Source organism: Streptomyces sp. NPDC048254 (assembly GCF_043201895.1).
Classification (GTDB): Bacteria; Actinomycetota; Actinomycetes; order Streptomycetales; family Streptomycetaceae; genus Streptomyces.
In genome coordinates this window covers 400,948-624,470 of record NZ_JBICZJ010000003.1, presented here as the reverse complement: position 1 = coordinate 624,470, position 223,523 = coordinate 400,948, and the positions used below count along the sequence as shown (strand labels likewise).

The following is a 223,523-nucleotide window of genomic DNA, read 5'->3' as shown; positions in this document are numbered from 1 at the left end:
ACCGGCGAACCCGCCACCCACGAACGTGAAGTTCGCAGTCCGCTCCGCTCACAGAGCGGCCGCGGCGACGGAGCGCTGGAGCCAACCCCGTCACAGAGGTTCGGGGCATCCGGTCTTCACTCAAGGCGGCGGAGGCCCACGAAGGCAACCGAACGCTGCCGTCGCCATGCGTGATGTCGGCATGAGGTGCGGGTGTGACTCGAACGTCGAGAGAGAGGACCTGGCTGTGCTCGTTGTTCCGGATCCGAAGGTCGTCAGAAGGCTGCTGACCCGGTACGCGTCCCTGCAGATCGCGCTCGCCGAAGGTGAGGGGCGGGAAGGTACACGTGAGCTTGAGGACGTCAGTTACACGCTGTGCGTCACGATGGGAACCCGGAACATACGCGTGCCATAGCGGCCGCGGACATGCTGCTCGTGGCCCGGGTCAGGCGGAGCGGTGTCCAGGTACCGGACGGCGAGGACGGTCTGCCGGCGGCCCCAGCTGGCTGCTCCGTGCCCGTTGACGGATCCCGCAGCACTCCATAGAGGTCCGCGCTCGCCCCTTTCGTCGCCGGATCAAGTCCGTCGCCAGATCAAGTCCGTCGCCAGATCAAGGCATCCGTATTGCTCGTGATATTCTCATTCAATACCATCTCATGTTTGACTATCGTCGAGCGTCGATCCTCTCCTGGGAGAAAACCCATGGCCACGTTGCTGCACATCGACTCGTCCGTATTCCCCGGCGAGGCTTCCTCGTCCCGCCCGGTCACCGCTGCCTTCCGCAAGGTCTGGGAGGAGCAGCACCCGCAGGGCACGGTGATCTATCGCGACCTCGCCGCCGACCCCGTCCCGCACATCACCGCCGCCGCCTGGGCCGCCGGTTACACCGCCCCTGCCGAGCGCACCCCTGAGCAGTCCGCGGCGTTCGCCGCACGCATGAAGCTCATCGATGAACTGGAGCAGGCGGACGCCGTCCTGATCGGCGCTCCCATGTACAACTTCTCGATCCCCTCGACCCTCAAGGCGTGGCTGGACAGCGTGCTCCTCCTCGGCCGCACCGCGGGCGAGACGCCCTCCGCCCAAGGCACCCCGACCGTCGTCGTCGCCAGCCGCGGCGGCTCCTACGCTCCGGGCACCCCGCGCGAGGGCTACGACTTCGTGCAGAGCTACCTGGAGGCCGTCCTCAAGGACACCCTGGGCCTGGACCTCCACTTCATCGTTCCGGAACTCACCATGGCCCCTCGCAATCCGGCCATGGCCGAACTGGTCCCCCTGTACGAGGCCTCCCGCAAGAGGGCCTTGGAAGACGCGGCCGCCAAGGCCAAGGAACTCGCGGAATCCCTCGCCGCGTAGAACACCCTGCAATGGACACCATGTGACGCCTCGACAGAGGACGTCACACGGTGTCAGTGCCGCGCACCCGGGACGACGACGAAGACCAGCTCGCAGCGGGGCCGGGGTGGGCCGGCGTCGCGCGGGCGTGTCCATGCGCTCCAGGTCGTCCACGACCCGCATGATTCCCGCCTTGTCCGACCCCGTCGCCGCCCCCAGGTCCCGCCGCACCGTAGGCCCCCGGTCGACCAGAACAAGAAGCACCGCGAAGTGCCGCAACTCCACACCGAGCGGGCGGAGCGCCTCCGTCATCACCCCGGCCACCCGCCAGTGCGCCCGCCTCCGCGGCGCCCCCACGACGCCGGTGCGGGATCGCACCAGGGTGCTGGACGACGCCTGTCTTGACGGCGGTCGTTCGTGGAACGATCGTGAAATAGAGCCGATGACGAAGGCAGTCCGACGGTCATCCGGCTCGGCACACCAGGTAGGCGCCATGGCACACTCCCACGCGTGGTCGGGTCCGCTGCCTCCAGGATCGGCACGGCTCCGTGTCGACACAGCCGTGGCCATCGCCGTCTCGGACCCTTCTGGCCGCATATTCCTCTGGAGCAGCGCCGCACAGGCACTGTGGGGTTACGCGCCCGAAGAAGTCATCGGCACGTCTCTCACCGGTCTCTTCACCGCCGACGGGGCGGCGCTGTTGCATCGTGACGGCCGCCCTGTCGAGGCGCGGGTACGTTTGTCGCCATTGGTGGCCTCTGAACTGCCTGGCGGGTTTCTGCTGACCGCGGAGCCCCAGGTGGCCGCAGAAAATCGGCCGGGTGCGCAGGAGCCCGAAGACGAGGCATTGATGCGGTGGGCGTTCGAGCAGCATCCAGCTCACCTCGCTGCTGCGCCGAGCCGCGCAGCGGCCGGAGTTCTTCACAGCAGGGACGCGTCCCGCCAAGGGCGAGACGCGGTGGCACCCGGCTTCCTCACCGGTCAGCCGGTGTGTGGCGACCGGGCGGACGGAACTGCTCGACTTCACCGATCCACTGGTGACCCGTTGGCTGGCCGACGACCCCACGACCGCGGCAGAGCTGGGCGCCTGTGGAGCGCACTCGCTGATCACGGTGCCGATCCGAGCCCGCGGCACCACTCTCGGGGCCGCCGTCTTCCTCCGCCACGGCGCCTCCGGTGAGTCTTTCGCCGCCGACGATCTGACCGTCGCCGAGGACCTGGTCACCCGTGCTGCGATCTGCCTGGACAATGCCCGCTGGTTCACCCGCGAACATTGCATCGTTCTGTTGCTGCAGAGCACCCTGCTGCCGCGTGGCCCGATCATGCACCCGGGCGCGGAGACCGCCGCCCGTTATCTGCCCGGCGACCGCGCCTCCGAGGCGGGTGGAGACTGGTTCGACGTGATCCCCCTGCCCGGCACTCGCGTCGGTCTGGTCGTCGGGGACGTCGTCGGCCACGGTATCTGCGCCTCGGTCACCATGGGCCGGGCTACGGACGGCGGTACGTACCCTCGCGGACATCGACCTGCAGCCCGACGAGCTTCTCACCCGCCTCGACGACATGGTGACCCATCCGGCGGAAGAGATGGGCAACGAGGCCGATACCGGTGTCGGCGGTTACAACGCGATCCCCGGCGACATCGGCGCCAGCTGTCTGTACGCCGTCTACGACCCCGTGTCCGGTACCTGCACGCTGGCCCGGGCAGGTCATCCGCCCCCGGTTCTGGTGTGTCCGGACGGCACCACGCAGGTCGTCGACGTGCCCGCCGGGCCTCCGCTCGGGCTGGGCAGCCTGCCGTTCGAGGCGACGGAGCTGACCATTCCCGAAGGCAGCCTGCTGGCCTTGTTCACGGACGGACTCGTCGAAACCCGCGACCACGACATCGACGAACGCATCGACGAGTTGCGCGAGGCCCTGGCCCGGTCCGTGCCCTCGTTGGAAGAACTGTGCGACGCGGTCCTGGGGCGCGGCCCCTGACAGTCCCCCGGATGCCTACCTGGTCTATCTGGACGGTATCGGCAAGCGCCGCTTCCGCGATACCCGCGACGGCGGCCAGCTGGTCGAAGCCCTGATCGCCGGAGCGCCGGAGCTGCGGGTACTGGGTCAGGTGCAGCCGTACTCGCCACTGGCAGAACCGCTTGCCGACCGGCCGGTGTGGTCGTGGGTGGGCCATCGCGTCGGTCTGCTGCTGTTCCTGCACAATGTCATGCAGACCTTCGTCGCCGCCGACCACCGGTACCGTCCTCTGTACGACCGGGCGGTCGGCGCCCAGATCACCGCTCAACTCCGGCTTGCCGGCTACCAGCCCGACAGCGGTGTCCCCGTGGTGCTGCTCAGCTACAGCGGCGGCGCCCAGGTCGCCGCCGGCGCGGTCGGCGCATTGCACGCCCAGCTGCGCTCCCCGCTCCTGCTGATCATGCTCGGCGGATTCCACAACGGTGCCAACGACCTCACCCATGCCGAGCACGTGCATCAGCTCACCAGCGCGAACGACCGGATCGAGCGGGTCGGCACCTGGATATTCCCGCAACGCTGGCGGCTGTTCCGCCGCAGCCAGTGGAATCGGGCCCTTCGGGCCGGGAAGATCACCGTGCATCGGCTCGACCCGGCCACCCACGTCGGGCCGCGCAGCTACATCAGCCCGGAGGCACATCTGCCCGACGGCCGCAGCTACCTGGACCGCACCACCGACACCGTGATCGCCATCATCCGTACCCGCTACGGCGCGACCGCGGCGACAGACACCGGCGACCGGTCGCCCTGACGACCGCCCACGGGGAGCGGCTCCCCAGGACGTTCCCCTCCGGTGGGGAGGACGAGCAGCCCCGCCGCCGGACACGGGGGCGGGGCCGGGGAGAAGTAGTCCTGGACGAGATCCTCACCCCTGCCGGCCGTAGCGGTCGCGGGCTCGGGCAACCGTCTCCGGGGCGATCTCGCCGGCCCGCGCCAACTGGTCCAGGGCGGCGACAACGATCGACTCGGCGTCCACATGGAAATAGCGGCGTACGGCATCACGGGTGTCCGACAGCCCGAAGCCGTCCGTTCCCAGCGACGTGTAGTCCTGCTCGACCCACTGGCTGATCTGGTCGGGCACCTGCCGCATCCAGTCGCTGACGGCAAGAACGGGCCCTGGGGCGCCCGACAGCGCGGCCGTCACATACGGGACGCGCTCCTCACCCCGCAGCCGCGCGCTGTCGGCGCTCAAGGCATCGCGGCGCAGCTCCGTCCAGGAGGTCACCGACCACACGTCGGCCTGGACTCCCCACTGGGACGTGAGCAGTTCCTGGGCCTCCAGCACCCAGTGGATGGCCGTGCCGGAAGCCAGCAACTGGATCCGCGGTCCCGCGCCGTGTGGCTCCGCCTGCCGGAACCGGTACATGCCCCGCCGGATCCCCTCCTCGACCGCCGGCCCGGTGGGCATGGCAGGTTGCAGCTTGGGCTCGTTGTAGACCGTCAGGTAGTAGAAGACGTCTTCGGGCTGGTCGCCGTACATCCGTCGCAGCCCTTCCCTGACGATCACCGCGATCTCGTACGCGAAGGCAGGGTCGTAGCTCACAGCGGCCGGATTCGCGGATGCCAGCAGGTGGGAATGTCCGTCGGCGTGCTGCAGTCCCTCGCCGGTCATGGTCGTACGACCGGCCGTCGCCCCGATGACGAACCCGCGCCCCATCTGGTCGGCCAGGGCCCAGAACTGGTCACCGGTTCGCTGGAAACCGAACATGGCGTAGAACATGTAGAACGGGATCATGGGCTCACCGTGTGTGGCGTACGAGGTCGCCGCAGCGGTGAACTCGGCCATGGAGCCGGCCTCGGTGATGCCCTCGTCGATGAGCTGGCCGTTCTTGGCCTCGCGGTAGTAGAGCAGCTGATCCGCGTCGACCGGTTCGTAGGTCTGGCCGTGCGGCGAGTAGATCCCGGCCGTCGGGAACAGGGATTCCATGCCGAACGTGCGAGCTTCGTCGGGGATGATCGGTACCCAGCGCTGCCCCGTCTCCGCCACGCGCATCAGGTCCTTGACCAGCCGGACAAGAGCCATGGTGGTGGCCACCTCTTGTTTGCCGAAGCCCTTCTTCAGGGCCTCGAAGGGCGTGGCCGGGGGCTGTCGCAGCGGCTTGGCGACCACCTTGCGTGCCGGGGCGGGGCCGCCCAGAGCCGTACGCCGGTCGCGCAGGTACTGCACCTCTTCCGAATTCTCGCCGGGGTGCCAGTAGGGCACCAGGTCGCCGCTCAACGCGCTGTCGGGAATGGGAAGCTCGAGCACGTCCCGCATGTCACGGAACTGCGCCATGGTCAGCTTCTTCATCTGGTGATTGGCGTTGCGGGATTCGAAGCCCGCACCCAGCGTGTGTCCCTTCACCGTCTGGGCGAGGATGACGGTCGGCGCTCCGTGGTGCTCGACCGCGGCGCGATAGGCGGCATGGACCTTGAGGGGTTCGTGCCCGCCGCGCGAGTTCTCGAACAGATCGGTGAGCTGGGCGTCGCTGAGCCGGGCGGCGATGGCGGAGAGCGCGTCGCCGGTGAAGAAGTTCTTGCGTGTGTAGGCGGCGTCCCGGGCGGCGTACGTCTGCATCTGGGCGTCGGGTACCTCGCCGAGGCGGTGGACGAGGGCCCCGGTGGTGTCCTGTCGCAGCACGTCGTCCCAGGCCTCGCCCCAGACGGACTTCACGACGTTCCAGCCCGCTCCGCGGAACCGGCCCTCCAGCTCCTGGACGATCTTGGAATTCGACCGTACGGGGCCGTCCAGGCGCTGCAGGTTGCAGTTGACGACGAAGGTGAGGTTGCCGAGCCCCTCGCGGGCGGCGAGCGCCAGCGCGGCCGTCGCCTCGGGCTCGTCCATTTCCCCGTCCCCGAGGAAAGCCCATACGCGGGACCCGGATGTGTCCTTGATGCCGCGCGCGTGCAGGTAGCAGTTGAACCGCGCCTGGTAGATGGCGGCGAGCGGGCCGAGCCCCATGGAAACGGTCGGGAACTCCCACAGCCACGGCAGGCGGCGGGGGTGGGGGTAGGACGGCAGTCCGTGGCCGTCGGCCTCGCGTCGGAAACCGTCCAACTGCCTCTCGTCGAGGCGCCCTTCCAGGAACACGCGGGCATAGATGCCGGGCGAGGCATGCCCCTGCACGTACAGCTGGTCGCCCGAGCCGTCCCCGTCCTTGCCCTTGAAGAAGTGGTTGAACCCGACCTCATAGAGCCATGCCGCCGAAGCGTAGGTGGCTATGTGGCCGCCGAGTCCCAGGCGGGAGCCGCGTGTCACCATCGCTGCCGCGTTCCAGCGGTTCACGGCGGTGATCCTGGCCTCCACGGCGACGTCACCGGGAAAGACGGGCTGCGCGGACGCCGGGATCGTGTTGATGTAGTCCGAGGACCGGAGCCCGGGCAGCGCGATCCCGGACCTGGCCGCGTACTCGTGCACTCGTCGCAGCAGGTACACCGCCCGATCCGGCCCCGCGTTCCGCACGACAGCGTCGAGTGACGCCTGCCATTCGGCGGTCTCCTCGGAGTCCCGGTCGGGTAGTTGGTCGAGCTCGCTCGTCGCAGAGAACTCGGTGGGCCGGGACGGATCACTCATGGCAGCCTTTCTGTCACAGCGTGGGCAGGGGAGAGACCGACCGCCGACCCGGAGGTACTCCGGTGCCGACCGGTCAGAGATGTGCGCGGGAGGCGTGAAGTCAGCCGTTCACCACACCTTGGACAGCACGCGTGCCACTTTTGTGACAGCCCTCAACACTGTGCCGCTGAAGTCCTTCCGGGCGCGACCCGCAGCCGGGGCTGTACGGCAATGACATGGCCACCGAGACCGGCATCACACTGCGATGTGGTGTCACACCTTGCCGTGCCGTCCGGTCAGTAGTGCGTACCAGTAATTTCACCAGGAGGGCCCCATGAACGCACGCCTCGACTACTACGGCAATCCGCTCGCGGGCAAGGTACTCAAGCACCTCATGTCGGCCAGCAAGACGCTGTCGGACTCGACGCTGCCGGCCACCATCCAGTATCTGGTGGAGGTCCGCGCCAGCCAGATCAACGGCTGCGGCTTCTGCACCGACATGCACACCAAGGAGGCCACCCACGCCGGGGAGACCTCGGTGCGGCTCAACCTGGTCGCCGCCTGGCGGGAGGCGACGGTCTTCACCGAGGCCGAGCGCGCCGCGCTGGAACTGGCCGAGCAGGGCACCCGCGTCGCGGACGCGGCCGGTGGTGTCAGCGACGAGGCCTGGGCGAACGCCGCCAAGCACTTCGACGAGGACCAACTCGTCGCGCTGACGACCCTCATTGCCCTCATCAACGCCTACAACCGCATCAACATCATCACCCAGCAGCCGGCCGGCAGCTACAAGGTCGGCATGTTCGGCTGAGCCGGCACCGGGACCCGGCGGGACGCGGACGGTCCACGTCCGCGCCACCGCCGCCTGCGCGAGGGGAACGACCTTCGGGCGCCGGCCGATTGCGCTCGATCACGTGGCCGGCCGGGCCGGTTGCTGCCGGGCCCGGTACGGCGTGGACGCATGTCGACACGCATCACCGTGGTGGTGGCGACCGCCGACCCGCCGTACGCGAAGCCGAAGGCTCGCGGCGTGTCACAGACGCGGTCCACGCCCTGTCTTCGCTGTAAAGCAAGTTGTTGCGAGCCCGGAACCGCCGACGCGAGATCGTCCGTTCCGGGCCGGTCTACGGAGGTACAGCACAATGCACGAGATGCACGGAATGCGCTCAGAGGACGGCTTCGGACCCAAGATGCTGGCGGACATCAAACCGCCTTTCATTCCTGAGGGTGCTTCGGGGATGACCGTTCTCGTCGAGTGGGCTCCCGGTGACCCCGGGACTCCTCCGCACCGCCACTCGGGGCCGTGTTTCGGCTATGTCCTCGAAGGAGCGGTCCGGTGGGAGCTCGAAGGCGAGCCGGAGCACATCATCGAGGCCGGTGAGACGTTCTGGGAGCCGGGCGGTGAGGTGATCCACTACCAGAACGGCAACGCCTCGTCGGACGTGCCGGCCAAGTACATCGTGTTCATGATGTGCGCGCCGAATCAGCCGATGCTCACCCTGGTAGACGACGAGGAACTGGAGAAGCGGGCCCACCTGCGCGCCCCGCGGCCCACCGACTGATCTGCGCACAGGCAGGTTCCTGACGGCGTGTGTCCCGCACGCCGGCAGCGCCGTTCGCGGCCGCGTCGGCCGTCCACTGCGGCACCGCCATGGCGGTGCCGCAGTGGAACCACGATCCCTGCTGGAACTGACGACGGCTCTGGGAACGGTCGTCATGCCGCTCAGACGCCTCCTGTCCGCCGCCGGCGCCCGGGCCCCGCAGGACGCGGCCGACACCTGATTCGGCAGAGGACTCACCACCTCGCCGTCACCCTCGCCACCGTGACAGCATGACCGGCTTCGACTGCGGGATGCCGCAGCGGTCGCGAAGACGCTCGCCCCGGATGCGGACCGGGCCCGCGTCATGGAAGAGCTCAACCAGCACCGCTTCGGCATCACAGGCGTCGACGCCTGACCAGGAGCGGTCAACCGGGTACGCGGCCTGTATCCCCGCAAGTCCCGCTCCGCGCCGTGCCGGCTCGCGTCCCCGGCGATGGTCCGCGCGCATGTGCGTGCCCGAGCTCCTCAGGAGAGCCAGGCTCGGACGATCGGGCAGGTGATCAGCCCATCGGCGCGGAACGTCTGATGGCACAGGGCCCTCGTCGTGTACCGACAGGGACGGTCGCGCTCCGGGTGCGGCCGCCGAGGCGCGGGCTCGTTCGCTCGGCCAGGGCTGAGGAACTCGCCCAGCAGGCCGCACACCGCCGACTGTCACAACAGCGGGGATGCGCCGGTCAACTGACTGTCCGCATCTGGAACCCCTCCATACGCGAAGGTGCACCACATATGGCATACGTCAGTACCAGTCCGTCGGGCTCCGCCCATGGCCCGGAGTCCGGTATCGCACGACGGCTCGGCACAAAGAGGCCGCGTGACCTAGGGAGGCCGACGGACGCGACCTTTCCCGCGTCGTTTTCGGCTCAGCGCCCGGTCGTGTACCGCAACACCGACGGAGTCATGCCATGACCGAGCGAGCCCGGTTGCCCAATCTGTCCACCGACAAGGACTTCGACGGCGAGGCCTTCGCCCCGATCTACACCACGGCCGTGACGGTGAGCGGGGGGATGGTGAGTCACGGGCGGGCCTCGGGAAGGGCACGCTCGGGCGACGGGGTCCTGGATCTCAACCTGCGGATGCCCGCAGAGCTGGGCGGAGACGGCCAGGGGACGAATCCCGAGCAGTTGTTCGCCGCCGGCATCGCCGCCTGTTTCCACGGGGCGCTGAGTCTGGTCGCACGGCAGGCCGCGCTCGACCCCGCGGTGATCTCCGTGCAGGCGACCGTGGCTTTTGGACGGGACCCGGCAGACGGCGGCTACTTGTTGCACGTCGACCTTGAGGTCAAGTGGCCGGACATCGACCTCGCCGTCGCCGCCCCGCTCGTGGAGAAGGCCGATTCGCTGTGCCCCTACACGAAGATGGCCCAGCGGGGAACACCGACAAGCATCAGGCTGGCCTCGTAGCCGAGGACGAAGGCCGCTTGTCCAGCTGTATGTCGTTTCCGTAGCCGCCGGGTGCCCCATGCCGGTACCCGACGGCTACGGAAAGGGGAGACCAGCCGGCCTGTCGCCGGTCGTCCTGGCCGGCGGCAACCGCAACGTCCCACCCTGTCGCCGGCACTGGTGGGCGCCGCGAAGCCGTCCGCACCCGAAGCTTCGTGCCCGCCACTGAGCCTCCACCCGTGGGTGGGCATCCGGCCGGTCGCGCGCGCCGGGCCTGCCGAGCCCCAGCCGTTGCGGGGCCGCGTTCACAGCGCGTCCGGGGCCACCGGCGGAACCCCTGACCCCGGTTCCATCGCGCTCTTGCTCTGCTGGATGATCTCCTGGACGTGAAGTTCGATCTCCTGCGGATTCAGGCCGAGCGCCTTGCCTATGTGCACCGCCCAGACCTCGGCGCGAAGATTGGTCTCGAAATCCAGGTCGGCCCGGACGTTCTCACGTGCGGCTTGCCGATTCTGGCCGACCATGACGAATGTGGACAGGAAGATGGCCTCCAGGCTCACGATCATGGTGAGCAGCCCGAACGGGTAGGGGTCGAAGACCGCGACGGAGCCGAACAGCCTGAGATTGAGGGCGATCCACACCGCGAACCAGACGGCATGGGTGTACACGAAGCCCATCGTGCCCGCAAAGGCGGTGATCGCGTCCGCGAACGGTCCTGCGACGTGCGCATCCTGGCGAACGCCAGCCGCTCATGGCGCAGGCGCGGGTCGATGCCTTGAATACCGCCGGGAGCGGGGCTCGGCCGGAAGGCTCCGCCTCCGGAGTGAAGGCTCATTCCCACTTGCTGCCTCATTCCCTCGCCGGGGGCGCCGTCGCCGGTCGACTGGAAGTATGACCATGTAGGCCACGAGGTTGTGACGGCCGGCGTCTGACCCGCTCAGGCCGTCGCCGGGCGGCAGTGGACCGGATCGCACATCGTCTCGCCCATGTCGATGTGAGTGGACACCACCTGTCACCAGAGCGTCCGCGAAAGGTGTCACAGATTCCGGAACATCCCGGTCGTACTGAGTGACCATCCCTCGGCGATCGGAGTAGATCGTGGCTATCCGCGAACAACGTATTTCCACCATGGTGCTGGTGATCGGAACCGGAGGCTCTGGGCTGCGAGCGGCGATCGAACTGGCCGAGGCCGGTGTCGACGTCCTCGCGGTCGGCAAACGCCCCAAGGAGGACGCGCACACGGCGCTTGCCGCCGGAGGAATCAACGCCGCCCTCGGCACCATGGATCCCGAGGACAGCTGGCAGCAGCACGCGGCCGACACGCTCAAGGAGAGCTATCTGCTCGCCGATCCCCGCACCGTGGAGACCGTCACCCAGGGTGCTGCCAGGGGCATCGAGGACCTGGAGCGCTACGGCATGGCCTTCGCTCGCGAGGAGGACGGACGGATCTCCCAGCGCTTCTTCGGCGCGCACAAATTCCGGCGGACCGCGTTCGCCGGCGACTACACCGGTCTGGAGATCCAGCGCACGCTCATCCGGCGCGCGGAACAGCTGAACGTTCCGGTGCTCGACGGTGTCTACATCACCCGGCTTCTGGTCCACGACGGCGCCGTCTTCGGTGCCTACGGTTTCGATCTCACCCACGGAACTCGGTATCTGATCCACGCCGACGCCGTCATTCTCGCCGCCGGCGGTCACACCCGCATCTGGCGGCGGACGTCCTCCCGGCGCGACGAGAACACCGGCGATTCGTTCCGTCTGGCCGTGGAGGCCGGCGCCCGTCTGCGCGACCCCGAACTGGTGCAGTTCCATCCCTCCGGGATCATCGAGCCCGAGAACGCGGCCGGCACTCTCGTCAGCGAGGCCGCGCGCGGTGAGGGCGGCATCCTGCGCAACGCGCTCGGCGAGCGGTTCATGAACCGCTACGACCCTGCGCGCATGGAGTTGTCGACCCGCGACCGCGTGGCCCTGGCCTCCTACACGGAGATCAAGGAAGGGCGGGGGACGCCCAAGGGCGGAGTGTGGCTCGACGTCTCCCATCTGCCACGGCAGACGATCATGACGCGTCTCCCCCGGGTCTACCAGACCCTGCTCGACCTGCAGATGCTCGACATCACCCGCGATCCCATCGAGATCGCGCCCACCGCGCACTATTCGATGGGCGGGGTGTGGGTACGTCCCGAGGACCACAGCACCGACGTGCGCGGTCTGTACGCCATCGGTGAGGCGTCGAGCGGCCTGCACGGTGCCAATCGCCTCGGGGGCAACAGCCTCATCGAACTGCTGGTCTTCGGCCGCATCACGGGCCAGGCGGCCGCCGCCTACTCGCAGTCGCTGACCGCCCAGCCGCGGTCGGCGTCGGCTGTCGCACAGGCTCGCGCGGAGATCGACGATCTGCTGGTGGCCGACGGACCGGAGAACGTCCGCGCTCTCCAGCGCGCCATCCGCAACACCATGACGGAGCACGCCGGAGTCGTACGCGACGAACAGGGCCTGCGCGCCGGGCTCGAGGAGCTCGCGGCGATCGAGAAGAGGATGGAGGACGTCGGCGTGCACCCGGACATCGCCGGCTTCCAGGATCTCGCGCACGCCTTCGATCTCAAGTCCGCGGCACTGTCGGCCCGGGCCACCCTCGAAGCAGCACTTGAGCGTCGCGAGACCCGCGGCTGCCACAACCGCAGCGACTACCCCCAGATGGACGCCGCTCACCAGGTCAACCTCGTGTGGTCGCCCACGACCGGTATCACCCGCGAGAGCATTCCGGCCATCCCCGACGAGATTTCCTCCCTGATGGCAGAGGTCTCGACCGATGGAAAGCTCGTCGAATAACACCGTGCCGCGACCGGGTGAGCAGTCTCGTTTTCTCGATTCTCACGAACCGCTGTCACAAATAGATCTGCCGTCCGGTCTCTCCTGGTAGAGACCGAAATCAATTCGGCGCAGACGAGGAACTCGTCGCAGCTGCGCTCCGCAGCATGAATACCTATGAAAGGACACCGCTATGAAGGTCGTAGTGATCGGTGGAACCGGGCTCATCGGCTCGAAGCTGGTAGGCAAGCTCAGCGCGTACGGGCACGAGGCGGTCGCGGCCTCGCCCAACACCGGTGTCAACACTCTCACCGGCGAAGGGCTGGCCGAGGCACTGCAGGACGCGTCGGTCGTGGTCGATGTGTCCAACTCTCCCTCGTGGGCCGACGAAGACGTCATGGACTTCTTCCGCACCTCGACCACCAATCTCCTGAAGGCCGAGGCGGACGCCGGCGTGACGCACCACGTGGCGCTGTCCGTGGTCGGTACCGACCGTCTCCAGGAGAGCGGTTACTTCCGTGCCAAGCAGGCGCAGGAAGAGCTGATCAAGGACTCCGGCACCCCGTACTCCATCGTCCACGCCACGCAGTTCTTCGAGTTCGTGAACGGACTCGCGGACATCTCGACCGAGGGCGACACCGTACGCCTGGCCCCCGTCAAGTTCCAGCCCATCTACTCCGACGACGTGGCCGCGGCCGTCGGCCGTACTGCGGTCGGCACCCCGGTCAACGGCGTGGTGGAGATCGCCGGCCCCGACGTGTTCCAGCTCGACGAGCTCATCCGTCAGGTACTCGCCGACAAGAACGACACCCGCACGGTCGTCACGGACCCGAGCGCCCCGTACTCCGGTGCCGAGCTGAAGGAGACCACGCTCGTGCCGGGTCCTGACGCGCACATCGCCGAGACCCGGTTCACCGACTGGCTCGGGCAGCAGCGGTAGGCCCTGCGAGTGGCCCCTGGCGGCAGCCAGGGGCCACCCCGGACGCGGATTCGTCACAGAACGCGTCCCCATCCGAGATGCACGCACGAAGGAACTGGCTCGCCGTGTTCAACCGCATGGAATCCGCTATTTTTCGCACTGCTCCCTTTGCAGGGCTGACCGGCGTCTACGCCATCGACCCGGTCCACAGCACGATCGGGTTCTCCGTCCGGTACGGCATGGTCACGAACGTACGCGGAAAATTCACCGCATTCGAGGGGCTCGTCAAGCTTGACGGCGAATATCCCACTCGGTCCGAGGCCTACCTCAGCGTCCAGACCTGCAGTGTTGACACGGGTTATCCGGAGCGGGACGCGCATGCCACCGGCCCGGATTTCCTCGATGCTGCGACGTTCCCTCTCATGAGCTTCCGCTCGGGCGGAATCCTCCATGCCGGTAACGACCGATTCCGCATGGCGGGACACCTCCTGATCAAGGACATCGAGCTGCCCGTTCACGTCGACCTCGGATTCCGCGGAGCGAGCCGGGACGCTCGCCGTCGGGAGTGTCTCGGTTTCACGGGTACGGCCACCTTGCGGCGTTCCGACTGGGGGCTTGACGGCACCAGGGCCCTGGCCACGGGCGGAGTTCTGATCAGCGACAACGTGAAGGTGACGCTCGACATCCGTGCCGTGCGGCTGGACCAGGCACAAGGCGTATAGGCCCCGAGACGTCTGCCGGCGTATCCAGCAGAAGGACACACGATGACGCAAGCCACGGAGAACGGCATCGATCTGGCGGCCACAGTCGTAGCGCTGACCGCCGAAGCCGCCCAACTTCAAACGCGTATCAACGCGCTCCGCGAAGAACTCGTGGCGCTCGACGAGCAGATGAAGGCCATCGCCGCCGCACTGCGGCAGCCTCCGCCCCGTTGAGCGCTCGACCGGACCGCAGACGTCCGGCACTCGGCCAACCCCGGCCGGGCATCGCCCCGTAGTCCTGCGAGAGCGCGCTGCCGCAACCCGCACCGTTCCGATGTCCCGGAAACGGCAGAAACCCGACCCGCGCCTCGAAAGGCCCTTTCATGAACCGTCGTTCTCTGTACCGGCGCGTCCGCACTCCGCTCACCGTCCTGGCCACGGCGAGCGTCGGAGCCGCTCTCCTCGTCACCACGGTCGGTCCCGCGAGGGCATCGACCTCGCCGTCCGCCGCCGCGAGCAAGCCGACCGTGGTACTCGTTCACGGCGCCTGGGCCGACTCATCGAGCTGGGACGGCGTCATCACCCGGCTGAGGAGCCTGCGACACCACGTCGTAGCCCCGCCGAACCCGCTGCGCGGTGTGCACAGCGATGCCGCTTACCTGGCCGACTACCTCAAGACGGTCAAGGGCCCGATCGTACTGGTCGGCCACTCGTACGGCGGCATGGTCATCACGAACGCCGCGCTCGGCAACGCCCATGTCAAGGCGCTCGTGTACATCGACGCCTTCCTCCCCGCGAAGGGCCCGGTCCGCGGGGGAGATCGCCGGTTCCCAGCCCGGTTCGGGGGTGACCGTGCCGGATCCGACGACGGTGTTCAACCTCGTCCCTTTCTCGGGCGCATCGGCCGGGGACGCGGACCTCTACCTGAAGCCGCAGGTCGTGCGCTCCTCGTTCGCCCAGGATCTGTCCGCCGGACAGCAGAACCAGATCGTTGCGACCCAGCGCCCACTGGCGGCTTCCGCGGTCACCCAGCCTTCGGGTGACCCGGCGTGGAAGACAATCCCCTCGTGGGCTCTGATCGGGCGCCAGGACAAGAGGGTGCAGGAGATCGACTCCTCGCACCTCCCTCTGGTCTCCCATCCCGGCGCCGTGGCCGACCTCATCACCACCGCGGCCCGCACCAGCTGACCCACGCGACTGCGCGATCGTGACGCCCCCCGCCCTCGCCCAGCACTTGCCGGGCGAGGGCGATCTGATTAGGCGGGAGCAAAAAAGAAAACGAACATTCCTGTTGACGTTGACCGATGCGTCAGTCCACACTGGAGGCTCAAGAAAAATGATCATTCTTTTTGCGAGGGCAAGCTGTGAGGAACCCCTTGTCAGGACATCAGGCATGGCGGGAAGTAGCCATTGCCGCCGTGGCGCTGCCCATAGTCATCACTCTGGCGGTGATGGCGTTCGCCTGGCCGGCAGGGCGGATCTCGCCGCGCGACGTCCCGGTCGGGATCGTGGGCACGGGGCCGGCCAGCCAGCGCGCGGTGGAGGGGCTGACCCACGAGATGCCCGGCGCGTTCGACTTTCACCTCTATCCCGACCAGCAGGCCGTGCGGTCGGCGATCAAGAACCGGGATGTCTACGGCGCCTTCGCCATCTCCGGCCACGGCGTCACCGTGCTGAAGGCCACCGCCGCCGGCCCCTCCGTGGCCCAGCTCCTGACCGATGTCGGACAGCAGTTGGCCGACAAGGCCACCCAGCAGATGGCCGCCCGGCAGAAAGCCGCCGAGGAGAAGGCCGCCAAGGAGAAGGCCGCCGATACGCATTCCCCGGCGAAGGCCCACAAGAAGGCAGCCGCCCAGCAGGGCGCTGCCCGACTGAAGGCCGCTCCGCAGAAAGCCGCCGGCGCCGATCCCTCGGTGAAGGTCCCCATGAAGGCGGTCGACGTGGTGCCCGTCGCCAAGGACGACCCCCGGGGTGTGGTGTTCAGCTCATCGGTCTTCCCGCTCACGATCTGCGGCATCATGATCGGGGCCTTCGTCACGATGGCTCGCGGCCTGGCACGCCCGCGGCATCGAGTGCTGACCCTTGTCGTCGCATGCGCCGTCGCGGCCCTCGGCGTCTATCTCGTGGCTCAGGGTTTCCTCGGGGCGCTGCCCCACAATCACGTGGCCACCTGGGCGATCCTGTCGCTCGACCTGCTCTCCATCAGCGCCACCGCCGCCGGCCTGATCCGACTCCTCGGGCCGGCGGGCCTCGGGCTCAGCGCCGCGCTCATGGTCTTCGTCGGAAACGCCTTCTCCGGCGCCACCTCCGCGCCGGAGATGCTTCCCAAGGGCGTGGACTACGTCGGCCAGTGGCTGCCCCCGGGCGCCGGAGCCAGTCTGCTTCGCGACATCACGTACTTCGACGGCAACGCCGACGCCGGCCACCTTGCCGTCCTCGCCCTGTGGGGCGTCTGCGGGCTCACAGCGGTCATGTTCGGCCACTGGGTCATCAGGGGAGCCCGCGACACGAAGACGGAGGCTCCGGCTTCCGGGGAGTCGCTCCCGGCCCTGCCGGGGTCCGGCACCGCTGTGGCGGTTCGCCGTCACGCGCACGCCCACGCCCGTCGCCAGGACGGCGACGGCTGATGCCGAGCGCTGGGGCGCGGCCCGGCAGCCACACGGGTTGACTCCCGACACCATTACGACCACGACCCCCGAGTACTGCGCGAGGTGTTGAACCGCGATGGCTCGCGCCGTACCGGAACGGACACACACCATGCCTACCCCACAACGCCCCCAGCCGGCCCGCCGGACCGCGCATCCGCAGTCGACCGATGCCTCTCCGGCCATCGCTCAGGCCTTCACCCTGCTCAGCAGGCGCTGGAACGGCCTGATCCTCATGGCGCTGGCCAAAGGCCCGGCCGACTCCGCACAGATTCGCGAGCGCGTCCCCGGCATCAGCAACCGGATGCTCGCCCAGCGGCTCCAGGAACTGACCGCGATCGATCTGGTCGCCCAGGACGTCCGGCCCGGGCTGTCGTCGCGAACCCGTTACGTGCTCTCTCCGCACGGCAACGCCTTCCTCATCCCCCTGGCCGTTCTCTTCTTGTGGGCGGAAGATCACCTTCCGGCAAGCAGCCCACCGGCATCTGATCAACCGGCCGCGCCAGGCCACTGATCTCCCCTTCCGCTCTGGCAGGGGCTGCAGCCGGACACATGCCTCCGGCGGGGGCCGACCGCCCCGGGGGCCCGGAACACCGCTGCATAGCCGGCGTCCGGCTCTGTCATGACCTCCTGCCTCGCCGCGACCGCACCGCCGAGCAGTGCGCTTCCGCGTGGGGCCGCGCGGGGCGCGACCCGGCACTACTGCAATATCCGGTATTTCCTGCATATTGTTACATTTCGTGGTCTTACGGCTGACAAGAGGGGCATGTAGAGCAGACGAGGGAGACTGGTGAACTTGGACGTCTACGAGGCAGTCACTAGCCGACGAGCCGTACGTGGATTCATCGACCGGCCCGTCCCGAGGGAGGTACTCGAGCGGGTCCTCTCCGCTGCGGCTTGGTCGCCGTCCGGGTCGAACCTCCAGCCCTGGCGCGTCTACGTACTGACCGGCCGGCCGCTGGGCGAACTCAAGGAGCTCGCCGGCAAGCGCGTGACCGCCTGCGATCCCTGGGACGAGCGGGAGTACGAGATGTACCCGCCGACACTGAAGTCCCCGTACCGCGAGCGCCGATCCGCCTTCGGTGCGGAGCGCTACAGCGGACTCGGCATCGCGCACGAGGACTGGGAGGCGCGCCAGAGGGCCGCTTCCGCGAACTGGAAATGCTTCGGCGCGCCCGCCGCGCTGTTCTGCTACATCGACCGGGGTCTGGGCCGGCCCCAGTGGTCCGACGTGGGCATGTATCTGCAGACCGTGATGCTGCTGCTCCGTGCCGAAGGCCTGCACAGCTGCCCGCAGATGGCGTGGTCGGTCTATCGCAAGACCGTCGCGGAGGTCCTGTCACCCCCGGCCGACCTCATCCTCTTCTGCGGCATGTCGATCGGATTCGAGGACACCGCGGTGCCCTCCACCGGTACAGGCCGAGCACCGCTCGACGAGACGGTCACGTTCGTCGACGACTAGTCAGCGGTACCGACAACTCGGCTCACCGCGCCAGCCGTTGTCACAGCCGCCTCGACACCGGCATCAGGAAGCGATCCCGCGTTTGTCCATGGCCTCCTCGACTATGCGCAGCCCGTCCATGCCCGGCAGCTTCGCGATGTGCGAGTCGATGTCGCGGATGAGTCTGCGGCCCTCGGAGCCCGCGAAGAGGTGCGTCATGACGTGCGTGACCTCGGTCTCGGGCATGACACCCGAGCCGACCGGGCCCCAGGCTTTTTCGAGCGCCAGCCGGGCGACCACCCGGGCCTTCTTGCTCGCCGCGAGCCGGTCACGCGCCTGCGATGCGTAGAACGCGACGTGCTTCGTCTCCTGCTGTGCGATCCGCTTCAGCAGCGGTACCAGCACCGGATGGCTCTCCAGCGCGGCAAGCCGGTGATACGCCGCTGTCGCCGACCACTCGTTCGCCGCGCCCCACGCCATGTGCACGGCGACGAAGTCGTTTCCGACCAGCCGGCCGATCACCGTCTGCTTCACCGTCCCCAGGCGGTCCTTCCAGCCGAGCTTCAGACGGGTCGCCTTGAGCTCGTCGAAGTCGACTCGGAGGCCGTGGCGCTCCAGCACGGCCGCGAGTGCTTCGCCGTGCCAGAACTCCTCGCGGTTCCACATCGTCATGAAAGCGCCCACCGCGGGCTCGTCGTGAGACGGGGTCGTCAGCAGATCACGCAGGTAACACACCGTGTGGTATTCGATGTCACACATGTAGCGCAGCGTGCGCAACGTCTCCTCGGGCAGCGGGTTGCGCTCGAACTCGTCGAAGTCGAGGTCGGCCCACTGCACGCCGGTGGAGTTCTTCGTGTACTTGTCCATGTCGAAAGCCATCAGTCGCTCTTCTCGTCGGCGCGCGCCGGAATCGTCGCCCGTGCCGCGATGACGTCGCGGCGCACCCCCGAACCGCCCCTCTTCCAGCGGTAGATGTTCCAGTTCCTCTTGTGCGACTCGCGCGCCAGTCCGGCGTCGGGGTTGATCGCCGAGGGCCTGCCCAGCAGCGACAGCCACGGCAGGTCGGAGTGGCTGTCGCCGTAGCCGTAGGAGGCCGCGAGGTCGTAGCCGCCCTCCTCGGCGTACCGCTGAAGCCACGCGGCCCTCGCCTCGTCGACGAGCGGCGGCTTCGCCAGGTAGCCGGTGAGCACACCGTCCCGCACGTGCATGGAGCTTCCGACGACCTCGTCGAACAGGCCGGCGAGCGGAGCGGCGAGAAGGCCGATGGAGCCGGTGACCAGGACGGTGCGGTGACCTGCCGCACGGTGCTCGCGGATGCGTGCCAGGGCGTCCGCGCTCGTGTGCCGCAGCATCGTGTCGGCGTACCCGCGCTGTACGACCTCCTCGAGACGGGCGATGGGCATGCCGCGGTAGCGGCGCAGGAACGCGCGGATGAACTCGCCGCGGTCACGCCTCTCGGCGCGGAGGTAGCCGGGCAGCGAGGCGAGCAGGTCCGCCGCCTCCTTCGGCCAGGCCGCCTTGCGGAAGCCAGAGGTGCGCACCCAGAGGTACTGCTCGACGATGTTGGAGTCGACGACGGTCCGTTCGAGGTCGAAGACGGCGACCACGTCGGTACGCCGCGGCAGTTCGCGTTTCGGGCGGGCGTTCGCCGGCCGGGCTGCCGCGGCCTTGCGGCGACGGTAGGCCGCCGTCAGCTCGCTGATGGCGGGGAGGTGCACCTTCTGCAGGTACTCTTCCCAGTCGATCCGCTCCACATCGAAGCCACGGTCCTCGCGCGCCTCGGCCGGAAGCGCGTTGTTCAGCGCGCGGGCGTTGCGGTCATCGAAGATGATCTCGGTCTGCGCATACGCGCGGTAGAGGTCGGTGAAGTTGCGGAGGGTGGCGATGCCCGCGCGCAGCTTGGCGTTCTCGGTCGCGAGAGCGCGCTTGCGCTCGTCGTTCGGCATCAGCCGCAGAGCGGCGTCCCACAGGTCGGCCTTTTTCTTCGCCAGCAGAAGGCCTCGGTCGAACCTGCGCTCGCCCGAGAACTTCCAGGTCGGTACTTTGACGAATCCGTCGCCCTTGGGCAGCGGGTGCTGGGTGTAGTAGTCGCGTACGTTCTCGTACATGCGGTGGAAGGGCAGCGGATTCGACGCGCCCGAGGCGATGTGGAAGTACTCGGGCTCGTCGACCGGCGTCGGGCTTGCCGCCGCGGCGAGGATCGCGTTGACGACGAAGTCGACGGGGATGACATCGAGGATCGAGTCGGGCAGCCCCGGGAAGTCCGGCAGCTGGCCGCGGCCATAGGCGAAGATCAACGGATCGGCCACCTTGAAGCCGTCGATCCAGCCGGGGAACGGGTGCTGGAGGGCGCTCTCGATGATCGAGGGCCGGACCACCGAGAGCCGGTGCCCGGCCTCGCCCCAAAGGTCTTCCGCGGCACGTTCGGCGAGTGCCTTCGTCAGCGTGTAGACGTCGGTCCACCCCAGACTCTGCGCGCGCCTGCGGCCGGCGGCGACAAGCTGCGAACGCACCCACTCGCGCCGCGCGTCCTCGCTCGCGCGAGCCGCCGCGATCGGGCCCTCCTTGCCGTGGTTGCCGCGGGCACGGGACATGAACCGCTCGAGCATCGCCGGCTCCCGCGAGGCGAGTTCGGTGCGCTCGTGGGTCTGTGCCGCCAAGGTCCACTCGGTGTGCCAGTCGACGTCGTGCTCGAGCTTGGCCTCGGGCACCACACCACGACGGAGTCCCCCGACGTAGCAGGTCGACACATGGACGACGTGCGGGTCGGATCCGGAGGCGAGCAGGGCCTCGTAGAGGCTCACGGTGCCGTTGACGTTGGTGTCGAACGCCTCGTGGACGGGCGGGTCGAACGAGACGGTCGACGCCGAGTGGATGACGACGTCGAGCCGGGAAGGCAGCTCAGGAATGCTGGTCATGCTGCCGTCGAGCACGGTGATCCGCTCACGGACGACGCGCTCGGCCTCCTCGGCGCCCACAGCATTCCGCCAGCGCTCGAACACGGGTTTGCGGAGAAGCTGCTGGAGCCGGTCCTGCCCGGTCTGGCTGCCCTTCCCGCGCACCAGGAGCGAGATGTGGGTGGCGGGGTGATCGGTGAGCAGCCGTTCAAGCACGGCCTGCCCGACGAAGCCGGTCGCGCCCGTCAGCAGGACGTGCGCGTTGCCGAGTTCGGTCTTCGCGTTGTGCGATATCACGGAAGGAGCCTCGATTCCACGGTGGATGCGACACGGGGACGGATGCCGGGGAGCTCGGCGACCATCCCGCGGATACGGCGCGCCTCGGCTCGTCCGCTCCGGTCGCCGAAGACCTGGCGTTCGAAGAAGGTGCGCTCGTCCCCGGAGCGATCGACCGAGCCGAGCGGCCAGGCGGCGCGCCGGAGGGCGCGGCGGGTGATGCGCTGGGCGCGGGCCGAGCCCTGGAGCCGGCGCTCCGCCTCCTCGGCGAGGAAGCGGATGTGGCGATGCTTGATCTCCACCACGGGGTTGATGATCGACGCCATGGCGGAGGACACGCCGGCCAGCCGCCGGTAGGCCGCCTGCGTGATCCATTCGTCCACGAGGCCCGTCGTCACGTGTTCGGCGACGATCTGTGTACCGGTGATGTTCGCGATGAGGGAACGACGGATCGGGCCACGGCGTTCGCGGCGCTCCGCCAGTACCCATCGCGCCGGGCCGGCGCTCGAAGGGAGGTCGCGGGCGGCGGGAGAAGCATCCAGGACGGCGTCGAGGGCATCGGCGATCCAGAACCTCTCGAACATCCACGTGGTGAGGAACGCGGTGACCCGGGCGTCCTTGTGTGTCGCCGTGACGAGGAGGTCGCGCACACGGTGCAGCGTCGCGCGTTCCATGTCGCGCAGCGCGCGCACGAGCCGGACGGATTCGGCATCGAGCGGCTCTTCGGCGAGCGACCCGAGGTCGAGCGTTCCGCGATGGCTGCCATGTGCCGTACGGGCGAACTCACGCACGTCGAAGCCCGCTGTCTCGGGCGGCGCGGTCGTCGTCTCGTTGTTCGAGTTCATGCACAGGCTTTCTGGGGCGGGAGCAGGGGAAACGCTGCAGAAGCCCCGGAGCGTGCGAGAAGCCGTCGGGGGCCGTCACATGAGACCGGGCAACCGGCACATGTGTGACACGTGACCGCAGGCGGCTTGCGCCGGACCTTGCTGTGCATCGGTCACCTCCGTCATGTGCGGAAGCTCGTGTCACAACACGGATGCGAGCCCGGTCTAACGCAGTGACCCGAGAAACGAAAGGTGTGTCATGCGCAAGGACTCGGCCATCTGCTGTTGTACGACCGTGGCAGTTCGCCTGGGCCGGCTCGTCGGACCGTGCTGAGCCGTACCCGGGTCGCCCTTGTCACCGGAGCCACGTCGGGTATCGGAGCCGCGTTCACGCACGCTCTGGCAGACCGCGGATGGGACCTTGTCCTGGTGGCGCGCGACAGGGAGCGGCTCGGCCGGATGGCGGTCGAGCTCGAATCCCACGGCCGAGCTGTCGAGGTGCTGCCCGCCGACCTGTCCGATCGTGCCGACGTCGAGCGGGTCGCCGCCCGGCTGGCGGACCCCGCCCGTCCCGTGGACATGCTCGTGAACAACGCCGGTTTCGGCGTGCGCGCACCGATCACCTCGGCCGACACCGCTCCGCACGACCGGGCGATCGAGGTCATGGGGCGCGCGGTGCTGGTGCTCGCCGGTGCCGCCGGGCGGGCCATGCGCGAACGCGGGCACGGTGCGATCGTCAACGTGTCGAGCACGGCCGGCTTCGTCACGATGGGAAGCTATTCGGCCGTCAAGGCCTTCGTGACCTCGCTCTCGGAGGGCCTGGCGAACGAGCTCCATGGAACGGGCGTCACCGTGACGGCGCTCTGTCCGGGCTGGGTCCGCACGGAGTTCCACACGCGGGCCGGAATACGGTCGTCGAGCATTCCGGACTTCCTCTGGCTCGACGCCCGGCGACTCGTCGAGACAAGTCTGCGCGACGTACGCCGCGGCCGGGTGATCTCCGTGCCGAGCCTCCGGTACCGGTTGCTCATCTGGTTCACACGTCATCTTCCACGCCGCACCGTGCGGTGGATCTCGCGACGGATCTCGTCCGGCCGCGACGACAGTCTCACTCACTGAAGGAATCAGTGCGGGCGAGCCCGCACGGGAAGGAAGCGGATGCCCGCGACGATACGCGGCCGTTTCACCTCACGCTCCCACGCTGCGGCGCGTTTTGTCGCGCAGCGGGGGCTGTTGAAGCCCCTCGTCTGGAGCGTGACCAGCGTCACGGTGCTCGGGCGCGAGCGGTTGGCGAACGTCGAGGACTCGTATGTCGTCGTCGCCAATCACACCTCGCACCTCGACACGCCACTCATCATGGGCGCGCTGCCCCGCCGACTGGCTCGCTACCTCGCGGTGGGAGCCGCCGCCGACTACTTCTTCGACGTGTGGCGGCGGCGCGGCCTCACAGCCCTCTTCTTCAACGCCTTCCCGGTCGACCGCACGGGAGTTGCCGGGCGCGGAGTGAGCGCCAAGGCTCTGCTGAACCGGGGAGTGCCGCTCCTGATCTTTCCCGAGGGGACCCGCTCGCGCGACGGATCACTGGGGGCGTTCAAGCCTGGGGCGGCGGCGCTCGCCTCGTCGGCCGAGGTGCCGGTGCTCCCCGTCGCGGTCATCGGCGCGCATGCGGCGCATCCTCGCGGGTCGAACTGGCCGAAGCCGGGCCGGCTGCCGGTCGGGGTCGTCTTCGGCGAACCGCTCACCGCTTTTCCCGGGGAGCTGAGGAGCGAGTTCACCGAACGCATCCGCTCGGCGATCCTCACCCTCACCGAGGAGAACTCCGACCGCATCCTCGGCGTCAGCGCGACCGCACGTCGTATACCTGAAGGAGACCGTTCGTGACCCAGCCCACCGGCCGCACCGACGCGATGCGCACCGATGACGTGAAACACATGAAGTGGTGGGGCTGGGGGGTGGAAGGAGTCGGATTCCGGCACGAGGACAAACCTGGTTTCGCGCCGTTCGTACAGAAGGCCGTCGGTCTCGATCTCTGGGCGGGCGAGCGCACCGAACGGCCCGACTTCTCGCGGTTGAAGGTACCGGCCTCGACGGCGCCCGAGGAGTTCGTCTCGGTTCTGGGCGGCATCGTCGGAGCCGGGAACACAGTTGTCGACGACCTGTCCCGGGTCGTCCACACGTACGGCAAGAGCCTGCGTGACCTGGTCCGCATCCGGGCCGGCGAGATAGCACGCAGTCCCGACGTGATCGTCTACCCGGCCGACGAGGCCGAGGTGCAAGGCGTCGTCGACGCGGCCGTCGAGGCGGACGCCGTGATCATCCCCTTCGGGGGCGGCAGCAACATCGCGGGCAGCCTGGAGCCGCACATGGACGAGTCCCGGGTGGTCGTCTCACTCGACCTGGGCCGCCTCAACCAGGTGCTGGAGATCGACCCCGACTCCGGCCTGGCGCGCGTCCAGGCCGGGGCGCTGGGCCCTGATCTCGAGGCTCAACTCAACGGGCGCGGCTGGACGATGGGGCACTTCCCCGACTCGTTCACCCACTCGACGCTCGGCGGGTGGGTCGCCACGCGCTCGTCCGGCATGCAGTCGGACAAGTACGGCGACATCGCGGACATCGTCAAGGGGCTGCGTGTCGTGCGGGCCGGAGGGATCCTAGTGATCCGTGCCGTTCCGAGCGCGTCGACGGGGCCGAGCGTGCGGGAGATGGTGGTGGGCTCCGAGGGGCGGCTCGGCGTCATCACCGAGGTCACGGTGCAGGTGCACCGGCTCCCCGGGAAGCGGGCCATCCACGCCTACTTCTTCAAGAACCTCGACCACGGCCTCGCGGCGATGCAGGAGATCGCCGAGAGCGACGTCTCGCCCTCGGTCACCCGTGTCTCGGACGCGCACGAGACGGCCTTCTCCCTGGCGACGAGCAAGGAGTCGAAGGGCATTCAGAAAACGGCACAGGCGGGCCTCATGGCGTATCTCAAGAGGCGTGGCTGGAATCTCGACGAGATGTGCCTATCCTTCATCGGCTTCGAGGGCGACAAGGCACACGTGAAACGGCAGAAGTCGCTCGTCGACCGGATCGTGCGCAGGCATCACGGCATCGGCGTCGGCAAGGGACCCGGTGCGCTCTACGACCAGAAGAAGTTCGACACGCCGTACATCCGCGACTTCCTGCTCGACCGCGGTGCCGCCGGCGACGTGAGCGAGACCGCCGGTCCGTGGTCGAAGCTTCGTGGCATCCACGCAGCGGTCTACGAGGCGGCCGACCGCGCGTACGAGAAGATCGGCCGCAAGGGCTGGACGATGTCGCACATGTCGCACTCGTACCACTCCGGAGCCTGCCTCTACTTCACTTTCGCCTTCGTGTTCGGTGACGACCCGCTCGGCGAGTACGACACGGTCAAGCGCGCGATCCAGCAGGCGTTCGTCGACGCCGGCGGCACCATCTCGCACCACCACGGGGTGGGCCTGGAGCACGCGCCCTGGCTGGAGGAGGACATCTCGACGGAGGGTGTCGCCATCATGTCGGGCCTGTTCGGCGCCGCCGACCCGGGCGGCAACTTCAACCCGCGCAAGATCGTGGTCTGAGCACCGGCGGCCGATGGCCCGCGCGCGTGGCCGGTACTCGGGCATCGCCACGCCCACGCCGCGAACCGGGCGGATCACGCACGGCCGCGTGTGATCCGTACCGGCTGCGTGGTGGGTGCCGGACACCGGCCGGTCCGGCCGCCGACCTCAAGTGCGTCTCCACGGCGCCGAGAAGCCTGGACCTCGCACAACAACCAAGATCAGCGGTTGAATTGACACTCTCCGTGCCCGCCGACGTGTCACATATCCGCCAGGTGCCCGGTCTCACCTGACAACCCTTGGAATCCTTCACGGAGACGAGAAAGACCATGACCGCATTCCAGGCTTTCCTGCCGAGCGACGAATCCTGGAGGTTTTCTCTGTCATGGCTGCAGAACACGGCGACCACGCAACGCATTGGCGCGAACGGGGAGCCTGCGTACGCATCGACCCCGACCTGTTCTTCCCCATAGGAAACGGCAGCCTGACGCACGTCCAGATCGCCGAGGCCAAGGCCGTCTGCCGTCGTTGCCCGGTCATGGACCGGTGTCTCGACTGGGCCATGGGCGTCGAGCAGGTGGAAGGCATCTGGGGTGGAAAGACGGAGGGCGAACGCCGTCTGATGAGGCGGCGTGACAGCGCTGAGCACCACCTCGGGGCCCTGCGTGTCACATCCGTGCCTCATGCCCGGTCATAGGAGTGGATGCGGTCATGAGCCTGTCGCGCAAGGGGGGGTGCGGATTCGGCGCTCCGCTGCCTCGGTCTCATGACATCAAGAGCGTCCCTTTCGGGCCGGATGAGGAATGGTTTCAGGGACATGGATGATCAGAGCCAGAAAGAAGAAGCAGGCGAAGGAGGCGCTGGGGAGCGGATTGCCCGTTGGGCGGACGGACGCCTGGGCCCGTACAGCCTGATCCGTGCTAAGGCACGTAGGGTTTTCCCGGACCACTGGTCCTTCTTGTTGGGCGAGATCTGTCTCTACAGCTTCATCGTCATCATCGTGACAGGGATCTATCTGACCCTGTACTTCCATCCGTCGATGAAAGAGGTGCAGTACAACGGCAGCTACATGCCGTTGCGGGGGCAGACGGTGTCGGAGGCGTTCAACTCGACCATGCACCTCTCTTTCGATGTCCGGGGCGGCCTGTTGATCCGACAGGCCCATCACTGGGCAGCCCTGGTGTTCATCGGGGCCATGCTCGTCCACATGCTGCGCGTGTTCTTCACCGGCGCCTTCCGCAAGCCCCGTGAATTCCAGTGGCTGTTCGGGTTCCTGCTGCTGGTCCTCGGAATGTTCGGAGGACTGACCGGATACGACCTTCCGGATGACCTTCTCTCCGGAACCGGGCTCGCCGTCGTGAACGGGACGATCCTCTCCATACCGATCGTCGGAACCTACCTCTCGATGTTTCTCTTCGGAGGCGAGTTCCCGGGCGGCGAACTGGTGGCGCGCTTCAACACCATCCATGTTCTGATCATCCCCGCCCTCATGGTGGGACTGCTCGTGGCCCATCTGATCCTGCTGCTCCACCACAAGCACACGCAGTATCCAGGCCCGGGACGGAGCAACAAGAACGTGGTGGGCCTGCCGCTCAAGGTACGGGCGGTGAAGTCCGCGGGCTTCTTCTTCCTGGTCGCCGGAGTCATCTTCGCCATCGCAGCACTCGTGCAGATCAATCCCATCTGGCTGTACGGCCCTTACCACGTCGACCAGGTCTCGGCCGGATCGCAGCCCGACTGGTACATGGGCGTGGCGGACGGACTGCTGCGCGTCATGCCCGGCTGGGAAATCGACTTCTGGGGCCACACCCTGGCACTGGACAACCTGATTCCGCTGGTGGCAGGCGTCGGCCTCTTCCTGGCCATGGGCGCATATCCGTTCATCGAGTCCTGGGCGACCGGGGACGATCGTGATCAGCACCTTCTTGACGGACCGCGCAACCGCCCCGTGCGAACGGCACTCGGTGTCGCCTGGATCAGTTTCTATCTGGTAGCGCTCATCGGTGCCGCGAACGACATCATCGCCACCCGGTTCCATGTCTCGGTCGAATCAGTGACGTGGGCGGTCCGCATCGGCCTCTTCGTCGCGCCTGTCGCGGCCTACGCCGTGGCGAAGCGGTTCGCCCTCGGTCTGCAACGCAGCGACCGCGACAAGGTACTGCACGGCCGCGAGACCGGTGTCATCAAGCGCTTGCCGCACGGCGAGTTCGTCGAGGTGCACGAGCCGCTCGGCCGGGAGGAACTCCACCTTCTGACACAGCATGAGCAACACACGCCGATCGCACCCGGCTCCAACGGCGACGCGGGAGACCCTGGCGCCGGCATCGGGCTTGCTCGGCGCCTGCGTGTCAGGTTCAGCCGCGCCCTGTACGGCGAAGGCACGCAGATACCCAAGCCGACCACGCGGGAGTACCAGGAGATCGCCCATGAGCGCCCGCACTGAACAGGGCGGCCACCGGCCGACGGTACGAAGCGGGAGGCCGGCCGTATCCCCGGATCCGGCCCACGTCGGCCGACGTCACCATGTGTTCCCCGTACTCGTACTCGTGCTCGCCGACTCGCGGGCCGGTAGCAGGGTGTCTCCAGGCACGAGTGCGCCGGCCACGGCCGGCCACCGTGCGCACCGGACGGTCGAGGGAAGGCAGGCGACCAGGTCGGCTCCAGCGCCACCGGCCGCGACATCAGCGGCGCACGCATGGCAAGACGCGGCTGGTCTGTCCAGCAACAGAGCCAACCAGACGGTGTGGGAGAGAGGTTCGGAAGACTGTGCCGAGAACATGTCTCATAGTCGACTACGGCGGTGTGCTCACGACGTCGCTCGATGATGCGGTGCGTGGCTTCGAAGACCGTGAAGGCCTTTCCGAAGGAGCGGTGGAGCGCACCTGGTACCGGAACCCGGCGATGGTCGCGCTCACTCACGACCTCGAACGGGGCAGGGCCACTCAGTTCGACTGGAACCGTCGCATGGGCCGGGCCCTGGGCATCGACAGCACCGACCTTCTGGGCCGGATCTTCGCGGATTCCCGTCTCGCCGAATCCATGGTGTCGGTGCTGGCCAGGGCCCGCGCCTCCGGACTGAAGACTGGTCTGTTGTCCAACAGCATGGGCTTGGCCCCGTGGAACATGTATCGAGGCTTCGACATCGACGCGGCCTTCGACGCGGCGCTCGTCTCCGGGCAGTACGGACTGCGCAAACCGGAGCCAGCTGTGTATGAGCTCATCCTCAAGATGCTCGAAGTGCCCGGCGAGGAATGCGTCTTCGTCGATGACAACGCGGTGAACCTGCCGCCCGCCGAGGCACTGGGAATGGCCACTGTCCTGCATCGCAGCGCGGAGCACTCCACGACGCGACTCGGAGAACTGCTGGGCGTCGCTCTCGGGCCGAATCCGTGAGCCCGGAGACTGCTTGAAAGGGGAAGCGGCGACGTCGCGAGCCGCCTCACCGCAGGGGACGGTGCCGAATCGCTGTCACGGACACAGGAGCAGGTAAGGTCCGGCCGTCCGGGGAGTAGATGCCGGCCGTCGCGAACGGGGACTCATGCCGAACGTACGGGCCTCGTCCGGGACGACCGGCACCCCGCGCCGCCCTGTCTCCCAATGAACTCGATCTCGTGGAGTCAATCCGCCGAGGCACAGGTGGAGATGTAGCCGCCGAGTCCCGGTCGAGTGGACGGGAAGGCTGTCCCCATTTCCTCGCCCCCTTTGGGTGAGGCGCGGACCGTGGACACGACGGCGGTTCCGGTCCAGATGGTCACCATGGACATCACAGGCCGACGGTCAGGGTCGCGCGAGCCACTCGTTGAAAGTCCGGTGCCCGAAGCTGCAGGACTCCGGCTCGGGCAGCAGAGTCCGCTCCTGGAGCTCCACGCCGAAGAAAGCAGCGTGCGCGTCGGCGACCACCGCACGCTTGTCACCCTGCGCGGCCAGCAGCTTCTGAGTGAACTCGTCGAGACGGCCCACGTCCGGGCCGGCGACCTCAAGTACTCCGAACAGCGGCACACCGACTGCGACGTGAGCGACCGCGGCAGCGACATCTTCCGTCGCCACGGGGCGTGTCAGGACGGGTGCGACATGGACGCTGCCCGTGTACGACGCCGAACGCGACACGTCCTCCACAGACTCGAAGAACGGTGTGGCGCGCACAATGGAGTGGGGAATCGGCGAGCGCCGTACCAGCTCCTCCTGCTCTGCCTTCGCGCGGAAGTACCCGGCTTGCAGCCGGTCTGCCCCTACGACGGACAGAATCACATAGTGTTCGGCGCCGGCCGACCCGGCGGCCTCCAGCAGATTGCCCGTGGCGGTACCGAAGAACTCCACACTCGCGGTCTCCGCACGGGAGGGCGTATCGGTGACGTCCACCACCACGTCCGCGCCGCGCAGGGCCTTGGGAAGGCCCTCCCCGGTCACGACATCGACGCCTTCCCTGCGTGATACGAGCGCAACCTCCACTCCGTGGTCCCGAAGCCTCGCGACCGTCTTGGAACCGATCAGACCGGTGGCTCCTACAACAACGACTCTCATCTGGGTTTCTTCCCGTCGGGGGGTGTGACCCCGCTGATGCCTCCGCACGCCTGACGACGACGTCAGCCACGCACCACACGTAGGACAGAGTTCGCCCCGATGTTGTGACACCGCGCCAAGACCCGTGCTCGCTCCGAACGGCATCCCCGAAGAACGGACGCAGCCCCCTGTGTCACAGATCCACTGTGCGCCCGGTCATCACTGCAAAACGTGCAGGGGACCAGGACATGGGAACACGCGGCCGACCAAGGGGACGTCCGTTCCGGAGACATTCCGGTCGCGAGGTACGTCTGGCTCAGGGCACGGTGGATCTACGGAGGTGCAACACGATGTCGGACAAGGATGCAGCGCACGGTCACGGTGAGCAGTCCACGTCGGAAGGATGGAAGACGGCGGCGACGATGCTCCAGGACGCCGCACCGATCACCGTTCCCGAGGGTGCGTCGGCGATGACCGTTCATGTCGAGTGGGGGCCCGGAGACCCGGGAACGCCGCCACACCGCCACTCGGGACCTGCGTTCGGGTACGTCCTCGAAGGAGCGGTCCGCTTCGAGCTGGAGGGCGAGCCCGAGCGCGTGATCGAGGCCGGCGGGACGTTCTGGGAGCCGGGTGGTGATGTGATCCATTACCAGGACGGCAACGCCCTCACGGATGCGCGAACCCGGTTCGTCGTGACCATGATGTGCGCACCGGGCAAGCCCATGCTGGAACTGGTCGGTGAGAGGGAACTGGCCGAACGGGCCCAGCTGCGTGCCCCGCGCCCCACAGGCTGACCAACCGACCACTCACACCGTGCAGTTCCGACGCGGATCCTGACCGCCCCGTGGGAGGGTGCGAATCGGCATGCGTGCCACCGAAGTTGTCCACTACATGCTGACCACACTGTTCGCGGCGGCCGCTGCCCACGCGCTCCGACAGGGTGTTCTGACCCGGACCCGGGCCGGCCGCAGCCGTGTCGACCATCTGCTGCACGCCGCCATGGCCCTGGTCATGGCAGTGATGCCGTGGGGCTGGGGCGGCGCCCTGCCGGAGCTGCCCCTGTCGGTCTTCTTCGCCGCCGCCGCACTGTGGTTCCCGCTGACCGCCGTCAAGTGCGGCCAGGAGCGGCAGCTGTCGGCAGCCGCGAGGAGACTGCCCTACGCGGTCGGCATGGCGGCGATGACCTGGATGTCGTACCGCTCGACGGGCCATGCGCACCAGACCATGGCCGAGGGCGTTCCGACAGCACACCAGACCATGCCCCTCGGCCACTTCACGGGTGAGTCGAAGGCCGCCGACGTCGTCACAGGACTGTTGACGCTGTACCTCCTCACATGTTCTCTTCGCTCGCTGACCCGTGACATGCCCGCACTGCGCACAACTCCCGAAACGGCCGACAACTCGACCAGCCTCAGGAGTGTTTACAACCGCTTCTGGGACGGAGCGACAGCCATGGGAACGGCGGTCATGCTCCTGATGCCCCATTGACTCCTCGCCGGCCCGTTCGCCGTGGCCTGCCCCTGCCATGTCCGACACCAGAAGGAGAATGACATGACCACCACTCCCACGGCACCGCAGCACGAGCCGCTGGGCGCCGACTTCTACCTGTACGAGGCGCTTCTCCCCGACGACGAACGCAAGATACTGCGCAAGGCCCGCGCCTTCCTGCGTGACGAAGTGAAGCCGATGGTCAACGGGTACTGGGACAAGGGCGAGTTCCCCATGGAACTGATCGAGAAGTTCCGCGGGAGCGGGCTGACCGCCCTGTCCTACGAGGGCTACGGTGAGCACCTGCCCGCCGCCAGCCATCTGCTCGGCGGCATGCTCGCGATGGAGATGAGTCGCGTCGACGCCTCGGTCGCCACCTTCTTCGGCGTCCACAACGGGCTCAGCTTCTACTCCATCTACACCGGCGGCGACCAGGAGCAGCGGGAGAGGTGGCTGCCCGCCATGGCCTCGATGGAGAAGATCGGCGCTTTCGCCATGACCGAGCCGCTGGGTGGCTCCGACGTCTCCGGTGGCATGCGCACCACCGCCAAACTCCAGGGCGACACCTGGGTCCTCAACGGCGCGAAGAGGTGGATCGGCAACGCCACCTTCGCCGACCACGTCGTGGTGTGGGCGCGGGACGTGGACGACGACCAGGTCAAGGGCTTCGTCGTCGAGAAGGGCACCCCCGGCTTCGTGCCGGTGAAGATCGAGGGCAAGATCGCGCTGCGGATCGTGGAGAACGCCGAGATCGCCCTGACCGACGTACGGGTGCCGGAGGCGAACCGCCTCCAGAACATCAACTCCTTCAGGGACGTCGCGGAGATCCTGCGCTTCACGCGCAGCGGTGTCGCCTGGCAGGCCCTGGGTGTCATGATCGGCGCCTATGAGCCGGCCCTCGCCTACGCCAAGGAGCGTCAGCAGTTCGGACGTCCGATCGCCGGGTTCCAGATGGTGCAGGACCTGCTGGTGAAGAGCCTGGGCGACATCACCGCCTCCTGGGGCATGCTGGTGCAGCTCGCCCGGCTGCAGGACCAGGGCGTCTTCCGCGATGACCACTCGGCGCTGGCGAAGGGGTTCACCACGTCCCGGATGCGGGAGGTCGTCGCGTCCAGCCGCGAGATCTTCGGTGGCAACGGCATCGTCCTCGACCACGACGTCGCACGGTTCTTCGCCGACGCCGAGGCGCTCTACTCCTACGAGGGCACCCGCCAGATGCAGACCCTCATCGTCGGTAAGTCCATTACCGGGCAGAGCGCCTTCGTGTGAGCCGTGCCGCACTCTGCGAGGAGGCACCTCGGCTTCGCCTTCGGCGTTGCCTGCCGCACCTGCGAGGCCGGGGCATCGCTCACTGGGCCCCGTCGGTGACTTCGCCCCGTTCGACGGCCAGCCGGGTCAGTTCGACGCGGGTGTTGATGCCGAGCTTGGTGAAGATGTGCCTCATGTGGGTGTTGACGGTGTGCACGGACACGTAGAGCCGGTCGGCGATCGCCCGGTTGGTGAGGCCTTCCACGACGAGCGGGATCAGTTTCCGCTCGGATTCGGTCAGACTCCCCCATCCCTGGGAGCTGACCGTGTCGTGGCGCGGGGCGCCCGCGCGCACGCCGAGCTGCCGAAGGCGCCGCCGGATCCGCTCGTGATCGCGCAGGGCTCCCGAGGCCGACGCCAGCTGGCCCGCTTCCTCGAAGTACGGGATCGCCTGCGCCGTATCGGCTGATGTGGCCATGAGCGCGCCGAGGTCCTCGCATGCCGCGGCCAGAGCCAGTCGCCTGCCGGTGCTCCGGTAGCCGCTGATGGCGGCCGTGAGTGCACGGGCGTCGCTGTGGAGCAGGCCGTCCACATGGGCGCGGACGGCCGTGATGATCTCCTGGCTGTCGTCCCGGGCGGTGAGGGTGCGCAGTGCGCCGGACACGGCCCGCGCGACCGACGGCTCCGCGCCGCGCAGCGCGATACGCACGATTCCGGGCCAGTGGGACGGCGGAAGGGCGAGCAGCCGCGTCGGCTCGCTGTCCTCGAAGCTGCCCGTGAGTGCCGTTGCCGCTGCCTCGTTGCGGCCCTCCGCGTCCGCCAGGCAGGCGCGCGCGAGCGACACCCACAGGCCGTACCGCTGCGCGTTCGTGCCGGAGCCGGCCTCGGCGGCGCGGAGCTGGTCGCTCGCCTTGGCGAGGTCACCGCGCCTGATCTCCACCAGTGCCAGCACGGAGCGGGCCTGCGGATTCGGCTGGGTGATCTCGAGTTCGTCCGCCACCGCCAGACTGGCCTCGGCCTCCACGGCCGCGTCGTCCAGCGCGCCCTGTTCGAGCAGGGCGCAGGCGCGCCGAGCGTGCCAGTGGGGCAGTGACCAGCCGAGGCCCAGCGCCTCCGCTTCGTGCTGACCCTCACGCAGAACCCGCTCGGTGTCCGCGAGCCGGTCAGTGGTGGTGAGTACCGTGGCCAGCCACAGCGCCGGAATTCTCGGGGGCCGCAGGTAGGGCACGGTGGGCTCGGTGCCGGCGCGTGCGGTGGCCGCCTCAGCGAGCTCAAGGGCTCGGGCCAGGTGCCCGCGGTAGAAGAACGTCTGCGACTGGAACACCATGACGCTGACGACGACGGCCGGATCGTCGCTCTGGTAGGAGGCCGCGACCAGCCCGGTGTCCGTCTGCTCGGCAGCGGTGATGTCTCCGAGGTACACGTGGCCCGTCGCCTGCGTCTTCAGCAGCAGGACACGCAGGTCGGACGGCAGCGCGGGGAGGTCCAGAGCGTGCCGCAGGTGTGTCATGGCGGCGGCGTCGTCGCCCGCGGCCTGGTGTATTTCGGCGGCCACCAGGCGCAGGTTCGCCTCCTGCGGCGGCTCCAGACCGTCCGACAGGGTGGCGTCTACCAGGTCGAGCGCCTCGTGGACCCGGCGAGTCCGGCCGAGGTACTCGGCGGCGTCGGTCAGCAGACCGACGCGACGCCGGTCGCGCGGGGGCAGCAGGCCGGCGATCCGCTGAGCGAGGTCCGCGGCCGCGTCGGGTGCCGTCGACGACAGTTCCCGTACGGCGGTGTGCAGCCTGGTCACGGCGTCGTCGTCGACCGGGCCGCCCGCCATGACGACGTGCCAGGCCACCTCCGCCGATCGTGCCCCGGTGGCGCGCAGACTCTCGGCGGCCTCCCGGTGCAGAGCGGTCCGTACGGCCGGCGGCAGGTTCTCGTGGACGGTCTGCCTCAGCAGGTCGTGGCGGAAGGCGAGTCGCGGGCCGTCCGCCGAGAGCAGTCCGCCGTTCAGGGCGGCCTCCACGCCGGACAGCAGGCTGCCGGCCTGCCTGCCGAGCATGCGGGCGGCCGTGCCGAAGTCGAATTCGCGGCCGAGGACCGAGCCGATCTGGAGCAGCCGCACGGCATCTTCCGGGAGCTGCTCCAGACGTGCGGCGACACTCTGACGGAAGCCGACGGGGATGTCGCGGTACAGGTGGCCGGCCGCGCCCGCCTCGGCTTTGACGGCATCCGCGCCAGGAAAAGAGCGCACCAGTTCGATCGCCAGGAACGGATTGCCCGCGACGCCTCGCAGCATCCTGGCCAGACCGGGTGAAGGCTTCGCCCCGAGCACGTCGGCCGCGATGTTCTCCAGTTCCTGCTGTGGCAGGGGGCCGAGGGTCAGCCAGCGGGCTCCGAGGCGTTCGAGGTCCTCCCGCACCCTGGCCACGGTCGGCCGCTCGGTCTCCGACCGTACCGCCAGCACCCACAGGATCCGCGAGGCGGCCAGTCGTCCGGGCAGCGTGCGCAGCGCGAAGAGCGTGGCCGGATCGGCCCATTGCGTGTCGTCCACGAGCACGAGCACCGGCGCGCGCTGAGCTCGGTCCTCCAGAGCGTCCGCGATGCTGTCCAGCAGCCGGAGCCGCTGGTCGTCCACGGCCGCGGCGGCCCGGCGGGAACCGTCGAAGGCCTGGAGGACGGACTGCAGGGCGGCTCCTGCCGCGTATTGATCGAACTCGTCGGCCCGTACGGAGACCACATCGAACCCGCACCGCCGCGCCCGTCCGTCCAACTCCGCGAGCAGTCGGCTCTTGCCGACGCCGGGCACGCCTTCCACGACGACGCAGGCGCCCCGTCCGCCATGCACTGTCACCAGAGCTTCGCGGACCGCCGCGATCTCACGGTCCCGTCCCCTGAGGCTCAGCCCGGTCCCCGCCTGGCTACCGCGCCCGGGGTCCAGGTCGCCCGTGGGGTCTGTGCTGCGCATGGGGCAAGCATGCCGCAGGCCATAGGTGCCCTCAACGTCGGTCCCCCTGTGTGATCGGTGCTCGCGCCCGGGGTGACTGCCGGCGGCGCGCCGTCCACGGAACGACGGCGGCAGGGTGCGGGGAACGCATTCGGGTGACGGAGTCGACGGGCTCCGTACGGAACCGGCCTGCGTGAGCAGGCGGGTCAGCCGGTGGGGCGCGGGGCGCGCAGATGGGCCCGCTCCGTCAGCTCCTGCTCCTCGACCAGGGTGAGCATCGGCTGACCCGGCGCGTCCGTCCGGGATCGGCACCGCGCACCCTGCCGCAGACGCCGGCCCACAGCCGGGATCCGGCCGAGGCGCCGGCCGCGACGGAGCTCGTCGAGCGGTTTCCGGAGGGCATCTGCTCGCTCGGCCTCAAGGGCGAGTTCACCTACGTCGTGCCACCGCGGCCGCCTTGCCAGGCGGCAGCGTCCCCGAGCTGGCCGGCACACGTCCCTGGCAGTCCCTGCCCCGGTGCACCGACTCGCCCTTCGACGCCATGTCCGGGCTCGCCGCGCAGCTCGCCCAGGCCCGGTTCGAGTCGATGGACCGGCTCGCCACAACCCTGATCGACCACGCACGGCGAACCGCCCCCATGACGGACGACATCGCCTTGCTGCTCATCGGGCTCGCCGCCACCGGATAGGGCGGAGTGCTACCGCCGTGTGCGGCAGCCGACCCATACCCCGGCGCCCCGCCCCGCCGGGTGGAAGCGGTGACGGCCACACCCTGTGACCCGGTGTCGGGATTGACCGTCCTGATCGAGTGAGCGTGCGGTCACCCACCGCACGACGGCGGTATCGACGCCGCCTACGTAGGCAGCACCCTGGCACCAGAGGCGGTGGCCGCCGAGCACGGCCGGCAGCTCCTGGCCTGGGTCGGGCACAAGCTCACCGACGTGCCCTGCAGGTGATCCAAGACGACCGCGACACCACGGGTGCGGACGTCCAGACATTCCTGGTCGGACGGACCGCAGGTGAAGCCGGGGCCCGGTCGAGGAATCCGGGGAGCGCGCCTCACCCATCGGCCGGCGCAAGACCGGGAACAGTTCCGCAGCGGGCGCGGGAGCCCAGAAACGCGGCGATCTTGCTCGGGTTGAACACCCACATCACCTTGTGTATGCCTTCCCTCGAAGCAGCGATCGTCAGGATCGCGGTGGGGGAACCGTCGCGGTACAGCATCACACTCGTACGGCCATTGGCCTGGACCGGTCGCAGGTCCGTCTCCCGCCAGAACCGCGGAGTGGCGGTCGCCAGGTTGGCCACACGCGCACGGCCCACCACAGGCACACGCGCGGCGCCTCGGAAACCGTTGCCGTCGGACAGGCTGACGATGTCGGGGGCGAGGACGGCTTCCAACGAGGCCACATCCCCGGTGCGAGCCGCCGAGACGAAGGCATCCAGCAGGCGTCGATGCTCCACCGCGTCCACGCTCGTCCGCGGCTCGCCCGACAGACGCTTGCGCGAACGGCTCACGATCTGGCGGACGTTGACGACGCTGAGCTGCAGGATCTCGGCAATCTCCGGATAGGAGTAGTCGAACGCCTCGCGCAGGACGTACGCGGCCCGCTCAGTGGGACTCAGCTTCTCCAGTACCAGCAACAGGGCCAGCTCCAGAGCCTCCGCCCGCTGCGCGCCCACCTCCGGATCCGCGCTGGTGTCGACGGGCTCAGGCAACCACGGCCCGATGTAGGTCTCCCGACGCACCCTTGCCGACTGCGCCACGTTGATGGCCAGGCGGGTCGTCGCGCTCGACAGGAAGGCCACCGGGCTCACCACCACGGAGCGGTCGGTCTTCTGCCAACGCAGCCACACCTCCTGGACCACGTCCTCAGCCTCGACCACACTGCCGAGCACACGGTAGGCGATCCCGAAAAGGCGCGCGCGGTGCTGCACAAAGGCAGAAACAGCCTCGTCCAGGTCACTCGTCATGGGGGACGACTTGAGATACATGATCCTGCGGTCCTCGTTCCTCCGGATACGGCTGTCACGTGGCGGGATCACATCGCTACCGCGCGCAAGCAGGTGACTTCGACAAGCCGTCCTGCGGGAAATGTGGCCATTCGGCACATGGAAATGTCGCAACTGTTGTCGGACCAGCGGCGGTCAGGCAGAGACATCGTTGTCTCGCAAACCCGCCCCTTGGCTCACATCAGGACTCCGAGCAACAGCTGCACTTCTCTTCAGGTAATGAATGCACTCTCCGCCAACCGGGCCAGACTGGGTCATAACCGCGCCTGGACGCATCGCATGATCGAGTGATTCGGCCAGCCGGCACGTAGGCGTGCCACGGCCGGCGGTTCGGTCCGGACGGCGCCTCACAGACGTCCAAGACCGCCCGCCTCCCTCATCCGCCTGACCTGTCGAACCATTGACCGGCGGGGATCGAAAGATGTGACAGGGAGCCCAACACACCATCAGCGGCAGTCGCACCGGGAAGCTCCTCACAGCCAGAGCGGCTCAGGGCGATCCTGCGGTGCATCGCATGATCTAGTGATTCGACTGACCGCCAAGGTCACGAAGTGATCGTCGGGGCAGTGAGGCCCGCCATGGTGGTGGATCCTCCGCAGAGCACGATGCGGCCTGGTCAGATGTCACGGTGGCCTTGTAGAACGGTGCATATCATGTTGGCGGGATGCCCGTTTCCGCGTCCGGGCCGAGTGGCACGCAGCCGAGTCGGGACGTGGTCGGAGGGGTACAGGATGAGAGGAACGCATGGTCTCCGTAACCCGCTCGACGCACGACATCGAGGTCACTGCCGAAGGCCTCCAGGAGGAACTGGCCCGCCTGCAGATCCAGAAGCAGGCACTGGAGAGGGAACTCGCCGCGGTCGTGGCGCATCTCGGCTCGGTGCGACGGGCTCTCAGCGCCTTCGAGTCCTTGATGCGTGCCCCGGCTGTCGCGGAGCAGGTCCAGGTTCCGAAGCCCGTCGTCCCGCAGGCCGAGATCGCCTCCACCGAATCCGCCAAACCCGCCAAGCCCGCCGGCCTCGCGACGACGCCCGCGCCTCGGGCGCAGCAGCCGCCGAGCAGGAGCGAGGACGCGGACCGTCCTGCTCCGGCGGGGGACGACACGGACGGGCAGCACAAGTACGGCCGGCTCACCGAGCAGATCATGGAGTACTTCGCCGCGGCCGACGACGTCGATGTACGGGCCCGTGATGTGGCCGCCGCTCTGGGCCGTGACTCCGACAGCGGAAGCATCAACGGGGTTCGCAGCACACTCGATCGCCTTGTCGGCGCCTCTCGTATCCAACGGACCGGGCGAGGTCTCTACCGCGCCCGTCGTTCCTAGAGTCAAGGCCGCTCAAGCGGCGCCCGGCAGTTCAGCTCAACGATCTCAGGACCACAGCCAGGCACAGGGCCATGGCCACGGTGATCAGGATCATCGCGGTGAGCGTTCCTCGTAGCCATCGTGTGAAGCGGACGCGGTGCTGCTGCTGCACCTCGCTGATGCTTGCGGCGATGTGTTCCGTCACCATGCGTGCGACGTACTTCTGTTCCTTGAGGTACCAGCTCTCGATGTCCGCCTTCTGCTCCTGGGTCATCCCCGGCACCCGCGTGGTGAATACCGCCACGCGCTGCCGTGCTGCTTCGAGATGAGCGTGCCGGTACAGGAAGGTCTCGATGTCGGTCAGGCCGCGCGCGGCCTCCTTACTCGTGTTCATGGTGTGCTCCACAGGAGGAAAGGCGGTGAGCCCGGTACGGGAAGGCAGAAACGCCCTAAGCGCTTGCACCGTTGTGGTGCAGCCTTCACAACTAATGGACCGAGCAGCTCGTCCCCCTGTGACAGGCACCCCGCGGCTGCCCGACGAAGGGGAAGCCCACGGTGCGGCACGCGTGGCCGCGCCGTGCGCGCGACGTTCCCGTGAGTCGACGGCGAGTCGGCTGGTGGCAGCTCGGCTCGTTCCCGCCCTGGTGGTCCGATCGGTCGGAAACACCCGCGCGTGCCGCGCGCCGCCGTGGCCCTGTCGAACGGGCGGTTCGTCGTCTATCTCGACGGGGGCCGGCAGACTCTCCGCCTTTCCCGTGTGCTCATGCGGCCGTGCGGCCACTCGTCGGGCTCTCGCCAGGGCGCTGCGGATCGCCGCTCGTGACGAACGCGTCCCGTGGATGCTGCACGGAGGCGAGGGAGACGAGGTCTCGGCCGAAGACCGCAGCCGTGAGCCAGACCGTGAGGACGCGGATCTTGCGTTCCCACGAGGGCACGGCCAGGACGTGATAGCCCCGGTGCATCAGCCAGGCCGGAAGCCCCTTGATGACGATCCTCTTGTACTGGAAGATGCCCCGACCCAGCCCCAGCGTGGCCACCACCCCCAGACTGCTGTGGCGGTAGTTCTTGGTTCGTCCCCCGCGCAGGTCGGCCACGATGTTCTTCGCGAGGCGTCTGCCCTGCCGTACGGCGTGCTGGGCGTTCGGCACCGTGTGAGCCCCGGGCACTGTCGAAGCCAGGTCGGGAACGGCCGCGTCGTCCCCGGCCGCCCATGCATCCGGAACGAGTTCGCTGTCGGTGCCCACACGTAGATCGGGACGGACCACGAGCAGACCTCGTTCGTCGATCGGGAGATCCGAGTGGTTGTGCACGACCGGATTGGAGGCATTGCCGGCGGTCCATACGACCAACGCGGAATCGAACTCCTCCCCGTCGGACAGCACTACGTGGCCGTCGGCGAGGGAGCGGATCTGTGTGTCGAGGTGAACGTGCGCGCCACGGCGTTCCAAAGAGCGCACCACCCAGGCGCCCGGCTTGTCCCCCACCTCGGGCAGAATGCGGCCCCGGGCCTCGACCAGGTGGAAGGAGAGTTCGTCACTGCTCAGCTCCGGATACGACTTCAGCATCGCCGTCGCGAGCGACAGCAGTTCCCCGAAGCCCTCGACTCCGGAGAACCCGCCGCCCACGAACGTCACGGTCAGCAGCCTTCGCCGCTCGGCGCCGGGAGGCAAGGACGCCGCCTGGTCGAACGCGGTCATCAGCCGGTCGCGGATGGCCACCGCCTCTTCGACGTGCTTCAGCCCGATCGCGTGCTGGGCCAGCCCCGGGATGGGGAAGGTGCGGGTCACGGCGCCGGCGGTGACGACGAGGGTGTCGTAACGCAGTTCGTAGTCCGCTCCCTTGGCAGGCCGTACCGTGATCGTCCGGTCCGCATGGCGGATCGCGGTCACGGTCCCCGCGATCAGCCGGGCGCGGCGCAGGTGCCGCCGCAGCGACACGGCGGCGTGCCGAGCCTCGACCGATCCGGCCGTCACCTCCGGCAGAAACGGTTGGTATGTCATGTAAGGGCGGGGGTCGACAACCGTGATCCTCGCCTCTGCTGTGCTGAGCCGCTTCTCAAGGCCCCAGGCAGCGTAGAAGCCTGCGTAGCCGCCACCGACAATCAGAATTTCACGCATCAGACCCTCTGTTTGTTGTTCGACACCTCTTAGACAAGACAGGGCCAGACGGTGTGACACGACTTCCGGCAGTGCTGCGCGACCTGGTGGAGCGTGGACAGCTCCAACGGAGCCGGATCGCGCCGGACGGTCCGGGCCTCGGCCCCGACACACCCAACCGCGCTGCGGAACGCTCAGGTGTGCTGGTCCGATACTCGGTCCATGCGTGTGGAATACGCCCCTGAGGCGATGAGCAGCACAGACTTCTACAGGCTTCTGACATCGGTCGTCATTCCGCGGCCGATTGCCTGGGTCTCCACGGTCACACCCGACGGAAGTACCGAGAACCTGGCCCCGCACTCCTTCTTCAGCATCGCCAGCACCGATCCCCCGATCGTCCAGTTCACCTCGATCGGCCGGAAGGACTCGCTGCGGAACGTCGAGGAGACCGGGGAGTTCGTAGTCAACTTCTCGTCCGAACCGCTCCTGCAGCTGATCAACGCCACGGCCATCGACTTCCCGCGCTCGGTCAGCGAATTCGACACCGCGGGCATTGAGCGCGAGGCCAGCCGAAGTGTGCGTCCGCCCAGAGTGGCAGCCGCTCATGTGGCTTTGGAGTGCCGTTCACACACCACCCTGCGCATGGGCAACTGCACCTTGGTCTTCGGGCGAGTGCTGCATGCCGCGGTCGACGAGCACTACCTCGTCGACAACCGTCCCAACAGCGAGTTGCTGCGCCCCCTCACCAAACTCGGCGGCGACGAATGGGGCACTCTGGGCAATATCCTGCACTTGAACCGCATCCCGTACGAGGAACCCGGCAGCGCCTGATTCCCCGTACGGGTCGGCCGAGCCACGAAGGCCCGTCGCGCAGGAACAGCCGCGGTCGCCGAACCGGCGCGACTGATCGCGGTACCGGAGGCCGAACAACGCCGAGACGCAGAAGACAGCCACCCCGGATACGCTGCCGCCAGAGGACGATTTCGCCGGCGGCGAGAGGCAAGGGCTGACGCCCGGTTGTCGCGCCGCCCAGCTGTACGACCGGCCCCTGTGCACCACACGTCGGCGACGACCCGCCCGTGCCCGTCGACCACGCCCCCGGGAGCCGTCCGGCTGCTTCGACTGGGCGGTGCCCCATTCGCGCTCACGCACTCATAGACGTTTGACAGCACCACCGGACATCCACCATGCTTCCATTAATTCATTAGTACAAGCATGGTGGAACCGAGGAAGGCGACGTGATCGACTACCGGATCGACCGCGGCAGCGGCGTACCGGCCTATGTGCAGATCGTCGAGCAGACCGAACTAGCGCTCCGGATGGGCTTCCTCAAGGTCGGGGACAAGCTGCCCACGGCCAAGGAGGTGGTGGCGGCGACCGCCATCAACCCCAACACCGTGCTGCGCGCCTACCGCGACATGGAACAGGCCGGCCTGGTCGAACTGCGCCGCGGTCTCGGAACCTTCGTGACGCGATCACTCGCCCGGCCCGGCGCGGAGGACGACTCGCCGCTGCGCCGTGAGGTCACCGACTGGGTGGCACGCGCCCGGGCCGAAGGCCTGGAACGGGCCGATGTGCTCGCCATGGTCACAGCCGTTCTGGACGCCTACGACAACGATCACGACAGCCACACCCCGGGCGACCGGGAACGGAAGAAGGAGGACGCATGACCGGGCCTGACGCGCCGGCCGCGCTGCGCGCCACGGGACTCGGATTCCGGTACCGGAGGCGGGGCGGCTGGGCCCTGCGGGACTGCGAGTTCACCGTACCCGGCGGTCGTATAGCCGCCCTCGTCGGACGCAACGGCGCCGGCAAGAGCACCCTGCTGCACCTGGCCGGCGGCCTCCTGCGAGCCGGCTCCGGGGAACTGCGTGTGCTGGGCGCCGCGCCCGGCACGACCGAGGCCCGCACCCGGGTCGCCCTGCTCACCCAGGACAAGCCGCTCTACCCCCGTTTCACCGTGGCGGACACCCTGCTGATGGGCGCGAAGCTGAACTCCTCGTGGGACCGGACGGCCGCCGAGCGGATCGTCCACGAGGGCGGCATCCCGCTCCACGCCCGCGTCGGCGAACTGCCCCCCGGCCGGCGCACCCGCGTCGCGCTCGCCCTGGCGCTGGGCAAGCGGCCCGAACTCCTGCTGCTCGACGAGCCGTTGGCCGACCTCGACCCCTTGGCGCGAGGCGAGATCATGGCGGCGCTCATGGCCGAGGCCGCCGAGCACGGCACGAGCATCGTGCTGTCCTCGCACGTCCTGCCGGAACTGGAGGAGACCTGCGACTGGGTGCTGATGCTGCGCGACGGCCGCGCCGAGCTGAGCGAGGACGCCGAGGCACTGCGCGCGAGCCACGCCGTACTGACCGGACCCGCCGACCGGGCCGACGCCCTGGCAGGACAGCACACCGTCGTACAGCGCCGTACCGCCGGCAGAAAGCTGACCGCCCTGATACGGCAACGCGGACCGCTGCTCGGTGACTGGCATGTGGCACGGCCCAGGCTGGAGGACATCTTGATCGGCTATCTCCAGGCCGGGACGGAGCCGGGGCATCTCGCCGCGGGCGAGCAGACGGAGGCGGCGGCGTGAAAGGCTCCCTCTGGCTCGCCTGGCGCCAGCAGCGCGTGCCGGCCGGCATCGGTGCGGCCGCCCTGGTCCTCACCGCGGCGATCGCCGCGTACTACCGCGCGGGCATGCTGGACGCCCTGCGCAGCGGGCTGTTCGACCACTGCGCCACCGGTCCGCTGTACTGCACACGGTCCGACAGCGGGCTGCCACTCCTGCTGGACGTCGAGCCGCTGAAGTACCTCGGGGCGCTGAACATCGCCCTGCCCGTCGTCATCGGCGTCTTCTGGGGCGCCCCGCTGCTGGGCCGCGACCGGGAACTGGGCACACACCGCGTGGTCCTCGCCCAGGGTCTGAGCCGCGGTCAGTGGTTCGCCTCCCGGTTCGCCCTGGCCGCGTCGACCACGACCGTCCTCTCCGGCCTGCTCGCGGGAGTGTTCGCATGGTGGTGGCGACCGGCCGCCGACCGCAGCTACGGCCTGTTCTGGTACGACAACACGGCCCTGAGCGGCTCGGGCCCCCGCGTCGTCGCGGCCTCCCTGTTCGGCCTGGCAGTCGGCACGCTGCTGGGTCTGCTGGCCCGCCGGGTCCTGGCAGCGATGGGCCTGGCCCTGCTGGTGACGGCGATGACGACACTCCTGGTGGAGTGGATGCACTGGACCCGGCTGCTGGTCCCGCCGCGCACCTACGTCAGCGCCGGCATCACCCCCAAAGCGCCGATGGGCGAGAAGTGGTCGACCGGCGACTACGGCCTGATCACGGCCTCCGGCCGCCACGACTCCGTGTTCAACTGCCCCTTCCCGTCGGGTGCCCAGCTCAAGGAGTGCATGACGGCACACGGGTACGTGGCCCGCTTCTACGAGGCCAACCCGGCCGGTGACTACTGGGCCTTCCAGTGGACCGACACCGCGGTCCTCGGCGGCCTGGCCGTCCTGCTCACGGTGGTCACCGTCCTGCTCCTGCGCCGCCGCCTCTGACGTCGTCGCCGTACCGCCTCCCCCCTTATTTCACTTCTTCTTTTCTCTGTACGGAGGTCGCTTCGCCATGCCCACCGACGCCAAGTCGCCGAAGAAACCGCGCCACAACCGCACCACCCTCACCGACAAGACCGGCTACGCCCTGCGCCACCCGGAGGCCGCGGTCGGCAGCCAGACCCACGACGACCGCACCGAGGGCACCGAACACCAGGTGCTGCGCGAGGACTTCTACTACCGCATCGAGACCCTCGTGGCCCTGGCACAGCGGCACGGCCTGCACGCACGGTTCATGGAGGACTGGGAGAAGGGCCCGCACGGCCGGTCCAAGATACGCGTCAGCCGCTCGCTCCTCCCCGCCGTCGGCTGACCCGGCCCCGGTTCCGACATGCCGTCCCCCGAACCTCACCACGATCAGTCCCGCCTGACCGCGATAGACGGGCTTCGTGCGGTAGCAGCGGTGATGGTGGCCGCGTACCACTTCCTCGGCACGCCCACCCCGCACTTCTGGGGCAGGGCCGAGCTCCGGGATTCCGCCCCGCTCCTGCACGAGATCAGCCGCTACGGCTGGCTCGGCGTCGAGTTCTTCTTCCTCATCAGCGGATTCGTGATCTGCATGAGCTGCTGGGGACGGACTCCCGCGCAGTTCGCCGTCTCCCGAATCGCACGGCTCTTCCCGGCCTACTGGTGCGCGGTACTCCTGGTCGTCCTGCTCGTCCTGGTCTCGCGGCTCGGCCATCGGCCCGCCGCCACGCGCATCGACCCCCGTACCGTCCTGGGGAACCTGACGATGGCCCCGGGACCGCTGGGACTCGATCCGGTCGACGGAGTCAGCTGGACCCTGTGGGTGGAGGCACGCTTCTACCTGCTGATGGCCGCGCTGCTCGTCTTCGGCCTGACCTACCAGCGGGTGGTGGCCTTCTGCGGAGTCTGGCTCCTGACCGGTGTCATCGCCCTTGAACTCCACTCACCGCTGCTCGACGAAATCACACTGACCCGGTACACCGGCCTCTTCGTCGCCGGGATCGTGCTCTACCTCATGCGCCGGTTCGGACAGAACCCCCTGCTCTGGCTGCTGCTCGGTTTCGCCTGGTGCTACCAGCTCACCGTGCTCGAACTACGGGTGGCCGACCACACCGCCGTACCCCCTGGCGAGGGCCGGCCCTCCTGGGCCGTCTGCGCGGTCGTACTCACCCTCTGCCTCGGGCTGCTGGCCCTCGCCGGAATCGGCCCGCTCGCCGGACTGCGATGGCGTTGGCCGGTCACCGCCGGGGCACTCACCTACCCCTTCTACCTCGTCCACCAGAGCCTCGGAATCCCCCTGGCCAAAGGCTTGCTCCAGGCATTTCCGAGGCTGGGGCCACTGCCCTCGATGACGCTGTCCCTCATCTGCATGGTGGGGCTGTCCCTGCTGGTCCACACCCTGGTGGAGCGTCGGCTCGGACGCCGTCTGAGGCATCGCCTGACGCTCGACATGCGGCCGCGGGACCTCGCCGCCCAGCCCGCCCTCACCCGCACGCGGTAACCCCGAAACCCCACCGAAGAATCGAAGAAAGGTCTCGCATGCTCTTCAACACGCGCACAAGACGGTCACGCATACTCATCGCCGTCGCGACAACGGCGGCCGCCGTCATAGCCGTCGCCGTGACTCTGGCGCTGACGGTCACGACCTACGATCACACCTCGCCACGCGCCGCCCGGGCCAAGGCATCGGGATCGGTCACCGGAAACGTCGACTGCCGGAAGGAGAAGTGCGTGGCCCTCAGCTTCGACGGCGGTCCCAGCCCGACGACCCCCAAGCTGCTGGACATCCTCAAGCAGCAGGGTCTGCACGCCACGTTCTTCGTGCAAGGCAAGGGTCACATCTCGAAGTACCCCGACATCCTGCGCCGTATCGCGGACGAGGGGCACGAGATCGGCAATCACACCTGGAATCACAAGAGGTTGACCGACCTCGACGAGGACGGCGTCCGACAGGAGCTGGCCCAGACCCAGAACGCCATCGAGAGGATCACCGGCACCAAGCCCGTCCTGATGCGTCCGCCGGAGGGCCGCACCAGCCGCAAAGTGGCCAAGGTATGCCGGGACCTGGGGCTGGCGCAGGTCCTGTGGAGCGTCACCGCCAAGGACTACGAGACGACCGACTCCGCCCTGATCACCAAGCGGGTGCTCGACCAGACCCACCGCGACGGCATCATCCTGCTGCACGACCTGCACAAGGGGACCGTGCCCGCCGTCCCCGGGATCCTCAAAGCACTCAAGCAGCGCGGCTACACCATCGTCACCGTGTCGCAGCTGCTCGCCCCCGCCAAGCCGCAGCCCGGGATGGTCTACCGGCCCTGAGTCACCTCGACGGCGAGCCCGAATGCATCCCGTCACGGACCACCGGGACCGGCTTCCGCGGCACGTCCGGCCGCCGCGGAAGCTCCATCGGCGACCGGCCGATCTCGCCCTCGTCCCCCACCCCGACCAGGTCTTCGCAGACCCGTGATCATCTTCTCCAGGTCCGGTTCGAGGTCCCGTACTGGTCCGGCCGGACGATGTGCAGCAGTCCGAGGAACAAAGGCTCGGTGTCGGACCAGTGCAGTTCGCTGATGGGCAGCACGTGCGGTCTGGTATCGGTGGGCGGTGTCGGCAGCGGCCCCGTTCGGGCAGACCACAGAAGCGCTTCGGGACGGTCACCACCACCGGCCTCGTCGGTCGCCTAGTGTGCTGCGCCAGAAATCCTGAGGGTTAGTTCTGCTCAGTTCTGCTCTGTTGTCTGGCCGGTGGTTCCGACCTTGGTGAGGTAGTCGGCGAGGGAGTTGAGGATCTCGTCGGCGGTCTTGGTCCCTGATCTCGGCGGTGTTGTGGGTGGCGTAGTTGTCGCAGACGAGGTGCACGTCGAGCCCGGCGGGCACCGCCTTGTCGATCCGGATCAGGAACTTCTTGAACTCGATGGCCCGGGGTGAGCGCGTCGTGGATCGCGGAGGGCGCGAAACGACGGGTCCGGGTGCGCGGCGGCCGGGCGATGAATCCGGCGACCGCATTGCTGATCACGCAGAACGCGAGATCGGAGGACGCCGCGACGATCAGAAACCAGGCGATGAGCAGCGGATCCGTCCAGCCTTCGCCGACGGCCTGTGCACCAGTGATGGCCGCCGCAGCCAGCGTGCTCAGCATGACGAACACGGTCATCGCGCGACGGCGTACCCAGGCTGCGGTATCAAGACGGGCCCAACGCCGCAGTACGGGAATCCGCCGGCAGACGAAGAGGGCGTCGCCGAGCCAGTCGTAGCGCCACCTGCCGGACGGGCCCCGCCGACGCCGCCATCGCACGAGCAGCACCGCTGATACCGCGGTGACTATCGAGTTGGCGACCAGCCCGCCGATCAGCACTGATGTCCAGGCCCCCGGAACCGGGGTCGGTACCTCGGCGATGACCGCGGCCCACTGAGACGTTGCCATCTTGAAATGCGCTGGTCAGTGGGGCTGGTGTGAGCCGGGGGGTGGGGTGCTCGTGCTGGTTGTCCGACTGATCGTGCTGGGGTGATCGTCTGCCGCGTCGAGTCAGCGGCTCGTCTCCGCGTTCGTCAGGACGAGGAGGGCGCGCAGGAGGGTGGTGGCTTGCTTCGCGTTCAGGCGGAGCTTGGTGAGTACGCGCCAGTTCTTCAGGTCGGCGAAGCCGTGCCCGTTCGCTGCGCGTTTCCGGCTGACCAGCTTGTTCGCTTGCTTCTCGGCGGCGGTCAGCGGCTAGTTCCGCGACGCCTGCGCTACCGCGCACCTCGGTCGGCGGTGTCGCGGGGAGACGGTCAGCGGGAGGTGAGGGGGGTTTCGGACTCGACGCGGGTGAGTTTTTCGGGGTTGCGGATGTAGTAGAGGCCCGTGACGCGGGCGTTCTCCACACGGAAGGCCAGCACGCCGTCGATCACGCCGTCTAGGCGCAGGATGAGTCCGGGGTTGCCGTTGACCGTCGTGGGCTCACTGGTGAGGGTGCCGCCGGCCTTGTCGGTACTTCCGACCATGTAACGGAGCACCTTGTCGGCGCCGACGACCGGCCGCAGGGCCGCCAGCTTGAGGCCACCGCCGTCGCTGACGAAAACAACATCCGGGGCGAGTACGTCGAGCAGCCCCTGCAGGTCCCCGGTCTCGAGCGCGGACTGGAACGAATTCAGCGCTGCCCGGGTTTCTTCCGGGGAAGCCGGTGTGCGCGGCCGGCGGGCGTCGACGTGTTGGCGGGCGCGGTAGGCGATCTGGCGTGCGGCGGCGGGGCTCTTGTCGATCGCGGCCGCGATGTCGTCGTAGTCGATGTCGAAGACTTCGCGCAGGACGAAGACGGCGCGTTCGGTCGGTGAGAGGGTTTCGAGGATGAACATGAGTGCCAGCGACAGGTTCTCGGACAGTTCGACGTCCTCGGCCACGTCCGGCGCGGTGAGTAGGGGCTCGGGCAGCCAGGGGCCGACGTAGGCCTCCTTGCGCCGTTTGAGGGTGCGTAGCCGGTTGAGTGCTTGCCGGGTCGTGATCCGTACCAGGTAGGCGCGCTGGTCCTGTACCTGCTCCAGGTCGACCTTGGCCCACCGCAGCCAGACCTCCTGGAGGACGTCCTCGGTGTCCGCCGCCGATCCGAGCATCTCGTAGGCGACGGTGAACAGCAGGTGGCGGTGCGCGACGAAGGCCTCGGTCGCGGGGTCGGTGACGTGGTCGTTCATGTCGTGCGCTTTGCTTTCTCGTGGTTGGCCCCATGTGCCCGGAAGCAGGCCGTAAAGAACATGTACCCGGTCCGAGGACGGGGTTGTCGGCAGCAGCCTCCCCACTGATCAGGCCACGTGGGGTGGGAGCTGGTGGGATGGCGCCCCGGCGCCCGGCCATGGCATACGAGGCCGCGGCCTTGGGTGCTTGTCACTCCGGCTCGGTCCTTCTTGGGCCGGACCGGTCGGTCCGGTCCAAGAGGGGGACTTGGCGGCTAGGCCGCGCGTCGAGTGTCGGGCGGCGTCGTGGGGTGTTCCGGCTGGGGCGTTTCCAGGCGGTCGGTGCTGTCGCCGCGGGATGCGCGGGAACTGGCCTTGCGCGCCCCGGTCACCAACTTGTTGAGGGTGAACACGCAGGCGATCTCCTTGACGCCGGCACCGGGCCGTCCGCTGATGCGGAGCGCGTTCACCTTGTCGTTCGGGTAGGAGAACTGGGTGACGCCCTCCTTCCGGCCGAGGCTGAGGCACTGCCCGGCGAAGAACATCCGGACGGGAGCGGCTTTCTTCCCCGCGATCCGGCGCAGGATCGTGTCGGCAGCCGCCGGGCCCAGCTGTGTGGCGGCCTGGCAGCTCATCCGGAACGGGTGGTCCGGCATCACTCCCGCGTCCCCAGCGGCGACGATGCGCTCGTCGTCCACACTGGTCAGCGTCGTGTCGGTGACCAGACGGCCTTCGGCGTTGGTGCGCAGCCCGCTGCGGGCGGCCAGGTCCGGGATACGGAATCCTGCGGTCCAGATCGTCACCGCGCTGGGCAGCTCGCGGCCGTCGTCGAGCCGTACGCCGTCGCGTGTCACTTCCGCCACCTTCGCACCGGGTCCTTCGAGGACGGTCACACCCAGCTTGGCGAGCCGGCGTGCGACCGGGCGGCGGACTCGGGCATGCAGGGAGGGGCCGAGCACCTTGCCGCAGACCAGGGTGACCTTGCGGCCCACCTCCGCCAGCTCGGCGGCGGTCTCCAGGCCGGTCGGGCCGGCCCCGATCACGGTCACCGGAGCCGACGTGGGCGTCGCATCCAGCGCCGACCGCAGCCCTTCCGCCCCCTCAAGGTCCGACACCGAATGAGCGAACTCCGCCGCTCCGGGCACGTCGGGGGCGGAGGCGCCGCTGCCCACCGCGTAGACAAGGTAGTCGTAGGAGACCGTGCCACCGCCCGCCAGCGACACCTGGCGCTTGGCAGCGTCGATCCGGGTCACGGTGTCGACCACCAGCCGGACGTTCCCGCCCATGACCTTCCCGAAGCCCTCGACCGCGTCATCGGAGCCGGTCACGAGCTGGTGCAGGCGGATCCGCTCGACGAACTCGGGACGCGGATTGACCACGGTCACCGACACGCCATCGCGCCGAGCCAGGATGTTGGCCGCCGTCACGCCACCGTACCCGCCGCCGACCACGACTACCTCGACGTTCCCGTTCATCATGTCTCCCTGGTGTTTATGAACTCGGCATTCAGACACCAGCCGCGCATCCGGTATAACGGCCCGCGGATGAGACGTAGCGCACATCGGACGCGGCGGAAGCGACGCCCCTTCCGCAGTGAGTGGCGTAACGCGGCCCTGACGAGGTCGGACAGGGGTCGGGAAGTCTCGCGGTAGCGGGCGAGTGGGGCCCAGCCCGCTGTACTCGGCCTCACGCGGCTCGGTGGTGGCCGCGCGGACGACATCCATGGAGCCGACGGGGCACGACATGGTGCCGGCCCCGTCCCGTCAGCCTGAGCCGGAAGGCGGCGCCGCGGCCGTGACCGGCGTCGGCCACGGTCAGCTGCCCGGCAGCCTCCCCCTACGGGGTCGTGTCAGGTCACTCAAAAGGCAACAGACTGCGATCCGCCGAGTCGGCCCTGTTGTCGTAGAGCAACGGCGAACGGATGTAGCGCTGTGTGACTCCTGTGACCGTCGTTTCCCTCGCTGGGCGTTTCGTTGAAGCTGAACGAGTGATCTCGGGTGGGGCGGGGGGTACGGGTGCGGCAGGACTGGGAGCCGGAGGATCGGAATGGCGCAGCGGTGACCAGCCTCAAGCGTCATTCCCAGGGCGCGACGCACGCAGCGGATCAGCTGCCCCGGTGTGAGCACTGTCCGGCCCCAGGCCATGCCTTCGGCGCCCGTGAGGTCCACATCCGGCAGGACGGGACGGCAGAATCCCCGCCCTGGAGTGCCACGTCGCCACCTCCCCCTGCTTGCGTCGATGACGCCCCAGCAGTGGGGCGTGGTCGCCCAATGCGACGGAAAACCGTGGCCCCCGGAGCAGGACACCACCTGCCCGGGGGCCACGGGCCGTTCACCATGGTTGCTACAAGCCGCAGCCGCCGACCGGCTCTGCTACAACCGAGCACCGTCGCGGAGGAAAGGGGACTCATCGCATTCGCCGGAAAACACCGCGCACGGCCGCCGGACAGCCGACCGGCGGCTGTTCTGCGTCAGTCGGAATCAGCGTCGCAGGGCCAGGTCGTTGCGAGCCAGCTTGACCACCGCAAGAAACGCAGCGAACACCATGCCGAACAGGTTGATCATCATCATCGTCTCGTTGATCGCATGCCCACTCCAGCTGACCGAGGCCCCATCCTTGACCATGTCACCGGAGGCACCGATGAAGTAGGGAACCGAGCTCAGCCCCAGCGCCCCGTAGAAGAGCACGTTCTGCGCCAACACCTTCCGCCCCTCGGTCCGCACCGACGCCGAGGTCGACGCCGACACCGGCTGACGCTTCACCAAATACAGCGCGAAGATCTGAAAAAGATATAGGTGACAAACCACCAGCCCAAATAGTTGGTGTAGGGCACCCCGAACACCCCGCCCCCACGTTCCCAGACCCAGATCCGCTTCATGGTGGAGGCGATCGAGTCGTTGCCGAGGTCGAACATGGTCATCAGCGCCGCGGCCAGCATCGGCAGCGCCACCACCTCGACCCGGCCGGCGACCGACCCGGACGAGCCGCCCAGACGGCTGTCCGCCTCGTCGAGCAAGGTGTTGGCCACCTGCCAGCAGATGTAGCCCAGACCGAAGTAGATCGGTCCGATATAGATGGGCACATGAATCAGCTGCGGATGGCCCGTGTAGTGGTAGTGGCCGAACGGGAACCCGGTGGAAATGCTCAGGTTCTCGAAGGAGTTGCTCGCCACCAGGGTCTCGATCAGAAAGAACAGCAGCGTCCGCCACCCGTACCTCCGCACCCCGTGGATCAGCGCGAACGGGACCGACAGCAACAGAATCGGCAGTGTGACCGCTGTCCCGGCCAGCGGTATGGTGACGCCTACGAGAGCGGCGGCGGCTGCCAGCAGCCAGAGGACGCGGTTCCATGCGTTCATTTTGGTTCTCCTGCGATGGTGAGTTCAGCTTCCGCTGCTCCCCAGGCGCCGAAGCAGCCAAGTGCCGAGCAGAAGCATGGCGCCGAGCAGTACGGCGACCTCGGTCGGACGGTGGTGGCGGACGGTCTCGGCGGCTGCCAGGACCACCGCAACCGCCGCGGCGCACAGTGTCAGGGGGTGGAAGCGCCCCACCTAGGAATGCGGCCAGTCGGTGGGGTCCGCAGGTTCGGGTGCGCCGGGGACGGCACGGCGGTACCCGGTCTACGCTCGGGACACCCAGGCGCTGGTGGAATGGCGGCCGTAGAGCTCCAGCAGCCCCATCACCACGAGCAGTGCCGGGACGTATCCCGCGACAAAGACCGCCTCGCTGCTCATGACACCACGGGCCCGACCGGCGTGCCGGCGCCCGCACCCAGGCCGGGTCCGTACCCGGACCGGGGTCTGCGTCCGGTGCGACCTCGGTGAACAGCAGCTCCTCTTCAGACGCGTCCATCGGCCGGGCAGCCGCCGAGTCGTGGTACTTGACGCCCACCAGGTCATCCACAGCACCGGCAACTATGCTCACCAGTGAAAACCGGTCGCGCCGGCGCCGGGCGCTTTGAAGGTACGTACCTATATCAGACTCCCGGCTCTCGATGCGCTTCACCAGAGCCTGCCGAGAATCGGTCTGGTTCTCAGACGCCGCCGCCGGAGCCGTCGCCCCGATGTTTGCCAGCGGCCCCCAAGCCCTCGACCGTGTCATCGGAACCGGTCAGAAGCTGGTGCAGACGGATCCGCTCGACGAACTCGGAACGCGGATTGACCACAGTCACCGACACACCATCGCGCCGAGCCAGACTGCCCGCCCGCCGTCACGCCCCCCAGCAACCACCGCGCTTAACGTTCCCGCTCATCATCTCTCCCCATGTCGTGGACTCGGTATCAAGACACCAGCCACCCCTCTGCCGTAACAACCCGCAGATGAGACGTAGCACACACCGGGCGCAACGGAACGCCGTCCCTTTCCTCGGGCGGCAGTTGGGCATGGGTGCTCAGACGGTCATCAGAGGCCACCGGCGACAGGCCGCAGGGCGGCCTGCTTGAGGCCACCGCCGTCGCTGGCCGAGCTGGACGAGCTGGATGAAGGCCGCCGGCCGGTGGTGCCGGGGCCCACCGCACGTCCGTCGGCTGTCGAGCCACCGGCTCCGCCAGTCACGCCGTCGTACATCGCAGCCCCGCCTGACCCTGTTGGGACGGATCTAGTGCGTCTCGCTGCCGACGAGTCGGCGACCTGGGCCCAATGGGCCGAAGCTTCGAATGTCGGCGACATCGCACTTGCAGCTCATGGCCGAGACACGCACACTCGCGTTGGACTACCTCACGTCAGATCCGGTCGTGCTCTTCGTCCGTACGCGAGCCTTACGCGACCGCCTCTTCTCCCTCCTCGAAGGCCATCAGTACCCCCGGCAGTCGGCCGACTTGTACGTCGCAGCCGGCTACCTGTGTGGGCTCCTGGCATGGATGTCGTCCGATTTGGGGCAGCTCCACGACGCGGACACACAGGGTCGGACGGTGTGGCTGTGCGCCGAACCGGCTGGCCACAACGACCTGCGCGCCTGGGTGTTGTCGACTCGTTCCAAGGTGACGTTCTGGGACGGGCGCCTGCGGGAGGCCATCAACTTCGCGCGGCGAGGCGCTACTTATGACACGACGGGCACGGTCGCGGTGCTGCTCGCTTGCCAGGAAACCGACGCCTGGTCCGAACTGGGGGCACAGGACGAGGCCCTGGCAGCTCTTTCCCGCGCCGAAGACGCGCGCCACGATGACAGGTCGGGACGAGATCGGTGGCATCTTTGCCTGTCAGCCAGCCCGGCAGGAGAACTACGCCGCAGCGGTCCAACTGCGTATCGGTCGCCCCGTCGACGCCTTGCGATCTGCGAACAATGCCCTCACGCTCCTGCATGTGCAGCCGGTGAGGGCATATGGGACCGAAGCGCAGATCCAGATCAGCCAGGCTTCAGCCCATCTCGCCACCGGCGAAGCGGACGGAGCCTTCGAAGCACTCGCCCCCGTCCTCGCCCTCACGCCGGACCACCGTCTGACGCCGGTCACCCGTCGCCTCGCTGAACTGTGTTCCGACATCGGCAGGCCGCACGCCAGCAGCACCGCGGCCGTCGGGTTGCGGCAAAGGTGCCGGTGAGCGGCATGCTCAACCCCGAAGCCGGAAACACCCCACGCGAAAGGGCCCCCGCAGGCTCTCGCCCGCGAAGACCCTTCGCACCGTCGGGACGACAGGATTTGAACCTGCGACCCCTTGACCCCCAGTCAAGTGCGCTACCAAGCTGCGCCACGTCCCGGTGCGCTCACTCGCGGTGACCCGCGTGATCACGTGAGCAGCACTTTACCCCACGTCCCCGGGCGGCCCGAAAGAGGGCGGGCGGTAGGGCGCCGGGACGGGGGACAATCGGCGGTATGGGCCGTATGGGAAACGCCGGGGCAGGAGCACGGGACCGGGACGCCGAGGGGCGGGCGCGCAGCGCACGGCCGCGGGACGGGCTGGGGCGGCCGTTGCCGTACGGCGCGGCCGGCGTCGAGCGGCAGGCCGAGGGCGTCGTACGGACTCCGGCGGAGACCGTCGTCGAGGCGCAGGCGCTGCTGGACGCCGGGAAGCCCTTCCACGCGCACGAGGTGTTCGAGGACGCCTGGAAGTCCGGGCCCGAGGCGGAGCGGACGCTGTGGCGGGGGCTGGCCCAGCTGGCCGTGGGGCTCACCCACGCGGCCCGGGGGAACGTGACCGGCGGGGCGCGGCTGCTGCGGCGCGGCGCGGGCGCGGTCGAGGCGTGGGCGGCCGGCAGCGGGGTCCGGCGGCCGTACGGCGTGGAGCTCGACGGGCTCGCCGAGTGGGCGCGGGAGCTGGCCGGGCGGGTGGAGAGCGGTGCCGGGAGCGTCGAGGCCGGGGCCGAGGCGCCGCGGCTGAGCGGCACCCGGTAGCACCGGGGGGGATCCGCTGTCAGTGGCATGCGGCAGACTCGGGGGCGTGCGAAAGATTCATGTCATCGGTATCGGCGCGGGCGACCCCGACCAGCTCACCCTCCAGGCAGTCCGGGCGCTGAAGAGCACGGACGTGTTCTTCCTCCTCGACAAGGGCGAGGTCAAGAGTGATCTGACCCAGCTGCGCCGGGACATGCTCGACACGCACATACCGGACGGCGGCTACCGGTTGGTCGAGGCGCGGGACCCGGACCGCGACCGGGCCGCGAGCGGCGGGGCGTACTCGCCGGCCGTCGGGGACTGGCGCAGCGCCCGCGCGGACATCTACGAGCGGCTGATCCGCGAGGAGCTCGGCGCGGAGCAGACCGGCGCCTTCCTGGTGTGGGGCGATCCCTCGTTGTACGACAGCACGCTGGCGATCCTGGAGGAGGTGCTGGCCCGCGGCGCGGTGACGTTCGAGTACGACGTGGTGCCCGGGATCAGCAGTGTGTCGGCGCTGGTGGCCCGCCATCGCACAGGACTGAACCGGGTGGCCCGGCCGGTGCAGATCACCACCGGGCGGCGGCTCGCCGAGGGACTCCCGGACGGCGTGGACGACGTGGTCGTGATGCTGGACGCGCACCAGACCTTCCGGCAGTACGCGGACCAGGACATCGACATCTACTGGGGCGCCTACCTCGGCACCCCCGACGAGATCCTGGTCTCCGGTCCGCTCGCCGAGGCCGGTCCGCGTATCGAGCGGCTGCGGGCCGAGGCGCGGGAGCGCAAGGGATGGATCATGGACACATATCTGCTGCGCCGCCACCCGGGGGTTCCGAAGGAGGGCTGAGCGGTACCCGGTGGGCCAGTCCGGCATGCGCCGGTAGCCCACCGGTGTGAAGGTGACAACGTGACAGTGACCGAGGCGTCCGCACTGCCCGACGCGTCCCAGCCGCCGGTGCTGGACGCCCGCCGGCGCAACGTCGTCTTCGTGACGATCGTGCTGGGGATCCTGCTCGCGGCCCTGGACCAGACGATCGTGGGCACCGCGCTGCCGACGATCGTGTCGGACCTGGGCGGTGCCGCGCACATGTCGTGGGTGGTCACGTCATATCTGCTCGCGGAGACCGTGGCGACCGTGCTCGTCGGCAAGTTCGGCGACCTGTTCGGCCGCAAGGTGGTCTTCCAGGTCTCGGCGATCGTGTTCATCACGGGCTCGTTCCTGTGCGGTCTGGCCACCAACATGTCGCTGCTGATCAGTTGGCGGGCGATGCAGGGCATCGGTGCGGGCGGGCTGATGGTGACCGCGATGGCGCTGATCGCCGATGTCATCCCGCTGCGGGAGCGCGGCAAGTACCAGGGTGCGATCGGTGCGGTGTTCGGCGTGGCCACGGTCATCGGGCCGCTGCTCGGCGGGCTGTTCACCGACCACCTCACCTGGCGCTGGGCGTTCTACGTCAACGTGCCCATCGCGATCCTGGTGGTGGCCGCGGCCGCCCGCACCATCCCGGTGGTGAAGTCGGCGTCCCGGCCGGTGATCGACTATCTGGGCATCGCACTGGTCGCGGTCGGCGCCAGCTCGCTGATCCTCGCCACGAGTTGGGGCGGCAACCAGTACGCGTGGGGTTCGGGCACCATCATCGGCCTGTTCGTGGGCGGTGCGGTGGCGCTCGCGCTGTTCTGCTGGGTGGAGACCCGGGCGAAGGAACCGATGCTGCCGATGCGGCTGTTCGGCAACCCGGTGTTCACGGTCTGCTCGGTCCTCAGCTTCGTCGTCGGCTTCGCGATGCTCGGGGCGATGACGTATCTGCCGAGCTATCTCCAGTACGTCGACGGGGACTCGGCGACGATCTCGGGTGTCCGTACGCTCCCGATGGTGATCGGCCTGCTCATCGCGTCGGTCTTCAGCGGCAACGTGGTCAGCAGGACCGGTCAGTACCGGATCTTCCCGATCGTCGGCTCGCTGGTGATGGGCGCCGGCCTGTATCTGATGTCCCTGATGGGGCCGGGCACCGGCGTCTGGCTGGAGTCACTGTACATGTTCGTGCTGGGCACCGGCATCGGTCTGTCCATGCAGGTGCTGACGATCGCCGTGCAGAACACCGTCGACTACGCCGACCTGGGCACCGCGACCTCGGGCGTCACCTTCTTCCGTACGCTGGGCAGTTCGTTCGGTACGGCCGTCTTCGGCACCCTCTACACCAACGCGCTGAAGCCGAACCTGGCGGACGGGATCGCCGCCGCCGGCAAGGCGAGCGTCCTCGACCCGGCGGTCATCACCAGGGCGGCCACCAGCCCGGAAGGCCTCCACAGGCTGCCCGCGCCGGCCGCCGAGCCGATCATCCAGGCGTACGCCGACACCATCCACACGGTGTTCCTGTGGACGGTGCCGGTGGCGGCCGTCGGGTTCGTGGTCGCCCTGTTCCTCAAGCAGGTCCAGCTGCGGGACAGCGCACGGCTGGGCTCCACCGACATGGGCGAGGGGTTCGCCTCGCCGCACGGGCCGGACTCGCAGCGGGTGCTGGAAGCGGCCGTGGCGAAGATCATCGGCAGGGCGGACCTGGAGACCGGCCGCCGTCTCATCCGCGAGTCCGGCACCCGGCTGGACGTGGCCGGCGCCTGGGCCGTGATGCAGGTCGAGCTGCTCACCCGACTGGTCGGCCACGGCACCCTCGGCCTGATCGCCGCCCGCCGCCGGCTGCCCCCGGAGGTACTGCTGCCGGTCTACGACCGTATGGTCGACGAGGGCTACCTCACCCGCGCGGGCACCTTCCTCTCCCTCACCGCGGCCGGCGACCAGGAGGCCCGGACCATCGGCAGGGCCTGGGGCGACTGGCTCAAGGACCGTGTCCAGGACGACCTCGGCCGCCCTTCGGGAGCCGACCTGCGCGCCGCCGTCGACACCATCGCCAAACGCCTCCTGGTCGAGGACCTCACCGACGGACTCTCCGACCGCACCGCGGAGTTGGAACCGCCCGCCGCCAAGGCAGTCTGACCTCGGCCGGCCGGCGACCGGGCCACGGCCGGCTGCCGGCCTGGGCGGCCACGGTCAGGCGATGCGCCGTCTGACCGCCGCAGGCTCAGCCGTCACGCGGGCCTCGCCCGTCACGCGGGCCCGAGACCCAGCCGCTCCAGTACGTCCGCCGCGCCGGGCACCGTCGTCACCCCGGACGGCAGCGGCGGGCGGCGTACGACGACCACGGGCAGCCCCAGTTCGCGTGCGGCCGTGAGCTTGGCGGCCGTCGCCGCTCCGCCGCTGTCCTTCGTGACCAGGACGTCGATCAGGTTCTCGCGCAGCAGCGCGGTCTCGTCGACCACCGTGAACGGCCCGCGGGCCAGGAGCACTTCGGTGTGCGGGGGCACCGGGGGCTCGGGGGGCTCCACCGAGCGGACGACGAAGTGCCGGTCGGCCAGGTGGGCGAAGGCGGACAGGCCCAGCCGTCCGGTCGTCAGGAGCACCCTGGGGCCGAAGCGCGGCAGCAGGTCCGCCGCGGCGGGCAGGGACGCGACCGGGTGCCAGCGGTCCCCGGGGCCGGGGCGCCAGCCCGGTCGGCGCAGCACGAGGGCCGGGACGCCGGTCCGTGCCGCGGCGAGGGCCGCGTTCGCGGTGATCGTCTCGGCGAAGGGGTGGGTGGCGTCCACGAGGGCGTCCACGCGCTGTGCGCGCAGCCAGTCGGCGAGGCCTTCCGCCCCGCCGAAGCCTCCGACGCGTACCTCGCCGGCCAGCGCGCCGGGCCGGGTGACGCGTCCCGCCAAGGAGGTCGTGACGCGGACACCGGGGTGCGCGGCGAGCACGGCGGCCAGTTCGCGGGCCTCGGTGGTGCCGCCGAGGATCAGGACGTGCGGGGACATGGGGCGAGCGTACGGGGCCCTTCGGCGGGCCCGGAACGCGGGACGGCCGCCCGGCGGGGGGCCGGGCGGCCGTCGTGGGAAGCGACTCCCGTCAGCCCTGACGGGCCTTGAAGCGGGGGTCCTTCTTGTTGATCACGTAGACCACGCCGCGTCGGCGGACCACCTGGGCGCCGGGCCTGGCCTTCAGTGAGCGCAGGGACTTGCGTACCTTCATGGTTCTGTTCTCCTCGTGTCGGCCGCGGGGCCGGGTCAGCCGCGGGCGGCCGCGCTACGGCCGTAGCGGCGTTCGAAGCGCTCCACCCGGCCGGCGCTGTCCACGACTCGCGACCTGCCGGTGTAGAAGGGGTGCGACGCGGACGAGACCTCGACGTCGATCACCGGGTACGTGTTGCCGTCCTCCCACTCGACCGTCCGGGACGAACCGGCGGTGGAGCGGGTCAGGAACGCGACGTCCGCGGCACGGTCGCGGAAGACGACGAGCCGGGAGTCGGGATGGATGCGGGGCTTCATGGGGTTTCCTTCCTGGGGCCTCGGTCCGGTGGTGGTTCCGGACGGTTCGGGCCCGGTCGTTCTCGGCGGTTCAGCGCTCTTCGCGGAAATCCACGTGCGCGCCGGCCACCGGGTCGTACTTGCGCAGGACCAGCCGGTCGGGGTCGTTCCGGCGGTTCTTGCGGGTCACATAGGTGACACCGGTCCCGGCCGTCGACTTCAGCCTGACGACGGGACGCGCGGTGCTGCGTGCCATGAGGTTCTCCCTTCGCCCACACCCGGGATAACTGATCCGGGCATGTCAATCACGATGGCTGTAACAACGCCTCCCCCGGTCGCATTCCCGGGCCGCCGGACAGGCCCTAGCGCAGGAGCAGCTGCAGGCCGCCGACGATCGTCGCCGCGATGACCAGCTGCTCGAACAGCCGCTGGTTGATCCGCTCCACCGCCCACTTGCCGAGGAGTGCGCCGGGCACGACGAACACCACGAGCGCGGCGTCGAGCAGCAGTGAGTTGCCGTCGATCAGACCGAGACCGGCGCTGAAGGGGACCTTGGAGAGGTTCACGATCAGGAAGAAGAAGGCCGAGGTGCCCAGGAAGCCGAGCTTGCGGAAGCCCGCCGACAGCAGGTACAGCGACATCACCGGGCCGCCGGCGTTGGCGACCATCGTGGTGAAGCCGCCGAGGACGCCGTACGAACGGGCCTTCACCCGGCCCGCGCGGGTGGTGACCGCGTCCGGGTCGTCGGGGCGGTCGGCCTTGCGGCGGCGCCACAGGGTGACACCGGCCATCAGCAGCAGGATCGCGCCGATCGAGGTCCGTACGACCTGGTCGTCGGCCCACACCAGGAACAGCGTGCCGACCACCACGCCGGCCGCGACCGCGGGGAACAGCCGCCACAGCGTGGGCCAGTGGGCGTGCCTGCGGTAGGTGGCGACGGCCAGTACGTCGCCCGCGATCAGGATCGGGAGCAGGACGCCGGTGGAGGCGCGGGCCGGGAGGATCGCGGCGAAGACGGCGAGGCTGACGGTGTTGGCCCCGCTGACGGCGGTCTTGGAGAAGCCGACGAGCAGCGCGGCGAGGGCCAGGGCGGCGAACTCCCAGCCGGATATGTGCCAGAGGGTCATGGTGTTCATGCGGGGACCGATGCTATGTCCGGACAAGCCGATCCGGTAAGTACCGTCTCGCCGATCGGCCCTGCGGACGGCGTCCTCCCGAGGGGTGCGGCCCGGTCCGGCGAGCGCGTCTGTCCGTTTGCACCCGCTCGGCACGGGCACCCGACCGGCGACCGCAGCACGACGAAGGGAATCGCACGCATGACCGTGGTGAAGAGCACACTGGCCGAAGGAGCGCTCCGGGTCACCGGGACCGCCCTCCAGGAGACCCTGGTGGATCTGCTCGGGCTGTCGCTGATCGGGAAGCAGGCGCACTGGAACATCGTGGGGCCCCGGTTCCGTTCGATCCATCTGCAGCTCGACGAGGTGGTCGCCGCCGCGCGCACCTACTCGGACACCGTCGCGGAGCGTGCCGCCGCGCTGGGCGTGGCGCCGGACGGCCGCCCGGAGACGATCGCCGCGGCCTTCTCGCTGCCCGGCACGAAGGACGGCTGGCTTCGGGACGACGAGGTCGTCGACCTGATGGTGCGGACGCTGGAGGCGGCGATCGGACGGCTGCGCGAGCGGATCGCCGCGACCGACGAGGCCGACCCGGTCACCCAGGACCTGCTGATCTCCGTCACCGCCGACCTGGAGAAGCAGCGCTGGATGTTCGCGGCCGAGAACAACTGAGATGCGGGCAGGCTCACTCGGGCCCCTCCGGTACGTCCGTTTCGAGCGCCGCCGCCCGCAGGGCCGCCGCCACGCGGGTGACCGCCTCCGTCGGCGGCTGGGGCAGCCGGGCCAGCAGCTGGCGCCGCTGTTCCTGAGGTCCGCCGCGCACCGGCAGGATCCGCACGCCCGGCGGCGCGGCGGCGGTGAGTGCGGCCGGCGCGGTGGTCAACCCGAAGCCGGCCGCGACGAGATGGAGCTTGGCGAGCCAGTCACGGACGGTGTGGACGATCTCGGGCCGCTCGTCAAGGCCGGGCCACACCCCCATCAGCCGGTCCTCGCCGGCCGCGGGACCGGCGATCCAGCGCTGTCCGCGCAGGTCGGCCACGTCGACGAAGTCGCCGCGGGCCAGCGGGTGGGCGGACGGCAGCGCGAGGCACAGGGCGCGCTCGGTGAGGGTCTGGAGCGCCAGCGGCGGTGACTCCGCGTCCGGTGCCCGGAACGGCGGCGCCGACGCGATCAGCGCGAGGTCCAGGCTCCCGGCGCGCAGGGCGCGGACGAGGGCCGGGGTGGTGCCCTCGCGGCCGATGACCAGGAGCGCGGGGTCGGTCCGGCGGAGCGCGGTCAGAGCCCGGGGCACCAGTACGGCGCCCGCGGTGGGGAACCAGCCCAGCCGGACCGTCCCGGCCCCTTCCGGCAGGCCGGACAGCTCCCGTGCGGTCGCCCCGATCTCGTCGAGGACGACGGTCGCGCGCCGCATGACGACCCGGCCGGCCGCGGTGAGCCGTACCCCGTCGCGCCGCCGTTCCAGCAGCTCGGCGCCCGCCGCCCGCTCGATCGAGGCGATCTGCCGGGACACCGCGGACTGGGTGTAGCCCAGCGTGGCGGCGGCCGCGGTGAAGGTGCCCTGTTCGGCCACGGCGCGGAAGACCCGCAGCGCGGTCAGCGACACATCGTTGAAGTCCATGATGTTTACGCATACCACCTGTGCCGGACTTTCGTTGGACTCATGGACACGGCGTTCCTAGCGTTGTGGGCATGAAGACTTCCCGTATCGCCCTGGTGACCGGCGCCAACCAAGGACTCGGCCGCGCCCTCGTCGAAGGCCTCGCCGCCCGGCTGACCCCGGACGGCCTGGTCCTGCTGACCGGTCGCGACCTGCGGCGGGTGACGGACGCCGCCGTCGAGGTCGCCGGGCTGCCCGGCACCCGCGCCCGGGTCGAGGGCCGGGTCCTGGACGTCACCGACACCGACGCCGTCGCCCGCCTCGCCGACAAACTCCGGGCCCGCTACGGCGGGGTGGACATCGTCGTGTCCAACGCGGTCGCCCGGGTACTGCCCGACGAGTCGCAGTCCGAGCGGGCCGACGAGTTCATCGACGTCTCCAACACCGCCACCCACGCGATCCTGCGCTCCTTCGGTCCGGTCCTGCGCCCGGGCGGCCAGCTGCTGGTGGTGGCCAGCTCGCTCGGCACACTCGGCCATCTCGACCCCCGGCTGCACCACCTCTTCGACGGCGCGAGCCTCGACCAGGTCGAGTACGCCGTGGAGTCCTGGCGCAGCGCCGTCCACCAGCACACCGCCACCGAGGTGGGCTGGCCGGTCTGGCTGAACGTGCCCTCGAAGGTGGCCCAGGTCGCCGCCGTCCGCGCCCTCGCCGCCGAACGCCGGGAACAGGACCTGGCCTCCGGCATCCTGATCGCCTCGGTCTGCCCCGGCATGGTCGACACCGCCACCTCCCGCCCCTGGTTCAGCGACTACAGCCAGGCCCAGTCCCCCGCCGACGCCGCCCGCGCCGTCCTCGACCTGGTCTTCGCCGACCACGTCGACCCCGCCCTCTACGGCGAGCTGGTCCGCTTCGGCAAGCCCCTGCCCTGGCACGACGGCGCGCCCCTGGTGGAGCAGGACCGCCTGGTCAAGCCATGAGCGTCGAATCGTGAACACCGAGCACAGCACCGTCCGGCAGCACACAGCAAGGAGCTCCTCCATGACTGCCATCAGCACCCCCTTCGGCTTCTCCAGCACGGCCGCCGAGGTCGCCGCGGGCATCGACCTCACCGGTCGCCGGGCGGTGGTCACCGGCGCCTCCTCGGGCATCGGTGCGGAGACGGCCCGGGCGCTGGCCTCGACCGGTGCGGAGGTCACCCTCGCGGTGCGGGACCTGGCCGCGGGCGAGCGGGTCGCCAAGGACATCGGTGAGACGACCGGCAACCAGCGGGTGCGGGTCGCCCAGCTGGAGCTGACCGACCCGGCGTCCGTCGCCGCCTTCGCCACCGGCTGGCAGGGCCCGCTGCACATCCTGGTGAACAACGCGGGCGTCATGGCCTGCCCCGAGCAGTACACCGAGCAGGGCCGGGAGTGGCAGTTCGCCACCAACCACCTGGGCCACTTCGCCCTCGCCACCGGCCTGCACGACGCGCTGGCCGCCGACGGTGCCGCCCGCATCGTCGTCGTCAGCTCCACCGGCCACCAGCAGTCCCCGGTGGTGTGGGACGACATCGACTTCGCCTTCCGGCCGTACGACCCGTGGCTGGCCTACGGTCAGTCCAAGACCGCCAACGTCCTGTTCGCGGTGGAGGCCACCCGCCGCTGGGCCGCGGACGGCATCACCGCCAACGCCCTGATGCCCGGCGCCATCTACACCAACCTCCAGCGCCACACCGGCGGCCGCGGGAGCGGGCGGGTCCCGGCGGAACTGATCAAGACCACGGAACAGGGCGCCGCGACCTCGGTCCTGCTCGCCACGTCGCCGCTGCTCGAAGGGGTCGGCGGACGGTACTTCGACGACTGCAACGAGAGCGAGGTCGTGGACCGCCGTACCGGCAGGCTCCACGGCGTCGCCCGCTACGCCGTCGACCCGGACAACGGCCGCAGGCTGTGGGACACGTCGGAGGAACTCCTCGCCGGCTGACCCGCGGCGCCGCCCGGATCCTGCGCCGACTCAGAGGCCCAGGATCCGGGCGACGGTGCGCAGCACGCCGTTGTCGTTGTTGGACGGGGCGAGGTGGCGGGCCCGGCGGATGACGTCCGGGTGGGCGTTGGCCATGGCGAAGGACCAGTCGGCGGCGTCGAGCATCTCCAGGTCGTTGAGGTAGTCGCCGAAGACCATGGTCTGGGCGGGGGTGATGCCCAGCTCGCGCTGGAGGCCGCGCAGGGCGGTGCCCTTGTTCGCGGTGCGGTTCATGACATCGACCCAGTGCTCGCCGGAGACCACGACCTGGTGGGTGGCGGCGAAGTCGGCCAGCGCCGGGGCGGTGGTGCGCTCGGCCGGGCCGAAGTCGAAGAGCGCCACCTTGATCACGTCGTCGTCGACGGCGGTGAGGTCGTCGACGACCCGGTGCTCGACGTAGTAGCGGCGGACCTCGGCGAGGAACGCCTCGTCCGTGCGCTCCACGTACGCGGACCGCTTGCCGCAGACCACGGCACCCACGTCGACGCCGTCCGCGACCAGCCGCCGTACGGTCCGGGCGAGACCGCCGGCGACGGCCGGGTCCAGGACGTCCGAGCTGAGCTCGACGCCGTCGCGCACCACATAGGTGCCGTTCTCCGCGATGAACACCATGCCGTCGGCGACGTCCGCGAACTGCCGCGCCAGGGTGGCGTACTGGCGGCCGCTCGCCGGGCTGAACAGCACGCCGCGGCGACGCAGTTCGGCCAGCATCGGCCACAGTCCCCCGGGGACGCGCTTCTCGTCGTCGAGGAGGGTGCCGTCCATGTCGGTGACGACGAGGCGGATGTCGGCGGGACCGGCGGGGTGGCCGGGCGTGGCGAGGAGGGACGCGGGCGAGGCGGGCATGTCCTGCTTCCGGTGGGGGACGGCATTCGTACACCAGTGTCCCTCATACGACTGACGGGACCGGAAACGGCCGTGGAGATTCCTGTGACAGCACGATCACCGGACGGCACAATGTCGGCCGACGGCGTTGCGGCGGGGGAAGGACGACGGACGTGGGCGGCAACGGGGCGGCGGAGCTGACGGCGTCCGTGGCGCACAACGCGCGGGTGTGGAACTACTGGATCGGCGGCCGGGACAACTACACGGCCGACCAGCGGGTCGGTGAGCAGGTCGCCGGGATGCTGCCGGTGATCCGGGAGGTGGCCCGCGCGGACCGGGCGTTCCTGGGCCGGGCGGTACGGCTGCTGGCGGACGAGCACGGGATACGACAGTTCCTGGACATCGGCACCGGACTGCCGACGGTCGAGAACACCCACGAGATCGCCCAGGGCGTCGCGCCCGAGGCGCGGATCGTGTACGTCGACAACGACCCGGTGGTGCTGATGCACGCCCGCACGCTGCTCACCAGCTCCCCGCAGGGCGTCACCCAGTACGTGGACGCCGACGTCCACGACCCGGACACCGTCGTCCGGCGGGCCGCCGAGACCCTGGACCTGACCCGCCCGGTCGCGGTGCTGATGCTGGGCATCCTCAACTTCGTCCTCGACACGGACACGGCCCGCGAGGTGGTGCGGCGGATCATGGCCGCGGTGCCCTCGGGCAGCTTCCTCGTCCTGACCCACCCGACGGCCGACGAGGAGGTGGGCGGCCAGGGCAACATCGCGGCGATGCGGTTCTGGAACGACCACGCCACCCCGCCGATCACCGCCCGGAGCCGCGCCGAGATCGCCGGCTTCCTCGACGGGCTCGATCTGCTGGCGCCGGGCCTGGTGCCGTGCTCGCAGTGGCGCGCCGGGGCCGACTCCCCGGCGCCGGTGCCGCAGTTCGGCGCGGTCGCCGTGAAACCCTGACCGGGACGTGTGCATCCGAGCCCGTCGAGGAGGACGTCGTATGCCACCCCTTGTCGACCCCGTGCCCGGCGGGCGCCCCGGTGAGCTCGCCCGGGCGCATGCCCTCGCCCATGAGCTGTCCGCGCAGGGCGTGCGCGCGATCGTGCTGGCCTATGTGGACACCGCCGGGATCTGCCGGGTGAAGACGGTCCCCTGGCAGCGGCTCCAGCAGGCGGTGGCGTGGGGCGTCGGCATGTCCCCGGTGTTCGACACCTTCCTGGCGAACGACGCGATCGTGCGCACAGACGTCCTCGGCTCGCCCGACGGCGATCTGCGCCTCTACCCGGATCTGGACCGGCTGGTGGTGCTGGCCGCGCAGCCCGGCTGGGCCTGGGCCCCCGTCGACCGGATCACCCAGGAGGGCGACCGGCACCCGGGGTGCAGCCGCACCTTCCTGCGCCGGACCGTCGCCGACGCCGAGGGCCGGCTCGGCCTCACCTTCAAGGCGGGCGTCGAGATCGAGTGGGCGCTGGGCCGGGCCGCCGCCCCGGCCGACGAGTTCGCCCCGGCGACCCAGGGCCCGGCGTACGGCGCCGCCCGGCAGATCGAGCTGAGCGACTACGCCGCCGACCTGCTGGCGGCCCTGGACGCGCAGCAGGTGCCGGTCGCCCAGTTCCACCCCGAGTACGCCCCCGGCCAGTTCGAGCTCTCCACCGACGCCCTGGATCCGGTGGCGGCGGCCGACCAGAGCGTGCTGGTACGGCAGACCATCCGCGCGGTCTCGCAGCGGCACGGCCTGCGGGCCTCCTTCTCCCCGGCCGTCACCGAGCGGGGCGTCGGCAACGGCGGCCACCTCCATCTCTCCGTCTGGCGCCACGGGGTCAATCTGCACGCCGGGGGCGACGGCCGGTACGGCATGACGGGCGAGGCCGAGTCCTTCGTGGCCGGGCTGCTGACCCATCTGCCCGGACTGACGGCGGTGATCGCGCCGAGCCCGGCCAGCTATCTGCGGCTCAAACCCTCCCAGTGGGCGGGGGCGTTCACGGCCTGGGGCCGGGAGACCCGGGAGACCGGTGTCCGGGTCGTCACCGGCACGAGGGGCCACCAGAGCCAGGACGCCAATCTGGAGATCAAGCCGGCCGACCTGGCCGCCAACCCGTATCTCGCACTCGGCTGCGTCATCGCCGCGGGACTCGACGGGTTCGTCTCGGGCGCGGCCCTCCCCGAGGAGGTCGTCGACGACCCGGCCCGGCTGATCCCGGACGAGGCGGTGGCCCGGGGCGTGCGACGGCTGCCGACCTCGCTGGCGCAGGCCGTGGACGCGTTCCGCGAGGACAAGGTGCTCTGCACGGCCCTCGGTCCGGTCCTCGCGGACGCGGTGGTCGCCGTACGCGAGGGCGAGACGGCGGCGTCCGCCGGGCTCGACGACACCGGGGTGGCGGCGGCCTACCGCTGGAAGTACTGATGGCGGGACCGATCCGGGAAGCCCTCGACACGCTCCCCCTCGTCGACCACCACTGCCACGGCGCGGTCACCGCCGACCTCGGCCCGGCGGACTTCGAGTCCCTGCTGACGGAGGGCGCGGTCTGGCCGGGCGTGTCGCCGTTCGACAGCCCGGTCGGGATGGCCGTACGACGGCACTGCGCACCCCTGCTCGACCTGGACCGGCACGCGCCCGCCGCCGACTACCTGGCGCGCCGCGCCGAACTGGGCTGGCAGGAGGTCAACCGCCGGTTCCTCACGGCCGCGCACGCGGAGACGTTCTGCGTGGACACCGGCTACGCCCCGCACCCGGTCACCTCGCCCGCCGGCCTCGCGGACGCGTCCGGCGCCGCCGCCTACGAGGTGGTCCGGCTGGAGAGCATCGCCGAGGAGGTGGCCGCCCGGGGCATCGACGCCGGCGACTACGCGGCCGCGTTCCGGGCGGCGGCCGAGGAGGCGGTACGGCGGCCGGGGGTGATCGCGGTCAAGTCGGTCGCCGCCTACCGCACCGGCTTCGACCTGGATCCGGCGCGGCCGACGTACTCCGAGGTGACCCGGGCGGCCGCGCTGTGGTTCGCGCGGGGTGGCAAGCTCACGGACCCGGTGCTGATGCGCCATCTGCTGTGGACCGCCGTCGCCCTCGGGCTGCCGCTCCAACTCCACGCCGGTTTCGGGGACTCGGACCTGCGGCTGCACCTGGCGGACCCGGCCCTGCTCACCGACTGGCTGCGGCTGACGGCCGGCACCATCCCGGTACTGCTGCTGCACTGCTGGCCGTACCAGCGCCAAGCCGCCTATCTGGCCACGGTGTTCGAGCATGTGCACCTCGACGTCGGACTCGCCCTGCACTATGTGGGCCCGGCCCGGGCGGGTTCGGTGCTGGCGGAGGCGATGGAGATCACCCCGTTCCGCAAACTGCTGTACAGCTCGGACGCTTATGGTGTGTCCGAGTTCCACCTTCTCGGCGCTCTGTCCTTCCGGCAGGGGCTGGCCGGACTGCTCCAGGAGCGGGTGGACGCCGACGAACTGAGCCCCGCCGACGCAGTGAGGATCGCCGCCTGGACAGGACGCGACAACGCCCGTCGCCTCTACGGACTTCCCGTATCGGACCCCGGCCGCGACTGAGCGCGCGCCCCACCCGGAAAGTATGATCAAGCAATGTCTGACATGACCGAAACCACGCCCGGTTGGCTGTCCTCCGACGAGCTGGAGATGGCTCGCGCCCGTATGCCGATCCTGTACGTGGAGGCCGTGCCCGTACGTGTGGACGACAGCGGCGAAGTCACCAGCATCGGACTGCTGCTCCGCATCGGCCCGGACGGTACGGTCAGCCGGACCCTCGTCTCCGGCCGTGTCCTGCACCACGAGCGGGTCCGTGACGCCCTGTTGCGCCACCTGGAGAAGGATCTCGGCCCGGTCGCACTGCCCCGGGTGCCGGCCTCCCTCCAGCCGTTCACGGTGGCCGAGTACTTCCCGACGCTGGGCGTCACGCCGTACCACGACCCGCGTCAGCACGCGGTGTCGCTGGCCTACATCGTGCCGGTGACCGGTGACTGCCGGCCCCGCCAGGACGCCCTGGACCTGGTGTGGTTCAGCCCGCAGGACGCGGTGTCCGCGGCCGTGCAGAGCGAGATGCCCGGCGGTCACGGCGTGCTCCTGAAGCAGGCCCTGGCGCATGTGGGGTGCGTGGGCTGAGGGCGGCCGGGGTGCCGCCGACGCTGCTCAGCCGAGCTGTTCGGCGGCCCAGCGGGCCCAGTCGCGTTCCATCTCGGCCCGGCGCAGGCCGTATTCGAGGGCGATCCGGCCGTTGACGGTGAGCGGCCCGTCCTCGTCCGCCGGCCCGGATCTCAGCTCCGTGAGCCGCCGGTGGTCGGCCGTGGCCCGCTCCGCCCGCTCGGCGAGGACCGCGCGGGCCTGCTCGTCCGTCGCCAGGTCCACGAAGAACACCTTGAGCAGCGGTTCGCTGCGGCGCGGCTGCCGTCGCGTCGGTGTGACCAGCCAGGCGCGCAGTTCCCGGAGTCCCTGCTCGGTGACCGTGTACTCCTTGCGGCGGCGCGGTCCCTCCGCCGAGACGCCGACCAGCCCGGCCGCCGCCAGCCGGTTCAGCTCCCCGTACAACTGGCTCTGGGTGGCCGGCCAGACGTGGGCCAGCGAGGTGTCGAAGAGCTTCAGCAGGTCGTAGCCGCTGGCGGGCCGGTCGGCCAGGAGGCCGAGGCACCGGAATATCGGCCCGCTCAGGAGGCGGCGCCGACCCGGCCGGCGCCGTTCGGGATCTCCTGCTCGGCCCAGATGCACTTGGAGTCGCTGAGGTAGCGGGCGCCCCAGCGCCGGGACAGGGCGGCGACCAGCTGGAGGCCGCGGCCGCCCTCGTCGGTGTAGGTGGCGTGCCGGATGCGCGGGGTGCTGAGGCTGCCGTCGTAGACCTCGCAGGTCAGGATGCGGCTGCGCAGCAGCCGTAGCCGCATGGGGCCCTTGGCGTGCCGGACGACGTTGCCGACCAGCTCGCTCACCAGGAGTTCGGTGGTCGTCGTCAGCTCGTCCAGGCCCCAGCGGGTGAGCTGGCCGCGGACGAAGTCACGGGCCTGGCCCGCGGCCCGGGGATCGTCGGGCAGGCCGAAGGAGGCGATGTCGGCGGCGGGCATGGCCCGGGTGTGGACGATCAGCAGGGCCGCGTCGTCGGTGGTCTGCCCCCGGTCGGGCACCAGCTCCGAGACGACCGTGTCGCACAACTCCTCCAGGCCCCGGACGTCCTTCGCCTGGTCGGTGCCGGTGAAGCGGGCGGGGCCGACGCCGGCTCCGGACAGGACGTGCAGCAGCCGGGCCAGCCCCTGTTCGACGTCCTGCGCGGCCGACTCGATCAGCCCGTCGGTGCACAGGACGACCAGACTCCCGTCCGGCAGCGGCAGCCCGTGCGCCGCGAACGGCGGGGTGGCGGCGCCGAGCGGCGGATCGGGGCTGAGGACGGGGCTGTGCACGGTGCCGTCGGGATACACGAAGACCGGCGGCGGATGACCGGCCAGGGAGTAACTGCACCGGCGGCCCGCCGGGTCGTAGACGGCGTACAGGCAGGTGGCGTAGAAGTCCTCGCCCAGGTCGCTGACCAGGTCGTTGAGGTGGCTCAGCAGTTCGTCGGGGGCCATGTCGAGGTCGGCGAGGGTGCGTACGGCGGTGCGCAGCCGGCCCATGGTCGCCGCCTCGGCGATGCCGTGGCCCATCACGTCGCCGATCACCATGGCGACCCGGTCGGCGGAGAGCGGGATCACGTCGAACCAGTCGCCGCCCACCTGCTCGCCCCGGCCCGCCGGCAGATAGCGCGCGGCCGCGACGGCGGTGGGCAGCCGCGGCAGCGCCTGGGGCAGCAGGGTGCTCTGCAGCTCCTGGGCGCGGGCGTGCTCCACGTCGTACAGCCGGGCCCGTTCCAGCCCCTGGCCGACCAGGGCACTGAGCGTGGTCAGCAGGGTGCGCGCCTCCTCGTCGAAGGAGCGCGGCCGGTTGTAGGACAGGACGGCGACGCCGATGGCGCGCCCGGAGGCGACCAGGGGCAGGAACGCCCAGGCCATCTTCGGCGAGGTCCCCATCAGGATCTTGTCCGTGACGGCCGGATAGCGCTCGTAGATCTGGGCGGGTGACTCCAGGAACTGCGGCTTGTGGGTCCGCAGCACATCGGCGACGGGCATACCGGCGGTGATCGGGCCCTCGAACCGCCTCAGATACTCCACCGGGTATCCGACCTCACCGACCCTGGTCAGCCGGCCGGCCTCGAAGATGGAGACGACCAGCCCGTCGGCGCCGAACGGCGACAGGACGTGGTCCGCCACGGCCCGTACGACGTCCTGGACGGTCACGGCCTCGGCGAGCGCCGCGGTCAGGCAGGCCGCCTTGGCCGTCCGCACCTGGTCGGGCTCGGGAGCGCGGTGCGGCGGTTGTCCCGGGGCGGACTCCAGGCGCTCGGCGGTCCAGGCCGCCACCGCGCGCAGAAACGACAGCTGTACGTCGTCGGGCTCGCCGTCGCTGTCCCCCGTGAGCACCGAGATCGCGCCGATCGGTCCCTCGGCACCGACGAGCGGCAGCGCCACGATGCCGGAGGCGCCCGTCCCCAGGTTGTCCCCGGCCGCCTGGACCAGGACACCGCGCCGCAGGGCACACGCCGGCGGCACGTCCTGTTCCTCCCGCAGCTCCGCCCAGCCCCGCACGGCCTCCGCGGCGACGCCGTCCACCGCTTGCAGGGTCAGCGTGCCGGTGCGCCGGTCCCACCCGTGCAGCAGAGCGCCCACTCCCCCGACACTCGCCGCCGCCTGCCGAAGAGCCAGCGCCAGCGTCCTCGCCCGCGCCCCCGCGGCGGGGGACGGCTCGGATGCGGCCCCCTCCGGACGGTTCGGGCACATAACGACAGGTTAACGCGGGAGGTTCCGGGGACCACCGGGGAGCCGGGCGGGGCCGTGCCGGTCGGCTATCCCTTCCGCAGGGCCGCGCGAAGGGCCTCGTCGATGCCGGGCTGCCGGAAGGTGAAGCCCGCCTTCAGCAGGCCCGCGGGCACGGCACGGCAGCTGCCGGTGACCCCCACGGAGAACCCGCCGAGGACGGCCCGCAGTGCGAAGGCCGGGACCGCGGCGAGGGTGGGCCGGTGCAGGATCCGGCCCATCGCACGGGTGATCTCACGGTTCGTCAGCGGTTCGGGGGCCGTGAAGTTGACCGGTCCGGCGATGTCCTCGTGGTCGATCGCGTGGCGGAGCGCGGCGATGTGGTCGGGCAGGGAGATGAACGGCCAGAACTGGTCGCCGGAACCGAGCCGGCCGCCGAGACCGAACCGGAAGAGCGGGAAGAGCTTGCCCCAGGCGCCGCCGTCGGCGGAGACCACGAGGCCGGTACGCGGGTGGACGACCCGGACACCGGCCCGCTCGGCCGGCCCGGCGGCGGCCTCCCAGCCCACGCAGACGGAGGCCAGGAAGTCGCTCCCGGCCGGGTCGGCCTCCGTGACGACGCGGTCGCCGGTGTCGCCGTAGTAGCCGGTGGCCGAGGCCGAGACCAGCACCCGGGGCGGAGCGGCGGCCTCGGCGCAGGCCTCGGCGACGGTGCGCGTCCCCTGGAGACGGCTGAGCCGGATCTCCTGCTTGTACGTCTCGGTCCAGCGCCGGTCGCCGATCCCGGCTCCGGCCAGGTGCACCACGGCGTCGACGCCGTCCAGGACGGCCGGGTCCAGTCGGGCGCCGGGCTCCCAGGAGGCGGATTCGGTGCCGTCGGCCGGCTGCGGGGCGGTCCGGCCGCGGGTCAGGCGCAGTACACGGTGGCCGTCGGCGAGGAGGGAGCGGGTGAGGGCGGAACCGATGAGTCCGGTGGATCCGGTGATCGCGACGCGCATGACGTTCTCCGATGAGCGAATGTTTGAGAGTTCAAACTATCGCTCGCCAGAGTACTCCGGCCGGACGCCGGAGGGGCGCGGGGAACCTGCCGGGCCGATCCTGGAGGGGCCGACCACCGAGGAGGGCCGAGATGGAGTACCTGGTCACGATGGTCACCCGGGTGCCGGACGGTACGACGGAGCGGGAGGTGGCCGAGGTCCGGGCACGGGAGGCGGCGCACAGCCGCGAACTCGCCGCGCGGGGGCGCCTGCTGCGGCTGTGGCGTCCCCCGCTGGGGCCGGGTGAATGGCGCTCGATCGGCCTGTTCGACGACGAGGGCCCCGAGGCGCTGGAGCGCACGCTCGCCGCGATGCCGTTGCGCGTCTGGCGGACCGACGAGTCCACCGAACTCGGCCCGCACCCTGCCGATCCGGGCCGGGGCGAGGTCCCGGTCGCGGCGGACAGCGAGGAGTACCTGGTCACCTTCGCCGTGGACGCGCCGTCCGGAAGGGGGCCCGAGCGCCCGGCGGAGTCGAAGCGCGTGCGTGACCTGGCCGCCGAGGGCCATCTGATCCGCCTGTGGACACTGCCGGGCGGGGGCCGCGCCGTCGGCCTGTGGCAGGCGCCCGGGGCCGGCCGGCTGCGGGAGATCCTGCGGTCCCTCCCGATGACCGGCTGGCGCACGGTCGACACGGTGCCGCTGACCCGCCACCCCAGCGACCCGGCGCAGGTGACGTGAGCGGCTCCCGTCTCCGACGCCGTCGCGGCCCCCGTCCGGAACGGGAGCCGCGACGGTGTCACCGCTCGGGGTGGACCGGTGTCAGGACTTGCCCCGGGTGACGAGCCACTTGCCGCCGACCCAGTTGCCGACCGTCTCGTAGCCGGAACGGAAGGAACCGAGCCAGTCGAGCTTCAGGTCGGCTTCGGCGGTGGACTTGACGGGGGTGTAGCTGCTCGCGTCGGTGGCCGAGCCGCCCGTGGTGTTCTTGGCGTAGTACGGGAAGGGGTAGACGGGGCGGGCGGCGGTGGTGTTCCCGCTGCTGTCGACCGACTTGGCCGTCAGGCTGTCGGGGGCGTCGCCCCGGGTGACCCAGTCGGTGATCGCGGTCAGCGCGTCGAAGGTGTTCGGGCCCTGGCCGCCGCCGCAGTGCGCGACGGCGGGAAGCAGGAACAGCCGGGCGAAGCTCGTGGTGGCCGCCTCGCCGCCCATGGCCTTTTCAACGGCCTTGTAGTAGGCCATGGTTCCGACCGCCGGGATGTGCTGGTCGCCCAGACCGTGCCAGAGGATCAGCTTGCCGCCGGCCTTCTTGAACGCCCTGAGGTCGGGGTCGGTGGCGTCGTACATGCCCTCGCCGAGCCCCATGACCTTCTTGTAGTAGGCGGCCGTGAACCTGATGTCCTTGTACGTCAGGGCCGGCTGCGGGCTGTCGAAGATCTGGTAGCGCAGGGTCTCCCGGACGAAGCTGATGTCGCCGCTGGCGCCGGTGGCGGTGGTCGGGGTGATGATGCCGGCCCAGTTCAGTTCGGAGCCGCGCAGCTGGTAGCCCGGGTAGAGGAGTTGGCCGTGTTCGTCGGTGGGTCCGGCGTAGATCCGGCGCAGGGTGGTGACCTGGTCGGCGGTCAGGCAGTAGGCGTCGGACGTCGAGGTCTGTCCGGCCTCGCACCGGATGGTGCCCGGGTCCCAGGTGCAGCTCAGCGGGTCGGCGATGATCCCGTCGGCGGGCGCGCCGCAGCCCTTGAGCACGGCCTTGTGCAGGTCCGCGAGGTCGGCGTTGGTGAGGGTGGCCGGGCCGCCGTCGAGGTAGACGGACTGGGCGGTCCAGGCGTGCGAGAAGGTGTTCAGCGCGGTGAAGTTGTTGGCCGGCGCTCCGGCGATGATGCCGTCGAAGTCGGCGGGGTAGCGCTGGGCCTCGGTCAGACCCTGGTGGCCGCCCTGCGAGCAGCCGTCGAAGTAGGAGTGGGTGGCCGCCTGCCGAGGGCCGACATCAAATAGGAGGTCGACGTGCTGGGTGCATCCGTCCACTTTCCGGATCTACACCACGGTCGACGCTGCGATCAAGATCCGTGCACAGACCACTGGTCCCCAGAGCTGGTCCCCAAGTCAACCTCACCGAGCTTTCGGCCCAGTTGGAGGAGACGCTCGTGTCATTGCCGACGGGGCCTCCGCGACGCACGTCCGAGGACCGTCGCCTGGTCAGGAGGCAGGTTCGCCTGGGACGGTCACGGCTAAGAACTCGCGACTCGCCGCCGGCGCTCACGGATGGTGTCCTGCCATTGCCAGGAATCACTGCCGCACCACTCGTCCTGATCGGTCGGCTGCCAGTCCGCCAGTTCGTCCAGGCGATCGATCACCGTGGAGATCTCGGTGTCGGGAATTTCGCTCCCGCCGTCGAGTCGCCCTTTCATGTCATGCAATCGGTGAGCCGCACGGTAGTAGGACAGTTGGGTGTCGCTGAGCCTGCGCATGGCGTAGCCGCCGCACTTGCTGCACCAGTCGAAGTCGGTACGCGCCACGAGGTCGGCGACAGTGAGAAGGTCGTCGTCGGCCCCAACCGCACGTTCGTGGGCGTGCCAGCACAGCGGCGAGTGGCCCTTGCCCTCGATCAGAGGGCTGGTGTTGGTGGTGTAGAGCTGGACTGCAGCCAAGGGCCCCAGAGGGAGGCCGCTGCCGCTTCGCCCACGGTCACTGCCGGGCTGTCGGAAAGGCGCGAGGCTGAGGCGGTCCTCGGTGAGCAGCCCGTGCCATACGGCCACCGGCAGCCCGCCAGACCCACCGGCGTCCAGGCTCCGCAGGTCATCCGCGCCGCGCGCCAGGGCCAGTAGGCGAAGATTCAGGTTCCGGTCTTCGGTGGCATACGTCTGGTGCAGGGTCCGGCGTGCGCCAGTCCTTCGCCGAAATTCGGATCGTGGACTCCCTGGCCGCGACCGGACAGCTGCGCCTCACCCGCCTGCCGCGCGGGACTCTGTTCCAGCTCCTGCAGGCCAAGCACGCTTCCGGGCAGGTCACGGGCCCCTGCAATGAGGACTCCCAGCCACCCCTTGGCCAGCCGCTTCTCGGTGGTGTCCAGAGGCAGCACTTCTGCTCCCCCGCTCACCGACAAGACAAGGTAGAGCTCGTCGGCGACTGGCCCGAGTGTGCGCAGCGCACGGAGGTGATCGAGGGTGACCGGGCGCCGGTCGAAGACCGGGGTGTCATCGAAGACACCCGGCCGGACGATGCCCGGCTGGCTTCCCGGACTGCGTTCGTGTTCGGGCAGATCCGGCACTTCGGCGGCTGGACTGCACGGAAGGCTGCTCGCCGGGCTCAGTAGCCGTTCGGCGACGCGATCGGGCACTTCCAGGGTGAGGACGCCGCTGCCCCAGTCGGCATCAACGGTCCAGGTGAGCAGCACACCGAGCGTCCACGTATCCAGCCCGTCCAGGAAGTCCCGGACCCCGTCCCCGGCCCTTCCCAGGGCCGCCCGGCCGCGCTCTGCCACCGGTGCCACAACTCCACCAGCGCCCTGAGCACCCGGCTGTTGCCACCGAGCACCGCGAAAGCCGGATCCGCGCTCGGAAGGTCGGGCATAGCGAGAGCCGTCGCGGCAGCAGCCACGACAAGCTCCTCCAGATCTACGAACCGCGCCGCCTGCGCCCGCAGCGTCTCCAGGTACCGCATCTTGACCGTCAGTGACGGCTTCGCCCACTCCTCCAGCCAGGGAAAGTGAGCAAGGGCAGCCTGTGCCCGATGCAGGCTATGTCCCGCGCAGGGCTTCGGCGTAGTCGCCGGGCGTCCGGTTCATGACGGTCCACCAGGTTGGTCGGCCAGGGAGAGCGGAACAGGCACGGATTCCAAGATCATGGAGTTCTCGACGCCCCGTGACCTGCCTGGAAAACCGTGCCTGCCGAAGCATCATCGCTGATCCCGCCTGCCCTTGACCAACTTCGCGAGCATCCAGAGGCCGCGCCGGAAGAAGTGCCCGGACTGCTGGACCGCCTCGCCCAGGTTCCCGATCCACGTGATCCCCGTGGAGTGCGCCACGCTCTCGTCGGCGTCCTTGCCCTGGCCGCCTGCGCGGTGCTGGCGGGGGCAACGTCACTGCTGGCGGTCGGCGAATGGATCACCGACGCTCCGCCCCACGTGCTGGAACACGTCGGCATGCGATTCGACCCCCTGTTCCCCAAACGGTGCCTGCCTGCGGAAACGACGGTCCGACGACTACTGGCCCTGATCGACGGCGACGCATTGGACCTGGCGGTCGGCCGCTGGCTCGCCGACCGCCGCCACCGAACCCGGGGCCGGCTGCACGGCCTGGCGGTCGACGGCAAGAGCCTTCGCGGCGCGGCCAGGGCCAACGGCCGCAGGATCCACCTGCTCGCAGCCCTGGACCACACCACCGGCCTGGTCCTGGCCCAGCTGGACGTGCACGAAAAGACGAACGAAACCACCTGCTTCCAGCCGTGGCTGGAGACCATGGCCGACCTGGCCGGGTTGGTCGTCACCAGCGACGCCATGTACACCCAACGCGAGCACGCCGACTATCTCCTCGGCCGCGAAGCCCACTACATCATGATCGTCAAGGGCAACCGGAAGAAGCTCCGCAAGCAGCTCAGATCCCTTCCGTGGACAGAGATCCCGCTGCAGGGCCGCGTGAAGGGCACCGGCCACGGACGCTCGGAGATCCGACGGATCAAGGTGGCCACGGTCAACAGCCTGCTCTTCCCCGGAGCCCGGCAGGCCGTCCAGATCAAACGCCGCCGCACCGACCGCAAGACCGGCAAGACCACCATCAAGACCGTCTACGCCGTCACCAGCCTCACCGCTGAGCAAGCCATCCCCGCCCAGCTGGCGACCCTGATCCGTGATCACTGGCAGATCAAAGCCCTGCACCACGTCAGAGACACCACGTTCGCCGAAGACGCCTCACAGCTACGAACCGGCAACGCGCCCCGGGCGATGGCCACCTGGCGCAACCTCGCCATCGGCGCCCTACCGCTGGCCGGCGCGACCAGCATCGCCGCGGCGCTGCGACACAACGCCCGCAACGCGGACCGCCCCCTCGCCCTGCTCGGGCTCAAGTGATCACGACACGGACGCCCGCCAACTACGCCGAAGCCCTGGACATCGAGCACCTCGAGTTCGACCTGTAGCAGCCGCGCCCCGAACAGCCCGCGAGCCCTGGATGTTACTGAGCGCTTCAGCTGGCGAGTAAGGGCGCGAGTACGCCGAGCGCCAGCCGATCCGCTCAATCGCGACTCAGCCGATCAGCTGTACTGAACCCAGAGCTGCACGTCAATGGGCCTGTTGTCGTAGCAATACCAGCTCAGCCAGCGGCCGTGGAACTCTCCATTGCTTCCTATGCTGATGCACTCGGACAGGGTCGCGTACCTGCCATACAGCACCGCGGGTGACGGGATGTCCGAAAAATTTCGTGTCTCATTCACATGAGCCACCGCCGAATTGCCTTGCAGAGATGCGGCTTGTGCTGGCGTGGCGAGGGTGCCGAGGGTGAGAACGGCTCCCATCGCCGCACCCGTCAGGGCGTGACGAATACGCATGATCGACTCCTCATTTCTGCCGAGGTCACGGTGATGGCTGTGGCAGTCGGCTACATGCCGCTGCTCACGGCCTGTACATGGAGCGCGCTGAACTTTGGGATGTTCGCCATTCAGAATGCCGAGGGTGAGAGCTGCCTCCCTTTTCAGTCCGCGCAGGGGTGTTGACGATTCGCGCACACTGTGAGCGGCAGATTTCTGTTGTCCCGTGGCGGTATCCCGTAAGCGATCCGGAACAGGAGGCTGAAGTGTGTCGGATCGGTGAAGCCTCAGCGGGCATTGATGGCCTGGATCGGGCGGGAGTTCAGAAGGGGGTCGGCCAGGTAGAGGCGGCAGCGTTCCAGACGGCGGTGGCGTATCCCGGCTGCTGGGTAGCTGGGCACGGTCAGACCCTGACTGGCTGTGACGTTGAATCAGCGACTCCACGGTGACGGGTGTCCCGAGTGCGGCCTCGCGGGCCGCAGGCTATCGCGGGTCACCGCCAGCTGTCGCACTTGCGATTCGTGTTCGCATTGCTGGTGCACGCCCTCAACCAGACGTCACTGCTGGCGAAGTCGAAGGTCGTCCAGTCGGCGTGCTCATCGCCCGCGCCGAGGACCTCGTCGAACTTGTTGACGCCGCCCTGAGGGCTGGAAATCCACGCCTCGGCGCGCCGCCCGTCGGCGAGCGTGTCCTTCAGCGTGTAGTTGATACGGGTGCCGCCCGAGTCCCAGCACATATGGAATGAGAGGGACACACCGCTGATCGTGCTGGTATTCGACCGGCATTCCTCCTGCGCCTGCGCCTGCGATACCCCGGCCAGCGTGAGCGAGGCAACCGCGCCAGCCAGCACAACACCCAGGCCACGGAGACTTCGCGGACCACGTCGGTACATCGGTACCTTCCTTTCCTGTCTTCTGCTCTTGTCAGTCCTGCCAGAAGGTGGATGGGCTGCCGCATTCGCAGTCGACGCCGGCCCAGTGAGACATTCCTTGACCTCGAACTTGCAGAGGCGTTCGCGGCGCAGTTCCAGGTCGATCTTTCACCGAGTCGGCTGTCCGCGACGCCGACACCCGCCGCGCCAGGCGGCCGAGTCGTATCCGAACTGCTCAGCGTGCTGTCCCGCTTCGGTATTCAGGATGACGGGCGCAACAGCACCCGGCCTTGTCATTCCGCGCAGAGGTGTTGACGATTCGCGCAGTCCTTGGGTGACAGGTTTCTGTAGTCCCGCGGCGGCGTCCCGTAGGTGGCCCGGAACAGGCGGCTGAAGTGCGCGTGATCGGTGAAGCCCCAGCCTTCGGCGATGGCCTGGATTGAGCGGGCGTTCAAGCGGGGGTTGGCCAGGTCGAGGCGGCAGCGTTCCAGACGGCGGTGGCGTATCCAGGCTGCCGGCGACGCGTCGTCCTCGGCGAGTAGCTGCTGAAGATGGCGCAGGGAAATGTGGTGAGCGTCCGAGATCGTCTGGGGGCTCATGACCGGATCGGCAAGGTGCTGCTCGATGAACGCGTTGATCTGGGCCCGCAGGGCGGTCCGGCGGGCCTCCGGGGTCAGCGCATCGTCAGCCTCCAGGCAGCGGGTGATGACGGACGACAGAAGGTCCAAGGTGACCGAGGCGAGGGTGGAAATGTCGGCGGGGGTGAATTCGCCGGCGCGTGCGTTGAGGTCGGTCAGCCAGCGGGTAAACGCCCCACCCATGCCGCTGCGCCCATCGATCGGGACGGCGAGCAGGCGCCGTACCGTTTTCTCCGGCAGCGGCAAGAGCCGGCGAGGAAACTGCAGGGTCAATTGTGACCAGCTGCCCTGAAGGGCGTGGCGGTGGGCATCGAAGGGACGACTGCCGGCCAGCACGATGAGGTCGCCGGCATGCAATGTCGTGTCACTCCCGGCATAGGAGAAAGCCCCCTCCCCGCAGAGAATGTAATTGATCATGTACACCTCGGGGTCGGACTGCCGGATCCACTTCGCTGTCCGCGCGATCTCCAGATGCGGGAAGGACAGCGCGGACATCTGCATCTCACCTAGGTCCAAGACGCGCACCTTGTCAGGTCTGTGCCTCGATTGAGAGGCTGGGTCTGCTGGGAGCGCGTTGTCCTGCGGCGCCACAGAACGCCTCGAAGTCCAACTGTGCCCCGAGGGCGGAAGCCACCCGCTTGGGATAGGCCAGGTTGGAGTTCGTCACCCTCGGTGTGAGCCTTATCGGCCCAGCAACCGTCGACGGAGTTCGCCGTGGGGGAACCCGCACCGATTCCCGCTGCGAAGAAATCACCCATAGCCAGGTACTGAACGGCTTGCACCTCTTGCGCCGCGGCGTGCCCCGGCAGCGCGGCAACGGATCCGGCTGGCAGCGCGACGGCAATGACGGTTCGCCTCGCGGCGATGGCGGCGGTAAGCGTGGGTCTCATATGCGCACTCCTTCGAGGTAGAGGTCGAGTCCCGCTTCAGCGCTCGCATATCGCCGCGCAGGCATTTCCAATTCGGAGGACCACGACGCCGTCACTGCCGCTGCCGAAGCCGCAGCGGTGTTTCTGGAAGTTCTTGATGGCGGAGAGGGTGTCGTGCCGAAGTTGCAGTCCAGGGCACCCGGACTCGTGGTGTCGCCGTGCGGGTAGTCCTGGCCCACCAGTAATTCAGGAGGCAAGTTCCACTGTGTCGGAGCAACCGTCGGAAAACCTTCGGAAATTCTTGATTGGGCCTTCAACCGGGTGGTCAGCTGCAGGTAGATCAGTTGGGCATGGACGTGGAGATTGTCAATGCGCTCCTACCTGCGCGCGTGCCGGGTGAAGGACAGTCAGATAGGTGTCTGGCTCATGGCATACCAGCGGGTCAAGACGAGAGAGCGCGAGGAGGCTCTGGCCAAGCGACAGGCCGAGGAAGAGGAAGACAAGCGATGGATGGATTGAAAGGGCCGCATCCAGGCGGAACAGGCCATGACTGCTCTGGGCCTTGATCCGGTGGAACCCTTCCCGGGCTCCGCCTTGGCACCATGGACAGTACGGTGCAGACAGTGCGGTGCTGTTCTTCGGGTCCGCCTGTCTGCTGTCCTTCGAGGGCATGGCGGGTGCCGGATCTGTCGGTCCCATCGTTCAGCTCCCCCGGTGCCACTCCTTATTCACGGGAGATAGGCCAGGGCACAAGATGATGCCCTCCCCTCAGTCCGCACTGAGGGAGGACCCGGACGGCGGCGGGCAGAGGCCCTGCCGCCGCCATCTCCGCTTCCGGGGTCGCTCAGCGGGGCGGCCTCCAGCGGGTAAACACGCACTGGTCGGGGCCAGCCTGGATTCCGAAGGGCAGGTCGATCCGTTCGAGCAGGAATCCCTCATCGGGGGGCGTGCATGGTGTGTCCGCAACCCTTGGCTTGTCATTTATCCCCTCGTGCGGTGCGGTTGGCGGATTCAAGGCGTGGGCTTCATGACATGCCCCAGTGCGGCGAGGCCGATTCCTATGGTGAGGAGCGAGGACGAGTGAACGTTCCAGCTGACCAGCATCAGTAGGGCCCCTGCCCCCCAGAGTCTCGGTTGCCGCACTCGTTGCTGGAGCCAGTGGCCCGGCATGCGGCCGAGAAGCAGAGCGTGTACTTCGAGAACGGCCCACATGATGGCCAGGATGAACAACGTCGAGGCCAGCACACCAATGATGAACAAGCCATCCCCCTGATCCTGCTCTGGCGCGTCATGCGACGCTGCAATTCAATCTCAAAGGGGACGTTCGCACCTCGCCGGCACCGCCCCGAGCACCGGGGACGCGTCCGTGTCGTAACGGCTCGGCTTCTGGTGGATCGAAGGTGGGCCGAGCACCACTGCCCAACCACGCCACCACCTTGGATCAGTCGAGCACGATGCGGATGTTCCTGACGTCGTAGGCTTCGTAGAACCCAATGAGATTCACCGACTCGCCCTTGCTGAGGCGGTGACCCTCGTAGTCGTAGTAGAAGTCGTGGCCCTTCCAGTCGCCGGTCACCTGGATCCCGTGGACGGCGCTTCCCGAGCACGTTCGCGTGATGGTGCCATTCAGGCTGTAGCCGTACCAACCGGTGCCGTCGCTCCAGTAAGTGTAGTCACCAGTGAACCTGGCGCAGCCGGTCGTGCGGCTGATAGGGGCGGCCTGTGCGACGCCCTGTCCCAGCATGGCGGCAGCAGCCGTCAGTGCACCGACCACCGTGGCTGCTCGCTTGATGTTGCCCCGCATGTCGTCTCCTTAGTACTTGCTTTCGATCCGGTGGGATGTTGGCCAGGTAGCCCGTCAAGCGCGCACGGGGTGTACTGCGGCAGGAGTCCTGTTCCTGTGGCCGGTTAGCCGCTTCCGCACCCCCCACGGAACGGCTCACACTCGGATCCCGCAGTCCCACCATCGGGTTCGAGTGTGGTTCACGCATTCGATTCGGTCCTGACCGAACTGTGCGGTGCCTGGACTGACTCACCATGGCGAGGGGGGAAAGCCGTGCTGCGGGTGTGTTTCACCACCGAGGATCTGCTGCACGTGACGTTCGCCGACGAGCCGGCACCCATGGTGGAGCTGACCCTCGCCATCGCGGCGCTGCAGCGGCCCGACCCGCTGTTCACCCTCTGGCGACAGCGGACGCTCCACGCCCTGCCGCGCTCCGCCAGACCGCTGTTGGAACTGGTGCCCGCCACGGCCAAGGGGCCGCTGTTCCTGGACCCGCTCAGCCAGGGATTCGACGACGGGCTCGACCAGGTCCTGTCGGCCTCCACGCCGTTCGTCCGCACTGAGCTGCACCGCGTCCACGCCGTCGGCCGCCGCCCACTCCCGTGGACCAGCCTGCTGGCCGACCGTGACCGGGAAGCGTGGCAGATCCTCGAACACGCCGTACGATCAGCACACGCAGGCGTCCTTGCCCGCTTGTGGGACCGCATCCGCGCCGGGTTCGACGCCGAACGCGCCTGGCGCGTCCAGCTCCTGGCCGCCCAGGGCATCCGCGCGACGCTGGCAGGCCTCACCCCCGCGGGACGCTGGCAGGGCACCACCCTCGAGTTTGACAGCACCGACAACGTCGAGATCACACTTGACGGCCGCGGGATCACCCTGCTGCCGTCCGTCTTCTGGACCGGTCGGCCCCTGGTCGGCAGATACGCTCAGTCAACGTTCCTGGTCTACCCGGCCGTAACTCCTCTGCCCCTCCTGAACGACCCAACCGCCAACGCCCTAGCCACGCTATTGGGAGGCACCCGCGCCGCCATCCTGGAACAGCTCACCCGACCACGTACCACCACCGACCTCGCCCGCCAACTCGACCTGGCAAAGTCCTCCGTGTCCGAACACACCAAAACCCTGCGCGCCGCCCACCTCATCACCGCCCACCGCGACGGCAAAACCGTCTGGCACTCCTGCACCCCACTGGGACTCGGACTTCTCACCGGCACTCCCAGCACCACAAAAAGCTGACTGCCTCAACGCAAAGTAGGCCTGGGTTCAGACACAGGCTGTCAGGAGGAGTGCAGCGAACCCCGCGGGCATCGGCGAGGCGGTTCGCCGAGACGTAGCAGGACTTGGTCGTCGTGATGGACGACATCGTCGAAGTCCGGGTACGCGCGGGAGGTGGTGAGCCAGTAGCCCTCGGGGCGCTGCCAGGCTTCCATCGGTTCGACGGAGTAGGGACGCCGCTTGTACAGGGCAGTGAGGAGGTCGCGGGGGTACGTTGTCGCCACGGCCCCAACAGTAGTTCGACCTGGCGGCCGTACTGCCCGTCCGACGCGGCGGCACTGCGCGCCCGGCAGCTGCTTCTGCTGATGACGGCTCAGAGCTGGTCGGGCGGGGTGTCCTGCAAGTACCAGCCGTGAGTGGCCATGCGCTCCTTCGTCCACTCCATCAGCAGGTGTGAGCCCTCCTTGACGCGACTCTCGTCATGACCGCCGTCGTTGGCGAACCACTGGACGAGAAGGCCGACCGCCGGGCGGTCCACGTCGCCGGTGTCGCACACCGGGCACAACTCCAGGTAAATCGGCCCCGTGTTCGTCGTTCTGCGGCGCCACCCCACTCATGATGAGGTCGCCTCGGCAGCGTGAACACTGTGGCAACCGGTCGGAGAACCTGAGCAGATCCATGGCCAGCCCCCTTGCTCTGGACGTGGCCCTCCACCCAAGACCCGCTGATCTACGCCGTCAACCCCTCCCGCAACGGTGGGGTGCCCGGCTACCGAATCTATCCACAGGGGAACGAACGGGTGTCTGTTTGAGGAATGATCGACGGCGACGACACGCAGCCGCGGGCCCCGCGCCGCAACAGGGTCCTGGACGCCCTCAAGCGGGCGGAGCGCAAGGTGTTCACCCGGCCCGCGCCGAAATCCGCAAAGGCCCAGGTAGAATTCCTCTACACGCGCGCCAAGAAGTCAACGAAGGCCCTGGCCGAACAACTGGGCGTCTCGCCTCGCACCGTGCAGCGCTACCGCGCCGGACAGCAGACGAAGCCTCAGGAAGCTGCGGGCGGCCCTGGTGGAGGAGACCGAATCCTAGTGGAAACCGCAGGTCAGGACGCAGGCGCGGGAGCGAGCGGCGACCTCCAGTGGCATGATGGTGGAGGTGACGGCCTACTTCGGATTCACCTGCTCGGGCAGCTCGGACGACGGCCGTGAGCGCACGGTCACTACGCCGATCTCGCCCACCTACGCCGCGCATATCCTCCAGCTCCAGGAGGCCGGTGCGACGGAGGAAGAACTGCATCCGATCGTCGCGGAGGCCATCACCGAGTCGTATTTCACGGAGTGGGGCACCAGGGCTTCGGCGTAGTTGGCGGGCGTCCGTGTCGTGATCACTTGAGCCCGAGCAGGGCGAGGGGGCGGTCCGCGTTGCGGGCGTTGTGTCGCAGCGCCGCGGCGATGCTGGTCGCGCCGGCCAGCCGTAGGGCGCCGATGGCGAGGTTGCGCCAGGTGGCCATCGCCCGGGGCGCGTTGCCGGTTCGTAGCTGTGAGGCGTCTTCGGCGAACGTGGTGTCTCTGACGTGGTGCAGGGCTTCGATCTGCCAGTGATCACGGATCAGGGTCGCCAGCTGGGCGGGGATGGCTTGCTCAGCGGTGAGGCTGCCGCCTACTCCGACCTGCTGTTTTCCTCGGGGATGCGCTTGTCGGAAGGCGGTTCGCTGCTGACTTTCGAGGTGCCGGCTCTGGAGGAGAGCGTGAAGCGCTTCTTCGATGGGCGGCTGGCGAAGGCGGCCACGAAGAGCCGGCGCGAGCGGACGTTCTACGTCGCGGTTGAGGATCTGCGGTCGGTCGCCGCCTATGAGCGGTCGGTCCTGCACTTGTGGGACGAGAACGGGCAGTCGGTCCAGCGGCCTCTGTCGTCGCTGGACGTCGAGGACCGTCAACGCCTGTTCGTCGAGGGGGACGGTGGCCTGGAGCCGTTGTGGCTCTGGTTGTCGCAGGACGGGCGCCCACTTCAGCCGCATTCGTGGGAGGCGGTTTACCGGGCGGCGTCCGAGCGCTGCCGCAAGGTGCTGGAGGGCAGGGTTGCCCAGCCGCCCTACTTCACACCCCATATGGCCAGGCATTCCTTCGCGTTGAAGATGCTGGTCGCGCTGATGCACGCGCTGGACAAACGGTTCGGACTCACGCCGGAGGAGCGGCGGGACTTCCGCCTGCTCTACGGGGATGCCTGGCGGATGGTCAAGGACCTCCTCGATCACGCGAGCGAGGAGACCACCCGCAAGATCTACGTCGCTCCCGTCTCGGATCTGCAGATCAGGTCCCTGCTGCTGGACGAGGCCGACCCGGGCACCAACGAGCTGCTGGGCCGGATCGCGAAGATGTCGGAGCGCGTCCTGGACAGCGAGGCACTGGTATGAGTACGTGAGGACGACGCGCTGTGTTGCCCGGGGACGGAGGGCACCGGCGCAAGCCGCCGCTGGAACCAGGTGACCTGCTGGTCTGGCACGTGACCGAGGACGGGGCGAACAAAGCCAGCTACGACTTCGGCCGGCTGACGGTCGGCCCGCGGCTGCAGCGCGAACTGGCGGAGGCGTTCGCCGTTCAGTGCGGGCCCACCGGCACCTGGAAGACGCTGCCCTCCAGCCGGGAGTCCTGGCTGATCTTTCTCTACTTCAGCCGCTTCCTCGCTGAGCAGGAGCACGTCCCGCAGTCTCTGGGTGAGTTGGCCCCGGACATCTGGGCGGCCTGGCGGCTGAGCCGCACGCCGAACTCCACGGGCAGCCGGCAGGTCCGCAAGGTCGCCCGGCTGCTGAAGCAGCATCCGCTGGTGCCCGAGGAGACCCGGAAACTGATGAACAAGCGGATGCCGAAGGAGAAGGCGCCGAAGGAGACCGCCTACAGCGACGCCGAGTTCGCCCGCATCACGCTGCTCGCCACTCAGCGGTTCCGACCTGCTCTGCATCGCATCCGTGCCAACCGGCAGCACCTCCTCGACTGGCGGGCGGGCCGGTTCGATATGGGTACAGACGGCTGGCTCGTCGGTGAGGCACTGGACCAGCTGATCCGCACCGGCGAGACGCCGTTCCTCATCCGCCCAGATGGCCGCCACCGCCCCGACCCGCGTTACGCCGAAGCCCTGGGCGGCAATCGAGCCGAAGATACATGGATGCGGCTGTTCCTGACCACCGATGAGGGTTGCGCACTGATGATCCTGATCATCGCGGCCTACGGGTGGAACGCGACACCGGTCGTCGAGATGAAGGTGCCCGATGCGAGTCCCGACGCGGGCAACGAGGGGCAGATCATCTACCGGGTCGAATTGGAGAAGCGGCGCCGCCGCCCGGCGGACCGCTATGAGACGAGGAACCTGGCCGACTGGGGAGCGAACTCTCCCGGACGGCTGATCACGCACGCGATCGAGTCCACCGCCCCGGCACGGGAGATGCTCAAGAACGTGGGGGCACCCACCGCCGGCTGATTCGTCTGGCGGCTCGCGCAGCGGCGGGCCGCCTACGGCGAGGGGACGTCCAGCCTGTTCGACGGCCACTTCCACGCCAACGTCTGGCGCAACTGGCGCCAGGAGCTGGGCGGCGAGGTCTCGTTGAACCTGCGGCGCCTGCGCAAGACCGTGGTGATCGCACATCAGCGGCAACCCACGCAGCACAGTCAGGACACCCACGACGGTGCTATGTCCTGGTGGACCCTCGCACGCACGCGGCGGCCCAACCGGTGATCACCGACGGGGTCGAGGAGGCCATCGCGTCGGCCCGGTCTTCCTTCAAGGCCCAGATCAGCCGGGCGGACACGAACGTAGACAAGGACACCCCGACCACCAGCTGCAGCGACTACACCCACAGCCCGTTCGCGGAACAGGGGGTGCCTTGCCGAGCGTCGTTCCTGCTCTGCACGGCCTGCCCGAACGCCGTGATCACCCCGCGTCACCTGCCGCGGCTGGCCTATCTGCTGCACGTGCTGGAGGAGCTGAGGGCGGTGCTTTCGCCGGAGGTGTGGGCCCAGGACTGGCGCGAGCCCTTTGCGCGGCTGCGGGACCTGCGCAAGGCCCCCCACTTCACCGACACCGAATGGAACGACGCCCTAGAAAACGCAAGTGCCCACGACCGAAGGGTCATTGACCAGCTGCTGAAGAAGGGTTTCGACGCATGACCCTGGCCTTGAACCCCCGCTTCGCGGCCCCGGCGACCGACGCCTTCGTGTTCGATCCCGACCAGGCGGTTGAGAGCCGCCGCGACTTCGTGCCCCGCTACGGCGACGACGGCTGGTCGTTGCTTGCGCTGACCCAGAACCCCTCGCAGACGGATGACATTATCCGCTGGCGATGGTTCCCCGAGGTCTTCAGGGAGCCGTTCCGTTACGCGTCCTGGACTTTGATCAACTACCCGCTGCCCGACAGGGACGTTGCCCTGCGCGGCGTCGCCATGCGCTCCAGGCTCAGCGTCGGGCGGATCACGAGGACGGTCAGCGACTGGGCGATGTTCGCCCAGTGGCTCGACGATCGCGGGATCAAGCGGCTCTCGCTGGTGACGGCCGGGGACTTGTCGGACTACAGCCACCATCTCGACAAGGTGCGAAGGCTGGTGCGCAACACGGCCACCAGTCATCTGATCGCGCTCTCCCGTCTGCACTACTACGGACGGTTGTATCTGCCCGACACCGACCGGCTCGTCGCGCCGCCCTGGGTCGCGGAAGGCATGGACGACTACCTGCCGGCGGCCTCGCCGCTGGGCGAGAACGTCACCGAGCCGATCGCCCCGGCGACAATGGGGCCGTTGCTGGTCTGGGCCCTGCGGTTCGTCGAGGAGTACGCCGCCGACATCCTGGCCGCCTTCGAGGAACACCGACGGCTGGTCGAGATCGCGGAAGGGCTGAAGGGCCCATTCAGGAAGGGATCGGGCCTGCGGCTGGTCACCTACCTCGAACAGTTGGAGGCCGAGGGCAGGCCCGTCCCGGCGCTGGTCAGAGACACGAAGATCTCGACGCCCGGGGTGTTTCTGGCCGGCCTCACGGGCACTCCGATCGTCAAGGTCCACCAGGTCATGAACTATCCGCGCTGGAAGGCATACAAGGTCCAAAATCCCGGCCGGTGACTGCTGGATACCCCCATCACCGCGAAGCTGGGCGGGGAGCCCTGGCACGGTCCGCTCGACTTCCACGACGTCCCCGGGATTCTGAGACATCTGGGCACCGCCTGTTTCATCGTCCTGGGCTACCTCACGGGGATGCGGACCGGGGAGATCCTGGCGCTGGAGCACGGGTCCTGCCCCGATCCGCAGGGGCCGCGGGAGGCGGCCCGGCGGCACCTCAGATTCCACAAACCGTCAGTCGCGCAAGCAGAAGGATGGCGCGGCGCACTCCATAGCCAGCCAGGTTGTCTCCGTCCACGACGGCAGCAGTTCGTCGTTCCTGGCCAACAGCTGGTATTCGACAAGTGACCTAGCCGTGACCTAGCCGTCTGCCTGCACGTGGACGCCTCGACTCTGCGCCGCTGGCGCACCGCTCGGCCGCCGCAGGGCCCGCCGTTCGTCTCCGTTTCGGAGCGCGTCGTCATGTACAGCGCGCTCGACGTCGAGGAATGGCTGCGCAGCCGCCGGATCGTCCCGGGCCGGGAAGCCTGATGGCCGAGAAGATCATTGTTCCGGTCGGTGTCCGGCTCTCCACCGACATCGAATATCGGCCCGATCGCCCCCATCCCTACCGAGCGCGTGTCCGCTGGTTCGATCCCGCTACGAAGCGGCGCCTGTCCCTGTCGGAGGGAAAGACGGACGAGGACGAGGCGCAGGAGTGGCTCCAGGACATCATCGAAGCCGCACAGGCCGGGCTGTCCCCTCGCTCGCCACCATGTAACTCGCCGAATACGGCGACGCGAACATGGATCTCGCCCTGCGCGGGCTGGAGCTGAAGACCCTCGACCCGTATCTCGCGGGATGGCGGATGCGCGTGGTCCCCGCCCTGGGCCACCTCGCCGTACGGATGATCACCAACGGCGTCGTCCCCCGCAGCGTACAGAACTGGATCGTCGACGAGCACAGCCGCTCCACGGTCAAGAACACCATCGCTGTCCTGGTCCGCGTCATGGAGCAGGCGGTCCGCGACGGCATCGTCAAAGTCAATCCCGCCCGGGTCAGCGGCTGGCAGAAGCTCTACAAGCAGGCCGAGGACGAACTCCGCGACCCACGAGCCCTCGCCCTGCCCGACTGGAACACCCTCGTCCAGCTGGCCGACGCACTCGTGGCCGCCTCCTCCAACCAGTACCGAGGCTGGGGCGACGTCGTCCTCTTCGCCGCGAGCACCGCCGCCCGGACCGGCGAAGTCTCCGGGTGCCGCGTCGGAGACATCGACACCAGCCAGTGGATCTGGACGGTACGACGCCAGACCACACCCGCGCCCGGAGGACTGACAGACAAGGGCACCAAGGGCAAGCGCGCTCGTAAAGTGCCCATCATCGAGGAGATCCGCCCGCTCGTGGCCCAGCGCATCCTCTCCGCCGGCCCCGCCCCCGACGCGCGTCTGTTCACCGGCCCACGCGGAGGACGCATCTCCACCGCGGTCCTGCACGACGCGACCCACTGGAACGAGGTCGTCACCCGCCTCGGCTACGAACACCTGCGCCGCCACGACCTCCGCCACACCGGACTAACCTGGCTCGCGGACGCCGGAGTCCCCATCCACGTCCTGCGCAGGATCGCCGGCCACGGCTCACTGATCACCACCCAGCGCTACCTGCACCCGGACATCCACAAGATCACAGCCGCCGGTACGGCACTCTCCGCACACCTCAACGTGCTACGCGCCCCACGCACGCTTCCCGCAACAACTGTCCTCACCCGATAGCACCGGTCAAGAACCGCTGGTCCCCAACAATTAGTGAGGGGCGGCTTCGGATTCGTCCGAAACCACCCCTCACCTGCGACTGTCTCCAGTCGGGACGACAGGATTTGAACCTGCGACCCCTTGACCCCCAGTCAAGTGCGCTACCAAGCTGCGCCACGTCCCGGTGCCGTCTGACCTGGGATTTCCCCGGTCGAAACGCGCAAGGAAACAATACCGCACTCGGACCCGTGGTCGCGCACGGCTTTTGTCCGGGCGGAGTGACGGCTGGATCCGAGGGCCGCGGCGGTACGGCCGGTGCGGCGGGTCTCAGTCCGGCCCCGGCAGCCCCACCTCCGGGTAGGAGTCCAGGAGTCGGGGCGGGGCCGCCTGTCTCCAGGAGTCGGCGAGGATGTCGCGCAGCTCGGCCTCGTCCTCCAGGGCGGCGAGCCGCACCCGGACCCAGGCGAACTGGGCCTCGTGATCGGCGATCCAGAACTTGTCCGGCTCGGCGAGCACCAGCTCGTCGCGCTCCTCCTTGGGACAGCGCACGGCGATGGAGGTCTCGTTCTCGGGCAGCGTGGCGAACATCTTCCCGGCGACCCGGAACGTGGGCATGCTCCAGGCGATCTTCTCGCTGGTGTCCGGCAGGGACAGCGCGACACGGCGTACGTCTTCGGCTTCCGGCATGCCTGGAACCGTAGCGCCTGCCACTGACAGTCAGCTGGTCAGAGCACCGACGTGCTTGTAGTAGAGGGTCGTCGGCCGCAGCACCCCGCCGGGGTCGGCCGCGTAGTCCGGGATGACTCCGGCGCGGGTCCAGCCGGCCGACCGGTAGAGGTGCTCGGCCGGGCTGTCCGTCTCGGTGTCGAGGTGGAGCAGGGTGATGCCGGCGGCGGTCGCCGCCTCTTCGGCGACGGTCAGCAGCCGTCTCCCGATGCCCTGGCCGCGGGCCTCGCGGTGGACCATCAGCTTCACCAACTCGGCGCGATGCCGGCTGTTCGGCTTGTCGGGGAAGGGGAAGGCCAGGCTGACCGTGCCGACGACCCGGTCACCGTCGTCCAGCGCCGCCCAGACGGCGAGCCTGCCGACGGCCACGGCGTCGAACCGCCCCTGCCACCAGGCGACGGCCCGCTCCCGCTCGCAGGGCGCGAGGAAGCCGATGGACGCCCCGCCGTTCACGGTGTCGGCCAGCAGCTCGGCCAACTCCCCCACCCGCTCGGTCAGTTGATCCGCCCCGAGGCGCAGTGCCCTCATGGCCGCACCACCGCCAGCACATACCGCGTCTCCCCCGGCCCGGCGCACCGGAACCGCGTCGGCCCCCACACCCGCAGCCGCAGACAGTCCCCGGTGTCCAGGAGATGCTCGACCTCCTGCGCGGTCACCGCGAGCCTCCCGTCGAGCACCCAGAGGTGCTGTTCCAGGCCTGGTACCGGCGGACGGTCGTAGGCGATGTCCGCGCCCGCCGCCAGCCGGCCCTCGACTAGTTCGGCGCGCAGGCCGCCGTGCGGCGGCGAGACGGACCGCCGTACGAAACCGGCGGCACGGTCCTCCCAGACCTGCTGTTCGGCCGCGCGCAGCACCGGCGCGGGTGCCGCCTCGACCTCGCTGAGCAGCTGGGACATGGTCCGCCCATAGACGTTGCATAGCCGGTTGAGGAGGGCGGCCGTGGGGCTGGTCTCGGCGCGTTCGGCCCGCGACAGGGTGGACTTGCTCACTCCGCTGTGCTCGGCCAACTCGCCCAGGGACCAGCCGCGTTCGCCCCGCAGTTCGGCGAGGCGGCGACCGAGGCGAGCGTCGACGGGGTCGGGGGCGACCGTCTCGTCTCGGCTTGTGGTTTCCGGCTCATCCCGTTTCACATCCGGGACGATATCCCTGATACGAAACGTCAGTGTTAAGGACGGCTCACGGCCGTGCCGCCTCGCCGAGCGCCTCCAGCACCGGGCGGATCAGCGGATGACCCTCGGCTCCGCGCCGCACGGCCGCGAAGACACGGCGGGTCGGGGCGATGCCGTCGACCGGGCGTACGACGACGCCGGTCAGGTCCATTCCGCGCAGGGCCGAGCGGGGGACGAGGGCCACGCCCGCGTCGGCCGAGGCCAGGGCCACCACGGCCCGGAAGTCGTCGGAAGAGTGTTCGAGGCGGGGCTGGAAGCCGGCGCTCTCGCAGGCCAGGACGACCACGTCGTGGCAGGGGTTGCCGGGGTACGGGCCGATCCACGGATCCTTGGCCAGTTCGGCGAGGGGCACCTCGTCGGCCCCGGCCAGGCGGTGGTGGAGCGGGACGACCGCGTCGAAGGGCTCGGCGTACAGGGAGACGTGGGTGAGCCGGGGGTCGTCGGCGGACGGGGCTCCCCGGTACTCGACGGCGACCGCGACATCGACCTGCCGGTCCAGGACCATCGGCAGGCTGGCGTCGCCCTCGGCGTCCTGGACGCGGATGCGTATGCCGGGGGCGGTGCGGGCGAGATGGGCCACGGCCGGGGCGACCACCTGGGCGATGCCGGTGGCGAAGGCGGCCACGGTGACCGTGCCGGCCTCGCCCGAGCCGTACGCGGCCAGTTCGGCCTCGGCCCGCTCCAGCTGGGCGAGGACCGCGTTGGTGTGGCCGAGGAGGATCTCACCGGCCGGGGTGAGCCGTACGCCCTTGGCGCTGCGCTCGACCAGTCGGTGGCCGGTCTCCTGCTCCAGGGCCGCCAGCTGCTGCGAGACGGCCGAGGGGGTCAGATACAGCGCGGCGGCAGCCGCCGTCACCGTGCGGTGGTCGGCCACCGCACGGAGGATGTGGAGCCGCCGCGCCTCGATCATGGCTCGATTATTGCAATATGTCCGGGGTGCTCGGACCGCTCAGGCCGCCAGTTCCGCCCGGGCCGCCACGAAGGCGTCCACCGCGCGGTTGACGTCGTCCGTCGAGTGGGCCGCGGACAGCTGCACCCGGATCCGGGCCTGCCCCTGCGGCACCACCGGGTACGAGAAGCCGATCACGTACACGCCCCGCTCCAGCAGCAGCTCGGCCATCCGGCCGGCCCGCGACGCGTCGCCGATCATCACGGGGGCGATGGCGTGGTCGCCGGCGAGGATGTCGAAGCCCTCCTCGGTCATCCGGCCGCGGAACAGCGCGGTGTTCTCGGCGAGCCGGACCCGCAGGTCGGCCGCGGACTCCAGCAGGTCGAGGACCTTCAGCGAGGCCGCCGCGATCACCGGGGCGAGGGTGTTGGAGAAGAGGTACGGGCGGGAGCGCTGGCGGAGCAGGGCGACGATCTCGGCGCGGGCCGCGACATAGCCGCCGGAGGCGCCGCCGAGGGCCTTGCCGAGGGTACCGGTGATGATGTCGACGCGGTCCATCACGCCGTGCAGCTCGGGGGTGCCGCGGCCGGACGGGCCGACGAAGCCGACGGCGTGCGAGTCGTCGACCATGACCATCGCGTCGTAGCGGTCGGCGAGGTCGCAGATCTCGCGCAGCGGCGCCACGTAGCCGTCCATGGAGAAGACGCCGTCGGTGACGACCAGCCTGCGTCGCGCGCCCTGCGCCTCCTTCAACTGGCTTTCCAGGTCGGCCAGATCGCGGTTGGCGTAGCGGAAGCGGCGGGCCTTGGAGAGGCGGATGCCGTCGATGATCGAGGCGTGGTTGAGGGCGTCGGAGATCACCGCGTCCTCCGGGCCGAGGAGGGTCTCGAAGACACCGCCGTTGGCGTCGAAGCAGGAGGAGTAGAGGATCGTGTCCTCCTGGCCGAGGAAGCCGGCGAGGCGCGCCTCGAGCTCCTTGTGGACCTCCTGGGTTCCGCAGATGAAGCGGACGGAGGCCATGCCGTAGCCCCAGCGGTCCAGGGCCTCGTGGGCGGCGGTGATCACCTCGGGGTGGTCGGCGAGGCCGAGGTAGTTGTTGGCACAGAAGTTGAGCACCTCGCCGGGGCGGCCGCCCGCGGTCACGCCGACGGTCGCGGACTGCGGGGTGCCGATGACCCGCTCGGGCTTGTGCAGACCGGCGGCGCGGATCTCGTCGAGGGTGGCGCGCAGGTCGTCGCGCACGGAGTCGAACATCATCAGTCCTTGGTTGGCTTGTCGTCAGCGGGTCGGTCAGAGGGTCCAGTCGAGGATGACCTTGCCGCCACGGCCGCTCGCGGCGTCGGCGAAGGCCGCCTCGAAGTCGCGGTACCCGTAGCGGCCGGTGATCACGGGGGCGAGGTCGAGTCCGCCCTCCAGGAGGACGGACATCGCGTACCAGGTCTCGAACATCTCACGGCCGTAGATCCCCTTGATGGTGATCATCGAGGTGACGATCCGGGCCCAGTCGACGGGGAACTCCTGGGCGGCCAGGCCGAGCATGGCGATACGGCCGCCGTGCGTCATGTTGGCGATCATGTCCTGCAACGCCTCGGGGCGGCCGGACATCTCCAGGCCGATGTCGAAGCCCTCGCGCAGCCCCAGCTCCCGCTGTCCGTCGGCGATCCGGGCCTGCGACACGTTCAGGGCGAGGCTCACGCCGATCTTGCGGGCGAGGTCGAGGCGTTCCTCGCTGACGTCGGTGATCACGACGTTGCGGGCGCCCGCGTGCCGGGCCACGGCGGCGGCCATGAGACCGATCGGCCCTGCCCCGGTGATCAGGACGTCCTCGCCGACGAGCGGGAAGGAGAGCGCGGTGTGCACGGCGTTGCCGAACGGGTCGAAGATCGCGGCCACGTCGAGGTCGACGGGGACGCGGTGCACCCAGACGTTGCCGGCGGGCAGCGCGACGTACTCGGCGAACGCGCCGTCGCGGCCGACGCCGAGGCCGACCGTGGCACGGCACAGATGGCGCCGTCCGGCCAGGCAGTTGCGGCACTTGCCGCAGACGAGATGCCCCTCACCGCTGACCCGGTCGCCGGCCTTGATGTCCACGACGTCGCGGCCGGTCCCGACGACCTCGCCGACGAACTCGTGCCCCACCACCAGGGGCGTGCTGATCGCCTGCTGGGCCCAGCCGTCCCAGGCCCGGATGTGCAGATCGGTTCCGCAGATACCGGTCCGCAGCACCTTGATCAGTACATCACCGGGTCCGACCGCGGGCTCCGGCACGTCCGCGAGCCACAGCCCGGGCTCCGCCTTCTGCTTGACCAGCGCCTTCAACGCTACGGCTCCTGTGCGTGAGGCCCCGGCCACGGGCACGCCGAAGCGTCCCGCGGCCGGGGAGGGGGGTGGAATCGCACAGCAATCTGCCGTACCCGGGCGCCTCGGGTCCATCGAGGATTTCTTAACCGCCGCCACAGCTCCGCTTCACGCCCTTACGACGCTCGGCGCCGGCGCCGAGCAGGTCGGGCGAAGCAGGAGAGTGAGGAAGCGGCCGGCCAGGACGGCCCCGCAGCCGGACGACGGCACGTCATGGCGCTTGCGGCGCGGCGCTCAGTCGAGGCGGGAGACCTGGTAGTGGCTGATGTACCAGTCGTCCCCCGCGCGGGTCACGAGGACCGAGAGCTTCACGTCCAGCGGCGGCCGGTCCGTGAAGGAGAACTCGACGGCCAGGTAGCCGAGGACGACGCCCGCGGCGGGCCACCGGGTCTCCAGGACGCGGTAGGCCGCCTTCATGCCGAGGGGCTGGGAGTCGTAGTAAGCGGCGACGCCCTGCCGTCCGACGCTGTAGGGGTGCAGTCCCTGGAAAATGGCGTCCTCGGTGAACTGGGCGGCGACGCGATCGGGTTGGTGTGCGTCGACGGCCGCCTTCCACCGGTCGAGGACTGCGCTCAGGATCGCCGTATCCTCCGTCATGCGGGTCATGTCCGCTCCTTGGTCTTCTTGGCCGGTGACTTGCCGAGCCGTCAGTGTCCGGCGCTCATACCGCCGTCGACGTGCAGGATCTCGCCGGTGACGAACGGCGCGGTCTCCAGGAAGAGCACCGCGTTGACGATGTCACTCACTTCACCCATCCGGCCGACCGGGTGCAGGGCGGCGAGGTACTCGTGGGTCTCGTCCGGGTGCATGGGGGTCTTGATGGTGCCGGGCGACACCGCGTTGACCCGGATGCCGCGGGTGGCGTACTCGATCGCCAGGGACTTGGTCGCGGACTGCAGACCGCCCTTGGTGAGTGAAGCCAGGACGGACGGGACGCGGGCGTCCGCGTTGTCGACCAGGCTGGTGGTGACGCTCACGATGTGTCCGCCGCCCTGGGCGAGCAGATGCGGCAGGGCCCGCTGGGTGAGGTGGAAGAAACCGTCCATGTTGATGCCGGTCACGGCGGCGTAGTCGGCGGCCGTGTAGTCGGTGAAGGGCTTCGCGACGAAGACGCCCGCATTGTTGACGACGGTGTCGATACGCCCGAAGCGCTCGACGGCCGCGGCGACGACCCGCTCGGCGGTCGCCGGGTCCGCGATGTCGCCCTGCACGGTCAGGACGTCGGCGTCGTCGACGGGGGCGATGGTGCGCGAGGTGGCGACGACCGCGTGGCCGAGCTTGCGGTAGCCCTCGACGAGGGCGGCGCCGATGCCCTGCGAGGCGCCGGTGACGATCGCGACCTTCTGGTTCTCTGCGTTCATGGTGACCTTCTCCGTAGTGGCTGACCGGAACTAGCCGACCGGTCGACTATTTGGAAGGTAGGTCGGGTCGATCGGAAGGCGCCAGGATCAGTTTCCTTCCGACTGGGAGTCGCTGCCTCTCAGCGCAGCTCAGCCCGGGAGCGCGTACGGGTCGTCGGCGGGCAGCCAGGCGTCCTCGGCGTGGATGCCGAGGTCGCCGACGCCGTCGCACAGGGCGTCGACGGCGGCCAGGACTCCGGCGCGATCCTCGCTCTCACGCCGGACCAGGGACCAGGTCCAGTACACCTTCGGCGCGACGATCTCCCGGCGGACCAGGTCGGGCGGGAGCGAAACGGTCTGCCCCTTGGGCGAGTTGAGGACCGGACGGGTGCAGCGGCGGACGTGGTCGAAGAAGGCGGGGCCGGTGATGGCGCCGTCGGAGATGCGCACGGCACGGGCACCGACGGCCTGCGTCAGCTCCTCGGCGTACACGTTCCAGGAGGCCCAGGAGGTGATGTCGTCGTCGATGAGGACGTCGGTGTCCCGGGCCGCCAGATCGCTGGTGTCGGTGCCCTTCGCGACGGCGTACAGCCGGTCGGCGCCGAGCAGCCGGGCCCGCAGCCCGAGCCGTTTGAGGTCCTCGGTGCGCACCCAGCAGACGGCGAGGTCCAGACTGCCGTCGGCGACCCGGGCGGCCTGGGTGTGGGAGGGGGCGACCCAGGCATCCACGTGCACCCGGGCCACCGCGGCCGTCCTCAAGGTCAGGTCCGGGGGAAGCCAGTTGACGTAACCGAGCCGCACCGACTGCGAACCCGACAGCCGACCGGCCCGGAGCTTGAGGTCGTCGGCCCGCTCCAGCAGGGCCCGGGTGTGCGGCAGCAGGTCGGCGCCGGCCGGGGTGAGCGAGACCGAGCGGCGGTCCCGGTCGAACAGCCGGACGCCCAGGTCCCGTTCGAGTGCCTTGATCTGCTGGGAGAGCGAGGGGCCCGCGATGAGCAGCCGCTCGGCGGCCCGGCCGAAGTTCAGTTCCTCGGCCACCGCGACGAAGTAACGCAGCTGACGCAGTTCCACGCGCGCCATGCTACGCGCGCTGGAAGGCAGCGCCTCCCAGCAGCGAGACAACCGGTCGTGGCATCGGCGCTCGTGACGGGAGCACGATGAACTTCACCGAGAGTGGAGGGAGCACGTCGTGCGAGAGTTCCTGGTCGAGATCACCACCACCGTTCCCGAGGGCACGGGCCAGGAGGAGGTCGACCGGCGGCGGGCCGCGGAGGCCGTCCGTGCGGGGGAACTGGCCGCGACCGGCCAGCTGGCCCGACTGTGGCGCCCGGTGGGCGAGTTGCGCAGCATCGGCGTCTGGTGCGCCGCCGACGAGGAGGAACTCCACGAGAAGGTGCTCGGCACCCTGCCGCTGCGCCCGTGGATGACGGTGACCGTCACCCCGCTGGAGTCCCACCCCAACGATCCGGGCCGGTCCGACGGCACCCGATGACCACCGCATCTCCCTGGACCCATGTCGTCAGGGCGGGCGCCGCGCTCGCCGCGGGTATGGGCGTCGGCCGGTTCGTCTACACCCCGATCCTCCCCCTGATGCAGGCCCGGGCGGGCCTGTCCGCCGGTGCCGGGGCGAACCTGGCCACCGCCAACTACGTCGGCTATCTGGTCGGCGCGCTCGCCGGCACGCTGGCCCCCGCGCTGGTCCGGTCCCGCACCGTGCTGCGCGGCTCCCTGCTCCTGCTGACCGCCACGCTCGCCGCGATGCCCCTCACCCACAGCACGGCGGTGTGGGGCGTGCTGCGGCTGCTGGCCGGGGCGGCGAGCGCCCTGGTCTTCGTCGTCGCCGTCGCCTCCCTGCTGCACCATCTGCGGGAACACCCGGGGCACCTGCCCGGCTGGGCCTTCGGCGGCGTGGGCGCCGGAATCGCACTGTCCGGTCTGCTGGTGCTGGCCCTGCGGTCCGTCGCCGACTGGCGGGCCGCCTGGTGGGCCGCCGCCGCGCTCGCCGGGGTGCTGGCCGCGGCCTCGTGGAATCTGCGGCCCGAGGACGCGCCGACCGCCGCGGTGCCCGGGAGCCGGGTGACGGCCCGGACCCGCCGCTGGTTCGGCGCCCTGTTCGTCAGCTACTTCCTGGAGGGCGTCGGCTATATCGTCGCCGGTACCTTCCTGGTCGCTGCGATCGGCCAGGGCTCCCCCGGCTGGGTGGGCAGCGGCGCCTGGGTGCTGGTGGGGCTGGCCGCCGTACCGTCCTCGGCGCTGTGGGCCCGGCTGGGGCGCCGGTGGTCCCGCCCCGGCCTGCTGCTCACCGCGCTCACGGTCCAGGCGGTCGGTATCGCCCTGCCCGCGGTCACCGGGAGTACGGCCGCCGCCCTCGGCTCGGCAGTGCTGTTCGGCGCCACGTTCCTGGGCGTCAGCACCCTGGCCCTGGCCACGGGGGCGCATCTGCGCTTCCCGCGCTCCGTCGCCCTCCTGACCGCCGGATACTCCGTCGGCCAGATCCTGGGCCCGCTGGTCGTCGCCCCGCTGCTGCGCCACGGCTACCACCAGGCCCTGCTCCTGGCCGCCGCGCTGGTCCTCGCCGCGGCCGCGGCCGCGGCCGTGCTGCGGATCGGCTTCCCGCACCACATGGGCGGGGCCCACACAGCGCCGGTACGACAACGACGCCAGCGGGCCGGGGCCACACACGCCTAGTGCACGCCTAGTGCGTGTACGGAAGGAGCCGCCCGGCGGCGTCGGCGTCACACCCGACGGCCACGGGCTCGGGCGCTCGCGAGACGGCCGACCGTCGGCATTCGACTCGTAGGACTACGAAGCCCGGCACGCGGTCGGGTGCGGTATCAATGGCCTCAAGAAGCGCCGCGCCACGGCCATCCGGTACGACAAGCTTGCGCGGTCCGCCAGGAGGCGACCGTCCTCGTCGTGACCCTCAACGAGTGGCTATGCCCGGCCACGTCACGACGGCGCTGTGTAACAGCGGATGGCCACCTTCTGGTGCGGGCTCCACTGCTGCTCGACGGTAGCCATCAACTCCCACCCCAGCCGCTCGTACAGGGCTGCCGCGGCAGTGTCGGATGTGACGACGTCGAGCACCGGATGCAGGCCATGACGCCGCGCTTCCTCCACTGCCCGGCCGATCAACAGTGCACCGAACCGATGCCCCCTCGCCTGCGGGGAAACGAACAGTCTGCTGACCACGGCGGTCATACCCCGCGTCGCCCCGTTCCGCTCGCTCCACAACGTCGGAGCCAGATCGCCTTCGCCGACGTGCGACAGACTGACGTGCCCGACGAGGCGGCCTTCGTGTTCGGCAACCCAGGAGCCCAGGAGGGAACCGCGTGACAGCCACTCGCCGGGCCGATCGGGCCAGTTCACCGGATAGCCATCGCGCGCATGAACCTCGGCGAGGACCCGCACGCAGTCCTCGACATCGCCATCAGTCCTCTGCCGGACGCAGTGGCTCCGACTCTCAGCAGGCACCCCGGAGCTCTCGATGTTCACTCCGGAATGGAAACACAGGCCACAGAGCCATCACCAACTACTTTCGATACACGCCCTGGAAGGCGCGCACCGCAGCATGACCACCACCCAACCGTGTCCGTCAAAGCGGAACAAGCTCATCAGTGCGGGATGAAGCGTTACTCCCTTATGTCGGTCGGGTAGCCCGAGGGAGTCGCGGCCTCGGGCTACCCGACCGTTGCGTTTTCGCTTCCCCGGTCCCGGTCTGTCGCGGGGAGGGCGTTGTCGATGAGGACGGCGGCGATGGCGGCGGCGGCGGGGAAGGACTCGGCGTTGAGGACTCGGGTGCGGGCCGAGGCGCCATCAAGGAGCAGCGCCAGTTGTTCGCCGAGCTCTTCGGGGTTGGTGGCGCCGGCTTCGCGGGCCGTTTCGGCGAGCCGCGCGGCGACGGCGAGCTTGTAGTCGCGTGCGTATTGGGACGCGGGGTGTTGGGGGTCGTGGATTTCGACGGTCGCCGCGATGTAGGGGCACAGGGGCGTGAGCTCCTCTGGGCCGGATGTCGGGACCTCGAAGGCGGCGAGGAGTCGTTCGCGGGGCGTGAGGTCGGTGCGGTCGAACACTCCGGCCATGACGTCGGGATCGAACCGGCGCAGGTATTCGGCGACCAGGTCGTCCTTGCCGTTGAAGTGCTGGTAGGCCGTGCGCTTCGAGACCTGGGCCACTGCGCAGAGTTGGTCCATGCCGGTGCGGTTGATGCCCTGAGCGCGGAACAGTTGCTGTGACGCGCTGAGGATGCGCTCGCGCGCACCCCTGCCGCGGCGCCGGCCTTGGGGGCCCTTCTCCAGCTTCGTCATTCCTCCATCGTAGCCCGGTGCGGTACCAATCGGTGTACATAGCTTGCGTTCCTGCTTGGTCGTCGCCTACGTTAAGTACACAGCTCGGTGTACAAAGGAGTGATCGTGGGAAAGCTCGATGGCAAGGTTGCGGTGATCACGGGCGGGTCGACCGGCATGGCGCTGGCCGGCGCGAAGCTGTTCGCCGAGGAAGGGGCTCATGTCTTCATCACGGGCCGGCGGCAGGAGGCGCTGGACGACGCCGTCAAGGTGATCGGCCGGAACGTGACCGCCGTGCAGGGTGATGCGGCCGACCTGGACGACCTGGACCGTTTGTACGAGACGGTCAGGCGGGACAAGGGCTCGATCGACGTGCTGTGGGCGAGTGCCGGTATGGGTGAGCAGGCCAAGCTCGGCGAGATCACCGAGGAGCAGTTCCATCGCGCGTTCTGGCTGAACGCGCGCGGCACGCTGTTCACGGTGCAAAAGGCGCTGCCGCTGCTCAACGACGGTGGCTCGATCTTCATGACCGGGTCGAACGCTTCGCTCAGGGGTTTCCCCGGGTGGAGTGTGTATGCGGGGAGCAAGGCCGTGCAGCAGGCCTGGGCCCGTGTGTGGCTGAACGAACTGAGGGACAGGCGGATCCGGGTGAACGTGCTGACCCCCGGCCAGGTCGCCACGGCCAAGCAGGAGGAGTTGTTCGACGAGGAGACGAAGCGGCAGTTCGAATCCCTGATCCCGCGGGGCACGATGGGCCGCCCCGAGGAGATCGCGACGGTCGCACTGTTCCTCGCCTCGGACGACTCAAGCTATGTGAACGGGCTGGAGCTGACCACCGACGGCGGCACCACAGTGATCTGAACGGACACACCGGGTGACCATGTGGTGGCGCCCGCCTTGGAAGAGGTCACCGAGGGGCAGGTTCACGCATCCCGACCTACCCCCAGCTCCTCCCCCGGGTCCTTCGCCAGCGCCGAGCCCTGCGGCTCACCAGTTGGGTGACTCGACGCAAACGAACACAGCGAAAGTTCGAGAACAAGGAAGAGAGCACACCTCATGAGCGGCATCAGCATCATCGGCACTGGGAACATGGCCCGTACCATCGGCGCGCTGGCGGTGGCGGGCGGCAACACCGTCGAGGTCATGGGCCGCGATCAGTCCAAGTCCGCTGACCTGGCCAAGGCTCTCGGCGGCGGCGCCACGACGGGAGAGTGGGGCGCCGTCCCGGCCGGGGACATCGTCATCGTGGCCCTGTTGTTCGACGGTGTCGTTCCGGCCGTCGCCCACTACGGAGACGCCCTCGCGGGCAAGGTCATCGTCGACATCAGCAACCCCTTCAATTCCACGTCCGACGGTCTGGCCCACCGCGAGGTCACCTCGATCGCGCAGGAAGTCGCCAAGGTGGCCCCAGCCGGTGCCAGCGTGGTGAAGGGATTCAACACCGTCTTCCGCCATGTCCTGGAGAACGGCCGGCCCGACGTATTCATCGCCGGCGACAATGCGCAGGCCAAGGCGGGCGTGGAGGCGTTCATCAAGAGCCTCGGGATGCGCCCGATGGACGCCGGTGGCCTGGAAATGGCGCACTGGCTGGAAGGAGCGGGCGTGCTCACGATGGGCCTCGCCCGCCACGGGGTGGGGGGCTGGGACTTCTCCCTCGGCGTCACGGAACTTCCCGCCTGAGCTGCACCGGCACGTCGGGGTCGGCGATGCGCTGGAGGGTGACCTCGAAGAACGCCCGTACCGCCCGCAGCGGCTCCCCGGACGCACCGCAGGAGAGCGCCTGGTCGTACCTGTCTCCGTACCGGACGGCGTAACGGTCCAGGCAGCGCAGATACAGGGAATTGTCAGACAGGCCCTAGGTCAGCCCTAGGTCAGCCCTAGGTCGCCGTCATGCCGAGCAGGGCCCGGCAGTTCTGCCACATCGGGCTCAGCCGCTGGGTGTTGTTGTACAGCTTGGCGAACATCACCTGGCCCTCCAACTGGGCCACCACCGCCCGCGCCGCCTCCCCTGTGTCGGTCACAGCGACCTCGCCGCGCTCGCGGGCCTCGGCGATGACCGACTCCACCATGCCGACCTGCGCGTCGAAGATCTCCTGCAACCGCCCGCGGACCACCTCGGTCTGGTTGCTCAGCTCCAGAGTGAGGTTCCCGAACAGACAGCCCGCCACCGTGCCGCAGCCCTGCTGGACGGTGCGCTGACCGGCCTCCGTCTCCTCGAACAGCCGCCGCAACCGCTGGAGCGGCTCCGCCTCGCCGGTCAGGGTCTGCGTCCACTCGCGCTTCTGGGCCACCCAGTGCTCGTCGACGACCGCGAGCGCGAGGGCCTCCTTGGACTCGAAGAAGTAGTAGAAACTGCCCTTCGGCACCCCGGCCGCCTTGCAGATCTCGGCCACCCCGAGCGCCGAGTACCCGCGCCCCTCGATCAGCGAGCGGGCGGCGTCGAGGATCTTCCGCTTGGCGTCACTGGTACGTCCCATACCACCAGCCTACGTACGTACTAGACCGGTCGGCTAGTGGCGGAACCGTTCCCCTCGTCACAGCAGCGGGAGCCCGTCCGCCTCACGTCGCTCGATGCGGGCCACCAGCTCCGCCGCCGACGACTTGATGGTCTCCAGACCGGCCCGGCCCCAGGGCCGCGGCTCCACGTCGACCACACACACCGTGCCGAGCACCGTCCCCGTGCTGTCGATGAGCGGGGCGCCCAGATAGGAACGGACGCCGAACTCGTCGACGACCGGGTTGCCCGCGAACCTCGGGTAGTCGCCGACGTCCTCCAGGACCAACGCCTTCCGCCGGACCACCACATGGGGGCAGAACCCATGGTCGCGGGCCAGCTCACGGCCCAGCACCGGCGTGGTCCCGTCGGGCTTCACCACCGGTGGCGGCACGGCCGGCAGGTGCAGGCCCGCGAAGAACTGCCGGCTCTCGCCGATGAAGTTGACCATGGCGTACGGCGTCCCGGCGACCTCGGCGAGCCGGTCCGCGTAGGCGTCCAGCTCGGGGTCGGGGCGTTCGCCGAGGCCCAGCTGGCCGAGGCGCCGGGTACGTACGGGCACCTCCTTGTCCTCCGGCGTGAGCAGCAGACGACCGGCCGGGCGCGACGGGTCGTACCTCATGGGCGGGCTCCGTCGCTGTGGACTTGGGTCATATATGGGCTCCGTGAGGGGTGTATGGGGTTCACATGTGGGCGCCGTGGCTCGGCGCGGAGACCGGAGCATGGGCGATGAGATGGCGGACGAGGGTGAGCAGGGTCTGGACACCGGAGCTGGAGATACGGGCGTCGCAGCGGACGACCGGGACCTCCGGGTCGAGGTCGATGGCGGCGCGCACCTCCTCGGGGTCGTAGCGGAAGGAGCCGTCGAACTCGTTGATGGCGACGATGAAGCCGAGGCCGCGCTCCTCGAAGAAGTCGACGGCCGCGAAGCAGTCCTCCAGACGGCGGGTGTCGGCGAGGATGACCGCGCCGAGCGCGCCCTCGGACAGCTCGTCCCACATGAACCAGAACCGCTCCTGCCCGGGCGTTCCGAACAGGTAGAGCACGTGTTCGGGGTCCAGGGTGATGCGGCCGAAGTCCATGGCCACGGTCGTCTCGACCTTGTTCTCGATGCCGTCGAGATTGTCGGTCGCGGCGCTCACCGTGGTAAGGAGCTCCTCCGTGGACAGCGGCGCGATCTCGCTGACCGCGCCCACGAAGGTGGTCTTGCCAGCCCCGAACCCACCGGCCACCAGAATTTTCAGCGCGGTGGGGAAGGGGTCACAGCTGTCGTCGTAGTCCATCGAGCACTGCCTCCAGAAGAGACCGGTCAGTGGGGTTGTGGTGGAACACGGGGGGCTTGGCAGTCAGCGCCCCGCAGTCGACGAGGTCGGAGAGCAGCACCTTGGTGACCACGGCGGGCAGTTTGAGGTGCGCTGCGATCTCGGCGACCGAGACGGGTGCGCGACACAGGTCGAGGGCCTGCGCGTGCTCGGGGCCGAGGTAGCCGAGAGGGGTGGCCCCGGTGGCCATCACCTGCGACATCAGGTCGAAGGCGATGCTGGGCTCGGTGCGGCCGTTGCTGACCGTGAAGGGCCGCACCAGGCGTCCGGCCGCATCGTCCAGCCATGGCCCGTCGCCGGCTGCCGCCACCCTCAAGGCCTCATCGCCGTGGGTTCGACGGCATGCTGCCGGGGCGCGGTGACGAGGTACGGGCGGACGCTCTTGACCAGCATCGCCATCTCGTAGCCGAGGACGGCGGCGTCGGCCTCGCGGCCGGCCAGCACGGCGAGGCAGGTGCCGGAGCCGGCGGTGGTGACGAACAGCAGCGTCGAGTCGAGTTCGACGACGACCTGACGGACGTCCCCGCCATCGCCGAAGCGGACGCCCGCGCTGCGGCCGAGTGAATACAGGCCGGAGGCGAGCGCCGCCATGTGGTCGGCGCTGTCCGGGTCGAGGCCGTGGACGGACTTCACCAGTCCGTCGCAGGACAGGAGCACCGCGCTGGTGGTGTGGGGTACACGCTGGACGAGGCCGCTCATCAGCCAGTCGAGGTCGGATACCTGGGCGGTCGGCGCATCGCTCGCCATGGTGGATCGACTCCTTGGGGTACGAAGGTCTGCGGGAGCGGTGGGGGTGGGGGTGGGGGTGGAAACGGTGCGGGTCATCCGGCCGGTGCGCTCCCGTCGGGCCGGGCGGTGAATTCGGAGGTGTGCACCGGGCGCAGGGCCGGGGAGTGCGACTGGGGCCGGGACGCGGCGGTCTGCGGGTCGACCGGGGCCCCTTGTGCCCGGCCCATGTGAGCCGGAGCCGTGTGGTCCGAGGCCGTGTGTGCCGGAGCCGTGTGGTCCGAGGCCGTGTGTGCCGGAGCCGTGTGCACCGGGCCCATGTGGTCGGAGACCAGGTGGGCCGGGCCCAGCTGGTCCGAAGCCATACGGTCCGAGGTCAGGCCGTCCGCGGTCACGTGGTCCGGGCCCATGTGGTCCGAAGCCATACGGTCCGAAGTCAGGCCGTCCGAGACCAGGTGGTCCAGCGTCCTGGGGTTCGACGCCATGGGATCCGACCTCATGGGATCCGACGTCATCCGATCGAGGACCGACTGGTCCGGGGTTGTGTACTCCGAGGTTGTGTACTCCGAGGCCATGTGCCCGGCCTCCCCGTGTGCCGCCTCCCGGTGTGCCGGCTCGATATGGGCGGCGCCCATAGGTGTGGCCTCCAAGTGCGTGACGTCCATGTGCATGGCGTCCCTATGCGCGGCGTCCGCATGAGTGGCGTGGGATGCGCTGCTCGCCGCGTCCCCGGCCCCCTCGCCGGACCTCGTCAAGCCGGATCCGTCGTCGACGCCCATGTCGGCCACGCCCATACCGGCGACGCCCATGTCGGCAAGGCCCACACCGGACAGCCCGGTATAGAAGGTCTCTCCATGTGGCCCGCCCATGGACTCGGCGGCTGTCGGCTCCGTCTGGATGGCTTCCAGATGCTGCTGGGCCTCGGCGAGGCCGATGCCGCGCTGGAAGGCGGCCATCAGGCCGGGGTCGTGTCCGGCCGGCACCTCGTTGTCCTGACGGGGTGCCGGGCCGCCGCGGAGCTGGGGGACGATGTGCTCCTGGGCGCGGCGGCGCGGCAGTTGGGGTTTGCCCATGGTGCCGCGCACCGCGCCGTCGCGCGGGACGGGCGGGGCACCGGCGTGCTCGGCGACCGCGGGCCGGTCCTCGGGTCGGATGCCGGGCAGCGCCTCGGCGGGGTTGGGCCGGGTCTCCTGGGTGCCGCGTACCGGCAGCGGCGCGGGGGCGGCCCCGTGGTGCGCGTGCCGGCGCCGCCCGCCGGCGGCGACCGCGGCCGGTCCCTGCTGCGGTGCGGGCCGCCTCCGGTCCGCCGGTGCATCACCCGGGGCAGCTGCCCGGCCCCCTGCTCCCGGCGCACCACCCGGTGCCCCCGGTGTGCCGCCTCCGGTTCCCGCGTCGCGCGGCCGCGGTACCGCTCCCGGTGCCCCAGGTGTGCCCGGTGCCGTACCCAACAGGCCCTGCGGGACGACGAGGACGGCCTGGACGCCACCGTAGATGTTGGTCTGGAGGCGGACGTTGATGCCGTGGCGGCGGGCGAGCTGGGAGACGACGAAGAGGCCGATGCGGCCGTCGGCCAGCAGGCTGGCGACGTTGACCTGGTCGGGGTCGGCGAGCAGGGCGTTCATCTTGGACTGTTCGCCGACCGGCATGCCGAGTCCCCGGTCCTCGACCTCGACCGCGAGGCCGGAGGTGACGAGGTTGGCGCGGAGCAGCACCTGGGTGTGCGGCGCGGAGAACACCGTGGCGTTCTCCACGAGTTCGGCGAGGAGGTGGATGACGTCGGCGACGGCGTGCCCGCGCAGTTCGCCGTCGATCGGCGGGACGAGTTTGACCCGGGAGTACTGCTCGACCTCGGCGATGGCGGAGCGCAGCACCTCGGTCATGGAGACGGGGTTGCTCCACTGCCGCCGGGACACGGCGCCGCCGAGCACGGCGAGGTTCTCGGCGTGCCGCCGGATACGGGTGGCCAGGTGGTCGACGTGGAAGAGACCCTTGAGGAGGTCCGGGTCCTCGATCTCGTTCTCCAGCTCGTCGAGGATCGAGATTTCTCGATGCACGAGAGACTGAAGCCGCCGCGCGAGGTTGACGAAGACCTCCAGCTTCTGTTCGCTGCCGGCGTGGCTGGAGAGCTGGGCCGCCTGCACGACGGCGGTGACGGCGCCGTCGTGCGCGCGGGACAGGTCGGCGGCTAGCAGTTCGAAGTCGTCGGCGTCCTCGGGCGGTCCCCCGCGCGGCTTGCGCGGGGGCGGGGTCTCGCCGCGGCGCAACGCGTCGACGAGGGCCAGCAGATCGGCCTCGCCGCGGGCGGCATTGCGGCGCAGGGTACCGACACGGTCGCTGACCGAGCGGGCGGCGCGGCCCGCGGCCACGGCGGCGATCACGATGCCCGCGACCGTCACCGAGACCGCTCCGGTGAGCACGACCAGCAGGGTGAGACTGGGCCGGGCACCGGTGGAGCGGACGGTGAACAGGACGGCCGCGCAGCCGCTGAGCGCCACCGCGACCGGCGGCAGCACGGCGAGGCGCATCAACTGAGGCCGTATGTGGGTCTCGGGCAGCGCGGGAACGGGTCGGGCGACCGGACGTCCGTGCCGACCGCCCTCACGGCGGTCGGCGCGGGCGGCCGGTGCACGGAGGTGAGACATCTGCGTCCTCGTACTGGTCCGTCGGGCCTGAATTGCTCGCGCCTACCGCGCGAGGTGGGCATGCGCCATCGCGGTGCCGGCCGAGGGGACCGCAAAAGAATTCGGCCCCGTGTCGCCCGACGGACACTCACAGTAGTCGCCAACGCATCATGTGCGGTGGGCAGTTGACAAAGTCCCCCGGAGATGGTCCCGCTCTGGTATGAGCAGTCGCACGACAGACCGATAACCTCCTCGCCGTCTCACTCCTGAACGGCCACCACCCGATCTGAGCTGGTCAAAAACGGTCACAAGGAGAAGGGGAACACCGGAGCGAGCGCCGCCCCGCACCCCTCGCCGACCGTAGGCCGGCACACCCGCGGAAGGTCCGGCGGGGCGAGCCGGCAGCCTGCCGCACCCTCGCCATCACCCCCCAGAACATCACCCACGGTGACCTCTTTCCCGTCGGTCGCCACGTGTCCTCTCCCGCGAAGAGCCGTCGTGCCGGTCGGTGTCCGTCACCGCCTCGGCCACGGCCCGCGTCCGGTCCGGGCGGCTCAGGACGTCCGCGCTGTCGACGAACTGGTCCACCGCGCCGACGGTCGGCAGCTCCCGTATGCCGGGGGCCTTGATCCGGGCGACGAGGGCCCGGGTGAAGCGGTCGGCGCGCAGCACCCGAAAGGGCCGGGAGTGGTACGGGCGGGTGGCCGGGTCGACCCGGTCGGTGAGCTCCAGCTCGTTGTGCAGATGGCCGACTATCTCGTACGCGTGCACCAGGTGCCGCTCACGGGCGTGCCAGTCCGTGGCGGCGAGAGCGGCGGTGAGCACCGGGGTGAGCCGAGGGGCCGCGGGGGTCCGGGCGAAGGCGCTGCCGAGCCACTTGCCGTACGGCGGGTAGCGCCGGTCCATCAGCAGGCAGAGCCGCATGAGGTCGCGGACCAGGCGGGCGGCCGCGACGGCGGAGCCGAGTTCGTCGCCGACCTCGCCGCAGCGGCCGACGAAGGCCTCCTCCTGGGCGATGCGCTGCCACTGGCAGGCGAGTACATGCAGCCAGAGGTCATGGGGGTACCAGCCCAGGGCGGCCCGGGCCGGGGAGAGTGTGTGGAGGCCGTCGTGGAACACGGCGCCCGCGGTGGCCTCGGCGAGAAGCTGGGTGGGGGTGGCGAGCCAGTCCGCCGGCGTGACACCGGAGGCCGGGTCGAAGCCGAGGACGGCGCGGAACCAGGAGGAGACACCGGTCACTTCGACCCGGTGGTGCACGCGGCCGTCGGTGACCCGCATGACCCGGATGTCGCGGTCCCCCGTGGCGGCGAAGTGGGTGGGCCAGCCGTGAAAGGTCTTCGGGAGGTGTTCGGCGAGCATATGTCTGATCCGCCCACCGTGGCGGGACACATCGTGGGGGTGCAGAAAGAGCTGGAGGCGCGGGCCCCACTCGTGGTCGGCGGAGCGTTCGGTGTCGTATCCGAGGACTTCGGAGCCCGGACCGACCCGGGCCGCCGAGTGCGGAACGCCGGGGGCCGCCTCCTCCAGCAGCGAGCGTACGGCCTCGGTGTAGAAGCGCCTGGACAACTCAAGTCCTGGTAAAAAAGCAGGGGTTGGCATATGTGCATGACTCATGCCGATGCCCCTGCCCAGGTTGTGCAGGGGCATGCACGCCACTTTCACGTCACCGCCACACCGGCGGCGCCGTCACTTCACAAGATCGTCCGCGTCCGGCGTCACCGCTTCGCCGGCCAGGTCGAGGTCCTGCCGCCCGGCCTCGCCGCGCGGCTGGACGGCAGAGCGCCACGGCCGGGCGATCGGCGCCGACACCTCGCGCCACCACGGTTCGGCGGGCAGCTTCCCGGACGGCTCGAAGGGCTCACCGGGGCGCGGCAGTGCCACCGCCTGGCCCGCCCCGTCGCCGGAGTCCTTGGTCCACTCCCCCGGCTCGGCCCAGGGGTGCGGGGCGAGGTTGAAGGTGCCCCAGTGGATCGGCAGCAGCACCCCGTGCGGGCCACCGCCCTGCAGGTCGAGGTGGGCCCGCATGCCCTCCTCGGGCGTCATGTGTATGTCGGGCCAGAACTCGCTGTACGCACCGATCTGGATCATCGTCACGTCGAACGGCCCGTGGTCGGCGCCGATGTCCTTGAAGCCCTCGAAGTAGCCGGTGTCACCGCTGTGGTAGATCCGGTGCTGCTCGCCCGCGACGACCCAGGACGCCCACAGGGTGTGCTGGGTGTTGCGCAGTCCCCGGCCGCAGAAGTGACGGGCGGGAGTGGCCGTCAGGGTGAGCCCGCCGACCTTGGTCTCCTCGTGCCAGTCCAGCTCGCGCAGCCGGTCGGCGGGGACGCCCCAGTGTTCGAGGTGGGCGCCGACGCCGAGCGGCACCGCGAAGAGGGTGTCCGTGCCGGCCAGCGCCTTGATGGTGGGCAGGTCGAGGTGGTCGTAGTGGTCGTGCGAGATGACCACCACGTCGACCGGGCCGAGCGCGGCCAGCGGCAGCGGCACCGGGTGCAGCCGTTTGGGCCCGGCGAACGGGAACGGGGAGCAGCGCTCGCCCCAGACGGGGTCGAACAGGACGCGGTGCCCGTCGATCTCCGCGAGCACGCTGGAGTGCCCCATCCAGGTCACCCGCAGCCCGCTCGCGGCGGGCCGGGCGAGGTCGGCGACCGTGGTGGCGTGTACCGGGACGGTGCCCCGGGGAGCGCGGCGGACGCGCTGCTCCTTCTCGAAGTAGATCTTCGCGAAGTCCAGCATCGAGCCCGAGGGGCGGGTGCGGGCGGTACCGCCGGGGTTCTGGAAGACACCGCCCTTGAAGTGCGGTGAGCTCTGGATGCGGGCCATGCGCTCGCCGCTGGGGTCCACGCCGAAGGCAGCGGGCCGCAGCTCGCGCAGCCCGGAGCTCAGGGAACGCAAACGGGGGGACACGGGTACCTCCAGTGGTGTGGCCGAGGTCCTCCATTATGGTCGGCCCCTCGGGTGGTCGGCGTTGACACCCTGCCGCCCAGCTCCTGATACTGACCCACTGTTCAGTAACACCCTCGTTCACGAACCTCTCGGGAGCCACCATGGCCGCTCCACTGATGTCTCTCGTCTGGACCGACCACATCACCGGCCGGCAGGGCTTCCTGGTCGTCGACCGCCTGGTGCGGGGCGTGGCCAGCGGCGGTCTGCGGATGCGGCCGGGCTGCACCCTGGAGGAGGTCACCGGGCTGGCGCGCGGCATGACGATGAAGGAGGCCCTGCACTACAGCCCCGAGGGCCGCTACATCCCCCTGGGCGGCGCCAAGGGGGGCATCGACTGCGATCCGCAGGATCCGGGGTCGTACGCCCTGCTGGTCCGCTATCTGCGTGCCATGCGGCCGTATGTCGAGAGCTTCTGGACCACCGGCGAGGACCTCGGGCTCACCCAGGACCTGGTGGACCGGGCGGCCGTCGAGGCGGGGCTGGTCTCCTCGATCCAGGCCGTGTATCCGCTGCTGGACGACGAGGCGGCGGCCCGGCGCCGGCTGGCGGACGCCTTCGCCATCGAGGTGGACGGGATCGGTCTCGACGAGTTGGTCGGCGGCTGCGGGGTCGCCGAGTCGGCGCTGACCGCTCTGGACCGGGCCGGGGTGCCGTACCCGGGGACGCGGGTCGCGGTGCAGGGGCTGGGCACGATGGGCGGGGCCACCGCGCGGTTCCTCGCCCGCGCGGGGCTCACGGTAGTGGCCGTCGCCGACGTCAAGGGCACGATCGCCAACCCGGCGGGCCTGGACGTCGAGGCGCTGCTGCGCGCGCGGGACGCGTACGGCACCGTCGACCGCGCGGTGCTGCGCCCCGGCGATCTCGAGCTGCCGGGCGACGCCTGGCTGTCCGCCGACGCGGAGGTGCTGGTGCCGGCGGCGGTGTCCTACGTCGTCGACGCGGCCAACGAGCACCTGGTCACCGCGCGCTGGATCGTGGAGGCGGCCAACATGCCCGTGCTGCCCGAGGCGGAGGAGCGGCTCGCGGCTCGCGGAGTGACCGTGCTGCCGGACGTGGTGGTCAACTCGGGTACCAACGCCTGGTGGTGGTGGACCCTGTTCGGTGACATCGGCCCGGTCGCGGACGAGGCGTTCGCCCACACCCGCCGCTCGATGCGGGCCCTGGTGGAGCTGATGCTGGATCGCGCGGACTCCGACGGCACGACCCCGCGTGCCGCGTCCCACGCGCTGGTGAGCGACCGGCTGCCGGTGATCACGGAACGGTTCGGCTGGTACCGCTGAGGGGACGGGTGCTCAGCGGCGCCCGCGCCCTGGAGCGAGGCCACGAGGGCCGGCGGGAAGGCGCCGTACTCACGGCTGTGCGTCGCGGGTGAGGACGACGGCGTAACGGCACTCGGCGTCCGTGGTGTTGGCGAAGACACGCTCGGCGGGCGGGCCGAGTTCGACGGTGTCGCCGGCGTCGAGTTCGTGGGCCGTGTCGCCGTCGTGGAAGGTCAGATGGCCGTCGAGGACCCAGACGAGCTGTCGTACGAAGGCGAAGGCGGCGGCCGGGTAGGGCACCCGGGCTCCGGCGGGCAGGCGGATCTCGGCGATCTCCGCCGGGAAGCGCGGTCCGGTGATCTGGCGGCGCCGGTAGCCGGTGCCGGGGTCGCGCCACTCGGCCGCCTCGGCGCCGCGCCGCACCCCCGCGGTCTCGGCCATGGTGTCCTGGCCGCCTTCGGCGAGGGTGAGCAGGGACGCGACGCTCAGCTGGAACGCGGCGGACAGCTTGCCGAGGACGACGGCGGTGGGGCTGCTCTCGCCGCGTTCGATCCGGCTGATCATCGCCGGGGAGACACCGGACGCGTCCGCGAGCTGCGCCAGGGTCCAGCGACGGCGTTCCCGCTCGGTGCGGACGCGGGCCGCGATCCGTGCCGCCAAGGAGTCCGCCGACGGATCTACTATGTTGGACATGGATCCAATATACGAGAGAGACGGGACGGTGACGGTCCGCCCGGCCCGCCCCGGTGACACGGAGGCCGTGCGCGCGATCCGCAACCACGCGATCGAGCACTCGACGGCACTGTGGACCGAGACCCCGCAGTCCCCCGTCGAGGGAGCGGCCTGGCTCGCCGTCCATCTGGCGCGCGGCTCGGCGTTCGTGGCCGAAGTGGCCGGCGAGGTGGCCGGATTCGCGGTGTACGGGCCGTGGCGGGAGCTGGACGGCTACCGGCACACCGTGGAGGACTCGGTCTACGTCCGCGAGGACCGGCACGGACTCGGCATCGGCTCGGCGCTGCTGGGCGCCCTCATCACCGCGGCGCGCGCGGCCGGCCACCACATCGTGATCGCGGGCATCGAGGCGGAGAACACCGCGTCGGTCCGGCTGCACCAGCGGTTCGGTTTCGAGCATGCCGGCACCGTCCGGGAGGTGGGCACCAAGTTCGGCCGCTGGCTGGACCTCACGCTCATGCGGCTGCCGCTGGCCTGAGACGGCACCGCGCGCGGGGGTACGACCGATTAGGGTGACCGCGTGGCGAGAGTGCGGTTGAGTGTGGCCGAGCGGCGGGAGGAACTGCTGCGGGCCGCCATCGAGCAGATCGAGGCGCGGGGCGTGGCGGCGGTACGGATCGCCGATGTCGCCTCGGCCCTCGGGGTGAGCAACGCCCTGGTGCTGTACCACTTCTCGACGAAGGAGAAGCTGGTCGCCGCCGCCTTCGCCTACGCCGCCGAGGACGACCTGACGCATCTGCGCAAGCTGCTGGGCCGAGGTACGTCGGCGTCCCGCCGGCTGCGGGCGGCGGTGCGCTGGTACGCGCCGACCGGGCAGGCCAAGGGCTGGCGACTGTGGATCGAGGGCTGGGCGGTGGCACTGCGCGAGCCCGCCCTGCGGGAGGTCACCAAGAAGCTGGACCAGCAGTGGAAGGCGGCGATCGCGGAGGTCATCGCCGAAGGGGTGGCGGCCGGCGAGTTCCGGTGCCCCGACCCCACGGCCGCGGCGCTGCGGCTGACCGCCCTGCTCGACGGGCTCGCCGTCCAGCTCACCTCGTATCCGGGCGCCCTGTCGCGCTCCCGGGCGCAGGAGTGGGTCGACGAGGCGCTGGCGCGCGAACTGGGGCCGGCCGAGGAGCAGTAAGGGGCGGCTCACCAGGCTGCCGCCCCTTACGCGCGTGCCGCCCCTCACGCGCTCTTCCCGCCCTCAGGCCACGGAAGCGATCCGCATCTTGATGTCGTCCGGGGAGAGCGCTCCCTTGGCCGTCACGTGGTCGCCCGACGACTCGCCGCGCAGCCGTCGTCCGATCCACGGCACCAGGTACTCACGGGCCCAGTGCACGTCGTCGCGGCGAACCTCCAGAGTGCCGCGGGGCGGCAGCGGCGGCCACGGCTGGTCCGGGTCGGCCGGCACCTCGACGCCGAGCGCCTGGCCGGCCCGCAGCGCCACGCGGGTGTGCCCCTCGGGAGACAGGTGCAGCCGGTCGCCGTCCCAGGCCCGCCGGTCCTGCACGGTCTTCAGGGACCACAGGTCGAGGACCGGGCAGCCGTACCGGTCGGCGACGGCCCGGACATGGCCGTTGTAGGTGGCGATCTTGCCGCGCAGATGCTTGAGGACGGGCACGCCCCGGGTGTCGAACCCGGTGGTCACCAGAACCGTGCCGACGGCCTCGGTCAGTTGGGCCACGGCCCGCTCGAACCGCTCGGCCACCTCGTCGGGATCGGTGCCGGGGCGGATGATGTCGTTGCCGCCCGCGGAGAAGGAGACCAGGTCCGGGGCGAGTTCCAGGGCCTGCGGCACCTGGTCCGCCACGATCTGGTCGAGCAGTTTCCCGCGCACCGCGAGGTTGGTGTACTCGAAGTCGCCCTCGGGCTGCCGGTCCGACAGCAGAACCGCGAACCGGTCCGCCCAGCCGACGAACGCCCCGTCGGGGCCAGGGTCGCCCACGCCCTCGGTGAAGCTGTCCCCCACCGCCACGTACGACCCGATCACTGATGCATTGTCACTCTTCGAATCGTCTGCCACGTCGGACCATGATTCACCTTCGACTGTGACCTACGCGACCGTAATAAGGGCTTGACGAACGGTGAGATAAGACACGCCTAAATACTCGACCAAGCCAGGAATAAGCCTCCGAACAGTGGTGTTGAAGCGTCGATCGCCCGAAGGCCGGACCCGGGGATCGGGGGTCCGGCCTTCGGAGTGCGTGTCAGATCAGCGGGGTTCAGGGTCAGCCGACGGCGAGGCCCTTGGAGCGGAGGTAGCCGACCGGGTCGATGTCGGAGCCGTAGTCGGGGGTGGTCCGGATCTCGAAGTGGAGGTGCGGGCCGGTGACGTTGCCGGTGGCACCGGAGAGGCCGACCTGCTGGCCCGCGGTCACGGTCTGGCCGACCGAGACGGAGAGCGCGGAGAGGTGGCCGTACTGCGCGTAGTAGCCGTCGGCGAGCCTGATGACGACCTGGTTGCCGTAGGCACCGCCCCAGCCCGCCGTGACGACCGTGCCCGCGCCGACGGCCTTGACCGGGGTGCCGGTCGGGACGACGAAGTCGACGCCGGTGTGGTAGCCGCTGGACCACATGCCGCCGGCCACGTGGTAGCCGGTGCCGACGGTGCCCCCGGCGACCGGGAGGGTGAATCCGGAGGCGGTCGTCGTCGACGCGCCCGAGGAGAAGGCCGTGTTCGAGGACGACGACGAGGAGGGGGCGGAGGACTGCGAGTCGGGCCGCGGCTGGGACCGCGTATCGGACCAGGAGTCCGAGGTCGGGGTCTCCGTGGTCGCGGCGTGGCGGCCGCCGAGCGTGAGCTTGAGACCGGGGTGGATCAGCGAGGGGTTGTCGCCGACCGCCTGCCGGTTGTCGGCGTAGAGCCGGTGCCAGCCGCCGTTGACGTTGTGCTCGCGGGCGATCTTCGAGAGATAGTCGCCGGGCACCACCGTGTAGACGCGGTGCGCGGAATCGCCGGTGCCGGAATCCTGAACGGCGGACTTCTGGGCGGCGGCCTTTCGCGCAGCCGTCTTCTCGACGGTCGGCAGCGACTGCGTGGCCTTTTCGGAAACGGACTGCGAGGTGAGCGCGTGGGCGCCGGTGGCCCCCATGAGCGGCAGAGCCAGCGCGGCGCCACCGGTTCCGGCGACGGCCATCGAGCGGGTGAAACGCTGGGTCTTGGGGCGGCGGTGCTTACCCTTCGCGGGCATGACGCATTCCTCTCCGGCGCCTGCGGGGTGAGCTGTCGGGTTCGGGCTGGAGCTGCCCGGCCACGCGGGAAGACGTGGCTGCACCCCTAGCCGTCCCGGGAACCGGAACAGGCGGTCATACCTGGTGGGTCCCCCGCTCCTGCCGGGCACGGGTGAGTGTGTGTGGGGACTCCGGACGGCGGCAGGATTCGGCGTTCCGTCCGGATGCGTGGCGAACGTAAGCGAGTAGGACGTACGTAAACAAGCGGTCGGTTCCGTCTGTCCGAGTTTCGCTTGATCCGTTACGGGAATCCCGGTCACCCTCCGTGAATTCCCGTCTTACGCATTTCTCCAATCCCCTTGAAAAGCACCGGAATTACGTGAACATGACGCGCGACGGACGGTCACGAATATGACGCTCCTCACGCACGTCACGCCACGTCCCCTTATTCCGCACGGAGTTGCAATTAAGGCGCTATATCGGACAGAAGGCTCAGATGCGACGCAGCCGGAGAACCGTCGCATCCAGGTCGCCGCGCAGCTCGGTGCGCAGCCCGTGGTGCAACAGAACGGCACCTCGATGCACTTCACCCGTTTCACGGCATTCGTACGACGCCGTCGGGTCGAGGCCCCGCAGGCGCAGCGCCGGCATCGGCTCGCCGTAGCTCTGCGCCTGGAGCCAGGCGAGGACCACGGTCTCGTCGCCGAGCGTGTACTGCACCGCGCTGAGCCCGCCGGCCGGCGGCCGCAGCCGGAACTGGTCGCCGCGCTGCACCAGGGGCCTGATGTCCTTGTAGAGCTCCACCCAGCGGCCGGCCTCGGCGAGCTCCTCCTCGGTCCACTGCGAGAGGTCGCCGCCAACGCCGAGCGCCCCGGCCATGGAGCTGACGAAGCGGAAACGCAAGCTGCTGACCCGGCCGTTGAGCTGGTGGTTCGGGCTGTCGGTGACCCAGGCGGACATCACCCGGGCCGGGTGGATCTGACTGAAGCCGTGCTGGATGGCGAGCCGGTCCAGCGGGTCGGTGTTGTCGGAGGTCCACACCTCGTCGGTACGGCTCATGATGCCGAGGTCGATCCGGCCGCCACCGCCGGAGCAGGACTCGATGGCGACGTTCGGGTGGGCCGCCCGGATCCGGTCGAGCAGGGCGTACAGCCCGCGGACGTGGTCGACCCACAGCCGCTGCGGGTACGGCTCGCCGGGCCAGCCCGCGTCGGTGAAGCAGCGGTTGAAGTCCCACTTGACGTAGTCGATCGGGGCACTGGACAGCAGGGTGTCGAGCTGCTCCCAGAGGTACTCCTGGACGTCCTCGCGGGCGAGGTTGAGGACGAGCTGATTGCGCAGTTCCGTCCGCTTTCGTCCCTGCTGGTACTGCACCCAGTCGGGGTGCGCGCGGTACAGGTCGCTGTCCGCGTTGACCATCTCGGGCTCGACCCAGATGCCGAACTGCATGCCGAGGGCGTGTACGTAGTCGGCGAGGGGCTTGAGGCCCTTGGGGAAGCGGTCCGGGTTGGGCGTCCAGTCGCCGAGGCCCGCGCGGTCGCTGGTGCGGGCACCGAACCAGCCGTCGTCGACCACGAACAGCTCGACGCCGATCGCGGCGGCCCGCCGGGCGAGGGTGGCCTGCTGCTCCTCGGAGATGTCGAAGGTGGTGGCCTCCCAGGAGTTGAACAGCACCGGCCGGTCCCGGTCGGCGTCCGGGATGACGTACGCCCGTTGGTAGGCGTGCCAGGCGCGGCTCGCCCCGCCGAAGCCGCCGTCGGTCCACAGGCCCGCGAAGACCGGGCTGGTGTAGGACTCGCCCTCGGCCAGCATCAGCAGGCCCGAGTCGTCGTAGCCGGCGCCGCCGGTGATCTGCACGCGCGCGTCCGGGAGTTGGGCGACCGCGATCCGCCAGGAGCCGGACCAGCCGAGGGCACAGCCCCAGACCTCGCCGCGCTCCTCGGTGGCGTCGGTGTCGAGGGCGACCCAGGGCAGGTGCTGGTGGCTGGTGTGGCCGCGGCGGCTGCCGATCACCTTCTCGCCGTAGGTGAGCGGGGCGCTGGTGAGGCGGGACTCGGCGGCCCAGCGGCCGTGCAGCTGGGAGAGCCGCCAGCCCTCGCGGTCCGGGAGCGTCCAGGCGGCGGGGTCGGCACGCAGCAGCTCCAGGCGCGCGTCCCCCTGGTTGTCGACGGTCACCCAGCGCTCGACGACGTCGCCGCGCATCCGGTAGTGCAGGGTGATGAGGATCCCGTCGTCCCGGAAGCGAAGGCGGAGCCCGTCACCGTCCGCGGCCTCCCCGCCGTCGCCGTCCGTCTCGTACGACTCGAAGGTCCACTCGGTGCCGCGGCGCTCCTCGGTACGCACGGACAGCGCGGGGCGGACGAAACGGGGACCGCCCTCGACGGGGTACTCCTCACGGCCGTCCAGCGGGGACTCGAACGCCCAGTAGCCGGGCAGCGCCCGGGTGCTGAGCTCCTCGGCGTCGGCGAGCCCGATTTTCGCGCCCCAGTGCAGGTGGAGCAGTTCGTCGTCCTCCGTGAGGTGCAGCGCGTAGCTGCTGCCCGGGCCCGACAGGAGCCAGGTACGACCGTTTTCGGCGATGTCCACCACGAGAAACCTCACACAGGTGCCAACAGATCCGCTCAAGCACCAACATCATCAAGGGCACGGGCCCCGGAGGCAACGCCTGTGGACAACTCATTGCCCGCGGAAACCGATGTCGTATCGTCGACCCAGTGCCCGTCGACGAGCAGCGCCGACGGGGCCGGCCGGGAGGAGCCCCCGTGACGCAGCAGGTCCCGTCCACCGAGCCCGAGCTGGCCGGTGTGCGCAACTTCCGTGACGTGGGCGGCCTGCCGACCGTGGACGGGCGGCGGGTCCGGCACGGCGTGCTCTTCCGCAGCGGGCACCTGGCGCACGCCACGGAGCAGGACGCGGAGTTCCTCGCCTCCCTCGGCCTGCACACGATCTTCGACTTCCGCAACGCGGCCGACCAGAAGCTGGAGGGCCCGGACGTCGAGCTGCCCGGCGTGCGGAACCTGAACCTGCCGCTGACCGACCCGGCGCACGGCGCCGAGTTCTGGACGATGGTCCGCGAGGGCGACATCGAGCAGCTGCGCGGCCTGCTGGGCGACGGCAAGGCCGCCAACCGGATGGTCAGCTCGTACCGCACGATCGTCAGGGACCGCACCGACGAGCACTCGCGTGTGCTGCACGGCCTCGCCGAGGACAGCGTCCCGGCGCTGATGCACTGCGCGGCCGGCAAGGACCGGGCGGGCGTCTCGATAGCCGTGACGCTCCTCGCGGTGGGCGTGGAGCGGGACGCGATCCTCGCCGACTACCTGGAGTCCAACGCCAAGCACCGCCGCTACAAGGTGCGGCGCAGCGGCGGCGGGGACAGCGCGTACAGCCCCGAGGTGATGGAGCTGCTGGGCCCGCTCTTCGAGGCCCGTGCGGAGTATCTGACGGCGGCCTTCGAGAGCATCGAGGAGACGTGGGGTGACGTCGACACGTACCTGGAGCAGGGCCTGAAGCTCGCCCCGGAGACCCGCGAGCGGCTGCGCGGGCGCCTCCTCGACTGAGGCCGGGCGCGGACCGGAGCGCTCAGCCCTTGCCGCCGACGGCGAACAGCAGGTAGAGGAACGCGGCGAAGACGTGCCCGACGGCGATGTAGATGATCAGCCGGACCCACAGGGCCCGGGGGAACTTCTCCTCGATGTTGCTCACGGCAGCTCTCCAGTGATCGGCCCCAGGCACAGCGCGGCCAGGGGACTCTGCAGCAGGGTGTGGACGAACAGCAGCTCGACCCCGTCGTGGTCCTCGGCGGCGAGCCGGTGCGGGGTGAGCGAGTCGAAGTGGGCGCTGTCGCCGGGCGCCAGCACGTGGGTGGTGTCACCGAGGCGCAGCCGGAGCCGCCCGTGCAGGACGTACAGCCACTCCTCGCCGGGATGCACCCGCACGATGTCGCCCTGGGTGCCGTACGGCACCCGGACGCGCAGCGCCTGCATACCGCGGCCGGACGCCCCGGCCTGCCAGTACGTCCAGCCGCCCGCCCTGGTCGGATCCATGTCCGCGGTCCGCACGATCGCGTCCTTGTCGGCGACCGTCTCGCCGAGCAACTCGGAAACCGTCGTACCGTAGACACGGGCGAGCGAGAGCAGCATCGGCAACGAGGGCTGGCGCTGCCCGGTCTCCAGCCGGGAGAGGTGGGCCGGTGACAGTCCGGCGTCCCGGGCCGCGGCCTCCAGGGTGAGGCCGGCGCGGCGGCGCAGAGAGCGCAGCTGCGGGGCGACGGCGGGCAGGTCGTCGCCGGGACCGGCGGGAGGCGCCGGGTCTGAGGCGTTCATGCCTCCATTGAGCCGGACCGTTGCCTCAGCGGCAAATTTCTTGCCTCAGAGACAAAATCCGAAGACAGGAAGCGAAGACCAAGAAGCGGGGGCCGCCCGCAGGAGGCCCCCGCTTTCGGCGTCAGCGGTTGGCCACCGCCTGCTTGATGAGGGTCTTGCTGAAGTCCCACATCAGGCCGCCGCCGCTGTGGGCGTCGTCCATCACGTCCGTGAAGGCCGCCACGAAGCGGTCCACGTCCGACTCGTCGACGATCAGCGGCGGGATGAGCTTGATGACCTCCAGGTGATCGCCGGAGACCTGGGTGAGGATCCGGTGGCGTTGCAGCAGCGGTACGACGACCATCTGCGCGAACAGGCCCTTGCGGGCGGCCTGGAGCATGGTCCAGCGGCTGCGGAGCTTCAGCGAGCTGGGCCGGCCGAACTCGATGCCGATCATCAGGCCCCGGCCGCGTACGTCGGCGAGCAGCTCGTACTTGTCGACCAGCGCGGTGAGCCGGGACTTGAGCTGTTCCCCCACGGCCCGGGCGCCCGCGACGACCTGGTCGTTCTCCATGACGGAGAGCACGGCGAGTCCGGCCGCCATCGCCTGGGCGTTGGCTCCGAAGCTCGCCGAGTGGACCAGGACGCGGTCCATGGACGAGTAGACCTTCTTGAAGATCCAGTCCTTGCCGAGGGTCGCGCCCACGGGGACATAGCCGCCGGACAACGCCTTGGCCACGCACACCAGGTCCGGTTCGACACCGTCCTCGTGCTGGTAAGCATAGAAGTCGCCGGTGCGGCCGAGGCCGGTCTGCACCTCGTCGGCGATCAGCAGCGCCTTGTGCTTGCGCAGCAGTTCCTGGGCGGCGCGCAGATAGCCGGGCGGCGCCTCGTGCACGCCCTTGCCCTGGATCGGCTCGACGATCAGGGCGGCGACATCGCCCTTCCTCAGCTCCCGGGCGAGCGCGTCCAGGTCGCCGAGGGGGACGGCCGTGTCGGGCAGCAGCGGGGCGAACCCGTCCCGGAAGCCGTCCTCGCCGTTGACCGACAGCGAGCCGGTGGTCAGGCCGTGGAAGGCGTGGTCACAGTAGAGGACGCGGGGCCTGCCGGTGGCGAAGCGGGCGAACTTCAGCGCGGTCTCGACCGCCTCGGTGCCGCTGTTGCCGAAGAACACCCGGTCCAGGTGCGGGCTGTGGGCGAGGAGCCGCTCGGCGAGCAGTCCGGGCAGCGGCTGGCAGTCGAAGCGGGTGAGGTCGGCCAGCTGCGCGTCCAGGACGTCGTGCAGGGCCTTGCGGACGACGGGGTGGTGGCGGCCCAGGCCCATCACGCCGAACCCGGCGAGCATGTCCAGGTAGTCGTTGCCGTCCGCGTCCCAGAAGTGGGCGCCCTCCGCACGCTCGTACACCTTGTCGAAGCCGATGGTGTGCAGCATGCGGGGGAGCTGGTGGTTGAGGTACTTGCTGTGCAGCTCGTACCGCTCACCACCACGCTCGGCGAGCACCGCACCGAGGTCGAACTCCTTGCTCATTCTTTCTCCTCGTAGGCGCCATCCATGACAGCGCCCTCGGCTGAGGCGCCCCGAAGGGGCGGCGCGGGGCGCATCGATTTGCGGCTACCGCCGCGGGGCGCGACCAGCCCGGACGGCGCCGCACCCGCCACACGACCCCCCGCGGCATCCCCGCCCGCGCCCTCGGCCCCCCGCCCCGCGAGACTCGCTCCGATCCGCCCCGCGATCTCCACCGGCGTCAGCCCGATGTCGGCCAGCACCTCCCCCCGCTTGGCATGCGCCAGGAACTGCTCCGGAATCCCGAACCGCCGTACCGGCACGTCCACTTCGGCGTCGCCGAGCGCGAGCGAGACCGCCGCCCCGACGCCCGCGGCCCGGCTGTTGTCCTCGACGACGGCCACCAACTCGTGCTGGGCGGCCAGGACCGGCAGCGCGGGGTCCACGGGCTTGACCCAACGGGGGTCCACGACCGTGCAGCCGATGCCCCGAGCGGCCAGCAGCTCCGCGGCCTGGAGGCAGACCGGCGCCATCACGCCGACCGCGACCAGCAGCACCTGCGCGTCCTCGTCGCGGTGCAGGACGTCGATCCCGCCGATCCGGTCGACGGCCGGGATCTCCGGGCCCACCGACTCCTTCGGGAACCGCACCAGCGTGGGCGCGTCGTCCACGGCGACCGCCTCGCGCAACTGGAGGCGCAGCTGTTCGGCGTCGCGCGGGGCGGCGATCCGCAGGCCCGGGACCACCTGGAGCACGGACATGTCCCACATGCCGTTGTGCGAGGCACCGTCGACACCGGTGACGCCCGCCCGGTCCAGGACGAACGTCACCCCGCAGCGGTGCAGCGCCACGTCCATCAGCAACTGGTCGAAGGCACGGTTCAAGAACGTGGCGTAGACGGCCACGACCGGGTGCAGCCCGCCGGTCGCCAGGCCGGCCGCCGAGACGGCAGCGTGCTGCTCGGCGATGCCGACGTCCCAGACCCGGTCGGGGAAGCGCGCGGCGAACTTGCCGAGGCCGACCGGGTGCAGCATGGCCGCGGTGATCGCCACGACGTCGTCGCGCTCCTCGCCGATCCGGACGATCTCGTCGCCGAACACCGAGGTCCAGGAAGGCCCGTTGGACGGCGCGAGCGGCTCGCAGGTGAGCGGGTCCATCACGCCGACGGTGTGGAAGTGGTCCTCCTCGTGGGCGAGCGCGGGCTCGTAGCCGCGCCCCTTCTCGGTGAGGCAGTGGACCAGCACAGGACCGTGGAAACGTTTGGCGCGCCGCAGCGCCGACTCGACCGCCCTGACGTCGTGGCCGTCGATCGGGCCGACGTACTTGAGGCCCAGGTCCTCGAACATGCCCTGCGGGGCGAAGGCGTCCTTGAAGCCCTTCTTGGCGCCGTGCAGGGACTCGTAGATGGTGTTGCCCACCAGCGGGGTGCGCAGCAGTACGTCCTTGCCCCAGGCCAGCACCTGCTCGTAGCCGTCGGTGGTGCGCAGCGCGGCCAGATGGTTGGCGAGACCGCCGATGGTGGGGGCGTACGACCGCTCGTTGTCGTTGACGACGATGATCAGCGGCCGGTCCTTCGCGGCCGCGATGTTGTTGAGCGCCTCCCAGGCCATCCCGCCGGTCAGCGCGCCGTCGCCGATCACCGCGACGACATGGCCCTTCTCCCCCTGCACCTGGCGGGCCTTGGCCAGGCCGTCGGCCCAGCCGAGCGCGGTCGAGGCGTGGCTGTTCTCGATGACGTCGTGCTCGGACTCCTCCCGCGAGGGGTAACCGGACAGGCCGCCCTTGCCGCGCAGCTTGGAGAAGTCCTGACGGCCTGTCAGCAGCTTGTGGACATAGCTCTGATGACCGGTGTCCCACAGGATGCGGTCGACCGGGGACTCGAAGACCCGGTGCAGTGCGACGGTCAGTTCCACGACGCCCAGGTTGGGGCCGAGGTGACCGCCGGTCCTGGCGACCGCGTGCACCAGGAACTCACGTATTTCTTCGGACAGTTCGTGAAGTTCCGCCTCGGACAGCGCCTTCAGGTCGCGTGGTCCCCGGATGGTCTCCAGAATCGTCACGCTCGGCCCCCTCTCGGTCCGTGCTGTTCAGCTCACGGTGACGGCGGGTGCTCCGGACCCGGCGCCGTCCTGCTCCATCTGCTCGGCGATCTTCATCGCTTCTTCGATGAGGGTCTCGACGATCTTGGACTCGGGGACGGTCTTGATGACCTCGCCCTTGACGAAGATCTGGCCCTTGCCGTTGCCGGAGGCGACGCCGAGGTCGGCCTCCCGTGCCTCGCCGGGGCCGTTGACCACGCAGCCCATGACGGCGACGCGCAGCGGCACCTCCATGCCCTCCAGGCCCGCCGTGACCTCGTCCGCCAGCTTGTAGACGTCGACCTGGGCGCGCCCGCAGGACGGACAGGAGACGATCTCCAGGCGCCGCTGCTTGAGGTTCAGGGACTCCAGGATCTGGATGCCGACCTTGACCTCCTCGGCGGGCGGGGCGGACAGCGACACCCGGATGGTGTCGCCGATGCCCTGGGAGAGCAGCGCGCCGAAGGCGACCGCCGACTTGATCGTGCCCTGGAACGCCGGGCCGGCCTCCGTGACGCCGAGGTGGAGCGGGTAGTCGCACTGGGCGGCGAGCTGCCGGTACGCCTCGATCATCACGACCGGGTCGTTGTGCTTGACGGAGATCTTGATGTCCCGGAAGTCGTGCTCCTCGAAGAGCGAGGCCTCCCAGAGAGCGCTCTCCACGAGCGCCTCGGGGGTCGCCTTGCCGTACTTCTCCAGGAGCCGCCGGTCGAGCGAGCCGGCGTTGACCCCGATCCGGATCGGCGTGCCGTGGTCCTTCGCGGCCCGCGCGATCTCCCGCACCTTGTCGTCGAACTGCTTGATGTTGCCGGGGTTGACCCGGACCGCGGCGCAGCCGGCCTCGATGGCCGCGAACACGTACTTCGGCTGGAAGTGGATGTCCGCGATCACCGGGATCTGGGACTTCCTCGCGATGGTCGCCAGGGCGTCCGCGTCGTCCTGCGTGGGGCAGGCGACGCGGACGATCTGGCAGCCGGACGCGGTGAGTTCGGCGATCTGCTGGAGGGTCGCGCCGATGTCCGAGGTGCGGGTCGTGGTCATCGACTGCACCGACACCGGGGCACCGCCCCCGACCGCCACGGGCCCGACATGGATCTGCCGTGACACGCGCCGCTCGGCGATCGGCCGGGCCGGGACCTCGGGGAGGCCCAGGGAGATGGCGGTCACGCGGTCACTCCCGGTTTCCGGAGACCGTCTCGCGCATCGCGCGGAGCGACTCCTTGAGGGACCCCATGGTGGCGAGGACGGCGGTGGGCTCGTAGCCGCAGTGCGCCATGCAGTTGGCGCAGCGCGGGTCCTTGCCGCGGCCGTACTTGTCCCAGTCGGTCTCCTCGATGAGTTCGCGGTACGTCGGCACGTACCCGTCGCTCATCAGGTAGCAGGGGCGCTGCCAGCCGAAGAGCGAGTAGTTCGGGATCGCCCAGGCCGTGCACGGGAAGTCGACCTTGCCCTCCAGGAAGTCCAAGAAGAGCGGGGAGTGGTTGAGCCGCCACTTGCGCCGGTTGCCGCCCGCGAAGGCCTTCTTGAACAGCTCGCGGGTCTGTGCCACGCCGAGGAAGTGCTCCTGGTCGGGGGCCTTCTCGTAGGCGTAGGCAGGCGAGATCATCATCTCGTCGACCTTCAGGTCGTCGTTGAGGAAGTTGAGCACCTCGATGATGGTCTGCGGGGTGTCGGTGTTGAAGAAGGTCGAGTTGGTGGTCACGCGGAAGCCGCGCCGCTTGGCCTCCTTCATGGCCGCCACCGCCTCGTCGAACACGCCCTCCTTCGCCACGGACTCGTCGTGCCGCTCGCGCAGCCCGTCGATGTGCACCGCGAAGGCGAAGTAGGGAGAGGGCGTGAACTTGTCCATCTTCTTGCGCAGCAGCATGGCGTTGGTGCAGAGGAAGACGTACTTCTTCTTCGCCACCAACTGCCGCACGATCTCGTCGATCTGAGGATGCATCAGGGGCTCGCCGCCCGCGATGGACACCATCGGCGCACCGGACTCCAACACCGCCCCGACGGCCTGCGCGACCGGCATGCGCTGCTTGAGCACACCTGCCGGGTGCTGGATCTTGCCGCAGCCCTCGCACTTCAGGTTGCAGGCGAAGAGGGGTTCCAGCTCCACGATCAGTGGGAACTTGTCCCGCTTGCGGAGCTTCTGTTCAGCCAAGTAAGTCGCGACCTTGATGGACTGGCGCAGCGGCATGGCCATCTGGCTCACCTCCGGGGGAGCAACAAAGAACGGTGCCATTCGAAAAAAGCAGGAAGAACGGATCGAAGAACGCGGAAAGCCGATATTCCACCGCGCACCGTGCCGATCCGGACGAGTTCATGTTCAGGAGCGTCCACGACCACCCTGACGGCCGCAACCGGGCGCTCGCCCGCGCGCACGGCGCTCAGGAGCGTGGCCGCCGACTCCATGTCGACCGCGATTGCGCCGGTCGCGAGCAGATCAGACCGTTCATGACCGCGGACGACGTGATCGGAGCCGGTGACGGGGCCGGTGTGGACAGTGCGGCCGGGTACGGTCCGCACCAGTTCCTTCACGAGGAGTTCGGTGGCGACGCAGGGGACGCTGCCGCGCGGGTCCCGGGTCTCCTCGGCGACGACCAGGTCGCCGGGGTGCATCCCGGGTGCGAGTCCCGCGCAGAAGCCGGTGGCCAGGACGGCGGCACCGGCGAGCGCCGGGTCGGCCAGGACCCGGGTGACGGACCGTTCCGCCGCCCTGGGGCCCATGCCGGTGCGCAGCACGGTGACCGGCCCGCCCGCGCCGCCGCGTTCGCCGGCGCGCAGGGCTAGGTGCTCGATGCCGAGCGCGCAGGCGATCAGCAGCGGAGCCGGAGCGGGCGTGGTACTCATTCAGCTCCTCTCGGCCTCGGGCATGGGCTCGCCGTGGACGTAACGGCCGAGCGCGGTGAGCGGGAAGACCTGCCGGTAGAGGTGGTAGTTGATGGAGAAGTCCCAGGGGAACCCGGTGCCGGTGAAGTACGGCTCGTCCCAGGAGCCGTCCTCCCGCTGGGTCTCGGCGAGCCACCGCACGCCCCGCTCGACGGCCTTGGAGTCCTTCTCCGCCGCCGCGAGCAGCGCCATCAGCGCCCACGCGGTCTGGGAGGCGGTGGAGGCGCCGCGCCCGCTCCATTCACCGGCGTACTTGTAGGAGCGCAGGTCCTCGCCCCAGCCGCCGTCCTCGTTCTGGACCTGCTCCAGCCAGGTCACCGCGCGCCGGATCGCCGGATGCGAGGCGGGCAGCCCGGCCGCGACGAGCGCGGGCACCACGGAGCCGGTCCCGTAGACGTAGTTGACGCCCCAGCGCCCGAACCACGAGCCGTCCGGCTCCTGTTCGGCCAGCAGCCACTCGATGCCGCGCCGGGTGCGCGGGTCGTGGGACATGCCCTCGAAGGCGAGCATCTCCACGACGTGCGCGGTGACGTCGGCCGAGGGCGGGTCGATGACCTCGCCGAAGTCGCAGAACGGCAGCCGGTTGGGGAACGGGCTGGTGTTGTCGACGTCGAAGGCGCCCCAGGCGCCGTTCTTCGACTGCATGCCGAGGTTCCAGCGCACCCCGCGCCCGATGGCCTTCTCCATCCGCTCGGGATCGTGGTGCTTGATCCGGCGCAGCGCGAGGACCACCTCGGCGGTGTCGTCGATGTCGGGGTAGTTGTCGTTGTGGAACTCGAACGCCCAGCCGCCCGGCGGGAGCTGGGGGCGCTTCACGGACCAGTCGCCGGGCCGCACGATCTGCTCGCCGAGCATCCAGTCGGCGGCCTTGACCAGTTGCGGATGGTCGTCGGGCAGGCCGGCGTCGGCCAGGGCGATGGCCGCCAGACAGGTGTCCCACACCGGGGACTGGCAGGCCTCGATCATCCGGGCGCCGTCCTCGCGCCACAAGGCGTAACGATCCAGCGACTCAAGGCCCGCGCGCATCACGGGGTGTTCGAGGTCGTAGCCGAGCAGGTGCAGGGCGATCACCGAGTACACGGCCGGCGGCTGGATGCCGCCCCAGGCGCCGTCGTTCTCCTGGCGTTCGACGATCCAGCGGGCGGCGGACTTCAGGGCGGAGCCGCGCAGCCGGCGCAGCGCGACCTTGCGATAGCCGCGGACAACCTTGTCGAGCCGTTGGAAGACACCCTCCCAACTGGCCACCGGAGCAAGGGGCTGCGGTGGGTTGGGATCGGCCGGGTCGGTGTGGAGCTCGTCCAGCGGGAACGGCGCCGGGCGCACCGGGCGTTTGGCCGAGACGACGGTGAGCGGCACGATGGTCTGCCGGGCCCACTGGCCGAAGTTGTAGATGCTGAGCGGGAACCACTTGGGGAAGTACAGGAGCTCCGGCGGGAGTTCGGGCAGGTCCTCCCACTTCCACCAGCCGAACAGGGCCAGCCAGATCCGGGTGAACACCCGGGCGGCGGCGATCCCGCCGCGCTCGCGGATCCAGGCCGACGCCTTCGCCATGTGGGGCGCCTCGGGAGCGTCCCCGGCCAGCCGCAGGGCGACGTACGCCTCGATGGTGGTGGAGAGTTCGCCCGGGCCGCCGTAGAAGGTGGCCCAGGTGCCGTCCTCGCGTTGCTCGCCGCGGATGAAGAGAGCGGCGGCGGCCGTCGTGGCCTCGTCGCGGATGCCGAGGAACTGACGGAGCAGCAGGTCCTCGGCGTCCATGGTGACGTTGGTCTCCAGGTCACCCTTCCACCAGCCCTGCGCGTCCTGCCGGGCGAGCAGATGGTCGGTGGCACGCCTCACGGCGCGTTCGGCGGCTTCTTGTACCCCGGCCGTCGCGGGGGTGGTGAGGTCGGTGCTGGCCGAGGCAGCGCGGGGCGGCAGGGTGGCCCCGGTGCTTCCGTCGGTCGTCGCTGTCATGGCTTCCCCTTCGTGCAGTCGTACGAAATCGTTCTGCTGTGGGTCCGCCGTCGGCCGGTGCTGGTTGCGCGCTCGCACCGGCCGGCGACTACGCGAGGGCTATTCGACCGATAGTGATCATCTCTTTCGTACGACGACGAAGTCCGCGAGCGCCGTGAACTGTGTCCGGACCAGGTCGGACATGTCGACGGCGTGCAGGGCTTCGATGGCGATGGTGTGCTGACGACGCGCCTCTTCGGCGGTCCATTCCCGGCCGCCGGCCTCCTCGATGAGGGCGGCGCGGGCGGCGAACTCCTCCTCGGAGAAGTTCTCGAAGTCGCTGCTCTTGGCGTCGGCGGCGAGGATCTCGCCGAGCCGCTCGGAGGCGGGGCCGCCCGCCGCGAGCGCGGCGACGACCGGCAGGGACTTCTTGCGCTGGCGCAGGTCGCTCCAGGTCTGCTTGCCGGTGGAGTCCGGGTCGCCCCAGATGCCGAGGAGGTCGTCGACGGCCTGGAAGGCGAGGCCGAGGTGGTAGCCGTACTTCTCCAGGGTGTCGGCGGTGCGGTCGTCGGCGCCGCCGAGCACCGCGCCGATGGAACTGGAGGCGGCGAGCAGGGCGCCGGTCTTGTTGCCCTCCATCTCCAGGCACTCCTCGACGCTGACCCGGTCGCGGTGCTCGTAGGAGATGTCCTGGGCCTGACCGTCGATCAGGGCGCGGGTGGCGGTGGTGAGCCGGCGGGTGGCGCGGCCGGCCTCGACGGTGCCGAGTTCGAGGAGGACCTCGTTGGCGAGGGCGAACAGGGCGTCGCCGACCAGGATGGCCTGGGCGGGGCCGTGCACCTTCCAGACGGTGTCACGGTGGCGGCGCTGTTCGTCGCCGTCCATCAGGTCGTCGTGGAGGAGGGAGAAGTTGTGGACGAGTTCGACGGCGACGGCGCCCGGGATGCCGACCTCGGGGGCGGCGCCGGTGACCTCGGCGGAGAGCACGGCGAGCGCGGGCCGTACGGCCTTGCCGCCGTCGCCGTCGGCGGGGTTGCCCTCGGCGTCGATCCAGCCGAAGTGGTAGGCGGCCACGGTGTCCATGGGGGATGCCAGGCGGTCGACGGCCGCCTTCAGTACCGGGTTGGCAAGGGTCCGGCCGCGCTCCAGGAGCGCGGTCACGTCCACCGCGTCGGCAGCCGTTTCGGCCGGGGGCACAGTGGGCACAGTTTCTCCTCTTGTTGCGGTACCGGGGGTGCGGGGGCCTGCCGCCTGCTGATCGAGCATCACGCCGCCTCCTCGAACTCGAAGAGGTGACGGGGGCGGGGCCGGCCCAGGGTGCGCAGCGCGGCGTCGGCCGCGTTCACACCACTGCGGACCGCACTCTCCATGGTCGCGGGCCACCCTGTGGCGGTCCACGCTCCGGCCAGGTAGAGGCCGGGTGCCTTGGTGCGGGCGCCGGGCCGCAGCCGCCCGACGCCGGGGGTGGGGGCGAAGGTCGCGGTGCGCTCCCGGGTCACGAAGAAGTCCTTCACCCCGGCGCCGCGCGCGCCGGGCAACAGCCGTTCCAGCTCGGGCAGATAGCGCTCGCGCAGGACGGCCACGGGTGCGTCGATCTCGTCCTGGGCGGCCGACTGGGACAGTGCGAGGTACTGTCCCGCCCGTCGCCCACCACCACCCTTGTACGGAGGCCCTTCGGGCCCGCCTTTCAATAGCCCGGAGGCATGGGTGCGGTCGAACACCCACTGGACCGGGGTGCCCAGGGCCGCGAAGAACGGCTTGGTGAGCACCGTACGGTCGTAGACCACATGGACGTTGAGGATCGGCGCGGTGCCGATCTCCAGCAGGTTCTCCGGGGCGTCGAGGGCGCCCTCGGGCAGCAGGTCGTACGCCTCGCGCTGGGCGACGGCGAGCACCACGCTGTCCGCGGTGAGCGTCTCCCCGGGAACCTGAACGCTCCACGTCCCGTTCTCGTTAGTGGAGACGGAGGTGACGCGTGTACGGAGCTCAGTGCGCACGCCCGCGGAGTCGAGCGCCTTGCGGGCCAGCCGGTCGTGCAGTTCGCCCAGCGGCACATGGGCCCAGCCGATGTCGGCCGCGCCCGGGTCGGACAGCAGACCGGTCTTGAACACCATCGCGGCGAGCGCCAGGGAGGCGTCCTGGGCCACCGCGTTGAGGGTGGCGACCCCCACCAGGTCCCACAGTGCCTCGATGGCCCGCGCCGACTGGCCTCGGGCAGCCAGCCAGCTGCCGAAGTCCTGTGCGTCGAGCGAGGGATCGCCGAGATCGAGTGCTCGGAGGGCGAGAGCGGCCTGGCCTACTCTGGCGCGCTCGGCGAGCGAGAGATGCGGGTAGGCGGCGAGGCTGCGCCCCAGATGCAGGGGTACCGGCAGGGGGTCCCGGCGGAGTCTGCCGAGCCGGCGCCCCTCGGGTTTCGCGAGGTCGAGCACGGGCACGTCGAGCCGGTCCTGGAGCGGTGCCAGCGCCGCGCCCTCGATACGGTCGAGGAACCAGCGGTAGGCCGTGCAGCAACGCAGGTACACATGCTGGCCGTTGTCGACGGTCAGGTCGCCGCGCTGGAAGGAGAAGGCGAGCCCGCCGAGGCGCGGCCTGCCTTCGAGCAGGGTGACGTGCATCCCCGCGTCGGCGAGTGCCAGCGCGGCCGTGACGCCGGCCAGGCCGCCGCCGATCACGACGGCGGTGCGCCCGGACGGGATGTCGTCGTGCGTCCGTTCGGATCGCGTGCCGTCGGTCATCGTGCAGCCTCCCCTGCCCGCCCGCCGTGCCGGTGGAACGGGGCAGGGCGGGCCATCGCAGTCAGGGACGCCGCGCCGCACCGGAGGGTTGCCTGCCGTTTATCTCCGGTGGGTTCAGCTTGGCCCACTTTGTCCATCAGGCGCGCCTCCTGACGGTCCGGCGGGACGTGTGGCGCCGGGTGTCGAGCCCGGACAGGCCGCGTACGGCAACGTACGCCTTCTCGCGTCCGGGCAGCGAGACCCGGCCGCGCAGCACCGCCTCCGGTTCCCGCTCGATGCGGTCGAGCAGCCGGCGGTAGATGCCGGCCATGGCGGCGACACAGGCGCCGCTGCGCCGGTCGAGCATGGGCAGCAGCCGGTAGCCCTCGGCGAACAGGGCTCGGGCGCGCCGGACTTCGAAGTGCACCAGGCCCGCGAAGTCCGAGCCCTCCGGCGGGGTCGGCCCGTGGAACCCGGCCGCGCAGCCGAACTTGGCGAGATCGTCGCCGGGCAGATAGATACGGCCGTTCCCGGCGTCCTCGCGGATGTCCCGGAGGATGTTGGTGAGCTGGAGCGCGAGCCCGAGCGTGTCGGCATACTCCGGCGCGCGCTCGGCGCCGCGCGCCCCCGGTTCGGTGCCGAACACACCGAGCGAGAGCCGGCCGATCGCACCGGCCACGCAGCGGCAGTAGACCCTGAGGTCGTCCCACGTCTCGTAGGTCTCGCCGCGTACGTCCATCAGCACACCGTCGATCAGCTCGTCCAGGCCGCCCAGTGGGATCGGGAAGGCCTGGGCGGCGTGCGCGAGGGCGACCGCGACCGGGTCGGTGTCGTCCTCGTCGACCGCGCCGTCCTGGACCCGGGCGAGCAGCGCCCGGGTGTCCTCCAGCCGGGCCGCCTTCACGTCGTCGGCCAGCACGCCGTCGCCGATGTCGTCGACGCGCCGGGAAAAGGCGTAGAGCGCCGACATGGCGCGCCGCTTGGGCGCAGGCAGCAGCCTGATGCCGTAGGCGAAGTTCCGTGCCTGCTGTCCGGTGACGGTCTCGCAGTAGCTGTAGGCGGCGAGTACCGGTGCGGACACAGGTGTGGGAGAGTCCACGGTCCGGATCACCCCTCTCCTCGCAGAGTCACGCCCACCTCACGCAGCAACCGGCCCTTGCCGGGCTTGGGCGGGCCGGGAAGTACGTCGTATTCGGCGGCGGCGATCGCTGCGATCGCCGCCCTTCCCCCCGCCACGAACCCCGCGAGCAGCAGCTTCAACCTGCCGTGGACGCTACCCACCAGGGGGGCGCCTTCATTCAGGAGATCGCGGGCGCGTTGTGCTTCGTATGCAACCAGAGCACGCACCGATGCGCCCGCGGTTTTCCTGGCGAGATCCGCCTCCTGGACATGAAAGCGCTTCATGTCCACGGCGGGCAGATAAATCCGGTCGTGGCCGAGGTCCTCGGCCACGTCCTGGAGGTGTTCGACGATCTGGAGTGCGGTACAGATCGCGTCCGAGAGGCGGATCCGCTCGGGGGTCGAGGTGCCGGTGACGGCGAGGACCAGGCGGCCGACCGGGTTGGCGGACAGCTCGCAGTAGGCGAGCAGGTCGTCGTAGGTCTCGTACCGCTTGACCAGCTGGTCCTGGCGGTTGGCGGCGATCAGTCCGAGGAACGGCTCGGGGGCCAGGTCGCGGCGGCGAACCGTGAGCTGGAGGCGGCGCAGCAGGGGATGGTGCGGGGTGCCGTCGAAGACACGGCCCAGGTCGGCCTCGAAGGCGTCGAGGAGGACCAGGCGGTTTTCGGCCTCCTCCGGGGACACGCCGAGCAGCCGTGCGTCGGCGCCGCCGGGCGCCAGGTCGCCGTCGCCGATGTCGTCGACGAGACGGGCGAAGCCGTACACCGCCATCAGGTCGTCACGCCAGACCCTCGGCAGGAAGAACGGGGCCACCGGGAAGTTCTCGTCCGCGGCCTTGTCCAGGGTGCCTCGCTCGGCGTCTCCGGTGCGCGCCGGGGTGGTCGCCGTCACCGTTCACTGCCCGGGGCCAGGACGGCGTGGCCTGCGTTGAGCTGGGGAGTTTCCGTAGCCATTGCCGTCACATCTCCCGTTCTACACTGCCGACCCAATACACACTATTTCGGACACGCCGCCCGGCAATCCACGGGACGGCCCGGCCGAGGGTGTCGCGCATTATCGCCCCACTTGCCGCTTTCCGGGACCGGTACAGCTTACGTTGTACAACGCATCGAGGTTCGTCGGGGTGTCCCGCAGATCACAACAACACACCGATTGGCGTCAAGATTCCTAAGGCGGCCCGGAGTTGACGTTTCCTTTGCAGACGCCGGGCCCCGCCGGAAAGGTTCCGGCGGGGCCCGGCGACTACTGGGCTACTTGCCCGTGAACTTCTCGTACTCCTTGAGCACCTCTTCGGTCGGGCCGTCCATGCGCAGCTCACCGCGCTCGAGCCACAGGACCCGGTCACAGGTGTCCCGGATCGACTTGTTGTTGTGACTGACCAGAAATACGGTGCCCGCGTGCCGGCGCAGTTCGCGGATCCGGTCCTCGGAACGCCTGCGGAAAGCCGCGTCACCGGTGGCCAGCGCCTCGTCGATCATGAGAACGTCGTGGTCCTTGGCGGCGGCGATGGAGAACCGCAGCCGGGCCGCCATGCCGGAGGAGTAGGTCCGCATCGGCAGGGTGATGAAGTCGCCCTTCTCGTTGATGCCGGAGAAGTCGACGATCTCCTGGTAGCGCTCCTTGATCTCCTCGCGGGACATGCCCATGGCGAGTCCGCCGAGGATCACGTTGCGCTCCCCGGTGAGGTCGTTCATCAGGGCCGCGTTGACACCGAGCAGCGAGGGCTGCCCGTTGGTGTAGACCCTGCCCCGCTCGGCGGGCAGCAGGCCGGCGATGGCACGCAGCAGGGTGGACTTGCCGGAGCCGTTGGAGCCGATCAGGCCGATCGCCTCGCCCCGGTAGGCGACGAAGGAGACCCCGCGCACGGCGTGCACCTTGCGGACGCCCCGGGCCGTGTCGTCGGAGCCGCGTTTGACGATGCGGCTGAGGGCGGCCGTCGCGCTGCCCTTGCCGGACTTGGCGCCGTGCACGCGGTAGACGATGTGCACATCCTCCGCGATGACGGTGGGGATCCGCTCCCCCTGGTTCTGCTGGTTCTGCTCCGTGTCGTTCAGCTCAGCCACGGCCGTACCGCTCCTCCGCCTTCCAGAAGTACACGAACCCGCCGGCGAAGACGACCAGCGCCCAGGACAGGGCCACGGCCCAGACGTGCGGCGGGAGGTTCGAGGCGCCATAGCCGTCGATGAGGGCGAAGCGCATCAGGTCCATGTAGACGGTGGCGGGGTTCACCTGGAGGAGCGTGCGCGCCCACTCCGGCCGGCCCTCCATCATCTTGGTGATCGAGAACATCACACCGGACATGTACATCCAGGTGCGCAGGACGAACGGCAACAGCTGGGCCAGGTCCGGCGTCTTGGCGCCCAGCCGGGCCACGATCATGGCCAGGCCGGTGTTGAAGAGGAACAGCAGGGCCAGGATCGGGACGACCAGCACCCAGGACAGGCCCGGACTGCTGCCGAACCCGACCACCACGGCGACCATGACGATCATCGAGAACAGCAGCTGCTGGAGCTGCTGGAGCGCGAAGGAGATCGGCAGCGAGGCACGCGGGAAGTGCAGCGCTCGCACCAGGCCGAGGTTGCCGGAGATCGCCCGGACGCCCGTCATGATCGAACTCTGTGTGAACGTGAACGTGAAGACGCCGGTGACCAGGAACGGGATGTAGATGTCCTGCGACATCCCGCGGCTGGCATGCAGGATGACACCGAAGATGAAGTAGTACACGGCCGCGTTCAGCAGCGGCGTGGCCACCTGCCAGAGCTGGCCGAGCTTGGCCTGGCTGTACTGGGCGGTGAGCTTCGCCTGCGAGAAGGCGAGGACGAAGTGCCGGCGTCCCCAGAGCTGGCGTACGTACTCGACGAGCGAGGGACGTGCGCCGCTCACCGTGAGCCCGTACTTGGCGGCCAGCTGCGCCGCCGTGAGGCCCTCGTCCGGCGACGGCACCGCGCTCACCGCGATTCCGACGTCATGCGTTGTCTCACTCAAGGGTGGAAGCCTTCGTCCTCAGATTCGTCTTACGTTCGTCTTACGGAATTGTGCTACCGGAGGTGACACGTATCCGTCATGGGACACGTTTCCGGGGATGTCCGCGCGCCGGACACCCCGGAAACGCGGACGCACCTTCGAGCTTCTCAGATCACCGGGGGCCGGCCCAGTCGCGTGAGCTTCCACACGGTGCGCCACCGCATGGGCCGACGGGGTCCGCACGGGGTGGTCCAGCCCTCCCGGAAGCCGGCGAACCAGGCGTGCAGGGCCGGGCGCGAGGGGCGGCGCACCAGGGTCAGCAGCATCCACACCCCGAGGTAGACGGGGACCAGGGGGGCGGGCAGGTTGCGACGCGCCAGCCACACCCGGTTGCGGGCGACCATCCGGTGGTAGACCGCGTGCCGGGAGGGGGCGGTCGTGGGGTGGTACAGCACCATGTCGGAGCGGTAGTCGATCATCCAGCCGGCGTCCAGGGCCCGCCAGGCCAGGTCGGTCTCCTCATGGGCGTAGAAGAACTCGTCCGGCAGGCCGCCGACCTCGGCGAGGACCTGGGTACGGACGGCGTTGGCGCCGCCGAGGAAGGTGGTGACCCGGGAGGAGCGCATCGGGTCGGAGGCCCGCAGCCGCGGCACGTGCCGGCGCTGGGTCTGACCCGTGTCCGGGTCGGCGATACGGAAGCTGACGATGCCGAGCCTCGGGTCGGTGGCGAAGGCCTGGCGGCACAGCTCGGCGGTGTCGTGCCCGGGGAGCAGTCCGTCGTCGTCCAGGAAGAGCAGTATGTCGACATCGCGGCCGCTGGGGCCGAAGGCCTCTATGCCGACGTTGCGGCCACCGGGGATCCCGAGGTTCTCGGGCAGCTCCATGGTGCGGACGCCGTCCGGGACCTCCGGGACGGGCGAGCCGTTGCCGACGACGACCACCTCGACCGGGTCGCCGTCCTGCTTGGCGACCGAGTCGAGGAGGGCGCGCAGTTCGTCGGGGCGGTTGCCCATGGTGATCACGACCGCGCCGACCTTCAGCCCGGCGCTCACCGCAGCCTGCTCGACGCGAGGACCGAGACCAGGTGCAGCAGGGTCTGCAGCAGCGCGATCCCGGCGAGCACGGCGGTGCCGAGCCGGGTCCAGAAGAGGTCGCCGTGGAAGTGGTCGGCGACGGCCAGCAGCAGGATCAGCAGCGAGGCCTCGATGCCGAGGATCAGCCGGTGGAACCGGAACAGGGCGGCGGCCCGCCGGGCCAGCGCCATCCCGGAGGACCGCATCTCGGCGGCGGCCTCCTTGACCACCGGAAGGCCGGCCTGGTGGCGGGCGACGCCAACCAGGTCGGTCTCGGCCTTGATCAGGATCGCGCCGAGCGCGGCCAGGGTGCCCAGGAAGGCCCACAGCCAGTCGATGCGGCCGCTGCCGAACAGGTCGGCGGCGCGCAGCCCGAGCCCGACGAGAACGGCCGCGTCGGTCAGATACGCCCCCACCCGGTCGAGATAGACCCCGCCCAGCGAGTACTGCTGCTTCCAGCGCGCGACCTCGCCGTCGACGCAGTCCAGCAGCAGGTACATCTGGACGCAGACCACGCCGAGCACCGCGCCCCAGATGCCCGGCACCAGCAGGGCCGGGCAGGCGAGCACGCCGAAGACGGTCATCAGGTACGTGAGCTGGTTGGGCGTGACCCTGGTGTTCACCAGGTAGCGGTCCACCCGCAGGGACACCTCACGCATATAGAGGCGCCCCATCCAGTGCTCACCGCTGCGCCGGTCCTTGACCCCGACGGGGTGGACGACCGGACGTAGTTCAGCTACCGATGGCCTTGACATAGTCGACGTAGAAGTCCTTGATCTGGTGGGTCTTGAGGTCGAGGTGTTCGAGGATGGTGTAACGGCCGGGCCGGGTCTCCGGAGCGAACTCCACGACCCGGACGAACTCGTCCACGGTGAAGCCGATCTCCTCCGGCAGCACCGGCAGTCCGTGCCGGCGCAGCACATCGGCCATGTACACGGACTGCTCGTGGGCTCCGCGCAGGTACATCGCGAAGGCCGCGCCGAGCCCGCACTGCTCGCCATGGCTGGCGGCACGCCTCGGGAACAGCAGGTCGAAGGCGTGGTTGATCTCGTGGCAGGCGCCGGAGGACGGGCGGGAGTCGCCCGACACCGACATGGCGATACCGCTGAGCACCAGCGCCTCGGCCAGCACCTGGAGGAAGTCGTTCTCCCCAATGCCGCCGGGGTGGCGCAGCACCGCCTCGCCGGCCTGCCGGGCCATGGCGGCCGCCAGACCGTCGATCTTCTCGCCGTTGACGCGGTGGGACAGTTCCCAGTCCGCGATCGCCGAGATGTTGGAGACGGCGTCCCCGATGCCCGAACGCACGAAGCGTGCCGGGGCCTCGCGGATGACGTCGAGGTCGATGACGACCGCGATCGGGTTGGGCACGCCGTAGGAGCCGCGGCCCGCGTCGTTGTCGAGGGTGGCGACCGGCGAGCACAGACCGTCGTGCGCGAGGTTCGTCGGCACGGCGACCAGGGGCAGGCCCACCCGCGCGGCCGCGAACTTGGCACAGTCGATGATCTTGCCGCCGCCGAGGCCGACGACCGCGTCGTAGCGGCCCGCCTTGATCTCGCCGGCCAGCCGGATCGCGTCGTCGAGGGTCCCGCCGCCGACCTCGTACCAGGTGGCGCCGGGCAGGCTCGGCGAGACGCGCTCGCGCAGCTTGGTGCCGGAGCCGCCGCTGACGGCGACGGCGAGCCGGCCGGAGTGCGAGATGCGCTCGTCGGCGAGCACACTCGCGAGGTCGTCGAGGGCACCCGGGCGGATGTCGACGACGACCGGCGAGGGGATCAGCCTGGTCAGTACCGGCACGCGATCTCCCGTCCCCGGGCGAGATCGTCGTGGTTGTCGATCTCGACCCACCGGACGTCGCCGATGGGCGCGACGTCGATCCGGAAGCCGCGGTTGACCAGCTCCTGGTAGCCGTGCTCGTAGAACTGCTGTGGGTCGCTCTCCCAGACCGTCTTCAGCGCGTCGGCGAGCTCGGGGGCCGCGTCGCCCTCGATGAGGGTGACGCCGATGTACTCGCCGGTGGCCTCGGCGGGGTCCATCAGCTTGGTGATCTTCGTCATGCCCTTGCCGGCGCCGACGACGACCTTCATCTCCTCGTCGGCGAGGTCCTTGACCGTGTCCAGCGCCAGGATGATCCTCTTGCCCTCACCGCGGGCGGCGAGCAGCGTCTTCTCGACGGAGACCGGGTGCACGGTGTCGCCGTTGGCGAGGATCACGCCGTCCTTGAGGGCGTCACGGCCGCACCACAGGGAGTAGGCGTTGTTCCACTCCTCGGCCTTGTCGTTGTCGATGAGGGTGAGCTTGAGGCCGTACTTCGCCTCCAGGGCCGCCTTGCGCTCGTAGACGGCCTCCTTGCGGTAGCCGACGATGATCGCGACCTCGGTCAGGCCGATCTCGGCGAAGTTGCCGAGGGTCAGGTCGAGCACCGTGATCGAGTCCTCTATCCCGGCAGGCCCCACCGGCACCAGCGCCTTGGGCAGGCTGTCGGTGTAGGGGCGCAGACGCCGTCCGGCGCCGGCCGCCAGCACGAGGCCGATCATGCGGGTTCTCCTTCATCGTGTACGGCGGGCGCCCCTGCGGACACCCAGAAGCGGATGCTCTCGACGAGCACCAGCCCGGCCACGGCCACGGCCAGGACCGTGAGCGCGACTTGGAACTGCGTGGCGGTGAGCACCGCGGCCACGACGGTGACCAGCAGCGTTCGCCCTTCCTGCCCCCCTGCGGCGCGTACCAGCCAGGCCGGCGGCGCCCCGGCGCCACCGCGGATGCGGTACACCGTGTCGTAGTGATGGTAGGCGACGGCGGCCACCAGGCCGAAAGCCGCGGGAAGGGTTCCGTTCACCCCGGATTTGCCTGCGAGGACGAGAACGGTGCCGTATTCGGCGGCCCGGAACAAGGGCGGGACCAGCCAGTCGAGGGCGCCCTTGAGCGGGCGGGCGAGGGCCTGTCCTGAGGCCAGCGCGTAGACGACGGCGCCCACGACCGGCGCCCAGGTCACGCCTGAGAAGAGGGACACGGTGAGAACCGCCACTCCGGCGAGCGCCACCAGGAGCGGGGAGCCGAGCGGGGCGGGCAGCGTGCGGGACACGAATCCGGCGAGCGGGCCGTTGTCGGCCAGGTCGGCCAGCGCCGTCGCCGCCCGGTCGGTCCTCGTGGCCTTGCGGGTCAGTGAGCGCAGCACCCGCCCGGCGGTGGTGTAGGTCGCCGCGAGGGCGCAGCCGACCAGCAGTACGTAGAAGGTGATCCGCGGGGTCGTCGCCGCGGTCAGGACGGCTATCAGGGCCCATCGTTCGCCGATGGGCAGGACTATCATCCGGCGCACCCAGACCGTCCAGCCGACGCTGTCGAGCTTGTCGGAGAGGGCCGCGGTGGGGCTGGTGTTGGCGGTGGCGTCGTGATTGGCCTCGTTGAAGGAGAAGTCGACCACGTGCCGGCAGGTCTGCAGGATCATCGCGCCGAGCGCGAGGGCCCATACATCGTCGTGGCCGCCGCCCCGGGCCGCGCCGAGTGCGAGGCCTGCGTAGTAGGCGTACTCCTTGGCCCGGTCGAAGGTGGCGTCCAGCCAGGCGCCGAGCGTGGAGTACTGCAGGGAGTAGCGGGCGAGCTGGCCGTCGGTGCAGTCCAGGACGAACGAGCAGATCAGCAGGACGCCCGCGGCGACGAAACCGATCCGGGTACCCGTGGCCGCGCAGCCCGCCGCGATCAGGGCGGTGAGCAGGGAGGCGGTGGTGACCTGGTTGGGGGTCAGGCCGCGCCGGGCGCACCAGCGGGCGAGGTAGCGGGAGTAGGGGCTGATGAAGAAGGTGGTGAAGAAGCCGTCACGGGACTTCACGGCCGACTTCAGGCGTACGGCCTCGTCGTCGACGGCGGCGACGGCCTGCCGTGCCTCGTTGCGGGCCTGCGGGTCGGCGGGGACGGCGGCGACCAGGCTGCCCAGCTCGGGGCGGTGCACGTCGGCGTCCAGGGCGGTGACGAGGCCGTCGACGGCCAGATCGGTTCGGCCGCCGGCGGCCGCCTCGCGCGCCAGCGCCCCGCTCAGCGCCTGACGGCCGGCCGGCTGGGCGGTGACGGCGCCGGGGATCGCGGCGAGCGGGAAGCGCGGGTCGGTGAGGCCGAGGCGCAGGGCGTGCAGATGGCCGACGAAGCGGGCGTCGACGACGGCGACCCGCCGGTCGGCGGGCACGGCCGCGAGGAGGGCCGCGGTGTCGGCGCTGTCCGAGGCCGTGCGCACCTCGAAGCCGAGCGCCCGCAGATCGCTCTCCAACGACGATCCGGGGACCGGCTGGCCGGTGACGATGGCGGTCGGCAACCGAACTCACTCCCTGGGTTCCGGCGCACGGGCGCCGGTCTACTGCGTGGTGGGGCGCGGTGTGCCTGGTGGCCCCCGGGCGGCATTCGGCAGAGGTTATCGGATGGTGAGGAGTGCTTGTTCACCGGCCGTTCACGGCACGGACGACCTGCTCTGCCCCGGCCTTTGCCGAGATCATCATCCGTGATCCGGGCCCCGGCCCACAAACCGCGCTCACAGAACGGGCATTGAGGACATGGAGCAACGCGGCACGGACGGGCGCCGACCGACCACCCGGAATGCCCGCCCCCTCACCACAGGTAACTGAGGGTGCCCTGACCTGGTATTCGTTTCCGCAGGTCAGGGCACATGACAACGGTGTTCACTGCCGCGTTGCCGGATACCCCCCACCCGTAGTTCACTGTGACCCCGGGCGGAACACAGGAGGCGCATCTCATGGGGGCAGGGCACGACCACGGCCACACGCACACCCACGCGCCGGCCACCGGCACGGCCGCGGCGGCCTATCGCGGGCGGCTGCGGGTGGCGCTCGCCATCACCCTCGGGGTGATGGTGGTCGAGATCGCCGGCGGCCTGCTGGCCGACTCGCTCGCGCTGATCGCGGACGCGGCCCACATGGCCACCGACGCGCTGGGTCTCAGCATGGCCCTGCTGGCGATCCACTTCGCCAACCTTCCGGCGAGCACCAACCGCACCTTCGGCTACGCCCGCGCCGAGATCCTGGCCGCCCTGGCCAACTGTCTGCTGCTGCTCGGTGTCGGCGGCTATGTGCTGTACGAGGCGGTCCAGCGGTTCGTGACGCCCGCGGACACACATGGCGGCCAGATGATCGTGTTCGGTCTGATCGGCCTGGTCGCCAACATGATCTCGCTCACCCTCCTGGTGCGCGGCCAGCAGGAGAGCCTGAACGTGCGCGGCGCCTTCCTGGAGGTGGCGGCCGACGCGCTGGGCTCGCTGGCGGTGCTGATCTCGGCCGTGGTGATCCTGACCACCGGCTGGCAGGCGGCCGACCCGGTCGCCTCGCTGATCATCGGCCTGATGATCGTGCCGAGGACGGTGAAGCTGCTGCGCGAGACGCTGGACGTCCTGCTGGAGGCGGCGCCCAAGGACGTGGACATGGCGGAGGTGCGGTCGCACATACTGGCGCTGGACGGCGTACTGGACGTCCATGATCTGCACGCCTGGACGATCACCTCGGGGCTGCCGGTGCTGTCGGCGCACGTGGTGGTCCGCTCGGAGGTGCTGAACGCCATCGGCCACGAGAAGATGCTGCACGAGCTGCAGGGCTGTCTCGGCCACCACTTCGACGTGGAGCACTGCACCTTCCAGCTGGAGCCGGGCGGGCACGCCGAGCACGAGGCCCGGCTCTGCCACTGACCGCGCCGCGGTCGGCCCCTCCGGCCACCGGAAGGCACCGCAACGCACCGGTCTGGGCTCCCCCGGCGTCCTTGTGTTCGACACCCCCGGACGGTTCCCGTTCGCACCCGTAGGGCACGATCAACTACCGGGTCCCTCTTCCGGCGTGCCCGTGCCGGGAAGTGCCGGGAGTGTCGGATTCGTACGGCAGACTTGGTACGAAGACCGAGGCGAAGGATGGGTATGCCGATCACACCTGCCACCGCGACGCACAGCACGTCGAAGGGCACAACGGACGCGATTTTGCTTGAACTCGTCGACGAGAAGGGTGTGACCATCGGGACCGCGGAGAAGCTGGCCGCGCATCAGCCACCCGGGCAGTTGCACCGGGCGTTCTCGGTCTTCCTCTTCGACGAACAGGGCAGACTCCTGCTCCAGCAGCGCGCGCTGGGCAAGTACCACTCCCCCGGTGTGTGGTCCAACACCTGCTGCGGCCACCCGTACCCCGGTGAGGCCCCCTTCGCGGCGGCGGCCCGCCGGACCTTCGAGGAGCTGGGGGTCTCCCCGTCCCTGCTCGGCGAGGCGGGCACGGTCCGCTACAACCACCCGGACCCGGCCTCCGGGCTGGTCGAGCAGGAGTTCAACCACCTGTTCGTCGGCATGGTGCAGGCGCCGCTCTCGCCGGACCCGGAGGAGGTCGAGGAGACCGCCTTCGTGACGGCCGCCGAGCTGACCGAGCGGCACGCCCGGGACCCCTTCTCGTCGTGGTTCATGACCGTGCTGGACGCGGCCCGTCCGGCGATCAGGGAGCTGACGGGCCCGTCCGCGGGCTGGTGAGCGGCCTCACGGCAGCGACGCGGGTTTGAGCGGCAGGGCGGCCCAGATCACCTTGCCGCCGCTCGACGTGTGTTCCACGTCCACGACGCCGCCCGCCTCCCTGGCCACCTCCCGCACCAGCAGCAGCCCCCGGCCGCCGGTCTGACCGTGATCGGCCTCCAGTGCGGTCGGGCGGTAGGGGTGGTTGTCCTCCACCGACACCCGCACCCACTCGGCGCCGACGGCGACCTCGACGGCGAGCACGGGCGACAGCAGCGCCGCGTGCTTGACCGCGTTGGTGACCAGCTCGGAGACGATCAGCAGCAGCCCGTACACCAGGTCCTCCGAGACCGGGACGCCCTGGCGCTGGAGCAGGTCCCGTACGGCGCGCCGCGCCTGCGGGACCGAGGCGTCCACGGCGGCGGCGGTGAACCGCCAGACTCCTTCGTACGGCAGCGGATCCGGCGGCGGGGCACCGCCTCCCTCTGGACGCGGGTCGTGCCCACGCCCGTGGTTCTCCATCGTCCGGTCGCCACCCTCGCGCTCGATTGTCACCACACGACGAGTGTTGGTAACGACCCCCTCCGCCCCGGATGACTGAACACAAGTCAGCAACTATCGAACGATTCTGACCGTCGACGTACGACAAGGTCGGTTGAGGGACTGGTCCTGTTCCGCTAAAGCCGACTTCCCGCACTTTTACGGTTGTACTGCAACCCCTGGGGCGGGACCGCGTCGATCCCCGGCTCCGTCACGCCGATAACATCCCGGCCATGGAGCCCCACCTCTCCCACCAGGTCACCGACGCCGTGGCCACGGTGGTCATCCACAACCCGGTCAAACGCAACGCGATGACCGCGGCGATGTGGCGAGCCCTGCCGCCCCTCCTGGACGAGCTGTCGGCCGACCCGGGCGTCCGGGCCCTCGTGCTGACCGGCGAGGGCGGAACCTTCTGCGCCGGTGCCGACATCTCCACCCTCCAGGGCTCCCCCGCCGAGGCACAGGCCCTCGCCTGCGCCGCCGAGGAGGCGCTCGCCGCGTTCCCCAAGCCGACCCTCGCCGCGGTCCGGGGCCACTGCGTCGGCGGCGGCTCGCAGCTCGCCGCCGCCTGCGACCTCCGGTTCGCCGCGGAGGGCGCCCTCTTCGGCGTGACCCCGGCCAAGCTCGGGATCGTCTACCCGGCCTCCTCCACCCGCCGCCTGGTCTCCCTGGTCGGCCCCGCCGCCACCAAGTACCTCCTGTACTCCGGCGAGTTGATCGGCACCGAGCGGGCGCTGCGCACCGGCCTGGTCGACGAGGTGCTGCCCGAGGGCGAACTGGACGGGCGGGTCGCCGGGTTCACCCGGATCCTGGTCGCGCGCTCCCAGCTCACGCAGGCGGCGGCGAAGGAGTTCGCGAACGGCCTCACCGACCGCGACGGCCACTGGACGGAGCAGGCGCGCGGCAGCGGCGACACCGCCGAGGGCGTCGCCGCGTTCCTGGAGCGCCGTCAGCCGCGGTTCAGCTGGGCTGTCCCCGACCGAGGATGAAACGGCTCCTCGAGCGGAGCTGTTCGACGACCTCGGCGGGCGCCTTCTGCGGGGAACCCGCGTCGTAGGGCGGCTGCGGGTCGTACTCGATCCCGAGCTGTACGGCCTGGGCGACGGCGTCTCCGGCGATCCGGCCGAGCAGGGCGAGCCCCATGTCGATGCCGGCGGAGACGCCGGCCGCGGTGACGTACTTGCCGTCGGTGACCACCCGCTCCCCCGTCGGCTCGGCGCCGAACGTCCGCAGCTCGTCGAGAGCCAGCCAGTGCGAGGTCGCGCGGCGCCGGTCGAGGAGACCGGCGGCGGCGAGCAGCAGGGAACCGGTGCACACGGACGTGGTCCAGGCGCTGGTGGCGTCGGCGGCGCGGATCCAGTCGAGGAGCGCCCGGTTCGCCATCTGCGGGGTCTGGCCGGGGCCGCCCGGGACGACCAGGACATCGGGGTGGGGCACCTCGGCGCAGGTCTTCTCGGCGATCAGGGCGAGGTTCCCGCTGTCGGTGCGGACGGGACCGGCTCGCTCGGCCACGAAGACGACCTCGGCGTCCGGGAGCCGGCCCAGGGTCTCGTACGGTCCCACCGCGTCGAGGGCGGTGAAACGGTCGTAGAGGACGATCGCGATCTGCATGGCTCTCCTATCCGGGTCGACCGACGGGTGCCGGCCGGAATCTGCGCCGATATTCGGCGGGTGTCGTGCCGAGCGCCTTGAGGAAGGCACGGCGCATCGCTTCGGGCGTGCCGTAGCCGCTGGCCCGGGAGACCTCCTCGACGCCGTCGCCGGTGTCCTCCAGGAGCCGGCGGGCGTGTTCCAGCCGTACCCGGTCGACGTACCGGCCGGGCGTCATGCCGGTCTCGGCCTGGAAGGCGCGGGCGAAGTGCCGGGGCGAGAGGGCCGCGCGGGCGGCCAGCGCCTCGACACCGAGCTCGCCGTCCGGGTGCTCGCTGATCCACCGCTGGACCTCCCGCAGCGGTTCACGCCGTGCGGTCTGGGCGGCGAGCTGCACGCTGAACTGGGCCTGGTTGCCGGGCCTGCGCAGGAACACCACCAGGTGCCGGGCGACCGTGAGCGCCACGTCCCGTCCCAGGTCCTCCTCTACGAGGGCGAGCGCCAGGTCGATGCCGGAGGTGACGCCGGCCGAGGTGGCGACCCGGCCGTCCCGGACGTAAATGGGGTCGGGGTCGACGTCGACGGCCGGATGGTCGTGGGCCAGCTTGTCGCAGTACGCCCAGTGGGTGGTGACCCGGTGGCCGTCGAGGAGTCCTGCCGCGGCGAGCAGGATGGCGCCGGTGCAGACGGAGACGAGCCGTCCGGTGCGCGGCCCGTACTCGTGCAGCCAGTCGACCAGGGCCGGGTCGTGGCGCCGGGTCCCCTGTCCGCCGGGCACGAGGAGCGTGTGCGGCTCGGACGCCTCGGCCAGGGCCGTGTCCGGTACGACGGTCAGCCCGCTGGAGGTGCACACGGGCGCGCCGTCCAGGGAGGCCGTACGGATGCGGTAGCTGCCCGGGACCTGGGCCTCGGCGCCCGTGAAGACCTCCACGGGGCCGGTGACGTCGAGGCTCTGGACACCGTCGAAGAGGACGACGAGAAGGGTTCGCTGCGCCATGTCATCGATTGTTCGCGGGCGCGACGATGGCCGCAATGACGAGCTTCCCACCTTTTCTGCCATGGCGGACCGAACACTTCGACGTCGGGTCGGGCATGACACTGGAGTCCGTACCGACCAGTCGGTAACGTGCTCGCCATGACCACTGCCGTCCTGGAGCCGCGCGCCGGCCGCCGCTGCCACACCCTGCTCAACTCCCTGCACGCGACCCACTTCTTCAGCCCCGAGCTGGCGGAGGAACTGGCCGCGCTCGGGGTCACCCACCCGCGGGCCGTCAACTTCGCGGTGCGGGCCGCCGCGTTGGGGCCGGTCGGGCCCGGCACGGTGACGGCCACGTTCTACAACTACAAGTACGAACTGGTGGCCCGGCATGTCCCGGCCGTCTGGGAGACCGCGTCGCCCGGCGACGTCCTCGCCGCACGCGCGCGTGCCGTCGACGCCTCCCTGCGGCGGCTGCTCGGCGCGGACGCGGTGACCTCCGACGGGATGGCCGAGGCCGCGCGGCTCGCGCTGCGCGCCACCGAGGCCTGCTCCCGCCCCGGCCGCCCGCTGTACGCGGCGCACGCGGACCTGCCGGTGCCCGAGGAGCCCCACCTCGCCTACTGGCACGCGACCACGCTGCTGCGCGAGCACCGCGGCGACGGGCACCTCGCGGTACTCACCGCGGCCGGTCTCGACGGGCTGGAGGCGGTGGTGACCCACACCGCCACCGGCAAGGGCATGACCCCGAAGTGGGTGCTCGCCACACGTGGCTGGACCCAGGCCGACTGGGACGCGGCGGCGGCGCGGCTGCGGGAGCGCGGACTGCTCGACGCGGCAGGCGAGCTGACCGAGGCGGGCGCGGCTCTGCGGGCGGAGATCGAGACGGAGACGGACCGGCTGGACCGGGCGCCGTACGAGCACCTGGGAGCCGACGGGGTGTCCCGTCTGACCGAGCTGGCGAAGGGGTTCGCGGGGGCGGCACTCGCCGCGGGCGCCTTCCCGGCGGATCTGGTCGGCAAGGGGTGAGCTGAGCGCCGTTACGGCGGATTCAGGAGACAGGTGGGGCACGGGGAGTACGACTTCGTGTCGCGGAAGGGTGCCCTGGGGCCCGGTTGTCGGTGTCACCTGCCACAATTGCCGCGCAACCTCAGTGGAGAAGGCGGTACGGGATCGTGACGACACCCGGGTCCCTGGTTCCAGGGTCCATCGAAGGCAGGATCGCCGAGGAGCTCGGCGTACGGGAGCGGCAGGTCAAGGCTGCCGTGGAGCTGCTCGACGGCGGTTCGACGGTGCCCTTCATCGCCCGCTACCGCAAGGAAGCGACCGAGATGCTCGACGACGCGCAGCTGCGCACGCTCGAGGAGCGGCTGCGCTATCTGCGGGAGCTCGAGGAGCGCCGGACGGCGATCCTGGAGTCGGTGCGCGAGCAGGGCAAGCTCACCGAGGAGCTGGAGGCGCAGATCCGGAGCGCCGAGACCAAGGCGCGGCTGGAGGACATCTACCTGCCGTACAAGCCGAAGCGGCGGACCAAGGCGCAGATCGCGCGGGAGGCCGGCCTGGAGCCGCTGGCCGAGGGGCTGCTCGGCGACCCGACGGTGGATCCGCTCGCCGCGGCCGCCGCGTTCGTGGACGCCGACAAGGGCGTCGCCGATCCGCAGGCGGCCCTGGAGGGTGCCCGCGCGATCCTCACCGAACGGTTCTCGGAGGACGCCGACCTCATCGGTGAGCTGCGCGAGCGCATGTGGGTGCGCGGCCGGCTCGCCGCGAAGGTACGGGACGGCAAGGAGGAGGCGGGCGCCAAGTTCGCCGACTACTTCGACTTCGCCGAGCCGTTCACCGCGCTGCCCTCGCACCGCATCCTGGCGATGCTGCGCGGCGAGAAGGAGGAGGTCCTCGACCTCGTCCTGGAGCCGGAGGAGCCGACCGAGGGGCCGTCGTCGTACGAAGGCATCGTGGCCCACAGGTTCGGGATCACCGACCGGGGGCGGCCGGCCGACAAGTGGCTGTCCGACACGGTCCGCTGGGCCTGGCGCACCCGCCTCCTCGTCCACCTCGGCATCGATCTGCGGCTGCGGCTGCGTACGGCGGCCGAGGACGAGGCGGTCGACGTCTTCGCGGCGAACCTGCGCGACCTGCTGCTCGCCGCCCCGGCCGGCACCCGGGCGACGCTTGGCCTGGACCCCGGTTTCCGGACCGGCGTGAAGGTCGCCGTCGTCGACGCCACGGGCAAGGTGGTCGCCACCGACGTCATCTACCCGCACGTCCCGGCCAACAGGTGGGACGAGGCGATCGCCAAGCTGGCCCGGCTCGCCAAGGAGCACGCGGTCGACCTGATCGCGATCGGCAACGGCACGGCGTCCCGCGAGACCGACAAGCTCGCCGGTGAACTCATCACCAAGCACCCGGAGTTGAAGCTCACCAAGGTGATGGTGTCCGAGGCGGGCGCGTCCGTGTACTCGGCGTCCGCGTTCGCCTCCCAGGAGCTGCCGGACATGGACGTGTCGCTGCGCGGCGCCGTCTCCATCGCCCGCCGGCTCCAGGACCCGCTCGCCGAGCTGGTGAAGATCGACCCGAAGTCGATCGGTGTCGGCCAGTACCAGCACGACCTGTCCGAGGTGAAGCTGTCGCGCTCGCTGGACGCGGTGGTCGAGGACTGCGTGAACGGCGTGGGCGTCGACGTGAACACGGCGTCGGCCCCGCTCCTGTCCCGGGTCTCCGGCATCACCTCCGGGCTCGCCGAGAACATCGTGGCCCACCGGGACACCAACGGCCCGTTCACCTCCCGCGGCCAGCTGAAGAACGTGGCGCGGCTCGGCCCGAAGGCGTACGAGCAGTGCGCGGGCTTCCTGCGCATCCGAGGCGGCGACGACCCGCTGGACGCGTCGAGCGTCCACCCCGAGGCGTACCCCGTCGTACGGCGCATGGTGAAGGAGTCGCACCAGGAGGTGGCGGCGCTCATCGGCAACACGGGTGTGCTGCGCTCGCTGCGGCCGGGCGACTTCGTGGACGAGAAGTTCGGTCTGCCGACCGTCACCGACATCCTCAAGGAGCTGGAGAAGCCGGGGCGCGACCCCCGTCCGGCCTTCAAGACGGCCACGTTCAAGGAGGGCGTCGAGAAGATCTCCGACCTGTCCTCCGGAATGGTGCTGGAGGGGGTCGTCACGAACGTGGCGGCGTTCGGGGCGTTCATCGACGTCGGCGTCCACCAGGACGGTCTGGCGCATGTCTCCGCGCTGTCGAAGACCTTCGTCAAGGACCCGCGGGAGGTCGTGAAACCGGGTGACATCGTCAAGGTGAAGGTCCTCGACGTGGACATCCCGCGCAAGCGGATCTCGCTGACGCTGCGGCTGGACGACGAGGCGGCGCCGCAGGGCGGCGGCGGCCGGCAGGGCGAGGGCGGCGAACGCCGCCAGCGCGGCGGGCGTCCGCCGCAGCAGCGGCAGCAGGGCGGCGGCGGGCGTGGCGGCCAGGGCCAGGGCGGCGGTGCGCGGCAGGCGCCGGCGCCGGCCAACAGCGCGATGGCTGACGCGTTGCGCCGGGCGGGGTTGCTGGACGGCGGGAAGAAGGGGAAGCGCTGACCGTACCTTCCGGGGGTCGTGAGGAACTGCGGGTCCGTTGTAGCTGGTCGCGCAGTTCCTCACGCCCCTGAAGGGGCGCGTCAGACGTAGCCGCGCCGCTGCACGAAGCCGAGGGCCAGGGCGCCCAGTGGGACGTTGAGCCAGAACGTGAGCAGCCGGTAGACCAGGACCGCCGAGGTGGCCGGGCCGGCCGGCACTCCGAGCGCGGTCAGGCCCGCGATGAGGCCCGCTTCGAGCGCGCCGAGCCCGCCGGGGACCGGGGCCGCGTTGGCGAGCAGGCGGGCCGCCATGTAGGCGGCGCCGAGCTGGACGAAGGGCAGGTCGCCGCCGAGCGCGTGGAGGCTGAGGGCGAGTCCGACGACCTGGACGAGCGGCAGGCCGAGCATGCCGACGACGCCGAGGGCGAGTTTCGCGGGATCGGCGGCGATCCCGGTCAGCGTCGATCCGGCCGCGCGCAGGAACGGCCACACCTTCTCGCGCAGGAAGCGGCGGCCCGGCGGGGTGAGGCCGAGCAGCCCTCCGGCGGCCAGCACCACGGCGATCACGGGCAGGGTGTACGACCCGGCGGGCAGCTCCAGGTGCACCCCGCCGTGGCGCTGTCCGGCGGCGGCGAAGAACACGGTGGCGACCACGATGTTGGAGACCGCGCCGGCCAGACTCTGCAGCCCGACGGAGGCCGTCGCCGCGCCGGTCTCGATCCCCGTCTTCTGCAGGAAGCGCAGATTCAGCGCCATGCCGCCGACGTTGCCGGGGGTGATCCGGTTCAGGAAGGAGCTGGCGAACTGCACCTGGTACGTGGCCCGGAACGGCAGCCGCCCGGGGATGGTGCCGAGTTGCAGACAGGTCGAGAAGGCCTGGGAGACGAAGGTGACGGGGACGACCGCGAGCAGCCACCACCAGTTCGCGTCGCGCAGCGCGTGGACCGCGGCCGGGGCGTTGGCGAGCTGCGGCAGCACGAGATGGAGTACCAGGAACGCGCCGGCCAGGCCCAGGACGCTCTGCCAGGTGAACCGGGCGAGCCGGGCCGGCTTGGCGGCCGGGGCGTCGCACGCCGTGCGTACCTCGGCGGCGAGGTCGTGCATCAGGTTCGGCCGTCCGCCGGGGCGCAGGGTGCGGCGCCGGACGCCCGCCGCGGCTTCCCGGGCGCGGGCCTGGTCGTAGTGGGCCACCTCGCGGCGCGCGGGACCGATCAGGGCGAGCGGTTGCAGATACGGCAGCGCGCTCGCCAGCCGTTGCGGGCCGAGGCCGGCCAGGGCGCACGCCGTGGCGCGGACCGGTCCGACGCGGACGGCGGTGGTGGCGAGCAGTTCCGCGATGTCGCTGCCCAGTGTCTCGGGCGACACGTTCAGCTGCGCCCGGGCGAACGCGGTGAGCCGGGGTCTGCCGTCCGCTTCGACGAGGATGTGTTCGGGGCGCAACGCCCGGTGCGCCAGCCGGTGTTCCTGGATGCGGGCCACCGCCGCCCATACCTCGCCGAGCTGCGTGTCGGTCAGTTCCTCGGCGGGGAGCGCGGACAGCGGGCGGGCGTCCTGCCCGACGGTCACCACGACCGCCCCGCCGCCGGTCACCGGGTAGGCGATGACCGGTTCGGCGACCCGGGCGCCGGTGCGGGCGGCGAAGACCAGCATGAGCAGTTCGTGTTCGGCGGCACCGAGCGGTGTCTGCTGGCCGGGGTCGGCCGGGTGCCGCAGCAGGGTGCGCCGGGCGAGCCGGTGGAACAGGTCGCGGCCCCGGTCCTCGGCGGCGAGGGCGCGTACGGTCAGCCGCGCGCCCTCGGTGGTCTCCGCGCCGTAGAGGAGTCCCTCACCGGGGAGTTGACGGTCCGCCGGGAGTTCGTGGAGGGCGGCGAGCGGGATCCCGCAGGCGACGAGGGCGTCGGCGACGGCCTTGGCCGGCGGGCGGTCGGCCGGTCCGCCGGCGAGGAGCAGGACGGCCGATCCCGCGGTGCCGCCGACGACGAGCGCCCCGAACGCGTCCAGCGGGACGAGCGAGGCGGCCAGCACACCGAGCGCGGCGCACCCGACGGTCAGGGCCCACAGCGCCCGCCGCCACGGCCGTGTCAGCCAGGGGCCCGCGGCGACGACCGCCGAGGCGCAGGCCGCCAGGTAGACGCCCGACGGCCAGCCCGCGTGCACCAGCCCACCGCGCCCGACGAGCACCGCCGGCCATGACTCGGGTCTGCTCTCGGCCAGCGCGACACGGGTGAGCGCCCAGCCGACGGCCGCGCCCAGGGCCGCGGCGGGCAGCACCCTGGACACCGCGTCGAACCGCCGCCGTACGACGAGGACGACCAGGGCGGCCAGTGGCGCGAGCATGGCGATCGCCTGAAGCGTGCCGACCAGTCCGTCGCGCAGGTCCGGCGGCAGCGCGGTGGCCGCGGCGAGCAGGCCCTGCTGCGCCCGGCGGGCGAAGTCGCGGGTGGCGACCGCCAGCAGCACCGTCGCCGCGAGGGCGGCCAGCGAGACCAGCAGCCGCAGCAGGTCGGCGGCGCAGCGCACGTCGTGCGGCGGCCGGGCCTCGACGACGGGGGCCGCCGCGCCGTCCCCGGCCCCGCCCACGATGTCCGAGGACAGCAGTACGCCGTGCCGGTCGGTCATGTTCCGCCGCCGGCGGGGACGCGAGGACGGCCCATGCGCGGACTCCTTCGGGCACAGGTCCGGCTCGCCCGGACGCCCGCCCATGGTTCCATGCGACAACGGTCCGCGCCTCGGTCAGATGACTGTACGCAGACACAGTTGTCCGACGGTTCAGGTCCCCGCGGGCGGCTCGGTGGTGCCGTTCATCCGGGCGCGGTTCTCCGCGAGCAGTTCCTGGACGCGCCGTTCGACCTCCTCGGCGTCGACGCCGAGGGCGCGGCCCATGTGGATGGACCACACCTCCGAACGGACGTTGGTCTCGAAGTCCAGGTCGGCCCGGACGTTCTCACGGGCGGCCTGGCGGTTCTGGCTCACCATCACGAAGGTGGAGAGGAAGATCGCCTCCAGACTGACGATCATGGTGAGCAGTCCGAAGGGGAACGGGTCCCAGATCGCGTCGTCGCCGAACACGCCCTCGTTGAAGACGATCCAGACCGCGAACCACAGCGCGTGCAGATAGACGAACGTCATGGTTCCGGCGAAGGCGGTGATGCCGTCCGCGATCCGGTCCTGGGTCCCGCGCATCCGCGCGACGACGTCCTGTTCGTGCACGATGCGGACTGACGGCCGTTTCGGCGCTGCGCTCATGGGCTCTCCCCTGCCTGGTGATCCGCGTCGGATCGCAGCGTACGGGGAGGGGGCCGGGGGCGCGGTGGCGGGTGCCGCGTCGGTTGTCCGGCGGCTGCGGGGGGTGGGGCTGGTCGCGCCCACGCGGCGGAGCCGCATATCGACACAGCCCCGCGCCCCTTACAGGGCGCTTTCCGTCACCTTGCCCGCCTCGACCTCCAGGCGGCGGGTCACGTGGACCGCGTCCAGCATGCGGCGGTCGTGGGTGACCAGGAGGAGGGTGCCCTCGTAGGTGTCGAGGGCGGACTCCAGTTGTTCGATCGCGGGCAGGTCCAGGTGGTTCGTCGGCTCGTCCAGGACGAGGAGGTTGACGCCCCGGCCCTGGAGCAGCGCCAGCGCCGCACGTGTCCGCTCCCCCGGTGACAACGACGCCGCGGAGCGCAGGACATGGTCCTGCTTGAGGCCGAACTTGGCCAGCAGGGTGCGGACTTCGACCGGCTCGGTGTCCGGGACGGCCGCGCAGAAGGCGTCCAGCAGGGCCTCGGTGCCGTGGAAGAGCTTGCGCGCCTGGTCGACCTCGCCGACGACGACTCCGGAGCCGAGCGCGGCGTGCCCCGCGTCCAGCGGCACCCGGCCCAGCAGGGCGGCCAGGAGCGTCGACTTGCCCGCCCCGTTCGCGCCGGTCACCGCGACCCGGTCGGCCCAGTCGATCCCCAGGGAGACCGGCCCGAAGGTGAAGTCACCACGCCGTACCTCCGCGTCCCGCAGGGTGGCCACCACGGCGCCGGAGCGCGGGGCCGCCGCGATCTCCATGCGCAGCTCCCACTCCTTGCGCGGCTCCTCGACGACGTCCAGGCGTTCGATCATGCGCTGGGTCTGGCGGGCCTTGGCGGCCTGCTTCTCGCTGGCCTCGCTGCGGAACTTGCGGCCGATCTTGTCGTTGTCGTTGGACGCCTTGCGCCGGGCGTTCTTGACTCCCTTGTCCATCCAGGAGCGCTGCATCTGGGCCCGGTCCTGGAGGGCGGCCCTCTTGTCGGCGTACTCCTCGTAGCCCTCACGGGCGTGCCGGCGGGCCACCTCGCGTTCCTCCAGGTAGGCGTCGTAGCCGCCGCCGAAGAGGTTGATCCGGCCCTGGGCGAGGTCGAGTTCGAGGACCTTGGTGACCGTGCGGGTGAGGAACTCGCGGTCGTGGCTGACGACGACCGTGCCGGCGCGCAGGCCGGTCACGAAGCGTTCGAGCCGTTCCAGACCGTCCAGGTCGAGGTCGTTGGTCGGCTCGTCGAGCAGGAAGACGTCGTAGCGGGAGAGGAGCAGGGAGGCGAGGCCCGCGCGGGCCGCCTGGCCGCCGGACAGGGAGGTCATCGGCTGGTCGAGGTCGACGGCCAGGCCGAGGGAGTCGGCGACCTCCTCGGCCCGTTCCTCCAGGTCCGCGCCGCCGAGGCCGAGCCAGCGCTCCAGGGCGGTGGCGTACGCGTCGTCGGCGCCGGGCGCCCCGTCGACCAGGGCCTGGGTGGCCTCGTCCATCACGCGCTGTGCCTCGGCGACGCCGGTGCGGCGGGCGAGGAAGGCGCGCACGGTCTCGCCCGGCCGGCGCTCCGGCTCCTGGGGCAGGTGGCCGACGGCCGCGGTCGGCGGGGAGAGCCGCAGCTCGCCCTGGTCGGGGGCGGTGAGTCCGGCGAGCAGCCGGAGCAGCGTGGACTTGCCCGCGCCGTTGGCACCGACCAGACCGATCACGTCCCCGGGCGCGACGACGAGGTCGAGCCCGGAGAAGAGGGAGCGGTCGCCGTGCCCGGCGGCGAGGTTCTTGGCGACGAGGGTGGCAGTCATCAGAACGCCGATCCTAATGCGCCGGTGAGCACACCCTCAGCCGCGTTCCGTCCCCCGGTCAGCGCGCGACGGCCTGCACCAGGACGCTCCCGGAGGTCCGGGCCACGAGGTAGGACCCGCCCTTGGCCGCCTTGCCGTCGAGGGGGACGCGGTGGCTGCCCGGTTCCAGGACGCCGTCGAAGAGATCCTGGGAGTGGAGGCGGGAGAGCCGGTCCAGGCGGTACGCCGTGAGCCGGACCCGGCAGGGTGAGGTGACCTCGACGCCCGCCGCGCCGTCGGCGGCGACCAGGTGGGTCAGGCGGCGCTGTGGGAGCGGGCTGCGGTCGAGGGCGTGTTCGATCTGGGCGACGAGGAGGGGGACGATCGGGGCGAGCCCGTCGACGTAGGCGACCTCCACTCCGGCCCGGTCGAACGCCTTGCGTACGGCGGCCCGCTCGGTCTCGCCGGCCGTGGGGCCGAAGGCCACGGCGCCGTAGCCGCGGAGTTCCTCGGCGGGGACGCCATCGGCGTCGCGGGTGATGTCGGCGCCGATGCCGATGGTGCGCAGGGCGGCGGCCAGCTTGGCGAGGAGGGCGACGCGGGCGCCGATCAGCAGGACACGGCGGCCCGGCGGAGGGCCGGAGTCTTCGAGGAGGGCGCCGAGAGCCTCGCGGTAGTCGGGGCCGGCGAAGCGGAACGGGCCGATGCCGTGGTAGCCGTTGAGCTCCAGGTCGGCGTGTTCGTCGGTCTGCCAGGCGAAGTCCCGCCACACGTAGTCGTCGCCGTCCCTCTCGATGACCGCGGTGACCGCGCCGCAGGCCAGGTCCTCGCACTCGGGGCAGCCGTAGATGACGTACCGGTCGTCGGGCAGCGGTGCGCCGGACTCCAGTAACAGGCTGCGGACCTGGGCGGTGAAGATCGCGGGCGGGATGTCGGAGGCGAGCGGGGAGACGGCGTCCAGGTCGGAGAGCTGGAACAGCAGCGGGGACCCGTCGACGACGAAGTCCACGAAGTCCCGGTGGACCTGGTAGCCGCCGTCGGCGCGGACACCGCCGGCGCGCATCGCCGGGGCCAGGCCGAAGGTCGCGTATGCGGCAGACATGCTGTGAGTATCCCCAGAGCGGGACGATCTGAGCGCGGCATGACATATTCCGCTACCGTCCGGGCATGGACCGTGAGCTGGGTGACGAAGTGATCGTGGTCGGTGGCGGGGTCGTCGGGCTGACCACCGCGGTGGTGCTGGCCGAGGGCGGGCGCCGGGTGCGGGTCTGGGCGCGGCAGAGCGGCGAGCGTACGACCTCGGCGGTCGCGGGGGCGCTGTGGTGGCCCTACCGTATCGAGCCGGAGTACCTGGTCGGGGAATGGGCGCTCGAATCCCTGGATGTGTACATGGAGTTGGCGGCGCGGCTGGAGGAGACGGGCGTACGCCTGGTCGAGGGCGTATACAGCGGGCTGCGGCTGGACGCGCTGGGTCCGTGGGCGGCGCGGGTGCCGGGGCTGGCCGACACGGCCGAAGGGCTCTCGGCGCGGCTGCCGTTGATCGACATGCCGGTCCATCTGGCCTGGCTGCGGGAGCGCTTGGGCAAGGCGGGCGGGACGGTCGAGGAGCGGGAGGTGTACGGGCTGGGCGAGGTACCTGCGGCGGCCGTGGTCAACTGCACGGGGCTCGGAGCTCGTTCGCTGGTCCCCGATCCGGCCGTGCGGCCGGTGCGCGGGCAGCTGGTCCTGGTGGAGAACCCGGGGATCACCACCTGGTACGGAGCCGCCGAGGAGCCCGCAGGTGGACCTGAGGGCGGGTCCGAGGGGAGTGTCTCCACCTACTTCTTCCCGCAGCCCGGCGGGTTGCTGCTCGGGGGTACCGCGCAGGAGGACGTCTGGTCCCTGGAGCCGGATCCGGACGTCGCGGCCGGGATCGTGGCGCGGTGTGCGGCGGTGCGGCCGGAGATCGCCGGGGCGCGGGTGCTGGGGCACCGGGTGGGGCTGCGGCCGTACCGGGACGCGGTCCGGCTGGAACGTGAACTCCTGCCGGACGGACGGGTGCTGGTGCACAACTACGGGCACGGCGGAGCCGGGGTCACGGTGGCCTGGGGGTGTGCCCGTCAGGCGGCCGGGCTGGTGGAGCCGGGCCCGGCCGCCTGAGGGATCAGCTCAGCGGGACGCGCAGCGCCGTGTGCGGTGCGCGTACGCCGGTCAGGCCGCCCGCGTCGGGAGCGGTCCAGCGCGCGGAGGTCGCGCGGGCGAACGCGGCCGCTCCGCCGACGAGCGGGACCTTGGCCGAGGTACGGGACAGGTCCACCGTGAGCGTCGGGGTGCTGGACGGCGGATCGATGAGGTCCTTGTCCGTGCCCGCGACGATCAGCGCCAGGCGGTGCCCCTTGGGCACGACATGGTCGGTGGCCGCAAGGTCGAGGGTGATCGTGTACTTCTTGCCCGGGGTGAGCGCGACGCCCTTGCCGGGGTCGGCGTAGGTGCCGAGGTCGGCCCAGCCGCGGCTGAAGACCGTGTAGTCGACGGCCTTGGTCTTGGCCGCGGTCTTCAGGAAGCAGGCGCTGTCCCCCGCCGTGCTCTCGCCCCAGCAGCTGCGGTCGGTGAGGGTGGTGATGCCCTCTGCGGCGTCGGCGTAGTCACGGATGGTGTCCGGGCCGAGGTCGACCAGGACGGCGGTCAGGTGGGCCGTCGAGGTGGTCGGGGTGGCCGTGACCGTGACCTTGGAGGAGCCGGACAGCCGCAGGTCGTGCGTGAGCGGCGCGGTGAGGAAGCCGGCCTTGTCCGGGGTCGGGGTGGCGATCTGGGCGGCCCAGTCGGTCTCGCTCTGCTTCGGGTCGTCGGTGAACGTCTCGGTGCCGGACTTCCGGCTCAGGCCGAGGGTGCCCACACCCGCCTGGGTGCCGGTGGCGGGGCGCAGGGTGGTGGCCGCGGTGCCGCGCGGCGGCCAGACGTCGGAGGTCACCCACTGGTCGGGGTGGCGTTCGACGTCGGCCATCGGCTCGCGGTCGATGCCGTTGTCGTAGCCGAGGAGTTCGTGGTCGAACCAGCGGTGCAGGGTGTCCACCCAGGCGCCGCGCCGGTAGTCGAAGGGGTCGACGTGCCCGGTCCCGGAGAGCCAGATCTTGCGCTCGACACCGTTCTTGGCGAGCGCGTCCCACCACTGACCGAAGTGCTTGGTGCGGACGTTGAGGTCCTGCATGCCGTGCACGAGGAACACGCTGGCGCGCACCTTGGAGGCGTCCTTGACGTAGTCCCGCTCGGTCCACAGACCGGTCCAGTCGCCGGTGCGCGGCGCTCCGTCGACGAGTTTCTGCTGTAGGGCACCGCACTTGGCGTAGGCCGCGTCGCTCTCCACCGCGCCGGCCAGCCAGTCGGGTCCGGAGTCGTAGAGCGGAGCGCCCTGGGCGAAGTAGTAGTCGTACCAGGAGGAGATGGCGCTGATCGGGACGATCGTCTTGAGGCCCTTCACGCCGGTGGCGGCGACGCCGTTGGCGATGGTGCCGTCCCAGCTCTTACCGATCATGCCGGTCTTCCCGTTGGTCCAGCTCGCCTTGACCGCGGTGGTTCCGGTGCGGCTGCTGTACGCCTTGGCGCGGCCGTTCAGCCAGTCGACGACGGCTTTCGCGGACTGGATGTCCGAGCGGCCGCCGACGTCGACACAGCCGTCGGAACGGTTGGTACCGGCCAGGTCGACGCCGACGACGGCGTAGCCGCGGGGCACGAAGAAGTTGTCGTAGAACAGCGGCATCTGGACGACGTTCCCGGCGGCGTCGTAGGTCTTGAGCTGGCTCTCGTTGCCGCGTCCGCAGCAGGAGTAGTACGGGCTGGCGTCCATGATGACCGGCACCTTGCGGCCCTGCGCGGCGGGTTCGGCGGGCCGGACGATGTCGGCGGCGACGCGGTCGGTCTTCCCGTCGCCGTCGGAGTCGAGGCCGGTGTCCACCCAGACGGCCTCGCGGATGGCGTCGGCGTAGGAGTAGACCGGCCGGCTCTCGCGCGGGGCCGCTCCGGCCGCCTGGGCCGCGACCGGACTGAGGAAGGCGGCCGTCAGGGCTGCGACGGCCGCGAGGACGAACGGTCTCCAGATCGTGAAGCGCGTGCGTTTCGGCATGCGGCGGACGCTACCCCGGGCAACTCCTGTACAGAAGAGGGCGCCTGAGGGACCGCCAGAACTGATTGCGGCCGAATGGCGATCGTGTGACAGCAGGGGCCGTGGACAGGCCAGGGGTCACAGGGACTCAATAGGCTCCGAACAGTTCCGTGCTCCATCGACTTGGCGTTCCCGTCCCGGTGTGGCGGGCGCGCCTCGGCCCCCTACCGACCTGGAGTTCTCTTGCACCGCAGCATCCTCGCGCCGGGCGCTCTCGCGGCGGCCTCCCTCCTGCTGGCGATCCCGGCATCGGCCGCGAGCTACAGCCCTGGCGCACCGGGCATCGGCGACCCCTACTACCCGTACTACGGCAACGGCGGTTACGACGTCTCCCACTACGATCTGCGTCTGCAGTACCAGCCGACCACCGACGAACTGGCCGGTACGGCGACGATCCTGGCGCGGACCACGCAGGACCTGTCCAGCTTCGACCTGGACTTCCTCCTCGACGTGAGCGAGGTGCGGGTCAACGGGGCGAAGGCGGACTTCACCACGTCCGGTCAGCACGAGCTGGTCGTCACCCCGAAGTCGCCGCTGGCGAAGGGCACGCAGGTCACCGTCGTCGTCCGGTACAGCGGGGTGCCGTCGACGAAGAGCGCGTACGGTTTCAGCACCTGGCACCGCACGCCCGACGGAGCGGTCGCGGCGGACGAGCCCGAGGCCGCCTGGTGGTGGTACCCCAGCAACGACCACCCGCTGGACAAGGCGACCTACGACGTCTCGGTCGCCGTCCCCGACGGCACCCAGGTCATCTCCAACGGCCTGCTCCAGTCGACGAGTTCACAGCGCGGCTGGACCCGCTACAACTGGCGGCAGAACAAGCCGCAGGCGACCTATCTGACCACGCTGGCCGTCGGGAAGTTCGACATCACGACGAGCACCTCCGAGGGCGGGGTGCCGGTCGTCAACGCCTACAGCAAGGACCTCGGCGACAACGACGGGGCGGCGCGGGCGAGCGTGGAGCGCACCGGGGAGCTCGTCGACTGGCTCTCCGGCTACTTCGGGCCGTACCCCTTCAGCTCGGCCGGTGGGTATGTGCCGAACACCACCACCGGGTACGCGCTGGAGACGCAGACCCGGGTCTACTACAGCCAGAAGCAGTTCGCGAACGGCTCCAACACCTCCGTGGTGGTGCACGAGCTGGCGCACCAGTGGTACGGCGACGACGTCTCCCTCAAGGGCTGGAAGGACATCTGGCTCAACGAGGGCTTCGCCCGCTACGCGCAGTGGCTGTGGTCCGAGCACGAGGGCGAGGGCACGACGCAGGAACTCGCCGACTACGTGTACGCGTCGCATCCGGCCGACGACGCGTTCTGGACGGTCAAGCCGGGGGATCCCGGCCCGGACGACCAGTTCGACATCGCCGTCTACGACCGCGGGGCGCTGGCCGTGCAGGCGCTGCGCAACGCGGTCGGTGACGATGCCTTCTTCGCGATCCTGAAGGGGTGGCCGAAGGAGCACGCGTACGGGAACGCGTCCGTGGCCGACTTCGAGGGGTACGCGGAGAAGGTGTCGGGGAAGTCGCTGTCGGGGTTGTTCGATGCGTGGCTGTTCCAGCCGACGAAGCCGGCGGCGCCTGCGTTCAGGGCCGCGGTGGCTCCGGTCCAGCCGAAGTCGTGGAAGCGGATCGAGGCTACGAACGACGTGCACTGAGTATGTGCCGGGTGCGGTGAGTGGGGGGGCTGCGGGCCGGTCGTGGCTGGTCGCGCAGTTCCCCGCGCCCCTGACGGGGCGCCTGCTCGCGGCGTCTCCAGAAAGCTAGAGGGACGCTTCCTCACCGTAGTCGTACACGGTGACCGGGATTTTTCGGGCCACCAGCCGCTCCTTTATCAGTGGCTCGACACGGGACCACTTGCCTCCCGCCAGGCCGCAGCCTATGCGGGGCATGTGGACGGACGCGCCGAGTTGGATTACCTCGTCAGCCAGTCTGCCCAGCGCCGTGTCTATCGCCTCGTACCGGACCGGTGCGCCCTTGCTGCCCGTCTTCGTCCCCCGCTGGCCGATCATGTTGGCCACCCAGACGTACCGCTCGACGCGCACCAGCTGCACCGCACCCAGACCGAAGTCATTGGCGGCCCGGTCGCGGTGCCAGGCCCGGTACGCCTTCTCCGGCTCCGGCCAGCGGCGCGAGAGCGCCAGGACGAAGCCCTTTCCCCAACCCCCCAGGTCGTTGCAGACGTGGGCGATCACCTTGACGCCCTTGCCCGACGGCGCGGTGGCGTCACCCCGGATGTAAGTGATCTCCGACATGACGCCACCGTAGGCGATGCCACTGACAATGGCGCCGACCTGCTACTTCGTGAGCTGGGACAGCTCCTTTTCGGCGGTCTGGGAGACTCGGCGCCGGACCCCGAACCAGCCCGCCACCAGCAGTGCGGCGATGACCGGGATGAGGAGGAGCGTCTTGCGGCCCACCTCCGGGTCCTTCCCCATCATGCCGAGGCAGACCAGCAGGAAGGCGATCGTCGCGATCTCGGTGACCGGGCTGAAGCGGAGGCGGAACGAGGGGCGGTCGACCAGGCCCGCCTTCGCACGGCGGACGAAGATCAGGTGACAGAGCATGATGATCACCCAGGTGCTGATGATGCCGAGGGAGGCGACGTTCAGCACGATCTCGAAGGCCTGGCTGGGCATCAGGTAGTTCAGTCCGACGCCGAGCACGCAGACCGCGCAGGTCAGCAGGATGCCGCCGTAGGGGACCTGGCTGCGGTTCATGCGGGCCGTGAACTTCGGGGCCGAGCCGGCCACCGCCATGGAGCGGAGGATGCGGCCCGTGGAGTAGAGACCGGAGTTGAGGGAGGACATCGCCGCGGTCAGGACCACCAGGTTCATGACGTCACCGGCGCCCGAGACGCCGATCTTGGAGAGGACCGTCACGAAGGGACTCTGGTCGGCCGAGTACACCGAGCCGGGCAGGAGCAGGGCGAGCAGGACGACGGAGCCGACGTAGAAGATGCCGACCCGCCACATGATCGAGTTCACCGCGCGCGGGACGACCTTCTCCGGCTCGGCGGTCTCGCCCGCCGCCACGCCGACCAGCTCCAGGGCCGCGTACGCGAAGATCACGCCCTGCATGACCAGGACGACCGGCATCAGGCCGTGCGGGAAGACACCGCCGTGGTCGCTGATGACGCTCAGGCCCGGGGTCCGGCCGTCGACCTTGTGCTGGGTGGCCAGCAGGAAGATGCCGGTCAGCATGAAGCCGACCAGGGTCGCGACCTTGATGATCGCGAACCAGAACTCCATCTCGCCGAAGATCTTCACCGAGATGAGGTTCACCGCCAGGACCACGGCCAGGGCGATCAGCGCGAGCGTCCACTGCGGGATGCTGGTGAACATGCTCCAGTAGTGCGTGTAGAGCGCGATCGCGGTGATGTCGGCGATGCCGGTCGTCGACCAGTTCAGGAAGTACATCCAGCCGGCGACGTACGCGCCCTTCTCGCCGAGGAACTCACGCGCGTACGACACGAAGGATCCGGACGACGGGCGGTACAGGACCAGCTCGCCGAGGGCGCGGACGACGAAGAAGGCGAAGATTCCGCAGACCAGGTAGGCGAGGGCGAGCGCCGGGCCCGCGTTGTGGAGGCGTCCGCCGGCGCCGAGGAAGAGGCCGGTACCGATCGCGCCGCCGATGGCGATCATGTTGACGTGCCGGGCCTTGAGGTCCTTGCTGTAGCCGGCGTCGCCCGCGTCCGCGGGCGTCTGGGCCGCGTCGGTCCGGGTGGCGACGGCCTGTGCCGTGTCCACGGCGTTCTTGCTCACAGGTGGTTCCACTCTCTGGTGCGCCCGAGCGGGTCGCGCTCGGGTGTCCGGACGTACTCGGTCGGCGCGCTCGGTGGTGGGCACAGACCAAGGGGCCACCTTCCCCCGGTCACCTGGGCGTATGCGATGGCACAGATCACAGAGCGGCACTTCTCACAAGGTCACGATCTCGTCGTGAAGATGAACATCAGTCGAACAAACCTCAGTCACTGCCCGGTGTCACAGTGTCGGTGTGACAGCGATACTGCTGCACATGACGACCGACACCGACGGCGGCTCCGGGGACCCGGCGCTCACGATCGACGAGCTGGCCGCGCGGGCCGGCACCACGGTCCGCACGGTCCGCTTCTACGGCACCAAGGGGCTGCTGCCGCCGCCGGTGATCGGCCCGCGCCGGGTGGGCCACTACGGGCGCGAGCACCTGGCGCGGCTGGCACTGATCGAGGAGTTGCAGCACCAGGGCATGACGCTGGCGGCGATCGAGCGCTACCTGCGGCGGCTGCCGCCCGGCCTGAGCCACCACGACCTGGCCATCCACCGGGCCGTGGTGGCCTCCTGGGCCCCGGACACCGAGGAGACGGTGACCGCCGGGGAGCTGCGGCGACGGGCCGGGCGGCCGCTGGACGAGGAGGACGTCGAACGGCTCGTCGCCATGGACGTCGTACGGCCCGACGGGGACGGTTACCGCATCGACCCCGGCCTGCTCCGGCTCGCCGTACAGCTGCTGGACGTACCACTGTCCGAGAAGTCGATCCTGGCCGCGCGCACGGTCCTCACCGAGCATGCTCGGGCGGCGGCGCGGGAGCTGTCCCTGCTGTTCCGGGCCGAGGTGGCGGAGCGGACCGAGGCGGACGTGAAGTCCCTGTCCGCGCACATGCAGCCGCTGGTGGTCCAGGCGCTGCTGACCGCCTTCCAGCGGTCGCTCAGCGCGGAGGTGCACCAGTGGCTCGACGGCTCCTGAGGAGGATCCGCTCCGCGCACCCGGCTCGGCGCCGGCTCAGCGGCCGTCCGTGAAGGTCTCCCCCTTCTCCGCCTTCTCGACCAGCAGGGCCGGCGGGGTGAAGCGGTCGCCGTAGGTCTCGGCGAGTTCGCGCGCGCGGGCCACGAAGCCGGGCAGGCCCCCCTCGTAGCCGTTGATGTACTGGAGGACACCGCCGGTCCAGCCCGGGAAGCCGATGCCGAAGAGCGATCCGATGTTGGCGTCGGCGACCGAGGTCAGGACGCCCTCCTCCAGGAGGCGGACGGTGTCCAGGGCCTCGGCGAAGAGCATCCGCTCCTGCATGTCCCGGAACGGGATCTCGTGGCCCGGCTTGGTGAAGTGCTCGCGCAGGCCCGGCCAGAGCCCGGCACGCTTGCCGTCCTCGGCGTAGTCGTAGAAACCGGCGCCGCCGCTGCGGCCGGGGCGGCCGAACTCGTCGACCATGCGGTCGATGACCGCCTCGGCCGGGTGCGCGGTCCAGGTGCCGCCGGCCTCCTCGACGGCCAGCTTCGACTCGCGGCGGATCTTCTGCGGCAGGGTGAGGGTCAGCTCGTCCATCAGGGAGAGCACCTTGGCCGGGTAGCCGGCCTGGGCCGCGGCCTGCTCGACGGAGGCGGGCTCGATGCCCTCGCCGACCATGGCGACGCCCTCGTTGATGAAGTGGCCGATCACCCGGGAGGTGAAGAAGCCGCGCGAGTCGTTGACGACGATCGGCGTCTTGTTGATCTGCCGGACCAGGTCGAAGGCGCGGGCGAGGGCCTCGTCGCCGGTGCGCTCGCCCTTGATGATCTCGACGAGCGGCATCTTGTCGACGGGCGAGAAGAAGTGCAGCCCGATGAAGTCGGCCTGACGCTCGACGCCTTCGGCGAGGGCGGTGATGGGCAGGGTGGAGGTGTTGGAGCACAGCAGCGCGTCGGACGCGACGACGGACTCGATCTCCTGGAACACCTTGTGCTTGAGCGCGGTGTCCTCGAAGACGGCCTCGATGACCGCGTCACAGCCGGCGAGGTCCTGCGGGTCCGCGGTGGGCGTGATCCGGGCGAGCAGCGCGTCCGCCTTCTCCTGGCTGGTACGGCCCTTGGCGACGGCCTTGGCGCACAGCTTCTCGGAGTAGGCCTTGCCCTTCTGGGCGGCCTCGGCCGAGACGTCCTTGAGGACGACGTCGATGCCCGCGCGGGCGCACGAGTAGGCGATGCCGGCGCCCATCATGCCCGCGCCGAGGACGGCGACCTTGGTGACCTTGCGGGGCTCGATGCCCTTCGGCCGGTTGGCGCCGGAGTTGACGGCCTGGAGGTCGAAGAAGAACGCCTGGATCATGTTCTTCGAGATCTGCCCGGCGGCCAGCTCCACGAAGTAGCGGGCCTCGATGACCTGGGCGTTGTCGAAGTCGACCTGGCTGCCCTCGACGGCGGCGGCGAGGATGCGGCGCGGCGCCGGGTACGGGGCGTTGTTGGTCTGCTTGCGCAGGCTCGCCGGGAAGGCGGGCAGGTTGGCCGCGAACTTCGGGTTGGCGGGCGTGCCGCCGGGGATCCGGTAGCCCGGGGTGTCCCAGGGCTGCCGGGACTCGGGGTTGGCGTCGATGAAGGCGCGGGCCTTGGCCAGCAGCTCCTCCGGCGTCTCGGCCACCTCGTGGACCAGGCCGTTCTCCTGGGCCCTGCGGGCGTTGTACTGGGTGCCCTGGAGGAGGACCTTCAGCAGCGCGTCGGCGATGCCGAGCAGGCGCACCGTACGGACGACTCCGCCGCCGCCCGGGAGCAGGCCGAGGGTGACCTCGGGGCAGCCGATCTTGGTGCCGGGGGTGTCGAGGGCGACGCGGTGGTGGCAGGCCAGGGCGAGTTCGAAACCGCCGCCCAGGGCCGCGCCGTTGATCGCGGCGACGACGGGCTTGCCGAGGGTCTCGATGCGGCGCAGGCTGCGCTTGATGGCGAGGCCGCCGTCGAAGAGGTCCTGGGCGGTCTCGGGGGTGACCCGGATGAGGTCGCGCAGGTCGCCGCCGGCGAAGAAGGTCTTCTTGGCGGAGGTGAAGACGATGCCCCGGATCGAGTCCTGCTCGGCTTCCAGGCGGTCGGCGACCGCGGCGAGGGACTCGACGAACGCCGCGTTCATGGTGTTGGCGGACTGGTTGGGGTCGTCCAGGACGAGGGTGACGACGCCGGTGTCGTCCTGTTCCCAGCGGATGGTGGTGCTCTCGGTCATGTGAGGGTCTCCGTGAGGTCTCTTGGTTCCGCCGGGGTTTTCAGACGCGCTCGACGATCGTGGCGATGCCCATGCCGCCGCCCACGCACAGGGTGGCAAGGCCGTAGCGCTTGTCCTGGCGCTCCAGTTCGTCCACCAGGGAGCCGAGGATCATCGCGCCGGTGGCGCCGAGCGGGTGGCCCAGCGCGATCGCGCCGCCGTTGACGTTGACCTTGTCCAGGGACAGGCCCATGTCCTTGACGAAGCGCAGCACGACCGCCGCGAACGCCTCGTTGATCTCCACCAGGTCGATGTCGTCGATGGTGAGGCCGGCCTTGGCGAGGGCCTTGCGGGTGGCGGGAGCGGGGCCGGTGAGCATGATGGTCGGCTCGGAGCCGGAGACGGCGGCCGCGATGATCCGTGCGCGCGGGGTGAGGCCGTAGCGCTCGCCGATCTCCTTCGAGCCGATGGCGACCAGGGAGGCGCCGTCGACGATGCCGGAGGAGTTGCCCGCGTGGTGGACGTGGTCGATCTGCTCCACCCAGTGGTACTTCTGCAGGGCGACCGCGTCGAAGCCGCCCAGCTCGCCGATGTCGGCGAAGGAGGGCTTGAGCTTCGCGAGGGAGTCGGCGGTGGTGCCGGGGCGCAAGTGCTCGTCGTGGTCGAGGACGACCAGGCCCGCGCGGTCCTTCACGGGGACCACGGAACGCTCGAAACGGCCCTCCTTCACGGCCGTCGCCGCCCGCTCCTGGGAGAGCGCCGCGTACTCGTCGACGTCCCGCCGGGAGAAGCCCTCGATGGTGGCGATCAGGTCGGCGCCGATGCCCTGCGGCACGAAGTTGGTGGCCAGGTTGGTCATCGGGTCGTTGAACCAGGCACCGCCGTCGGAGGCCATCGGCACCCGGGACATGGACTCGACGCCGCCCGCGAGGACGAGGTCCTCGAAGCCCGAACGGACCTTGGCGGCAGCCATGTTCACGGCTTCCAGGCCCGACGCACAGAAGCGGTTCTCCTGCACGCCGGCCACCGTGTCGGGCAGTCCGGCGGCGATCGCGGCGATCCGCGCGATGTCGGAGCCCTGGTCGCCGACCGGGCCGACGACACCGAGCACGATGTCGTCGATCGCGGCCGGGTCCAGGCCCGGGAAACGGCCCTGGATCTCGTGGATGAGACCCACGACCAGGTCGATGGGCTTCGTGCCGTGCAAGGCGCCGTTCGCCTTGCCGCGGCCGCGCGGGGTGCGGATCGCGTCGTACACGTACGCTTCGGTGCTCACTGACAAGCCTTTCGACGAGGGTTCGGGGGCGATGGGGGGTCAGAGCCAGTTCTTGACGGTCTCGACCAGGCGGGCCGGGTCCGGGCCGACCGGGGTGATGTCGAGGGTGGTCACGCCCGCCTCGCGGAAGGCGGCGATGCGGTCACGGACGTACCCCTCGGGGCCGCACAGGGATATCAGCTCGCAGAACTCGTCCGGTACGGCGGCAGCGGCGTCCCGGTGGCGGCCGGCGAGGTACAGCTCCTGGATGAGCCGGGCCTCCTTCTCGTAGCCGTAGGCGACGGCGAGGTCGTTGTAGAAGTTCTTGCCCGGTGCGCCCATGCCGCCGACGTACAGCGCGATCCTGGGGCGGGCCAGGTCGCGGGCGGCGGCCGCGTCCTCGCCGATGGCGAGCAGGCCGCCGGCGACGATCCGGAGGGGCCCGAGGGCCGGGTCGCGGCGGGCGGCGCCCTCCGCCAGCGGCGTCCCCCAGACGTCCCGTGCCCGCTCGGGGATGAACAGGGTGGGCAGCCAGCCGTCGGCGATCTCGGCGGTCATCCGGACGTTGGCGGGGCCCAGGGAGGCCACGTAGAGCGGGACCTCGGCGCGAACCGGCCTGGTGAGGATCTTCAGGGGCTTGCCGAGGCCGCCGGGGCGGGGCATGTCGGTGATGCCGTGGTGGTCGATGGTCTCGCGGCGCAGGATCCGCCGGGTCAGCTCGATGGTCTCGCGGGTGCGGCCGAGGGGCTTGTCGTACGCCTTCCCGTGCCAGCCCTCCACCACCTGCGGGCCGGAGGCGCCGAGCCCGATGATCGCGCGGCCGCCGGAGATCGCGTCGAGGCCGGCGGCCGTCTGGGCGATGAGGGCGGGGGTGCGGGAGTAGACGTTGAGGATCGCGGAACCGATCTTCATCCGCTCGGTGCGGGCGGCCAGGTATCCCATGATGGTGGGCGAGTCGAAGCCGTAGGCCTCCGCGACCCACACCGTGTCGAGGCCCGCCGACTCCAGCGCGGCCGCCTGGTCCGCCGCCGCGCGCGGGTCGCCCGCGTAGTCGAGGAAGGTCGAGAGCTCCATCAGGTGGCGTCCTTGTCGTCGTCGAGCAGGGCGGCCACGGCCCAGTCGCGGGCCACCTCGGCGGTGTCCCCGCCCGGCCGGGCGGGGGCGGTCCGCACGCTCGTGGGGGTCGCGGAGAAGCGGGGCGCGGGGGCCGGCTGGGTGATGCCGCCGTGGTCGGTGAAGGTGCCGCGGGCCGCCAGGTGGGGGTGGTGCGGGGCCTCGCCCAGGGAGAGCACGGGGGCCACACAGGCGTCGGAGCCCTCGAAGACGGCCGTCCACTCCTCGCGGGTGCGGGCCTTGAACCGGGCGGTGACCCGCTCACGCAGCTCGCCCCAGCGGGTCCAGTCCTTGCGTGCGTCGGCCAGGTCGTCGAGGCCGCCCAGCAGCCGGAGGAACTCGGCGTAGAACTGCGGCTCCAGGGCGCCGACCGCCATGTGTCCGCCGTCGGCGGTCTCGTAGGTGCCGTAGTACGGGCAGCCGCCGTCCAGCAGGTTGGCGGCACGCCGGTCCTGCCAGCCGCCGGCGGCCACCATGCCGTGGATCATCGCGGCGAGGTGTGCGGTGCCGTCCACGATGGCCGCGTCCACGACCTGGCCGGTGCCGGTCGCGCGCGCGTGGTGCAGCGCGGCCAGGACGCCGACGACGAGGTAGAGGGAGCCGCCCGCGTAGTCGCCGAGCAGGTTGGCGGGGACGGCCGGGGGTTCGTCGGGGCGGCCGATCATGCCGAGGGTGCCGGTGACGGCGATGTAGGCGATGTCGTGGCCCGCGCGGTGGGCCAGCGGCCCCTCCTGGCCCCAGCCGGTCATCCGGCCGTAGACCAGGGCGGGGTTGCGGGCGTGGCAGTCCTCGGGGCCGACGCCGAGGCGCTCGGCGACACCGGGGCGGTAGCCCTCGACGAGGATGTCGGCGCGCTCGGCCAGGTCGAGGACGCGGGCCGGGCCGTCCGGGGCCTTCAGGTCGACGAGCACCGAGCGCTTGTTGCGGTTGGTGACGTCGTACGCCGGGTCGATCGCGAGTCCCTGGCCGCCGGGCCGGTCGACGCGGACCACGTCGGCACCCAGGTCGGCCAGGAGCATGGCGGCGAACGGGCCCGGTCCGATGCCGGCCAGCTCGACCACGCGCACGCCGGAGAGCGGGCCGTGTCCTGGCGTCCCTGCCGTGGCCATGCCGCCCCCAGTCATTGACACAACTGATGTAACACCGACGATGTTAGGAACACGTTCCACCGGGCACAAGGGTGGACGAGCAAGCGCTTAGTCAAGATACCCGGTGGGGGTGCGTCCGCACTCCTCACGCTAGCCTCAGCCACCGACAACGGCGCGGGTTGCACGACCGAGAGGTGTCATGAGCAGGCTGAAGACGACGGACCGTCCCTACGACATCGTGCTCTTCGGGGCCACCGGCTTCGTCGGCGAGCTCACCGCCGACTACCTCGCCGCCCACGCGCCCCAGGGCCTGCGATGGGCGGTCGCGGCCCGGGACGAACGGAAGCTGGAGGCGCTGCGCGAGCGGCTGCCGGCCGGCACGGAGGTCGGGCTGCTGCGCGCCGACGTCGCCGACCCCGCCACGATCCGCGCTCTCGCCGAGCACGCGCGCGTGGTGGCCACGACGGTCGGTCCGTACGGCCGTCACGGCGAGGACCTGGTCGCGGCCTGCGCGGACACCGGGGCGGACTACCTGGACCTGTGCGGGGAGCCCGAGTTCGTGGACCTGACGTACGTACGGCACGACGCACGCGCGCGGGAGACGGGGGCCCGCCTGGTGCACGCCTGCGGCTTCGACTCGGTCCCGCACGACCTGGGCGCGTACTTCACGGTCCGCCAGCTGCCCGAGGGCGTGCCGCTGACCGTGGACGGCTTCGTGACCGCCGACGCGACCTTCTCCGGCGGCACCTTCGCCTCCGTCCTCGACCAGTTCGCGCGCCCCCGGCAGATGATCGCCGCCGCCCGGGACCGCGCCCGGCACGAGCCCCGGCTGATGAGCCGGCGGGCGACCGCCCCCGCCGGGCCGCCGCGGTTCGCCAAAGAGATCGGTGCCTGGGCGCTGCCGCTGCCCACCATCGACGCCCAGATCGTGCGCCGTTCGGCGAAGGCCCTGGACCGCTACGGCCCGGACTTCCGCTACCGGCACTACGCGGCCGTCAGGCACCTTCCGGTGGCGCTCGGCGGGGTCGCGGCCGTCGGCGCGGTCGCCGCGGCCGCCCAGCTGCCGCCCGCCCGGCGCTGGCTGTCGGACCGCCTCAGGCCCGGCGAGGGGCCCGACGCGGAGAAGCGGGCCCGCAGCTGGTTCTCGGTCCGCTTCGTCGGCGAGGGCGGCGGACGGCGGGTCTTCACGGAGGTCTCGGGCGGCGATCCCGGCTACGGCGAGACGGCGAAGATGTTCGCCGAGGCCGCTCTGTCCCTGGCCTTCGACGACCTGCCCGCGACGGCCGGCCAGGTCACCACGGTGCAGGCGATGGGCGACGCGCTGACCGAGCGGCTGCGCGCGGCCGGCATCGGCTTCCGGGTGGCCGCGACCCGCTAGCGGGCTCCGGCCCGGGTCAGGACTGCCAGGCCACCACGGTGCAGAGCATCCCGACGATCCAGGCGAGCCCCGCCACCACGGCGAGGACGAGCGCCGCGTTGACGGCGCGCTCGACGGGCTGGGCGGGGTCGGCGACGGGCTTGGGTGCGCGGTGTGTCGTCATGCGGGCCAGCCTGCCGCGGGGACCGGGGCGGCCACATCCGTACTCGTACTCAGTACGGGTACTCAGGCCCGGGCCTCCCGCAGTGCCCTGCGGCACAGCGCGTCCGCGCGGCGGGTGGTCTCCGGCAGGCGGTACTCCGGGGTGAGCGCCAGCGTGTGGGCACAGGCGTTGTCCAGGCTCACCCGGTGGCCGACGGAGACGAACACCGGCTTGACACCGTCCCGGGTGCGCAGCGCGCGGCCGACCTCCTCGGTGCCGGCGAGGAGCGGTGCCCGGCTGCCGCGCGGGGCGTGCGGGTCGTCGTACGCGAAGGCGAAGGGGTTCTTGGCGACGCCGATGGTGGGCAGGCCGGTGAGGACGCCGAGGTGGCTGGCGAGGCCGAAGCGGCGCGGGTGGGCGAGGCCGTAGCCGTCGCAGACGACCAGGCCCGGCGAACACGGCAGGGCCTCCAGGGCGGCCCGTACGGTGGGGATCTCACGGAAGGCGAGCAGGCCGGGCACGTACGGGAAGGAGACCCGGCCGACGGCGGTGGCCTCGGCCACGGGCTGCAGGGTCGCCGCGTCCAGCACGACGGCCGCCGCCACGACCAGGTCCCGTTCGTCGTCGTAGGCCACGTCGACCCCCGTGACGTGGCCCGCACCGGGCGCCGGCCCCGGCTCGTCGAGGACCACCCGCCCCCGCAGCTCGTCCTGCACGGCCAGGGCCGCTTCCTCGGTCGCGGGCCAGCCCGCGGGTACGCGTACGGTCGTCATGGTGGCCACGAGCGTACGGCGCGCCACGCGCGCGTGCGGCGACGGGTCGCAACAGGATCCGGCGTGCGGTCCGCCAGGACCCGGCGCAGGGCGCTGCTCGGGGCGGGTCAGCTCTTCCTGGCGTTCAGGGCGCGTTGCAGTTGTGCCTTGTTCATGTCCGAGCGGCCCTCGATGCCGCGCTGCTTGGCCTCCTCGTAGAGCTGGTCGTAGGTCGGGCCCTCGGCGCCGCTGTGCGAGCGCTTGCCGCCGCGCCTGCCGGAGGAGATGTCCTGGGTGGACGTGCGGCTGGCGGTTTTCGACTCGCCGGAGCGGGCGCGTTCCTTGTTGACGGTCCGTGCGGCGATCTCCTCGGCGCGCTGTTCGCTCTCGCCCCGGTCGAGCGCGCTCTCCTTGATGTGCTCGTACTGGCGTTCCCGCTTGGGACTGGATCCACGTGGCATGGCCACCGCTCCCTTCGTGGGTGTGCTCGCCACCGGGTACCCACGGGTCAGCGCTCCAGACGTGCCACCCGCCCCTGCTCACCGGCCGCCCAGCAGCTGAGGTCGAGGGTGCAGTCGACGGTGTCGTAGGAGCCGGTGTCGACGGTCCGCCAGGTCCGGCCGCCGTCGCTGGTCAGGTCGGTGCCGGTGGGGCCGACGGCGAGGGCGGCGGTGCGGCTGTGCGGGAGCCAGGCCGCGCCGGAGCGGTAGGCGGGCGGCCGTGTCGTCGCGGGCTGCCAGGTGCGGCCGCCGTCGCGGGTGACCGCGGCCGCCTGCGGGGAGGGCTGGTCGGGGCGGTAGTCGCCGCCGACCGCCAGGCCGTGGGTGCGGTCCCGGAAGGCGAGGGCGAAGACGCCTTTGGCCGGATCGCCGGCCGGGACGGGCGTGTCGGTGGCGGTCCAGGTCAGTCCGCGGTCGGTGGAGTGCAGCACGCGCGCGTGCGCGCCGCCGCCGGTGGCCAGCCAGGCGTCCTTCGGCCCGGAGGCGACCAGGCACTGGCCACTGGCCGCGAAGCCGGCCTCGCCGTCCAGGGCGGCCGGCATCCCGGTGCTGGGCAGCACCCGCCAGGAGCGGCCGCCGTCGCCGGTGGCCAGGATGCGGAACCTCCCGTCCACCGGGTCGCTCATGGCGAGGCCGTGGCGGTGGTCGAAGAAGGTCATGCAGTCGTAGAAGGCGGCGGGGTCGGTGTTGCGGAACGACTCGGTCCAGGTCGCCCCGCCGTCCTCGGTGCGGTAGACGCGGGACGCCTCGCCCTCGCCGATGGCCAGCACCACCGCGCGGCGCGCGTCGAACGCCTCGACGTCCCGGAACTGGAGGTCGCCGGCGCCCGGCGGAGAGACGTTCCGCCAGGTCGTCCCGCCGTCGGTGGTGCGCAGCACGGTGCCGGCCGTGCCGGCCAGCCAGGCGGTGTGGCGGTCGACGGCGGCCAGGCCGCGGAACCGCACGTCCGGTGTGCCGGTGTTCTTGAGCACCCAGTGCGGTGCCGGTGTCGCCGCGTGCGCGGAACCCGCGGTCAGCGCGGCCAGCGCCGCCGCGCACGCCACCCCCACCGTCACCGCCCGGCTCGTACGTCCCGTCCGTCCTGCCCGCCGCGTGCTCCCCAAGCGCCTCATGGCGCGGGAAGTTAGCCCACTGTCCCGGCGCCGTCCAGAGGGCCCTGCCGTCGCAAGAGCCAGGTAAGCCCCGGGTGTGAATGAGCCCGGTGACAGAGGTCACTCGCACTTCGCGTGCACGGATCGGCCGCTTCAGTCGTCTCTTCCAGTGCCAGGTCTTGTACGCCTGGAAATTCGTCCAGCCGTCACTAGGGAGCAAGGGTTTGTCCACTCTCATCGAGCAGCCCGTGGAGGCCCGCCTGGTCGCCGCGTCGCCGCGTATGCCGAGCATTCCCGCCCGTCTCTGCTACGACAGCGAGGACCCCTTCGCCGTCCGTATGACCTTCCCGGCCCCGGCCACCCTGGAGGGCGTCGACGTCTGCTGGACGTTCTCCCGCGAGCTGCTCTCGGCCGGCCTGCACGCCCCGGAGGGCAACGGGGACGTCCGGGTACGGCCGTACGGCTACGACCGGACCGTGCTGGAGTTCCACGCCCCCGAGGGCACCGCCGTCGTCCATGTGCGCACGGGCGAGATCCAGCGGTTCCTGGAGGCGACCGGTGACCTGGTGCCCACCGGTCTCGAACACCTCCGGCTGGACCTGGACCACGACCTGGCCGAGCTGATGCGGGACGCCTGCTGAGCCGCCCGGTGGCGTCGACCGGCCCCCGGACGGGGGCGCGATCAATTGCGTTGACACCCCGTTGGGGCCCTCCTAACTTGTACGACGGTTCTGTTGCCGTCGATAGGAGAAGGACGTTGCTCGTCTGAGGACTCGAGACACCGCGTCACACCCGTGAGGTGTGTCTGTGGCGTTCGGCCTCGGCGTGCGAGCCGTCCTCGGCACGGGATCCCTTCCCCGGCCCCTCGGCTGCTTGTCTCGCGGTGTCTCGACACGCGTCTGTCCCCGACACCGCAAGCAACCGCGAGGCGCCCATGTCTGCTTCCGTCACCTGTACGTCCCTGTCCTTCTCCTGGCCCGACGGCTCCCCCGTCCTCGACGGCCTCGACGTCGCCGTAGGCCCCGGCCGGACCGGTCTCGTCGGCGTCAACGGATCAGGGAAATCCACGCTTCTCAAGCTCATCGCCGGTGAACTCACTCCGTCCGACGGCACCGTGAAGGTGGCCGGCGAGGTCGGATACCTCCCGCAGAGCGTCACCCTCGACACCGCGCTGCGCGTCGACGAGACGCTCGGCATCGCCGCCCGGCGGGCCGCGCTGCACGCCATCGAGGCGGGCGACGCGTCCGAGGCGCACTTCGAGACGCTCGGCGACGACTGGGACGTGGAGGAGCGCGCCCTGGTCACGCTCGGCGAGCTCGGGCTCGGCCACATCGGACTCGACCGGACCGTCGGCGAGGTCTCCGGCGGCGAGTCGGTGCTGCTGCGGCTGGCCGCGCTGCTCCTGGACCGGCCGGACGTACTGCTGCTCGACGAGCCCACCAACAACCTCGACCTGTATGCCCGCAAGCGGCTGTACGCGGCCGTCGCGTCCTGGCCGGGCCTGCTGATCGTGGTCAGCCACGACCGTGAACTCCTCGACCTGGTAGACCAGATCGCCGACCTGCGCGCCGGGGAGGTCACCTGGTACGGCGGCAACTTCTCGGCGTACGAGGAGGCTCTCGCCGTCGAACAGGAGGCGGCGGAGCGCATGGTGCGGGTCGCCGAGGCCGATGTCCGCAAGCAGAAACGCGAACTGTCCGACGCCCAGGTCAAACTGGCCCGCCGCAAGCGGTACGGGCAGAAGATGTTCGAGCAGAAGCGCGAGCCGAAGATCGTCATGGGAGCGCGCAAACGCGCGGCCCAGGAGTCCGCGGGCAAGCACCGCATCATGCACGAGGAGCGGCTCAGCGAGGCGAAGGAGCGGCTGGACGAGGCGGTGGAGGCGGTACGGGACGACGACGAGATCCGCGTCGAACTGCCGTACACGGCCGTACCGCCGGGCCGGAACGTGCTGACGCTGGAGAATCTGGAGCTCGCGCACGGCTCGCGGGTGAAGGGGATCCTCGATCTGCGCGGGCCCGAGCGGATCGCGTTGATCGGGCGCAACGGAGCGGGCAAGACGACGCTGCTGCGCACGATCGCCGGGGAGCTGGAGCCGGTCGCGGGCGAGGCGCACGCGCATGTGCCGCTGCGTTTCCTGCCGCAGCGGCTGGACGTGCTCGACGGGGAGCTGACCGTGGCCGAGAACGTGGCCCGGTTCGCGCCGGGTGCCACCAACAACCGGATCCGGGCCCGGCTGGCCCGCTTCCTGTTCCGGGGCGCCCGCGCCGACCAGCAGGCGACCACCCTCTCCGGCGGCGAACGCTTCCGGGCGGCGCTGGCCGCGCTGCTGCTGGCCGAGCCCGCCCCGCAGCTGCTGATGCTGGACGAGCCGACGAACAACCTGGACATGGCGAGCGTGCGGCAGCTCACCACGGCCCTGGAGGCGTACCAGGGCGCCCTGATCGTGGCCAGTCACGATCTTCCCTTCCTGGAGTCGGTCGGGATCACCCGCTGGCTGCGGATGGCGGACGGGGAGCTGACGGGCACCACACCGGAGGAGGTGGCGCGTCTCAGGACGGGCACAGCCTGACGGCGGGGGTTTTGTCGACACGGACCCGCCCTGCATGATGGCGGTCCGGCGCCCCCACAATGGGCGCCGGACCGAACCGCCGACCCCGGAGACCTGTCGTGCCCAGCAAGAAGGCCCTCATCCGCCGCCCCAGCCCGCGCCTCGCCGAAGGTCTGGTGACGCACATCGAGCGGGAGAAGGTCGACGTCGAGCTCGCCCAGGAGCAATGGGAGGCGTACGCGGAGACGTTGCGCGCGCACGGCTGGGAGACCGTCGAGGTCGATCCGGAGGACGACTGCCCGGACTCGGTCTTCGTCGAGGACACGGTCGTCATGTACAAGAACGTGGCGCTGATCACCCGGCCCGGCGCCGAGTCCCGGCGCGAGGAGACCGCCGGGGTCGAGGAGGCGGTGGCCCGCCTCGGCTGCTCGGTGAACTGGATCTGGGAGCCCGGCACGCTGGAGGGCGGTGACGTCCTCAAGGTCGGCGACACCCTCTACGTCGGCCGCGGCGGGCGCACCAACGCGGCCGGGGTGCAGCAGCTGCGGGCGGTGTTCGAGCCGCTGGGCGCGCGGGTGGTCGCCGTGCCGGTGAGCAAGGTGCTCCATCTGAAGTCGGCGGTGACCGCGCTGCCCGAAGGAACGGTTCTGGGGCACATCCCGAACGTGGACCGGCCCTCGCTGTTCCCGGGCTTCCTGGCGGTGCCCGAGGAGGCCGGCGCCCATGTGGTGCTGCTGGGCGGCGGCAAGCTGCTGATGTCGGCGAGCGCCCCGAAGACGGCGGAACTGCTGACCGACCTCGGCCACGACGTGGTCACGGTGGACATCTCCGAGTTCGAGAAACTCGAGGGGTGTGTGACGTGCCTCTCGGTGCGGCTGCGGGAGCTGTACGTCTGACCGGGTGATCGAGTCATCCCTCCGGCCCTGGGACCTGCGGGTCCCGGGGCTGTTTGGCATGTCCGGATTCGCCCTGGGCACAGCACCTGATCAGCGGTGTTTACGGCGCGCTTAACCTACGGCTTCGTAACCTACGGGTTCGTAGCCTACGATCACGTAGGTTTCCGGCACCGCTCGCCGGTCCTCTCCCGTTCATTCGCTCTTGTTCGGCGTCCCCCTGGAGTTCTCGTGACGATCACTTCTCCCCATCTCGGCAGCTCGTCCGCATGGACCGACGCGCGGCTGCTGTACGCCCTGGAGGAAGTGGTCGAGCAGGAGCTGAACCGCCATCTGAAGGTCGCCAAGGACTGGATGCCACACGAGTACGTGCCGTGGTCGGACGCCCGTAACTTCCCCGGTTTCTTCGAGGACGGTCAGGCCTGGGGCAAGGAGCAGTCCAAGGTCACCGAGATCGGGCGGATCGCCCTGGTGGTGAACCTGCTCACCGAGGACAACCTGCCGAGCTACCACCACGAGATCGCCTCGCTGTTCGGCCGGGACGGCGCCTGGGGTACCTGGGTGCACCGCTGGACCGCCGAGGAGGGCCGGCACGGCATCGTGATGCGCGACTACCTGCTCGCCTCGCGCGCGGTGGACCCGGACCAGCTGGAGCAGTTCCGGATGTCGCACATGAGCGAGGGCTTCGAGTCCGACAACCGGCACTCGATGCTGCACTCGGTCGCCTACGTCGCCTTCCAGGAGCTCGCGACCCGCATCTCGCACCGCAACACCGGCCACCAGTCCGGCGACCCGGTCTGCGACCGCATGCTGGCCCGCATCGCGACCGACGAGAACCTGCACATGGTCTTCTACCGGAACCTGCTCAAGGCGGCCTTCGAGCTCGCCCCCGACCTGACCATGCAGGCGGTGCGGGACGTCGTCGTCGACTTCCGCATGCCCGGCCACGGCATCCCCGGCTTCGAGCGGGCCGCCGCCCAGATGGCCATCGGTGAGGTCTACAACCTGCGCATCCACCACGACGACGTGCTCCAGCCGGTGCTGCGCCACCTGAAGGTCCTGGAGATCGACGGCCTCGGCCCGGAGGGTCTGCAGGCGCAGGAGGAACTCGGCCTGTTCATGGGCGGACTGGACGCGGAGGCCCTGAAGTTCGACGAGAAGCTGGCCGCGCGCAAGGCACGGATGGCAGCGCGCGCCCAGGCGTGAACCCCCTCCGGAAGGGCGCACGGATTTCCCCGTGCGCCCTGTCGGTGGCTGCGGCATCATGCGCGCATGCGTGCTGACACCACCTCCGACCGGGCGGTCGGCTTCCTGCTCGACCTGATCGACTCCGGGGACGCCGACCGGGTACGCGCGTGTGTCGGGCTGCCACGGGCGGCGCCGGAGGACCGGGCCGTCCTGGACGGGGTGCCGTTCGTGGCCCGGGCGGTACTGGCCCAGCTGCTGGGGACCTTCCACGGCACGGGCGAGGAACTGGTCGCGACCGCGGGGGCCGTCGCTTAGGCGGCCGCCCGTTCCCTGCACCGGTCCGGGTAGCGCTCGGTGAACTTCACCGCCCAGACCAGCAGGACGATGGGGACGACCCAGTTGAACCAGTCGCTCTGTCCGGGCAGGCGGATGGCCAGCCAGGTGGAGAGGGCCATCAGCGCGAAGACCACGCCCCAGGCCGTGGTCAGCACCGTGTTCACGTGGGTGAAGACGGGCGAGCCCCAGTACTCGCGCGGCACCGAGTGACGGGCGTACTGCGCGGTGAAGGGATCGGAGAGCAGGGAGCCGAGCGCCACGACGGCCACCACCGCGTTGGAGATGACCTGGGCGTACGTCTCCAGCCAGATCAGCTCGTGGCGGTCCAGGGCGAGGGCCAGGACGCAGAGCACGGCGAAGAACACGATGGCGACCATGTCCAGCAGGAAGAACCGGCCCCGGAGCATGTCCTTGCCGGACAGCACGACCGCCGCGACCAGTGCCGCCAGCGCCGCGTACTCCCAGGTGCTCGGGCTCGCGACGACGCCGAAGATGATCCACGGGGCGAAGGACAGGAAGACGCTCCCGGTGCCGACGGGCTTCTCGGCCCGGGTTCTGACGGCGGGCCGCTGTTCCGTGTGTCCCATGGGAGCTCCTCCCATCGCCACCTGGCTCTCCTACCAGCGTGCCGCGCGAGCGGGCCGACCGCATGCTCTCCGCTGAACGACCAGTTCGGCCACGAGATCCGGCTCCGGCTGGCGGCAGGGCGCCGACGTAGGCGAGGCCTGGCCACCGTGGCCGCGGCGGCGGACGGCAACGGGGAGACCTGGTTCCGGGCCTGGTCCGGGCCGGCGGACCGGCTCCGCGAGGAGGCCGCCCGGAGCGCGGCCGAGAGCCGTACGATCCGGGGCAAGAGGAATGATCGTTCAAGGGGTGTCTCCATCATCGGCCGGGGGGATACCAGCCGACCGCAGGTTGGAGATCAAGTCAGCCCTCGGGGTTCCGGCCGTGTTCGTGGTGTCGGGTCGTTGTTCCGTTCGTTGTCGGCGTTCCAACTGGCCAGGAGGCGGATCGCGTCGGCTTCGGGGGTGCCGGGCCGGGGGGTGTAGACGCTGAGGACCTGGCTGGAGACGGCGTCGATGCGGAGGGTCTCGTAAGGCAGTGTGACCTCGCCGATGAGTGGGTGCCGGAAGGTCTTCGTGCCGGCTCGGGGGGTTCGTACGTCGTTGGCCGCCCAGCGCGTCCGGAATTCCGTGCTGCGGGTCGCGAGTTCGCCGATCAGTTCGGTCAGGTCGGGGTCGTCGGGGTGGCGGCCGGCCTCGATGCGCAGCATCGCCACGGTGTCGGCTGTGATCCCGTCCCACTCGGGGAACAGGTCCCGGGCCCTGGGTTCGTCGAGGAACAGGAAGCGCGCGCTGTTCGTCCGTCCGGGCAGGTCGTACACGGGTGCGAGGAGTGCGCGCCCCAGTGTGTTGACCGCGAGGATGTCGAACCGGCCGTTGAAGACCACCGCGGGTAGGTGGTCCATAGAGTCCAGTACCACCCGGATTCCGGGGGTGACCAGGTCTTTCGCTGCGCCGCGGCTACGCTTGCGGGCTGCGGGGGTCAGAGCGGCGAGCAGTCGGTCGAGGTGAGCGCGTTCGTCGTCGTCCAGACGCAGGACGCCGGCGACGGCGTCGACGACTCCGGCGGAGGGCCCGGTTGCCTGGCCGCGTTCGAGCCGCACGTAGTACTCCGGGCTGACCCCGGCGAGCAACGCGACCTCCTCCCTGCGCAGGCCTTTCACCCGGCGGCGGGAGCCCTGTGGAGGAAGGCCGGCGTCGGTGGGGGTGACCCGGGCGCGACGGGTGGTGAGGAACTCGCGGACCGCCGCCCGTGCGGCCTCCTTCTCGTCCATGGGATCAAGGGTAGGCCCGGCCCGCGTCCCGGAAGGGGTCCCTGTGAGTACCCCTTTTCGCAGTGCCTGTCGGCATGTGGTGAACCGATGTTGGCTGGATGTCGGCGGGATCGAGAGCAGCGCCCGGATGCCGTGGACGCCGGTCCTCGCCGCTTCCCTCTGATGCACCTTCCTTTGACACCCTCGACGAGAAACGAGTTCTCTGATGCAGCACGCCATGCTGGGGAGCCTGCGGGTTTCCCGGATCGGCCTGGGTGCCATGTCCATGGCCGGCACGCTCCTCTCCGGCGGCGGCCTGGACGACGCCGAATCCATCCGCGCCGTCCATCGCGCGCTCGACCTCGGCGTCACCCACATCGACACCGCCGAAAGCTACGGCCCGTACCACAGCGAGGAGATCGTCGGTCAGGCGCTGGAGGGCCGGCGCGACCAGGTCGTCCTCGCCACGAAGTTCGGCATCCTGTCCCATGCCGGGGACGGAACCGGCCTGTTCGACAGCAGTCCGGCCAACATCCGCACCGCCGTCGAGGGCTCCCTGAAGCGCCTGCGCACGGACCGGATCGACCTCTACTACCAGCACCGGGTCGACCAGAACACCCCCATCGAGGACACCATCGGCACCGTGGCCGAGCTGGTCGCCGAGGGCAAGGTCCTGCACATCGGCCTGTCCGAGGCCTCTCCGGACACGATTCGCCGCGCCCACGCCGTGCACCCGATCTCCGCACTGCAGACCGAGTACTCCCTGTGGACCCGCGACGTCGAGACCGAGCTGCTGCCCCTGCTGCGCGAGCTGGGCATCGGCCTCGTCCCCTACGCGCCACTCGGGCACGGGTTCCTGACCGGCGAGATCCGTACGCCGGAGGAGATCCCCGAGGGCGACTGGCGCAAGACCAATCCACGCTTCATCGGCGAGGCCTTCTACCAGAACCTGCAGCTCGTGGAGGAAGTGCGGAAAATCGCGGCCGAGGTCAGTGCCACCCCGGCACAGATCGCGCTGGCCTGGCTGGTGACCCAGGGCGGGGACATCGCCCCGATCCCCGGCAGCCGGCGAGTCGCTCGCGTCGAGGAGAACACCGCCGCCGACGGCGTCGTCCTGACCGCCGACCAGTTGCAGCGGCTCGACACCCTCACGCCGGCCACCGGCGCCCGGCACGACGACTTCAACGAGTCCACGATCGACCGCTGAACCCAGCATCGGCGCATGTGCCGCAACCAGCCCGGACACCGGGCCCCCACAGGATTCTCGACCGACGAGAGCCTTCGCCTCAGAGGAGAAACGCCATGTCCGCAGCCACATCGCCGACCGAGCAGAACCGTGCGATCGTCGAAGCCATGTTCGCGGCGGCGAACCGCGGTGACGTCGAGGGAGTCTTCTCCTGCCTTTCCGAGGACGTCGCGGTCATCGAGCCGGTGTTCCTGCCCTTCGGGAAGGCCTACCACGGCAAGGACGAATTCCTCGGTCTCGCCCAGGTCCTGCCGAACTACCTCGACGTCTCCAAGATCACGGTGCACTACACCATCGCCGACGGCGACCGCGTCGCGGCGTGCGTCGGCATCACGGACGTCGCGACCGGAGAACTGACCCACTTCATCGAACAGTTCACCCTCAAGGACGGCAAGATCATCGAGAACCGGGTGTTCTACCACAACGTCGGCAGCATGATCGACAAGCCCAAGGTCGGGTAGCACGTACTCGAACTCACTGGGGGGCGCCGGAGCGGCAACAGGGGTACTGGATGCCGGTGTTCATGGAGATGCGCGGGAGCTGAGAGTCAGCCCTCCGGCGGTGCCGTCCGGTGCACACTGCGTACGGCGACGACGTCGGCCGGGAGCGTCGGTGCCGGGACGTGGGCGCTGAGGTCGTCCAGACGGCGTTTCACGCTGGCGGCGATGCCGGCGCCGAGGCGCTCATCCCCGGCAGCCGTGGTTCGGCTGTTCCCCGGCGGTCGTGCTTCGGCTCATCCCCGGCGGTCATGGTTCAGCGGGAAGCGCGCCGGAGTTCCAGCCGCTCCTTCTCGGACAGGCCGCCCCAGACGCCGAAGCGTTCGTCGTTGTCGAGGGCGTACTCCAGGCAGGCCGAACGCATCTCGCACATACCGCAGATGCGCTTCGCCTCGCGCACCGAGCTGCCGGGCTCGGGGAAGAAGAAGTCCGCCCCGGTCTGCGCGCACAGCGCCTGCGCATGCCAGACCGGGACGGGCGTGCGGGGTGGGATGGTGGTGTCGAAGTGCATGGCCAGGATCGTGCCAAGCGGCGAAAAACGTTCGATCAACGCCCGCTCAACGCAGACGCGACGGACCGCACCAGCCTCGATCATGCGCGACGGCACCACACCTGCGCACGGCGGCGCGCGCAACGGAATCAAAACCCGGCGAGTGCGTCAGGTGACCCACGGTAACCGGGTTCCGGTGGGCGCGCTCCCCAGCGATTGTCAGTGGGCGGTGGAAGACTCGGCTCTGCAATGCACGGACCCTTCCGAGGAGGGCGATGATGCTCACCACCCGTTTCGTCAACGGCGCTCCCAACTGGATCGACCTCGGCACCCCCGAGATCGACGGCGCCGTCTCCTTCTACAACGGCCTCTTCGGCTGGCAGTTCCAGTCGGCGGGACCCGACGCCGGCGGTTACGGGTTCTTCCAACTGGACGGCAGGACCGTCGCCGGAGGTATGCAGACCACTCCCGAACAGGGCCCGCCGAGCTGGACCGTGTACTTCCAGAGCGGGGACGCACAGGCCACCGCCAAAACCGCGGAGCAGGCGCACGGCAGCGTCCTCGCCCAGCCGATGGACGTGATGGGCAAGGGCCGGATGGCGATCCTCGCCGACCAGGCGGGCGTGCCCTTCGGTATCTGGCAGCCCGGGCTGACCAAGGGCGTGGACATCGCGGGCGATCCGGGTTCGCTGTGCTGGGTCGAGCTGTACACCCCGGACATCGCGGCGGCCGCCGCTTTCTACCACAAGGTGCTCGGCCTGGAGACCTCCGGAGTGCCCTTCCCGGGCGGCACGTACACCTGTGTCAACCCGGCCGACGGCGACGACGACTCGATGTTCGGCGGGGTGGTCCCGCTGGCCGAGGACCCGGCCGAGGCGCAGATCGGCGCGTACTGGCTGCCGTACTTCGAGGTCGAGGACCCGGACGCGGTGGTGGAGAAGGCACAGCAGACCGGCGGCAAGGTGCGGATGCCGGCGACCACGCTGGAGGGGGTGGGCCGGATGGCCAAGCTGGCCGACCCGTACGGCGCCCGGTTCGCGGTGATCAAGGGCGAGCAGCAGAGCTGAGGCGGAGGCGCCCTAGGCGGTGACGCGTCGTACCAGTGTCGTGGGCAGGATGACGCTGGACGGCGCGCCCGTCGCCGGCTTGCCCCGGGCCAGGGAGCCCAGCAGGAGCCGCGCCATCAACCGGCCCATCTCCTCGATGTCCTGACGGACCGTCGTCAGTGACGGCTCGGTCTCCTCGGTGACGGGCAGGACGTCGTCGAAGCCGATCACGGCCACGTCCTCGGGCACCCGGCGGCCGCGCTCGCGCAGGACGCGCAGGGCGCCGAGCGCGGTGAGGTCGTTGGCCGCGAACACGGCGTCGACGTCCGGGCAGCGGTCGAGGAGTTCGCTCATGGCGCGTTCGCCGCCGGCCGGGGTGAAGTCGCTCGGCACGACCAGCCGTGGATCGGCCTTCCCCAGGACGTCCATGACGTCCCGGTAGCCCTGGAGGCGGTCGGCGGCCGACGTCTGGTCCAGAGGGCCGGTGATATGGGCGATCCGGGTCCGGTCGAGACCGGCGAGATGCCGTACGGCGTCCCGGGCGCCGCCCCGGTTGTCGCAGTCGACGTACACGGCGCTGTCGGTGCCGTCGCTCCAGCCGGGCCGTCCGCCGAACACGGTGGGGACTCCGGCGCCCTCGATCAGGCCGGGCAGCGGGTCGTCGAGGTGGAGCGAGAAGACGAGAGCGCCGTCGACATGGCCGCCGGCGAGATAGCGGGCCACGCGTGCGTGGTCGTCCCGGCCCTCGGTGAGCAGCAGCACGAGCTGGTTGTCGTGAGCGGTCAGCTCCTTGCTGATGCCCCGCAGTTGGAGGGCGAAGAAGGGGTCGGTGAAGATCCGGGTCTCGGGTTCGGCGATGACGACGGCGACCGCGTCGTGCCGTTTGGTCACCAGGCTGCGGGCCGCCTGGTTGGGGACGTAACCGAGTTCCTCGACCGCTTTCCGGACCCGCTCGACGAGCGGTTCGCGCACCCCGTCCCCGCCGTTGACCACCCGTGACACGGTGGCCCGGGACACCCCGGCCCGCGCGGCCACGGCCTCCAGTGTGGGGCGCGACACTGCCTCGGACACCTCGGCCCTCCTCTTCGGCGGCTGACGATCAGCATAGCCCCGGGCGGACGGGCCGACGGGAGCGCCCGGCGGCTCGGCGGGCCACCGGGAGTCAGCCCCAAGGCCTCGCGTCAGGAGGGCTGTTCGGGCCGTGCGCGGCTCGGCTGGACGCGTTTGGGCTCGCCCGGCATCTTCGGGTACTCGGGCGGATACGGCAGGTCGCCGAGGCCGTGTTCGTGTTCGTCGCGGCGGGCGAGTTCCAGCAGGGTGTCCAGGGAGTAGGCCTGGTCGTCCATGTCGGCGTGCACATCGCCGACTTCGGCGAAGCGGGCCGGCATCGTGACGAGGTCGAAGTCGCCCGGCTGGACCTCGTCGACCTCCTCCCAGCGCAGCGGCGCGGAGACGGGGGCGTTCGGGCGGGGCCGCAGGGAGTAGGCGGAGGCGATGGTGCGGTCCCGGGCGGTCTGGTTGTAGTCGACGAAGATGCGCTCGCCGCGCTCCTCCTTCCACCACTTGATCGTCACCTGGTCCGGCATCCGGCGTTCCAGCTCACGGCCCGCGGCGATCGCGGCACGCCGGACCTGGGTGAAGGTCCAGCGGGGTTCGATGGGCACGAAGACATGCAGCCCACGGCCGCCGGAGGTCTTGGGCCAGCCGCGCAGCCCGCCGAACTCGTCGAGGACGGCGCGCAGTTCGTGGGCGGCGCGGACGGCGTCGGCGAAGTCGGTACCGGGCTGCGGATCGAGGTCGATACGGAGTTCGTCGGGATGGTCCACGTCGGCGCGGCGCACCGGCCAGGGGTGGAAGGTGAGGGTGCCGTACTGGGCGGCCCACACCACGGCGGCCTCCTCCGTGGGGCACATCTCGTCGGCGGTGCGGCCGCTGGGGAAGGTGATGTGGGCGGTGGGGATCCAGTCGGGCATGCCCTTGGGCGCGCGCTTCTGGTAGAACCACTCGCCCTCGACGCCGTCCGGGTAGCGCTGCAGGGTGGTGGGGCGGTCGCGCAGGGCGCGCAGGATGCCGGGGGCCACGGCCGCGTAGTAGCGGGCGACGTCCAGCTTGGTGAAACCGCGCTCCGGGAAGAACACCTTGTCGGGACTGGACAGCCGTACGGTCCGGCCGGCCACCTCCAGTTCCACCGCATCGCCCATGCGGCCACCGTAGGCGCACCACCCCCACCGCGCATATCGGCTCGACACAGTCTCCCGGGCCTCGGTGGGGGTGTGCCGCATGGCGAGCGCGTACCGGGGACCACTCGTAGAGTCGTGACATGGATCTGCCGGTGATGCCACCCGTGAAGCCGATGCTCGCCAAGTCGGTGGCGACGATCCCGCCGGACATGCAGTACGAGGCGAAGTGGGACGGCTTTCGCGCGATCGTGTTCCGGGACGGCGCCGAGGTGGAGCTCGGCAGCCGTACCGGGAAGCCGTTGACCAGGTACTTTCCCGAGCTGGTGGCGGCGCTGAAGGAGCGGGTGCCCGAGCGGTGCGTGCTGGACGGGGAGATCGTGATCGCGCGGGAGGGCCGGCTGGACTTCGACGCGCTGAGCGAGCGGATCCATCCGGCGGACTCCCGGGTGCGCACCCTGGCGGAGCGTACGCCCGCCTCCTTCGTCGCCTTCGACCTGCTGGCGCTGGCCGACGAGTCCCTGCTGGGCGTTCCGCTGACCGACCGCCGCGCCCTGCTCACCACGGCGCTGGCCGGGGTCACCCCGCCCGTGCACCTGGCACCGGCGACGACCGATGTGGACGTGGCCCGGCGGTGGTTCGAGCAGTACGAGGGGGCCGGCCTCGACGGGGTCATCGCCAAGCCGCTCACCCTGCGCTATCTCCAGGACGAGCGCGCCATGTTCAAGGTGAAGCACGAGCGGACCGCCGACGTCGTGGTGGCGGGCTACCGCCTGCACAAGAGCGGCCCGGTGGTCGGCTCGCTGCTGCTGGGTCTGTACGACGACCGGGGCGCCCTCCAGCATGTGGGCGTGTCGGCCGCGTTCCCGATGAAACGGCGAGCCGAGCTGATCGAGGAACTGGCGCCGCTGCGCATGGACGACGTCTCCGGGCATCCCTGGGCGGCCTGGGCCGAGGAGGCCGCCCACGAGTCGGCCCGGCTGCCCGGCGCGCCGAGCCGCTGGTCGGGCAAGAAGGACCTGTCCTGGGTGCCGCTACGGCCGGAGCGGGTGGCCGAGGTGGCGTACGACCACATGGAGAACGGCGCCCGCTTCCGCCATACGGCCCGCTTCCGCCGCTGGCGCCCGGACCGCACAGCGGACAGCTGCACCTACGCCCAGCTGGAGGAACCCGTGCGGTACGACCTCGCGGAGATTCTTGGGTCGTAGCCCCACCGCCCCTCCTGCTGGTCGGTCATTCATCGCCGCGCGATCGGTTTCGACCGGGTATGGCCACCGATGAGCCGACGAGCACACAATCAAGGGGGACGAACGGGGTGGCAACGGTGGGCATGCGACACAGGGCGCCGACGCGCCGGACCGCACTGAACCGGACCGCACTGAAGGCGGTGCTGGCCGCGGCCGTGCTGACGGCCTCCCTCACGGCCGGCTGCACCCGGCACGGCGCCTCGGACGACGGCCGGGCACCGCACGGCAGCCAGGCACCGGACGGGCAGCACACCGCCGGCACCGGCTCCGTACTGGCCGTGAAGATCGACAACGTCGCCGGGGCCCGCCCCCAGACCGGGCTGGACTCCGCCGACGTGGTGTACGCGGAGCAGGTGGAGGGCGGGCTCAGCCGGCTGATGGCGGTGTACGCCACCAAGCTCCCCGAGGTCGTCGGCCCGGTGCGCAGCGCCCGCGAATCCGATCTGGAACTGCTGCGCCAGTTCGACCGGCCGACGCTCGCCTTCTCCGGTGCCCAGCGCAAGCTGCTCCCGCTGATCGACCAGGCACCGCTGCGGCCGGAGAGCCCCGACGCGGCGTCCGACGCCTACCACCGGGGCACCGACAGGCCCGCCCCGCACAACCTGTATCTCCGCCCCGCCAAGCTGATGGCCGGCGCACCCGGCAAGGCGGCGCTCACCACCGGCTTCCGCTACGGCCCGGCCCCGGCCGACGGCACGGTCACCGCCACCCGTACCGTGCGGTATCCGGCGGCCCGCTTCACCTTCACCTGGTCCGCCGGCGAGAAGCGCTGGCTGGTGTCGATGGACGGCACCCAGGCCAGGACCACGGCCGGCAAGCGGGTGGCGGCCGCGACGGTCGTGGTGCAGCACGTGCGGATACGCACGTCCAGGTATCACGACGTGCTCGGCAACTACACGCCGTTCACCGAGACGGTGGGGTCGGGCAAGGCCGAAGTGCTGCGGGACGGGCGGTCGTTCGGGGCCACCTGGACACGGCGGGAGGCCGGCGACGGTACGACGTTCACCGGGGCGGACGGCAGTCCGGTGGACTTCGCCGACGGGCAGGTCTGGGTGGTGTTCGCCAAGGCCTAGGTCTGCGGGACGAGGGGCTCCGTGGGATTGCGCAGCCCCTCCGCCGCGTCCGAGACCCGGCGGATCAGATCGAAGAACTGGGTCTGCTCCTCGGCCGAGAGCGGGGCCAGGAAGACCTGGTTCATCCGGGCGGTGCGCACGGTGAGCTTGCGGTGGGTGCGCAGCCCGTCGTCGGTGAGGCGCAGCAGGAAGCGGCGGCCGTCCTGCGGGTCGCGCACCTTGTCGACGAGACCGCGCCGGCCGAGCCGGCTGATGACCTCGGCGATGGTCGACCGGTCCAGCCCCACCCGCTCCCCCACCGTGCGCTGGTCCAGCCCCGGCTCGGCGACGAGCGCGTTCAGGACGGCGAACTGCGGCGAGGTGATCTCCTCCGAGACCATCGTGTTCCACAGCAGGTAGTGGGCCTGCTGAAGCCGCCGGGCCAGGTGCCCGGGGTGGGTGGTGAGGTCCACCGCGACCATGTGCGCCCCCAAGGTCTGAATTAGTCGGTGCACTGAATGATACTCGCAGCTACCACCTCCTGTCTGTGCACCCGTCTGCCATCAGCCAAGCTCTTGACGGGTACGGACCCCAGTGGCAGCGTGGAAGGCGTCTCGCTGAAATACTCAGTGCCCTGATTAATTCCTTGATCGAGAGGAGACTTCACGGATGGACGAGGTGGTCACGGTGACTCATCGGCTCGCGCTGGTTCTGGAGCGATAGGTCGTACGGCACCTGCGGGTGCGTCGTGGCCTGTCGCGCCCACACGGCGGAGCCGCACATCGATACAGCCCCGCGTCCCTGAGAGCAGGGCGCTTCACCTAGGACTTCCCATGACACTCACCCAAGCCGACATCGACCTTGAGATCGCCGCCAGGCACGCCGAGTACGAAAAGCGCGTCGCCGAAGGCGCTCCCGTCGAGCATCACCCCCGCCGGGACTACGCCCCCTACCGCTCCTCCGGCCTCCGGCACCCGAAACAACCCCTGGTCGCCATCGACACCAGCAAGGATCCGGAGCTGGTGGAGCTGCACTCGCCCGCCTTCGGTGAGCGGGACATCACCGAGATCGACAACGATCTGACCCGCCAGCACACCGGTGAGCCGGTCGGGGAGCGCATCACCGTCTCCGGGCGGCTGCTCGACCGGGACGGCCGGCCGGTCCGGGGGCAGCTGATCGAGATCTGGCAGGCCAACTCGGCGGGCCGCTACGCGCACCAGCGCGAGCAGCACGACGCCCCGCTGGACCCGAACTTCACGGGTGTCGGCCGTACGATCACCGACGCCGACGGCGGTTACCGCTTCACCACCGTCCAGCCGGGCCCCTACCCCTGGCGCAACCACCTCAACGCGTGGCGTCCGGCGCACATCCACTTCTCGATGTTCGGTTCGGCGTTCAGCCAGCGGCTCGTGACGCAGATGTACTTCCCGAGCGACCCGCTGTTCCCGTACGACCCGATCATCCAGTCCGTGACGGACGACGCGGCCCGGCAGCGCCTGGTCGCGACCTACGACCACAGCCTGTCCGTGCCGGAGTTCTCGATGGGCTACCACTGGGACATCGTGCTGGACGGCCCGCACGCCACCTGGCTCGAAGAAGGGCGCTGAGCTGCCATGACGAAGATCGACACGAACAGCCCGGAGCAGGTGCCGCCCACGCCGTCGCACACGGTCGGCCCGTTCTACGGCTACGCGCTGCCGTTCCGTGGCGGCGAGGAGATCGCGCCCCTCGGCCATCCGGACACGATCACGGTCCACGGGTACGTCCTCGACGGCGAGGGCAACCCGCTGCCGGACGCCTTCGTGGAGCTGTGGGGCGCCGATCCGGACGGGAACGTCTCCACGACCGACGGCTCGATCCGGCGCGACCCCGCGACCGGCGACTACCTCGGCCGCAACGGCGTGGAGTTCACCGGCTGGGGCCGGATCCAGACGGACGCCGACGGGCACTGGTACGCGCGGACGCTGCGGCCGGGCGCCCGCGGCCGCAGCGCGCCCTACGTCAGCGTGTGCGTCTTCGCGCGCGGCCTGCTCATGCACCTGTTCACCCGGATCTATCTGCCCGGCGACGACGCCGCGCTCGGCGCCGACCCGCTGCTCACCCGGGTGGGCGAGCGACGCGACACGCTGATCGCCGACGACGAGGGCCGGGGGACCTACCGTTTCGACATCCGCCTTCAGGGCGAGGGCGAAACGGTCTTCCTGGAGTTCCAGTGACTCCCCCACCCTCCGGGCGGGAGGTGCCCCCAGTGGGTTACGGCGGCGGTGACGCCGGGCTGCTCGGTCCCGGGTGGGCCGGGTCCGCCGCCGCGTCCGCGACCGGGGACGGCGCCTGGCTGCGGGCGCTCCTCGACGCGGAGGCGGCCCTCACCCGCGCCCAGGCCGCCCTGGGGCTGGCCCCGGCCGAGGCCGCGGCGGCGGTGACCGAGGCGGCCGACCCGGACCGCTTCGACGTCGGCGCCCTCGCGGAGCGCGCCCGCGCCGGCGGCAACCCGGTCATCCCGCTGGTCGCCGATCTGACGAAGGCGGTCGGCGCGAAGTACGGGCCGTACGTGCACCGGGGTGCCACCAGCCAGGACATCATGGACACGGCGACGATGCTGGTCGCCGCCCGCACCCTGGACCTGGTCCTCGCCGACCTCGGGCGTACCGGGCAGGCGCTGGCCCGGACGGCCGCCGAACACCGTGACACCCCGATGCCGGGGCGTACGCTCACCCAGCACGCCGTACCGACGACCTTCGGGCTGAAGGCGGCCGGCTGGCGTTCGCTGGTCCTCGACGCCCGGGACCGCACAGAACGGGTCCGGGAGTCGCTGCCCGTGCAACTCGGGGGCGCGGCAGGCACGTTGGCGGCCTTCGGCGCGTGGGGCGCGGCACATGCCGAGGAGCTGCCGGAGGCGTACGCACGGGAACTCGCGCTGACCGCACCTCTGCTGCCGTGGCACACCCTGCGTACGCCCGTCGCCGATCTCGCCGGGTGTCTCGCCTTCACGGCCGGGGCGCTGGGCAAGGTCGCCGTGGACGTGCTGACGCTGTCCCGGACCGAGATCGGTGAGCTCTCCGAGGGCAGCGGAGGCGGTTCGTCGGCGATGCCGCACAAGGCGAACCCCGTACGGTCCACGCTCGTCGCGGCCGCCGCCCGGCGGGCCCCGCAGCTCGCGGCCGTCCTGTACGGCTCCCTGGTCGCGGAGGACGAGCGGCCGGCCGGTGCCTGGCACGCCGAGTGGGAGCCGTTGCGGGACCTGTTGCGCTCCGTCGGGGGCGCGGCCCGGGACGCGGCGGAGCTGGCGGAGGGGCTGCGGGTGCACCCGGAGGCGATGCGCCGGAACCTGGATCTCACCCGTGGGCTGATCGTCTCCGAGCGGCTGTCCGCCGGACTGGCCCCCGTGCTCGGCCGGCCCCGGGCGAAGGAACTGCTCACCGAACTCGCCCGCCGTACCGGCACCGAGCGACGTACGCTGCGTGAACTCCTCGCCGAGGAAACCGAGTTGAAGGACATCGACCTCGACGACCTGACCGACCCGGCCCGCTACACCGGCTCCGCCGGCGCCCTCACCGACCGTGCACTGGAGCGACGTTGATCGAGAACCTTCTCAACCACCGCGCCGAAGGCCCCACCTCCGCTCCCCCGCTGCTGCTCGGGCCGTCGCTCGGTACCTCGTACGCCCTGTGGGACGCGGTGGCGCCCGAACTGTCGACCGGCCACCGGGTGGTGCGCTGGAACCTGCCGGGGCACGGCGGCTCGGCACCCGGTCTGATCAAGGCGGGGGCGACCGTCGGTGACCTCGCCGACCTGGTGCTCGCACTCGCCGACTCGCTCGGCATCGAGCGGTTCGGGTATGCCGGGGTGTCGCTGGGCGGCGCGGTCGGGCTGCACCTGGCCGTCCACCACCCGGACCGGCTGGAGAGCCTTGCCGTGATCTGCTCCTCCGCCCACTTCAACGGCTCCAAGCCCTGGGAGGAGCGGGCCGAGCGGGTGCGCCGGGAGGGCGTGCAGTGGCTCGCGGAGAACGCGGGCTCCCGCTGGTTCACGCCCGGCTTCACCGTGCCGCGCCTCATCGAGGACCAGCGGACCGTGGACCCGGAGGCGTACGCCGCCTGCTGCGACGCGCTGGCCGCCTTCGACCTGCGGGAGCGGCTCGGCGAGATCGCCGTACGCACCCTGCTGATCGCGGGCCGTCGGGACCCCGCGACCCCGCCGCCGCATCTGCGGGAGATCGCGGACGCGGTACCGGCGTCCACGCTGGTCGAACTGCCCAACTCCTCCCACCTGGCGCCGGCGCAGTGTCCCGAGGCCGTTCTCACCGCGCTCCGCTCGCACCTCGGCGGCGGCGCCAGGCGGGGCATGGCGGTGCGCCGGGAGGTACTGGGCGACACGCACGTCGACCGGGCACAGGCCCGCCAGACGCCGTTCACGGCCCGCTTCCAGGACTTCATCGCGCGCTACGCCTGGGGCGAGATCTGGACCGACCCCACCCTCTCCCGCCGCGAACGCAGCATGATCACCCTCACCGCGCTGGTCGCGAACGGCCACCACGACGAGCTGGCCATGCATGTACGGGCCGCCCGGCGCAACGGGCTCACTCCGGAGGAGATCGGCGCGGTACTGCTGCAGACGGCCGTGTACTGCGGGGTACCGGCGGCGAACTCGGCGTTCGCGACGGCCCAGCGGGTGCTGGCCGAGGAGGAAGGGTGACCCTGGCAGTCGTAGCCCCAGCAGGATCAGGCATCCGGTGGTGGTCCGTGCCTAGGCTGGAAGCATGTCCACCATTCTGATCACCGGTGCCACCTCCGGGCTCGGCCGGTACGTCGCCTTCGAACTGGTCCGCTCCGGCCATGTCGTCCTCGCGCACGGCCGGGATCCGGGCCGTACCGAGGCGCTGGTCGAGGAGCTGCGCACCGAGGGTGACGCGGAGGGCTTCGTCGCGGACCTGGCCTCGCTGGCGCAGGTCCGCGAGCTGGGCGCGCGGGTCGCCGACGCACGTCCCGACCTGGACGTACTGATCAACAACGCGGGCATCGGCGCCGGTACGCCCGGCTCGGGGCGCGAACTGAGCGCCGACGGCCACGAACTGCGCCTGGCCGTCAACTATTTGGCCCCGGTGACTCTGACCCACGCCCTGCTGCCGGTGCTGCGCGCCGACGCCCCGGCCCGGATCGTCAACGTGGGCTCGGCCGGCCAGGAGCCCCTGGACTTCGACGACCCCGAGTTCACCCGTGGCTATCAGGGCTTCGCGGCCTACTGCCGAGCCAAGTTCGCCCTGGCGGCCCACACCTTCACCCTGGCGGAGGAGCTGGCGGGCACGGGGGTCTCGGTGAACGTCCTGCACCCCGCGACTTTCATGGACACGGCGATGGTACGGGAGGGCGGGGTGGCGCCCTGGAGCACGGTGGCGGACGGTGCACCGGGCGTTCTCGCCCTGGCAACGCGGGACTTGGGGACGGGCGGCTACTTCGACGGTACGCGCAAGGCGCGGGCGCACGAGGCGACGTACGACAAGGACGTACAGAAACGCCTGTCAGCGGTAACCGATCAGCTCCTCGCGCTGTAGCGCCCCTTCAGGGGCGCGGGGCCGTATCGACTTGCGGCTACCGCCGCGCGGGCGCGACCAGCCCCCACGCACCCGCACCCCGAAACGCACCCGTCAACGCAACCCCCGCCCCGTATCCAGAACCTCCCGCGCCTGAGCGACCAACCCGTCCGCCCCGCACGACCGCGCCAACGCCAGCCCCCGGTTCAACTCGGCCACCGACCGCGCGGCGATCCCGTACTCCACCCGCGCCGCCGCATGCTCGTACTGACACGGCGACGCCTCCAGATAGGCGACCGCCTGCGAGGCGAGCCGCACCTGCCGCTGCCCGGTCTCCAGCGCGGCGGCACATCGCAGCGCCTCCCCGATGGCGGTGTCCGTGCCGAACCGCTCGGCCTGCCGCCGCGCGTCCGCCGCCAGCCGCGCCGCCCGCGCCGGGTCCTCGCCCGCGAGGGCCCGGGCGAGGTCGAGGGCCCAGGGCACCACCACCGGGTTGAAGTGGCCGCGCGCGGCGGCCGCCTTCTCCGCGGCCTCCAGTTCGTTGACGGCCTCCTTCGTGCGGCCGACGGCCAGCAGCAGCCGGCCGCGCACGGACCGTGGGTCCGGCATCACGATCGTGGAGGGGTACGGCGGTGCGAAACCGTACTGCTCGGCCGTCTCCCAGGCCTGCTGGACATGGCCGCGGGCGAGCAGCGTGTCGACCAGGTTGCAGGTGGCCGTCCAGTACAGGGGCAGTCCCCGGCCGACCCGCTCGGCGATCCGCAAGGACTCCCGCAGGGATGTCTCCGCGTCCCGCAGCCGGCCGCGCCTGCGGTGCCCGAGGCCCACATAGGCGTGGGCGAGGGCGAGGTGGCCACCACTCCAGCCGGAGGACTCGTAGGCGCGCAGGGCCTCGTTGTAGAGGCTCTCCGCGCGGTCGAGGCGATCGGTGTAGACGTAGGCGTTGGCGAGCATCAGCAGCAGCTCGATGCCCCACTCGGTGTCGGTCCAGCCGAGTCCGGGAGCGAGCCGGCCGTTGACGAGGGCACGGTCGCACAGTTCCACGACCTCTTCGGCGCTCTCCCCCTGGATGAGGAGGTCGAAGCCGCGCAGCATCAGCAGGGCGCGCTCGGAGTTGTCCCGGCCGGTGCAGGTGCCGGCGAGCTCGCCGAGGCGTTCGGAGCGGTGCGGGGAGACGGCCTCGCCGGCGATGCCCTCCCACATGAACTGGACGGCCTGGAGCCGGAGTCTGGCGGGGCCCTCCTCGTGCCGGGCGGCCTCCGCCTCGACCGTGCGGACGGCTTCCTCCAGCTGGTCGTTGTGGAGAAGGGCCTGGGAGAGGCGGAAGACGGCGTCGACGCGTTCGGCGCCGCCGAGGCCGGGCATGCCGAGTGCGCTCCGCAGGTGGCCGATGGTGACGGCGGGCTTGGTGAGCAGGGTGGCGCAGCCCAGTTCGTAGAGCACGCGCGCGTGGACCTCGGGTACGGGCGGTTCCAGCAGTGCGCGTTCGAGGCAGCGGCGGGCCGCGTCCGGGGCGCCGACGGCGAGGTGTTCCTTGGCCGCGTCCCGCAGCTGCTGGACGAGTTCCTCGTCGTCGTCCGGATGCACCTTCAGCAGGTGGCGGGAGGCCTCGGCGATGCCGCGGCCGTCGTCGATGACGATCTGGGCGGCGATGCCGTGCATGGCGGTGCACATCGCCGGCGGGATGGAGTTGTAGACGGCGCTGGCGATCAGCGGATGGACGAACTCCAGGTCGCCGGCGTGGGTGCGGGAGCCGGCCGGGTCGGGTGCGGTGAGGATACGGGCGCTGCGCAGCAGTTCGGCGCAGCGCCCGGCGTCCTCCACGGTCATGGTGGCGAGCTGGGCGACCAGGTCGACGGAGATGCCGGTGCCGAGGATGGCGGCGGCCCACGCGAACCGGGTGGCGTCGATGCCGAGGCCTTCGAGGCGGGTGACGAGGCCGCCGCCGCGGGCCGACCGGTTGAGTGCGCGCAGTTCACCGGCCCGGGCCTCGACGGGTTCGACCTCGCTGTCCTGGACCTTGGCGAGGAGTTCGACGGTCTCGTAGGGGTTGCCGCCGGTGACGGCCCAGACCTCGCGGCAGAACGGGGCGTCGGCGTGCGCGCCGAGGGTGGCGAGGGTGAGTCCGGCGGTGGCGTCCGGGGTGAGGGCGCTGAGATTGTGCACGGGGTTCGCGGCCGCGGCGGCCACGGTGTCGAGGTAGCGGGCGCTGTCGCCGCCGACCTCGCCGGGGCGGCGGGCGACCAGGACGAGGACGGGCAGATCGTCGAGACGCTCCACGAAGGCGGCGAGCCAGGCCAGGGTCTCCTGGTCGGCCCAGTGCGCGTCGTCGATCAGCAGCACCAGCGGCCAGTCGCGTTTGGCCAGCCGGCGGACGGCGGCGACCAGGCCGTCGCAGACGCCCTGCGGGTCGGCCTGGCGCTCACCGGGGTCGGTTATGCCCAGGGCGGGGCCGGCGATGTCGTACCAGTCGCCGAGGTACTCCCGGGCCTCGTCGGGGAGCAGGGAGACCAGGGCCGGCTGGAGCAGTTGCCGTACCACGTTGAAGGGAACGCTGCGCAGGGTCTCGCCGCCGCGGGTGGCCCAGACGGTGCAGCCACGGCGCTTGGCGATACGGCGGGTTTCGGCCAGCAGCGCGGTCTTGCCGAGTCCGGCCTCGCCGCGCAGGACCAGCAGGTTCCCGGCGGTGGACCGGTCGGCGCACAGGACGTCGAGTGCCTCGGTGATGGCGGCGATCTCCGCGTCGCGCTCCCAGAGCGGAGCAGAGGAGTCCTCCGGGGGTAGTTCCTCCGTCATCCCGTTGCCTCCCCAAGTCGCCCGAACGACGTACAGACCACGAGCGTAGCCGTCCTGTTGGCTGTCCGGAGGCGGGTCCGGGCTGCTGTTGCCGTGACGGGTGAAAGCGGGTGCGGCGGGGCGACGCGGGACTGCCCCGACCTGCCGCTGTCGAGCGAACGGACCGTCAACGGGCGTGGAAATGAAGCTGGTTTTCGAAGATCGGGCGGCACCGGGCCGGAATCGGCCCCTCCGGGCGCTGGCGGCGGGCTCGGTGGGCAACTTCATCGAGTGGTACGAGTTCGGTGTCTACGGCTATTTCGCGACCGTCGTCGCCGAGCGGTTCTTCACCCCGGCGGACGGCAGCGCGGCCGAGGGGCTGGTGCGCACCTATGCCTCGTTCGGGCTGGCGTTCTTCTTCCGTCCGCTGGGCGCTGCCCTGTTCGGCCGGCTGGCCGACCGGCTCGGCCGGCGGCCGGTGCTGATTCTCGTGGTCGCGCTGATGACGGGTGCCACGGCGCTCATCGGCCTGCTGCCGACGTATGCGCAGGCCGGCGCGCTCGCGCCCTGGCTGCTGACGTTCCTGAGGGCCGTTCAGGGACTCTCCGCCGGCGGGGAGTTCGGGGGCGCGGTGGCGATACTGACCGAGTTCGCGCCACCGGGGCGGCGGGGGCTGTACGGGGCCTGGCAGTCGTTCACCGTGGCGCTGGGGCTGCTGGGCGGGGCGGGCCTGGCGGCCGGGCTCGCCTCCGTACTGACGGAAAGTCAGCTCGCTTCATGGGGCTGGCGGTTGCCGTTCCTGCTGGCGCTGCCGCTGGGCTCGCTGGCGCTGTGGCTGCGGGTGGGGTTGGACGAGACGCCGGAGTTCCGGGAGCCGGACGTGCGGGCAGTGCGGGCGGCGCGGGTGTCCATCGGGGCGATCGCGCTGGCCGTCGGACGGGTGATGGGGTGGTCGGCGGCCGGGTACACCTTCCTGGTCGTGCTGCCGTCGTACCTCCAGACCGCGCTGCACACCGGCTTCCGCACGGCACTGCTGGCGACCGTGCTGGCGAACCTGGGTTTCGCGGCGGCGATCCTCCCGGCGGGGCTGCTCAGCGACCGGATCGGGCGGCGGCCGGTGATGCTGACGGGCGCCGGTCTCGTGGTCGCGCTGGCCCTGCCGCTGCTCGGCCTCCTCCAGGACGGCGGGGCGTCCGCCGGCGTGAAGGGCGCGGCCCTGTTCGGTGCGGGCGCGGTGGTGGGGCTGATGGCCGGACCGGGGCCCGCGCTGCTGGCCGAGATGTTCCCGGCGCGCGCCCGCTGCACGGGCCTGGGACTCGCCTACGCCCTGTCCAATGCCGTGTTCTCGGGCTGTGCGGGCCTCATCATCACGGAGGCGGTGAAGCGCACCGGGAACCTGGATGTTCCCGGCTACTACGCGGCGGCGGCCTGCGCGGTCAGCGTGCTGGCGCTGGTGCGGTCACGGGAGACGAAGGCGGGTTGAGCGGTGCTGGTGATCGGTCTGATGTCCGGGACGTCGTACGACGCGGTCGACGCGGCCGCCGCCGAGCTGCGCCTGGCCGGCGACACGCTGCTGCTGAAACCACTGGGGCTGGTGAGCACGCCCTACGACGACGAGCTGCGCGAGACTCTCGCGGGCGCGCTGCCGCCGGCCGCCGTACCGCTGGCGCGGGTGTGCCTGCTGGACACCCGGATCGGGCAGGAGTTCGCCGCGGCGGCGGTCCGGGCGAACCGTGAACTGTGCGGCGGGCGGGCCGAGTTGGTGGCCTCGCACGGGCAGACGGTCTTCCACTGGGTGGCGGACGGCCGGGTGCACGGGACGCTGCAGCTCGGGCAGCCGGCCTGGATCGCGGAGGCGACGGGGCTGCCGGTGGTCGCCGACTTCCGCCCCCGGGACGTGGCCGCCGGGGGCCAGGGCGCGCCCCTGGTGAGCCTGGTCGACCTGCTGTGGCTGCGCGGCCGGCCAGGCACGCCGGTGGCGCTGAACATCGGGGGGATCGCCAACCTCACCGCGCCGGACGGCACGGCCTTCGACACCGGGCCCGGGTGCGCGCTGATGGACGCGGCGGCCCGGGAGTCCACCGGCGGCCGGCAGGCGTACGACGTGGACGGGGCGCTGGCGGCGCGCGGCCGTCCGGACCGGCCCCTGCTGGAGCGGTTGCTGGCGGACCCGTACTACGCGCTGCCCGCGCCGAAGACGACCGGCAAGGAACTGTTCCACGCCGGGTACTGGCGGGCGCCGGAGGGCTTGTCGGCCGAGGACGCGCTGGCGACGCTCACCGAACTGACGGCCCGGACGGTGGCGGACGCGGTACGCGGCGTGGGAGCCACGGAGGTGATCGCCTCGGGCGGCGGCACCCGCAACCCGGTGCTGATGCGGCTGCTGCGCGGCCTGCTGCCGGGGACCCCCGTCCGCGCCTCCGACGAACTCGGTCTGCCCTCGGCCGCGAAGGAGGCCTACGCCTTCGCGGTCCTCGGCTTCCTCACCGCCCACGGCCTCCCGGGCACCGCCCCGACCGCCACCGGCGCCCGCCACCCGAGCGTCCTGGGCTCTCTGACCCCGGGGCGGGACGGTCCCCGCCTGCCACCACGGGCTCCGAACCCGCCGCTGCGGCTGCGGATCGAATGAGATAACGAAGTGCGGTGGATCGGCTCATCCGAAAGTCGCCGGATCCTCTCATCCGACTTTCACCGATGCCTCATACGGTGGGGGCATGACGCAGGTGACTCCCCCCGGGTGGTACCCCGACCCCGGGCAGACAAGTGACGGTCCGGCCACTGAGCGCTGGTGGGACGGCAAGACGTGGACGGAGCAGACCCGCCCCGCCGGGTCGGGTGCCGACTGGGGTCCCCCGGCGCCGTCGCCGGCCGACGCGGCCCACCAGCCGTACCCGGCCTATCCGGGGTATCCGGGATATCCGGCGCCGCCGGCCACCGGGAAGCGCGGGCTGCGCACGGGTGTGGCCGTCGGTGTCGCCGTGGCGGTCCTCGTCGCCATCGGGGTGGGCGCGTGGGCGCTTTCCGCCGACGGCGGCGACAACGGCGGCGGCCAGGCCACGCAGCAGAGTTCGGGCGGTCAGGGCGGCCCCGAGGGGCAGAACGGCGGGCAGGGCTTCCCGTTCGGCGGGTCGGGCGGCTCCGGGTCCGGCGGTGGCTCGGGCTCGGGCGGTTCCGACGGCGGTGCGTCGCCGTCGCCCGGCCAGTCCGAGGCTCCGAAGGTCCAGGGCGGCGGCACGGTGCCGGACTCCATCAACGCCATCAGCATTCCGGTGCCGAAGGGCTGGACCGGGCAGGCGATCAACGTCGGCGCCCAGATCACCTCCGACAACTCCTACAAATGCCCCGGCGACACCTCCCAGTCCTGCACCGCGGGCGGCGCCTACTCGGCGCCCGCGCTGGTGCTGGGCACCAAGGGAGACACCGCCGAGGAGGTCGCCAAGGCGGACATCTCGGCCAACGCCACGGAGTCGTACGGCGGCAAGACCTACGGCTCGATCACCTCGCACGAGGTGCTGGCCTCCAAGGCCGTCACCGTGGCCGGGCAGAAGGGCTATCTGGTCCGCTGGAAGGCGGTGACCAGCAAGGGCGCCGACGGTTATGTCGAATCACTGGCCTTCCCGTCGCCCTCGAACGCCCAGCAGATCGTGGTGGTCCGGTTCGGTGTCGACGTCGGCCAGGACCAGTCGGTGATCGATGACATCACCAAGGGCATCAAGGTGTCCTCCGGCGGCGGCGACGGCCAGACCGTCTGATCCGCCCCGCACCGGAAACGTCAGTCGGCCGGGTGGAGCGCCCCTCCGCTCAAAGGGGAGCCCCACCCGGCCGGGGGGTGCGCGCCGCCCCCGTCCCCACGGTGCGGCGCGAACAGGTCACCGTCCAGTCATCCCGTGGACGGCGACCTGGGTCTAGGTCAGTCCGAGTGCGGGCAGCGCCACGGCCTCCACGAAACGGACGAGATAGTCGGCGTCGGCGTACTCGCCGGTGAGCACCGGCCGTACCCGCAGGACGCCGAACATCATGGCGGGCACATAGTCGAGCGCCGGATGCCCCTCGGGCACCTCGCCGCGCTCGACACCACGGCGCAGGATCACCTGGAGCGCGGCGATCTCGGGTTCGACCAGCGCCTCGCGCAGTGCCTGCGCCAGTTCCACGTCCGAGTGGAGCGAGTGGCCCAGCGCCGAGAGCAGCTTGGTGTCCTTGCTCGACCAGTCCCCCGCGGCCCGCGCCACCTCGCGCAGGTCCCCGGCGAGTGACCCGGTGTCGACGCCGGCGAAGCGCACCTCGCGGTTGGCCCGCAGCGCGGCCGCGACGAACTGCGGCTTGGTCTTCCACTGCCGGTAGAGCGTGGACTTGCTGCACCGGGTGCTGGAGGCGACCCCTTCCATGGTCACGGAGTCGTAGCCGCATTCGCGGATCTGTTCGAGCACGGCGTCGAAGAACTCCCGCTCACGCTCCGGCGTGATCTTGGAGCGGCGCGAGGCGGCAACCGTCTCCGGTTCGTCCGCGGCCTGCGACGTCATGTGCCCTACTCCTCACTCGCGCATCACTTGCGGATCATCCGGTCCCCACCCGCCGTTCTACCCGGGCGGAAACCTACAACCAGTGTGGCCTACGTCTATCGATACGCCACTGTACCGGTACTCCGCCGTATCGGTACAGTGGCGTATCGGTACAGTGACGTATCGGTACGCTTTCGTATCGATGAGTACCGGTGAGTTCGGGCCACCGTCCGGACTCGGCACAGCACACCGTCAGTGAGGGGGCCTGGGATGAGATCCCAGTCCGAGCCGGCAGCAGCGGAGCCCGGGGCGATAGCCCGGCCGCCGCTCGTCCGTGAGCTCCTGCTCGTCGCAGGACTCTTCCTCGTCTACAAGTTCGGGCGGCAGCTGGCCACCGGCCATACCGCCGAGGCCCTGCACAACGCCCACCGGATCTGGGACCTGGAACGGACACTGCACCTGCCCTCGGAGGTCGACGTGCAGTCCGCACTGCTGCACGGCGACGCCCTCGTACACCTGGCCAACACCTACTACGCCACGGTTCATTTCCCGGCCACGCTGGCCTTCCTGATCTGGCTCTACCTGAAGCGGCCCGCGCACTACGTCTGGGCCCGCCGGGTCCTCGCGCTGGTCACCGCCGCCGCCCTGGTTCTCCCCTTCACGTTCCCGCTGGCACCGCCGCGAATGCTGGCCGCCACCGGCCTCGTCGACACGGCCCGGGTGTACGGCCCCTCCGTCTACGGCCCGCCCGCCAGGGACCACCTCTCCAACCAGTTCGCGGCGATGCCCTCGCTGCACTTCGGCTGGGCCCTGATGGTGGCGATCGGCCTGATCGTCGCGACCCGCTCGCGATGGCGCTGGCTGTGGCTGCTGCACCCGGCGATCACCCTGCTGGTGATCGTGGGCACCGCGAACCACTACTGGCTGGACGCGATCGTCGCCACCGCGATGCTCGGCGCCGCCCTCGCCCTCATCCACCCGCCGCACCGCACGGCCACCACGGCCGGACGCGGCACCCGCCGGTTCGTGTCCGAGGAGCCCGCACTGGTAGGGGCGGGCCGATGAGCACCGCGGCCCTGATCGCCGTCCTTCTCTCCCTGGTCTCGGCCGTGGCCTACGCGGCCGCCGCCGTCGCCCAGGAACGGCTCGCGTCGAGGAACTCCGGCGCCGGTCTGATACGACTGCTCGGTTCCGGTGCCTGGTGGGCGGCGGTCGGCCTCAACGCGGGCGCCGCGCTCCTGCACGTCGTGGCCCTCAGGTACGGCCCGCTCACCCTCGTACAGCCGCTGGGCGCGCTGACGCTGGTCGCGGCCGTGCCGATGGGCGCGCGGGTGGCCGGGCGCCGGGTCAGCGCGACGGAGTGGCGGGGCACGGCCCTGACCCTGCTCGGTCTCGGCGCCCTGCTGGTCACGGCCTCCGGCCCCGCACCCCACCGGGTGCTGAGCCTCACCGAAGCCCTCACGGTGGCCGGTACGACCGCCGCCCTGATCGGCGTCCTGTCCCGCCCCGGCACCCGGCCGGGCCTGCGGCATGCGACCGCCTCCGGCTTCGCCTCGGGCGTCGCCTCGGCCCTCACCCAGACGGTGACGGTGGCGGCGACGGACCGCTCGGGCCCGGTCCTGAGCGTCCAGGTGATCGTGGTGGCGCTCCTGGTGGCCGCGTTCGCGGTGGGCGGCCTGCTGCTCTCCCAGATGGCCTACCGAGGAGGCCTGGGCGCCCCGCTGGCCGTGGTCACCCTGTCCAACCCGGTTGCGGCGGCGGTCATCGGCCTGACCCTGCTGGGGCAGGGCCTGCAGGGCGGCGCGGCGGGCATCCTGCTCGCCCTGGCGGGCGCGGGCCTCGCCTCCTGGGGTGTGTTCCTGCTGACCCGGGTGACTCCGGCGGCCCGGCACGTGGAACCGGACGACGACGAGCACCCGGTGGCCGCGGTGCTGGCCCTGGAGTCGGCACGGGTGGCAGCGGAGCAGGCACTACTCCCCCAGCAGAAGCAGGAGCCCGGACAGCTCACGGCACTCTGAGCGCCCCTTCAGGGGCGCGGGGCCGTAGGCGCGACCAGCCGCCACGGCCCCGCGGACGACCCTCAGCCCAGCCCTCGAGAGTCCTGCTTCAGCGCCGTGTCCACGGTCAGCGCCGTCGCCACCACCAGGCTCCGCAGCGGCTCCGGCAGCTGATGGTGGATCTGCAGCACATAGTTGTCGGCGGTGGTGAACATCGTCTTGGCGAGCCCCTCCCACGTCTTCGTGATCCGGGCCACCTCCGTGTCGGCGTGGTCGACGATCGCGAAGTTCCACGCGCGCCAGTTCTCCGCCTTGATCGCACCGACCTTCTGGTCGCCCGCCATCATCGCGAAGTTGATCTTCCCGATCATGTTCTGCTGGACGATCTCACCCACCTGCGAACCGTCCGGGCGGGTCACGATCACCCGGGACTTGAAGATCTTCGCGGGCCGGGTCAGCAGCAGCTGCGGCTGACCGGACGCGTCGCGGATCTCCAGCCGGTGGGTCATGTACTGGTCGAGGCTGGAGACGAAGCGCAGGATCTTCTTCAGCGCACTCTGGCCGACCTCGGCCACCGAGCCGATCTCCCGGCCGTGCTGGTCCATGACCTTGTACTCGTTGGTCAGCTCGATCAGCTTGGCCTTCTGGTTCACCACCAGGACCGGCTCGGTGAAGAGTGTCTGGGACGCACCGTGCGGATCGCGGTACGAGTCTGCAGGAGTGTTCGATTGCGTGGTCACCGGGGCACACTACCCCGATGTGACCGGTACCTGATCAGTTCCGCACGATGCGGCCCTCAACCCCTTGTCACTCGCTGCTGATCGCCGGGTCGCTGACCCCGGGCCGCCCGTTCTCCACGTGCCCCGCGAACCGACGCACGAAGGTCGCGTCGGACTCGGAGGTGACCGTCAGGTCATACCACTGGTCGCTGTGGTTGAGGTGGGCGATGTGCTTGACGGTGGCTCCGGCGCGCACCGTGAACGTGCGGCCCCGCCCGCCGTACCCGTCGGCCACCGCAAGCTTCACCGTGCCGCTGCCCTTGTTGGTGAAGGTCAGCTCGATGTCGTCGCCGTGCGGCCGGGCGGTGACCTCGGGGCCTGCCACCTTGGCGGGGCCCTGGAAGCTGCGCAGGAAGCCGTTCGGGCCGTGCGCGGTCAGGTCGTACGAGCCGCCCGAATACGCCGAGTTCCAGGTGTCGGAGACGGACTTGCCGGCCTCGGTGGTGTAGCTCCAGGGGCCGTCGGTGCGGTTGTTGGAGGTGACCAGGAAGGCGGCGCCGGCCTGCGTGCCGGAGGCGAAGGTGAGCGTGAGCTTGCCGGCCGCCGCGTCCAGCGAACCGTCCACCAGCGGGGCGTACTTGAGCGGCCGGGTGGGCCGCGAGCCGCGCTCCTGCTTGGGCAGCACCGGGTTGGCGGGCGGGGTGGGCACGTAGTCGGGGTGGCGGTTCTTGTCCGGCGGCTGGTAGCCGTCGGTCGAGGGCAGCGCGACCGGCTTGGTGTCCTTGCGGGAGAAGTCGAACGCGGCGGTCAGGTCGCCGGTGACGGCGCGCCGCCAGGGCGAGATGTTGGGCTCGTGGACGCCGAAGCGGTTCTCCATGAACCGGATGACCGAGGTGTGGTCGAGCGTCTCGGAGCAGACGTAACCGCCCTTGCTCCACGGGGAGACGACGATCATCGGCACCCGCTGGCCGAGGCCGTAGGCGCCGGCGGCGTGGCTCGCGTCGCCCTTGAAGAGGTCCAGGGCCGGGTCGACCGTGGACTTGCCCTGGGCGGCGGAGGCCGGCGGGAACGGCGGGACCACGTGGTCGAAGAAGCCGTCGTTCTCGTCGTACGTGATGAACAGGGCCGTCTTCGCCCACACCGCGGGGTCGGCGGTGAGCGCGTCGAGGACCTGGGAGATGTACCAGGCGCCGTAGTTCGCGGGCCAGTTGGGGTGCTCGGTGAAGGCCTCGGGGGCGACGACCCAGGAGATCTGCGGCAGCTTGCCGCCCTTGACGTCGGCCTTGAGCTGGTCGAAGAAGCCCTCGCCCTTGGTCGCGTCGGTGCCGGTGCGGGCCTTGTCGTACAGCGGGTCGCCGGGCTGGGCGTTCTGGTACTGCTTGAAGTAGAGCAGCGAGTTGTCGCCGTAGTTACCCCGGTAGGCGTCCTGGATCCAGCCCCAGCCGCCGGCCGCGTCCAGGCCGTCGCCGACGTCCTGGTAGATCTTCCAGGAGACGCCCGCCTTCTCCAGGCGCTCGGGGTACGTCGTCCAGGAGTAGCCGGCCTCGTCGTTGCCGAGGACCGGGCCGCCGCCCTGGCCGTCGTTGCCGGTGTAACCCGTCCACAGGTAGTAGCGGTTCGGGTCGGTGGAGCCCATGAACGAGCAGTGGTATGCGTCGCAGATGGTGAAGGCGTCGGCGAGCGCGTAGTGGAACGGGATGTCGTCCCGGTTCAGGTACGCCATGGTCGTGGAACCCTTGGCCGGCACCCACTTGTCGTACTTGCCGTTGTTGACGGCCGTGTGCGTGTCGGCCCAGCCGTGCGGGAGGTCCTGGATGAAGGCGAGGCCCAGGTCGTCGGCGTCCGGGTGGAAGGGCAGGATGTCCTTCGTGCCGTTCGACTGCTTCCACACGGACTTGTTGTTCTGGGTGACCGGACGCGGGTCGCCGAAGCCGCGGACGCCCCTGAGGGTGCCGAAATAGTGGTCGAACGAACGGTTCTCCTGCATCAGGACGACGATGTGCTCGACGTCCTCGATCGACCCCGTGCGGTGGTTCGCGGGCAGTGCGGCGGCGCGCTCGATGCTGTTGGACAGCGCGGTGAACGCCGTGGTGGCGCCCGCCAGTTGGAGGAATCGGCGCCGGTTTACTTCGGGCATGGGTGAGCGACCTCTCATCACTGACGCACGGGATGGCCGGAACAGGGCGGATTGTGCGCGGGTGCGAGTGTTCCAAGGGCATCGAACGTCAGGGAAGGGTCCGGTGGCGCGGATGTGAAAGTCGGCGGTACGGGAGGTAGGTAATCGGTAAGAAGGCGGGGCCGGCCACGGCCCGGGCGGCCGTGGCCGGCGTGGGACCTCAGCTGATGAAGGAGCCCGGGGCGCAGGCGCTGGACGCCACCCACACGTGGGACATGATGTTGTCGTTCATGTTCTCGCCGTTGGTGAAGTGGTTGCGGGCGAGGTTGTCCACGTACAGCTCGCCCGGCTTGAGGCAGCCGTAGGCGGAGGACGGGTAGCCCGGCGTGTAGTAGAAGGCGACGACGTCCTTGCCGCCGACGAAGCCGCTGTTCATCACGGAGGAGGCGGCGTTGGCGTCGGAGACCTGGAAGGCATCGAAGCTGTCGCTCCAGTTGGGGTCGTTGCCCACGGTGGCACCGAGCAGCTCACCCTGGCAGTCGGCGTCCCGCCAGGCCCGCACGTAGCCGTCCCGGCCCGGCCACTTCGCGTTGCAGCCGGAGACGGCGTGGGCGTTCGCCGGCACGGAGAGGCCAAGGGCCGCGATGCCCAGGGTGGCGAGGGCAAGGGTCAGTTTGCGCATGATGGATTCCGATCTGCCTCGTGGGAGGCGGTGGGTGTGCGTGGGTGCCGCGGCGGGGTGCCGCGGAGTTCGTGGAGCGCCTGCCGGTGTCAGGCGCGGGCGGGGACAAGCCGCTCGGCGCGTGCCAGGGCGCGCTGCCGCAGTTGCCGGTAGGCGTCCAGCTGCGTGCCGTATTCCGCGTTCAGCTGGGCCAGGTAGTGGGCCTCGCGGTCCTGGCCGACGGACTTGAGGGAGACCTCGCGGGCGCAGGTGGCGTCGGCGACGGCGATCCGGGTCTCGGCGGCGAAGCTCCGGGCCTCCTCGGCCCGGCTCTGGACGGCGGGGTGCTCCCGGGTGGCCTGCCGGGCCGCGTCGGGGTCCGGGTAGGGGTGCCCGGCCCGCTTCATGCAGCTCGCCCAGTCGTGGACGGCGGCGGCGAAGCGCCGGTCGTGCAGCAACTTGCCGACGTACAGCGGGCGCAGGTTGCTCGCGGTGGTGTCCAGCCGGAACCAGGTGGCCGGATCGCCGTACAGCGTGCGCTCGGCCGACGCGTCGCAGCCGCCGGACTGCTTGCTGACCGAGCCGCCGCCGGGGACCGCGGTACGCAGCAGCTCCGTCTTGCGGCCGCCGTCCAGCGCGGTGTCGTAGGCGGTCCTGCGGACTGCCGAAAGTTTCTTGCGGTAGGCGACGTTGGGGTTGTGCAGGCGGGCGCGGTCCTCCTTCGCGGCGATCCGGCTGCCGTAGCCGTAGGTCCGGGCCCAGCGGACGTCGTCCTGGACGTAGCCGAGCGGCCTGCTCTCCGCCAGGGACAGGGAGCTGTCCGGCCAGTAGCGGAAACCGCGGCCGGCCATGCACTGGGCGATCAGGCGTTGTTCGGCGTCCGAGACCCGGAGGTCCTCGGCGTAGGTCAGCTCGCGCGCCTTGGCCGCGCCGACCGGTGCCGGGTCGTCGCCGGACGCCCCCGAGCAGCCGGTGAGGGCGAGCGCCGCCACGGCGGCGACGGCGCTCAGGTACGCGACCTTGCGGCGGAAGGCGGGGCGCTTCATCGGGCAACTCCCTGGGCTGCGGCGAACGGCTCGGTGCTTTCGGGCCGTTGACGGTGCCGGCGGGGCGTTCGTATGACATGCGGACGCGGGGAATTTCCGGCGCGACGGATTTCGTGACCGGTTCGGAGGCGCGGTCATACGAGGGCCGCCGGCCACCCGTCTGACGCACAGGGGCCGCTATGGCCACCCACAGAAACCAGCCAACTGCGGCGGCGGGGAGAGCCCTCCCCCAAGCCCCGTCGGCCCCGCCCCTGTTCGGCGTACCGGGCGTCGCGGAGGGTGCCGTACCACCGATCGGACAGCACGGATCCGGTCACGACAGCCCGGTCTTCGCCCTGCCCGGACGCCGCCCGCCGATATCGTTGCCGGCATCCGCCAGGAGCGATCGGGGACCGATGTTCGAAGTACGTCTGCTCGGCCCGGTGGAGGTCTGGGAAGGGGGCCGGCGGGCTCCGCTCGGCGGTTCCAGACCCCTGGCCGTCCTCGCCGCACTCGTCGTGCACCTGGGCGAGGTGATCTCCACCGAGCGCCTGGTGGACTTCGTGTGGGACGAGGAGGCCCCGGCCACCGCAGGCGCCCTGGTCGCCACCCATGTCTCCGCCGTACGCCGGGCGCTGTCCCGGGTCGGCACCGCCGAGGTGATCCGCACCCGCCCCCCTGGCTATGTCGCCGACCTCGCCCCCGACCGGGTCGACGCCCGCCGCTTCGAGGAACTCCTCGCGGCGGGGCGATCCGCGGGACGTCCGGAGGAGGCCGCCGAGGCACTGGCCGAGGCGCTGGGGCTGTGGCGGGGCCGGGAGGCGCTGGAGGGGCTCGGCCAGTCGTTCGCCCGGATCGAGGCGGCCCGGCTCGGGGAGCTGCGGCTCGTCGCCCAGGAGGAGTCCTTCGGGCTGGCGCTGGAGCTGGGCCGAGCGGAAGGCGCGATCGCGCCGCTGCTCGCCCATGTCGCCGCGCATCCGCTGCGGGAGCGGCCGCGCGGCCAGCTGATGACCGCCCTGTTCCGCGCCGGCCGGGTCTCCGACGCGCTGCACGTCTTCCAGGAGGGCCGCGCGGTTCTCCGTGACGAGCTGGGCATCGACCCGGGCCCGGAGTTGCGCGCCGTCCACCAGGCCGTACTGACCGGCGACACGGGCCTGCTGGGAACCGGACGTCCGGCCCGGACGGTGCCCGCGCCCCGCGGGGCCGAGCCCGCACCCTCTCATCTCCCGCCCGACATCGCCGACTTCGTCGGCCGCGGCGAGCAGATCAAGTGGGCCACCGAGCTGCTGCGGAGCGTCGGCGACACCGGCCGGACCGCACCCCCGATCGGGGTGATCTCCGGACGATCCGGCATGGGCAAGACCGCCCTCGCCGTGCACGTCGGCCACCGCACCGCCGAACTCTTCCCCGACGGCCGCCTGTTCGTGGACCTGAGGGCCGCCGACACCACCCCGCTGGAGCCCGCCGACGCCCTCGCCCGGCTGCTGCGCGCGATGGGGGTCGACCCGGACACCGTCTCCGCCGGCGTCGAGGAGCTGACCGGCCTGTACCGGACCCACGTCGGGCACCGGCGGGTCCTGATCGTCCTGGACAACGCGGCCGGTGAGGCGGATGTCCGGCCGCTGCTGCCGCCCGGGCCCGGTTCCGCGGTGCTGATCACCAGCCGCCGCCGGCTGGTGGCCCTGGAGGGCGCCGCCCATCTGGACCTCGCCGTGCCGGACGAGGCCGAGGCCCTCGACCTGTTCCGCCGGGTGGCCGGCGAGGGGCGGACCGGGGCGGACCCGGAGCGGGCCACCGAGATCGTCGCCCTGTGCGGGCGGCTGCCGCTCGCGGTGCGCATCGCCGGCGCCCGGCTGGCCGCCCGCCCGCACTGGGCGCCCGGCCGGCTCGCCGCACGACTGCGCGACGAGCAGCGCCGGCTCAGCGAACTCAGCGCCGGGGACCTGGAGTTGCGCACCAGCCTGCAGCTCGGCTACGCCGACCTCGCGCCGCAGGAGCGCCAGGCCCTGCGCCGCCTCGCCCTGCTGGACCTGCCCGACTTCGCGGCCTGGATCGCCGCTCCGCTGCTCGGCATAGGGACCGAGGAGGCCGAGGAGGCCGTCGAACGGCTGGTGGACTGCCACTTCATCGATGTGATCGGCGTGGACGGCACCGGCCTCGCCCGCTACCGCATCCACGACCTCGCCCGCGAGCACGCCCGTGAGCGCTGTCTCTCCGAGGAGAGCGCCGAGGAGCGTACCGCCGCGGTACTGCGCCTCGTCGGCTGCTGGCTGGACCTGGCCCGGAAGGCGGCCGCCCGCGGCCCCGGCGGCGCGGTACGGCACTTCCCGGAACCGGCCGCCGTCCGCCCGCTCGACCCGGAGACCGAGGAGGCGCTGCTCGCCCGGCCCGCGGCCTGGTTCGCCGCCGAGCAGGCCGGGCTGCTGGCCGCCGTGACGCACTGCGCCGACCACGGCATGGCGCGGGCCGCCCGGGACCTCGCCGGGGCCCTGATAGCGAGTTCGGCCGCGCTGTACAACCAGTTCGACGCCTGGTCCCGCTCGCACACCGCGGCCATGGCGGCGGTGCGCCGCAGCGGGGACGTCGAGGGCGAGGCCTGGCTGCTGGCAGGCCTCGGCCAACTCCGTTACGAGCAGGACCGGTTCGAGGAGTCCTACACCTACTTCGCGGACGCCTTGCGGCTGTTCGAGGAGCGTTCGACGGAGGGGGCTGCCGCGGCACTGGCCGGGATGGGCACCGCCCGCCGCGAACAAGCCCGCTATACCGAGGCGTTGGAGCTGCTGGAGACCTCGCTGGAGCGGTACGGCGACGACGGTGACGTGGGCCCCCTGGCGCGGGTGCTGTACGGCATCGGGTACGTGCACCGCGAGCAGGGGCGCGGCCCGGCGGCCCGCCAGGCGCTGTCCCGCGCCCTAGACCTCTACCGGACCGCCGCCGACCTGCACGGCGAGGGGCTCACCCTGCGTTCGCTGGCCCTGTGCGACCGGGCCGAGGGCCGGTACCCGGAGGCCGAACGGCTGCTGCACGACACCTTGCGGCTCTTCACCGACCTGCACGACACCTTCGGCGCGATGTACACCGAACAGTCCCTGGCCAAGGTGGAGTTGCGCACGGGCCGTAGCGAGGAGGCGCGGCGGCGGCTGGTGCGCTGCCTGGAGGTGGCCCGGGAGCGGCAGGACCGGTTCGGCGAGGCGCTGGTGCTGCGCACGCTCGGGGAGGCGCGGCTGGCGGCCGGGGACACCGACGGGGCCCGGGAGCCGCTGGAACACGCGGCGGCTCTCTGGGCGGAGCTGGGACTGTCGCTGTGGCGGGCGCGCACGGTCTGGGACCTGGCCGAGGTATGGACGGCGGACGGCGACGCGGAGGCCGCGCGGGCGGCCCGGGCACAGGCGATGGAGGTGTTCCGGTCGGTGGGCGGCAGGGAGGCCCGGGAACGCCGGGACGACGCGTCGTCGTAACCCGGTGGGGGCTGCAGGAGCCCTGGCGACCCGCTTGCAGGGAACCTGCAGGGCAATTGCAGGGGGGCCGGGCACTGTTGTCTGCGTGACGGACATCATCACGCTCTCCGACTCCCGGGTCGCGGCGGTCACCGAGCAGGAGTGCGGTGAACCGCTGGTCGACCTGCGCGGGACTCCCGGCCTGCTGATCGACCCCCGCCAGGCCGACGCCGACGGCAGCTACGCACGGCTGCGCTCGGGGGCGCTCAGCCGGCTCCTCGACGCGCAGTCGCTGCTGCCCGCCGGGATCAGGTTCCTGGTGGTGGAGGGGTACCGGCCGCCCGATCTGCAGCGCCGCTACTTCGAGCAGTACGCGGCGACGCTGCGCGTGGCCCACCCCGACGCCCCGCCGGGCCGGATCCGCGAGCTGGCCAGCGCCTACATCTCCCCGCCGGAGGTGGCGCCCCATGTCAGCGGCGGTGCGGTGGACCTGACCCTGTGCACGGTCGACGGCACCGAGCTGCCGCTGGGCACGGAGGTCAACGCCACCCCGGAGGAGAGCGCGGGCGCCTGCCGTACCGGGGCACCGGACATCGGCGCCGAGGCGCGCGCCAACCGGGCGCTGATGGCGCAGGCCCTGGGCACGGCCGGCTTCGTCAACTACCCCACGGAGTGGTGGCACTGGTCCTACGGCGACCGGTACTGGGCCCTGCTGAGCGGTGCGCCGGCCGCCCGCTACGGGCCCGCCGCCGCCTCCGTCCGGGCCGTCTGACCAGCGGGCCGCGACCTACTCCGCTCTCGGACCACCAACATCGCGAAGACCACGAAGACCGCGAACGACCAACGGGGGACGATCATGGAAAGCCACGGCGGCAGATGTGCGCAGGACCCGCGCGAAGCCGTACCGAGCCCGCGCGAGACCGTGCGGGGACCGGGCGAGGCGGCTCAACCGCCCATGAGTCCGGGTGACTTCGACGCCTCCTTCACCGCCGACATGCCCAGACTGCGCAGACGGCTGCTGGCCCTGACCGGTAATCCGCACGACGCCGACGACCTGCTGCAGGAGACGTATCTGCGGCTGTCCCGGCGGGCTCGCGCCCGGAATCTGACGCACCAGCAGCATCCGTACGCCTACACCTGCACGGTCGCGCTGAACCTGTTGCGCGACTCCTGGCTGCACCCCTCCCGCCGTGAGCGCACCACCGACCGGCTGCCCGAGGCGGGCTGGGACGGCGGGTTCGGCTCGTACGAGGCCTCGGCCACCGCCCTCGCGCTGCTGAGCGTGCTCTCGCCGAAGGAGGGGGCCGCGGTGATCCTCGTCGATCTGGAGGGCCTCACCCACGACACGGCCGGGGAGCGGCTCGGCGCCCATCGCGGCACCGTGCAGCGCAACCGGATGCGGGCGCTGGCCAAGATGCGCGCCGCGCTGGCCGGTTGAGCCCCGGGTGCCGCGTCCCGACGGGGGTGGGACGCGGCATCCGGCACGTCACCGGACCCCCGTACACCTCCGTACACGGCTCCACGTCGACCAAGGATGTGCACCTTGAGACTCTCCGAACTCACCACGCCGGGCCGGGCGACCGCCGCCGCGGCGGCGATCGCGCTGATCGCCTTCCTTCCCGCCACCGCGCACGCGGCCGCCCCGCGCGCCGCCCAGGACGCGACCTGCGGGGTGCTGGCCTCCGGCGCCTCGGCCACCGCGGAGGCCGCCGTCGGCGCGGCCTGCTCGCAGATCGGTGTCTGGTACAGCTGGGGCGGCGGGCACGGCGCCACCCCCGGTGCCACGTACGGCTACTACGACGGCTCCGACCCCGACAGCCTGCACGACAACGAACGCAAGGGCTTCGACTGTTCGGGCCTGATGCGGTACGCGTACTACCGGGCGACCGGCCGGGACCTGCTCAACGGCACGGCCGACGACCAGTACCACAGCCCGCAGGCCTCGGCCCGTTTCTCGGCCTCCCAGGGCACCGCTCCCCTGGTCCCCGGTGACCTGATGTTCTGGGGCAGCGGGCACATCCACCATGTCGCCATGTACCTGGGCGCCGGGCAGATGGTCGAGGCGTACGAGTCGGGCACCCACATCCGGGTCGCCCCGGTGCGCACGGGCGGCGACTACGCGGGCGCGATCCGCATCAACCCGTCGGGGACGCCGGTGCCGCCGCCGGCCAACGGCGGTACGACGTTCGAGACCTGGGGCACGGGGGTGCGCACGCACTCCACGCCGAGCGTGCGCTCCTCCGTCGTGGACACCTTCGCCGGGCCGACCCAGGTCTCGGTCCAGTGCCAGGAGCACGCGGAGACGGTGACCGCCGAGGGCTACACCAACGACATCTGGTCCAAGCTGGCCGACGGCTCCTGGCTGACCAACATCTACATCAAGGGCCCGGCCGAGCTGCCCGGCATCCCGGACTGCGGCGGTGACACCCCGCCGCCGCCGGGCGGGGGCAGCACGGCGTTCCAGACCTGGGGCACGGGGGTGCGCACGCACAGCGAGCCGAACGTGAACGCCGGCGTCGTCGACTACTTCCCGCAGCCCACGACGGTCAACGTGGTCTGCCAGGCCCACGCCCAGACGGTCACGGCCGAGGGCTACACCAACGACGCCTGGTCCAAGCTGACCAACGGCGCGTGGATGACGAACATCTACATCAAGGGCCCGGCGTGGCTGCCGGGGGTCGCCACCTGCTGATCCGGACCCGGCCGCGGGGCGCCCGACGAGTCGGGCGCCCCGTCCGTGTCCCTGCCTCTACTCAACTTGTTGATGATGAACGGCCGCCCGCTCGTCAAGTCTGCGCAGCGCCAGCTCGCCCCAGCGCAGGTTCTCCCGCTCGAAGGACATCCCGCGCAGCAAGGTGAGGTACGGGCCGATGCGCTCCGCCTCCGCGAAGTACGCCTCCTCCGAGCGGCCGGCGAGCAGGCGCCGGCGGATCCGCTCGTAGCGGGCCAGTTTGGCGGTGGCCCAGTCCATCCGCCCGGCGACGGCGGTGCGGACCGCCTCGATGTCACCGGCGTCCGCGCACTGCACCTTGACCAGGAGTTCGTCCCGGACCACCGCGGGCCGGGCCGGGGGCTCGGCGGTGTACGCGCGCACCGCCTCGCGGCCCGCCTCCGTCAGCGAGAACAACCGCTTGTTGGGCCGGCGTTCCTGCTCGACGACGCGCGCGGTGACCAGTTCCTCGGCCTCCATGCGCTCCAGTTCGCGGTAGAGCTGCTGGGGCGTGGCCGTCCAGAAGTTGGCGACCGTCGCGTCGAATCCCTTCGCGAGGTCGTACCCGGAGGCCTCGCCCTCCAGGAGGGCGGCCATCAACGCGTTCCGCAGAGCCATGGGTGCACGCTAGCATGCACCTACTCAATTTTTTGACTAGGTGAGGTGGACCCCATGCATCCCTTCCGCAAGGCCGTCGAGAGCGACGACCTGGACGCCGTGGCCGCCCTGCTGGCCGACGACGTCGTCTTCACCAGCCCGGTCGCCTTCAAGCCGTACGCGGGCAGGGCGATCACCGCGGCGATCCTGCGCGAGGTGACCCAGGTCTTCGAGGACTTCACCTACGTACGGGAGATGGCGAGCCCCGACGGCCGGGACCACGCCCTCGTCTTCACGGCGACGGTGGCCGGCAAGAAGCTCCAGGGCTGCGACTTCCTGCACGTCGACGAGGACGGGAAGATCGACGACCTCACGGTGATGGTGCGCCCGCTCTCCGCCGCCCAGGCGCTGGCCGAGGCCATGAACGCCCGGTTCGACGCGATCGCCCGGGAGGCCGCCGCCGCGGGGTGACCCCGGCCGGAGCACCGGTCCCGGCCTCCGCCATCGCCCGATCGAGGGACTGGTGGGAGCCGGGCACCGCCCACAAGACTCGGGCCATGACCGCCACCGACCCGCCCCAGGGGCTCGCCTGGGACACCCCCGCCGCCGCGGCCGCCTACCGCGACCGTGACATGAGGCTGGCCCGGCAGCTGATCTTCCCGGCGGTGCTGGACCGCGTCGGCGCTCCCCCGGGTCCCGGTGCCACCGTCCTCGACATCGGCTGCGGCACCGGCGCGCTGGCCCTGGAGCTGGCCCGGGCCGGCGGCTGGTCGGTGCAGGGGGTCGATCCCTCCGCGCACATGCTGGACATCGCCCGCGCCGACCGCCCCGACCCGCGCGTGGACTACCGCCTCTTCGACGGCCGTTCCCTGGCCTGGATCCCGGACGGCAGCATCGACGCGGCCGTCTGCTGCCTGGTCTACTGCACCGACCCCGACAACGGCCGCCTGGCCGCGCTGACCGCCGAGATCCACCGGGTGCTGCGGCCGGGCGCCCCCTACGTCCTCGCCGACCTCAACCCCGCCGCGGTGGGAGAACAGTTCGCCACGCTCCGGTACGGCGAGCCCGGCGCGTCGTACGCCGAAGGGTCTCCCGTGCCCACCGGGCTGCGCCGGCTCGACGGCGGCTGGGTCACGACGGTCTGTCACTTCCGTCCGCTGTCCGCCTACACCGCGCTGCTCACCGGCGCCGGTTTCGCCGCACCGGCCACGGACACCCCGGCCGTGCCGGAGTCCGAGCGGGCCGCCGGGTCCGGGCTCGCCCCGTACCTGGTGCAGAGCGCCGTCCGCGCCCCGGCCCACGGCTGAGCGGACGGCCCGCGGGTCCCCGGGCCGGCCGACGGCTCGGGGGCATCGCCCATTTCGCCCTCGGCACGGAGGATCTCCTCGACTCCTGCGACGCCGAGCGCGCGGATGAGTTCGTCCTCCAGGTCCGCGGTGCACACGTGGATGTCCTGGAGCGGTGCCCGGGCCCGTGTCAGGCCGCGCTCGTAGAAGCCCTTCTCGCCCTCGACGCACAGGCCTGTCAGGTGCAGACCGAGGCCGGGCGGCCCGAGGAGGCCGGCATAGCGGCCGACGCTCATCGCCCCGCCCATCGGCACGACACACACTCCCTCGGCGGCCAGGTCTCGGCCACGTCGGGCGGCCAGCGCCTCGACGGCCGCGAGATCGCTCAGCCCTTCCAGGAGTACCGCGGTCCGTACCCCCAGGCTTTCCGCAAGATCGCGCGCCGGGCCGTCGGGACCGCCCGCCGCCCAGCTGGTGACCGCATCCCGGAACGCCCTCATCTCCGCCATGGGGCGAGTCTGCACATCCACCGGTGGCACCGCACAGGATTATTCGTCGGCGTCGGCCGGACACGACCTGCGCCCCACTGACGCAGGCCCCTGCTCGATCGGCCTGCCGAACGTCCGCTCAGCGCGCCCGCTCCCAGACCGGTGCGGCACCCGGAGTCAGCAGGTGGTAGTCGGGTGCGTCCCGCAGTGCCAGCTCCGCGCCGCCGGGCGTGTAGATCAGGATGATCCGCAGCTGCCGCCAGCCGGTGTTGAAGGTGGAGTGCGGTGTTCCCCTGGGCACGAACACGAAGTCCCCGGCCCGCACCGGGAACTCCCCGGAGTCACCCACGGTCTGGATGCCCTCGCCGTCGATGAAGTACAGGACCTCGTCGGAGTTCGGGTGGGTGTGCGGGTCGTGCCCCTTGGCGGCCCACGATTCCTCTCCTCTCCAGTCCTCTCCAGTCCTCTCCAGCACGTGTGTTTCCGGCCCGCACCCGCCCTCAGGGCCGGATGACGACGGACTTGAACTCTTCGGTCTGCCGGCGGATGCCCGCTTCCGTCGGCAGGCGTTCGATCGAACTCGCGCCGAAGAAGCCCACGACCCCGTCCGTGCGCGCGAGTACGTACTGTGCGTCGGCGGGGTCCGCGATGGGACCGCCGTGGCACAGGACGAGAACGTCCGGGTCGACCGCGACCGCCGCGTCCCGCATCGCCTGGATCCGCTCGACGCACTCGTCGAGCGTGAGCGCCGTGTGCGCGCCGATGGTGCCCTTGGTGGTCAGGCCCATGTGCGGGACGAGGACGTCGGCGCCCGCCTCGGCCATGGCGGTGGCCTGGGCGGCGTCGAACACGTACGGCGCGGTCAGCAGTCCGCGTTCGCGTGCGGCCGCGATCATCTCGATCTCCAGGTCGAAGCCCATTCCGGTCTCCTCCAGGTTCTGGCGGAAGACACCGTCGATCAGCCCCACCGTGGGGAAGTTCTGCACGCCGGCGAACCCGGCCTCCTTGACCTGGTCGAGGAAGCGGCCCATCACCCGGAACGGGTCGGTGCCGTTGACGCCCGCGAGCACGGGCGTGTCCTTGACCACGGGGAGCACCTCGTCGGCCATCTCCATGACGATGGCGTTCGCGTCGCCGTAGGCCAGCAGGCCGGCCAGGGATCCCCGGCCGGCCATCCGGTAGCGCCCCGAGTTGTAGACGATGAGCAGGTCGATGCCGCCCGCCTCGGCCGACTTGGCGGAGATGCCCGTTCCGGCACCGCCGCCGATGATCGGCCGGCCTGCCGCCACGGTCTTCCTCAACCGTCCGAGCGCCGTGCTCCGGTCCATGATCGCGTTCCTTTCCGCCCGCGCGGGTGCGGGCACCCGCTGCTCGGCCATGCCGACCAGGTAGTTGGAGTCGGGACCGTCACCGGGCCGCGGTGATCAGCCGGTGCAGATGCCGGGCGGCGTCCCGCCCGAACCCGGGGTCGTTGATGTGCTGGTCCACCTCGACGATCTCGGCCGGCGACCCGGTGAGCGCGCCGCGCAGCGCGGCGAACAGCTCCGCGTCCGCCGTGGCGTCCCGGAACGGGCCGCCCTCCGTGTCGATGCCGCTCACCCCGCGCAGCGGCAGGAGTACCGTGACCGGCCCGCGGGCGCGCGACACCTTCGCACCGATACGCCGGCCGAGTTCGGCGTTCTCCTCCGGCGTGGTCCGCATCAGGGTGACCGTCGGGTTGTGGACCAGGAGGGTCCGGTCGCCGAAGCCGGCGGGCACGGTCTCCCGTGGCCCGAAGTTGACCATGCCCAGGGCGCCGAGCGAGACGACCTGGGGGATGCCCCGCTCACCGGCCGCCTCCAGCCGGTGCGGCCCGGCGCTGAGCACACCGCCCGCGAGATCGTCGGCGAGTTCCGTGGTGGTCAGGTCCAGCACGCCCGCGAGCCGGCCGTCGCGCGCGAGCTTCTCCAGGGCGCGTCCGCCGGCACCGGTGGCGTGGAAGACGAGAGGTTCGTAACCGAGGCCGGCCAGCTCCGCCCGTGCCTCGTCGGCGGCCGGTGTGGTCAGGCCGAACATCGTCACCCCGACCAGCGGCCGCTGCTCGCCGGCCGGTACGCCGCGGCGGGCTTCCTGCGCCGCGGCCATCGCGGCGATCGCCGCGGCGGCGTTGCCGAAGACCTGCTGGGAGAGGGAGTTGATCCCGGCGACGTCGACCACCGAGTGCATGAGCGTCACATCGCTCTCGCCGACGTAGGGCGAGACATCACCCGAGGCCATCGTGGAGACCAGCAGTTTCGGCACCCCGACCGGCAGGGCGCGCATCGCGCGGGCCGCGACCGACGAGCCACCCGAGCCTCCGACGGCGAGCACACCGTCGAGCCGGCCCTCCGCGTACAGCGCGAGCGCCGTCGACGCGGCGCCGGAGGCCATCGACTCCATGGCCGCGCCCCGATCGTGTGCCTCCCGCAGCGCCGCGAGATCGGCGTGCCCGGCCCGGGCGATCTCCGCGGCGGTGACGTCCGCGGGAGATTCCGAGAACACGCCGACGTCGACCATGACGGTGCTCGCCCCGTGGGCGCGTACCCGGTCGGCGATCCAGGCGTACTCCGCACCCTTGGTGTCCATCGTGCCGATGAGAACGACCGTCGCCATCGTGCCTGCCTCCTGCTCTCCTTCGAGCCCTGTGCCAGGCATTCTTGCCACGCGGGAGCGTCCCTGAATGGTCCACTTGGGGCCGAGTGGACCAAGCTGGGAGGCGTGCGGTCGATGCGGACGAGCGAGGACGCCGAGCGGGTGGCCCGGCTGCTCGGTGTGTGGCGCGACAAGGCGCCCGTGGGTGTCCCGCTCCGGGACGCGCTCGCCGAGCTGATCGACGGCTCGTACCTGCCCGCCGGGTGGCGCATGCCCGGCCAGCGCGCGCTGGCGACCGCGCTCGGCGTGGCCCGGGGCACGGTCGCCCGGGTGTACGCCGAACTCACGGCGAGCGGCCGCCTGACCGCGACCCGGGGTTCGGGCACGTACGTCCGGGGGGCCATCGGCCTGGTGCGGCCCGACGAAGGGCGGCTGACCTCGTTCGGTGACGGACAGGTGGTCGTCGATCTCTCTTCCGGGGCACTTCCCGGCTCCGAGCTGGTCGCGCGCGTGATGCCGGAGGTCGGCCGGCAGCTGCGCGAGCGCCACCTCCGGGAGACGGGCTACCACCCCGCGGGCCTGCCGGAGCTGCGTGCCGCACTCGCCGCCCGCTGCACGGCGCAGGGTCTGCCCACGCGCGCGGACCAGGTGCTGGTCACCGCGGGCTCTCAACAGGCCGTCTGGCTGATCGCGACCGCCCTCGCGGGGCCAGGCACGTCGACCCTCGTCGAAGACCCCAGCTATAGAGGGGCTCTGGAAGCCTTGGCCGCCGCGGGCGGCCGGCTGCGGGGCGTCCCCTTCACCCCGGCCGGCATGGACCTGAACCTCCTCGAAGCCGCCGTCGCCGACGCGGATCTGCTCTACGTGCAGACCGCGCTGCACAACCCGACCGGCATCCACATGCCCGAGGCACAGCGCGGGGTCCTCGCCGGCATCGCGGCCAGGCACGGCACGCTCGTGGTCGACGACCAGTCGCAGTCGGAGCTGGGCTGGTTCCGCTCCGACCCGCTGCCGGGGCTCGAACGGATGGCGGACCCCGAACGGCTGCTGATCGTGGGCACGCTGTCCAAGCTGTTCTGGGGCGGGCTGCGCGTGGGATGGGTACGAGGGCCGCGGGAGATCGTCGGACGGCTCGCGGCGCTGCGCGGCAGCGTCGACCTGGGCGGCCCGATCGCCGACCAGTTGGCGGCGCTGCAGCTGCTGCCCCAGGCGGATCGGCAGCGGGAGGTGCGCCGCGAGTTCCTGGCACGGCAGTTCGCGGTCACCGCGGAGATCCTCCGTACCGTGTTGCCCCGTTGGCAGTGGAGCACCCCGGTGGGCGGGTCGGGCCTCTGGACCGACACCGGCCAGGACGCGGTAGCTCTCACGCAACGCGCCCTGGCACGCGGGATCCGGCTCACCGCCGGCCCGGCGTTCTCTCCGCACGGCGGACACCGCACCTTCGTGCGGCTGCCCGTATGGCACCCGCAAGACCGTCTCGCCGACGCGGCTCAGATCATCGCCGGCCTGCAGAGCACCCGGTCTCCGTGACCCGTCCAGCAGCGTGGGTGGAGGCACCGCCCGGCAGTCGGGGAAGCCGGGGTCAGCCGCCGCGCCGCACCCGGGCCGCCTCGCGGGCTTCCGCGAGCTTGCGGGCCTCGCTGCTCTTGCGGGACGGCCTGCCACCGGAGCCGCTCTTCGCGTCCTTGGTGCTGCCGAGGCCACGGAACGGGGTGTTGTGGTTCTTGGGGCGCGGCACCGCCGGCCCTCCGTCGAGAGGCTTCCCGGAGGGGGCCCTGGCCCCGGTGATCCGGCTCAGCTCCGCCTCCCCGGACCGCACTTTGGTGACCTTGGGGGCGACGTCGGCGTCCGTCATGACCTGGCTCGTCTCGCGGCGCTGTCCCGACAGGGCGAGTGTCACCACGGTGCCGGAGCGGCCGGCCCGGGCCGTGCGGCCCGCGCGGTGCAGGTAGTCCTTCGGGTCGGTGGCCGGGTCGACGTTGACCACGAGGTCGAGGTCGTCGACATGCAGGCCGCGTGCGGCGACGTTCGTCGCTACCAGGGCAGTGACCTGCCCGTTCTTGAACTGGGCCAGGGTCCGGGTGCGCTGCGGCTGGGACTTCCCGCTGTGCAGGGCGGCGGCGGCCACACCGTTGGCCCGCAGATGCCGCGTGAGCTGGTCGACGCCGTGCTTGGTGTCCAGGAACAGCAGGACGCGGCCGTCCCGGGCGGCGATCTCCGTGGTCACGGCGTACCGGTCCGGGCCGTGCACGACGAAGACGTGGTGCACGATCGCGGAGACCGCGCTGGACGAGGGGTCCACGGAGTGGACGGCGGGGTCGCGCAGGTAGTCCCGCACCAGCTGGTCGACGTCGCGGTCGAGGGTGGCGGAGAACAGCATGCGCTGCCCGTCGGGTCGCACCTGGTCCAGGGCTTCGGTGACCTGCGGCAGGAACCCCATGTCACACATCTGGTCGGCCTCGTCCAGGACCGTGATGCGCACCTGTCCCAGCCGGCATCCCTTGCGGTCGATCAGGTCGTGCAGCCGGCCGGGCGTGGCGACGACGATCTCGGCGCCGTCCCGGAGCGCGGCGGCCTGCCGTCCGATGGACACCCCGCCCACCACGGTCGCGAGCCGCAGCCGCAGCGCCTCGGCGTACGGGGTGAGCACCTCACCGACCTGCTGCGCCAGCTCCCTGGTGGGCACCAGAACGAGCGCCAGCGGCTCCTTGGGCCGCGCGCGCCGCCCGGCCGTCCGGGCGAGCATCCCCAGGCCGAAGGCGAGCGTCTTGCCTGATCCGGTGCGGCCCCGGCCCAGGACGTCCCGTCCCGCGAGCGCGTTCGGCAGCGCCGCCGCCTGGATGGGGAAGGGCACCGTCACACCGTGCTCGTCGAGCACCCGCAGGATCTCGGCCGGCAGCCCCAGCTCCGCGAAGGACACCGCCGGGGGCAGTGCCGCAGTGGCGCCCGACGCCTCGGACACCTCGTCCTGCTGCCGGGCATCGGCACGTGCTGATTCGCTCACAGAAAGCCTTCCTCCGAGGGGACCGTACCGAGGAAGGCGCGGCGGGGACACGGCCGCCGGCCAGGGGACCGCGAACCGGGCACCGACACAGCGACGCTGCAAACGCTCCACGCTAGCACGGGGCACACCGCCCGGACCTCCCACGGTCGCGCCGCTCAGCCGCGGAACGACAGCCGGACCTGCCCGACTACCGTCGTGGTGCCTGGTCGCGAGGGCTGGTGGAATCATCCGCCGGGACGACCGCGTTACCCCCGCGGACACCCGGGCGGAGCCGGCCCGGATGCTGAGAAAGGTGGCGACATGCTGGAGACGGTGGGCCTGACGGCCGACGAGAGCGAGGTGTACCGCCTTCTGGTCGCCACCGGGACGGCGTCCGCTCAGGACATCTCCGGCCGCTCGGACCTCGACGTCGAGACCGCGCGGCTGCTGCTGCGCGCGCTGGAGCACAAGGGCCTGGCGTCGGCGGCCGAGGACAGTCCGGAATGGTTCACGGCCGTGCCGCCGCAGGTGGCCCTCATGCCCCGGCTCCAACGCCACTTCGACGCCCTGGAACAGACCCGGGCCGCCGTCCACGAACTGGCGGAGACACACCGCCGCAGCGCGTGGGCCCGGAGCACGGGCGAGGCCGTCGAGATCATCACCGGCGCGGCGGCACTGCGCCAGCATCTGCGCCAGCTCCAGCACGGCGCCGGCCGCGAGATGATGTGGTTCGTGAAGGCCCACTACGTGGCCATGTCCCCGGAGAGCAATCAGGAGGAGTACGACGCGCTGGACCGGGGCGTGCTCTACCGGGCCCTGTACGAGCAGGCGTACTTCGACGACCCCGACTCGGTGGACTACGTCGTCAAGGGCGTGTGCGCCGGAGAGGTCGCCCGGGCGGTGCCTCTGCTGCCGCTGCGGATGGCGATCGCCGACCGCTCGGTGGCCATCCTGCCGCTGGCCGCCTCGGGCACGTCCCGCAACCCCCGGGAACTGCAAGCCGCGGTGATCCGGGAGAGCAGCCTGCTGGACGCGCTCATCGCCCTGTTCGAACACCACTGGGAG

Annotated in this window: 214 protein-coding genes, 2 tRNA genes, 7 pseudogenes and 1 riboswitch (2 of these 224 only partly in view); of the genes and pseudogenes, 103 read left to right on the top strand and 120 right to left on the bottom strand. The window is 70.6% G+C overall.

Annotated elements, in window-relative coordinates; all coding sequences use genetic code 11:
• On the bottom strand, positions 1–21 hold the 5' end (the start) of the coding sequence (locus tag ACGFZQ_RS12600; RefSeq protein WP_393840317.1) for a hypothetical protein. Its footprint begins 363 nt before the window's first position; only the first 21 of its 384 coding nucleotides appear in the window; the start codon lies at positions 19–21; its stop codon lies off the left edge, out of view.
• A 145-nt stretch (positions 22–166) separates the two neighbouring features.
• Here ACGFZQ_RS12600 and ACGFZQ_RS12595 point away from each other — a divergent pair, with 145 nt between their 5' ends.
• The 6 genes and pseudogenes from ACGFZQ_RS12595 (at position 167) to ACGFZQ_RS12570 (ending at position 4,075) form a co-directional block, all read left to right on the top strand.
• Positions 167–394, top strand: a complete 228-nt coding sequence (locus ACGFZQ_RS12595; protein WP_393840316.1) for a DUF5133 domain-containing protein — start codon at positions 167–169, stop codon at positions 392–394.
• 287 nt (positions 395–681) lie between these two features.
• On the top strand, positions 682–1,332 hold the full coding sequence (locus tag ACGFZQ_RS12590; protein WP_393840315.1) for an FMN-dependent NADH-azoreductase: 651 nt from the start codon (positions 682–684) through the stop codon (positions 1,330–1,332).
• A gap of 133 nt (positions 1,333–1,465) precedes the next feature.
• Positions 1,466–1,987: pseudogene (locus tag ACGFZQ_RS12585) on the top strand (PAS domain-containing protein); the annotation flags it as partial.
• Positions 1,988–2,183: 196 nt separating this feature from the next.
• A pseudogene (locus tag ACGFZQ_RS12580) lies at positions 2,184–2,495 on the top strand (PAS sensor protein); the annotation flags it as partial.
• Between the two features lie 334 nt (positions 2,496–2,829).
• On the top strand, positions 2,830–3,288 hold the full coding sequence (locus ACGFZQ_RS12575; protein WP_393840385.1) for a PP2C family protein-serine/threonine phosphatase: 459 nt from the start codon (positions 2,830–2,832) through the stop codon (positions 3,286–3,288).
• Between the two features lie 187 nt (positions 3,289–3,475).
• Positions 3,476–4,075: a hypothetical protein gene (locus ACGFZQ_RS12570; protein ID WP_393840314.1), complete on the top strand. Its 600-nt coding sequence runs from the start codon at positions 3,476–3,478 to the stop codon at positions 4,073–4,075.
• 114 nt (positions 4,076–4,189) lie between these two features.
• Here ACGFZQ_RS12570 and aceE read toward each other — a convergent pair whose 3' ends face one another.
• A complete protein-coding gene (gene aceE, locus ACGFZQ_RS12565) occupies positions 4,190–6,877 on the bottom strand; it encodes a pyruvate dehydrogenase (acetyl-transferring), homodimeric type (RefSeq protein WP_393840313.1) in 2,688 nt (895 codons plus the stop codon).
• A 313-nt stretch (positions 6,878–7,190) separates the two neighbouring features.
• On the opposite strand from aceE, the gene ACGFZQ_RS12560 reads away from it, so the two are divergent.
• The 3 genes from ACGFZQ_RS12560 to ACGFZQ_RS12550 all read left to right on the top strand — a co-directional run bounded on the left by ACGFZQ_RS12560 (position 7,191) and on the right by ACGFZQ_RS12550 (position 9,854).
• Positions 7,191–7,664, top strand: coding sequence for a carboxymuconolactone decarboxylase family protein (locus tag ACGFZQ_RS12560; RefSeq protein ID WP_351746579.1), 474 nt, complete (start codon positions 7,191–7,193; stop codon positions 7,662–7,664).
• A 331-nt stretch (positions 7,665–7,995) separates the two neighbouring features.
• A complete protein-coding gene (locus ACGFZQ_RS12555) occupies positions 7,996–8,415 on the top strand; it encodes a cupin domain-containing protein (RefSeq protein ID WP_393840312.1) in 420 nt (139 codons plus the stop codon).
• Positions 8,416–9,356: 941 nt separating this feature from the next.
• On the top strand, positions 9,357–9,854 hold the full coding sequence (locus ACGFZQ_RS12550; protein ID WP_393840311.1) for an Ohr family peroxiredoxin: 498 nt from the start codon (positions 9,357–9,359) through the stop codon (positions 9,852–9,854).
• A 284-nt stretch (positions 9,855–10,138) separates the two neighbouring features.
• Here the strand turns inward: ACGFZQ_RS12550 and ACGFZQ_RS12545 are convergent, their stop codons facing one another.
• Positions 10,139–10,501 carry a DUF1003 domain-containing protein gene (locus ACGFZQ_RS12545; RefSeq protein ID WP_393840310.1) on the bottom strand — a complete coding sequence of 121 codons (363 nt, stop codon included), beginning with the start codon at positions 10,499–10,501 and terminating at the stop codon, positions 10,139–10,141.
• A gap of 460 nt (positions 10,502–10,961) precedes the next feature.
• Between ACGFZQ_RS12545 and ACGFZQ_RS12540 the strand changes: the two genes are divergently transcribed.
• The 8 genes from ACGFZQ_RS12540 (at position 10,962) to ACGFZQ_RS12505 (ending at position 18,368) form a co-directional block, all read left to right on the top strand.
• The gene (locus tag ACGFZQ_RS12540) at positions 10,962–12,662 is read left to right on the top strand and encodes an L-aspartate oxidase (protein ID WP_393840384.1); all 1,701 of its coding nucleotides are present in this window, start codon (positions 10,962–10,964) and stop codon (positions 12,660–12,662) included.
• Between the two features lie 172 nt (positions 12,663–12,834).
• The gene (locus ACGFZQ_RS12535) at positions 12,835–13,581 is read left to right on the top strand and encodes an SDR family oxidoreductase (protein WP_393840309.1); all 747 of its coding nucleotides are present in this window, start codon (positions 12,835–12,837) and stop codon (positions 13,579–13,581) included.
• Positions 13,582–13,697: 116 nt separating this feature from the next.
• Positions 13,698–14,282, top strand: a complete 585-nt coding sequence (locus tag ACGFZQ_RS12530) for a YceI family protein (RefSeq protein ID WP_393840383.1) — start codon at positions 13,698–13,700, stop codon at positions 14,280–14,282.
• A gap of 42 nt (positions 14,283–14,324) precedes the next feature.
• Positions 14,325–14,495 (top strand): hypothetical protein, encoded by a 171-nt coding sequence (locus tag ACGFZQ_RS12525; protein WP_351746569.1) that lies wholly within the window; start codon positions 14,325–14,327, stop codon positions 14,493–14,495.
• 149 nt (positions 14,496–14,644) lie between these two features.
• Positions 14,645–15,304, top strand: coding sequence for an alpha/beta fold hydrolase (locus ACGFZQ_RS12520; protein ID WP_393840308.1), 660 nt, complete (start codon positions 14,645–14,647; stop codon positions 15,302–15,304).
• Positions 15,305–15,679: 375 nt separating this feature from the next.
• Entirely contained in the window at positions 15,680–16,888 is a 1,209-nt protein-coding gene (locus ACGFZQ_RS12515; RefSeq protein WP_393840307.1) for an ABC transporter permease, read from the top strand.
• 97 nt (positions 16,889–16,985) lie between these two features.
• Positions 16,986–17,420, top strand: coding sequence for a winged helix-turn-helix transcriptional regulator (locus ACGFZQ_RS12510; RefSeq protein WP_393840306.1), 435 nt, complete (start codon positions 16,986–16,988; stop codon positions 17,418–17,420).
• 282 nt (positions 17,421–17,702) lie between these two features.
• Positions 17,703–18,368, top strand: a complete 666-nt coding sequence (locus ACGFZQ_RS12505) for a nitroreductase (RefSeq protein WP_393840382.1) — start codon at positions 17,703–17,705, stop codon at positions 18,366–18,368.
• 63 nt (positions 18,369–18,431) lie between these two features.
• Here the strand turns inward: ACGFZQ_RS12505 and ACGFZQ_RS12500 are convergent, their stop codons facing one another.
• The 3 genes from ACGFZQ_RS12500 to ACGFZQ_RS12490 are packed head-to-tail and all read right to left on the bottom strand — an operon-like array spanning position 18,432 to position 22,365.
• Positions 18,432–19,226: a ferritin-like domain-containing protein gene (locus tag ACGFZQ_RS12500; protein ID WP_393840305.1), complete on the bottom strand. Its 795-nt coding sequence runs from the start codon at positions 19,224–19,226 to the stop codon at positions 18,432–18,434.
• Positions 19,226–21,541 carry an HAD-IB family phosphatase gene (locus ACGFZQ_RS12495; RefSeq protein ID WP_393840304.1) on the bottom strand — a complete coding sequence of 772 codons (2,316 nt, stop codon included), beginning with the start codon at positions 21,539–21,541 and terminating at the stop codon, positions 19,226–19,228. Before ACGFZQ_RS12495 ends, ACGFZQ_RS12500 begins: the two co-directional genes overlap by 1 nt.
• Positions 21,538–22,365, bottom strand: a complete 828-nt coding sequence (locus ACGFZQ_RS12490) for a hypothetical protein (RefSeq protein WP_393840303.1) — start codon at positions 22,363–22,365, stop codon at positions 21,538–21,540. Before ACGFZQ_RS12490 ends, ACGFZQ_RS12495 begins: the two co-directional genes overlap by 4 nt.
• 306 nt (positions 22,366–22,671) lie before the next feature.
• On the opposite strand from ACGFZQ_RS12490, the gene ACGFZQ_RS12485 reads away from it, so the two are divergent.
• From ACGFZQ_RS12485 to ACGFZQ_RS12460, 6 genes are all read left to right on the top strand, one after another.
• The gene (locus ACGFZQ_RS12485; RefSeq protein WP_393840302.1) at positions 22,672–23,463 is read left to right on the top strand and encodes an SDR family NAD(P)-dependent oxidoreductase; all 792 of its coding nucleotides are present in this window, start codon (positions 22,672–22,674) and stop codon (positions 23,461–23,463) included.
• A 135-nt stretch (positions 23,464–23,598) separates the two neighbouring features.
• Positions 23,599–24,225, top strand: a complete 627-nt coding sequence (locus ACGFZQ_RS12480) for a lysophospholipid acyltransferase family protein (protein ID WP_393840301.1) — start codon at positions 23,599–23,601, stop codon at positions 24,223–24,225.
• Positions 24,222–25,922, top strand: coding sequence for an FAD-binding oxidoreductase (locus ACGFZQ_RS12475; RefSeq protein ID WP_393840300.1), 1,701 nt, complete (start codon positions 24,222–24,224; stop codon positions 25,920–25,922). Before ACGFZQ_RS12480 ends, ACGFZQ_RS12475 begins: the two co-directional genes overlap by 4 nt.
• A 364-nt stretch (positions 25,923–26,286) precedes the next feature.
• Positions 26,287–26,598 carry a WhiB family transcriptional regulator gene (locus tag ACGFZQ_RS12470; protein ID WP_393840299.1) on the top strand — a complete coding sequence of 104 codons (312 nt, stop codon included), beginning with the start codon at positions 26,287–26,289 and terminating at the stop codon, positions 26,596–26,598.
• A 120-nt stretch (positions 26,599–26,718) separates the two neighbouring features.
• Positions 26,719–28,344 carry a cytochrome bc complex cytochrome b subunit gene (locus ACGFZQ_RS12465; RefSeq protein ID WP_393840298.1) on the top strand — a complete coding sequence of 542 codons (1,626 nt, stop codon included), beginning with the start codon at positions 26,719–26,721 and terminating at the stop codon, positions 28,342–28,344.
• Positions 28,345–28,667: 323 nt separating this feature from the next.
• The gene (locus ACGFZQ_RS12460) at positions 28,668–29,294 is read left to right on the top strand and encodes an HAD family hydrolase (protein WP_393840297.1); all 627 of its coding nucleotides are present in this window, start codon (positions 28,668–28,670) and stop codon (positions 29,292–29,294) included.
• A 384-nt stretch (positions 29,295–29,678) separates the two neighbouring features.
• On the opposite strand, the gene ACGFZQ_RS12455 is transcribed toward ACGFZQ_RS12460, so the two are convergent.
• A complete protein-coding gene (locus ACGFZQ_RS12455; RefSeq protein WP_393840296.1) occupies positions 29,679–30,422 on the bottom strand; it encodes an SDR family oxidoreductase in 744 nt (247 codons plus the stop codon).
• Positions 30,423–30,751: 329 nt separating this feature from the next.
• On the opposite strand from ACGFZQ_RS12455, the gene ACGFZQ_RS12450 reads away from it, so the two are divergent.
• The 3 genes from ACGFZQ_RS12450 (at position 30,752) to ACGFZQ_RS12440 (ending at position 33,158) form a co-directional block, all read left to right on the top strand.
• Complete coding sequence (locus ACGFZQ_RS12450; protein ID WP_393840295.1) at positions 30,752–31,195, top strand: cupin domain-containing protein; 444 nt, start codon at positions 30,752–30,754, stop codon at positions 31,193–31,195.
• 70 nt (positions 31,196–31,265) lie between these two features.
• Positions 31,266–31,889, top strand: coding sequence for a DUF5134 domain-containing protein (locus tag ACGFZQ_RS12445; RefSeq protein ID WP_393840294.1), 624 nt, complete (start codon positions 31,266–31,268; stop codon positions 31,887–31,889).
• Between the two features lie 63 nt (positions 31,890–31,952).
• A complete protein-coding gene (locus ACGFZQ_RS12440) occupies positions 31,953–33,158 on the top strand; it encodes an acyl-CoA dehydrogenase family protein (protein ID WP_393840293.1) in 1,206 nt (401 codons plus the stop codon).
• A 79-nt stretch (positions 33,159–33,237) separates the two neighbouring features.
• Here ACGFZQ_RS12440 and ACGFZQ_RS12435 read toward each other — a convergent pair whose 3' ends face one another.
• Positions 33,238–36,090, bottom strand: coding sequence for an AAA family ATPase (locus ACGFZQ_RS12435; RefSeq protein ID WP_393840292.1), 2,853 nt, complete (start codon positions 36,088–36,090; stop codon positions 33,238–33,240).
• A 185-nt stretch (positions 36,091–36,275) separates the two neighbouring features.
• Complete coding sequence (locus tag ACGFZQ_RS12430) at positions 36,276–36,410, bottom strand: hypothetical protein (RefSeq protein ID WP_393840291.1); 135 nt, start codon at positions 36,408–36,410, stop codon at positions 36,276–36,278.
• 116 nt (positions 36,411–36,526) lie between these two features.
• Here ACGFZQ_RS12430 and ACGFZQ_RS12425 point away from each other — a divergent pair, with 116 nt between their 5' ends.
• Positions 36,527–36,757 carry a hypothetical protein gene (locus ACGFZQ_RS12425; RefSeq protein WP_393840290.1) on the top strand — a complete coding sequence of 77 codons (231 nt, stop codon included), beginning with the start codon at positions 36,527–36,529 and terminating at the stop codon, positions 36,755–36,757.
• A gap of 370 nt (positions 36,758–37,127) precedes the next feature.
• On the opposite strand, the gene ACGFZQ_RS12420 is transcribed toward ACGFZQ_RS12425, so the two are convergent.
• A complete protein-coding gene (locus ACGFZQ_RS12420) occupies positions 37,128–38,063 on the bottom strand; it encodes an RNA polymerase sigma-70 factor (protein WP_393840289.1) in 936 nt (311 codons plus the stop codon).
• A gap of 762 nt (positions 38,064–38,825) precedes the next feature.
• On the opposite strand from ACGFZQ_RS12420, the gene ACGFZQ_RS12415 reads away from it, so the two are divergent.
• Positions 38,826–39,404: a hypothetical protein gene (locus tag ACGFZQ_RS12415; protein ID WP_393840288.1), complete on the top strand. Its 579-nt coding sequence runs from the start codon at positions 38,826–38,828 to the stop codon at positions 39,402–39,404.
• Positions 39,405–39,435: 31 nt separating this feature from the next.
• Here the strand turns inward: ACGFZQ_RS12415 and ACGFZQ_RS12410 are convergent, their stop codons facing one another.
• Complete coding sequence (locus ACGFZQ_RS12410) at positions 39,436–39,777, bottom strand: hypothetical protein (protein WP_351746515.1); 342 nt, start codon at positions 39,775–39,777, stop codon at positions 39,436–39,438.
• 367 nt (positions 39,778–40,144) lie between these two features.
• A complete protein-coding gene (locus tag ACGFZQ_RS12405) occupies positions 40,145–41,500 on the bottom strand; it encodes an NAD(P)/FAD-dependent oxidoreductase (protein ID WP_393840287.1) in 1,356 nt (451 codons plus the stop codon).
• Between the two features lie 201 nt (positions 41,501–41,701).
• On the opposite strand from ACGFZQ_RS12405, the gene ACGFZQ_RS12400 reads away from it, so the two are divergent.
• The 7 genes and pseudogenes from ACGFZQ_RS12400 to ACGFZQ_RS12370 all read left to right on the top strand — a co-directional run bounded on the left by ACGFZQ_RS12400 (position 41,702) and on the right by ACGFZQ_RS12370 (position 47,353).
• Positions 41,702–42,310, top strand: coding sequence for a flavin reductase family protein (locus ACGFZQ_RS12400; RefSeq protein ID WP_393840286.1), 609 nt, complete (start codon positions 41,702–41,704; stop codon positions 42,308–42,310).
• A 407-nt stretch (positions 42,311–42,717) separates the two neighbouring features.
• The gene (locus ACGFZQ_RS12395; protein WP_351746508.1) at positions 42,718–43,149 is read left to right on the top strand and encodes a GntR family transcriptional regulator; all 432 of its coding nucleotides are present in this window, start codon (positions 42,718–42,720) and stop codon (positions 43,147–43,149) included.
• Positions 43,146–44,060, top strand: coding sequence for an ATP-binding cassette domain-containing protein (locus tag ACGFZQ_RS12390; RefSeq protein WP_393840285.1), 915 nt, complete (start codon positions 43,146–43,148; stop codon positions 44,058–44,060). Before ACGFZQ_RS12395 ends, ACGFZQ_RS12390 begins: the two co-directional genes overlap by 4 nt.
• Positions 44,057–45,013, top strand: coding sequence for a transporter (locus tag ACGFZQ_RS12385; RefSeq protein ID WP_393840284.1), 957 nt, complete (start codon positions 44,057–44,059; stop codon positions 45,011–45,013). The genes ACGFZQ_RS12390 and ACGFZQ_RS12385 overlap by 4 nt, the downstream gene beginning before the upstream one ends.
• Positions 45,014–45,197: 184 nt before the next feature.
• Positions 45,198–45,380: pseudogene (locus tag ACGFZQ_RS12380) on the top strand (methyltransferase); the annotation flags it as partial.
• 93 nt (positions 45,381–45,473) lie between these two features.
• The gene (locus ACGFZQ_RS12375; protein ID WP_393840381.1) at positions 45,474–46,535 is read left to right on the top strand and encodes an acyltransferase family protein; all 1,062 of its coding nucleotides are present in this window, start codon (positions 45,474–45,476) and stop codon (positions 46,533–46,535) included.
• 38 nt (positions 46,536–46,573) lie between these two features.
• Positions 46,574–47,353 carry a polysaccharide deacetylase family protein gene (locus tag ACGFZQ_RS12370; RefSeq protein WP_393840283.1) on the top strand — a complete coding sequence of 260 codons (780 nt, stop codon included), beginning with the start codon at positions 46,574–46,576 and terminating at the stop codon, positions 47,351–47,353.
• Between the two features lie 1,448 nt (positions 47,354–48,801).
• Here ACGFZQ_RS12370 and ACGFZQ_RS12365 read toward each other — a convergent pair.
• The 5 genes from ACGFZQ_RS12365 to ACGFZQ_RS12345 form a co-directional block, all read right to left on the bottom strand.
• A complete protein-coding gene (locus ACGFZQ_RS12365) occupies positions 48,802–49,698 on the bottom strand; it encodes an RNA polymerase sigma-70 factor (RefSeq protein ID WP_393840282.1) in 897 nt (298 codons plus the stop codon).
• Positions 49,699–49,952: 254 nt separating this feature from the next.
• The gene (locus ACGFZQ_RS12360; protein ID WP_393840281.1) at positions 49,953–51,152 is read right to left on the bottom strand and encodes an NAD(P)/FAD-dependent oxidoreductase; all 1,200 of its coding nucleotides are present in this window, start codon (positions 51,150–51,152) and stop codon (positions 49,953–49,955) included.
• 1,005 nt (positions 51,153–52,157) lie between these two features.
• Positions 52,158–52,439: a hypothetical protein gene (locus tag ACGFZQ_RS12355; RefSeq protein WP_393840280.1), complete on the bottom strand. Its 282-nt coding sequence runs from the start codon at positions 52,437–52,439 to the stop codon at positions 52,158–52,160.
• On the bottom strand, positions 52,436–53,035 hold the full coding sequence (locus ACGFZQ_RS12350; RefSeq protein ID WP_393840279.1) for a carotenoid biosynthesis protein: 600 nt from the start codon (positions 53,033–53,035) through the stop codon (positions 52,436–52,438). Before ACGFZQ_RS12350 ends, ACGFZQ_RS12355 begins: the two co-directional genes overlap by 4 nt.
• 674 nt (positions 53,036–53,709) lie before the next feature.
• Entirely contained in the window at positions 53,710–53,847 is a 138-nt protein-coding gene (locus ACGFZQ_RS12345; protein WP_393840278.1) for a hypothetical protein, read from the bottom strand.
• 989 nt (positions 53,848–54,836) lie between these two features.
• On the opposite strand from ACGFZQ_RS12345, the gene ACGFZQ_RS12340 reads away from it, so the two are divergent.
• On the top strand, positions 54,837–55,214 hold the full coding sequence (locus ACGFZQ_RS12340; protein WP_393840277.1) for a hypothetical protein: 378 nt from the start codon (positions 54,837–54,839) through the stop codon (positions 55,212–55,214).
• Between the two features lie 83 nt (positions 55,215–55,297).
• Here ACGFZQ_RS12340 and ACGFZQ_RS12335 read toward each other — a convergent pair.
• A tRNA-Pro gene (locus ACGFZQ_RS12335) sits at positions 55,298–55,371 on the bottom strand.
• A gap of 124 nt (positions 55,372–55,495) precedes the next feature.
• Between ACGFZQ_RS12335 and ACGFZQ_RS12330 the strand changes: the two genes are divergently transcribed.
• From ACGFZQ_RS12330 to ACGFZQ_RS12320, 3 genes are read left to right on the top strand one after another with little or no spacing between them, the layout of a single operon-like run.
• On the top strand, positions 55,496–56,005 hold the full coding sequence (locus tag ACGFZQ_RS12330) for a DUF309 domain-containing protein (RefSeq protein ID WP_393840380.1): 510 nt from the start codon (positions 55,496–55,498) through the stop codon (positions 56,003–56,005).
• A 46-nt stretch (positions 56,006–56,051) separates the two neighbouring features.
• Positions 56,052–56,834 carry a precorrin-6A synthase (deacetylating) gene (gene cobF / locus ACGFZQ_RS12325; protein WP_393840276.1) on the top strand — a complete coding sequence of 261 codons (783 nt, stop codon included), beginning with the start codon at positions 56,052–56,054 and terminating at the stop codon, positions 56,832–56,834.
• A 60-nt stretch (positions 56,835–56,894) separates the two neighbouring features.
• Entirely contained in the window at positions 56,895–58,979 is a 2,085-nt protein-coding gene (locus ACGFZQ_RS12320) for an MDR family MFS transporter (protein ID WP_393840275.1), read from the top strand.
• Between the two features lie 110 nt (positions 58,980–59,089).
• On the opposite strand, the gene ACGFZQ_RS12315 is transcribed toward ACGFZQ_RS12320, so the two are convergent.
• The 5 genes from ACGFZQ_RS12315 to ACGFZQ_RS12295 form a co-directional block, all read right to left on the bottom strand.
• Complete coding sequence (locus ACGFZQ_RS12315) at positions 59,090–59,836, bottom strand: cobalt-precorrin-6A reductase (protein WP_393840274.1); 747 nt, start codon at positions 59,834–59,836, stop codon at positions 59,090–59,092.
• 91 nt (positions 59,837–59,927) lie between these two features.
• Complete coding sequence (gene ykgO / locus ACGFZQ_RS12310) at positions 59,928–60,050, bottom strand: type B 50S ribosomal protein L36 (protein ID WP_240858519.1); 123 nt, start codon at positions 60,048–60,050, stop codon at positions 59,928–59,930.
• A 35-nt stretch (positions 60,051–60,085) separates the two neighbouring features.
• Positions 60,086–60,346, bottom strand: a complete 261-nt coding sequence (locus ACGFZQ_RS12305) for a type B 50S ribosomal protein L31 (protein ID WP_393840273.1) — start codon at positions 60,344–60,346, stop codon at positions 60,086–60,088.
• A gap of 70 nt (positions 60,347–60,416) precedes the next feature.
• Positions 60,417–60,581 (bottom strand): 50S ribosomal protein L33, encoded by a 165-nt coding sequence (rpmG, locus tag ACGFZQ_RS12300; protein ID WP_046728127.1) that lies wholly within the window; start codon positions 60,579–60,581, stop codon positions 60,417–60,419.
• Positions 60,582–60,687: 106 nt separating this feature from the next.
• Positions 60,688–61,461 (bottom strand): sulfite exporter TauE/SafE family protein, encoded by a 774-nt coding sequence (locus tag ACGFZQ_RS12295; protein ID WP_351743222.1) that lies wholly within the window; start codon positions 61,459–61,461, stop codon positions 60,688–60,690.
• 180 nt (positions 61,462–61,641) lie between these two features.
• Here ACGFZQ_RS12295 and ACGFZQ_RS12290 point away from each other — a divergent pair, with 180 nt between their 5' ends.
• Entirely contained in the window at positions 61,642–62,112 is a 471-nt protein-coding gene (locus tag ACGFZQ_RS12290) for a DNA starvation/stationary phase protection protein (RefSeq protein WP_351743224.1), read from the top strand.
• A 13-nt stretch (positions 62,113–62,125) separates the two neighbouring features.
• Here the strand turns inward: ACGFZQ_RS12290 and ACGFZQ_RS12285 are convergent, their stop codons facing one another.
• Positions 62,126–63,058, bottom strand: coding sequence for a LysR family transcriptional regulator (locus ACGFZQ_RS12285; RefSeq protein WP_393840272.1), 933 nt, complete (start codon positions 63,056–63,058; stop codon positions 62,126–62,128).
• A gap of 71 nt (positions 63,059–63,129) precedes the next feature.
• Between ACGFZQ_RS12285 and ACGFZQ_RS12280 the strand changes: the two genes are divergently transcribed.
• The gene (locus ACGFZQ_RS12280; RefSeq protein WP_393840271.1) at positions 63,130–64,017 is read left to right on the top strand and encodes an SDR family NAD(P)-dependent oxidoreductase; all 888 of its coding nucleotides are present in this window, start codon (positions 63,130–63,132) and stop codon (positions 64,015–64,017) included.
• Between the two features lie 61 nt (positions 64,018–64,078).
• Positions 64,079–65,002, top strand: coding sequence for an SDR family NAD(P)-dependent oxidoreductase (locus ACGFZQ_RS12275; protein ID WP_393840270.1), 924 nt, complete (start codon positions 64,079–64,081; stop codon positions 65,000–65,002).
• Between the two features lie 30 nt (positions 65,003–65,032).
• Here the strand turns inward: ACGFZQ_RS12275 and ACGFZQ_RS12270 are convergent, their stop codons facing one another.
• A complete protein-coding gene (locus tag ACGFZQ_RS12270; protein WP_393840269.1) occupies positions 65,033–65,887 on the bottom strand; it encodes a Cof-type HAD-IIB family hydrolase in 855 nt (284 codons plus the stop codon).
• A gap of 152 nt (positions 65,888–66,039) precedes the next feature.
• On the opposite strand from ACGFZQ_RS12270, the gene ACGFZQ_RS12265 reads away from it, so the two are divergent.
• From ACGFZQ_RS12265 to ACGFZQ_RS12250, 4 genes are read left to right on the top strand one after another with little or no spacing between them, the layout of a single operon-like run.
• Positions 66,040–66,837, top strand: coding sequence for an SAM-dependent methyltransferase (locus tag ACGFZQ_RS12265; protein ID WP_351743238.1), 798 nt, complete (start codon positions 66,040–66,042; stop codon positions 66,835–66,837).
• A gap of 40 nt (positions 66,838–66,877) precedes the next feature.
• Positions 66,878–68,281, top strand: a complete 1,404-nt coding sequence (locus ACGFZQ_RS12260) for a glutamine synthetase family protein (RefSeq protein ID WP_351743241.1) — start codon at positions 66,878–66,880, stop codon at positions 68,279–68,281.
• Positions 68,281–69,423 (top strand): amidohydrolase family protein, encoded by a 1,143-nt coding sequence (locus ACGFZQ_RS12255; protein ID WP_393840268.1) that lies wholly within the window; start codon positions 68,281–68,283, stop codon positions 69,421–69,423. The genes ACGFZQ_RS12260 and ACGFZQ_RS12255 overlap by 1 nt, the downstream gene beginning before the upstream one ends.
• A gap of 42 nt (positions 69,424–69,465) precedes the next feature.
• The gene (locus ACGFZQ_RS12250) at positions 69,466–69,993 is read left to right on the top strand and encodes an NUDIX hydrolase family protein (protein WP_351316004.1); all 528 of its coding nucleotides are present in this window, start codon (positions 69,466–69,468) and stop codon (positions 69,991–69,993) included.
• Positions 69,994–70,020: 27 nt separating this feature from the next.
• Here ACGFZQ_RS12250 and ACGFZQ_RS12245 read toward each other — a convergent pair whose 3' ends face one another.
• The 3 genes from ACGFZQ_RS12245 to ACGFZQ_RS12235 all read right to left on the bottom strand — a co-directional run bounded on the left by ACGFZQ_RS12245 (position 70,021) and on the right by ACGFZQ_RS12235 (position 73,657).
• Positions 70,021–70,593 carry a PadR family transcriptional regulator gene (locus ACGFZQ_RS12245; protein ID WP_393840267.1) on the bottom strand — a complete coding sequence of 191 codons (573 nt, stop codon included), beginning with the start codon at positions 70,591–70,593 and terminating at the stop codon, positions 70,021–70,023.
• Positions 70,533–72,683, bottom strand: coding sequence for a SpoIIE family protein phosphatase (locus ACGFZQ_RS12240; RefSeq protein ID WP_393840266.1), 2,151 nt, complete (start codon positions 72,681–72,683; stop codon positions 70,533–70,535). Before ACGFZQ_RS12240 ends, ACGFZQ_RS12245 begins: the two co-directional genes overlap by 61 nt.
• Positions 72,684–72,748: 65 nt before the next feature.
• A complete protein-coding gene (locus tag ACGFZQ_RS12235; RefSeq protein WP_393840265.1) occupies positions 72,749–73,657 on the bottom strand; it encodes a TIGR01777 family oxidoreductase in 909 nt (302 codons plus the stop codon).
• 131 nt (positions 73,658–73,788) lie between these two features.
• On the opposite strand from ACGFZQ_RS12235, the gene ACGFZQ_RS12230 reads away from it, so the two are divergent.
• Positions 73,789–74,376 (top strand): muconolactone Delta-isomerase family protein, encoded by a 588-nt coding sequence (locus ACGFZQ_RS12230; RefSeq protein ID WP_393840264.1) that lies wholly within the window; start codon positions 73,789–73,791, stop codon positions 74,374–74,376.
• A gap of 81 nt (positions 74,377–74,457) precedes the next feature.
• On the opposite strand, the gene ACGFZQ_RS12225 is transcribed toward ACGFZQ_RS12230, so the two are convergent.
• The 4 genes from ACGFZQ_RS12225 to ACGFZQ_RS12210 all read right to left on the bottom strand — a co-directional run bounded on the left by ACGFZQ_RS12225 (position 74,458) and on the right by ACGFZQ_RS12210 (position 77,658).
• Positions 74,458–75,660, bottom strand: coding sequence for a tannase/feruloyl esterase family alpha/beta hydrolase (locus ACGFZQ_RS12225; protein WP_393840263.1), 1,203 nt, complete (start codon positions 75,658–75,660; stop codon positions 74,458–74,460).
• 203 nt (positions 75,661–75,863) lie between these two features.
• A complete protein-coding gene (locus ACGFZQ_RS12220) occupies positions 75,864–76,283 on the bottom strand; it encodes a hypothetical protein (protein ID WP_393840262.1) in 420 nt (139 codons plus the stop codon).
• A 185-nt stretch (positions 76,284–76,468) separates the two neighbouring features.
• Positions 76,469–77,116 (bottom strand): hypothetical protein, encoded by a 648-nt coding sequence (locus ACGFZQ_RS12215; protein WP_393840261.1) that lies wholly within the window; start codon positions 77,114–77,116, stop codon positions 76,469–76,471.
• A gap of 413 nt (positions 77,117–77,529) precedes the next feature.
• Positions 77,530–77,658 carry a hypothetical protein gene (locus tag ACGFZQ_RS12210; protein WP_393840260.1) on the bottom strand — a complete coding sequence of 43 codons (129 nt, stop codon included), beginning with the start codon at positions 77,656–77,658 and terminating at the stop codon, positions 77,530–77,532.
• Between ACGFZQ_RS12210 and ACGFZQ_RS12205 the strand changes: the two genes are divergently transcribed.
• Positions 77,650–78,699, top strand: coding sequence for an ISAs1 family transposase (locus ACGFZQ_RS12205; protein WP_393840259.1), 1,050 nt, complete (start codon positions 77,650–77,652; stop codon positions 78,697–78,699). The two genes, ACGFZQ_RS12210 and ACGFZQ_RS12205, sit on opposite strands and share 9 nt — an antisense overlap.
• A 182-nt stretch (positions 78,700–78,881) precedes the next feature.
• Here the strand turns inward: ACGFZQ_RS12205 and ACGFZQ_RS12200 are convergent, their stop codons facing one another.
• The 3 genes from ACGFZQ_RS12200 to ACGFZQ_RS12190 all read right to left on the bottom strand — a co-directional run bounded on the left by ACGFZQ_RS12200 (position 78,882) and on the right by ACGFZQ_RS12190 (position 81,158).
• Positions 78,882–79,175 (bottom strand): hypothetical protein, encoded by a 294-nt coding sequence (locus ACGFZQ_RS12200; protein WP_393840258.1) that lies wholly within the window; start codon positions 79,173–79,175, stop codon positions 78,882–78,884.
• Between the two features lie 472 nt (positions 79,176–79,647).
• Positions 79,648–80,004: a hypothetical protein gene (locus ACGFZQ_RS12195; RefSeq protein WP_393840257.1), complete on the bottom strand. Its 357-nt coding sequence runs from the start codon at positions 80,002–80,004 to the stop codon at positions 79,648–79,650.
• Between the two features lie 314 nt (positions 80,005–80,318).
• On the bottom strand, positions 80,319–81,158 hold the full coding sequence (locus ACGFZQ_RS12190) for a helix-turn-helix domain-containing protein (protein ID WP_393840256.1): 840 nt from the start codon (positions 81,156–81,158) through the stop codon (positions 80,319–80,321).
• Positions 81,159–81,901: 743 nt separating this feature from the next.
• On the opposite strand from ACGFZQ_RS12190, the gene ACGFZQ_RS12185 reads away from it, so the two are divergent.
• Positions 81,902–82,051, top strand: a complete 150-nt coding sequence (locus tag ACGFZQ_RS12185; RefSeq protein ID WP_393840255.1) for a hypothetical protein — start codon at positions 81,902–81,904, stop codon at positions 82,049–82,051.
• A gap of 922 nt (positions 82,052–82,973) precedes the next feature.
• Here ACGFZQ_RS12185 and ACGFZQ_RS12180 read toward each other — a convergent pair.
• On the bottom strand, positions 82,974–83,336 hold the full coding sequence (locus ACGFZQ_RS12180; protein ID WP_393840254.1) for a hypothetical protein: 363 nt from the start codon (positions 83,334–83,336) through the stop codon (positions 82,974–82,976).
• A gap of 252 nt (positions 83,337–83,588) precedes the next feature.
• Between ACGFZQ_RS12180 and ACGFZQ_RS12175 the strand changes: the two genes are divergently transcribed.
• Positions 83,589–84,551 carry an ArsR family transcriptional regulator gene (locus tag ACGFZQ_RS12175; RefSeq protein WP_393840253.1) on the top strand — a complete coding sequence of 321 codons (963 nt, stop codon included), beginning with the start codon at positions 83,589–83,591 and terminating at the stop codon, positions 84,549–84,551.
• A gap of 41 nt (positions 84,552–84,592) precedes the next feature.
• Here ACGFZQ_RS12175 and ACGFZQ_RS12170 read toward each other — a convergent pair whose 3' ends face one another.
• Both ACGFZQ_RS12170 and ACGFZQ_RS12165 read right to left on the bottom strand, forming a co-directional pair.
• Complete coding sequence (locus ACGFZQ_RS12170) at positions 84,593–84,814, bottom strand: hypothetical protein (protein WP_393840252.1); 222 nt, start codon at positions 84,812–84,814, stop codon at positions 84,593–84,595.
• Positions 84,815–84,903: 89 nt separating this feature from the next.
• Positions 84,904–85,147, bottom strand: a pseudogene (locus ACGFZQ_RS12165) (DUF6300 family protein).
• A 528-nt stretch (positions 85,148–85,675) separates the two neighbouring features.
• Here ACGFZQ_RS12165 and ACGFZQ_RS12160 point away from each other — a divergent pair.
• Entirely contained in the window at positions 85,676–85,891 is a 216-nt protein-coding gene (locus ACGFZQ_RS12160) for a hypothetical protein (protein ID WP_393840251.1), read from the top strand.
• Positions 85,892–85,913: 22 nt separating this feature from the next.
• Here ACGFZQ_RS12160 and ACGFZQ_RS12155 read toward each other — a convergent pair whose 3' ends face one another.
• Entirely contained in the window at positions 85,914–86,039 is a 126-nt protein-coding gene (locus ACGFZQ_RS12155) for a hypothetical protein (protein ID WP_393840250.1), read from the bottom strand.
• A gap of 63 nt (positions 86,040–86,102) precedes the next feature.
• Between ACGFZQ_RS12155 and ACGFZQ_RS12150 the strand changes: the two genes are divergently transcribed.
• The 7 genes from ACGFZQ_RS12150 (at position 86,103) to ACGFZQ_RS12120 (ending at position 91,374) form a co-directional block, all read left to right on the top strand.
• Positions 86,103–86,942 (top strand): hypothetical protein, encoded by an 840-nt coding sequence (locus ACGFZQ_RS12150; RefSeq protein ID WP_393840249.1) that lies wholly within the window; start codon positions 86,103–86,105, stop codon positions 86,940–86,942.
• Positions 86,943–86,965: 23 nt separating this feature from the next.
• Positions 86,966–88,003: a hypothetical protein gene (locus ACGFZQ_RS12145; RefSeq protein ID WP_393840248.1), complete on the top strand. Its 1,038-nt coding sequence runs from the start codon at positions 86,966–86,968 to the stop codon at positions 88,001–88,003.
• A 218-nt stretch (positions 88,004–88,221) separates the two neighbouring features.
• A complete protein-coding gene (locus ACGFZQ_RS12140) occupies positions 88,222–88,689 on the top strand; it encodes a hypothetical protein (RefSeq protein ID WP_393840247.1) in 468 nt (155 codons plus the stop codon).
• Positions 88,686–89,630: a hypothetical protein gene (locus ACGFZQ_RS12135; RefSeq protein ID WP_393840246.1), complete on the top strand. Its 945-nt coding sequence runs from the start codon at positions 88,686–88,688 to the stop codon at positions 89,628–89,630. Before ACGFZQ_RS12140 ends, ACGFZQ_RS12135 begins: the two co-directional genes overlap by 4 nt.
• Before the next feature lie 375 nt (positions 89,631–90,005).
• Positions 90,006–90,158, top strand: coding sequence for a hypothetical protein (locus ACGFZQ_RS12130; protein WP_393840245.1), 153 nt, complete (start codon positions 90,006–90,008; stop codon positions 90,156–90,158).
• Entirely contained in the window at positions 90,158–90,442 is a 285-nt protein-coding gene (locus ACGFZQ_RS12125) for a hypothetical protein (protein ID WP_393840244.1), read from the top strand. The genes ACGFZQ_RS12130 and ACGFZQ_RS12125 overlap by 1 nt, the downstream gene beginning before the upstream one ends.
• Complete coding sequence (locus ACGFZQ_RS12120) at positions 90,412–91,374, top strand: tyrosine-type recombinase/integrase (RefSeq protein WP_393840243.1); 963 nt, start codon at positions 90,412–90,414, stop codon at positions 91,372–91,374. Before ACGFZQ_RS12125 ends, ACGFZQ_RS12120 begins: the two co-directional genes overlap by 31 nt.
• 89 nt (positions 91,375–91,463) lie before the next feature.
• Here ACGFZQ_RS12120 and ACGFZQ_RS12115 read toward each other — a convergent pair.
• From ACGFZQ_RS12115 to ACGFZQ_RS12070, 10 genes are all read right to left on the bottom strand, one after another.
• Positions 91,464–91,537: transfer RNA gene (locus ACGFZQ_RS12115), tRNA-Pro, on the bottom strand.
• A gap of 143 nt (positions 91,538–91,680) precedes the next feature.
• On the bottom strand, positions 91,681–92,040 hold the full coding sequence (locus ACGFZQ_RS12110; protein ID WP_351705658.1) for an MmcQ/YjbR family DNA-binding protein: 360 nt from the start codon (positions 92,038–92,040) through the stop codon (positions 91,681–91,683).
• A gap of 30 nt (positions 92,041–92,070) precedes the next feature.
• The gene (locus ACGFZQ_RS12105) at positions 92,071–92,607 is read right to left on the bottom strand and encodes a GNAT family N-acetyltransferase (protein WP_393840242.1); all 537 of its coding nucleotides are present in this window, start codon (positions 92,605–92,607) and stop codon (positions 92,071–92,073) included.
• Entirely contained in the window at positions 92,604–93,209 is a 606-nt protein-coding gene (locus ACGFZQ_RS12100) for a helix-turn-helix domain-containing protein (protein ID WP_393840241.1), read from the bottom strand. The genes ACGFZQ_RS12105 and ACGFZQ_RS12100 overlap by 4 nt, the downstream gene beginning before the upstream one ends.
• A 46-nt stretch (positions 93,210–93,255) precedes the next feature.
• On the bottom strand, positions 93,256–94,158 hold the full coding sequence (locus ACGFZQ_RS12095; RefSeq protein ID WP_351705652.1) for a LysR family transcriptional regulator: 903 nt from the start codon (positions 94,156–94,158) through the stop codon (positions 93,256–93,258).
• Between the two features lie 39 nt (positions 94,159–94,197).
• Positions 94,198–95,391 carry a glycine C-acetyltransferase gene (locus tag ACGFZQ_RS12090; RefSeq protein ID WP_393840240.1) on the bottom strand — a complete coding sequence of 398 codons (1,194 nt, stop codon included), beginning with the start codon at positions 95,389–95,391 and terminating at the stop codon, positions 94,198–94,200.
• A 36-nt stretch (positions 95,392–95,427) separates the two neighbouring features.
• On the bottom strand, positions 95,428–96,456 hold the full coding sequence (tdh, locus tag ACGFZQ_RS12085; protein WP_393840239.1) for an L-threonine 3-dehydrogenase: 1,029 nt from the start codon (positions 96,454–96,456) through the stop codon (positions 95,428–95,430).
• A gap of 273 nt (positions 96,457–96,729) precedes the next feature.
• Positions 96,730–97,101, bottom strand: a complete 372-nt coding sequence (locus ACGFZQ_RS12080) for a YybH family protein (RefSeq protein WP_393840238.1) — start codon at positions 97,099–97,101, stop codon at positions 96,730–96,732.
• A 41-nt stretch (positions 97,102–97,142) separates the two neighbouring features.
• Entirely contained in the window at positions 97,143–97,856 is a 714-nt protein-coding gene (locus ACGFZQ_RS12075) for an SDR family NAD(P)-dependent oxidoreductase (protein ID WP_393840237.1), read from the bottom strand.
• Positions 97,857–97,985: 129 nt separating this feature from the next.
• Complete coding sequence (locus tag ACGFZQ_RS12070; RefSeq protein WP_393840236.1) at positions 97,986–98,915, bottom strand: LysR family transcriptional regulator; 930 nt, start codon at positions 98,913–98,915, stop codon at positions 97,986–97,988.
• Positions 98,916–99,024: 109 nt separating this feature from the next.
• Here ACGFZQ_RS12070 and ACGFZQ_RS12065 point away from each other — a divergent pair, with 109 nt between their 5' ends.
• Both ACGFZQ_RS12065 and ACGFZQ_RS12060 read left to right on the top strand, forming a co-directional pair.
• Positions 99,025–99,327, top strand: coding sequence for a muconolactone Delta-isomerase family protein (locus ACGFZQ_RS12065; protein WP_393840235.1), 303 nt, complete (start codon positions 99,025–99,027; stop codon positions 99,325–99,327).
• The gene (locus tag ACGFZQ_RS12060) at positions 99,324–100,523 is read left to right on the top strand and encodes a YbfB/YjiJ family MFS transporter (RefSeq protein ID WP_393840234.1); all 1,200 of its coding nucleotides are present in this window, start codon (positions 99,324–99,326) and stop codon (positions 100,521–100,523) included. The genes ACGFZQ_RS12065 and ACGFZQ_RS12060 overlap by 4 nt, the downstream gene beginning before the upstream one ends.
• 261 nt (positions 100,524–100,784) lie before the next feature.
• On the opposite strand, the gene ACGFZQ_RS12055 is transcribed toward ACGFZQ_RS12060, so the two are convergent.
• Both ACGFZQ_RS12055 and ACGFZQ_RS12050 read right to left on the bottom strand, forming a co-directional pair.
• Positions 100,785–101,246 (bottom strand): GNAT family N-acetyltransferase, encoded by a 462-nt coding sequence (locus tag ACGFZQ_RS12055; protein ID WP_393840379.1) that lies wholly within the window; start codon positions 101,244–101,246, stop codon positions 100,785–100,787.
• Positions 101,247–101,515: 269 nt separating this feature from the next.
• Complete coding sequence (locus ACGFZQ_RS12050; RefSeq protein WP_393840233.1) at positions 101,516–102,142, bottom strand: TetR/AcrR family transcriptional regulator; 627 nt, start codon at positions 102,140–102,142, stop codon at positions 101,516–101,518.
• Positions 102,143–102,247: 105 nt separating this feature from the next.
• Between ACGFZQ_RS12050 and ACGFZQ_RS12045 the strand changes: the two genes are divergently transcribed.
• Together ACGFZQ_RS12045 and ACGFZQ_RS12040 are read left to right on the top strand one after the other, a co-directional pair.
• Positions 102,248–102,982, top strand: coding sequence for an SDR family NAD(P)-dependent oxidoreductase (locus tag ACGFZQ_RS12045; protein WP_393840232.1), 735 nt, complete (start codon positions 102,248–102,250; stop codon positions 102,980–102,982).
• A 195-nt stretch (positions 102,983–103,177) separates the two neighbouring features.
• Positions 103,178–103,801 carry an NADPH-dependent F420 reductase gene (locus ACGFZQ_RS12040; RefSeq protein WP_393840231.1) on the top strand — a complete coding sequence of 208 codons (624 nt, stop codon included), beginning with the start codon at positions 103,178–103,180 and terminating at the stop codon, positions 103,799–103,801.
• Between the two features lie 7 nt (positions 103,802–103,808).
• Here the strand turns inward: ACGFZQ_RS12040 and ACGFZQ_RS12035 are convergent.
• The 9 genes and pseudogenes from ACGFZQ_RS12035 to ACGFZQ_RS11995 form a co-directional block, all read right to left on the bottom strand.
• Positions 103,809–103,964 (bottom strand): annotated as a pseudogene (locus ACGFZQ_RS12035) (TetR/AcrR family transcriptional regulator); the annotation flags it as partial.
• A 34-nt stretch (positions 103,965–103,998) separates the two neighbouring features.
• The gene (locus ACGFZQ_RS12030) at positions 103,999–104,598 is read right to left on the bottom strand and encodes a TetR/AcrR family transcriptional regulator (RefSeq protein ID WP_393840230.1); all 600 of its coding nucleotides are present in this window, start codon (positions 104,596–104,598) and stop codon (positions 103,999–104,001) included.
• 57 nt (positions 104,599–104,655) lie between these two features.
• Entirely contained in the window at positions 104,656–105,237 is a 582-nt protein-coding gene (locus tag ACGFZQ_RS12025; RefSeq protein ID WP_393840229.1) for a GAF domain-containing protein, read from the bottom strand.
• Positions 105,238–105,298: 61 nt separating this feature from the next.
• Entirely contained in the window at positions 105,299–105,898 is a 600-nt protein-coding gene (locus tag ACGFZQ_RS12020) for an ATP/GTP-binding protein (RefSeq protein WP_351743290.1), read from the bottom strand.
• Positions 105,876–106,247, bottom strand: a complete 372-nt coding sequence (locus ACGFZQ_RS12015; RefSeq protein WP_351705625.1) for a DUF742 domain-containing protein — start codon at positions 106,245–106,247, stop codon at positions 105,876–105,878. Before ACGFZQ_RS12015 ends, ACGFZQ_RS12020 begins: the two co-directional genes overlap by 23 nt.
• Before the next feature lie 2 nt (positions 106,248–106,249).
• Entirely contained in the window at positions 106,250–106,684 is a 435-nt protein-coding gene (locus tag ACGFZQ_RS12010) for a roadblock/LC7 domain-containing protein (RefSeq protein WP_046728213.1), read from the bottom strand.
• An 848-nt stretch (positions 106,685–107,532) separates the two neighbouring features.
• A pseudogene (locus tag ACGFZQ_RS12005) lies at positions 107,533–109,305 on the bottom strand (ATP-binding protein); the annotation flags it as partial.
• A gap of 417 nt (positions 109,306–109,722) precedes the next feature.
• Positions 109,723–110,883, bottom strand: a complete 1,161-nt coding sequence (locus ACGFZQ_RS12000; RefSeq protein ID WP_393840378.1) for a DUF4037 domain-containing protein — start codon at positions 110,881–110,883, stop codon at positions 109,723–109,725.
• A gap of 87 nt (positions 110,884–110,970) precedes the next feature.
• A complete protein-coding gene (locus tag ACGFZQ_RS11995) occupies positions 110,971–112,191 on the bottom strand; it encodes an MBL fold metallo-hydrolase (RefSeq protein WP_393840228.1) in 1,221 nt (406 codons plus the stop codon).
• A gap of 140 nt (positions 112,192–112,331) precedes the next feature.
• On the opposite strand from ACGFZQ_RS11995, the gene ACGFZQ_RS11990 reads away from it, so the two are divergent.
• Positions 112,332–113,510, top strand: coding sequence for a Glu/Leu/Phe/Val dehydrogenase dimerization domain-containing protein (locus ACGFZQ_RS11990; RefSeq protein WP_393840227.1), 1,179 nt, complete (start codon positions 112,332–112,334; stop codon positions 113,508–113,510).
• A 69-nt stretch (positions 113,511–113,579) separates the two neighbouring features.
• Here the strand turns inward: ACGFZQ_RS11990 and ACGFZQ_RS11985 are convergent, their stop codons facing one another.
• Positions 113,580–114,182, bottom strand: a complete 603-nt coding sequence (locus ACGFZQ_RS11985; protein WP_393840226.1) for a helix-turn-helix domain-containing protein — start codon at positions 114,180–114,182, stop codon at positions 113,580–113,582.
• Here ACGFZQ_RS11985 and ACGFZQ_RS11980 point away from each other — a divergent pair.
• Complete coding sequence (locus ACGFZQ_RS11980; RefSeq protein ID WP_393840225.1) at positions 114,181–114,699, top strand: GNAT family N-acetyltransferase; 519 nt, start codon at positions 114,181–114,183, stop codon at positions 114,697–114,699. The two genes, ACGFZQ_RS11985 and ACGFZQ_RS11980, sit on opposite strands and share 2 nt — an antisense overlap.
• 42 nt (positions 114,700–114,741) lie before the next feature.
• Positions 114,742–115,344, top strand: a complete 603-nt coding sequence (locus ACGFZQ_RS11975) for a TetR/AcrR family transcriptional regulator (protein WP_382535666.1) — start codon at positions 114,742–114,744, stop codon at positions 115,342–115,344.
• 63 nt (positions 115,345–115,407) lie between these two features.
• On the opposite strand, the gene ACGFZQ_RS11970 is transcribed toward ACGFZQ_RS11975, so the two are convergent.
• The 3 genes from ACGFZQ_RS11970 to ACGFZQ_RS11960 all read right to left on the bottom strand — a co-directional run bounded on the left by ACGFZQ_RS11970 (position 115,408) and on the right by ACGFZQ_RS11960 (position 119,963).
• Entirely contained in the window at positions 115,408–116,193 is a 786-nt protein-coding gene (locus ACGFZQ_RS11970; protein WP_351743307.1) for an SGNH/GDSL hydrolase family protein, read from the bottom strand.
• 238 nt (positions 116,194–116,431) lie between these two features.
• A complete protein-coding gene (locus ACGFZQ_RS11965; RefSeq protein ID WP_393840224.1) occupies positions 116,432–117,394 on the bottom strand; it encodes a peptidoglycan DD-metalloendopeptidase family protein in 963 nt (320 codons plus the stop codon).
• A gap of 4 nt (positions 117,395–117,398) precedes the next feature.
• A riboswitch (cyclic di-AMP (ydaO/yuaA leader) is annotated at positions 117,399–117,559 on the bottom strand.
• 307 nt (positions 117,560–117,866) lie between these two features.
• A complete protein-coding gene (locus ACGFZQ_RS11960; RefSeq protein ID WP_393840377.1) occupies positions 117,867–119,963 on the bottom strand; it encodes an alpha-galactosidase in 2,097 nt (698 codons plus the stop codon).
• A 173-nt stretch (positions 119,964–120,136) separates the two neighbouring features.
• Here ACGFZQ_RS11960 and ACGFZQ_RS11955 point away from each other — a divergent pair, with 173 nt between their 5' ends.
• Positions 120,137–120,934, top strand: coding sequence for a tyrosine-protein phosphatase (locus ACGFZQ_RS11955; protein WP_351743312.1), 798 nt, complete (start codon positions 120,137–120,139; stop codon positions 120,932–120,934).
• Positions 120,935–120,956: 22 nt separating this feature from the next.
• On the opposite strand, the gene ACGFZQ_RS11950 is transcribed toward ACGFZQ_RS11955, so the two are convergent.
• The 20 genes from ACGFZQ_RS11950 to ACGFZQ_RS11855 all read right to left on the bottom strand — a co-directional run bounded on the left by ACGFZQ_RS11950 (position 120,957) and on the right by ACGFZQ_RS11855 (position 142,245).
• Positions 120,957–121,079, bottom strand: coding sequence for a DUF6126 family protein (locus ACGFZQ_RS11950; RefSeq protein WP_123972047.1), 123 nt, complete (start codon positions 121,077–121,079; stop codon positions 120,957–120,959).
• Positions 121,076–121,699, bottom strand: coding sequence for an XRE family transcriptional regulator (locus tag ACGFZQ_RS11945; RefSeq protein ID WP_351743317.1), 624 nt, complete (start codon positions 121,697–121,699; stop codon positions 121,076–121,078). Before ACGFZQ_RS11945 ends, ACGFZQ_RS11950 begins: the two co-directional genes overlap by 4 nt.
• 121 nt (positions 121,700–121,820) lie before the next feature.
• Entirely contained in the window at positions 121,821–123,206 is a 1,386-nt protein-coding gene (locus ACGFZQ_RS11940) for an aspartate aminotransferase family protein (RefSeq protein ID WP_393840223.1), read from the bottom strand.
• Positions 123,203–125,242, bottom strand: coding sequence for a 1-deoxy-D-xylulose-5-phosphate synthase (gene dxs / locus ACGFZQ_RS11935; protein ID WP_393840222.1), 2,040 nt, complete (start codon positions 125,240–125,242; stop codon positions 123,203–123,205). The genes ACGFZQ_RS11940 and dxs overlap by 4 nt, the downstream gene beginning before the upstream one ends.
• A 27-nt stretch (positions 125,243–125,269) precedes the next feature.
• A complete protein-coding gene (ispG, locus tag ACGFZQ_RS11930; RefSeq protein ID WP_393840221.1) occupies positions 125,270–126,427 on the bottom strand; it encodes a flavodoxin-dependent (E)-4-hydroxy-3-methylbut-2-enyl-diphosphate synthase in 1,158 nt (385 codons plus the stop codon).
• Positions 126,428–126,431: 4 nt separating this feature from the next.
• Positions 126,432–127,454: an adenosyl-hopene transferase HpnH gene (hpnH, locus tag ACGFZQ_RS11925; protein WP_351743329.1), complete on the bottom strand. Its 1,023-nt coding sequence runs from the start codon at positions 127,452–127,454 to the stop codon at positions 126,432–126,434.
• Positions 127,455–127,459: 5 nt separating this feature from the next.
• Positions 127,460–128,101 (bottom strand): 1-hydroxy-2-methyl-2-butenyl 4-diphosphate reductase, encoded by a 642-nt coding sequence (locus ACGFZQ_RS11920; RefSeq protein ID WP_351743331.1) that lies wholly within the window; start codon positions 128,099–128,101, stop codon positions 127,460–127,462.
• Positions 128,102–130,093, bottom strand: coding sequence for a squalene--hopene cyclase (shc, locus tag ACGFZQ_RS11915; protein ID WP_393840220.1), 1,992 nt, complete (start codon positions 130,091–130,093; stop codon positions 128,102–128,104). It abuts the gene before it with no gap.
• 117 nt (positions 130,094–130,210) lie between these two features.
• Positions 130,211–131,338, bottom strand: coding sequence for a polyprenyl synthetase family protein (locus ACGFZQ_RS11910; RefSeq protein WP_393840219.1), 1,128 nt, complete (start codon positions 131,336–131,338; stop codon positions 130,211–130,213).
• Positions 131,338–132,807, bottom strand: coding sequence for a hydroxysqualene dehydroxylase HpnE (hpnE, locus tag ACGFZQ_RS11905; RefSeq protein WP_393840218.1), 1,470 nt, complete (start codon positions 132,805–132,807; stop codon positions 131,338–131,340). The genes ACGFZQ_RS11910 and hpnE overlap by 1 nt, the downstream gene beginning before the upstream one ends.
• A complete protein-coding gene (locus ACGFZQ_RS11900) occupies positions 132,804–132,944 on the bottom strand; it encodes a DUF6380 family protein (RefSeq protein WP_393840217.1) in 141 nt (46 codons plus the stop codon). The genes hpnE and ACGFZQ_RS11900 overlap by 4 nt, the downstream gene beginning before the upstream one ends.
• Positions 132,944–133,897: a presqualene diphosphate synthase HpnD gene (gene hpnD / locus ACGFZQ_RS11895; protein WP_393840216.1), complete on the bottom strand. Its 954-nt coding sequence runs from the start codon at positions 133,895–133,897 to the stop codon at positions 132,944–132,946. Before hpnD ends, ACGFZQ_RS11900 begins: the two co-directional genes overlap by 1 nt.
• Positions 133,894–134,796: a squalene synthase HpnC gene (hpnC, locus tag ACGFZQ_RS11890; protein WP_393840215.1), complete on the bottom strand. Its 903-nt coding sequence runs from the start codon at positions 134,794–134,796 to the stop codon at positions 133,894–133,896. Before hpnC ends, hpnD begins: the two co-directional genes overlap by 4 nt.
• Positions 134,797–135,155: 359 nt before the next feature.
• Positions 135,156–135,968: an ABC transporter ATP-binding protein gene (locus ACGFZQ_RS11885; protein ID WP_393840214.1), complete on the bottom strand. Its 813-nt coding sequence runs from the start codon at positions 135,966–135,968 to the stop codon at positions 135,156–135,158.
• Complete coding sequence (locus ACGFZQ_RS11880; protein ID WP_393840213.1) at positions 135,961–136,890, bottom strand: ABC transporter permease; 930 nt, start codon at positions 136,888–136,890, stop codon at positions 135,961–135,963. The genes ACGFZQ_RS11885 and ACGFZQ_RS11880 overlap by 8 nt, the downstream gene beginning before the upstream one ends.
• A gap of 146 nt (positions 136,891–137,036) precedes the next feature.
• On the bottom strand, positions 137,037–137,921 hold the full coding sequence (locus ACGFZQ_RS11875; RefSeq protein WP_382545032.1) for a glycosyltransferase family 2 protein: 885 nt from the start codon (positions 137,919–137,921) through the stop codon (positions 137,037–137,039).
• Positions 137,918–138,697: a CDP-alcohol phosphatidyltransferase family protein gene (locus ACGFZQ_RS11870; RefSeq protein ID WP_133028573.1), complete on the bottom strand. Its 780-nt coding sequence runs from the start codon at positions 138,695–138,697 to the stop codon at positions 137,918–137,920. Before ACGFZQ_RS11870 ends, ACGFZQ_RS11875 begins: the two co-directional genes overlap by 4 nt.
• Positions 138,675–139,736 carry an iron-containing alcohol dehydrogenase family protein gene (locus tag ACGFZQ_RS11865; protein ID WP_351705526.1) on the bottom strand — a complete coding sequence of 354 codons (1,062 nt, stop codon included), beginning with the start codon at positions 139,734–139,736 and terminating at the stop codon, positions 138,675–138,677. The genes ACGFZQ_RS11870 and ACGFZQ_RS11865 overlap by 23 nt, the downstream gene beginning before the upstream one ends.
• Entirely contained in the window at positions 139,724–140,476 is a 753-nt protein-coding gene (locus ACGFZQ_RS11860) for a sugar phosphate nucleotidyltransferase (protein WP_393840212.1), read from the bottom strand. Before ACGFZQ_RS11860 ends, ACGFZQ_RS11865 begins: the two co-directional genes overlap by 13 nt.
• Positions 140,473–142,245, bottom strand: coding sequence for a DUF5941 domain-containing protein (locus tag ACGFZQ_RS11855; RefSeq protein ID WP_393840211.1), 1,773 nt, complete (start codon positions 142,243–142,245; stop codon positions 140,473–140,475). Before ACGFZQ_RS11855 ends, ACGFZQ_RS11860 begins: the two co-directional genes overlap by 4 nt.
• Positions 142,246–142,680: 435 nt before the next feature.
• Here ACGFZQ_RS11855 and ACGFZQ_RS11850 point away from each other — a divergent pair, with 435 nt between their 5' ends.
• Together ACGFZQ_RS11850 and idi are read left to right on the top strand one after the other, a co-directional pair.
• Positions 142,681–143,622, top strand: coding sequence for a cation diffusion facilitator family transporter (locus ACGFZQ_RS11850; RefSeq protein WP_393840210.1), 942 nt, complete (start codon positions 142,681–142,683; stop codon positions 143,620–143,622).
• 222 nt (positions 143,623–143,844) lie between these two features.
• Positions 143,845–144,438, top strand: a complete 594-nt coding sequence (gene idi / locus ACGFZQ_RS11845) for an isopentenyl-diphosphate Delta-isomerase (RefSeq protein ID WP_351743368.1) — start codon at positions 143,845–143,847, stop codon at positions 144,436–144,438.
• Positions 144,439–144,444: 6 nt separating this feature from the next.
• On the opposite strand, the gene ACGFZQ_RS11840 is transcribed toward idi, so the two are convergent.
• The gene (locus tag ACGFZQ_RS11840; RefSeq protein WP_351743605.1) at positions 144,445–144,939 is read right to left on the bottom strand and encodes an ATP-binding protein; all 495 of its coding nucleotides are present in this window, start codon (positions 144,937–144,939) and stop codon (positions 144,445–144,447) included.
• 251 nt (positions 144,940–145,190) lie between these two features.
• Between ACGFZQ_RS11840 and ACGFZQ_RS11835 the strand changes: the two genes are divergently transcribed.
• The gene (locus tag ACGFZQ_RS11835; protein WP_393840209.1) at positions 145,191–145,946 is read left to right on the top strand and encodes an enoyl-CoA hydratase/isomerase family protein; all 756 of its coding nucleotides are present in this window, start codon (positions 145,191–145,193) and stop codon (positions 145,944–145,946) included.
• On the opposite strand, the gene ACGFZQ_RS11830 is transcribed toward ACGFZQ_RS11835, so the two are convergent.
• Together ACGFZQ_RS11830 and ACGFZQ_RS11825 are read right to left on the bottom strand one after the other, a co-directional pair.
• Positions 145,918–146,568, bottom strand: coding sequence for a DJ-1/PfpI family protein (locus ACGFZQ_RS11830; protein ID WP_393840208.1), 651 nt, complete (start codon positions 146,566–146,568; stop codon positions 145,918–145,920). The two genes, ACGFZQ_RS11835 and ACGFZQ_RS11830, sit on opposite strands and share 29 nt — an antisense overlap.
• 7 nt (positions 146,569–146,575) lie before the next feature.
• Positions 146,576–147,544, bottom strand: a complete 969-nt coding sequence (locus ACGFZQ_RS11825) for a GlxA family transcriptional regulator (protein WP_393840207.1) — start codon at positions 147,542–147,544, stop codon at positions 146,576–146,578.
• A gap of 138 nt (positions 147,545–147,682) precedes the next feature.
• Between ACGFZQ_RS11825 and ACGFZQ_RS11820 the strand changes: the two genes are divergently transcribed.
• Positions 147,683–148,552, top strand: a complete 870-nt coding sequence (locus ACGFZQ_RS11820) for a hypothetical protein (RefSeq protein WP_393840206.1) — start codon at positions 147,683–147,685, stop codon at positions 148,550–148,552.
• Positions 148,553–148,698: 146 nt separating this feature from the next.
• On the top strand, positions 148,699–151,104 hold the full coding sequence (locus ACGFZQ_RS11815; RefSeq protein WP_393840205.1) for a Tex family protein: 2,406 nt from the start codon (positions 148,699–148,701) through the stop codon (positions 151,102–151,104).
• An 80-nt stretch (positions 151,105–151,184) separates the two neighbouring features.
• Here ACGFZQ_RS11815 and ACGFZQ_RS11810 read toward each other — a convergent pair whose 3' ends face one another.
• The 4 genes from ACGFZQ_RS11810 to ACGFZQ_RS11795 all read right to left on the bottom strand — a co-directional run bounded on the left by ACGFZQ_RS11810 (position 151,185) and on the right by ACGFZQ_RS11795 (position 157,215).
• Positions 151,185–153,785 (bottom strand): flippase-like domain-containing protein, encoded by a 2,601-nt coding sequence (locus ACGFZQ_RS11810; RefSeq protein WP_393840204.1) that lies wholly within the window; start codon positions 153,783–153,785, stop codon positions 151,185–151,187.
• Between the two features lie 66 nt (positions 153,786–153,851).
• The gene (locus ACGFZQ_RS11805; protein WP_393840203.1) at positions 153,852–154,328 is read right to left on the bottom strand and encodes a DUF1003 domain-containing protein; all 477 of its coding nucleotides are present in this window, start codon (positions 154,326–154,328) and stop codon (positions 153,852–153,854) included.
• A 159-nt stretch (positions 154,329–154,487) separates the two neighbouring features.
• On the bottom strand, positions 154,488–156,134 hold the full coding sequence (locus ACGFZQ_RS11800) for an ABC-F family ATP-binding cassette domain-containing protein (protein ID WP_393840202.1): 1,647 nt from the start codon (positions 156,132–156,134) through the stop codon (positions 154,488–154,490).
• 58 nt (positions 156,135–156,192) lie between these two features.
• Complete coding sequence (locus tag ACGFZQ_RS11795) at positions 156,193–157,215, bottom strand: oxidoreductase (protein WP_393840201.1); 1,023 nt, start codon at positions 157,213–157,215, stop codon at positions 156,193–156,195.
• A 65-nt stretch (positions 157,216–157,280) separates the two neighbouring features.
• Between ACGFZQ_RS11795 and ACGFZQ_RS11790 the strand changes: the two genes are divergently transcribed.
• Entirely contained in the window at positions 157,281–158,252 is a 972-nt protein-coding gene (locus ACGFZQ_RS11790; RefSeq protein ID WP_393840200.1) for an FAD-dependent oxidoreductase, read from the top strand.
• A 4-nt stretch (positions 158,253–158,256) separates the two neighbouring features.
• Here ACGFZQ_RS11790 and ACGFZQ_RS11785 read toward each other — a convergent pair whose 3' ends face one another.
• Complete coding sequence (locus tag ACGFZQ_RS11785; protein ID WP_393840199.1) at positions 158,257–160,212, bottom strand: Xaa-Pro dipeptidyl-peptidase; 1,956 nt, start codon at positions 160,210–160,212, stop codon at positions 158,257–158,259.
• 222 nt (positions 160,213–160,434) lie between these two features.
• Between ACGFZQ_RS11785 and ACGFZQ_RS11780 the strand changes: the two genes are divergently transcribed.
• Positions 160,435–161,904 (top strand): M1 family metallopeptidase, encoded by a 1,470-nt coding sequence (locus tag ACGFZQ_RS11780; protein ID WP_393840198.1) that lies wholly within the window; start codon positions 160,435–160,437, stop codon positions 161,902–161,904.
• 105 nt (positions 161,905–162,009) lie between these two features.
• Here the strand turns inward: ACGFZQ_RS11780 and ACGFZQ_RS11775 are convergent, their stop codons facing one another.
• Both ACGFZQ_RS11775 and ACGFZQ_RS11770 read right to left on the bottom strand, forming a co-directional pair.
• On the bottom strand, positions 162,010–162,501 hold the full coding sequence (locus ACGFZQ_RS11775) for a macro domain-containing protein (protein ID WP_393840197.1): 492 nt from the start codon (positions 162,499–162,501) through the stop codon (positions 162,010–162,012).
• Positions 162,502–162,543: 42 nt separating this feature from the next.
• Entirely contained in the window at positions 162,544–164,013 is a 1,470-nt protein-coding gene (locus ACGFZQ_RS11770) for an amino acid permease (RefSeq protein ID WP_393840196.1), read from the bottom strand.
• 253 nt (positions 164,014–164,266) lie between these two features.
• Here ACGFZQ_RS11770 and ACGFZQ_RS11765 point away from each other — a divergent pair, with 253 nt between their 5' ends.
• The gene (locus tag ACGFZQ_RS11765) at positions 164,267–164,974 is read left to right on the top strand and encodes a MerR family transcriptional regulator (RefSeq protein ID WP_393840376.1); all 708 of its coding nucleotides are present in this window, start codon (positions 164,267–164,269) and stop codon (positions 164,972–164,974) included.
• Positions 164,975–165,010: 36 nt separating this feature from the next.
• Here the strand turns inward: ACGFZQ_RS11765 and ACGFZQ_RS11760 are convergent, their stop codons facing one another.
• From ACGFZQ_RS11760 to ACGFZQ_RS11745, 4 genes are read right to left on the bottom strand one after another with little or no spacing between them, the layout of a single operon-like run.
• Positions 165,011–167,188: a 3-hydroxyacyl-CoA dehydrogenase NAD-binding domain-containing protein gene (locus tag ACGFZQ_RS11760; RefSeq protein ID WP_393840195.1), complete on the bottom strand. Its 2,178-nt coding sequence runs from the start codon at positions 167,186–167,188 to the stop codon at positions 165,011–165,013.
• Positions 167,189–167,228: 40 nt separating this feature from the next.
• Complete coding sequence (locus ACGFZQ_RS11755) at positions 167,229–168,443, bottom strand: acetyl-CoA C-acetyltransferase (RefSeq protein ID WP_351743409.1); 1,215 nt, start codon at positions 168,441–168,443, stop codon at positions 167,229–167,231.
• Positions 168,444–168,482: 39 nt separating this feature from the next.
• Positions 168,483–169,496, bottom strand: coding sequence for an LLM class F420-dependent oxidoreductase (locus tag ACGFZQ_RS11750; protein ID WP_393840194.1), 1,014 nt, complete (start codon positions 169,494–169,496; stop codon positions 168,483–168,485).
• Positions 169,496–170,644, bottom strand: a complete 1,149-nt coding sequence (locus ACGFZQ_RS11745; RefSeq protein WP_393840193.1) for a CaiB/BaiF CoA transferase family protein — start codon at positions 170,642–170,644, stop codon at positions 169,496–169,498. The genes ACGFZQ_RS11750 and ACGFZQ_RS11745 overlap by 1 nt, the downstream gene beginning before the upstream one ends.
• 178 nt (positions 170,645–170,822) lie before the next feature.
• Here ACGFZQ_RS11745 and ACGFZQ_RS11740 point away from each other — a divergent pair, with 178 nt between their 5' ends.
• Positions 170,823–172,001 carry a saccharopine dehydrogenase family protein gene (locus ACGFZQ_RS11740; RefSeq protein WP_393840192.1) on the top strand — a complete coding sequence of 393 codons (1,179 nt, stop codon included), beginning with the start codon at positions 170,823–170,825 and terminating at the stop codon, positions 171,999–172,001.
• Between the two features lie 16 nt (positions 172,002–172,017).
• Here the strand turns inward: ACGFZQ_RS11740 and mmpA are convergent, their stop codons facing one another.
• The 4 genes from mmpA to ACGFZQ_RS11720 form a co-directional block, all read right to left on the bottom strand.
• Positions 172,018–172,164 (bottom strand): morphogenic membrane protein MmpA, encoded by a 147-nt coding sequence (gene mmpA / locus ACGFZQ_RS11735; protein ID WP_351743420.1) that lies wholly within the window; start codon positions 172,162–172,164, stop codon positions 172,018–172,020.
• Positions 172,165–172,226: 62 nt separating this feature from the next.
• Positions 172,227–172,916: an endonuclease V gene (locus ACGFZQ_RS11730; RefSeq protein WP_393840191.1), complete on the bottom strand. Its 690-nt coding sequence runs from the start codon at positions 172,914–172,916 to the stop codon at positions 172,227–172,229.
• A 107-nt stretch (positions 172,917–173,023) separates the two neighbouring features.
• On the bottom strand, positions 173,024–173,356 hold the full coding sequence (locus ACGFZQ_RS11725; protein ID WP_393840190.1) for a plasmid stabilization protein: 333 nt from the start codon (positions 173,354–173,356) through the stop codon (positions 173,024–173,026).
• A gap of 47 nt (positions 173,357–173,403) precedes the next feature.
• Positions 173,404–174,507, bottom strand: a complete 1,104-nt coding sequence (locus ACGFZQ_RS11720) for a WD40/YVTN/BNR-like repeat-containing protein (protein ID WP_393840189.1) — start codon at positions 174,505–174,507, stop codon at positions 173,404–173,406.
• A 203-nt stretch (positions 174,508–174,710) separates the two neighbouring features.
• Here ACGFZQ_RS11720 and ACGFZQ_RS11715 point away from each other — a divergent pair, with 203 nt between their 5' ends.
• The 5 genes from ACGFZQ_RS11715 (at position 174,711) to ACGFZQ_RS11695 (ending at position 179,433) form a co-directional block, all read left to right on the top strand.
• Entirely contained in the window at positions 174,711–175,127 is a 417-nt protein-coding gene (locus tag ACGFZQ_RS11715) for an SsgA family sporulation/cell division regulator (protein WP_393840188.1), read from the top strand.
• A gap of 293 nt (positions 175,128–175,420) precedes the next feature.
• Complete coding sequence (locus ACGFZQ_RS11710; protein WP_393840187.1) at positions 175,421–177,058, top strand: ABC-F family ATP-binding cassette domain-containing protein; 1,638 nt, start codon at positions 175,421–175,423, stop codon at positions 177,056–177,058.
• A gap of 98 nt (positions 177,059–177,156) precedes the next feature.
• On the top strand, positions 177,157–177,933 hold the full coding sequence (gene ddaH / locus ACGFZQ_RS11705; RefSeq protein ID WP_393840186.1) for a dimethylargininase: 777 nt from the start codon (positions 177,157–177,159) through the stop codon (positions 177,931–177,933).
• A 228-nt stretch (positions 177,934–178,161) separates the two neighbouring features.
• Positions 178,162–179,136, top strand: a complete 975-nt coding sequence (locus tag ACGFZQ_RS11700; protein ID WP_393840185.1) for an acyl-ACP desaturase — start codon at positions 178,162–178,164, stop codon at positions 179,134–179,136.
• Positions 179,137–179,202: 66 nt separating this feature from the next.
• Positions 179,203–179,433, top strand: a complete 231-nt coding sequence (locus ACGFZQ_RS11695) for a hypothetical protein (protein ID WP_393840184.1) — start codon at positions 179,203–179,205, stop codon at positions 179,431–179,433.
• On the opposite strand, the gene ACGFZQ_RS11690 is transcribed toward ACGFZQ_RS11695, so the two are convergent.
• The gene (locus ACGFZQ_RS11690; RefSeq protein ID WP_393840183.1) at positions 179,430–180,041 is read right to left on the bottom strand and encodes a hypothetical protein; all 612 of its coding nucleotides are present in this window, start codon (positions 180,039–180,041) and stop codon (positions 179,430–179,432) included. The genes ACGFZQ_RS11695 and ACGFZQ_RS11690 overlap by 4 nt on opposite strands.
• Before the next feature lie 335 nt (positions 180,042–180,376).
• Positions 180,377–181,291 carry a helix-turn-helix domain-containing protein gene (locus ACGFZQ_RS11685; RefSeq protein WP_393840182.1) on the bottom strand — a complete coding sequence of 305 codons (915 nt, stop codon included), beginning with the start codon at positions 181,289–181,291 and terminating at the stop codon, positions 180,377–180,379.
• A gap of 205 nt (positions 181,292–181,496) precedes the next feature.
• Here ACGFZQ_RS11685 and ACGFZQ_RS11680 point away from each other — a divergent pair, with 205 nt between their 5' ends.
• Together ACGFZQ_RS11680 and ACGFZQ_RS11675 are read left to right on the top strand one after the other, a co-directional pair.
• A complete protein-coding gene (locus tag ACGFZQ_RS11680; protein WP_393840181.1) occupies positions 181,497–182,477 on the top strand; it encodes an aldo/keto reductase in 981 nt (326 codons plus the stop codon).
• Between the two features lie 95 nt (positions 182,478–182,572).
• Positions 182,573–182,977, top strand: a complete 405-nt coding sequence (locus ACGFZQ_RS11675) for a nuclear transport factor 2 family protein (protein ID WP_351743450.1) — start codon at positions 182,573–182,575, stop codon at positions 182,975–182,977.
• Positions 182,978–183,269: 292 nt separating this feature from the next.
• Here ACGFZQ_RS11675 and ACGFZQ_RS11670 read toward each other — a convergent pair whose 3' ends face one another.
• Positions 183,270–183,563, bottom strand: a complete 294-nt coding sequence (locus ACGFZQ_RS11670; protein WP_351743610.1) for a WhiB family transcriptional regulator — start codon at positions 183,561–183,563, stop codon at positions 183,270–183,272.
• 218 nt (positions 183,564–183,781) lie between these two features.
• On the opposite strand from ACGFZQ_RS11670, the gene ACGFZQ_RS11665 reads away from it, so the two are divergent.
• A complete protein-coding gene (locus ACGFZQ_RS11665) occupies positions 183,782–184,570 on the top strand; it encodes a VOC family protein (RefSeq protein ID WP_351743613.1) in 789 nt (262 codons plus the stop codon).
• A 12-nt stretch (positions 184,571–184,582) separates the two neighbouring features.
• Here the strand turns inward: ACGFZQ_RS11665 and ACGFZQ_RS11660 are convergent, their stop codons facing one another.
• Together ACGFZQ_RS11660 and ligD are read right to left on the bottom strand one after the other, a co-directional pair.
• Positions 184,583–185,620: a LacI family DNA-binding transcriptional regulator gene (locus ACGFZQ_RS11660; protein WP_393840180.1), complete on the bottom strand. Its 1,038-nt coding sequence runs from the start codon at positions 185,618–185,620 to the stop codon at positions 184,583–184,585.
• 110 nt (positions 185,621–185,730) lie between these two features.
• A complete protein-coding gene (ligD, locus tag ACGFZQ_RS11655) occupies positions 185,731–186,750 on the bottom strand; it encodes a non-homologous end-joining DNA ligase (protein WP_393840179.1) in 1,020 nt (339 codons plus the stop codon).
• Positions 186,751–186,869: 119 nt separating this feature from the next.
• Here ligD and ACGFZQ_RS11650 point away from each other — a divergent pair, with 119 nt between their 5' ends.
• Positions 186,870–187,934 carry an ATP-dependent DNA ligase gene (locus ACGFZQ_RS11650; protein WP_393840178.1) on the top strand — a complete coding sequence of 355 codons (1,065 nt, stop codon included), beginning with the start codon at positions 186,870–186,872 and terminating at the stop codon, positions 187,932–187,934.
• 122 nt (positions 187,935–188,056) lie between these two features.
• Complete coding sequence (locus ACGFZQ_RS11645) at positions 188,057–189,046, top strand: DUF3048 domain-containing protein (protein WP_393840177.1); 990 nt, start codon at positions 188,057–188,059, stop codon at positions 189,044–189,046.
• Here ACGFZQ_RS11645 and ACGFZQ_RS11640 read toward each other — a convergent pair.
• On the bottom strand, positions 189,043–189,507 hold the full coding sequence (locus tag ACGFZQ_RS11640) for a MarR family winged helix-turn-helix transcriptional regulator (protein WP_393840375.1): 465 nt from the start codon (positions 189,505–189,507) through the stop codon (positions 189,043–189,045). The two genes, ACGFZQ_RS11645 and ACGFZQ_RS11640, sit on opposite strands and share 4 nt — an antisense overlap.
• A gap of 351 nt (positions 189,508–189,858) precedes the next feature.
• On the opposite strand from ACGFZQ_RS11640, the gene pcaH reads away from it, so the two are divergent.
• The 5 genes from pcaH (at position 189,859) to ACGFZQ_RS11615 (ending at position 194,576) form a co-directional block, all read left to right on the top strand.
• Positions 189,859–190,632, top strand: a complete 774-nt coding sequence (pcaH, locus tag ACGFZQ_RS11635; RefSeq protein ID WP_393840176.1) for a protocatechuate 3,4-dioxygenase subunit beta — start codon at positions 189,859–189,861, stop codon at positions 190,630–190,632.
• 6 nt (positions 190,633–190,638) lie between these two features.
• Positions 190,639–191,241 (top strand): protocatechuate 3,4-dioxygenase subunit alpha, encoded by a 603-nt coding sequence (pcaG, locus tag ACGFZQ_RS11630; RefSeq protein WP_393840175.1) that lies wholly within the window; start codon positions 190,639–190,641, stop codon positions 191,239–191,241.
• On the top strand, positions 191,238–192,605 hold the full coding sequence (pcaB, locus tag ACGFZQ_RS11625) for a 3-carboxy-cis,cis-muconate cycloisomerase (RefSeq protein WP_393840174.1): 1,368 nt from the start codon (positions 191,238–191,240) through the stop codon (positions 192,603–192,605). The genes pcaG and pcaB overlap by 4 nt, the downstream gene beginning before the upstream one ends.
• A complete protein-coding gene (gene pcaD, locus ACGFZQ_RS11620) occupies positions 192,602–193,720 on the top strand; it encodes a 3-oxoadipate enol-lactonase (RefSeq protein ID WP_393840173.1) in 1,119 nt (372 codons plus the stop codon). Before pcaB ends, pcaD begins: the two co-directional genes overlap by 4 nt.
• Before the next feature lie 64 nt (positions 193,721–193,784).
• The gene (locus ACGFZQ_RS11615) at positions 193,785–194,576 is read left to right on the top strand and encodes an SDR family NAD(P)-dependent oxidoreductase (protein ID WP_393840172.1); all 792 of its coding nucleotides are present in this window, start codon (positions 193,785–193,787) and stop codon (positions 194,574–194,576) included.
• 93 nt (positions 194,577–194,669) lie between these two features.
• Here ACGFZQ_RS11615 and ACGFZQ_RS11610 read toward each other — a convergent pair whose 3' ends face one another.
• Positions 194,670–197,351, bottom strand: coding sequence for an ATP-binding protein (locus ACGFZQ_RS11610; protein ID WP_393840171.1), 2,682 nt, complete (start codon positions 197,349–197,351; stop codon positions 194,670–194,672).
• A gap of 181 nt (positions 197,352–197,532) precedes the next feature.
• Here ACGFZQ_RS11610 and ACGFZQ_RS11605 point away from each other — a divergent pair, with 181 nt between their 5' ends.
• From ACGFZQ_RS11605 to ACGFZQ_RS11595, 3 genes are all read left to right on the top strand, one after another.
• Entirely contained in the window at positions 197,533–198,813 is a 1,281-nt protein-coding gene (locus tag ACGFZQ_RS11605; protein WP_393840170.1) for an MFS transporter, read from the top strand.
• A 3-nt stretch (positions 198,814–198,816) separates the two neighbouring features.
• Positions 198,817–199,959 (top strand): anhydro-N-acetylmuramic acid kinase, encoded by a 1,143-nt coding sequence (locus ACGFZQ_RS11600; RefSeq protein ID WP_393840169.1) that lies wholly within the window; start codon positions 198,817–198,819, stop codon positions 199,957–199,959.
• Positions 199,960–200,044: 85 nt separating this feature from the next.
• Positions 200,045–201,082: a DUF2510 domain-containing protein gene (locus tag ACGFZQ_RS11595; protein WP_393840168.1), complete on the top strand. Its 1,038-nt coding sequence runs from the start codon at positions 200,045–200,047 to the stop codon at positions 201,080–201,082.
• A 153-nt stretch (positions 201,083–201,235) separates the two neighbouring features.
• Here ACGFZQ_RS11595 and ACGFZQ_RS11590 read toward each other — a convergent pair whose 3' ends face one another.
• Positions 201,236–201,850 carry a TetR/AcrR family transcriptional regulator C-terminal ligand-binding domain-containing protein gene (locus ACGFZQ_RS11590; RefSeq protein ID WP_393840167.1) on the bottom strand — a complete coding sequence of 205 codons (615 nt, stop codon included), beginning with the start codon at positions 201,848–201,850 and terminating at the stop codon, positions 201,236–201,238.
• Between the two features lie 249 nt (positions 201,851–202,099).
• On the opposite strand from ACGFZQ_RS11590, the gene ACGFZQ_RS11585 reads away from it, so the two are divergent.
• On the top strand, positions 202,100–202,894 hold the full coding sequence (locus ACGFZQ_RS11585) for a phosphatase PAP2 family protein (RefSeq protein ID WP_393840166.1): 795 nt from the start codon (positions 202,100–202,102) through the stop codon (positions 202,892–202,894).
• Positions 202,891–203,847 (top strand): hypothetical protein, encoded by a 957-nt coding sequence (locus ACGFZQ_RS11580; RefSeq protein ID WP_393840165.1) that lies wholly within the window; start codon positions 202,891–202,893, stop codon positions 203,845–203,847. Before ACGFZQ_RS11585 ends, ACGFZQ_RS11580 begins: the two co-directional genes overlap by 4 nt.
• Positions 203,848–203,909: 62 nt before the next feature.
• Here the strand turns inward: ACGFZQ_RS11580 and ACGFZQ_RS11575 are convergent, their stop codons facing one another.
• The 4 genes from ACGFZQ_RS11575 to ACGFZQ_RS11560 form a co-directional block, all read right to left on the bottom strand.
• On the bottom strand, positions 203,910–204,566 hold the full coding sequence (locus ACGFZQ_RS11575; RefSeq protein ID WP_393840164.1) for an LURP-one-related/scramblase family protein: 657 nt from the start codon (positions 204,564–204,566) through the stop codon (positions 203,910–203,912).
• A 67-nt stretch (positions 204,567–204,633) separates the two neighbouring features.
• A complete protein-coding gene (locus ACGFZQ_RS11570) occupies positions 204,634–206,682 on the bottom strand; it encodes a phosphocholine-specific phospholipase C (RefSeq protein WP_393840163.1) in 2,049 nt (682 codons plus the stop codon).
• A gap of 199 nt (positions 206,683–206,881) precedes the next feature.
• Positions 206,882–207,343 carry a hypothetical protein gene (locus tag ACGFZQ_RS11565; protein WP_393840162.1) on the bottom strand — a complete coding sequence of 154 codons (462 nt, stop codon included), beginning with the start codon at positions 207,341–207,343 and terminating at the stop codon, positions 206,882–206,884.
• A gap of 89 nt (positions 207,344–207,432) precedes the next feature.
• Positions 207,433–208,368 carry a hypothetical protein gene (locus tag ACGFZQ_RS11560; protein WP_393840161.1) on the bottom strand — a complete coding sequence of 312 codons (936 nt, stop codon included), beginning with the start codon at positions 208,366–208,368 and terminating at the stop codon, positions 207,433–207,435.
• A 395-nt stretch (positions 208,369–208,763) separates the two neighbouring features.
• On the opposite strand from ACGFZQ_RS11560, the gene ACGFZQ_RS11555 reads away from it, so the two are divergent.
• From ACGFZQ_RS11555 to ACGFZQ_RS11540, 4 genes are all read left to right on the top strand, one after another.
• Entirely contained in the window at positions 208,764–211,805 is a 3,042-nt protein-coding gene (locus tag ACGFZQ_RS11555) for a BTAD domain-containing putative transcriptional regulator (protein WP_393840160.1), read from the top strand.
• Positions 211,806–211,890: 85 nt separating this feature from the next.
• Positions 211,891–212,556 (top strand): M15 family metallopeptidase, encoded by a 666-nt coding sequence (locus tag ACGFZQ_RS11550; protein ID WP_393840159.1) that lies wholly within the window; start codon positions 211,891–211,893, stop codon positions 212,554–212,556.
• A 183-nt stretch (positions 212,557–212,739) separates the two neighbouring features.
• Positions 212,740–213,222 (top strand): RNA polymerase sigma factor, encoded by a 483-nt coding sequence (locus ACGFZQ_RS11545; RefSeq protein ID WP_393840158.1) that lies wholly within the window; start codon positions 212,740–212,742, stop codon positions 213,220–213,222.
• A gap of 105 nt (positions 213,223–213,327) precedes the next feature.
• Positions 213,328–214,476, top strand: a complete 1,149-nt coding sequence (locus ACGFZQ_RS11540; protein WP_393840157.1) for a C40 family peptidase — start codon at positions 213,328–213,330, stop codon at positions 214,474–214,476.
• A gap of 57 nt (positions 214,477–214,533) precedes the next feature.
• Here ACGFZQ_RS11540 and ACGFZQ_RS11535 read toward each other — a convergent pair whose 3' ends face one another.
• Entirely contained in the window at positions 214,534–215,112 is a 579-nt protein-coding gene (locus ACGFZQ_RS11535; protein ID WP_393840156.1) for a PadR family transcriptional regulator, read from the bottom strand.
• A 54-nt stretch (positions 215,113–215,166) separates the two neighbouring features.
• Here ACGFZQ_RS11535 and ACGFZQ_RS11530 point away from each other — a divergent pair, with 54 nt between their 5' ends.
• Positions 215,167–215,562 carry a nuclear transport factor 2 family protein gene (locus ACGFZQ_RS11530; protein WP_393840155.1) on the top strand — a complete coding sequence of 132 codons (396 nt, stop codon included), beginning with the start codon at positions 215,167–215,169 and terminating at the stop codon, positions 215,560–215,562.
• 86 nt (positions 215,563–215,648) lie between these two features.
• Positions 215,649–216,230, top strand: a pseudogene (locus ACGFZQ_RS11525) (class I SAM-dependent methyltransferase); the annotation flags it as partial.
• A 26-nt stretch (positions 216,231–216,256) separates the two neighbouring features.
• Here the strand turns inward: ACGFZQ_RS11525 and ACGFZQ_RS11520 are convergent.
• The 4 genes from ACGFZQ_RS11520 to ACGFZQ_RS11505 all read right to left on the bottom strand — a co-directional run bounded on the left by ACGFZQ_RS11520 (position 216,257) and on the right by ACGFZQ_RS11505 (position 219,496).
• Positions 216,257–216,886, bottom strand: a complete 630-nt coding sequence (locus ACGFZQ_RS11520) for a TOPRIM nucleotidyl transferase/hydrolase domain-containing protein (RefSeq protein WP_393840154.1) — start codon at positions 216,884–216,886, stop codon at positions 216,257–216,259.
• Between the two features lie 118 nt (positions 216,887–217,004).
• Positions 217,005–217,340 carry a cupin domain-containing protein gene (locus ACGFZQ_RS11515; protein ID WP_393840153.1) on the bottom strand — a complete coding sequence of 112 codons (336 nt, stop codon included), beginning with the start codon at positions 217,338–217,340 and terminating at the stop codon, positions 217,005–217,007.
• A 25-nt stretch (positions 217,341–217,365) separates the two neighbouring features.
• Positions 217,366–218,193, bottom strand: coding sequence for a phosphoenolpyruvate hydrolase family protein (locus ACGFZQ_RS11510; RefSeq protein ID WP_393840152.1), 828 nt, complete (start codon positions 218,191–218,193; stop codon positions 217,366–217,368).
• Positions 218,194–218,272: 79 nt separating this feature from the next.
• Entirely contained in the window at positions 218,273–219,496 is a 1,224-nt protein-coding gene (locus ACGFZQ_RS11505) for a Tm-1-like ATP-binding domain-containing protein (protein ID WP_393840151.1), read from the bottom strand.
• Between the two features lie 114 nt (positions 219,497–219,610).
• On the opposite strand from ACGFZQ_RS11505, the gene ACGFZQ_RS11500 reads away from it, so the two are divergent.
• The gene (locus ACGFZQ_RS11500) at positions 219,611–221,005 is read left to right on the top strand and encodes a PLP-dependent aminotransferase family protein (protein WP_393840150.1); all 1,395 of its coding nucleotides are present in this window, start codon (positions 219,611–219,613) and stop codon (positions 221,003–221,005) included.
• 52 nt (positions 221,006–221,057) lie between these two features.
• On the opposite strand, the gene ACGFZQ_RS11495 is transcribed toward ACGFZQ_RS11500, so the two are convergent.
• The gene (locus ACGFZQ_RS11495) at positions 221,058–222,479 is read right to left on the bottom strand and encodes a DEAD/DEAH box helicase (protein ID WP_393840149.1); all 1,422 of its coding nucleotides are present in this window, start codon (positions 222,477–222,479) and stop codon (positions 221,058–221,060) included.
• A 300-nt stretch (positions 222,480–222,779) separates the two neighbouring features.
• Here ACGFZQ_RS11495 and ACGFZQ_RS11490 point away from each other — a divergent pair, with 300 nt between their 5' ends.
• On the top strand, positions 222,780–223,523 hold the 5' portion of the coding sequence (locus ACGFZQ_RS11490; RefSeq protein ID WP_393840148.1) for a helix-turn-helix domain-containing protein. The gene runs 255 nt beyond the window's last position; 744 of the gene's 999 nt are visible here — the first part of the coding sequence; its start codon is at positions 222,780–222,782; the stop codon falls past the right edge of the window.

What these genes read in the sequence shown, in the direction of transcription:
- ACGFZQ_RS12595 (WP_393840316.1), top strand. Translation starts at nt 167, where the DNA reads ATGCGTGATGTCGGCATGAGGTGCGGGTGTGACTCGAACGTCGAGAGA.
- ACGFZQ_RS12590 (WP_393840315.1), top strand. Translation starts at nt 682, where the DNA reads ATGGCCACGTTGCTGCACATCGACTCGTCCGTATTCCCCGGCGAGGCT.
- aceE (WP_393840313.1), bottom strand. Translation starts at nt 6,877, where the DNA reads ATGAGTGATCCGTCCCGGCCCACCGAGTTCTCTGCGACGAGCGAGCTC.
- ACGFZQ_RS12560 (WP_351746579.1), top strand. Translation starts at nt 7,191, where the DNA reads ATGAACGCACGCCTCGACTACTACGGCAATCCGCTCGCGGGCAAGGTA.
- ACGFZQ_RS12555 (WP_393840312.1), top strand. Translation starts at nt 7,996, where the DNA reads ATGCACGAGATGCACGGAATGCGCTCAGAGGACGGCTTCGGACCCAAG.
- ACGFZQ_RS12550 (WP_393840311.1), top strand. Translation starts at nt 9,357, where the DNA reads ATGACCGAGCGAGCCCGGTTGCCCAATCTGTCCACCGACAAGGACTTC.
- ACGFZQ_RS12540 (WP_393840384.1), top strand. Translation starts at nt 10,962, where the DNA reads ATGGTGCTGGTGATCGGAACCGGAGGCTCTGGGCTGCGAGCGGCGATC.
- ACGFZQ_RS12535 (WP_393840309.1), top strand. Translation starts at nt 12,835, where the DNA reads ATGAAGGTCGTAGTGATCGGTGGAACCGGGCTCATCGGCTCGAAGCTG.
- ACGFZQ_RS12530 (WP_393840383.1), top strand. Translation starts at nt 13,698, where the DNA reads ATGGAATCCGCTATTTTTCGCACTGCTCCCTTTGCAGGGCTGACCGGC.
- ACGFZQ_RS12525 (WP_351746569.1), top strand. Translation starts at nt 14,325, where the DNA reads ATGACGCAAGCCACGGAGAACGGCATCGATCTGGCGGCCACAGTCGTA.
- ACGFZQ_RS12520 (WP_393840308.1), top strand. Translation starts at nt 14,645, where the DNA reads ATGAACCGTCGTTCTCTGTACCGGCGCGTCCGCACTCCGCTCACCGTC.
- ACGFZQ_RS12510 (WP_393840306.1), top strand. Translation starts at nt 16,986, where the DNA reads ATGGCTCGCGCCGTACCGGAACGGACACACACCATGCCTACCCCACAA.
- ACGFZQ_RS12500 (WP_393840305.1), bottom strand. Translation starts at nt 19,226, where the DNA reads ATGGCTTTCGACATGGACAAGTACACGAAGAACTCCACCGGCGTGCAG.
- ACGFZQ_RS12490 (WP_393840303.1), bottom strand. Translation starts at nt 22,365, where the DNA reads ATGAACTCGAACAACGAGACGACGACCGCGCCGCCCGAGACAGCGGGC.
- ACGFZQ_RS12470 (WP_393840299.1), top strand. Translation starts at nt 26,287, where the DNA reads ATGGCTGCAGAACACGGCGACCACGCAACGCATTGGCGCGAACGGGGA.
- ACGFZQ_RS12465 (WP_393840298.1), top strand. Translation starts at nt 26,719, where the DNA reads ATGGATGATCAGAGCCAGAAAGAAGAAGCAGGCGAAGGAGGCGCTGGG.
- ACGFZQ_RS12455 (WP_393840296.1), bottom strand. Translation starts at nt 30,422, where the DNA reads ATGAGAGTCGTTGTTGTAGGAGCCACCGGTCTGATCGGTTCCAAGACG.
- ACGFZQ_RS12450 (WP_393840295.1), top strand. Translation starts at nt 30,752, where the DNA reads ATGTCGGACAAGGATGCAGCGCACGGTCACGGTGAGCAGTCCACGTCG.
- ACGFZQ_RS12445 (WP_393840294.1), top strand. Translation starts at nt 31,266, where the DNA reads ATGCGTGCCACCGAAGTTGTCCACTACATGCTGACCACACTGTTCGCG.
- ACGFZQ_RS12440 (WP_393840293.1), top strand. Translation starts at nt 31,953, where the DNA reads ATGACCACCACTCCCACGGCACCGCAGCACGAGCCGCTGGGCGCCGAC.
- ACGFZQ_RS12435 (WP_393840292.1), bottom strand. Translation starts at nt 36,090, where the DNA reads ATGCGCAGCACAGACCCCACGGGCGACCTGGACCCCGGGCGCGGTAGC.
- ACGFZQ_RS12420 (WP_393840289.1), bottom strand. Translation starts at nt 38,063, where the DNA reads ATGTATCTCAAGTCGTCCCCCATGACGAGTGACCTGGACGAGGCTGTT.
- ACGFZQ_RS12415 (WP_393840288.1), top strand. Translation starts at nt 38,826, where the DNA reads ATGGTCTCCGTAACCCGCTCGACGCACGACATCGAGGTCACTGCCGAA.
- ACGFZQ_RS12410 (WP_351746515.1), bottom strand. Translation starts at nt 39,777, where the DNA reads ATGAACACGAGTAAGGAGGCCGCGCGCGGCCTGACCGACATCGAGACC.
- ACGFZQ_RS12405 (WP_393840287.1), bottom strand. Translation starts at nt 41,500, where the DNA reads ATGCGTGAAATTCTGATTGTCGGTGGCGGCTACGCAGGCTTCTACGCT.
- ACGFZQ_RS12400 (WP_393840286.1), top strand. Translation starts at nt 41,702, where the DNA reads ATGCGTGTGGAATACGCCCCTGAGGCGATGAGCAGCACAGACTTCTAC.
- ACGFZQ_RS12390 (WP_393840285.1), top strand. Translation starts at nt 43,146, where the DNA reads ATGACCGGGCCTGACGCGCCGGCCGCGCTGCGCGCCACGGGACTCGGA.
- ACGFZQ_RS12375 (WP_393840381.1), top strand. Translation starts at nt 45,474, where the DNA reads ATGGTGGCCGCGTACCACTTCCTCGGCACGCCCACCCCGCACTTCTGG.
- ACGFZQ_RS12370 (WP_393840283.1), top strand. Translation starts at nt 46,574, where the DNA reads ATGCTCTTCAACACGCGCACAAGACGGTCACGCATACTCATCGCCGTC.
- ACGFZQ_RS12365 (WP_393840282.1), bottom strand. Translation starts at nt 49,698, where the DNA reads ATGAACGACCACGTCACCGACCCCGCGACCGAGGCCTTCGTCGCGCAC.
- ACGFZQ_RS12360 (WP_393840281.1), bottom strand. Translation starts at nt 51,152, where the DNA reads ATGAACGGGAACGTCGAGGTAGTCGTGGTCGGCGGCGGGTACGGTGGC.
- ACGFZQ_RS12350 (WP_393840279.1), bottom strand. Translation starts at nt 53,035, where the DNA reads ATGAACGCATGGAACCGCGTCCTCTGGCTGCTGGCAGCCGCCGCCGCT.
- ACGFZQ_RS12340 (WP_393840277.1), top strand. Translation starts at nt 54,837, where the DNA reads ATGACAGGTCGGGACGAGATCGGTGGCATCTTTGCCTGTCAGCCAGCC.
- ACGFZQ_RS12330 (WP_393840380.1), top strand. Translation starts at nt 55,496, where the DNA reads ATGGGAAACGCCGGGGCAGGAGCACGGGACCGGGACGCCGAGGGGCGG.
- ACGFZQ_RS12315 (WP_393840274.1), bottom strand. Translation starts at nt 59,836, where the DNA reads ATGTCCCCGCACGTCCTGATCCTCGGCGGCACCACCGAGGCCCGCGAA.
- ykgO (WP_240858519.1), bottom strand. Translation starts at nt 60,050, where the DNA reads ATGAAGGTACGCAAGTCCCTGCGCTCACTGAAGGCCAGGCCCGGCGCC.
- ACGFZQ_RS12305 (WP_393840273.1), bottom strand. Translation starts at nt 60,346, where the DNA reads ATGAAGCCCCGCATCCATCCCGACTCCCGGCTCGTCGTCTTCCGCGAC.
- rpmG (WP_046728127.1), bottom strand. Translation starts at nt 60,581, where the DNA reads ATGGCACGCAGCACCGCGCGTCCCGTCGTCAGGCTGAAGTCGACGGCC.
- ACGFZQ_RS12295 (WP_351743222.1), bottom strand. Translation starts at nt 61,461, where the DNA reads ATGAACACCATGACCCTCTGGCACATATCCGGCTGGGAGTTCGCCGCC.
- ACGFZQ_RS12290 (WP_351743224.1), top strand. Translation starts at nt 61,642, where the DNA reads ATGACCGTGGTGAAGAGCACACTGGCCGAAGGAGCGCTCCGGGTCACC.
- ACGFZQ_RS12285 (WP_393840272.1), bottom strand. Translation starts at nt 63,058, where the DNA reads ATGGACTTCAACGATGTGTCGCTGACCGCGCTGCGGGTCTTCCGCGCC.
- ACGFZQ_RS12280 (WP_393840271.1), top strand. Translation starts at nt 63,130, where the DNA reads ATGAAGACTTCCCGTATCGCCCTGGTGACCGGCGCCAACCAAGGACTC.
- ACGFZQ_RS12275 (WP_393840270.1), top strand. Translation starts at nt 64,079, where the DNA reads ATGACTGCCATCAGCACCCCCTTCGGCTTCTCCAGCACGGCCGCCGAG.
- ACGFZQ_RS12270 (WP_393840269.1), bottom strand. Translation starts at nt 65,887, where the DNA reads ATGCCCGCCTCGCCCGCGTCCCTCCTCGCCACGCCCGGCCACCCCGCC.
- ACGFZQ_RS12260 (WP_351743241.1), top strand. Translation starts at nt 66,878, where the DNA reads ATGCCACCCCTTGTCGACCCCGTGCCCGGCGGGCGCCCCGGTGAGCTC.
- ACGFZQ_RS12255 (WP_393840268.1), top strand. Translation starts at nt 68,281, where the DNA reads ATGGCGGGACCGATCCGGGAAGCCCTCGACACGCTCCCCCTCGTCGAC.
- ACGFZQ_RS12250 (WP_351316004.1), top strand. Translation starts at nt 69,466, where the DNA reads ATGACCGAAACCACGCCCGGTTGGCTGTCCTCCGACGAGCTGGAGATG.
- ACGFZQ_RS12240 (WP_393840266.1), bottom strand. Translation starts at nt 72,683, where the DNA reads ATGTGCCCGAACCGTCCGGAGGGGGCCGCATCCGAGCCGTCCCCCGCC.
- ACGFZQ_RS12235 (WP_393840265.1), bottom strand. Translation starts at nt 73,657, where the DNA reads ATGCGCGTCGCGATCACCGGATCCACCGGACTCATCGGTTCCGCCCTC.
- ACGFZQ_RS12230 (WP_393840264.1), top strand. Translation starts at nt 73,789, where the DNA reads ATGGAGTACCTGGTCACGATGGTCACCCGGGTGCCGGACGGTACGACG.
- ACGFZQ_RS12200 (WP_393840258.1), bottom strand. Translation starts at nt 79,175, where the DNA reads ATGCGTATTCGTCACGCCCTGACGGGTGCGGCGATGGGAGCCGTTCTC.
- ACGFZQ_RS12190 (WP_393840256.1), bottom strand. Translation starts at nt 81,158, where the DNA reads ATGTCCGCGCTGTCCTTCCCGCATCTGGAGATCGCGCGGACAGCGAAG.
- ACGFZQ_RS12185 (WP_393840255.1), top strand. Translation starts at nt 81,902, where the DNA reads ATGCGCTCCTACCTGCGCGCGTGCCGGGTGAAGGACAGTCAGATAGGT.
- ACGFZQ_RS12180 (WP_393840254.1), bottom strand. Translation starts at nt 83,336, where the DNA reads ATGCGGGGCAACATCAAGCGAGCAGCCACGGTGGTCGGTGCACTGACG.
- ACGFZQ_RS12160 (WP_393840251.1), top strand. Translation starts at nt 85,676, where the DNA reads ATGGTGGAGGTGACGGCCTACTTCGGATTCACCTGCTCGGGCAGCTCG.
- ACGFZQ_RS12155 (WP_393840250.1), bottom strand. Translation starts at nt 86,039, where the DNA reads ATGGCCACCTGGCGCAACCTCGCCATCGGCGCCCTACGGCTGGCCGGC.
- ACGFZQ_RS12135 (WP_393840246.1), top strand. Translation starts at nt 88,686, where the DNA reads ATGACCCTGGCCTTGAACCCCCGCTTCGCGGCCCCGGCGACCGACGCC.
- ACGFZQ_RS12125 (WP_393840244.1), top strand. Translation starts at nt 90,158, where the DNA reads ATGGCCGAGAAGATCATTGTTCCGGTCGGTGTCCGGCTCTCCACCGAC.
- ACGFZQ_RS12120 (WP_393840243.1), top strand. Translation starts at nt 90,412, where the DNA reads ATGGATCTCGCCCTGCGCGGGCTGGAGCTGAAGACCCTCGACCCGTAT.
- ACGFZQ_RS12110 (WP_351705658.1), bottom strand. Translation starts at nt 92,040, where the DNA reads ATGCCGGAAGCCGAAGACGTACGCCGTGTCGCGCTGTCCCTGCCGGAC.
- ACGFZQ_RS12105 (WP_393840242.1), bottom strand. Translation starts at nt 92,607, where the DNA reads ATGAGGGCACTGCGCCTCGGGGCGGATCAACTGACCGAGCGGGTGGGG.
- ACGFZQ_RS12095 (WP_351705652.1), bottom strand. Translation starts at nt 94,158, where the DNA reads ATGATCGAGGCGCGGCGGCTCCACATCCTCCGTGCGGTGGCCGACCAC.
- ACGFZQ_RS12090 (WP_393840240.1), bottom strand. Translation starts at nt 95,391, where the DNA reads ATGTTCGACTCCGTGCGCGACGACCTGCGCGCCACCCTCGACGAGATC.
- ACGFZQ_RS12080 (WP_393840238.1), bottom strand. Translation starts at nt 97,101, where the DNA reads ATGACCCGCATGACGGAGGATACGGCGATCCTGAGCGCAGTCCTCGAC.
- ACGFZQ_RS12075 (WP_393840237.1), bottom strand. Translation starts at nt 97,856, where the DNA reads ATGAACGCAGAGAACCAGAAGGTCGCGATCGTCACCGGCGCCTCGCAG.
- ACGFZQ_RS12070 (WP_393840236.1), bottom strand. Translation starts at nt 98,915, where the DNA reads ATGGCGCGCGTGGAACTGCGTCAGCTGCGTTACTTCGTCGCGGTGGCC.
- ACGFZQ_RS12060 (WP_393840234.1), top strand. Translation starts at nt 99,324, where the DNA reads ATGACCACCGCATCTCCCTGGACCCATGTCGTCAGGGCGGGCGCCGCG.
- ACGFZQ_RS12050 (WP_393840233.1), bottom strand. Translation starts at nt 102,142, where the DNA reads ATGACGAAGCTGGAGAAGGGCCCCCAAGGCCGGCGCCGCGGCAGGGGT.
- ACGFZQ_RS12040 (WP_393840231.1), top strand. Translation starts at nt 103,178, where the DNA reads ATGAGCGGCATCAGCATCATCGGCACTGGGAACATGGCCCGTACCATC.
- ACGFZQ_RS12030 (WP_393840230.1), bottom strand. Translation starts at nt 104,598, where the DNA reads ATGGGACGTACCAGTGACGCCAAGCGGAAGATCCTCGACGCCGCCCGC.
- ACGFZQ_RS12025 (WP_393840229.1), bottom strand. Translation starts at nt 105,237, where the DNA reads ATGAGGTACGACCCGTCGCGCCCGGCCGGTCGTCTGCTGCTCACGCCG.
- ACGFZQ_RS12020 (WP_351743290.1), bottom strand. Translation starts at nt 105,898, where the DNA reads ATGGACTACGACGACAGCTGTGACCCCTTCCCCACCGCGCTGAAAATT.
- ACGFZQ_RS12010 (WP_046728213.1), bottom strand. Translation starts at nt 106,684, where the DNA reads ATGGCGAGCGATGCGCCGACCGCCCAGGTATCCGACCTCGACTGGCTG.
- ACGFZQ_RS12000 (WP_393840378.1), bottom strand. Translation starts at nt 110,883, where the DNA reads ATGCCAACCCCTGCTTTTTTACCAGGACTTGAGTTGTCCAGGCGCTTC.
- ACGFZQ_RS11990 (WP_393840227.1), top strand. Translation starts at nt 112,332, where the DNA reads ATGGCCGCTCCACTGATGTCTCTCGTCTGGACCGACCACATCACCGGC.
- ACGFZQ_RS11980 (WP_393840225.1), top strand. Translation starts at nt 114,181, where the DNA reads ATGGATCCAATATACGAGAGAGACGGGACGGTGACGGTCCGCCCGGCC.
- ACGFZQ_RS11985 (WP_393840226.1), bottom strand. Translation starts at nt 114,182, where the DNA reads ATGTCCAACATAGTAGATCCGTCGGCGGACTCCTTGGCGGCACGGATC.
- ACGFZQ_RS11965 (WP_393840224.1), bottom strand. Translation starts at nt 117,394, where the DNA reads ATGCCCGCGAAGGGTAAGCACCGCCGCCCCAAGACCCAGCGTTTCACC.
- ACGFZQ_RS11945 (WP_351743317.1), bottom strand. Translation starts at nt 121,699, where the DNA reads ATGAACGCCTCAGACCCGGCGCCTCCCGCCGGTCCCGGCGACGACCTG.
- ACGFZQ_RS11940 (WP_393840223.1), bottom strand. Translation starts at nt 123,206, where the DNA reads ATGAGCAAGGAGTTCGACCTCGGTGCGGTGCTCGCCGAGCGTGGTGGT.
- hpnH (WP_351743329.1), bottom strand. Translation starts at nt 127,454, where the DNA reads ATGGCCATGCCGCTGCGCCAGTCCATCAAGGTCGCGACTTACTTGGCT.
- ACGFZQ_RS11920 (WP_351743331.1), bottom strand. Translation starts at nt 128,101, where the DNA reads ATGAGTACCACGCCCGCTCCGGCTCCGCTGCTGATCGCCTGCGCGCTC.
- shc (WP_393840220.1), bottom strand. Translation starts at nt 130,093, where the DNA reads ATGACAGCGACGACCGACGGAAGCACCGGGGCCACCCTGCCGCCCCGC.
- ACGFZQ_RS11910 (WP_393840219.1), bottom strand. Translation starts at nt 131,338, where the DNA reads ATGCTCGATCAGCAGGCGGCAGGCCCCCGCACCCCCGGTACCGCAACA.
- hpnE (WP_393840218.1), bottom strand. Translation starts at nt 132,807, where the DNA reads ATGACCGACGGCACGCGATCCGAACGGACGCACGACGACATCCCGTCC.
- ACGFZQ_RS11900 (WP_393840217.1), bottom strand. Translation starts at nt 132,944, where the DNA reads ATGGACAAAGTGGGCCAAGCTGAACCCACCGGAGATAAACGGCAGGCA.
- ACGFZQ_RS11870 (WP_133028573.1), bottom strand. Translation starts at nt 138,697, where the DNA reads ATGTCAAGGCCATCGGTAGCTGAACTACGTCCGGTCGTCCACCCCGTC.
- ACGFZQ_RS11860 (WP_393840212.1), bottom strand. Translation starts at nt 140,476, where the DNA reads ATGATCGGCCTCGTGCTGGCGGCCGGCGCCGGACGGCGTCTGCGCCCC.
- ACGFZQ_RS11850 (WP_393840210.1), top strand. Translation starts at nt 142,681, where the DNA reads ATGGGGGCAGGGCACGACCACGGCCACACGCACACCCACGCGCCGGCC.
- idi (WP_351743368.1), top strand. Translation starts at nt 143,845, where the DNA reads ATGCCGATCACACCTGCCACCGCGACGCACAGCACGTCGAAGGGCACA.
- ACGFZQ_RS11840 (WP_351743605.1), bottom strand. Translation starts at nt 144,939, where the DNA reads ATGGAGAACCACGGGCGTGGGCACGACCCGCGTCCAGAGGGAGGCGGT.
- ACGFZQ_RS11835 (WP_393840209.1), top strand. Translation starts at nt 145,191, where the DNA reads ATGGAGCCCCACCTCTCCCACCAGGTCACCGACGCCGTGGCCACGGTG.
- ACGFZQ_RS11830 (WP_393840208.1), bottom strand. Translation starts at nt 146,568, where the DNA reads ATGCAGATCGCGATCGTCCTCTACGACCGTTTCACCGCCCTCGACGCG.
- ACGFZQ_RS11825 (WP_393840207.1), bottom strand. Translation starts at nt 147,544, where the DNA reads ATGGCGCAGCGAACCCTTCTCGTCGTCCTCTTCGACGGTGTCCAGAGC.
- ACGFZQ_RS11820 (WP_393840206.1), top strand. Translation starts at nt 147,683, where the DNA reads ATGACCACTGCCGTCCTGGAGCCGCGCGCCGGCCGCCGCTGCCACACC.
- ACGFZQ_RS11810 (WP_393840204.1), bottom strand. Translation starts at nt 153,785, where the DNA reads ATGGGCGGGCGTCCGGGCGAGCCGGACCTGTGCCCGAAGGAGTCCGCG.
- ACGFZQ_RS11805 (WP_393840203.1), bottom strand. Translation starts at nt 154,328, where the DNA reads ATGAGCGCAGCGCCGAAACGGCCGTCAGTCCGCATCGTGCACGAACAG.
- ACGFZQ_RS11800 (WP_393840202.1), bottom strand. Translation starts at nt 156,134, where the DNA reads ATGACTGCCACCCTCGTCGCCAAGAACCTCGCCGCCGGGCACGGCGAC.
- ACGFZQ_RS11795 (WP_393840201.1), bottom strand. Translation starts at nt 157,215, where the DNA reads ATGTCTGCCGCATACGCGACCTTCGGCCTGGCCCCGGCGATGCGCGCC.
- ACGFZQ_RS11790 (WP_393840200.1), top strand. Translation starts at nt 157,281, where the DNA reads ATGGACCGTGAGCTGGGTGACGAAGTGATCGTGGTCGGTGGCGGGGTC.
- ACGFZQ_RS11785 (WP_393840199.1), bottom strand. Translation starts at nt 160,212, where the DNA reads ATGCCGAAACGCACGCGCTTCACGATCTGGAGACCGTTCGTCCTCGCG.
- ACGFZQ_RS11775 (WP_393840197.1), bottom strand. Translation starts at nt 162,501, where the DNA reads ATGTCGGAGATCACTTACATCCGGGGTGACGCCACCGCGCCGTCGGGC.
- ACGFZQ_RS11765 (WP_393840376.1), top strand. Translation starts at nt 164,267, where the DNA reads ATGACGACCGACACCGACGGCGGCTCCGGGGACCCGGCGCTCACGATC.
- ACGFZQ_RS11760 (WP_393840195.1), bottom strand. Translation starts at nt 167,188, where the DNA reads ATGACCGAGAGCACCACCATCCGCTGGGAACAGGACGACACCGGCGTC.
- ACGFZQ_RS11750 (WP_393840194.1), bottom strand. Translation starts at nt 169,496, where the DNA reads ATGGAGCTCTCGACCTTCCTCGACTACGCGGGCGACCCGCGCGCGGCG.
- ACGFZQ_RS11745 (WP_393840193.1), bottom strand. Translation starts at nt 170,644, where the DNA reads ATGGCCACGGCAGGGACGCCAGGACACGGCCCGCTCTCCGGCGTGCGC.
- ACGFZQ_RS11740 (WP_393840192.1), top strand. Translation starts at nt 170,823, where the DNA reads ATGAGCAGGCTGAAGACGACGGACCGTCCCTACGACATCGTGCTCTTC.
- mmpA (WP_351743420.1), bottom strand. Translation starts at nt 172,164, where the DNA reads ATGACGACACACCGCGCACCCAAGCCCGTCGCCGACCCCGCCCAGCCC.
- ACGFZQ_RS11730 (WP_393840191.1), bottom strand. Translation starts at nt 172,916, where the DNA reads ATGACGACCGTACGCGTACCCGCGGGCTGGCCCGCGACCGAGGAAGCG.
- ACGFZQ_RS11725 (WP_393840190.1), bottom strand. Translation starts at nt 173,356, where the DNA reads ATGCCACGTGGATCCAGTCCCAAGCGGGAACGCCAGTACGAGCACATC.
- ACGFZQ_RS11720 (WP_393840189.1), bottom strand. Translation starts at nt 174,507, where the DNA reads ATGAGGCGCTTGGGGAGCACGCGGCGGGCAGGACGGACGGGACGTACG.
- ACGFZQ_RS11710 (WP_393840187.1), top strand. Translation starts at nt 175,421, where the DNA reads ATGTCTGCTTCCGTCACCTGTACGTCCCTGTCCTTCTCCTGGCCCGAC.
- ACGFZQ_RS11695 (WP_393840184.1), top strand. Translation starts at nt 179,203, where the DNA reads ATGCGTGCTGACACCACCTCCGACCGGGCGGTCGGCTTCCTGCTCGAC.
- ACGFZQ_RS11690 (WP_393840183.1), bottom strand. Translation starts at nt 180,041, where the DNA reads ATGGGACACACGGAACAGCGGCCCGCCGTCAGAACCCGGGCCGAGAAG.
- ACGFZQ_RS11685 (WP_393840182.1), bottom strand. Translation starts at nt 181,291, where the DNA reads ATGGACGAGAAGGAGGCCGCACGGGCGGCGGTCCGCGAGTTCCTCACC.
- ACGFZQ_RS11680 (WP_393840181.1), top strand. Translation starts at nt 181,497, where the DNA reads ATGCAGCACGCCATGCTGGGGAGCCTGCGGGTTTCCCGGATCGGCCTG.
- ACGFZQ_RS11675 (WP_351743450.1), top strand. Translation starts at nt 182,573, where the DNA reads ATGTCCGCAGCCACATCGCCGACCGAGCAGAACCGTGCGATCGTCGAA.
- ACGFZQ_RS11665 (WP_351743613.1), top strand. Translation starts at nt 183,782, where the DNA reads ATGCTCACCACCCGTTTCGTCAACGGCGCTCCCAACTGGATCGACCTC.
- ligD (WP_393840179.1), bottom strand. Translation starts at nt 186,750, where the DNA reads ATGGGCGATGCGGTGGAACTGGAGGTGGCCGGCCGGACCGTACGGCTG.
- ACGFZQ_RS11650 (WP_393840178.1), top strand. Translation starts at nt 186,870, where the DNA reads ATGGATCTGCCGGTGATGCCACCCGTGAAGCCGATGCTCGCCAAGTCG.
- ACGFZQ_RS11645 (WP_393840177.1), top strand. Translation starts at nt 188,057, where the DNA reads ATGCGACACAGGGCGCCGACGCGCCGGACCGCACTGAACCGGACCGCA.
- ACGFZQ_RS11640 (WP_393840375.1), bottom strand. Translation starts at nt 189,507, where the DNA reads ATGGTCGCGGTGGACCTCACCACCCACCCCGGGCACCTGGCCCGGCGG.
- pcaH (WP_393840176.1), top strand. Translation starts at nt 189,859, where the DNA reads ATGACACTCACCCAAGCCGACATCGACCTTGAGATCGCCGCCAGGCAC.
- pcaG (WP_393840175.1), top strand. Translation starts at nt 190,639, where the DNA reads ATGACGAAGATCGACACGAACAGCCCGGAGCAGGTGCCGCCCACGCCG.
- ACGFZQ_RS11615 (WP_393840172.1), top strand. Translation starts at nt 193,785, where the DNA reads ATGTCCACCATTCTGATCACCGGTGCCACCTCCGGGCTCGGCCGGTAC.
- ACGFZQ_RS11610 (WP_393840171.1), bottom strand. Translation starts at nt 197,351, where the DNA reads ATGACGGAGGAACTACCCCCGGAGGACTCCTCTGCTCCGCTCTGGGAG.
- ACGFZQ_RS11605 (WP_393840170.1), top strand. Translation starts at nt 197,533, where the DNA reads ATGAAGCTGGTTTTCGAAGATCGGGCGGCACCGGGCCGGAATCGGCCC.
- ACGFZQ_RS11595 (WP_393840168.1), top strand. Translation starts at nt 200,045, where the DNA reads ATGACGCAGGTGACTCCCCCCGGGTGGTACCCCGACCCCGGGCAGACA.
- ACGFZQ_RS11590 (WP_393840167.1), bottom strand. Translation starts at nt 201,850, where the DNA reads ATGACGTCGCAGGCCGCGGACGAACCGGAGACGGTTGCCGCCTCGCGC.
- ACGFZQ_RS11585 (WP_393840166.1), top strand. Translation starts at nt 202,100, where the DNA reads ATGAGATCCCAGTCCGAGCCGGCAGCAGCGGAGCCCGGGGCGATAGCC.
- ACGFZQ_RS11580 (WP_393840165.1), top strand. Translation starts at nt 202,891, where the DNA reads ATGAGCACCGCGGCCCTGATCGCCGTCCTTCTCTCCCTGGTCTCGGCC.
- ACGFZQ_RS11570 (WP_393840163.1), bottom strand. Translation starts at nt 206,682, where the DNA reads ATGCCCGAAGTAAACCGGCGCCGATTCCTCCAACTGGCGGGCGCCACC.
- ACGFZQ_RS11565 (WP_393840162.1), bottom strand. Translation starts at nt 207,343, where the DNA reads ATGCGCAAACTGACCCTTGCCCTCGCCACCCTGGGCATCGCGGCCCTT.
- ACGFZQ_RS11560 (WP_393840161.1), bottom strand. Translation starts at nt 208,368, where the DNA reads ATGAAGCGCCCCGCCTTCCGCCGCAAGGTCGCGTACCTGAGCGCCGTC.
- ACGFZQ_RS11555 (WP_393840160.1), top strand. Translation starts at nt 208,764, where the DNA reads ATGTTCGAAGTACGTCTGCTCGGCCCGGTGGAGGTCTGGGAAGGGGGC.
- ACGFZQ_RS11545 (WP_393840158.1), top strand. Translation starts at nt 212,740, where the DNA reads ATGAGTCCGGGTGACTTCGACGCCTCCTTCACCGCCGACATGCCCAGA.
- ACGFZQ_RS11535 (WP_393840156.1), bottom strand. Translation starts at nt 215,112, where the DNA reads ATGGCTCTGCGGAACGCGTTGATGGCCGCCCTCCTGGAGGGCGAGGCC.
- ACGFZQ_RS11530 (WP_393840155.1), top strand. Translation starts at nt 215,167, where the DNA reads ATGCATCCCTTCCGCAAGGCCGTCGAGAGCGACGACCTGGACGCCGTG.
- ACGFZQ_RS11520 (WP_393840154.1), bottom strand. Translation starts at nt 216,886, where the DNA reads ATGGCGGAGATGAGGGCGTTCCGGGATGCGGTCACCAGCTGGGCGGCG.
- ACGFZQ_RS11510 (WP_393840152.1), bottom strand. Translation starts at nt 218,193, where the DNA reads ATGGACCGGAGCACGGCGCTCGGACGGTTGAGGAAGACCGTGGCGGCA.
- ACGFZQ_RS11505 (WP_393840151.1), bottom strand. Translation starts at nt 219,496, where the DNA reads ATGGCGACGGTCGTTCTCATCGGCACGATGGACACCAAGGGTGCGGAG.
- ACGFZQ_RS11500 (WP_393840150.1), top strand. Translation starts at nt 219,611, where the DNA reads ATGCGGACGAGCGAGGACGCCGAGCGGGTGGCCCGGCTGCTCGGTGTG.